This is a genomic window from Paracoccus acridae (assembly GCF_014642735.1).
Taxonomy (GTDB): Bacteria; Pseudomonadota; Alphaproteobacteria; order Rhodobacterales; family Rhodobacteraceae; genus Paracoccus; species Paracoccus acridae.
This window is the reverse complement of the sequence record NZ_BMIV01000002.1, coordinates 1-226,776: the sequence shown is the minus strand read 5'-3', so window position 1 is coordinate 226,776 and position 226,776 is coordinate 1. Positions and strand designations below refer to the sequence as shown.

At 66.4% G+C, this 226,776-nt stretch carries 215 protein-coding genes, 6 tRNA genes, 1 pseudogene, 1 riboswitch and 1 other annotated feature (1 of these 224 only partly in view); of the genes and pseudogenes, 100 read left to right on the top strand and 122 right to left on the bottom strand.

The annotated features are described in order from the left end of the window. Positions 1–363, bottom strand: partial view of a hypothetical protein gene (locus tag IEX25_RS04195; RefSeq protein ID WP_229665034.1) — the 5' portion only. Its footprint begins 306 nt before the window's first position; only the first 363 of its 669 coding nucleotides appear in the window; it begins with the start codon at positions 361–363; its stop codon lies off the left edge, out of view. 104 nt (positions 364–467) lie between these two features. On the opposite strand from IEX25_RS04195, the gene IEX25_RS04190 reads away from it, so the two are divergent. Genes IEX25_RS04190 through IEX25_RS04180 form a run of 3 tightly spaced genes read left to right on the top strand, consistent with a single transcriptional unit; the run spans position 468 to position 2,712 of the window. Beyond that, a complete protein-coding gene (locus IEX25_RS04190; protein ID WP_188714158.1) occupies positions 468–1,058 on the top strand; it encodes an anthranilate synthase component II in 591 nt (196 codons plus the stop codon). Next, on the top strand, positions 1,055–2,077 hold the full coding sequence (gene trpD / locus IEX25_RS04185; protein WP_103173244.1) for an anthranilate phosphoribosyltransferase: 1,023 nt from the start codon (positions 1,055–1,057) through the stop codon (positions 2,075–2,077). Before IEX25_RS04190 ends, trpD begins: the two co-directional genes overlap by 4 nt. Beyond that, positions 2,074–2,712 carry a uracil-DNA glycosylase gene (locus IEX25_RS04180; RefSeq protein WP_188714157.1) on the top strand — a complete coding sequence of 213 codons (639 nt, stop codon included), beginning with the start codon at positions 2,074–2,076 and terminating at the stop codon, positions 2,710–2,712. The genes trpD and IEX25_RS04180 overlap by 4 nt, the downstream gene beginning before the upstream one ends. Positions 2,713–2,790: 78 nt before the next feature. Here IEX25_RS04180 and hflX read toward each other — a convergent pair whose 3' ends face one another. From hflX to dusB, 9 genes are all read right to left on the bottom strand, one after another. Then, the gene (gene hflX, locus IEX25_RS04175; RefSeq protein ID WP_188714156.1) at positions 2,791–4,128 is read right to left on the bottom strand and encodes a GTPase HflX; all 1,338 of its coding nucleotides are present in this window, start codon (positions 4,126–4,128) and stop codon (positions 2,791–2,793) included. After that, on the bottom strand, positions 4,129–4,362 hold the full coding sequence (gene hfq, locus IEX25_RS04170; protein ID WP_020949330.1) for an RNA chaperone Hfq: 234 nt from the start codon (positions 4,360–4,362) through the stop codon (positions 4,129–4,131). Positions 4,363–4,453: 91 nt separating this feature from the next. Further along, the gene (locus IEX25_RS04165) at positions 4,454–6,082 is read right to left on the bottom strand and encodes a potassium transporter TrkG (RefSeq protein ID WP_188714155.1); all 1,629 of its coding nucleotides are present in this window, start codon (positions 6,080–6,082) and stop codon (positions 4,454–4,456) included. 6 nt (positions 6,083–6,088) lie between these two features. Continuing rightward, positions 6,089–7,465 (bottom strand): Trk system potassium transporter TrkA, encoded by a 1,377-nt coding sequence (trkA, locus tag IEX25_RS04160; RefSeq protein WP_188714154.1) that lies wholly within the window; start codon positions 7,463–7,465, stop codon positions 6,089–6,091. A gap of 64 nt (positions 7,466–7,529) precedes the next feature. Then, positions 7,530–8,921 carry a nitrogen assimilation response regulator NtrX gene (gene ntrX, locus IEX25_RS04155; RefSeq protein ID WP_188714153.1) on the bottom strand — a complete coding sequence of 464 codons (1,392 nt, stop codon included), beginning with the start codon at positions 8,919–8,921 and terminating at the stop codon, positions 7,530–7,532. Continuing rightward, entirely contained in the window at positions 8,918–11,182 is a 2,265-nt protein-coding gene (locus IEX25_RS04150; RefSeq protein ID WP_188714152.1) for a sensor histidine kinase NtrY-like, read from the bottom strand. Before IEX25_RS04150 ends, ntrX begins: the two co-directional genes overlap by 4 nt. Positions 11,183–11,254: 72 nt before the next feature. Then, the gene (locus tag IEX25_RS04145) at positions 11,255–12,712 is read right to left on the bottom strand and encodes a response regulator (RefSeq protein ID WP_188714151.1); all 1,458 of its coding nucleotides are present in this window, start codon (positions 12,710–12,712) and stop codon (positions 11,255–11,257) included. Positions 12,713–12,723: 11 nt separating this feature from the next. Further along, complete coding sequence (locus IEX25_RS04140) at positions 12,724–13,842, bottom strand: two-component system sensor histidine kinase NtrB (RefSeq protein ID WP_188714150.1); 1,119 nt, start codon at positions 13,840–13,842, stop codon at positions 12,724–12,726. Then, the gene (gene dusB / locus IEX25_RS04135) at positions 13,839–14,837 is read right to left on the bottom strand and encodes a tRNA dihydrouridine synthase DusB (protein ID WP_188714149.1); all 999 of its coding nucleotides are present in this window, start codon (positions 14,835–14,837) and stop codon (positions 13,839–13,841) included. The genes IEX25_RS04140 and dusB overlap by 4 nt, the downstream gene beginning before the upstream one ends. A gap of 230 nt (positions 14,838–15,067) precedes the next feature. On the opposite strand from dusB, the gene IEX25_RS04130 reads away from it, so the two are divergent. The 4 genes from IEX25_RS04130 to IEX25_RS04115 all read left to right on the top strand — a co-directional run bounded on the left by IEX25_RS04130 (position 15,068) and on the right by IEX25_RS04115 (position 20,383). Then, positions 15,068–16,450 carry an L-serine ammonia-lyase gene (locus tag IEX25_RS04130; RefSeq protein ID WP_188714148.1) on the top strand — a complete coding sequence of 461 codons (1,383 nt, stop codon included), beginning with the start codon at positions 15,068–15,070 and terminating at the stop codon, positions 16,448–16,450. 104 nt (positions 16,451–16,554) lie between these two features. Then, on the top strand, positions 16,555–17,421 hold the full coding sequence (locus IEX25_RS04125) for a COG3650 family protein (RefSeq protein ID WP_188714147.1): 867 nt from the start codon (positions 16,555–16,557) through the stop codon (positions 17,419–17,421). Positions 17,422–17,537: 116 nt separating this feature from the next. Beyond that, positions 17,538–19,724 carry a YjbH domain-containing protein gene (locus IEX25_RS04120; protein ID WP_188714146.1) on the top strand — a complete coding sequence of 729 codons (2,187 nt, stop codon included), beginning with the start codon at positions 17,538–17,540 and terminating at the stop codon, positions 19,722–19,724. Beyond that, positions 19,721–20,383, top strand: coding sequence for a YjbF family lipoprotein (locus IEX25_RS04115; RefSeq protein WP_188714145.1), 663 nt, complete (start codon positions 19,721–19,723; stop codon positions 20,381–20,383). Before IEX25_RS04120 ends, IEX25_RS04115 begins: the two co-directional genes overlap by 4 nt. Positions 20,384–20,414: 31 nt before the next feature. On the opposite strand, the gene IEX25_RS04110 is transcribed toward IEX25_RS04115, so the two are convergent. The 8 genes from IEX25_RS04110 to IEX25_RS04075 form a co-directional block, all read right to left on the bottom strand. After that, entirely contained in the window at positions 20,415–21,887 is a 1,473-nt protein-coding gene (locus tag IEX25_RS04110; RefSeq protein ID WP_188714144.1) for a mannitol dehydrogenase family protein, read from the bottom strand. A 30-nt stretch (positions 21,888–21,917) separates the two neighbouring features. Beyond that, the gene (locus tag IEX25_RS04105; protein ID WP_188714143.1) at positions 21,918–22,691 is read right to left on the bottom strand and encodes an L-iditol 2-dehydrogenase; all 774 of its coding nucleotides are present in this window, start codon (positions 22,689–22,691) and stop codon (positions 21,918–21,920) included. Beyond that, on the bottom strand, positions 22,691–23,692 hold the full coding sequence (locus IEX25_RS04100) for an ABC transporter ATP-binding protein (RefSeq protein ID WP_188714142.1): 1,002 nt from the start codon (positions 23,690–23,692) through the stop codon (positions 22,691–22,693). Before IEX25_RS04100 ends, IEX25_RS04105 begins: the two co-directional genes overlap by 1 nt. 11 nt (positions 23,693–23,703) lie before the next feature. Further along, positions 23,704–24,528 carry a carbohydrate ABC transporter permease gene (locus IEX25_RS04095; protein WP_103172655.1) on the bottom strand — a complete coding sequence of 275 codons (825 nt, stop codon included), beginning with the start codon at positions 24,526–24,528 and terminating at the stop codon, positions 23,704–23,706. 10 nt (positions 24,529–24,538) lie between these two features. Continuing rightward, positions 24,539–25,408 carry a carbohydrate ABC transporter permease gene (locus IEX25_RS04090; protein ID WP_103172656.1) on the bottom strand — a complete coding sequence of 290 codons (870 nt, stop codon included), beginning with the start codon at positions 25,406–25,408 and terminating at the stop codon, positions 24,539–24,541. 100 nt (positions 25,409–25,508) lie between these two features. After that, the gene (locus tag IEX25_RS04085; protein WP_188714141.1) at positions 25,509–26,831 is read right to left on the bottom strand and encodes an ABC transporter substrate-binding protein; all 1,323 of its coding nucleotides are present in this window, start codon (positions 26,829–26,831) and stop codon (positions 25,509–25,511) included. A 146-nt stretch (positions 26,832–26,977) separates the two neighbouring features. After that, positions 26,978–27,937: a sugar-binding transcriptional regulator gene (locus IEX25_RS04080; protein ID WP_188714140.1), complete on the bottom strand. Its 960-nt coding sequence runs from the start codon at positions 27,935–27,937 to the stop codon at positions 26,978–26,980. Continuing rightward, positions 27,934–28,608: an HAD family hydrolase gene (locus IEX25_RS04075; protein ID WP_229665032.1), complete on the bottom strand. Its 675-nt coding sequence runs from the start codon at positions 28,606–28,608 to the stop codon at positions 27,934–27,936. The genes IEX25_RS04080 and IEX25_RS04075 overlap by 4 nt, the downstream gene beginning before the upstream one ends. A 116-nt stretch (positions 28,609–28,724) precedes the next feature. Here IEX25_RS04075 and IEX25_RS04070 point away from each other — a divergent pair, with 116 nt between their 5' ends. Further along, positions 28,725–29,939, top strand: a complete 1,215-nt coding sequence (locus IEX25_RS04070; RefSeq protein WP_188714139.1) for a glycosyltransferase — start codon at positions 28,725–28,727, stop codon at positions 29,937–29,939. Here the strand turns inward: IEX25_RS04070 and IEX25_RS04065 are convergent. After that, positions 29,911–30,522 carry a DUF2585 family protein gene (locus IEX25_RS04065; RefSeq protein ID WP_103172660.1) on the bottom strand — a complete coding sequence of 204 codons (612 nt, stop codon included), beginning with the start codon at positions 30,520–30,522 and terminating at the stop codon, positions 29,911–29,913. The two genes, IEX25_RS04070 and IEX25_RS04065, sit on opposite strands and share 29 nt — an antisense overlap. Before the next feature lie 56 nt (positions 30,523–30,578). Here IEX25_RS04065 and crtY point away from each other — a divergent pair, with 56 nt between their 5' ends. From crtY to IEX25_RS04050, 3 genes are read left to right on the top strand one after another with little or no spacing between them, the layout of a single operon-like run. Then, on the top strand, positions 30,579–31,733 hold the full coding sequence (crtY, locus tag IEX25_RS04060) for a lycopene beta-cyclase CrtY (protein WP_188714138.1): 1,155 nt from the start codon (positions 30,579–30,581) through the stop codon (positions 31,731–31,733). Continuing rightward, positions 31,730–33,205, top strand: a complete 1,476-nt coding sequence (locus IEX25_RS04055) for a phytoene desaturase (protein ID WP_188714137.1) — start codon at positions 31,730–31,732, stop codon at positions 33,203–33,205. The genes crtY and IEX25_RS04055 overlap by 4 nt, the downstream gene beginning before the upstream one ends. Further along, a complete protein-coding gene (locus IEX25_RS04050) occupies positions 33,202–34,119 on the top strand; it encodes a phytoene/squalene synthase family protein (protein ID WP_188714136.1) in 918 nt (305 codons plus the stop codon). Before IEX25_RS04055 ends, IEX25_RS04050 begins: the two co-directional genes overlap by 4 nt. 23 nt (positions 34,120–34,142) lie before the next feature. On the opposite strand, the gene IEX25_RS04045 is transcribed toward IEX25_RS04050, so the two are convergent. Then, positions 34,143–35,102, bottom strand: a complete 960-nt coding sequence (locus IEX25_RS04045) for a polyprenyl synthetase family protein (protein ID WP_188714135.1) — start codon at positions 35,100–35,102, stop codon at positions 34,143–34,145. Here IEX25_RS04045 and fni point away from each other — a divergent pair. Next, complete coding sequence (gene fni / locus IEX25_RS04040) at positions 35,007–36,227, top strand: type 2 isopentenyl-diphosphate Delta-isomerase (RefSeq protein WP_308421426.1); 1,221 nt, start codon at positions 35,007–35,009, stop codon at positions 36,225–36,227. The two genes, IEX25_RS04045 and fni, sit on opposite strands and share 96 nt — an antisense overlap. Before the next feature lie 58 nt (positions 36,228–36,285). On the opposite strand, the gene IEX25_RS04035 is transcribed toward fni, so the two are convergent. From IEX25_RS04035 to IEX25_RS04015, 5 genes are all read right to left on the bottom strand, one after another. Then, on the bottom strand, positions 36,286–37,224 hold the full coding sequence (locus IEX25_RS04035; RefSeq protein WP_229665031.1) for a YsnF/AvaK domain-containing protein: 939 nt from the start codon (positions 37,222–37,224) through the stop codon (positions 36,286–36,288). After that, the gene (locus IEX25_RS04030) at positions 37,214–37,648 is read right to left on the bottom strand and encodes a YsnF/AvaK domain-containing protein (RefSeq protein ID WP_188714133.1); all 435 of its coding nucleotides are present in this window, start codon (positions 37,646–37,648) and stop codon (positions 37,214–37,216) included. The genes IEX25_RS04035 and IEX25_RS04030 overlap by 11 nt, the downstream gene beginning before the upstream one ends. Positions 37,649–37,984: 336 nt before the next feature. Beyond that, the gene (locus IEX25_RS04025; RefSeq protein ID WP_188714132.1) at positions 37,985–38,485 is read right to left on the bottom strand and encodes a YciE/YciF ferroxidase family protein; all 501 of its coding nucleotides are present in this window, start codon (positions 38,483–38,485) and stop codon (positions 37,985–37,987) included. 126 nt (positions 38,486–38,611) lie between these two features. Continuing rightward, positions 38,612–40,240, bottom strand: a complete 1,629-nt coding sequence (locus tag IEX25_RS04020) for a Na/Pi cotransporter family protein (protein WP_188714131.1) — start codon at positions 40,238–40,240, stop codon at positions 38,612–38,614. A 203-nt stretch (positions 40,241–40,443) separates the two neighbouring features. Continuing rightward, positions 40,444–41,283 carry a 3-oxoadipate:acetyl-CoA acetyltransferase gene (locus tag IEX25_RS04015; protein ID WP_188714130.1) on the bottom strand — a complete coding sequence of 280 codons (840 nt, stop codon included), beginning with the start codon at positions 41,281–41,283 and terminating at the stop codon, positions 40,444–40,446. 323 nt (positions 41,284–41,606) lie between these two features. On the opposite strand from IEX25_RS04015, the gene IEX25_RS20300 reads away from it, so the two are divergent. Beyond that, positions 41,607–41,735, top strand: a complete 129-nt coding sequence (locus IEX25_RS20300; RefSeq protein WP_268236127.1) for a hypothetical protein — start codon at positions 41,607–41,609, stop codon at positions 41,733–41,735. A 55-nt stretch (positions 41,736–41,790) separates the two neighbouring features. Further along, a complete protein-coding gene (aroQ, locus tag IEX25_RS04010) occupies positions 41,791–42,237 on the top strand; it encodes a type II 3-dehydroquinate dehydratase (protein ID WP_188714129.1) in 447 nt (148 codons plus the stop codon). A gap of 272 nt (positions 42,238–42,509) precedes the next feature. Here the strand turns inward: aroQ and dinB are convergent, their stop codons facing one another. Then, positions 42,510–43,625 (bottom strand): DNA polymerase IV, encoded by a 1,116-nt coding sequence (gene dinB, locus IEX25_RS04005; protein WP_188714128.1) that lies wholly within the window; start codon positions 43,623–43,625, stop codon positions 42,510–42,512. A 266-nt stretch (positions 43,626–43,891) separates the two neighbouring features. Here dinB and IEX25_RS04000 point away from each other — a divergent pair, with 266 nt between their 5' ends. Continuing rightward, the gene (locus IEX25_RS04000; protein WP_188714127.1) at positions 43,892–44,470 is read left to right on the top strand and encodes a response regulator; all 579 of its coding nucleotides are present in this window, start codon (positions 43,892–43,894) and stop codon (positions 44,468–44,470) included. A 106-nt stretch (positions 44,471–44,576) separates the two neighbouring features. Then, positions 44,577–45,212, top strand: a complete 636-nt coding sequence (locus IEX25_RS03995; protein WP_188714126.1) for a cysteine hydrolase family protein — start codon at positions 44,577–44,579, stop codon at positions 45,210–45,212. Here IEX25_RS03995 and IEX25_RS03990 read toward each other — a convergent pair. Together IEX25_RS03990 and IEX25_RS03985 are read right to left on the bottom strand one after the other, a co-directional pair. Then, positions 45,209–45,460, bottom strand: a complete 252-nt coding sequence (locus IEX25_RS03990) for a hypothetical protein (RefSeq protein WP_188714125.1) — start codon at positions 45,458–45,460, stop codon at positions 45,209–45,211. The genes IEX25_RS03995 and IEX25_RS03990 overlap by 4 nt on opposite strands. Before the next feature lie 7 nt (positions 45,461–45,467). Then, positions 45,468–45,680: a hypothetical protein gene (locus IEX25_RS03985; protein ID WP_103172771.1), complete on the bottom strand. Its 213-nt coding sequence runs from the start codon at positions 45,678–45,680 to the stop codon at positions 45,468–45,470. A 175-nt stretch (positions 45,681–45,855) separates the two neighbouring features. Here IEX25_RS03985 and IEX25_RS03980 point away from each other — a divergent pair, with 175 nt between their 5' ends. The 6 genes from IEX25_RS03980 to IEX25_RS03955 all read left to right on the top strand — a co-directional run bounded on the left by IEX25_RS03980 (position 45,856) and on the right by IEX25_RS03955 (position 54,333). After that, positions 45,856–46,713, top strand: coding sequence for an SDR family oxidoreductase (locus IEX25_RS03980; protein WP_103172674.1), 858 nt, complete (start codon positions 45,856–45,858; stop codon positions 46,711–46,713). Between the two features lie 2 nt (positions 46,714–46,715). After that, on the top strand, positions 46,716–48,425 hold the full coding sequence (treZ, locus tag IEX25_RS03975) for a malto-oligosyltrehalose trehalohydrolase (protein ID WP_188714124.1): 1,710 nt from the start codon (positions 46,716–46,718) through the stop codon (positions 48,423–48,425). Further along, a complete protein-coding gene (gene treY, locus IEX25_RS03970) occupies positions 48,422–50,656 on the top strand; it encodes a malto-oligosyltrehalose synthase (protein WP_188714123.1) in 2,235 nt (744 codons plus the stop codon). Before treZ ends, treY begins: the two co-directional genes overlap by 4 nt. A 105-nt stretch (positions 50,657–50,761) precedes the next feature. After that, complete coding sequence (locus IEX25_RS03965; RefSeq protein WP_268236125.1) at positions 50,762–51,883, top strand: sugar phosphate nucleotidyltransferase; 1,122 nt, start codon at positions 50,762–50,764, stop codon at positions 51,881–51,883. A gap of 10 nt (positions 51,884–51,893) precedes the next feature. Further along, entirely contained in the window at positions 51,894–53,972 is a 2,079-nt protein-coding gene (gene glgX, locus IEX25_RS03960; RefSeq protein WP_188714322.1) for a glycogen debranching protein GlgX, read from the top strand. A gap of 16 nt (positions 53,973–53,988) precedes the next feature. Then, positions 53,989–54,333, top strand: a complete 345-nt coding sequence (locus IEX25_RS03955; protein WP_188714121.1) for a DUF2934 domain-containing protein — start codon at positions 53,989–53,991, stop codon at positions 54,331–54,333. 36 nt (positions 54,334–54,369) lie between these two features. Here the strand turns inward: IEX25_RS03955 and IEX25_RS03950 are convergent, their stop codons facing one another. The 10 genes from IEX25_RS03950 to IEX25_RS03905 form a co-directional block, all read right to left on the bottom strand. Further along, positions 54,370–54,912, bottom strand: a complete 543-nt coding sequence (locus tag IEX25_RS03950) for a DsbE family thiol:disulfide interchange protein (protein ID WP_229665030.1) — start codon at positions 54,910–54,912, stop codon at positions 54,370–54,372. Then, the gene (ccmD, locus tag IEX25_RS03945; protein WP_103172680.1) at positions 54,905–55,048 is read right to left on the bottom strand and encodes a heme exporter protein CcmD; all 144 of its coding nucleotides are present in this window, start codon (positions 55,046–55,048) and stop codon (positions 54,905–54,907) included. The genes IEX25_RS03950 and ccmD overlap by 8 nt, the downstream gene beginning before the upstream one ends. Continuing rightward, entirely contained in the window at positions 55,045–55,770 is a 726-nt protein-coding gene (locus IEX25_RS03940) for a heme ABC transporter permease (protein WP_103172681.1), read from the bottom strand. The genes ccmD and IEX25_RS03940 overlap by 4 nt, the downstream gene beginning before the upstream one ends. A 42-nt stretch (positions 55,771–55,812) precedes the next feature. Then, complete coding sequence (gene ccmB / locus IEX25_RS03935; RefSeq protein WP_188714119.1) at positions 55,813–56,469, bottom strand: heme exporter protein CcmB; 657 nt, start codon at positions 56,467–56,469, stop codon at positions 55,813–55,815. Continuing rightward, positions 56,466–57,092, bottom strand: a complete 627-nt coding sequence (gene ccmA, locus IEX25_RS03930; protein ID WP_188714118.1) for a heme ABC exporter ATP-binding protein CcmA — start codon at positions 57,090–57,092, stop codon at positions 56,466–56,468. Before ccmA ends, ccmB begins: the two co-directional genes overlap by 4 nt. Next, positions 57,089–57,442 carry an Mth938-like domain-containing protein gene (locus tag IEX25_RS03925; protein ID WP_103172684.1) on the bottom strand — a complete coding sequence of 118 codons (354 nt, stop codon included), beginning with the start codon at positions 57,440–57,442 and terminating at the stop codon, positions 57,089–57,091. The genes ccmA and IEX25_RS03925 overlap by 4 nt, the downstream gene beginning before the upstream one ends. Beyond that, the gene (gene secF, locus IEX25_RS03920) at positions 57,442–58,422 is read right to left on the bottom strand and encodes a protein translocase subunit SecF (protein WP_188714117.1); all 981 of its coding nucleotides are present in this window, start codon (positions 58,420–58,422) and stop codon (positions 57,442–57,444) included. Before secF ends, IEX25_RS03925 begins: the two co-directional genes overlap by 1 nt. Positions 58,423–58,432: 10 nt before the next feature. Continuing rightward, positions 58,433–60,097, bottom strand: a complete 1,665-nt coding sequence (gene secD / locus IEX25_RS03915) for a protein translocase subunit SecD (RefSeq protein ID WP_188714116.1) — start codon at positions 60,095–60,097, stop codon at positions 58,433–58,435. Between the two features lie 37 nt (positions 60,098–60,134). Further along, complete coding sequence (gene yajC, locus IEX25_RS03910) at positions 60,135–60,467, bottom strand: preprotein translocase subunit YajC (RefSeq protein WP_103172687.1); 333 nt, start codon at positions 60,465–60,467, stop codon at positions 60,135–60,137. A gap of 123 nt (positions 60,468–60,590) precedes the next feature. Then, entirely contained in the window at positions 60,591–61,757 is a 1,167-nt protein-coding gene (locus IEX25_RS03905; RefSeq protein WP_188714115.1) for a M20 aminoacylase family protein, read from the bottom strand. Positions 61,758–61,818: 61 nt separating this feature from the next. Here IEX25_RS03905 and mazG point away from each other — a divergent pair, with 61 nt between their 5' ends. Further along, positions 61,819–62,634: a nucleoside triphosphate pyrophosphohydrolase gene (gene mazG / locus IEX25_RS03900; RefSeq protein ID WP_188714114.1), complete on the top strand. Its 816-nt coding sequence runs from the start codon at positions 61,819–61,821 to the stop codon at positions 62,632–62,634. 58 nt (positions 62,635–62,692) lie between these two features. Here the strand turns inward: mazG and dusA are convergent, their stop codons facing one another. From dusA to IEX25_RS03875, 5 genes are all read right to left on the bottom strand, one after another. After that, positions 62,693–63,679, bottom strand: a complete 987-nt coding sequence (gene dusA / locus IEX25_RS03895; RefSeq protein WP_188714113.1) for a tRNA dihydrouridine(20/20a) synthase DusA — start codon at positions 63,677–63,679, stop codon at positions 62,693–62,695. Between the two features lie 27 nt (positions 63,680–63,706). Continuing rightward, positions 63,707–63,781 (bottom strand) — tRNA-Val (locus tag IEX25_RS03890). A gap of 57 nt (positions 63,782–63,838) precedes the next feature. After that, positions 63,839–64,075: a hypothetical protein gene (locus IEX25_RS03885; RefSeq protein WP_229665029.1), complete on the bottom strand. Its 237-nt coding sequence runs from the start codon at positions 64,073–64,075 to the stop codon at positions 63,839–63,841. Between the two features lie 209 nt (positions 64,076–64,284). Continuing rightward, positions 64,285–66,132, bottom strand: coding sequence for a DEAD/DEAH box helicase (locus IEX25_RS03880; RefSeq protein ID WP_188714111.1), 1,848 nt, complete (start codon positions 66,130–66,132; stop codon positions 64,285–64,287). Between the two features lie 146 nt (positions 66,133–66,278). Continuing rightward, positions 66,279–66,530: a DUF2312 domain-containing protein gene (locus IEX25_RS03875; protein ID WP_103172693.1), complete on the bottom strand. Its 252-nt coding sequence runs from the start codon at positions 66,528–66,530 to the stop codon at positions 66,279–66,281. Between the two features lie 112 nt (positions 66,531–66,642). On the opposite strand from IEX25_RS03875, the gene IEX25_RS03870 reads away from it, so the two are divergent. Next, positions 66,643–66,867, top strand: coding sequence for a hypothetical protein (locus IEX25_RS03870; protein WP_188714110.1), 225 nt, complete (start codon positions 66,643–66,645; stop codon positions 66,865–66,867). Next, complete coding sequence (gene dtd / locus IEX25_RS03865; protein WP_188714109.1) at positions 66,867–67,316, top strand: D-aminoacyl-tRNA deacylase; 450 nt, start codon at positions 66,867–66,869, stop codon at positions 67,314–67,316. Before IEX25_RS03870 ends, dtd begins: the two co-directional genes overlap by 1 nt. On the opposite strand, the gene IEX25_RS20295 is transcribed toward dtd, so the two are convergent. Together IEX25_RS20295 and IEX25_RS03855 are read right to left on the bottom strand one after the other, a co-directional pair. Then, positions 67,313–68,272: a calcium-binding protein gene (locus IEX25_RS20295; protein WP_188714108.1), complete on the bottom strand. Its 960-nt coding sequence runs from the start codon at positions 68,270–68,272 to the stop codon at positions 67,313–67,315. The two genes, dtd and IEX25_RS20295, sit on opposite strands and share 4 nt — an antisense overlap. Positions 68,273–68,363: 91 nt before the next feature. Next, positions 68,364–68,516 carry a hypothetical protein gene (locus IEX25_RS03855; protein ID WP_188714107.1) on the bottom strand — a complete coding sequence of 51 codons (153 nt, stop codon included), beginning with the start codon at positions 68,514–68,516 and terminating at the stop codon, positions 68,364–68,366. A gap of 262 nt (positions 68,517–68,778) precedes the next feature. On the opposite strand from IEX25_RS03855, the gene IEX25_RS03850 reads away from it, so the two are divergent. The 8 genes from IEX25_RS03850 (at position 68,779) to IEX25_RS03820 (ending at position 76,190) form a co-directional block, all read left to right on the top strand. Further along, complete coding sequence (locus IEX25_RS03850; RefSeq protein WP_229665059.1) at positions 68,779–70,008, top strand: DEAD/DEAH box helicase; 1,230 nt, start codon at positions 68,779–68,781, stop codon at positions 70,006–70,008. 114 nt (positions 70,009–70,122) lie between these two features. Beyond that, on the top strand, positions 70,123–70,695 hold the full coding sequence (locus tag IEX25_RS03845; RefSeq protein WP_188714105.1) for a thymidine kinase: 573 nt from the start codon (positions 70,123–70,125) through the stop codon (positions 70,693–70,695). A gap of 90 nt (positions 70,696–70,785) precedes the next feature. Further along, positions 70,786–71,931, top strand: a complete 1,146-nt coding sequence (locus IEX25_RS03840) for a D-alanyl-D-alanine carboxypeptidase family protein (RefSeq protein WP_188714104.1) — start codon at positions 70,786–70,788, stop codon at positions 71,929–71,931. Continuing rightward, positions 71,931–72,527, top strand: a complete 597-nt coding sequence (gene tmk, locus IEX25_RS20035; protein WP_229665028.1) for a dTMP kinase — start codon at positions 71,931–71,933, stop codon at positions 72,525–72,527. Before IEX25_RS03840 ends, tmk begins: the two co-directional genes overlap by 1 nt. After that, positions 72,524–73,630 (top strand): DNA polymerase III subunit delta', encoded by a 1,107-nt coding sequence (locus IEX25_RS03835; protein ID WP_229665027.1) that lies wholly within the window; start codon positions 72,524–72,526, stop codon positions 73,628–73,630. The genes tmk and IEX25_RS03835 overlap by 4 nt, the downstream gene beginning before the upstream one ends. Before the next feature lie 3 nt (positions 73,631–73,633). Beyond that, positions 73,634–74,434 carry a TatD family hydrolase gene (locus IEX25_RS03830; protein ID WP_188714102.1) on the top strand — a complete coding sequence of 267 codons (801 nt, stop codon included), beginning with the start codon at positions 73,634–73,636 and terminating at the stop codon, positions 74,432–74,434. After that, on the top strand, positions 74,431–75,249 hold the full coding sequence (locus tag IEX25_RS03825; RefSeq protein ID WP_188714101.1) for an MBL fold metallo-hydrolase: 819 nt from the start codon (positions 74,431–74,433) through the stop codon (positions 75,247–75,249). The genes IEX25_RS03830 and IEX25_RS03825 overlap by 4 nt, the downstream gene beginning before the upstream one ends. Beyond that, positions 75,246–76,190 (top strand): AEC family transporter, encoded by a 945-nt coding sequence (locus IEX25_RS03820; protein ID WP_188714100.1) that lies wholly within the window; start codon positions 75,246–75,248, stop codon positions 76,188–76,190. The genes IEX25_RS03825 and IEX25_RS03820 overlap by 4 nt, the downstream gene beginning before the upstream one ends. Positions 76,191–76,247: 57 nt before the next feature. On the opposite strand, the gene IEX25_RS03815 is transcribed toward IEX25_RS03820, so the two are convergent. From IEX25_RS03815 to IEX25_RS03790, 6 genes are all read right to left on the bottom strand, one after another. Next, complete coding sequence (locus IEX25_RS03815; RefSeq protein ID WP_188714099.1) at positions 76,248–77,198, bottom strand: ABC transporter permease; 951 nt, start codon at positions 77,196–77,198, stop codon at positions 76,248–76,250. Positions 77,199–77,201: 3 nt separating this feature from the next. Beyond that, positions 77,202–78,500, bottom strand: coding sequence for an ABC transporter permease (locus IEX25_RS03810; protein WP_188714098.1), 1,299 nt, complete (start codon positions 78,498–78,500; stop codon positions 77,202–77,204). A gap of 62 nt (positions 78,501–78,562) precedes the next feature. Further along, on the bottom strand, positions 78,563–79,648 hold the full coding sequence (locus IEX25_RS03805) for an ABC transporter substrate-binding protein (RefSeq protein WP_188714097.1): 1,086 nt from the start codon (positions 79,646–79,648) through the stop codon (positions 78,563–78,565). A 43-nt stretch (positions 79,649–79,691) separates the two neighbouring features. Beyond that, a complete protein-coding gene (locus tag IEX25_RS03800; protein ID WP_103172707.1) occupies positions 79,692–80,768 on the bottom strand; it encodes an ABC transporter substrate-binding protein in 1,077 nt (358 codons plus the stop codon). Between the two features lie 90 nt (positions 80,769–80,858). Next, complete coding sequence (locus IEX25_RS03795) at positions 80,859–81,929, bottom strand: ABC transporter substrate-binding protein (RefSeq protein ID WP_188714096.1); 1,071 nt, start codon at positions 81,927–81,929, stop codon at positions 80,859–80,861. 62 nt (positions 81,930–81,991) lie between these two features. Then, positions 81,992–83,095, bottom strand: coding sequence for an ABC transporter ATP-binding protein (locus tag IEX25_RS03790; RefSeq protein ID WP_103172709.1), 1,104 nt, complete (start codon positions 83,093–83,095; stop codon positions 81,992–81,994). A 277-nt stretch (positions 83,096–83,372) separates the two neighbouring features. Here IEX25_RS03790 and IEX25_RS03785 point away from each other — a divergent pair, with 277 nt between their 5' ends. Then, positions 83,373–84,128: a sulfite exporter TauE/SafE family protein gene (locus IEX25_RS03785; protein ID WP_188714095.1), complete on the top strand. Its 756-nt coding sequence runs from the start codon at positions 83,373–83,375 to the stop codon at positions 84,126–84,128. Between the two features lie 2 nt (positions 84,129–84,130). After that, complete coding sequence (locus IEX25_RS03780; protein ID WP_188714094.1) at positions 84,131–84,478, top strand: RidA family protein; 348 nt, start codon at positions 84,131–84,133, stop codon at positions 84,476–84,478. Here the strand turns inward: IEX25_RS03780 and lpxB are convergent. From lpxB to IEX25_RS03740, 8 genes are all read right to left on the bottom strand, one after another. Then, a complete protein-coding gene (lpxB, locus tag IEX25_RS03775) occupies positions 84,462–85,616 on the bottom strand; it encodes a lipid-A-disaccharide synthase (protein ID WP_188714093.1) in 1,155 nt (384 codons plus the stop codon). The two genes, IEX25_RS03780 and lpxB, sit on opposite strands and share 17 nt — an antisense overlap. 66 nt (positions 85,617–85,682) lie before the next feature. Next, positions 85,683–86,495, bottom strand: a complete 813-nt coding sequence (locus IEX25_RS03770; protein WP_188714092.1) for an LpxI family protein — start codon at positions 86,493–86,495, stop codon at positions 85,683–85,685. Between the two features lie 10 nt (positions 86,496–86,505). Next, positions 86,506–87,288 carry an acyl-ACP--UDP-N-acetylglucosamine O-acyltransferase gene (gene lpxA / locus IEX25_RS03765; protein WP_188714091.1) on the bottom strand — a complete coding sequence of 261 codons (783 nt, stop codon included), beginning with the start codon at positions 87,286–87,288 and terminating at the stop codon, positions 86,506–86,508. Beyond that, entirely contained in the window at positions 87,281–87,760 is a 480-nt protein-coding gene (gene fabZ / locus IEX25_RS03760) for a 3-hydroxyacyl-ACP dehydratase FabZ (RefSeq protein WP_188714090.1), read from the bottom strand. The genes lpxA and fabZ overlap by 8 nt, the downstream gene beginning before the upstream one ends. A gap of 59 nt (positions 87,761–87,819) precedes the next feature. Then, positions 87,820–89,931 (bottom strand): hypothetical protein, encoded by a 2,112-nt coding sequence (locus IEX25_RS03755; RefSeq protein WP_188714089.1) that lies wholly within the window; start codon positions 89,929–89,931, stop codon positions 87,820–87,822. Beyond that, positions 89,928–92,714, bottom strand: a complete 2,787-nt coding sequence (locus tag IEX25_RS03750) for a DUF4159 domain-containing protein (protein ID WP_188714088.1) — start codon at positions 92,712–92,714, stop codon at positions 89,928–89,930. Before IEX25_RS03750 ends, IEX25_RS03755 begins: the two co-directional genes overlap by 4 nt. After that, positions 92,714–93,598: a DUF58 domain-containing protein gene (locus IEX25_RS03745; RefSeq protein ID WP_229665026.1), complete on the bottom strand. Its 885-nt coding sequence runs from the start codon at positions 93,596–93,598 to the stop codon at positions 92,714–92,716. Before IEX25_RS03745 ends, IEX25_RS03750 begins: the two co-directional genes overlap by 1 nt. A 7-nt stretch (positions 93,599–93,605) precedes the next feature. Then, complete coding sequence (locus tag IEX25_RS03740) at positions 93,606–94,613, bottom strand: AAA family ATPase (protein ID WP_188714087.1); 1,008 nt, start codon at positions 94,611–94,613, stop codon at positions 93,606–93,608. Positions 94,614–94,676: 63 nt separating this feature from the next. On the opposite strand from IEX25_RS03740, the gene IEX25_RS03735 reads away from it, so the two are divergent. From IEX25_RS03735 to metK, 7 genes are all read left to right on the top strand, one after another. Next, positions 94,677–95,219, top strand: a complete 543-nt coding sequence (locus tag IEX25_RS03735; protein ID WP_188714086.1) for a DUF1285 domain-containing protein — start codon at positions 94,677–94,679, stop codon at positions 95,217–95,219. Further along, positions 95,219–95,974, top strand: a complete 756-nt coding sequence (locus IEX25_RS03730) for a hydroxypyruvate isomerase family protein (protein ID WP_188714085.1) — start codon at positions 95,219–95,221, stop codon at positions 95,972–95,974. The genes IEX25_RS03735 and IEX25_RS03730 overlap by 1 nt, the downstream gene beginning before the upstream one ends. A gap of 17 nt (positions 95,975–95,991) precedes the next feature. Then, positions 95,992–96,180 carry a hypothetical protein gene (locus IEX25_RS03725; RefSeq protein ID WP_103172721.1) on the top strand — a complete coding sequence of 63 codons (189 nt, stop codon included), beginning with the start codon at positions 95,992–95,994 and terminating at the stop codon, positions 96,178–96,180. 92 nt (positions 96,181–96,272) lie between these two features. After that, positions 96,273–98,093, top strand: a complete 1,821-nt coding sequence (gene typA / locus IEX25_RS03720) for a translational GTPase TypA (protein ID WP_188714084.1) — start codon at positions 96,273–96,275, stop codon at positions 98,091–98,093. 262 nt (positions 98,094–98,355) lie between these two features. After that, on the top strand, positions 98,356–99,033 hold the full coding sequence (locus IEX25_RS03715; protein WP_188714083.1) for a TetR-like C-terminal domain-containing protein: 678 nt from the start codon (positions 98,356–98,358) through the stop codon (positions 99,031–99,033). Positions 99,034–99,363: 330 nt separating this feature from the next. After that, complete coding sequence (ahcY, locus tag IEX25_RS03710; protein ID WP_188714082.1) at positions 99,364–100,755, top strand: adenosylhomocysteinase; 1,392 nt, start codon at positions 99,364–99,366, stop codon at positions 100,753–100,755. A gap of 4 nt (positions 100,756–100,759) precedes the next feature. Continuing rightward, a complete protein-coding gene (metK, locus tag IEX25_RS03705) occupies positions 100,760–101,938 on the top strand; it encodes a methionine adenosyltransferase (RefSeq protein ID WP_188714081.1) in 1,179 nt (392 codons plus the stop codon). A gap of 52 nt (positions 101,939–101,990) precedes the next feature. Here the strand turns inward: metK and IEX25_RS03700 are convergent, their stop codons facing one another. Next, a complete protein-coding gene (locus tag IEX25_RS03700) occupies positions 101,991–102,458 on the bottom strand; it encodes a type II toxin-antitoxin system RatA family toxin (protein WP_103172726.1) in 468 nt (155 codons plus the stop codon). A gap of 78 nt (positions 102,459–102,536) precedes the next feature. On the opposite strand from IEX25_RS03700, the gene IEX25_RS03695 reads away from it, so the two are divergent. Next, positions 102,537–102,722, top strand: a complete 186-nt coding sequence (locus IEX25_RS03695; protein WP_188714080.1) for a hypothetical protein — start codon at positions 102,537–102,539, stop codon at positions 102,720–102,722. Positions 102,723–102,832: 110 nt separating this feature from the next. Here IEX25_RS03695 and ypfJ read toward each other — a convergent pair whose 3' ends face one another. Further along, on the bottom strand, positions 102,833–103,678 hold the full coding sequence (ypfJ, locus tag IEX25_RS03690; RefSeq protein ID WP_188714079.1) for a KPN_02809 family neutral zinc metallopeptidase: 846 nt from the start codon (positions 103,676–103,678) through the stop codon (positions 102,833–102,835). A gap of 177 nt (positions 103,679–103,855) precedes the next feature. Here ypfJ and IEX25_RS03685 point away from each other — a divergent pair, with 177 nt between their 5' ends. From IEX25_RS03685 to IEX25_RS03675, 3 genes are all read left to right on the top strand, one after another. Continuing rightward, entirely contained in the window at positions 103,856–104,320 is a 465-nt protein-coding gene (locus tag IEX25_RS03685; RefSeq protein WP_188714078.1) for a disulfide bond formation protein B, read from the top strand. Positions 104,321–104,491: 171 nt separating this feature from the next. Further along, positions 104,492–107,173, top strand: coding sequence for a DNA gyrase subunit A (gene gyrA, locus IEX25_RS03680; protein WP_188714319.1), 2,682 nt, complete (start codon positions 104,492–104,494; stop codon positions 107,171–107,173). Positions 107,174–107,219: 46 nt separating this feature from the next. After that, the gene (locus tag IEX25_RS03675; RefSeq protein ID WP_229665025.1) at positions 107,220–108,299 is read left to right on the top strand and encodes an AI-2E family transporter; all 1,080 of its coding nucleotides are present in this window, start codon (positions 107,220–107,222) and stop codon (positions 108,297–108,299) included. Here IEX25_RS03675 and IEX25_RS03670 read toward each other — a convergent pair. The 4 genes from IEX25_RS03670 to IEX25_RS03655 all read right to left on the bottom strand — a co-directional run bounded on the left by IEX25_RS03670 (position 108,296) and on the right by IEX25_RS03655 (position 113,726). Continuing rightward, positions 108,296–110,704 carry a DUF3772 domain-containing protein gene (locus IEX25_RS03670; protein WP_188714077.1) on the bottom strand — a complete coding sequence of 803 codons (2,409 nt, stop codon included), beginning with the start codon at positions 110,702–110,704 and terminating at the stop codon, positions 108,296–108,298. The two genes, IEX25_RS03675 and IEX25_RS03670, sit on opposite strands and share 4 nt — an antisense overlap. A 5-nt stretch (positions 110,705–110,709) precedes the next feature. Continuing rightward, complete coding sequence (locus tag IEX25_RS03665) at positions 110,710–111,741, bottom strand: cysteine synthase A (protein WP_188714317.1); 1,032 nt, start codon at positions 111,739–111,741, stop codon at positions 110,710–110,712. Between the two features lie 81 nt (positions 111,742–111,822). Continuing rightward, positions 111,823–112,860 (bottom strand): NUDIX domain-containing protein, encoded by a 1,038-nt coding sequence (locus IEX25_RS03660; RefSeq protein ID WP_188714076.1) that lies wholly within the window; start codon positions 112,858–112,860, stop codon positions 111,823–111,825. A 14-nt stretch (positions 112,861–112,874) separates the two neighbouring features. Then, entirely contained in the window at positions 112,875–113,726 is an 852-nt protein-coding gene (locus IEX25_RS03655) for a DUF2059 domain-containing protein (protein ID WP_188714075.1), read from the bottom strand. Positions 113,727–113,817: 91 nt separating this feature from the next. Here IEX25_RS03655 and IEX25_RS03650 point away from each other — a divergent pair. Continuing rightward, positions 113,818–113,907, top strand: a tRNA-Ser gene (locus IEX25_RS03650). 345 nt (positions 113,908–114,252) lie between these two features. Here the strand turns inward: IEX25_RS03650 and IEX25_RS03645 are convergent. After that, positions 114,253–114,717: an Lrp/AsnC family transcriptional regulator gene (locus tag IEX25_RS03645; RefSeq protein WP_188714316.1), complete on the bottom strand. Its 465-nt coding sequence runs from the start codon at positions 114,715–114,717 to the stop codon at positions 114,253–114,255. 111 nt (positions 114,718–114,828) lie between these two features. On the opposite strand from IEX25_RS03645, the gene putA reads away from it, so the two are divergent. Beyond that, complete coding sequence (gene putA / locus IEX25_RS03640) at positions 114,829–118,227, top strand: bifunctional proline dehydrogenase/L-glutamate gamma-semialdehyde dehydrogenase PutA (protein WP_188714074.1); 3,399 nt, start codon at positions 114,829–114,831, stop codon at positions 118,225–118,227. Positions 118,228–119,053: 826 nt separating this feature from the next. Here the strand turns inward: putA and IEX25_RS03635 are convergent. The 10 genes from IEX25_RS03635 to IEX25_RS03590 all read right to left on the bottom strand — a co-directional run bounded on the left by IEX25_RS03635 (position 119,054) and on the right by IEX25_RS03590 (position 127,080). Continuing rightward, a tRNA-Phe gene (locus tag IEX25_RS03635) sits at positions 119,054–119,129 on the bottom strand. A 35-nt stretch (positions 119,130–119,164) separates the two neighbouring features. Next, positions 119,165–119,371, bottom strand: a complete 207-nt coding sequence (locus tag IEX25_RS03630; RefSeq protein WP_188714073.1) for a DNA gyrase inhibitor YacG — start codon at positions 119,369–119,371, stop codon at positions 119,165–119,167. Next, positions 119,371–120,420 (bottom strand): ribonuclease E/G, encoded by a 1,050-nt coding sequence (locus tag IEX25_RS03625; RefSeq protein WP_188714072.1) that lies wholly within the window; start codon positions 120,418–120,420, stop codon positions 119,371–119,373. The genes IEX25_RS03630 and IEX25_RS03625 overlap by 1 nt, the downstream gene beginning before the upstream one ends. After that, a complete protein-coding gene (locus IEX25_RS03620) occupies positions 120,417–121,025 on the bottom strand; it encodes a Maf family protein (RefSeq protein ID WP_188714071.1) in 609 nt (202 codons plus the stop codon). The genes IEX25_RS03625 and IEX25_RS03620 overlap by 4 nt, the downstream gene beginning before the upstream one ends. 13 nt (positions 121,026–121,038) lie before the next feature. Further along, the gene (gene infA / locus IEX25_RS03615) at positions 121,039–121,257 is read right to left on the bottom strand and encodes a translation initiation factor IF-1 (protein ID WP_085377819.1); all 219 of its coding nucleotides are present in this window, start codon (positions 121,255–121,257) and stop codon (positions 121,039–121,041) included. Positions 121,258–121,343: 86 nt separating this feature from the next. Then, positions 121,344–122,426 (bottom strand): FliM/FliN family flagellar motor C-terminal domain-containing protein, encoded by a 1,083-nt coding sequence (locus IEX25_RS03610; protein WP_229665024.1) that lies wholly within the window; start codon positions 122,424–122,426, stop codon positions 121,344–121,346. Positions 122,427–122,466: 40 nt separating this feature from the next. After that, positions 122,467–125,118 carry an ATP-binding protein gene (locus IEX25_RS03605; RefSeq protein ID WP_188714069.1) on the bottom strand — a complete coding sequence of 884 codons (2,652 nt, stop codon included), beginning with the start codon at positions 125,116–125,118 and terminating at the stop codon, positions 122,467–122,469. Beyond that, the gene (locus IEX25_RS03600) at positions 125,108–125,389 is read right to left on the bottom strand and encodes a hypothetical protein (RefSeq protein ID WP_103172742.1); all 282 of its coding nucleotides are present in this window, start codon (positions 125,387–125,389) and stop codon (positions 125,108–125,110) included. Before IEX25_RS03600 ends, IEX25_RS03605 begins: the two co-directional genes overlap by 11 nt. Before the next feature lie 3 nt (positions 125,390–125,392). Next, positions 125,393–125,749 (bottom strand): response regulator transcription factor, encoded by a 357-nt coding sequence (locus tag IEX25_RS03595; protein ID WP_103172743.1) that lies wholly within the window; start codon positions 125,747–125,749, stop codon positions 125,393–125,395. 74 nt (positions 125,750–125,823) lie between these two features. Continuing rightward, positions 125,824–127,080 carry a helix-turn-helix transcriptional regulator gene (locus IEX25_RS03590; protein WP_188714068.1) on the bottom strand — a complete coding sequence of 419 codons (1,257 nt, stop codon included), beginning with the start codon at positions 127,078–127,080 and terminating at the stop codon, positions 125,824–125,826. A 175-nt stretch (positions 127,081–127,255) separates the two neighbouring features. Here IEX25_RS03590 and IEX25_RS03585 point away from each other — a divergent pair, with 175 nt between their 5' ends. The 5 genes from IEX25_RS03585 (at position 127,256) to IEX25_RS03565 (ending at position 132,327) form a co-directional block, all read left to right on the top strand. Then, a complete protein-coding gene (locus IEX25_RS03585) occupies positions 127,256–128,659 on the top strand; it encodes a helix-turn-helix domain-containing protein (protein ID WP_188714067.1) in 1,404 nt (467 codons plus the stop codon). A gap of 180 nt (positions 128,660–128,839) precedes the next feature. After that, positions 128,840–130,126 carry a M23 family metallopeptidase gene (locus IEX25_RS03580; RefSeq protein ID WP_229665023.1) on the top strand — a complete coding sequence of 429 codons (1,287 nt, stop codon included), beginning with the start codon at positions 128,840–128,842 and terminating at the stop codon, positions 130,124–130,126. Next, positions 130,116–130,604 (top strand): bactofilin family protein, encoded by a 489-nt coding sequence (locus tag IEX25_RS03575; RefSeq protein WP_103172746.1) that lies wholly within the window; start codon positions 130,116–130,118, stop codon positions 130,602–130,604. The genes IEX25_RS03580 and IEX25_RS03575 overlap by 11 nt, the downstream gene beginning before the upstream one ends. 150 nt (positions 130,605–130,754) lie before the next feature. Then, entirely contained in the window at positions 130,755–131,603 is an 849-nt protein-coding gene (locus IEX25_RS03570) for a fumarylacetoacetate hydrolase family protein (RefSeq protein ID WP_188714065.1), read from the top strand. 1 nt (position 131,604) lies between these two features. Next, complete coding sequence (locus IEX25_RS03565; protein WP_188714064.1) at positions 131,605–132,327, top strand: SDR family oxidoreductase; 723 nt, start codon at positions 131,605–131,607, stop codon at positions 132,325–132,327. Here IEX25_RS03565 and IEX25_RS03560 read toward each other — a convergent pair. The 4 genes from IEX25_RS03560 to IEX25_RS03545 all read right to left on the bottom strand — a co-directional run bounded on the left by IEX25_RS03560 (position 132,324) and on the right by IEX25_RS03545 (position 135,195). Beyond that, positions 132,324–133,121, bottom strand: a complete 798-nt coding sequence (locus IEX25_RS03560; protein ID WP_229665022.1) for a DUF2189 domain-containing protein — start codon at positions 133,119–133,121, stop codon at positions 132,324–132,326. The genes IEX25_RS03565 and IEX25_RS03560 overlap by 4 nt on opposite strands. Before the next feature lie 72 nt (positions 133,122–133,193). Then, the gene (gene coaD / locus IEX25_RS03555) at positions 133,194–133,688 is read right to left on the bottom strand and encodes a pantetheine-phosphate adenylyltransferase (protein ID WP_103172749.1); all 495 of its coding nucleotides are present in this window, start codon (positions 133,686–133,688) and stop codon (positions 133,194–133,196) included. 76 nt (positions 133,689–133,764) lie between these two features. Then, positions 133,765–134,226 carry a CBS domain-containing protein gene (locus IEX25_RS03550; RefSeq protein WP_188714063.1) on the bottom strand — a complete coding sequence of 154 codons (462 nt, stop codon included), beginning with the start codon at positions 134,224–134,226 and terminating at the stop codon, positions 133,765–133,767. Between the two features lie 57 nt (positions 134,227–134,283). Beyond that, entirely contained in the window at positions 134,284–135,195 is a 912-nt protein-coding gene (locus IEX25_RS03545) for a LysR family transcriptional regulator (protein ID WP_103172751.1), read from the bottom strand. Between the two features lie 98 nt (positions 135,196–135,293). Between IEX25_RS03545 and IEX25_RS03540 the strand changes: the two genes are divergently transcribed. From IEX25_RS03540 to IEX25_RS03515, 6 genes are all read left to right on the top strand, one after another. Continuing rightward, the gene (locus tag IEX25_RS03540; RefSeq protein ID WP_188714062.1) at positions 135,294–136,793 is read left to right on the top strand and encodes a CoA-acylating methylmalonate-semialdehyde dehydrogenase; all 1,500 of its coding nucleotides are present in this window, start codon (positions 135,294–135,296) and stop codon (positions 136,791–136,793) included. 239 nt (positions 136,794–137,032) lie between these two features. Next, positions 137,033–138,163, top strand: coding sequence for a carboxylate-amine ligase (locus IEX25_RS03535; RefSeq protein ID WP_188714061.1), 1,131 nt, complete (start codon positions 137,033–137,035; stop codon positions 138,161–138,163). Between the two features lie 63 nt (positions 138,164–138,226). Next, on the top strand, positions 138,227–139,372 hold the full coding sequence (locus IEX25_RS03530) for an acyl-CoA dehydrogenase family protein (protein WP_188714060.1): 1,146 nt from the start codon (positions 138,227–138,229) through the stop codon (positions 139,370–139,372). 3 nt (positions 139,373–139,375) lie between these two features. Then, complete coding sequence (locus IEX25_RS03525; RefSeq protein ID WP_188714059.1) at positions 139,376–140,383, top strand: enoyl-CoA hydratase/isomerase family protein; 1,008 nt, start codon at positions 139,376–139,378, stop codon at positions 140,381–140,383. Next, the gene (mmsB, locus tag IEX25_RS03520) at positions 140,380–141,270 is read left to right on the top strand and encodes a 3-hydroxyisobutyrate dehydrogenase (protein WP_188714058.1); all 891 of its coding nucleotides are present in this window, start codon (positions 140,380–140,382) and stop codon (positions 141,268–141,270) included. The genes IEX25_RS03525 and mmsB overlap by 4 nt, the downstream gene beginning before the upstream one ends. Positions 141,271–141,335: 65 nt before the next feature. Next, positions 141,336–141,647 carry a hypothetical protein gene (locus tag IEX25_RS03515; RefSeq protein ID WP_188714057.1) on the top strand — a complete coding sequence of 104 codons (312 nt, stop codon included), beginning with the start codon at positions 141,336–141,338 and terminating at the stop codon, positions 141,645–141,647. Positions 141,648–141,660: 13 nt separating this feature from the next. Here IEX25_RS03515 and IEX25_RS03510 read toward each other — a convergent pair. Both IEX25_RS03510 and IEX25_RS03505 read right to left on the bottom strand, forming a co-directional pair. Continuing rightward, positions 141,661–141,734, bottom strand: a tRNA-Gly gene (locus IEX25_RS03510). A 41-nt stretch (positions 141,735–141,775) separates the two neighbouring features. Beyond that, positions 141,776–142,258, bottom strand: a complete 483-nt coding sequence (locus tag IEX25_RS03505) for a nucleoside deaminase (RefSeq protein ID WP_229665021.1) — start codon at positions 142,256–142,258, stop codon at positions 141,776–141,778. Positions 142,259–142,338: 80 nt separating this feature from the next. Here IEX25_RS03505 and IEX25_RS03500 point away from each other — a divergent pair, with 80 nt between their 5' ends. Next, the gene (locus IEX25_RS03500) at positions 142,339–143,913 is read left to right on the top strand and encodes a pseudouridine synthase (RefSeq protein WP_188714056.1); all 1,575 of its coding nucleotides are present in this window, start codon (positions 142,339–142,341) and stop codon (positions 143,911–143,913) included. Between the two features lie 34 nt (positions 143,914–143,947). Here the strand turns inward: IEX25_RS03500 and hemP are convergent, their stop codons facing one another. Together hemP and IEX25_RS03490 are read right to left on the bottom strand one after the other, a co-directional pair. Then, entirely contained in the window at positions 143,948–144,124 is a 177-nt protein-coding gene (gene hemP, locus IEX25_RS03495; protein WP_103172759.1) for a hemin uptake protein HemP, read from the bottom strand. Positions 144,125–144,228: 104 nt separating this feature from the next. Beyond that, the gene (locus tag IEX25_RS03490) at positions 144,229–145,143 is read right to left on the bottom strand and encodes a zinc ABC transporter substrate-binding protein (RefSeq protein WP_188714055.1); all 915 of its coding nucleotides are present in this window, start codon (positions 145,141–145,143) and stop codon (positions 144,229–144,231) included. 154 nt (positions 145,144–145,297) lie between these two features. Between IEX25_RS03490 and IEX25_RS03485 the strand changes: the two genes are divergently transcribed. From IEX25_RS03485 to IEX25_RS03460, 6 genes are all read left to right on the top strand, one after another. Then, positions 145,298–145,729: a Fur family transcriptional regulator gene (locus tag IEX25_RS03485; RefSeq protein ID WP_229665020.1), complete on the top strand. Its 432-nt coding sequence runs from the start codon at positions 145,298–145,300 to the stop codon at positions 145,727–145,729. Further along, positions 145,726–146,469 carry a metal ABC transporter ATP-binding protein gene (locus IEX25_RS03480; RefSeq protein WP_188714053.1) on the top strand — a complete coding sequence of 248 codons (744 nt, stop codon included), beginning with the start codon at positions 145,726–145,728 and terminating at the stop codon, positions 146,467–146,469. The genes IEX25_RS03485 and IEX25_RS03480 overlap by 4 nt, the downstream gene beginning before the upstream one ends. Then, complete coding sequence (locus IEX25_RS03475) at positions 146,469–147,251, top strand: metal ABC transporter permease (RefSeq protein WP_188714052.1); 783 nt, start codon at positions 146,469–146,471, stop codon at positions 147,249–147,251. The genes IEX25_RS03480 and IEX25_RS03475 overlap by 1 nt, the downstream gene beginning before the upstream one ends. Positions 147,252–147,448: 197 nt before the next feature. Next, entirely contained in the window at positions 147,449–147,652 is a 204-nt protein-coding gene (locus tag IEX25_RS03470; RefSeq protein WP_370463831.1) for a hypothetical protein, read from the top strand. Positions 147,653–147,781: 129 nt separating this feature from the next. Further along, on the top strand, positions 147,782–148,168 hold the full coding sequence (locus IEX25_RS03465) for a hypothetical protein (protein ID WP_188714051.1): 387 nt from the start codon (positions 147,782–147,784) through the stop codon (positions 148,166–148,168). A 106-nt stretch (positions 148,169–148,274) separates the two neighbouring features. Next, complete coding sequence (locus IEX25_RS03460; protein ID WP_188714050.1) at positions 148,275–148,496, top strand: hypothetical protein; 222 nt, start codon at positions 148,275–148,277, stop codon at positions 148,494–148,496. On the opposite strand, the gene IEX25_RS03455 is transcribed toward IEX25_RS03460, so the two are convergent. From IEX25_RS03455 to acs, 3 genes are all read right to left on the bottom strand, one after another. Continuing rightward, entirely contained in the window at positions 148,493–148,855 is a 363-nt protein-coding gene (locus IEX25_RS03455) for a response regulator transcription factor (protein ID WP_103172766.1), read from the bottom strand. The genes IEX25_RS03460 and IEX25_RS03455 overlap by 4 nt on opposite strands. A gap of 66 nt (positions 148,856–148,921) precedes the next feature. Next, positions 148,922–150,718 (bottom strand): MFS transporter, encoded by a 1,797-nt coding sequence (locus IEX25_RS03450; RefSeq protein ID WP_229665019.1) that lies wholly within the window; start codon positions 150,716–150,718, stop codon positions 148,922–148,924. 178 nt (positions 150,719–150,896) lie between these two features. Then, on the bottom strand, positions 150,897–152,852 hold the full coding sequence (gene acs, locus IEX25_RS03445) for an acetate--CoA ligase (protein ID WP_188714049.1): 1,956 nt from the start codon (positions 152,850–152,852) through the stop codon (positions 150,897–150,899). 224 nt (positions 152,853–153,076) lie between these two features. Between acs and IEX25_RS03440 the strand changes: the two genes are divergently transcribed. Beyond that, positions 153,077–153,553 (top strand): pyridoxamine 5-phosphate oxidase, encoded by a 477-nt coding sequence (locus IEX25_RS03440; protein WP_188714048.1) that lies wholly within the window; start codon positions 153,077–153,079, stop codon positions 153,551–153,553. 49 nt (positions 153,554–153,602) lie between these two features. Here IEX25_RS03440 and IEX25_RS03435 read toward each other — a convergent pair whose 3' ends face one another. The 4 genes from IEX25_RS03435 to queA all read right to left on the bottom strand — a co-directional run bounded on the left by IEX25_RS03435 (position 153,603) and on the right by queA (position 159,852). Then, a complete protein-coding gene (locus tag IEX25_RS03435) occupies positions 153,603–155,897 on the bottom strand; it encodes a glycosyl hydrolase family 28-related protein (RefSeq protein ID WP_188714047.1) in 2,295 nt (764 codons plus the stop codon). A gap of 109 nt (positions 155,898–156,006) precedes the next feature. Continuing rightward, positions 156,007–157,401 (bottom strand): dihydrolipoyl dehydrogenase, encoded by a 1,395-nt coding sequence (gene lpdA, locus IEX25_RS03430; RefSeq protein WP_188714312.1) that lies wholly within the window; start codon positions 157,399–157,401, stop codon positions 156,007–156,009. Between the two features lie 65 nt (positions 157,402–157,466). After that, positions 157,467–158,726 carry an MFS transporter gene (locus IEX25_RS03425; RefSeq protein WP_103173319.1) on the bottom strand — a complete coding sequence of 420 codons (1,260 nt, stop codon included), beginning with the start codon at positions 158,724–158,726 and terminating at the stop codon, positions 157,467–157,469. 79 nt (positions 158,727–158,805) lie between these two features. Beyond that, the gene (gene queA, locus IEX25_RS03420) at positions 158,806–159,852 is read right to left on the bottom strand and encodes a tRNA preQ1(34) S-adenosylmethionine ribosyltransferase-isomerase QueA (RefSeq protein WP_188714311.1); all 1,047 of its coding nucleotides are present in this window, start codon (positions 159,850–159,852) and stop codon (positions 158,806–158,808) included. Between the two features lie 121 nt (positions 159,853–159,973). On the opposite strand from queA, the gene IEX25_RS03415 reads away from it, so the two are divergent. After that, positions 159,974–160,267, top strand: coding sequence for a (2Fe-2S)-binding protein (locus IEX25_RS03415; RefSeq protein ID WP_103173318.1), 294 nt, complete (start codon positions 159,974–159,976; stop codon positions 160,265–160,267). Next, positions 160,215–160,700, top strand: coding sequence for a bacterioferritin (bfr, locus tag IEX25_RS03410; protein WP_188714046.1), 486 nt, complete (start codon positions 160,215–160,217; stop codon positions 160,698–160,700). Before IEX25_RS03415 ends, bfr begins: the two co-directional genes overlap by 53 nt. A 30-nt stretch (positions 160,701–160,730) precedes the next feature. Here bfr and IEX25_RS03405 read toward each other — a convergent pair whose 3' ends face one another. Together IEX25_RS03405 and IEX25_RS03400 are read right to left on the bottom strand one after the other, a co-directional pair. Next, the gene (locus IEX25_RS03405) at positions 160,731–161,207 is read right to left on the bottom strand and encodes a hypothetical protein (protein WP_188714045.1); all 477 of its coding nucleotides are present in this window, start codon (positions 161,205–161,207) and stop codon (positions 160,731–160,733) included. Between the two features lie 277 nt (positions 161,208–161,484). After that, on the bottom strand, positions 161,485–162,159 hold the full coding sequence (locus IEX25_RS03400; RefSeq protein WP_188714044.1) for an HAD hydrolase-like protein: 675 nt from the start codon (positions 162,157–162,159) through the stop codon (positions 161,485–161,487). A 115-nt stretch (positions 162,160–162,274) separates the two neighbouring features. Between IEX25_RS03400 and glmU the strand changes: the two genes are divergently transcribed. Both glmU and glmS read left to right on the top strand, forming a co-directional pair. Next, on the top strand, positions 162,275–163,618 hold the full coding sequence (gene glmU, locus IEX25_RS03395) for a bifunctional UDP-N-acetylglucosamine diphosphorylase/glucosamine-1-phosphate N-acetyltransferase GlmU (protein WP_188714043.1): 1,344 nt from the start codon (positions 162,275–162,277) through the stop codon (positions 163,616–163,618). Further along, positions 163,618–165,435, top strand: coding sequence for a glutamine--fructose-6-phosphate transaminase (isomerizing) (gene glmS, locus IEX25_RS03390; protein WP_103173314.1), 1,818 nt, complete (start codon positions 163,618–163,620; stop codon positions 165,433–165,435). Before glmU ends, glmS begins: the two co-directional genes overlap by 1 nt. Positions 165,436–165,471: 36 nt before the next feature. Here glmS and IEX25_RS03385 read toward each other — a convergent pair whose 3' ends face one another. From IEX25_RS03385 to tatA, 6 genes are all read right to left on the bottom strand, one after another. Then, positions 165,472–165,945 (bottom strand): 6,7-dimethyl-8-ribityllumazine synthase, encoded by a 474-nt coding sequence (locus IEX25_RS03385; protein ID WP_188714042.1) that lies wholly within the window; start codon positions 165,943–165,945, stop codon positions 165,472–165,474. 74 nt (positions 165,946–166,019) lie between these two features. Continuing rightward, positions 166,020–166,152, bottom strand: a riboswitch (FMN riboswitch). 40 nt (positions 166,153–166,192) lie between these two features. Continuing rightward, a complete protein-coding gene (locus IEX25_RS03380) occupies positions 166,193–169,159 on the bottom strand; it encodes a PAS domain-containing protein (protein WP_188714041.1) in 2,967 nt (988 codons plus the stop codon). A gap of 320 nt (positions 169,160–169,479) precedes the next feature. Beyond that, a complete protein-coding gene (locus IEX25_RS03375; RefSeq protein WP_188714040.1) occupies positions 169,480–170,319 on the bottom strand; it encodes an ATP-binding protein in 840 nt (279 codons plus the stop codon). Further along, positions 170,319–171,173: a twin-arginine translocase subunit TatC gene (tatC, locus tag IEX25_RS03370; protein ID WP_103173311.1), complete on the bottom strand. Its 855-nt coding sequence runs from the start codon at positions 171,171–171,173 to the stop codon at positions 170,319–170,321. The genes IEX25_RS03375 and tatC overlap by 1 nt, the downstream gene beginning before the upstream one ends. Then, positions 171,174–171,653: a Sec-independent protein translocase protein TatB gene (tatB, locus tag IEX25_RS03365; protein WP_188714039.1), complete on the bottom strand. Its 480-nt coding sequence runs from the start codon at positions 171,651–171,653 to the stop codon at positions 171,174–171,176. A gap of 27 nt (positions 171,654–171,680) precedes the next feature. Next, positions 171,681–171,953, bottom strand: coding sequence for a twin-arginine translocase TatA/TatE family subunit (tatA, locus tag IEX25_RS03360; protein ID WP_103173309.1), 273 nt, complete (start codon positions 171,951–171,953; stop codon positions 171,681–171,683). A 202-nt stretch (positions 171,954–172,155) separates the two neighbouring features. Between tatA and IEX25_RS03355 the strand changes: the two genes are divergently transcribed. Together IEX25_RS03355 and IEX25_RS03350 are read left to right on the top strand one after the other, a co-directional pair. Then, positions 172,156–172,776 (top strand): MarC family protein, encoded by a 621-nt coding sequence (locus IEX25_RS03355; RefSeq protein ID WP_188714038.1) that lies wholly within the window; start codon positions 172,156–172,158, stop codon positions 172,774–172,776. Continuing rightward, entirely contained in the window at positions 172,773–173,342 is a 570-nt protein-coding gene (locus IEX25_RS03350; protein ID WP_229665018.1) for a retropepsin-like aspartic protease family protein, read from the top strand. Before IEX25_RS03355 ends, IEX25_RS03350 begins: the two co-directional genes overlap by 4 nt. Here IEX25_RS03350 and IEX25_RS03345 read toward each other — a convergent pair. Both IEX25_RS03345 and IEX25_RS03340 read right to left on the bottom strand, forming a co-directional pair. Further along, the gene (locus IEX25_RS03345; RefSeq protein WP_188714037.1) at positions 173,339–174,757 is read right to left on the bottom strand and encodes an alkaline phosphatase D family protein; all 1,419 of its coding nucleotides are present in this window, start codon (positions 174,755–174,757) and stop codon (positions 173,339–173,341) included. The two genes, IEX25_RS03350 and IEX25_RS03345, sit on opposite strands and share 4 nt — an antisense overlap. 71 nt (positions 174,758–174,828) lie before the next feature. Beyond that, positions 174,829–176,055, bottom strand: coding sequence for an AGE family epimerase/isomerase (locus IEX25_RS03340; RefSeq protein WP_188714036.1), 1,227 nt, complete (start codon positions 176,053–176,055; stop codon positions 174,829–174,831). Between the two features lie 206 nt (positions 176,056–176,261). Between IEX25_RS03340 and IEX25_RS03335 the strand changes: the two genes are divergently transcribed. Then, a complete protein-coding gene (locus tag IEX25_RS03335; RefSeq protein ID WP_188714035.1) occupies positions 176,262–177,263 on the top strand; it encodes a TerC family protein in 1,002 nt (333 codons plus the stop codon). A gap of 135 nt (positions 177,264–177,398) precedes the next feature. Next, a complete protein-coding gene (locus tag IEX25_RS03330; RefSeq protein ID WP_188714034.1) occupies positions 177,399–178,670 on the top strand; it encodes a hemolysin family protein in 1,272 nt (423 codons plus the stop codon). Between the two features lie 3 nt (positions 178,671–178,673). Here the strand turns inward: IEX25_RS03330 and IEX25_RS03325 are convergent, their stop codons facing one another. From IEX25_RS03325 to IEX25_RS03315, 3 genes are all read right to left on the bottom strand, one after another. Then, positions 178,674–179,957, bottom strand: coding sequence for a solute carrier family 23 protein (locus IEX25_RS03325; RefSeq protein WP_188714033.1), 1,284 nt, complete (start codon positions 179,955–179,957; stop codon positions 178,674–178,676). A gap of 197 nt (positions 179,958–180,154) precedes the next feature. Then, complete coding sequence (locus tag IEX25_RS03320) at positions 180,155–180,901, bottom strand: Bax inhibitor-1/YccA family protein (protein WP_188714032.1); 747 nt, start codon at positions 180,899–180,901, stop codon at positions 180,155–180,157. 117 nt (positions 180,902–181,018) lie between these two features. Beyond that, positions 181,019–182,011, bottom strand: coding sequence for an NADPH:quinone oxidoreductase family protein (locus IEX25_RS03315; protein ID WP_229665017.1), 993 nt, complete (start codon positions 182,009–182,011; stop codon positions 181,019–181,021). Between the two features lie 143 nt (positions 182,012–182,154). Between IEX25_RS03315 and IEX25_RS03310 the strand changes: the two genes are divergently transcribed. The 9 genes from IEX25_RS03310 to IEX25_RS03270 all read left to right on the top strand — a co-directional run bounded on the left by IEX25_RS03310 (position 182,155) and on the right by IEX25_RS03270 (position 192,988). Beyond that, positions 182,155–182,514: a helix-turn-helix domain-containing protein gene (locus IEX25_RS03310; RefSeq protein ID WP_103173300.1), complete on the top strand. Its 360-nt coding sequence runs from the start codon at positions 182,155–182,157 to the stop codon at positions 182,512–182,514. A 106-nt stretch (positions 182,515–182,620) separates the two neighbouring features. After that, a complete protein-coding gene (locus IEX25_RS03305; protein ID WP_188714309.1) occupies positions 182,621–183,409 on the top strand; it encodes an inositol monophosphatase family protein in 789 nt (262 codons plus the stop codon). After that, the gene (gene mgtE, locus IEX25_RS03300; protein WP_103173299.1) at positions 183,406–184,788 is read left to right on the top strand and encodes a magnesium transporter; all 1,383 of its coding nucleotides are present in this window, start codon (positions 183,406–183,408) and stop codon (positions 184,786–184,788) included. Before IEX25_RS03305 ends, mgtE begins: the two co-directional genes overlap by 4 nt. Beyond that, positions 184,785–185,330 carry a 5-formyltetrahydrofolate cyclo-ligase gene (locus IEX25_RS03295; protein WP_188714030.1) on the top strand — a complete coding sequence of 182 codons (546 nt, stop codon included), beginning with the start codon at positions 184,785–184,787 and terminating at the stop codon, positions 185,328–185,330. Before mgtE ends, IEX25_RS03295 begins: the two co-directional genes overlap by 4 nt. A 453-nt stretch (positions 185,331–185,783) precedes the next feature. After that, the gene (locus IEX25_RS03290) at positions 185,784–189,371 is read left to right on the top strand and encodes a vitamin B12-dependent ribonucleotide reductase (protein ID WP_188714029.1); all 3,588 of its coding nucleotides are present in this window, start codon (positions 185,784–185,786) and stop codon (positions 189,369–189,371) included. Positions 189,372–189,730: 359 nt separating this feature from the next. Next, entirely contained in the window at positions 189,731–190,456 is a 726-nt protein-coding gene (locus IEX25_RS03285) for a fatty acid desaturase (protein ID WP_229665016.1), read from the top strand. Between the two features lie 8 nt (positions 190,457–190,464). Next, positions 190,465–190,980 carry a sterol desaturase family protein gene (locus IEX25_RS03280; protein WP_229665015.1) on the top strand — a complete coding sequence of 172 codons (516 nt, stop codon included), beginning with the start codon at positions 190,465–190,467 and terminating at the stop codon, positions 190,978–190,980. 268 nt (positions 190,981–191,248) lie between these two features. Continuing rightward, positions 191,249–192,610 (top strand): PQQ-dependent sugar dehydrogenase, encoded by a 1,362-nt coding sequence (locus tag IEX25_RS03275; protein ID WP_188714028.1) that lies wholly within the window; start codon positions 191,249–191,251, stop codon positions 192,608–192,610. A gap of 54 nt (positions 192,611–192,664) precedes the next feature. Further along, positions 192,665–192,988 (top strand): c-type cytochrome, encoded by a 324-nt coding sequence (locus IEX25_RS03270; protein WP_103173294.1) that lies wholly within the window; start codon positions 192,665–192,667, stop codon positions 192,986–192,988. 23 nt (positions 192,989–193,011) lie between these two features. Here the strand turns inward: IEX25_RS03270 and IEX25_RS03265 are convergent, their stop codons facing one another. Further along, positions 193,012–193,977 (bottom strand): 2-hydroxyacid dehydrogenase, encoded by a 966-nt coding sequence (locus tag IEX25_RS03265; protein WP_188714027.1) that lies wholly within the window; start codon positions 193,975–193,977, stop codon positions 193,012–193,014. Between the two features lie 204 nt (positions 193,978–194,181). Here IEX25_RS03265 and IEX25_RS03260 point away from each other — a divergent pair, with 204 nt between their 5' ends. The 5 genes from IEX25_RS03260 to IEX25_RS03240 all read left to right on the top strand — a co-directional run bounded on the left by IEX25_RS03260 (position 194,182) and on the right by IEX25_RS03240 (position 198,954). Then, on the top strand, positions 194,182–195,318 hold the full coding sequence (locus IEX25_RS03260) for a TRAP transporter substrate-binding protein (protein ID WP_103173292.1): 1,137 nt from the start codon (positions 194,182–194,184) through the stop codon (positions 195,316–195,318). 67 nt (positions 195,319–195,385) lie between these two features. Then, positions 195,386–195,970 carry a TRAP transporter small permease subunit gene (locus tag IEX25_RS03255; protein WP_188714026.1) on the top strand — a complete coding sequence of 195 codons (585 nt, stop codon included), beginning with the start codon at positions 195,386–195,388 and terminating at the stop codon, positions 195,968–195,970. 45 nt (positions 195,971–196,015) lie between these two features. Further along, entirely contained in the window at positions 196,016–197,440 is a 1,425-nt protein-coding gene (locus IEX25_RS03250; RefSeq protein WP_188714025.1) for a TRAP transporter large permease, read from the top strand. Between the two features lies 1 nt (position 197,441). Further along, a complete protein-coding gene (locus IEX25_RS03245; protein WP_229665013.1) occupies positions 197,442–198,782 on the top strand; it encodes an amidase in 1,341 nt (446 codons plus the stop codon). A 4-nt stretch (positions 198,783–198,786) separates the two neighbouring features. Continuing rightward, positions 198,787–198,954, top strand: coding sequence for a hypothetical protein (locus IEX25_RS03240; protein WP_188714023.1), 168 nt, complete (start codon positions 198,787–198,789; stop codon positions 198,952–198,954). A gap of 58 nt (positions 198,955–199,012) precedes the next feature. Here the strand turns inward: IEX25_RS03240 and IEX25_RS03235 are convergent, their stop codons facing one another. Together IEX25_RS03235 and IEX25_RS03230 are read right to left on the bottom strand one after the other, a co-directional pair. Continuing rightward, positions 199,013–199,393: a hypothetical protein gene (locus IEX25_RS03235; RefSeq protein WP_188714022.1), complete on the bottom strand. Its 381-nt coding sequence runs from the start codon at positions 199,391–199,393 to the stop codon at positions 199,013–199,015. Between the two features lie 61 nt (positions 199,394–199,454). Next, positions 199,455–202,790, bottom strand: a complete 3,336-nt coding sequence (locus IEX25_RS03230) for a M10 family metallopeptidase C-terminal domain-containing protein (protein WP_188714021.1) — start codon at positions 202,788–202,790, stop codon at positions 199,455–199,457. 202 nt (positions 202,791–202,992) lie between these two features. Here IEX25_RS03230 and IEX25_RS03225 point away from each other — a divergent pair, with 202 nt between their 5' ends. The 6 genes from IEX25_RS03225 to IEX25_RS03200 all read left to right on the top strand — a co-directional run bounded on the left by IEX25_RS03225 (position 202,993) and on the right by IEX25_RS03200 (position 208,637). Then, entirely contained in the window at positions 202,993–203,208 is a 216-nt protein-coding gene (locus IEX25_RS03225; RefSeq protein ID WP_188714020.1) for a hypothetical protein, read from the top strand. 167 nt (positions 203,209–203,375) lie between these two features. Next, on the top strand, positions 203,376–204,977 hold the full coding sequence (locus tag IEX25_RS03220) for an ABC transporter substrate-binding protein (protein ID WP_188714019.1): 1,602 nt from the start codon (positions 203,376–203,378) through the stop codon (positions 204,975–204,977). Between the two features lie 71 nt (positions 204,978–205,048). Continuing rightward, the gene (locus IEX25_RS03215) at positions 205,049–206,056 is read left to right on the top strand and encodes an ABC transporter permease subunit (protein ID WP_103173285.1); all 1,008 of its coding nucleotides are present in this window, start codon (positions 205,049–205,051) and stop codon (positions 206,054–206,056) included. Then, the gene (locus tag IEX25_RS03210; RefSeq protein WP_103173284.1) at positions 206,053–206,952 is read left to right on the top strand and encodes an ABC transporter permease subunit; all 900 of its coding nucleotides are present in this window, start codon (positions 206,053–206,055) and stop codon (positions 206,950–206,952) included. The genes IEX25_RS03215 and IEX25_RS03210 overlap by 4 nt, the downstream gene beginning before the upstream one ends. Before the next feature lie 3 nt (positions 206,953–206,955). Further along, positions 206,956–207,795: an ABC transporter ATP-binding protein gene (locus tag IEX25_RS03205; RefSeq protein WP_188714018.1), complete on the top strand. Its 840-nt coding sequence runs from the start codon at positions 206,956–206,958 to the stop codon at positions 207,793–207,795. After that, a complete protein-coding gene (locus tag IEX25_RS03200) occupies positions 207,792–208,637 on the top strand; it encodes an ATP-binding cassette domain-containing protein (RefSeq protein ID WP_188714017.1) in 846 nt (281 codons plus the stop codon). The genes IEX25_RS03205 and IEX25_RS03200 overlap by 4 nt, the downstream gene beginning before the upstream one ends. Positions 208,638–208,912: 275 nt before the next feature. On the opposite strand, the gene IEX25_RS03195 is transcribed toward IEX25_RS03200, so the two are convergent. From IEX25_RS03195 to hppD, 7 genes are all read right to left on the bottom strand, one after another. Further along, positions 208,913–208,987 (bottom strand) — tRNA-Glu (locus IEX25_RS03195). Between the two features lie 135 nt (positions 208,988–209,122). After that, a complete protein-coding gene (locus IEX25_RS03190) occupies positions 209,123–209,788 on the bottom strand; it encodes an N-acetylmuramoyl-L-alanine amidase (protein ID WP_268236121.1) in 666 nt (221 codons plus the stop codon). Beyond that, on the bottom strand, positions 209,785–210,135 hold the full coding sequence (locus IEX25_RS03185) for a hypothetical protein (protein ID WP_188714016.1): 351 nt from the start codon (positions 210,133–210,135) through the stop codon (positions 209,785–209,787). The genes IEX25_RS03190 and IEX25_RS03185 overlap by 4 nt, the downstream gene beginning before the upstream one ends. A 31-nt stretch (positions 210,136–210,166) precedes the next feature. Next, positions 210,167–211,648 carry an Asp-tRNA(Asn)/Glu-tRNA(Gln) amidotransferase subunit GatA gene (gatA, locus tag IEX25_RS03180; protein ID WP_188714015.1) on the bottom strand — a complete coding sequence of 494 codons (1,482 nt, stop codon included), beginning with the start codon at positions 211,646–211,648 and terminating at the stop codon, positions 210,167–210,169. Beyond that, positions 211,645–211,932 (bottom strand): Asp-tRNA(Asn)/Glu-tRNA(Gln) amidotransferase subunit GatC, encoded by a 288-nt coding sequence (gatC, locus tag IEX25_RS03175; protein ID WP_103173279.1) that lies wholly within the window; start codon positions 211,930–211,932, stop codon positions 211,645–211,647. Before gatC ends, gatA begins: the two co-directional genes overlap by 4 nt. Before the next feature lie 60 nt (positions 211,933–211,992). Next, positions 211,993–212,346, bottom strand: coding sequence for a Rieske (2Fe-2S) protein (locus IEX25_RS03170; protein ID WP_188714014.1), 354 nt, complete (start codon positions 212,344–212,346; stop codon positions 211,993–211,995). Positions 212,347–212,394: 48 nt separating this feature from the next. After that, the gene (gene hppD / locus IEX25_RS03165) at positions 212,395–213,507 is read right to left on the bottom strand and encodes a 4-hydroxyphenylpyruvate dioxygenase (protein ID WP_188714013.1); all 1,113 of its coding nucleotides are present in this window, start codon (positions 213,505–213,507) and stop codon (positions 212,395–212,397) included. A gap of 115 nt (positions 213,508–213,622) precedes the next feature. Between hppD and IEX25_RS03160 the strand changes: the two genes are divergently transcribed. Beyond that, positions 213,623–214,105, top strand: a complete 483-nt coding sequence (locus tag IEX25_RS03160) for an Lrp/AsnC family transcriptional regulator (protein WP_188714012.1) — start codon at positions 213,623–213,625, stop codon at positions 214,103–214,105. Between the two features lie 7 nt (positions 214,106–214,112). On the opposite strand, the gene IEX25_RS03155 is transcribed toward IEX25_RS03160, so the two are convergent. Genes IEX25_RS03155 through IEX25_RS03145 form a run of 3 tightly spaced genes read right to left on the bottom strand, consistent with a single transcriptional unit; the run spans position 214,113 to position 217,626 of the window. Beyond that, entirely contained in the window at positions 214,113–214,424 is a 312-nt protein-coding gene (locus tag IEX25_RS03155) for a hypothetical protein (protein ID WP_188714011.1), read from the bottom strand. Beyond that, entirely contained in the window at positions 214,424–216,931 is a 2,508-nt protein-coding gene (ctaD, locus tag IEX25_RS03150; protein ID WP_229665012.1) for a cytochrome c oxidase subunit I, read from the bottom strand. The genes IEX25_RS03155 and ctaD overlap by 1 nt, the downstream gene beginning before the upstream one ends. Further along, positions 216,928–217,626 carry a cytochrome c oxidase subunit II gene (locus tag IEX25_RS03145; protein WP_229665011.1) on the bottom strand — a complete coding sequence of 233 codons (699 nt, stop codon included), beginning with the start codon at positions 217,624–217,626 and terminating at the stop codon, positions 216,928–216,930. The genes ctaD and IEX25_RS03145 overlap by 4 nt, the downstream gene beginning before the upstream one ends. Between IEX25_RS03145 and IEX25_RS03140 the strand changes: the two genes are divergently transcribed. Beyond that, entirely contained in the window at positions 217,618–218,139 is a 522-nt protein-coding gene (locus tag IEX25_RS03140) for a DUF2231 domain-containing protein (RefSeq protein ID WP_103173274.1), read from the top strand. The two genes, IEX25_RS03145 and IEX25_RS03140, sit on opposite strands and share 9 nt — an antisense overlap. Here the strand turns inward: IEX25_RS03140 and IEX25_RS03135 are convergent. From IEX25_RS03135 to IEX25_RS03115, 5 genes are all read right to left on the bottom strand, one after another. Next, a complete protein-coding gene (locus IEX25_RS03135; RefSeq protein ID WP_103173273.1) occupies positions 218,127–218,624 on the bottom strand; it encodes a CopD family protein in 498 nt (165 codons plus the stop codon). The two genes, IEX25_RS03140 and IEX25_RS03135, sit on opposite strands and share 13 nt — an antisense overlap. Further along, a complete protein-coding gene (locus tag IEX25_RS03130) occupies positions 218,621–219,340 on the bottom strand; it encodes a cytochrome c oxidase assembly protein (protein WP_188714010.1) in 720 nt (239 codons plus the stop codon). The genes IEX25_RS03135 and IEX25_RS03130 overlap by 4 nt, the downstream gene beginning before the upstream one ends. 186 nt (positions 219,341–219,526) lie before the next feature. Continuing rightward, a complete protein-coding gene (locus tag IEX25_RS03125; protein WP_188714009.1) occupies positions 219,527–219,919 on the bottom strand; it encodes a DUF2147 domain-containing protein in 393 nt (130 codons plus the stop codon). Positions 219,920–220,021: 102 nt separating this feature from the next. After that, positions 220,022–222,436: an endopeptidase La gene (lon, locus tag IEX25_RS03120; protein ID WP_103173270.1), complete on the bottom strand. Its 2,415-nt coding sequence runs from the start codon at positions 222,434–222,436 to the stop codon at positions 220,022–220,024. 145 nt (positions 222,437–222,581) lie between these two features. Next, on the bottom strand, positions 222,582–223,928 hold the full coding sequence (locus IEX25_RS03115; RefSeq protein ID WP_188714008.1) for an ATP-binding protein: 1,347 nt from the start codon (positions 223,926–223,928) through the stop codon (positions 222,582–222,584). Between the two features lie 34 nt (positions 223,929–223,962). Between IEX25_RS03115 and IEX25_RS03110 the strand changes: the two genes are divergently transcribed. The 3 genes and pseudogenes from IEX25_RS03110 to IEX25_RS03100 all read left to right on the top strand — a co-directional run. After that, entirely contained in the window at positions 223,963–224,823 is an 861-nt protein-coding gene (locus tag IEX25_RS03110) for an MBL fold metallo-hydrolase (RefSeq protein WP_188714007.1), read from the top strand. Between the two features lie 59 nt (positions 224,824–224,882). Further along, a tRNA-Asn gene (locus IEX25_RS03105) sits at positions 224,883–224,957 on the top strand. A 333-nt stretch (positions 224,958–225,290) separates the two neighbouring features. Continuing rightward, positions 225,291–226,596: pseudogene (locus IEX25_RS03100) on the top strand (IS3 family transposase); the annotation flags it as partial. Next, positions 225,578–225,694, top strand: a sequence feature (AL1L pseudoknot). Its footprint overlaps the pseudogene before it by 117 nt. Positions 226,597–226,776: the final 180 nt, after the last annotated feature.

Sequence of the window (226,776 nt, the reverse complement as noted above, 5' to 3'; positions counted from 1 at the left end):
TGTCGGGGCGATGACCGCCGGGGCCTCGGCCGGAACAGGGCGTTCGCTGGCAAGCGGCGCGGGCAGGCGCGGCACGGCATCCCCGCCCCTGCCGAATTCGGAACCCACCGGCAGATCGACCTTGCCGGTCTGCGGGGCATCGCCTGTCCGAGGTTTGGAAGACGGGGCCTCTGCCGCCGGCGGGTCGGCAGGCCTAGGTTGGACGGATCGCGGTTCGGCCGGTTGCGGTGCGACCCGGATCGGCGCCGGGGCCGTCGCGGCTGGCTCGGGCTGCGGCAAGGGCGTGGCTAGCGACAGCGCGACAAGGGCAGCGATGCCCACCACGCCGCCATGCAGAAGACCTCTCCAGAAACCGCGTGCCATCTGTCCCTTCTTGCCCGTGCCGGTCTTGACCCCCCGGCGCGCTTTGGCCCATCTATAGCGGACCCGTTCCGGCGGGGAAACCGCCACCATATCAGGGCGCACTCATGATCCTTCTGATCGACAACTACGACAGCTTCACCTGGAACCTCGTGCATTATCTGGCCGAGGCCGGGGCGGAGGTCGTCGTGCGCCGCAACGACGCGCTGAGCGTGGAGGAGGCCCTGGCGATGGCGCCTGACGGAATCGTGATCTCGCCCGGCCCCTGCGATCCGGCGCAGGCGGGCATCTGCCTGGACCTGATCCGCGCCGCCGCCGACAAGGCCATCCCACTGTTCGGCGTCTGCCTGGGCCACCAGGCCATCGGCGAGGCCTTTGGCGGCACCGTCGTGCGCGCCAACCGCATCATGCACGGCAAGACCGACGCGATCACCCATGACGGCACGGGGGTCTTTGCGGACCTGCCCTCGCCCCTGACGGCCACGCGGTATCATTCGCTGACGGTGCGGCCCGACGATCTGCCCAACTGCCTGCGGGTCACCGCGACATCGAACGACGGGACGCTCATGGGCCTGATCCACGAGGCGCTGCCGATCGAGGGGGTGCAGTTTCACCCCGAATCCATCGCATCCGAATACGGGCACGAAATGATCCGCACCTTCCTGGCCCGATGCGCGCCGCGAAAGGCCGCAGCATGACCACGGACATCCGCCCGCTGATCGGCATCGCCGCCACCCGCCCCCTGACGGGAGCCGAGGCCGAGGCCGCCTTTTCCGCCCTGTTCGACGGCGCCGCCACGCCCGCCCAGATCGGCGGTCTGCTGATGGCGCTGCGCGTCCGAGGCGAGACGGTGGACGAAATCGCCGCCGCCGCCCGCGCCATGCGCAAGCGGATGAACCGCATCACCGCCCCCGAAGGCGCGATCGACATCGTGGGCACAGGGGGCGACGGCAAGGGGACGCTCAACATCTCGACCGCGACGGCCTTCGTGGTGGCGGGCGCGGGCGTGCCGGTCGCCAAGCACGGCAACCGCAACCTGTCGTCCAAGTCGGGTTCGGCCGATGCCCTGACGCATATGGGCATCAACGTGATGAACGGCCCGCAGGTGTCCCAGCAGGCGCTGGACCAGGCGGGCATCTGCTTCATGATGGCGACGATGCACCATCCCGCCATGCGCCATGTCGGCCCGCCGCGTGCGGAACTGGGCACAAGAACCGTCTTCAACCTGCTGGGACCATTGACGAATCCCGCCTCGGCCAAGCGGCAGTTGACGGGGGCCTTCAGCGCCGACTGGATCCGGCCTATGGCCGAGGTCCTGCGCGACCTGGGCAGCGAGGCCGCGTGGCTGGTCCACGGCGCCGACGGCACGGACGAGATCAGCATCGCGGGCGAAACCCATGTCGCCGCGTTGAAGGACGGCGCCATCAGCGAATTCACCGTGACGCCCGAGGATGCGGGCCTGCCCCGCCATCCCTTCGAGGCCATCGTCGGCGGCGAGCCGCAGGAAAATGCCGCCGCCTTTCGCGCGCTTCTGGCCGGGGAACGCGGCGCCTATCGCGATGCGGTGCTGCTGAACGCGGCCGCAGCGCTGCTGATCGCCGGCAAGGCGGGCGATCTGCGGGAAGGCGCCGTCATGGCCGCCGAATCCATCGACAGCGGGGCGGCGGTGGACCGGCTGAACCGGCTGGGCCGGATCACCGGCGCGCCGGAACAATGAAACCCCCGGCGGCTTGGGCGCATCTGCCCTTCTTCCAAAGCGACTGGCCCGCGATCCGCGACCGGCTTGAAGGCCTGGACGACTGGCTGCCCGGCCCCGCCCTGGTCTTCGCCGCGCTGGATGCGACGCCGCCGGAACGGGTGCGGGTCGTGATCCTGGGCCAGGATCCCTATCCGACGCCGGGCCATGCCAACGGCCTGGCATTTTCGGTCGCGCCCGAGGTGGCCCTGCCCCGCTCGCTGAAGAACATCTTCGCCGAACTGCGCGACGACATCGGCGCGGCCCCTGCCACGGGCGACCTGTCGGGATGGGCGCGTCAAGGAGTGCTGCTGCTGAACACCTCGCTGTCGGTTCCGCCGGGCGATGCCGGGCGCCATGCCTCCTGGGGTTGGGACAGGCTGGCCCGCGACGCCGTGGCCGAGGCGCAGAAGCACGGGCCGCTGGCCTTCCTGCTGTGGGGCGCCCATGCGCAGAAGGCGACGGCGGGCCTGCCGCGACCAGAGGATCTGGTGATCGCGACGGCGCATCCCTCGCCCCTTTCAGCGCGACGAGGGTTCTTTGGCAGCAAGCCGTTTTCAAAGATCAATGAATGGCTGGAACAGCAGGGCAGGCAGCTGGTGGATTGGGCAGCCTGAAACCTGCTTTGCGACCGTAGGGTGCGTGCTTGCACGCACCTTTGTTGAGGCCGGTTCAGGTGCGTGCAAGCACGCACCCTACGCGTCGTCGTCTTGGTCCGGGGCGCTGAGTGCGTCGAAGCCCGCCTTCTGGCGGTCGGTCCACAGCAGGTGCAACGTCAGGCCATTCTCGCCGCTTTCCTCGCGCTGAACCACCCCGGACTCGTGCAGCCAGGCGCGGCGGCGGCCGTCCGAGAAGGGCAGCGTCACGACCGCCTCGGTCTTCGGCTCGTCCAGGGCCTCCGACAGATGCGCGTCGATGGCGGCGATCAGGTCGTCCAGACCCTCGCCCGAAAGGGCGCTGACGGCCTGGATGCCCTGGGTCCGCGCATCGGTGCGGCGCAGGGCCGCGCGGGTGTCGGCGGACAGCGCGTCGATCTTGTTCCACACCTCGATCAGGGCGACATCCTCGTCCACGCCCAGGCTTTCCAGGATCTCGGCCACATCGGCGGCCTGTTCCTCGGTCTCGGGGTGGCTGATGTCGCGGACATGCAGGATCAGGTCGGCTTCCAGCACCTCCTCCAGCGTGGCGCGGAAGGCGGCGACCAGTTCCGTGGGCAGGTCGCTGATGAAGCCCACGGTGTCCGACAGGATGATCTTGCGCCCCTGCCCGCCATTCGCGCCGGGCAGGCGGATGGCGCGCATGGTCGGGTCCAGCGTGGCGAACAGCATGTCCTTGGCCAGAACCTCGGCGCCGGTCAGGCGGTTGAACAGCGTGGATTTCCCAGCGTTGGTATAGCCCACAAGCGCCACGATGGGATAAGGCACCTTGGCCCGCGCGGCGCGGTGCAGCGTGCGGGTCTTGACCACGCGCTCAAGCTGGCGGCGCAGGCGGGTCATCTGTTCGTCGATGGCGCGGCGGTCGGCCTCGATCTGGGTTTCCCCCGGACCGCCCACGAAGCCCAGGCCCCCGCGCTGACGTTCCAGGTGGGTCCAGGCGCGGACCAGCCGCGTGCGCTGATAGGACAGCGCGGCCAGTTCCACCTGCAGCACGCCTTCGCGCGTGCGCGCCCGGTCGGCGAAGATTTCCAGGATCAGCCCGGTCCGGTCCAGAAGCTTGACGCCCCAGTCCTTTTCCAGGTTGCGCTGCTGGACGGGGCTGACGGGGCCGTCCACCAGGACCAGATCGACCTCGGCATCCTTCAGCCGTTCGCCGATCTCGGCCAGCTTGCCCTTGCCGAACAGGCGCCCGGCATCGGGCTTGCGCAGGCGCGCGACCTCGTCACCCGCGATCTCGATCCCCGGCAGGGCATGGGCCAGGGCCACCGCCTCGGCCAGGGCATGTTCGGGTTCGCGCCGCTGCGTCCGGCCGGCCAGATCCGGGTGGATCACATAGGCCCGCGTCGGCTTTGCCTCGGTTTCGGTGGGTTCTGCCAATCAGTCCTCGCCTTCATAGAGCGAAATGGGCTGGCCCGGCATGATCGTGCTGATGGCGTGCTTGTAGACCAGCTGCGACTGGCCGTCGCGGCGCAGGAGAACGCAGAAATTGTCGAACCAGGTGATGACGCCCTGCAACTTGACGCCGTTGATCAGGAAAATCGTGACAGGCACCTTTGCCTTGCGGACATGATTGAGGAACGCGTCCTGCAAGTTCTGCTTGTCGCCAGCCATTGTTTTTTGTTCCGTTTTTGATCTGTCCCGGTTGGACCTTACATCTATGCGGTTGCCGCAGCCCTTGCAAGCGCCCCGGATTTGCGCCCCTTCAACGCCGCCAGAACTGCGGCGAAAACAGCGCAAGGACGGCCAGCGTCTCCATCCGTCCCAGGATCATGGCCCCCGCCAGCACCGCCTTGGTAAAGACCGGAAGCCCCGACCAGCCTTCCCAGGGTGCGGACGCGATGCCCGCCGTCGCCTGGAAAGCCGGGGACAGCGGGATCGCGGCGGCCAGCGGCCCGGTATTGGTCAGCGCGGCGATGGACAGGATCGTCGCCGTCTCGATCTCGATCCGCTGGATCGAGACAAGCGCCACCACCAGGGCGATGGAGGTCGCGAACAGCATGAAGAAGATGAAGGCCAGATAGGCCCCCTCGCGCCGCAGGCGGCGGGCGATCTGTCCGCCCCCCGCGACCGAGTTCGGGTGAACGATGCGTTCCATTTCCCGCTGCCCGTGGCGGGCAAGCGCATAGACGCGCAACAGCTTGACGCCCCCCGCCGTGGTCGCGACCCCGCCCCCCATCATCGCCAGCCCCGCCAGGATCAGGCTGGGCGAGGTCAGGCCCGACCATGCCCGCGCGCCCTGCCAGTCGATCGAGGTCCAGCCGGTCGTGGTCAGGTAGCTGAGGCCGTTGAACAGCCCGCCCCAGAAGGCGGCCAAGCCGTTGCGCAGGTCGTAAAGCATTTCCGACGACCCTTCGGGCGCGCTTGCGCTTTCGATAGCGCCCAGGAAATGACGGGCAAACAGCGACAGCGCCACAAGGGCGACGAAACCGCCTGCCATCTTCAATTCGGGATCGTCGATCAGCCGGTCGCTGGCGCGCAGTTCCCCGCCCCCCGGCCAGAAGCGGCGCGACAGGGCGGGGATCAGGAACAGGAAGACCGCCATCTCTCCGGGCAGGCCCGAACTGGTGCCGGGCGGCCCAAGGACCGGAGAGATGCCGCTGGTGGACAATGTCCCCATCGCCCGGCACAGCGCGACCAGCCCCGGATCCCCCAGCACCAGCAGGATCACCCACAGCGCGCCAGTCAGCCCGGCATAAACCGGAAAGACCTCCACGGCCGACCGCATCAGGCGGTAGTGGGGATGGGCCAGCACCGTCTGGAAGCCAGGCGTGGACAGATGCGGGTTCCGGTCCAGCGGATCGGCCGACCGGGGCAAGCGTTCATACTGTTCGCGCCGACCGTAAGGCTGGGCCATGATCTCGAACCCGCCGATATGCAGCGGGGCCAGGATCGCGGTGGCGGCGGCCAGGATGAAGAACCCCCCCATCCAGCCTGCCATCGCCCGCCACAGGTGCAAGGGCATCGGCAACAGGTCCGCCGAATAAAGCGAGGCCCCGGTGGTCGTCAGCGCCGAGGTCATTTCCCACCAAGCATTGAACAGCCCGGTGTCCGGCATGCTTTCGGCGAAGGGCAGCGCCATGACCAGCGGCATCCCGGCATAGACCGTCAGCATCGTCAGCAGGGCATCGCGGGGACGGGCCCGCGGGGGATTGGCGGCCGTGGCCAGTCCGATCAGCCCCGCCACCACCAGCACCAGGAGACCGGAATACAGGAATGTCCGCGCCATTTCGTCGTTGTTGTTGACCGAGGCATAGGCCGCCGGCAGCAGCATCGACAGCCCCGTCAGGGCGGCGATCAGCACGAACAACGGCAGGCGCAGCAGGGCGGCCATGGCGCGTCAGAAGAAGTCGATCGAGACCTGCAACAGGCGCTCGACCTCGGGGACGTCCTTGGACAGCGCAAACATCAGCACGATGTCGCCTTCCTCGATCCGCGTGTCGGGCATCGGCTTTATCACCTTGTCGCCCTTCTGCACCGCGCCGATCAGCACGCCTTCTGGAAATTCGATGTCGCGGATCGCCCGGCCGGATATGGGGGAAGTGGACAGGGCCTGCGCCTCGATCACCTCGGCCTCGGCGTCGCCGATGGAATAGATGTCGCGCACGCGCCCGTGCCGGATATGGCGCAGGATCGTCGAAACCGTCGTGGATCGCGGATTGATATAGGCGTCGATGTCCAGCACCTCGGTCAGGGGCACCATGGTCGGGTCGTTGATCAGGGCGATCGCCAGCTTGGCCCCCGCCTGCTTGGCGCGGACCGAGGCCAGGATATTCGTCTTGTCGTCGTCGGTCACGGCCAAGACGGCGTCCGCCGTGGGCACCGCGGCCTCGTCCAGCAGTTCGGCGGACAAGCCGTCGCCGTTCAGGACGATGGTGCGTTCCAGCCGGTCGGCGGCGAATTCCGCGCGGGTGCGGTCGCGCTCGATCAGCTTGGCCCGGATCCGGTCGGGGCGCGATTCAAGCGCCTGCGCCACGGCAAGGCCAACATTCCCCGCGCCGATGATGGCGATGCGTTCCTGTTTCAGGGGCGGCTTGCCGAAGATTTCCAGGGTGCGGCCCACATCCTCGCGATGGGCAAAGACATAGATCTGGTCATGGGCGAACAACTGGTCCCCCGGTTCGGGCGCGAACAGCCGGGTCTGTCGGCGCACCCCCACGACGATGGCGCGCAGGGTGGAAAACAGTTCGTTCAACTGCCGCAGCGGCGTGTTCAGCGCGGGGCAGTCGTCTTCAAGCAGGATGCCCAGAAGCTGCACCTTGCCGCCCATGAAGGTTTCCACGTCGAAGGTCGATGGCGCCGACAGGCGTTGCAGGGCGGCCTTGGCGACCTCTCGTTCCGGGCTGATCACCACGTCGATGGGCAGGTGCGACGTGGTGTAGAGATCCGAATAGATCGCATCCAGATAGGCGCTGCTGCGCAGCCGCGCGATCTTGCGCGGCACCTGGAAGATCGAATGGGCGACCTGGCAGGTGACCATGTTCACCTCGTCCGAATGGGTCGCGGCGATGATCAGGTCGGCGTCGCGGGCGCCCGCCCGGTCCAGGATGTCGGGATGGCTGGCAAATCCCATCACGCCCTGGACGTCCAGGGCATCGGTCGCGCGGCGGATCAGGTCGGCGTTGTTGTCGATGACGGTGACGTCGTTGCGTTCGCCCGACAGGTGCCGGGCGATCTGCCAGCCGACCTGGCCCGCGCCGCAGATGATGATCTTCATGGCCGCCCCTTTGCCGCCTGCGCCATCTTCTGCCTATGCCCAGGCCGCGCGCCGCGCAACCACCCTACTTGCCCATCAGCATCTCGTCCTCGGCCCGCATTCCGCCGACGACGCCCAGGGATTTCAGCTTGCGGTGCAGGGCGCTGCGTTCCATCCCGACGAACTGCGCGGTGCGGCTGATATTGCCCCCGAAGCGGTTGATCTGGGCGACCAGGTATTCGCGTTCGAACATCTCGCGCGCCTCGCGCAGCGCCATGGCGGTGATCTGCGGGCCAAGCGCCAGGGCGTCGCTGTTGTCGGGCGTGGCGCCCTGGGGTTCCAGTTCGGCGGGCTGGATCGGACCGCTGCTTTCGGCCAGGATCAGCACGCGTTCGATCACATTGCGCAACTGGCGGATATTGCCGGGCCAGCGCATGGATTGCAGGGCGGCCACGGTTTCCTCGGGCAATTCGCGCGGGGTCAGGCCCTGGTGGCGCTGGAAGCCGTCAATGAAATGGCGCGCCAGCACCGCGATGTCGTCGCGCCGTTCCACCAGCGACGGCACGGCCACCGGCACGACGTTCAAACGGTCATAAAGCTCCTGCCGGAACCGGCCCGCCGCGATCTCGGCAGGCAGGTCGCGGTTGGTGGACGAGATCACCCGCAGATCGACCCGCACCCGGTCCGCGCCCCCTGCCCGCACGAACTGCTGCTCGGTCAGGACACGCAGGATTTTCGGTTGGGTGCCCAGGGGCATGTCGCCCACTTCGTCGAAATAGATGACGCCGCCATGGGCCTGTTCCAGAAGGCCGGGCTCGATGCCGCGTTCGGGGGTTTCGCGTCCGAACAGCACCTCCTCCATCCGTTCCGGCTCGATGGTGGCGCAGGGCACGGTGATGAAGGGCGCATTGCTGCGCGGGCTGTGGGCGTGGATGTAACGGGCGGCCATTTCCTTGCCGGTGCCCGGTTCGCCCGACAGCATTACGCGGCCGTTGGATTTCGCCACCTTGTCCAGGTTGTCGCGCAGGCGCTTGAAGGCAACGGAATGGCCCAGCATCTCGGCCGCGCGGTCCCCGCCCCGGCGCAGGGTGCTGTTTTCCCGCCGCAGCCGGCTGGCTTCCATCGCCCGGTTCACCACCACCATCAACTGGTCGATGTTGAAGGGCTTCTCGATGAAGTCGTATGCGCCCTGCTTGATCGCCGCCACCGCGATCTCGATGTTGCCGTGGCCGGATATGATGATGACGGGCACGTCCGGGTTGTTGCGCTTGACCTGTTTCAGGATGTCGATCCCGTCCATGCGGCTGTCCTTCAGCCAGATGTCCAGGACCATCAGCGCGGGCGGGCGTTCGTTCAGCGCCGCCAGCGCCTCGTCCGAGTTCGCGGCAAGGCGCGTCTCGAACCCCTCGTCCTTCAGGATGTCCGCGACCAGTTCGCGGATATCGCGTTCGTCGTCAACGATCAGGATATCGCTCATATCGGTGCTGCCTCATCTTCTTTTGTTTTTGTCTTGCGTTGCGCGCCGCGCACGGGATGGCGTTCCCGCGGCAGGCGTATTTCAGCCAAGGCGCCGGGCCCGTCGGGCCGGTCCGACAGGGACAGGCTGCCGCCATGTTCCTCGACGATCTTCTTGACGATCGGCAGGCCCAGGCCCGTGCCGCTGGCCTTCATGGTCACATAAGGCTCGAACAGGCGCGACCGGTCGGCGGGCAGGCCGGGGCCGTTGTCGGCGATGCGGATGGTGACCGCATCGTGGTCGGCCTGCATCAAGACCGTAACCTGCGCCGTCCAGCCATCGGGCGCGTTTTCCCGCATTTCGTCAACCGCTTCTCCGGCGTTCTTGACAAGGTTCGTGAAGGCCTGCCGCAGCATCCCGGCATCGCAATCCACGTTCACCGGCTGGTCCGGGATATGCGCCTGCAATGCCCCTTTCAGCGCGTCCTGCTGCAACAGCGTGACCTCTCGCAGCAGGGCGGCCAGGTCGATTTCCGCACGGTCGGGTTCGGGCATCCGGGCGAAGCGGCTGAATTCGTCCACGATCCGGCGCAGATCGCCCGTCTGGCGGATGATGACGTCGGTGTACTGGTCCAGCGAGGCCTTGTCCTCGGGCGATGCCAGCTTGCCGAACTTGCGGCGCAGGCGTTCGGCGGACAGCTGGATCGGCGTCAGCGGGTTCTTGATCTCGTGCGCGACCCTTCGCGCCACGTCGCCCCAGGCGGCCATGCGCTGCGCGGTCACAAGCTCGGTCACGTCGTCGAAGGCCACGACATAGCCTTCCAGGTCGCCATCGGTGCCGCGACGGACGGCCATGCGGACCAGCAGGCTTTCGACCTTGCCCTCGCGCATCAGCCGCACCTCGTCCTGCACGGTTTCCGCGACCGAGGCCGACAGCCGGTCGAACAGCGGCGCGAATTCCGGCACCGCTTCGGACAGCAGCGCGTCAATGTCGCGTTTCGGGTCAAGCCCCAGCAGCTTGCTGGCAGACCGGTTCACGAAGTCGATTTCCCCCGCCGCGTCCAGCCCGATCACGCCCGAGGTGACGGAGGACAGCACGTTGTCGAACAGCCTGCGCTGTTCGTCGCTGACGCGATAGCTGTCGATCAGTTCTTCCCGCTGGGTCTTGAGTTGCCGGGTCATGCGGTTGAAGGACTGCCCCAACGTCTGGATCTCGTCCCCCGTGTCGGGTTCGGGCACCTGGACATCCAGGTTGCCGTGGCCCACCTGTTCGCTGGCCTGCGCCAGAAGCCCAATGGGCCGCGAAAGGCGGCTGGCGAACCACAGGCCCAGCAGCACGGCGGCCGCGACCAGCAGCAGCGCGAAGGCCAGATAGACCAAGGAAAACTCGAACAGCACCTGGCTGCGCGTCTGTTCCAGCTGGCGATAGCTGCCCACTGTCGCGCGGGTGTCGTCCACAAGGCCCAGCAGCGCGCCGTCCACGTCGCGCGTGACATACAGGTAACGGTCGGCCAGCGGCGGCAGGGCGACAAGGGCGCGGAATTCGTTGTTCTGCCAATCCTCGATCAGCACGACGCCCTCGGTCTGGGCGCGGTCCAGATCGCTGCTGGTCGGGGCTTCATACCAGAACAGATAGGACCGTTCGCCCCGCGCGCGGATTTCTCCGTTGCCGTTGATGACATAGGCTTCGCGCAAGCCCCGCTGGATCAGCGCCTGCCCCTGCCCCAGCAGCAGCCGCAATTCGCCGTCGTCGATCAGCGGATTGGCCCGCCCCGCCTGCGTCAGCACGCTGGCAAGGGCGCGGGCATCCTCGGTCAGGTCGCGGCGGTGTTCCTCTTGATAGGCTTCGGCCGCGGCCTGGGATGTCGTGACGACCTGCTGCACCCGGCCCGAGAACCAGCCTTCCAGCCCGATATTGACCAGAAATCCCGCGAACAGCGCGACCAGGACCGTGGGCACAAGGGCCAGCCCGGCAAAGATCAGCACCAGCCGCGCGTGCAACCGCGATCCGGCCGCGGTCTTGCGGCGCGCGGTGATCAGGCGCGACATGCGCAGCACGATGATCCCGATCAGCACGATCAGATAGGCAAGGTCCAGAAGCAGGATCAGCCGCAGCATCCGGCTTTCGGCGCCCTGGGCCAGCGGGCCAAGCACCGTCATGGTCGCACCCGCCAGAAGGATGCCCAAGGCCAGAATCGCCACGGCCATTCCCCCGCGCCAGTGACGCGGCAGCTTGATCCTTGCGAGCCTGTCCCAGCTCAACCCTGATGCGGCACCTGCCATTGCCCCCGCCTGCCGTCTGACGCGGCTTTCTGTTGCGGCGCCGATACGCTGGCGCCGCCCCCTGTGGCGGTTTTACATCAGTTTGCGGCGGCGTGTCACCTCGATATTCAGCTCGGTCAGCTTCTTGCGCAGGGTATTGCGGTTTATTCCCAACAGGTCGGCGCATCTAAGCTGATTGCCGCCGGTGGCGTCCAGGGCCACCTGAAGCAGCGGGCGTTCGATTTCGCGCAGGATGCGGTCGTAAAGACCGGGCGGCGGCAGGCTGTCGCCATGCAGGTCGAAATAGCGTTGCAGATGCGCCTCGACCGAATCCGACAGGGGGCCGTTGCCGCCGCCCAGATGAAAGCCGCCGGGCAGACCGGCATCGTTCGCAACCGGCGTGGCGGGCATCGGCATGGCGGCGATGGAGGCCGTGCGGCCGCCGCCCTGCTGGCTCAGCGCCTCGCGCATCTCGGCGGCGGTGATGGTGGTGCCGCTGGCGGTCAGGGCCAGTCGGCGCATCATGTTTTCCAGTTCCCGCACATTGCCGGGGAAGGCATGGACGCGCAGCAGGCCGGCCGCATCGTCGCCCAGCGTCCGGTCGGGCAAGCCCTGCGTCGCCGCGCGCGCCAGCAGGTGCGCCGCCAGGGGCAGGATGTCATCGACCCGCGCGCGCAAGGGCGGCACGGTCACGGTCACGCCGGCAAGTCGGTAATACAGATCCGACCGCAGCCGTCCCGACGCAACGTCGGCCTGGGGATCCGGGCCGGTCGTGGCCACGATCCGCGGGGCCATGGCGCGGTCCGGGCCGCTTTCCATGGATTCGATCAATCCGATCAGCCGTGCCTGGGCCGCCGGATCGAACCCTGCCGGGTTTTCCACGACGATCGTGCCGCCGCGCGCCTTGTCCGCCGCCCGGATGATCGCCTCCTCGCTCGCGTCGGCCGAGGTCAGGATCGCGAACCCGTTGTCGCGGCGGTCGGACAGTTCGTGGAAGGACCGCGCGATGGTGGTCTTGCCCACGCCCGGTTCGCCCGCGATCAGCACCGGCAGGTCGGCGTTCAGGATCCGCGCGACCATGCGGAACAGCGACTGCATCGCGGGGGCGTGGCCGATCAGCGGCATGGCGGGATCGGCGGCGGGGCGCGGCGCGGCGCCCGCCTCAGGGGCCGGGTCGGATCTGCGCGGGCGGCGCGACAGGGCCTGGCCCGCCTTGGCCATCAGGTCGGGCAGGTCGAAGGGCTTGGGCAGGTATTCGAAGGCCTCGGCCTCGGTCGCGCGGATCGCGGTGACGATGGTGTTCTGGGCCGAGATGACGATGACCGGCAGGTCGGGCCGGGCATTGCGGATGGCGGGGATGCGGTCGATGCCGTTGCCGTCGGGCATCATCACGTCGGTGATGACCAGATCGCCCCGGCCTTCCTCGACCCACTTGGACAGCTGCGCCAGGCTGCCCGTGGCATGGACGCGGCAGCCCGCGCGAGTCAGCGCCTGGGTCAGCACCGTGCGGATGGTGCGGTCGTCGTCAGCGATCAGAACGGTTCCGTCCATGGCGTCGGTCCTTATGCCTTGGGCAATGATATGCGAAAAACGGTGCGGCCGGGGCGCGAATCCACGCGGATCAGCGCGCCGTGGTCGGTGATGATCTTGCTGACAAGCGCCAGGCCCAGGCCGGTGCCGTTCTCGCGTCCCGACACGAAGGGCTCGAAGATCTGGTCGGCGATGACGGGCGGCAGGCCGGGGCCGTTGTCCTCGATCTCGATCTGCAGGGGCAAGGGTCGGCCGGTGGGGTCGGCGTCGTCCGGCGGCAGGCGCAGGCTGTGGTCATAGAAGCTGCGCAGCCGGATCATCGGATGGTCGGTGTCCTTCAGCGCCTCGGCGGCGTTCTTGACAAGGTTCAGACAGACCTGGGTCAGCTGGTCCCCGTCGGCCAGGGCATCCGGCAGGGACGGGTCGTATTCCGCCACGATGGCGATCTTCCTGGCAAATCCCACGGCTGCGGACCGACGCACCTTTTCCAGCACGTCATGGACGTTGATCGACCGCAGGTTCGGGGCCGAGGTGTCGCCGAAGCGTTCCACCTGGTCCAGCAGGGACACGATGCGCCTGGATTCGCTGACGATCATCTCGGCCATTTCGCGATCCTCGGGGGATGCGTTCATGCCGATCAGTTGCGCGGCGCCCCGGATGCCCGCCAGGGGGTTCTTGATCTCGTGCGCCAGCATCTCGGCCATGCCGATGGCGCTGCGGGCGGCGGTGCGGACGGCGCGGGTCTGGTTATGCAGCCCCGCCTCGTCCTGCGGCACCAGCAAAAGCGTCACGGCGCCCCCGACATCGCCCGCGGGGCCGACATGGACGGCGGCATGGCGATCCTGGTGGCCGCCCGCGCGGTCGCCGATCTCGAACCGGATGCCGGGATGATACAGCGCCTCGTCCCCCGCGATCACCCGGCAGACCAACGGCCCAAGCGACGGCTGGATGCGCAGCCGCGTGCCCATCTCGTCCCCTTCCAGCGCCCGCCCCAGGGTCGAGTTGCGCGACATGTTGAGCCAGATTTCCGCCGCATTGTTCATCGCGGCCACGCGGCCCTGGCCGTCCAGCACAAGGGCGGGCAGCGGCAGCGCCTCCCACCCTGGACCGGGCTGCGCCTCGTCAAAGCCGGCGGGGCTGCGCCGCGTCATGCGGCCTCCTGCGCGTCGGCAAAGGCCTGGCGGATCAGGGCCAGCGTTTCGGCGGGGCTGTCCGCGCGCAGCATCCGGTCGCGCAGCGGCGCGCCGTTCGCATCGGCATACCAGCCCAGGTGCTTGCGGGCGACGCGCAGGCCCAGGTCGATGCCATAGAAGTCCAGGATATCCTCGTAATGTTCCGCCACCGCGTCCGCCAGGGCGGCACCCTGCGGCACGACAGGCGCGGGGCTGCCCACCAGGTCATGCGCGATCCCGGCCAGCCGCCAGGGCGCGCCCTGCGCCCCGCGCCCCACCATCACCGCATCCGCGCCCGATGCCGCGAGCGCCGCCCGCGCCGATGCCCCGTCCACCACGTCGCCATTGGCGACCAGCGGCGGGCGGCCCGGCAGGTTCGCCACCGCCCGGATCCGCGACCAGTCCGCCTGCCCCTTGTAGAACTGCGCCCGCGTCCGGCCATGCACGGTCAGCATCCTGACGCCTGCATCGCTGGCGCGGCGGGCCAGGTCGGGGGCGTTCAGACAATCCTCGTCCCAGCCAAGCCGCATCTTCAGCGTGACCGGCACAGATACCGCGCCCACCACCGCGTCGATCAGGGTCAGCGCGTGGTCCAGGTCGCGCATCAGCGCGGCACCCGACAACCCGCCCGTGACCTTCTTGGCGGGGCAGCCCATGTTGATGTCGATGATGCGCGCGCCCATGCCTTCGACGATGCGGGCGGTTTCGGCCATGGCCCCGGCCTCGCGCCCGGCGATCTGGACGCTGACGGGCAGCGCGCCCTCGGTCAGGGCCTTGGCGCGGACGGCGGCGCGGGTCGAGGGGCGCGGCGTCACCATCTCGGTCGAGGCGACCATCTCGCTGACCATCAGGCCCGCGCCGTATCGCGCAACGGCGCGGCGAAACGGCAGATCGGTGATTCCCGCCATGGGCGCAAGAAACACCGGCGGGCCAAGCCTTGTATCGCCAAGAATGATCGGGTCGCCGAATGCCATGTCCTGTTCCTTCGCCCTGTGCCGAACCGGCCGCAAGATTGCAATTCTGGCCGGATATGCCCGATAAACGGTCATCTGTCTTGTTGCCTTGATCTGCGGCAGGATGCCCATTTTATAGGCAATGCAGGTGCAGGTGGGGATGTCGCCAAGATCCCATCCAACTGCCGCAATCCAAGTGGCCTTTGGCCCGGTCAGATGTTTAGATGAAGCCCGAAATGCAAGGGGGACACATGTTCCTGTCAGTCTTTGACCTGTTCAAGGTGGGCGTGGGCCCGTCGTCGTCGCATACCATGGGGCCAATGGTCGCCGGTGCGCGGTTCCTGGACGAATTGCGCCAGCAGCCCTTCCGGGCGCATGGGCTGAAGGCCAGCCTGCACGGCAGCCTTGCCTTTACCGGCAAGGGACATGCGACCGACCGCGCCACGATCCTGGGCCTTGCAGGCTTCGTTCCCGCCACGCTGGACGCCGATGCGGCCGAGGCCGCGCTGGCGAAGAACCGCGAAACCAGGGTGCTGTCGCCCCAGGGCTTGGGCGATCTGGTCTTCGATCCCGATCGCGACCTGCGCTTCGATTTCGACCATGCGCTGCCCGGCCATGCCAACGGCATGACGCTGTCGGCCACCGACGCGCAGGGCGACGTGATCTTTCACCGCATCTATTATTCCATCGGCGGCGGCTTCGTGCTGACCGACGATGAACTGGCCCGCAAGGGGGACGAAAAACGCAGCGACGATGCGCCCAAGGTGCCCTATCCCTTCTCCAGCGCCGCCGAGATGCTGGAGATGGCCGCAGCGTCGGGCAAGTCCATCGCCCGGATGAAGCACGACAACGAACGCGTCTTCCGCAGCGATGCCGAGATCCGCGACGGGCTGATGCGGATCTGGCAGGTGATGCGCGACTGCATGGACCGGGGGCTGACCACCGACGGCATCCTGCCCGGCGGGCTGTCGGTCAAGCGCCGCGCCAAGGCCATCCACGAAAAGCTGCTGGCCGAACGCGGCATGAACCTGACCGCGCCCCATGTCATCAACGACTGGATGTCCACCTATGCCATGGCCGTGAACGAGGAAAACGCGGCAGGCGGCCAGGTCGTCACCGCCCCTACCAATGGCGCGGCGGGAACGGTGCCCGCCGTGATCCGCTACTGGCTGGACCACGTTCCCGGCGCGTCCGAACGCGACATCCCCGAATTCCTGCTGACCGCCGCGGCCGTCGGCGGGCTGGTCAAGCACAATGCCTCCATTTCGGGCGCCGAGGCCGGGTGTCAGGCCGAGGTCGGCAGCGCATCCGCGATGGCGGCGGCGGGGCTGGCGGCGGTTCTGGGCGGGACGCCGGAACAGGTGGAAAACGCGGCCGAAATCGCGCTGGAACATCACCTGGGCATGACCTGCGACCCGGTGCGCGGCCTGGTGCAGGTTCCCTGCATCGAACGGAACGGCCTGGGCGCGATCAAGGCGGTGTCGGCGGCCAGCCTGTCCCTGCGCGGCGACGGCACCCATTTCGTGCCTCTGGACGCCGCGATCGAGACGATGCGCCAGACGGGGCGCGACATGTCGGACAAGTACAAGGAAACATCGCTTGGCGGGCTTGCGGTCAACGTGCCGAATTGTTGACCCTCCGGGGCGGCGGCCTGTTGCCGTCAGCTACGGGCGCGCTTGTGCCTGCGTGCGGTGATTGCTAACGCTGGCGCGACAGTGATCCCAAGGAAGGCCGACCGATGACCCCGCGTCTTGCACTCATCGCCCTGATGACCCTGCCTCTTGCTGCCTGCGACGGCGCGAACCTTCCGGGCCTCGGCCGATCCGAGCCGCAGGTCCAGGGCCACCAGGGACCGCCGGGCGTCTCGCCGCTGGAACAGCCCATCGAGACCGGGGCCGAGGCGCGCCCGGTGTCCACCGCCGAGGCCACGACCTATAACACCGCCGCCTTCAGCGCGCGCGGAAACGAGCCCTTCTGGGCCGTCGATGCGGCGGGCGGCACCGCGATCTACAAGACGCCCGACAATCAGCGCGGCCGCCCGATCCGCGTGAACCGCCTGAACTTTGCGCAGGGTGTGGAATATGTGGGTGTGCATTCAGGCCGTCCCTTCGTGCTGAACATCCGCGCGACGGCCTGCCAGGACAGCATGTCGGGCGACAGGTTCCCCTTTACCGCACGCCTGACGGTGTCGGGCAGGACCGAAACCGGCTGCGCAGGTCCCGCATCGGCCGAGGTCGCACAGGCCGTCGCCGCGACCCGCGCCCCCGCGCCCGCGGCGCCGCGTCAGGCCACGACGGCCACGCGCCCCGCCGCGACCCGTCCTGCGGCGGCCCCGGCCACCCCGGCGGCGGCGCCTGCCCCGGCCGAGGAAACGCCTGCCACCGCGCCGGTCACGCCCGCCGCCCCTGAACCGGCGCCGGAGACCCCGCCCGCAAGCGCGCCCGCCGCGCCCGCGCCGGCATCCGAAGGCACCGCCGACCTGCCGCCCCCGCCCGCTGCGGAAGCGCCTGCCGCAACGCCTGCCGCGCCCATCGTCCCGGACCTGCGCGTCCTGCCGCCGGCGGGAACGACGGGCGGCACGACCGCGACCGAACCCGCCGAATGATGCCATGACCGCCCCTGTCCCAGCCATGATGCAGCCTTCGGGCCGGATCGCGTCATCGGCTGCCGGGGGGCGTGCCTTGCGTCCATGACCCGCCAGAAGCAGAACGAGGATACGTGATGCGCAGATCCCCCATCCTGAGACGCCTGATGGCGACGACCCTGCCGGTGGCCCTGGTGCTGGGGTCCGCCGGCACGACCGCCGTCGCGGAACCGATGTATGCGCGGAACATGTCCACCTATGGCCTGGGGGGCGGCATCGACACGCCCACGGCGGAAACGCTGCCTGACGGCACACTGGGAGCCACGGTGTCCTGGTCCGACTATGGCCGGCGCAGCAGCGTCGTCTTCCAGGCCCTGCCGAGGCTGACGACCGTGCTGCGCTATTCGCGGGTCGAGGGGATCAACGACTACCGCGACGAGGGCTATATCTCGGACCGGTCGCTGGACCTGCGCTATCAGGTGCTGGACGAACAGGGATGGCGGCCTGCCGTCGCCGTGGGCTTGCAGGACTTTCTGGGCACCGGCGTCTATTCGGGGGAATACATCGTCGCCACCAAGACCGTCACCCCTTCCGTGCGGGTGTCCGCAGGTCTGGGCTGGGGCGTCCTGGCGGGCAAGCCGCGTATTATCGATAACAGCGGCCAAGGTGGGGAGCCGAATGTTGATGACTGGTTCCGCGGCGGCGCCAAGCCGTTTGCGTCGGTCAGCTGGCAGGTCAATGACCGCCTGAACCTGGTCGCGGAATATTCCAATGAGGAATATGTTGCAAAATACCGAAGCGGGAGTGCCTTCCAGCAAGGCGATGAGCCCGACAACGGTTTGAACCTAGGTGCCTATTACAGCTTCGGCGACAGCTATCAGGTCGGCGTCTATTCCATCGGCGGCAATACCTTTGGCGCGCAGTTCTCGATCCTGCTGAACCCGCGCCAGGCGCCTTATCCTTCCGGGCTGGAGAAGGCCCCGGCCCCGGTGCGCCCGCGTCCCGCGCCCCAGGCCGATCCCGATGGCTGGTCGGGGGTTTGGGCGCAGGATCCGACTGCGCAGCCTGCGATCCAGACCGCGCTTGGCGATGCCATGGCCAAGGAAGGGCAGATCCTGGAAAGCATGGCGCTGTCGGCCAACCGGGCCGAGGTGCGGCTGCGCAACAACCGCTATATCAACCAGGCCGAGGCCATCGGCCGCACCGCGCGCCTGATGACCCGCGCCCTGCCCCCTTCGGTGGAAACCTTCGTCATCACCTCGACCGCCGCCGGGGTGCCTGCCTCCTCTGTCACCGTCCGGCGATCGGATGTCGAAAGGCTGGAAAACACCGAGGCCGGGCAGATCGCCGACGCGTCCATCCTGTCCGACGCCGCCGCGGGCGCCCCTGGGCTGGTCCGCAGCGAGGGCGTCTATCCGCGGTTTCGCTGGTCCATCAAGCCCTATGTCGATCTGGGCATCTTCAGCGCCGAGGACGGGTTGACCCACGAGGTCGGGGCCGAGGCGCGTGCAAGTTACGAAATCGCGCCCGGCCTTGTCCTGACCGGCGCCCTGCGCCAGCGGGCCTTCGGCAACATCGACCAGCGTGGGCCGGGCATTCCGGGCCAGCGCGGCGAATACTATACCCCCGAGGAATACGAGGCCAACCCCGCCCTTGAAACCACGCCCGAAGGCGTGCCGCGGGTGCGGTCGGACACGCGCATGTACACGGGCAACAGCAGCCCGGTGATCCCGGAACTGACGCTGGCCTGGTATGCAAAGCCCACGCCCACCGTCTATACCCGCGTCACCGCCGGCCTGCTGGAACGCGCCTATGGCGGCGTCTCGACCGAGGTTCTGTGGAAGCCCGCGAATTCGCCCCTGGCCTTCGGGGCCGAGGTGAACCGCGTGAAGAAGCGCGATTTCGACCAGTTGTTCGATTTCCGCGACTACGAGGTCACGATGGGCCATGTCTCGGCCTATTACGAATTCACGCAAGGCTTCACGGCGCAACTGGATGTCGGCAAGTATCTGGCGGGGGACAAGGGCGCCACCCTGACCCTGACGCGCGAATTCGCCAATGGCTGGCGCATCGGGGCCTATGCCACCAAGACGGATCTCTCGGCCGAGGAATTCGGCGAGGGCAGCTTCGACAAGGGCATCACCCTGTCGATCCCGCTTGGCTGGGCGACCGGCCAACCCTCGCGCGAGCGTGTGGATGCCAACCTGCGGTCGCTGGCGCGCGACGGTGGCGCGCAACTGAATGTCCGCGACCGGCTGTATGACCGCGTCCGGGACAGTCATTCCGTCAAACTCTATGAAGGCTGGGGGAGGTTCTGGCGATGAACGGCGCGTTGAAGATCACGCTGGCGGCCGCGTTGCTGGCCGGCCTTGCAGGGTGCGGAAACGACAGCGAAGGCACCGGACCCTTCGGCATCCTGGCGCAGACGGCGGGCCAGGTCGTCGCGCAGCGCAGCGCCGCCGAACAGCCCGCCGAACAGCCCGCCGCACCGGCCAGATCGCCCGAGGACGCCGCGGCCGAGGCGCTGCGCGTCAATCCCGGTCCGCTGATCCAGGCCGGGTTCGAAAACCTGGGCCGCACGACCGCCATGGCCATGACCGGCCAGAACGGCGCCATGCGCACCTACATGACCCCGGCCGAGGAGGCGCTGATCCTGCGCGACGGGATGCTGGTGGGCACGCGCGGGCTGGGCAATGACCTGTCGGTGGCCGAGCCGGGGACCGAAGGCCTGATCCGCGCGGGCGCCGCCGGGACCGGGACCCGGATCATGCGCTATTTCGCGGGCGACGGCGTGGAACGGCCCTTGCAGTTCACCTGCACCGTCGGCGCGGGACCCGCCCCCGGCGTCACGGTGGAAAACTGCGAAGGCCATGGCGCGCGTTTCCAGAACAGCTACATGGTCCAGGGCGGCCAGATCGCCGTGTCGCGCCAGTGGATCGGACCCGTGCTTGGTTATGTAACGATCCAGACGTTGCGGCCCTGACCAGACGACCGGCCCTTCGCGGGCCGGTGCCTCATGTGCCGGACAGATAGGCCTCGATGGCCCGGCGCACGCCCAGCTTTTGCACCAGGGTCAGCTTGCGGGCGAAAGCCTCTTGGAAGACGGGATTGTCGGCCAGGGGTCCGAACACCGCCTCATTGCGCAGGAAGGCCAGCGGATCGGCGCGCGAGGCGATGGCATATTCGCGCAGCATGTCGCTGTTGTCGTCGTTCGGGGCGATGTCGTTGCCCGCCTCGTCCCTGCGTTCGCAATAACGGCACCAGAAGGCGACCTCTTGCGCAAGACCGTCGATGGCGCGGTCGTCCTTGAGCGCGTCGGCCAGCGTCGGCAGGATGAACTTCGGCTGCCGGTTCGATCCGTCCAGGCACAGGCGCGGGATCGTGTCGCCGATCTCGGGGTTGGAAAAGCGGCTGACGATGAGGTCGAGATAGTCGTCATAGCTGACGCCGGGGATCGGTTGCAGCGTCGGGATGATTTCCCGCGTTTCCAGCGCGCGCAGCCAGGCAGCGATCTGGGGGTCGGCCATGGCGTCATGGACGAAGTGATGGCCCAGCAGCGCGGAAGGATAGGCGATGGCCGCGTGCCCGCCATTGAGGATCCGGAGCTTCATCAGTTCGTGGCGGCTGACATCGGTGACGAATTCGGCGCCGACCTTCTCCAGCGGCGGACGGCCCTGGGGGAAGCGATCCTCCAGCACCCACTGGCGGAAGGGCTCGCAGACCACGGGTGCCGCGTCGGTGATGCCGAAGCGGTCGCGGACAAGCGCCCGTTCGCGGTCAGAGGTGGCTGGGGTGATGCAATCGACCATGGAATTCGGAAAGGCCACGTTCTGGCGGATCCATTGCGCCAGATCCGGGTCGGACAGCTGCGCAAGCTCGGTCACGGTGCGCGCGCAGACATGGCCGTTTTCCGGCAGGTTGTCGCAGGACAGAACGGTAAAGGGTTCTGCCCCCGCATCGCGCCGCTGCCGCAGCGCGGCCAGGATCATGCCGAAGACCGTGCGCGGCGCATCGGGATTGGCGGCGTCATGGGCGATGTCGGGATGGGCGGCGTCAAACCCGTTGGTCTTGGCATCGACGTAATAACCGCCCTCGGTGATGGTCAGCGAGACGATGCGGATGTCGGGTTCGGCCATGGCACCGATCACCGCCTGGGGATCCACGGGGACGAAGTCGATCATCGACCCGATCACGCGGGCGTTCAGCCCGTCCGGGTCCAGTTCGACCACCGTGGTCAGCCAATCCTGCGCCGCCAGCCTGTCGCGCATGGCGGCATCGCCCGGACGCACGCCCGCGCCGATCAGCGCCCAGTCCCGGCCCTCGCCCATCTCGAACAGCTGGTCCAGGTACCAGGCCATGTGCGCGCGGTGAAAGTTGCCGACGCCGACATGGACGATGCCGGGGCGCAGGCCTGCGCGGTCGTATCCGGGGCGGCCCACGGTATCGGGCAGGTCGTGCAGGGCGGATGCGTTCAATGAAACGGCCATGGCCGGAACCTTTCTTCTGGGGGACAAGCCTCAGCTCATCCAGTTGCCGCCATCGACGTTGTAGGTCTGGGCGACGATGTAGTCTGCGTCCGACGAGGCCAGGAAGATCGCCATGCCGGTCAGGTCGGCGGCGGTGCCCATGCGGCCGAAGGGGACGGCGGCGCCCACTTCGCGTTTTTTCTGGCCGGGGGCCTTGTTTTCGTATTTCGCGAAGAAGGCGTCCACGCCGTCCCAATGTTCCCCGTCCACCACGCCGGGCGCGATGGCGTTCACGTTGATGCCGTGTTCGATCAGGTTCAGCCCTGCCGATTGCGTCAGGCTGATGACGGCGGCCTTGCTGGCGCAATAGACGGCGACCAGCGGTTCCCCGCGCCGCCCCGCCTGGGAGGCCATGTTGATGATCTTGCCGCCCTTTCCGCGTTCGATCATGCCGCGCGCCACCGCCTGCATCATGAACAGCGGGCCGGATACGTTGACCGCGAAGATGCGGTCGTAATCGGCGCGGGTGATTTCCACGATGGGGGCCGCGGTGAACAGGGCCGCGTTGTTCACCAGGATGTCGATGCCGCCGAATGCGCCTTCGACCTCGGCCACGCAGGTGTCGATGCTGGCCTGGTCGGTGACGTCCAGGCGCACCGCGATGGCGCCTTCGCCAAGGCCATCGGCCGCCTTCCGCGCAGCGTCGATGTTGATGTCGCAGATCGCCACGCGGGCGCCTTCGGCCAGATAGGCGCGGGCGAATTCCAGCCCGATGCCGCGCGCAGCCCCCGTGATCAGCGCGCGCTTGCCGTCCAGTCGTCGCATCAGATGCGGTCTCCGTTCTTGTCAAAGCGATGGATTTTTCCCTCGTCCGGGGTCAGCCAGACGGTGTCGCCGTGGTGAAGATCGACTTCGCCGGTGGACCGGACGGTGATGGTGTCCGCCAAGCCCGTATCCTCGACATAGAAGAAGCTGTCCGATCCCAGGTGTTCGCTGACGCCGACGCGACCCCTCCATTTGCCCTCGGTGGCCGAGATGCGGATATGTTCGGGCCGCACGCCGATGGTCTGGGCGCCGTATTCCGCAGCCGCCGCGCCCCCGAACAGGTTCATCCTGGGGCTGCCGATGAAGCCCGCCACGAAGACGTTGCGCGGGCTGTGATACAGGTCCAGCGGCGATCCCACCTGCTCGATCCGGCCCGCCTGCAGGACCACGATCTTGTCGGCCATGGTCATCGCCTCGACCTGATCATGGGTGACATAGATCATCGTGGTCTTCAGCCGGTTGTGCAGTTCGCTGATCTCCAGCCGCATCCCCACGCGCAACGCGGCGTCAAGGTTCGACAGGGGCTCGTCGAACAGGAAGGCCGCCGGTTCGCGCACGATGGCCCGGCCGATGGCGACGCGCTGACGCTGGCCGCCCGACAACTGGCCCGGACGGCGGTCGAGATAGTTGGTCAGGTTCAGGGCCTTTGCCGCAGCCTCGATCCGGCGGTCCTGTTCGGCCTTGGGCACGCCCGCCATCTTCATCGGGAAGGCGATGTTCTTTCGGACCGACATGTGCGGGTAAAGCGCATAGGACTGGAATACCATCGCCAGCCCGCGCTTGGCCGGGGATGCCTCGGTCGCATCCTGGCCGTCGATCAGGATGCGACCGTCGCTCACATCCTCCAGCCCCGCGATCAGGCGCAGAAGCGTGGACTTGCCGCAGCCCGAGGGACCCACGAAGACCACGAATTCGCCGTCCTCGATGGTCAGGTCCAGGGGCGGGATCACCTCGATCTCGCCGAACCGCTTGGTCACGCCCTGCAGGGTTATCTGTCCCATAATGTTCCCCCTTATTTCACGGCGCCGAAGGTCAGGCCCCGGACCAGTTGTTTCTGGCTGAACCAGCCCAGCACCAGGATCGGCGCGATGGCCATGACCGAGGCCGCCGACAGCTTGGCCCAGAACAGCCCCTGCGGGCTGGAGAAGCTGGCGATGAAGGCCGACAAGGGCGCCGCATTGGTGGTGGTCAGCTGGATCGTCCAGAAGGCCTCGTTCCAGGCCAGGATGATGTTCAGAAGCAGCGTGGATGCGATGCCCGGGATCGCCATGGGCGTCAGCACATACAGGATCTCGTCGCGCAGGGTCGCGCCGTCCATCCGCGCGGCTTCCAGGATCTCTCCGGGGATTTCGCGGAAATAGGTGTAGAGCATCCAGATCACGATCGGCAGGTTGATCAGCATCAGAAGGACCGTCAGCCCGATCCGCGTGTCCATCAGCCCCGTGCGCAGGAAGATCAGATAGATCGGCACCAGCACGGCCACGGCGGGCATCATCTTGGTGGACAGCATCCACATCAGGATGTCCTTGGTCCGCTTCGTGGGCGAGAAGGCCATGGCCCAGGCCGCCGGGATCGCCACGATCAGCGCCAGAAGCGTGGACCCCACCGCCAGGATCACCGAATTGGTGAAGGGCCGGAAATAGTTGTTCTGGCTTTGCACCGTCTGGAAGCTTTCCAGCGTGAAGGACGGGATAAGGTCGAAGCCCGCGATGGCCTCCTGTTCCGTCTTCAGGCTGGTGATGATCGTGTAGAGGATCGGAAAGAAGATCAGCAGCGCCACCAGCCATGCGGCGACGGTCCAGCCGATCCGGGCCTTGCGGGATGTTGCGCGTGCCATGTTTGCCCCCTCAGTCCAGGTTCTTGCCGACGGCGCGCATCAGGAAGATGGCGATCAGGTTTGCCAGCACCACCGCGATGATGCCCCCGGCGGCGGCCCCGCCGATGTCGAAGTTCAGCCGCGCGGCGCGATAGATCAGGAAGGTCAGGTTGGTGGACGCCGTTCCCGGCCCGCCGTTGGTCGTCACCAGGATTTCCGCATAGATGCCCAGCAGGAAGATCGTCTGGATCAGGATCACCACCGTGATCGCGCGCGCCATGTGCGGCAACACCAGATAGAGGAAACGGGCGTATGCAGGCGCGCCGTCCATCTCGGCCGCTTCCATCTGCTCGGTGTCCAGCGATTGCAGCGATGTCAGCAGGATCAGCGTGGCGAAGGGCAGCCATTGCCAGGCCACGATCAGGATGATCGAGGTCAGGGGGTATTGCGCGAACCAGTCAACCGGGCTTGTGCCCAGGAACCGCGCGACGTCGGCCAGCACGCCGTATGACGGGTGCATGATCATGTTCTTCCAGATCAGCGCGGCCACCGGAGGCATCACGAAGAAGGGGCTGATCACCAGGATGCGCACCACCCCCTGCCCCCAGATCGGCTTGTCGATCAGCATGGCGATGGCGATGCCGCCGACGACGGTGATCAGCAGCACCCCCAGCACCAGGACCAGCGTGTTCCGGATCGCCTCGAAGAAGGCCGGGTCGGTGTAGAAATACTGATAGTTGAACCACCCCGCCCAGCTGGTCATGCCGGGGTTCAGCAGGTTGTAGTTCAGGAAAGAATAATACAGCGTCATGCACAGCGGCACGATCATCCAGACGAACAGCAGGATGATCGCGGGCGCCCGCATCAGCCGGGCAAGCCCCTGGGTCTGGCGTGTGGCCATGGCGAAACTCCGTTGACGATGGGCGCAACGGCCCGGACCCCGAAGGGGGCACCGCCCAGAGGAGGGCCGGGCGGTGCCGGACTGGCAACCGAGAGACTCGTTACTTGATGTAGCCCGCCCGCGTCATTTCGCGGGTGGTGTTGGACTGGGCCGCCGCCAGGGCATCCTCGGCCGACATCTGCCCCGCCAGGGCCGCCGAGAACTGCTGGCCCACCGCCGTGCCGATGCCCTGGAATTCCGGGATCGCCACGAACTGGCCCCCGGTATAGGGAACGTCCTGCACCGACGCCTTCTGCGTATTGGCCGCGTTGATGGAATCGATCGTCATGGCCGCGAAGGGCGCCTCGGCCTGATAGTCGGGGTTCTCGTAAAGCGAGGTCCGGGTTCCCGGCGGCACCGCGCGCCAGCCCTCGCGTTCGGCGACCAGTTCCGAATATTCCTTGGACGTGGCCCAGGCGATGAAGGTCTGGGCGGCCTCTTGCGCGTCCGAGGATGTGGGGATCGCCAGGCTCCAAGCCCAAAGCCAGTTTCCGCGGTTATCCACGCCCTCGCGGTTGGGGAACTGCGCAAATCCCACATTGTCCGCCACAGTCGATGTCGCAGGATCGGTCACAAAGCTGGCGGCGACGGTGGCGTCGATCCAGATGGCGCACTTGCCTTGCTGGAACAGCGACAGGTTCTCGTTGAAGCCGTTCGACGAGGCGCCGGGCGGCCCGTATTCGTTCATCATGGCCAGATAGTCGGTCAGCGTGGCCTTCCACTCCTCGCTGTCGAACTGCGGCTTCCAGTCGGTGTCGAACCAGCGCGCGCCATAGCTGTTGGCCATCGCGGTGATGAAGCCCATGTTTTCGCCCCAGCCGGGCTTGCCACGCAGGCAGATGCCGTACTGCTCTTTCGACTTGTCGGTCATCTTCGCCGCCGCGTCGCGGATGTCGGCCCATGTCGGCGCCTCGGGGATGGTCACGCCCGCAGCCTCGGCCAGGTCGGTGCGATACATCACCATCGCAGATTCGGCATAGAAGGGCGCGGCATACAGCTTGCCATCGACCGACAGCGCGTCGCGGACGGCCGGGATCAGGTCGTCCACATCATAGGCGTCGCCCAGTTCCAGCGGCACCAGCCAGCCCTGCTTGGCCCAGATCGGAACCTCGTAGGTACCGATGGTCAGGACGTCGTACTGCCCGCCCTGCGTGGCGATGTCGGTGGTCACGCGCTCGCGCAGGATGTTTTCCTCGAGCGTCACCCATTGCACCTGGATGCCCGGATTGGCGGCGGTGAATTCGTCGGTCAGGCCCTGCATGCGGATCATGTCGCCGTTGTTCACGGTGGCGATGGTCAGCGTCACATTGTCCTGCGCAGCAGCAATACCGGCGGTGGCGCACAGCGCCGTCGCACCCAACAGGGCGCGCAAAGTCGTGGTCATGCTATCCTCCCCTTGTCGTTTGGGCATTTGCCACTTCGACGGGCAAATACTCACAAAGCTCTGGCCGTCTGTCAATCAGCAAAGTTTGCCATGCCCTGCCGATCCGCCAAAGCGGCAAATTTCGTGCTTTTAAAGGGGATTGGACGTCAGCCAGCCAACAAGCGTTCGGCCATGGCTTCCGAGGTGATCAACCCGTTCACAAGATGCCCCACCAGTGCGGCCCGCATCGCGGGCAGCTTTGCCTCGCCGGTGGCGACGGCGATCATCGGGCGGTCGCCCGCACGCGGCAGGGGCGCCGAGGCCACGCGTTCGTTGAAGGCGCAGTCGATGATCCGGCCATTCCGGTCGTAAACCCAGCTGGTGATTTCCCCCACCGCCCCAAGGGCGGCAAGCTCGTCCATCTCGGCCGCGCTGGCAAAGCCGTCCAGGAACATCGGCGCGCTACGGTCCATCTGGCCGATGCCCACCAACGAAAGGTCGGCCCGTTCGCACAGGCGGATCGTGTTCTGCACGGCCTCCTGGTTCCGCATGGCGGCCAGTTCGCCGGGGTTCCGCGCCAGCACCGGCAAGGGATAGGGGTAATGCGGCGCCCCGATCCGTCCGGCCAGGCTGATCGTCGCGTTATAGGGCGAGGCCGAGCCGTCCTGCATCATGTTCCCCAGCCGGGACACCACGACATGCTGCGGACAGGACATGCGCGGCAGTTGTTCCACCGTGGCCTTCAGCGCCCGGCCCGTCCCCAGGCTGACGATGCGCCGTTCGGGGGATTTCAGCAGCCGTTCCAGTTCCGCCGCCGCCGCAATCGCGATGCCGGTCAGCAGGTCGGGCGCATCGGGGTCGGACGGCACCACCTCGCAGGAGGTCAGCCCGAAACGGTCCGACAAGGCGTCGGCCAGATCCATGCAGCGCGCGATGGGATGATCGACGCGCACCTTGATCAGCTTCTCGCTGACCGCCATGGCGACCAGCCGCTGCGCCGACTGGCGGCTGACGCCCAGCTTGCGGGCGATTTCGTCCTGGGTATTGCCCGCGACGTAATAAAGCCACCCTGCCCGTGCGGCATCGTCCAGGCGGACTGCTTCGGCGCTGGATCGTCCTGCGTTCACGGGATAGCGGTTCCTTCCTGAAGATCCATCAACAGATGCGGAAAATCGCCCCAATTGTCAAAGGATCGCACCCCGTCGGGCAGGGCCATCGGGTCATGGCCCCGCAGATGCACGCCGCCCGCGTAATGCAGCACACGCATCCCGGCCGCCAGCGCGGCCGCGACGCCGGGGCCGCTGTCCTCGATCACCAGGGTGGCTGCGGGCGGGCAGCCCATGCGTTCGGCGGCCAGCAGGAACAGGTCGGGCGCGGGCTTTCCGTGACGGACCTGGCTTGCCGTGAAGACCCGGTCCCCGAAACGGTCGGTCAGTCCCAGGACGTGCAGCGTGTGCCCGACCCGCTGCGGGCTTGACGACGTGGCGATGCAGGACGGGATCCGCAGCGCATCCAGCATCGCCATGAAACCGGGGGTCGGCCCCAGTTCGGTGGTGAAACGGGCCAGCAGGCGCGCGCGGTAATCGGCCTCGAAGCTGGCGGGCAGGGGCTTGCCGAATTGCTGGCGGATGGTCTGGGCGACGGTCGGGAAGCTGCGGCCCACGAAATCGCGGCGCACATCGTCGGCTGTCACGGCAATGTCCAGGGCGGCCAGCAGGTCGATCAGGACGGCAGCCGACAGGCCTTCGCTGTCGGCGATCACGCCGTCGCAATCGAAGATGATCAGCCTGATCGCCAATGGTCCTTCCCCTTGCCATACCCATGCGGCAAACCGCAGCGAAAGCGCAAGTGCAACCCGGCAGCATTTGTGCGACCACTGCCCCGCCAAAGCCCTGCCCACCTGCCCGAGGTTCCATGCGCGCCGTTCTGATCACCCCGCCGCTTCACAGCCACCTGCGCGCCTTCGAGGCCCTGTCCCGCGAACTGGTCCGCCGTGGCCACGAGGCGATCTTCCTGACCGAACCCGGCATCGCGCTTGAGGACGGCGTGGCGCAGGCCACGCTTCCCGGTCCCCCTGCCCGCCCCCAGCCCCGCCGCCTGCTGGCCGAAATCGTAACGGGCGCGCGGCGCACCGACCGGCTGTGCCGCGAGGGCTTGGGCGTGCTGCGCGGCCTGTCGCCCGACCTGGTCCTGGGCGATCAGATGGAGCCCGCGTCGGGCCTGCTGGCCCGCGCGCTTGGGGTGCCGCTGGTGTCGGTGGCCTGCGCGGTGCCGATGGATCCCGAACCAGGCATTCCCCTGCCCTTCCTGGGCTGGCCGCATGATCCCTCGGCCGATGGCCTGCGCCGCAACAGGGGGGGCGAACGGGTGGCCGATCTTCTGATGACCCCGCAATTGCGCGTCATCCGGCAGTGGGCACAAAGCTGGTCACTGGGCAATCTGCGCCGCCTGCAGGATTGCCTGTCCCCCGATCTGGCGCTGTCGCAGATGGCGCCGGGCTTCGACTATCCCCGCCCCGCGAACGGTTGCCACATCGCCCCCGTCGGTCCCTTCCGGAAAGGCCAGGTGGCGCAGGATTTTCCGGCCGACATCGCACCCGATCCGGGGCGGCCATTCGTCTATGCCTCGCTGGGCACCTTGCAGGGCCACCGCGCAGGGCTTCTGGCGCGGATCGCGCGGGCTTGCCGGCAGGCGGGTGCGCAGGTGCTGGTGTCCCATGCGGGATCGCTGACCGACGACCAGGCGTGCGCGATCCCCGCAGACTGGGTGCGCAGCTTCGTGCCACAGCAGGCGGTCCTGGCGCGCGCCGACCTGTGCGTGACCCATGCCGGGCTGAACACGGCGCTGGAATGCCTTGCGGCCGGGGTGCCGATGCTGGCCCTGCCCCTGACCCATGACCAACCGGGCGTGGCCGCGCGGATCGCCCATTGCGGCGCGGGCCTGCGGCTGCATCCCTGGCAACGCAGCACGGCGCGGATCGCCGCTGCCGTGCGGACCTTGCTGGACGACCCCGGCTATCGCCAGACGGCCCGGCGGTTCGCGGCGCAGGCCGGGACGTGGGAAGGCGCGGCGGGCGCCATCGATCGGGTCGAGGCGCTGTTCACAGCCCCAAGGCCCGCCACAGCATGATCAGGAAGCCGTCGCCGACCCACAGCGACAGCAGCAGTTCCGCCCCGACGGCCAAGGCCGCCACCAGCCAGCCGGCCAGCGGCAGCGCAAGCGCGGCCCCCAGCACCGTCGCGGCGCTGTCGCTGAAGGAATTGACGATGCTGTCCCCGTCATAGGCCAGCGGATCATCCTGGGAATAGCCGAACAGGTCGATCACAAGGGGAAGGTTCTCGACGACCTCCCAGACGGTGCTGCTGACGACCACGGCCGCGGCGATTTTCCACAGCGACCAGTCGGGCCGTTTCCACCAGATCAGCTTGGCCAGCACCGCGCCAAAGACAAGGTGCAGCACGCTGTAAGGGTCCAGCACCGTCTGCGAATTCAACCCGGCCTGGTCCGGCATCGCCCAGATCTGGCCGCAACCGCAGTTGATCGGGCGGCCCAGGATCGCCAGCATCGCCAGCTTTCCCAGCAGCGCCATCGCGATCAGTGCGACAGCTTGCCGCCCCCATCCCCTGCCCTGCGGCAATTCGCTTGCATCCAGCGTCAGGCTGGCGGATCGTTCGGAGGATAGCGGCGGGGCGGAACGGTTTTCATCGGTCATCCTTGCCACAGTAAGGACGCCAGCCGCAGTGACAAGGGGCACAAGATCAAAGGGATATGACAGCGAACTCCACAGACATCGTCATTGTCGGCGCGGGGCTGTCGGCTTCGCTTGCGGCGCTGCGCCTGGCGGGCGCGACACGCGTGCTGCTGGTCGATCAGCGACCCGATCCCCTGGCCGGCCATACATGGTCCTTTCACGCGGATGACGTGGATGCAGCCCAGCGCGCTTGGCTTGCCCCCGCGATCCGGCGGGCCTGGGACGGACAGGACGTGCGCTTTCCCGGCTATGACCGGCAGTTGCGGGCGGGCTATGCCTCGGTGGATGCGGAAAGCCTGGGCGCGGCCTTGGCCGGTCTGCCGGGGGTGTCGCGGCTGACGGCCCGCGTGACCTCGATCGACGCGGGGGGTGTCGTGCTGGCGGACGGGTCGCGGATCGACGCGCTTGCCATCGACGCGCGCGGCTTTGCCCCCCATCCCGCGATCCAGGTGCGGTTCCAGAAATTCCTGGGCCAGGAACTGCGCCTGGCCGCCCCCCATGGCCTGACGCGTCCCGTCATCATGGACGCCACCGTGCCGCAGCAGGACGGATACCGGTTCTTCTATCTGCTGCCCTTCGACGACACTCGCCTGTTGATCGAGGCGACCTATTATTCCGACGGCGCCGCCCTGTCCGCCGCCGACCAGCGCGCGGGCATTGCGGATTACGCGGCAGATCACGGCTGGCAGGTGGACGAGATTGAGCGAGAGGAAAGCGGCGTCCTGCCCATCGCCCTGCGCTTCGACGCCGATGCCTTCTGGCGCGCCCGGCCCCAGGACATTCCCGTCATCGGATTGCGGGCCATGCGGTTTCATCCGTTGACCGGCTACAGCCTGCCCCATGCGGTGCGCAGCGCCGACCTGATCGCGCGGCACTGGCGGCAGGGTCCGCACGCCCTGGCCCAGGCGCTGCGCCGCGATTCGCTGGCCGAGGCAAAGGCCCAGGGCTTTTACCGCCTGCTGTCGCGGATGCTGTTCGAGGCCGCCGACCCTGACGAACGGCGGCATGTGATGCAACGGTTCTATCGCCTGCCCGAACCGCTGATCGAACGGCTTTACGCAGGGCGCAGCACGCTTGCCGACAAGGCCCGCATCCTGACGGGCCGCCCGCCCGTCCCCGTGGGCCGCGCGCTGCGCTGCCTGCCCGAAACCCTCAAGGTGAAACCTGCATGAAACACGAACCCGGCAAGACCGCCGCCGTCATCGGCGCGGGCCTGGGCGGCCTTGCGCTTGCGATCCGTCTGCAAAGCGCGGGCATCGCCACCACGGTGTTTGAAAAGCGCGACAAGCCCGGCGGGCGGGCCTATGTCTATCACGACGCGGGCTTCACCTTCGACGCGGGGCCGACGGTCATCACCGATCCCGACTGCCTGAAGAAGCTGTGGCGGCTGTCGGGCCGCGACATTTCCGAACACGTCACCCTGCTGCCGGTCGAGCCCTTCTATCGCCTGTGCTGGGAAGACGGGACGGTCTTCGACTATGCCGACGACCAGCCGTCGATCGAACGCCAGATCCACGCGATCAACCCGCCCGATGTCGAAGGGTATCGCCGCTTCCTGGCCTATTCCCGCGACGTCTATCGCGAGGGCTATGAAAAGCTGGGCACCGTGCCCTTCCTGCATTTCTCGGACATGATCCGTGCCGCGCCGCAACTGGCGCGGCTGCAGGCCTGGCGGTCGGTCCATTCGATGGTCGCGCGCCACATCAAGGACGAACACCTGCGTCAGGCCTTCAGCTTCCACACGCTGCTGGTGGGCGGCAATCCGTTCAGCACCTCGTCGATCTATGCGCTGATCCATGCGCTGGAACGCCAGGGCGGCGTCTGGTTCGCCAAGGGCGGCACGGGCGCCCTTGTCGCGGGCATGGTGCAACTGTTCCAGGACCTGGGCGGCACCATCCATCTGGACAGCCCCGTGGACCGGATCGAGACCGAGGGCAACCGCGCCACCGCAATCCATGCGCGCGGACAGCGCCACCCCTTCGACATGGTCGCCAGCAACGCCGACGTGGTCCACACCTATCGCAACCTTTTGCGCGATCCCAAGGGCGACAAGCTGGCCAGGAAGCGCCATTCCATGTCGCTGTTCGTGATCTATTTCGGGCTGCGCGGCCTGCGCCCCGAGTTGCGCCACCACATGGTCCTGTTCGGCCCCCGCTATCGCGAGTTGATCGGAGAGATCTTCGGGGGCAAGAAGCTGGCCGATGACTTCTCGCTTTACCTGCACGCGCCGTCGGTGACGGATCCCGACCTCGCCCCGGAAGGGTGCAGCGCCTATTACGTTCTGGCCCCGGTGCCGCATCTGGGCACGGTGGACATGGATTGGGACAAGGCGGCCGAGGCCTATCGCGACCGGATCCTTGATTATCTGGAAGAACGCTATATCCCGAACCTGCGCCGCGATCTTGTGACCGTCCGGCACTTCACCCCGCAGGATTTCAAGACCGAATTGAACGCGCATCTGGGATCGGCCTTTTCCATCGAGCCGATCCTGACCCAAAGCGCCTGGTTCCGCCCCCACAACCGCGACGAACGGCTGGAGAACATGTATATCGTCGGCGCGGGCACCCATCCCGGCGCGGGCATTCCCGGCGTCGTCGGATCGGCCGAGGCCACGGCATCCCTGATGATCGGGCAGCGCGTATGACCGACACGACCCTGGACCAGGCCCGGCAATCCATCGCGGTGGGGTCGAAAAGCTTCGCCATGGCCTCGAAATTCCTGCCGGCCGGGATGCACGAGGATTGCGTGATGCTCTACGCCTGGTGCCGCCACGCCGACGACGTGATCGACGGGCAGGAAGCCGGTTTCGCGGCCGCAGCCCAGGGCGATCCCGCCGCCCGGCTGGCGGAACTGCGCGACCTGACGCATCGGGCGCTGCGCGGCGATGCGGCCGCGCCGGTCTATGGCGGGCTGGCCCGCGTCGTGGCGGCCCGCGACATCCCGCACCGTCATGTCGATGAACTGCTGGACGGCTTCGCGATGGACGTGAACGGACAGGTTTATCACGGGATGGGCGACCTGCTGGAATACTGCTATCGCGTGGCGGGGGTCGTGGGCGTGATGATGGCGCGGATCATGGGCGTCCGGGACGAGGGCGTGCTGGACCGCGCCAGCGACCTGGGGCTTGCCTTCCAGTTGACCAACATCGCGCGGGACGTGATCGACGATGCGCGGATCGGGCGGACCTATCTGCCGCGCGATCTGCTGCGGGCCGAGGGGATTGAGGCCGTGGACCCCGACGACCTGTCCCAGCGTCCCGCCCTGCACCGCGTCGCGCTGCGCCTGCTGGACGATGCCGAAATCTATTATCGCAGCGCGGACGTGGGCATTGCCGCCCTGCCCCGGCGCCCGGCCCTGGCCATCGCCGCCGCCCGCAACATCTATCGCCAGATCGGCGTCAAGCTGCGGGCGCAGGGACCTGATGCCTGGAACGGGCGGCTGTCCACGACCAAGGGCGAAAAGCTGCGGCTGGCGGCCAGCGCGGTCGGGTCAACCGTTCTGGCCCCGCGCCGCAGGGTCGTCCCGGTCAGCCGCCACGGTCTCTACGTCCGGCCCTAGGGGGCAGGCCGTGCGCGCCCGGCCTATCTGGCCGCGCCTGCCTGCTGCTGCGCGGCGGGCACGCGGTCCAGCATCGGGGTGAAGATGGCGTCGATCATGCAGCGGAACGGTTCGGGCGACAGGCCGGCCCCCACAAGCGCCGCATCCGCCGACGCCAGCAGGGCGCGGCAGCGGCGAAGGGCCTCCTCGGCGCCGAAGACGGCAAGATAGGTTTCCTTGCCCGCGTCCTTGCCGACATCCTTGCCGATTGCCGTGCTGTCCGACAGCATGTCGATCAGGTCGTCGGCGATCTGGAAGGCCTGCCCCAGATCCTCGCCAAAGCGGCGCAACAGGCTTCGTTCGCCGTCCGCCCGGCCGCCCAGGATCGCGCCTGCCTCGACTGCGGCGCACAGAAGCGCACCGGTCTTCAGCGCGTTGATCCGGGTGATGCGGTCCAGGGCGTCGCCCGTATGGTCCGCGTCGGAAAAGCCGTTCAGATCCAGTTCCTGGCCGGCGACCAGCCCCTGCCAGCCCATCACCCCCGACAGGATCGCCACCAGCGCCCCGCGCTGGACCGCATCCATGCGGGGCAGACCGTTGGCGATGGACACGGCATGGTTCAGCAAGCCGATCGCCGTCAGGATCGCCGTCGCCTCGCCGAAGCGGGCATGGGTGGTGGGGCGTCCGCGCCGCAGCAAGGCGTTGTCCATGGACGGCAGGTCGTCGATGATCAGCGACGCGGTATGCACCATCTCCAGCGCCACGGCCATGTCCAGCACGGCGTCCCGGTCGGCCGCATCGCCCGCGACCAGATGCAGCAGATAGGGCCGCAGCCGCTTGCCGCTGGACATGGCATCGCGCGCGGCCTCGACCAGGCGGGCGGGCGCGGGCGCAAGTTGGGACAGGTGATGGGTGATCCGCTGGTCCAGCTGGCGCGCGAAGCCCGCCTGGGCATCAGGGTGGCGGGGCGACGTGTTCGGCTTGTCTATTGCCTGCTGGTGCATGACACTGTCCTTCAAGATTGGCGTTGTTCAAACAGGGACAACGCAAAACGACAAGGGCTGACAGGCATGACCCACCCCCACCCGTCGCTTGGGAAAGACAATGATTCCGGTCTCACGCTCACCTCTCGGAAAGAACAGCATCTGGACGTCGTGCTTGCCGGACAGGCAGGGCCGACAATAACGACCGGGTTGGAGACGGTCTTGTTCGAACACGTCGCATTGCCCGAAGTTTCATGGCACGACGTCGATTTGTCCACCGAATTTCTGGGCCACCGCATTGACGCCCCCGTGATGATCGGGTCGATGACCGGGGGGCCAAGCCGGGCGGGCGCGATCAATCGTGCCCTGGCGCAGGTCTGCCAGCAGTTGCGCCTGCCCCTGGCGGTCGGATCGCAACGCGTGATGATCGAGGGCGGAAGCGCGGCGGGACTGGACAGCAGCTTGCGGGAACTGGCGCCCGACATCCCCATCCTTGCCAATTTCGGCGCGGCGCAACTGAACCGGGGCTTCGGGCGCGACCAGGCCCTGCGCGCGGTCGAGGCGATCGGCGCGAATGCGCTGATCCTGCACCTGAACCCGCTGCAGGAAGCCGTGCAATCCGAAGGCGACCGCGACTGGCGCGGCCTTGCCGCCAAGATCGGCGCCCTGGCGCGCGACCTGCCCGTCCCGGTCGTCGTGAAAGAGGTCGGCGCCGGACTGTCCGCCCCCGTCATCGCCCGCCTTGCCGAAGAAGGGATCACCCATTTCGATGTCGCGGGCGCGGGCGGCACGGACTGGGCCCTGGTCGAAGCCGCGCGTGCGCCCGATCCCGTATCGGCGCAGGTGGCCGCCTGCTTTGCCGGCTGGGGCATTCCCACGTCCCAGGCGATCCGCGCCGCCCGCGAAGCAGCACCTGGGGCAACCGTCATCGGATCGGGGGGCATCGTCACCGGCCTGGACGCCGCGCGTGCCATCAGGCTGGGGGCGGACGTGGTGTCGCTGGCTGGCGCTGTGCTCGCCTCGGCAATCGAGGGACCGGGGGCGCTGGAACAGCAATTGGAAATCGTGCTGAAGCAGTTGCGCACGGCCTGTTTCTGCACCGGCAGCGCGAACCTTGCGGATCTGCGCCGGGCGCGGCTGCGCTGACGGAGGAACGGCGCCCGCAAGGGGCGCCGTTCCTGTTTAGCGGTCCTCGGGCGATCCCTCAGACGATCCGGTCGTCGCGGCTGGTGTCGCGACGGATGGTACCGGTCGCGTCGCGGTCGTCCTCGATCTCGACCTCGGTATGGCGCACCGTGTCCGAAATCGTCTCGCGATGGGTGTCGCTGGTCTTGCGCAGGCCGATCTCCTCGACCACGCGGGCCTCTTTCTGGACCACCGCTTCCTCGCGGTATTCCTCGGCCTCGATCACGCGGTCCTGGAAGGACACATCCTCGCCGGTGACGGCGCGATCCACGGGACGGCGTTCGATCTCCACGCGCTCCTCGCGCAGATCGACGCTTTCGGTGACTGGCTCCTCGACCGTATAGGCGCGGACGCGGACGCGGCCATGGCTGGTGTCGCGCTTGCCGATGCGGATGCGTTCCTCGACCACGGGGATCGTCTCGTCCGCCCGCAGGCCCATCTGTTCGCCATGGGCGCCATATTCCGTGCGCGCATCCAGATCGCCGGTGGCCGAGCCGCCCCCCATGGCGCCACCTGCCACGGCGCCGCCCGCCGACGCGGTGGCATAGCTGCTGGCTTCATATCCGCCCCAGCCCTCGGCCCGCCAGGTATCGACGCGCTCGTCCAGGTCGATGCTGCCTTCGTCGTCAAGGATGTCCAGGGCCGTGTCGTATTCCGACGACGCAAGACCGGTCACCGTGACCAGATAGCCCCCGCGCGACAGCCCTTCGGCATAGGCATAGCGGTCTTCGTCGGGAAAGAAGAAATCGCTGAGCGAATCCCAGAAGCCCTTGTCGTCGCCGGTCCTTGTCCCGGTTGTCGCGGTGACGTCCGATCCGCCAGACACCATCCTGATCCGCGCGGTCGGAATGCCTGCCTGAACCAGGCGATCCACCGCACGCTGCGCGTCGTGCTGGCTGTCGAACATGGCGGATACCGAAGTGCCGCCCATGGTGCCGGTTTGATTGTCATAGGTCATCGTGATCTTCCTTGCTGTTTGATTGGGTCGGATCGCCGCCCTGCCCGCTTTCGGACAGGTGTTCGACCCGAACGACCTGACGCCGCGTTTCCGCCGGGATCTCGACGGTTTCGTGCCGTTCGACACGCCGGATGTGGACCTCCTCTCGGAGATACAGCTCGCGCGTCACGACCAGCCGTTCCTCGACGACGGGAATGATCGTCAGATCGTCCCGGGTCGTCACCTCCGGCACGGCGTCGATCCTGCGGTTGACGGGCACCCGAACCACCTCGACCTCTGTGCTGGACAGATCTGCCGGCAGGCGATGTTCGACGGTTTCGGTCTGCGTCGATACACGCACCCGTCCGGTGATCACGGCCTGCTTGGACAGCGATATCGTTTCCTCGACAACGGGGATGATATCGGCATTGGGTTCGTCAGGCATCCGCCCTCCGCGGTTCATCGGTCATTGCGACCAGCACAGAAACAACAGACGCTGCCGCAATGCGTTCGTTCACATAAATGAGAGCAGCTTGAAGTCGCCGGCTGTCTGGCAAGGCAGGAACGACTCCGTCGTCGCCATTCCTTGGCTTGCCGAACATGATCCTGATCCGATCATGCGTCTCTGAACCGGTCGTCATCACGGCCCCGGTTACCCGGCAGCCATTCTGCCAAGGCAAATTGCCCGCATGGACTGGTTCGGGACGACCAGGGCCGCGTTCCGGCGCATGAAAAAAGCGGCCCCACTGAGGGGGCCGCCTGAAAGACCGTTGCGGGGGGATCAGGCCGCCTTGGCGGTCGCCGCGGCGTTGATCACCGCTTCGGCCAGGCCGGTCAGCTTTTCGTCCGTCGCGGCTTCTTCCTGAAGGGTCTCGTCAAGCAGCGAGACGGCCTCGTTCATACCCAGCATCTGCGCCCAGGCCTTGAGGGTGCCATAGCGGCTGATCTCGTAATGCTCGACCGCCTGGGCCGCAGCCAGCAGGCCCGCGTCAAGCGCCGGGCTGCCCTTGAATTCGTCCATGATCTCCTCGCCCTCGGCGATGATGCCTTCGATGGCATCGCAGGTCTTGCCGCGCGGGCGCTTGCCGATCAGTTCGAACACCTGGGTCAGACGCTCGATCTGGCCCTGGGTTTCCTGTTCGTGCATCTCGAACGCGGCCTTCAGATCCTCGCTTTGGGCGGCACGGGCCATCTTGCGCAGGGACGTGGTGATCTTGCGTTCGGCGTAATAGATGTCCTTCAGGGTTTCGTGGAACAGCGTGTCAAGCGTTTGGTCGGCCATGAAAAGCTCCTCTTGGTTGCGCCGCCGCCCTTGTCCGGGGCAGCAGCATCGCCAAGTCAACCAACCCGCAAGGGGACTGTTCCCGCAGCCTTGATCGGAAGTGACATTTATTAAGTTGCCTTTGCGTCAGCGGCTGCGCAGGCGGCTTTCGAACAGCAGCCCGTCTTCGTCCAGGATCGGATGCGCGACCGAGATGACATGGGCATTCACCCGCTTGAGGTCGCGCAGGATGTCCAGATGCAGCGACGATGTCTCGCGGCTGGCCGCCAGCCCCTCGCGCAGGCGGAACAGGTGGCGCTGCGACGACTGGCGTTCAAGGTTGCGGATCTCGACCTTCAGCTCCATCAGCCTGCGCGCCATGTCGCGGTCGCGGGTCATGAAGACCGTCTGCGCCATGCGCAGGTTTTCTTGGGTCATCACGAACATCCGGTCCAGTTCGTCAAAACCCTGGGGCGAAAAGCGCAGGCCAAGGCCGATCTTCTTGCGCACCTCGGGGGCGAGGCCCTTGTCGATGATGTCGCCCACATGTTCCAGGTTGATGACATAGTCCAGGATGGTGATGGCGCGGCGACGCTCCTCCTCGCTGGCCTGGTTGCCCAGGCGGGACAGGTATGTCTTCACCTCTTGCTGGCGCCGGTCCACGCGGCGCTCCAGCTCCTGCACCTCGGCCAGGGGGGCCGGGTCGTTCTGCTGGAAGGCCAGCCGGGTCTGGACCAGCATCCGTTCGACCGTGTCGCCGATGGCCAGAACCTCTCTTGCGGCGCCGGTCAGGGCGACAAGCGGGGTGTCCAGGGCGGCGTCGTCCAGCCACAGGGGGCCGGGTTCGGCTTCGCGGTCATCCGACGCCACAAGGTGTTCCAGCCCACGGGTGATCAGGCCGGCAAAGGGCCAGATCAGCACGGCAAGGGCCAGGTTGAAGGCCAGATGCGCCTCGACCGCAAGGCCGGTCCAGGGCAAGGGCACCTGTTGCAGCGCGGGACCGATCCACCCGGCGAAAGGCAAGGCGATGATGCAGCCGATGGCGCGGATCACAAGGTTGCCTATCGCAACGCGTCGCGCGGGGGCCGCAAGGCCTTTCGTCAGCACCACCGGCACCACCGCGCCCCCCAGGTTGGCGCCCAGCACCAGAACCACCGTCAGCGGGGCCGGAAGGCCCAGCGACAGCACCAGCAGCACGGCCGCCAGCGACGACGAACAGGCGAAGGCCAGTCCCGCCGCCATCAGCACGGCCACGGGCCAGGCCTGATCCAGCATCGGCAGGAATGCCGCCAGCAGGGGCGATTCCCGCACCGGCGCCGCCGCAAGATCCAGCAGCGTCAGCGACAGCAACATGAGCCCGACGCCCATCAGACCCCTTCCGGTGCCCGCCAGCATCGGCCCGGATCGCTTCGACAGGGCATAGCCGGTCACCAGCAACACAGGGGTCAAGGCCCCTGCGCCCGACGACACGACCCAGGCGGTCAGCGCGGTGCCGACATTCGCGCCCAGCAGCACGATCTGCGCCATCCGCGCGCGGATCATGCCGCGATCCACGAAGGACGCGGCCAAAAGCGCCGTCGCGGTCGAGGATTGCAGGCCCAGCGTCGCGGCAAGCCCCGCCAGGAACGCCCCCGCACCCGTGCGCGTGCCGATCCCCAAGGCCATGCGCAGGCGGATGCCGAAAGCCTCGGTCATGCCGTCGCGGACCAGGTTCAGACCGAACAGCAACAAGGCGACCGCGCCGCCCAGTTGCACGATGATCATCAAAGACGCCATGCCACCCCCTTTACGCACAGGGAAACACGCACCGCCCCTTTTGCCAATCGCCGAGTTGCCTAAAAGTTTCCTTGGCTGACGGTCCCTGTCCGGCTGCAACAGAAGCGGGCAGGCCATACCGGGTCCCCCCAGTCCCGGCGGCATCTGCCGCGAGGTCCGAAGGGCCAGGGGTTACGCCCGACCTTTCGTTCCTGCGCCGACGGTCATGGATGGACCATCCGCAGTCCCAGGATCTCGCGCGCCTGCTGCCAGGTGGCGACAGGGCGGTCGTATTGGCCGCACAGATCGACCGCACGCTGCACAAGCGCCGCGTTCGACGGCGCCAGCCGGTCGCGGTCAAGGCGCACGTTGTCCTCCAATCCGGTGCGGGCATGGCCGCCCGCGCCGATGGCCCATTCGTTGACCGTCAACTGCCGCGCCCCGATGCCCGCCGCACACCACGGGACATCGTCCCCGAACAGGCGCCTGACGGTGTGGATGTAGAAGTCGAAGACCTCGCGATCCACGGGCATGGCGTTCTTCACCCCCATCACGAACTGCACATAGGGGCGGTCCTTGATCTGACCTGCCTTCCACATCTGATGGGCCTTGAAGATGTGCGACAGGTCGAAGGCCTCGATCTCGGGCTTGACGTCGTGGGCCAGCATTTCGGACGCCAGCCAGTCCACCAGATCGGGCGGGTTTTCGTAAACGCGGGTCGGAAAGTTGTTGGACCCCACCGACAGTGACGCCATGTCGGGGCGCAGGGGCAGCATCCCGCCCCGTTCCCGTCCCGCGCCCGACCGTCCACCGGTGGACAGCTGCACGATCATGCCGGGACAGTGCTTCTCAAGCCCCTCCTTCAGGGCGGCGAAACGGTCGGGATCGCTTGTCGGCCTGCCGTCGTCGTCGCGGACATGGCAATGGGCGATGGTTGCGCCTGCCTCGAACGCCTCCTGCGTCGACTCGACCTGCTCGGCGATGGTGATCGGCACGGCGGGGTTGTTGTCCTTGGTCGGCAGCGATCCGGTGATCGCCACGCAGATGATGCAGGGATTGGTCATGGCATGGTCCTTCGCGGTCAGTCACGGCCATGATCCATCAAAACCCCCAGAGGCGCCAGACAGGATGGCCGGCAGGACCTGGCTGCGGCATGTCGCCTGACGAAAACACCGGGATCGCTGTTCGACGCAGCGACATGGTGCGTCCTCTGGGCGCGGCGGCCCGAATTGCAGGCGTCCGGCGGAACCTTAGGGCCGGGATCATCGGGGGCGGCGTCGAAAGCGTCGCCCGTTCCTGCTGCGCGGGCCGGGATGGACGCTGGCGCCGACCGCGCTGTATAACGGCGTCGGCACCCGCCTGGGCGAGGCGGACTGGGAACCAGACGGTGAAGGCCTTCCTGACCGATTTCATGGCAACGGACCAAATCAAGGGCATCCACAACATCTGGATGAAGATGGACCCGCCGCAGTTGGCGACGGAAATGAAAGGCGTTCCCTTCACCATCGCCCGATGAATCCCCGGCCCGGCGGGTGTTCCGCCGGGCATTCCCCTGCCTTGAAGGTCGTTCCATGGCGAAGCTTGTCTATATCCTCAACGGTCCCAACCTGAACCTGCTGGGCAAGCGCCAGCCACATATCTATGGGTCCGAGACTCTGGCTGACGTGGAACGCGAATGCGCGGCCCTGGCGGCCGAACTGGGCGTGAAGATCCGCTTCCTGCAATCGAACACCGAAGGCCAGATCATCGACTGGATCCACCAGGCGCGCGAGGAAGCGGCCGGCATCGTCATCAACCCGGCCGCCTATACCCACACGTCCGTGGCGATCCTGGATGCGCTGAACGCCTTCGACGGCCCCGTGATCGAGGTCCACATCTCGAACGTCCACAAACGAGAGGCGTTTCGCCATCATTCCTATGTCAGCCTGCGCGCCGATGGCGTGATCGCAGGCTGCGGGACCGAGGGCTACAGGCTGGCCCTGCGCCGCATCGTGACTGTCGCCGGAACCCAGGCGTAACACCTTGCATGGCCATGATGGATGCCTCCGCGCTTGACCCCAAGACGGTCAGGAAGGGTTCTTGACACCATGGTCGGCCTGGTCCGCGACGGCATGGCGTTGATCCGCGTCACGCGTGAAATGGGCTTTTCCGCCAGGGCGCCGACCGGGTGATCGTCAAGGCCATGCCCTTGGGGGTGATCGCCGGACGGCCGGGATCGGCTGCCAAGGCCCACCCACGGCACCGCAATGCCGACAAGCATCGCCATGCAACGGCCGCGCCCGGGCGGCGATCAGAAACCGGGCAGGCTCAGCGAAAGCTGCTGCACCCTGGCGCCGTCATCCTCCAACGAGGACAGCGTGACACCCAGCAGGCGGACGCCCTTTTCCACCCGGAACAGCGGCTGCATCAGGCCCACCGCGATGGCGCGCAGATCCTCGGCGCCGTGGACGGGGGCGGTCAGGGTGCGGCTGCGGGTGATCTGCTGGAAATCGGCGTATTTCACCTTCAGCGTCACGGTCCGTCCGGTCAGCCCCTTTCCTTCGCAGGCCCGCCAGACCTTCTGGGCCAGGGGCACGATCTCCAGGCAGGCGGCGTCGAAATCGAAGATGTCGCGGTCGAACGTATCCTCGGCCCCCACGGATTTGCGGATCCGGTCGGGTTCGACAGGGCGATGGTCGATCCCCCGCGCGATGCGGAAATACCAGTCGCCGGACTTGCCGAAATGCTGGCGCAGGAATTCCACCGGCTTGTCGCGCAGGTCGGCGCCGGTGACGATGCCCAGCCGCTGCATCTTGGCGGCCGTCGCGGGACCGATGCCGTGAAACTTGCTGACCGGAAGCGCGGCCACGAAGTCAGGGCCGCGCGCGGGCGTGATGACCGCCTGGCCGTTGGGCTTGTTCAGGTCGCTGGCCAGTTTCGCCAGGAACTTGTTGTAGGAAATCCCGGCCGAGGCATTCAGCCCCGTCACCTGCCGGATGCGGTCGCGGATCATCAGGGCGATGTCCGTGGCGATGGGGATGCCCTGCTTGTTCTGGGTCACGTCCAGATAGGCTTCGTCCAGCGACAGCGGCTCGATCAAATCGGTATGTTCGGCAAAGACCTCTCGGATCTGCTGGGACACGGCGCGATAGACCTCGAACCGGGGCTTGACGAAGATCAGGTCGGGGCAGCGTCGTTTCGCGGTCACCGAGGGCATGGCCGAGCGGACCCCGAAGGCCCGCGCCTCATAGCTGGCGGCGGCGACCACGCCGCGCGCGGCGGACCCGCCCACGGCAACCGGCTTGCCCCGCAAATCGGGATTGTCGCGCTGTTCGACCGAGGCATAGAAGGCGTCCATGTCCACATGGATGATCTTGCGGACCGCCTTCCCGGCGGCAGGTGCATCTTGATCCTGGGGTTCCGCCATCTGGTTTCCCTGGTTTGCCGATCCGCAGTCTAGTCCACCCTTGCACGGAAACAAAGCCAGAACGAAAAGCGCCTTGGCGCACGTCCTTCCTGCCGCCATCTGCGGCTGGTCGAAGCACGGACATCGCCATCGGCGGTTTCCGGCCAAGCGGGACCGGCCAACCCTTATCAGGCTGCGCCGCGGTTCAACATGACCTGGATCGTCCCTATCTTTCCTGGACTTCCTTGATCGGGGGCATGTGCCTTGCCCGTGGAAAGAGAGGCCAGATGACGACTGATGCCCTTCGCGTCATGCTTGTTCAGGCAGATGCCGTCCTTGCCGAAAGGCTTGCGGGCGAAATTCGCCGCCATGGCCATGTGGTCGTCGGACCCTTCGCAGACATGCACGAGGCGATCGAGGTTGCAGGAACGGTGCAGGCGGCGATCGTGGACCTGGCCGTGCAGCCGGAAACCGGCTTCTGGCTGGCCGACAGCCTGCAACGCAGCGATGTCCCCTTCGTGTTTCTCAAGGACCGGGGCACTGGCGCCCTTCCCCTGCGCTTCCGATATTGCCCCACCTATCCCCGGCACCGGCATGCGGCCCCGCTTCTGGCCGATCTTCACCGGCAGCGGCGAAACCTGCGGCCCGTGGACGACGACAGCCTGGGCGCCATCGCCGTCGAGATGATGCAACGGTCGCGCCGGATCATGCCGGACGATCCCTCGGCCGAACGGCTGGTCGAGGCGACCTTGCAGCGCGCCGTGGCGCAGCGGTCCGCAGGCAGGGCGCCGGACGATGTCGGCGACTGGCTGCTGCGATTGCTGGACCAGGAACACAGGCTGCGGGGACGCACGCACCTGCACTGACGCGGCGCGCGATGGCGGACAGAACAAATGTTTGGGCGCGGGCGGAATTGGAAACTTCCCCTTAGGCGTCGCCGTTCTGGGTGACGCTCAATCACAGGGGGATCTTATGACCGTGCAAGGGGCCGAAGCAGGCAAGGTGGAAGAAGGGCTGCGCTATGGTCCGCCGGGCGACCGGGCGGTGCATCTGTGCATCGACATGCAACGGCTGTTCGACAAGGGATCCGAATGGGCGGTGGACTGGATGCGGCAGGTGCTGCCCAATGTCTGCCAGGTGGTCGAGATGTTTCCCGCCCGCACCATCTTCACCCGCTTCATCCCGCCCGAGTCCCTGGACGACGCCCCCGGCGCATGGCGGCGCTATTACGAGAAATGGCCGCAGATGCTGCGGCAGAACCTGGATTCCGACTGGCTGCGGCTGCTGCCGGAACTGGAGATCCATCTGCCCGGCGCGCAGGTCTTCGACAAGCCGGTCTATTCGCCCTGGATGGACGGGCGCCTTCATCCGATGCTGCAACAGGATCGCGTCGATACGCTGATCCTCACGGGCGGGGAAACCGACATCTGCCTGTTGGCCGCCGTCATCGGCGCGGTTGATCTGGGATACCGGGTCATCGTCGTGTCCGATGCCGTCTGTTCATCCACGGACGACACCCATGACGCGGCGATGGAGATGTATGCCAAACGCTTCGGCCAGCAGATCGAGATGATCCCGACCGACCGCCTGATCGCCGCGATGGTCTAGCCGGGGCCTGCGTCACTGGGCAGGCAGTCCAATTTTTCTGCAAGCTGGCGAAAGACTTCGGCGATGGCCAGTTCGGTTTCCAGCCCTTCGACGATCACCGCGCCGGGGTCTTCCTGCCCGTCATGCAGGACCTGGCGCGGCGCCAGCCAGTCGCACAGCGCCTGGCGGCCCCTGGTGTCCAGAAGGTCCGGCAGGGCGTCGATCAACTTGCCATAGGCGATCAGCCGGGCGTCCTGTCCGATGGGCATGACAACCTCAATAAGTCGAGGGGGGGTCGCTGGCGGGAAAGGATTCGTCCACCGCCTCGTCCACGCGGTCCCAGTCCCGCGGAGGGGCAGACATTTCCCGGGGGCCTGCCGGACGGACATAACGGTGATGCGACGAGCCGCTGCCGCCGATGGCCTTGGCGATCAACCCGCCCGCCAGCAGGAATCCCCCCGCTGCTATCAGAATATCGCAGTTGCGCATGATATCGCTCCGATCCTTGTTCAGGTGCCAAACGACCGCATGGCGGCAGATGTTCCGCAGCGGTTTTCCCGAACTGATAAACAGCAAGACGGAAACCTGATCGGTCCCCGGTGGTTCTGCCTTGGCCAAGCCGTCCCACGGCGGACAGCATTCTTCAGACCAGAAAGGCCGCAAGATGCGCGATTATCCCAAGCCTCCTTTTCCGAAACAGCAGCAGGAACTGCCCGGCAGCTTTCAGAAGATGGACCCCAAGCCCGATCACGGCGAGGAAAGCTGGCGCGGCGCGAACCGGCTCGAGGGGATGAAGGCCATCATCACCGGAGGCGACAGCGGCATCGGCCGCGCCGTCGCCATCGCCTTTGCCCGCGAAGGCGCGGATGTGGCGATTTCCTATCTGGACGAAACAGACGACGCCCGGTCCACGGCGCAACTGGTCCGCGATGCGGGGCGCGAATGCCTGACCTTTCCGGGCGACATCTCGGACCCCGAACATTGCCGCAAGATCATTGCCGAAACGGCCGAGAAGTTCGGCAAGATCGACATCCTGGTCAACAACGCCGCCCACCAGCTGACCTTCGACAAGATCGAGGACATCCCCGACGAGGAATGGCGCTATACCTTCGCGACCAATATCGACGCGATGTTCTACCTGACAAAGGCGGCGGTGCCGCATATGAAACCGGGCAGTTCCATCATCAACACGGCCTCGATCAATTCGGACAATCCCAGCCCGAACCTGCTGGCCTATGCCACGACCAAGGGCGCGATCCAGAACTTCACCATGGGTCTGGCGCAACTGCTGGCCGAACGCGGGATCCGCGCCAATGCCGTGGCCCCCGGTCCCGTCTGGACGCCGCTGATCCCCGCCAGCATGGACGCCGAGAAGGTGTCCAAGTTCGGCGAGAACTATCCCATGGGCCGCCCGGCCCAACCGGTCGAGCTTGCCTCGGCCTATGTGATGCTGGCGGAACCCATGTCCAGCTATGTGTCCGGGACCACCATCGCCGTCACCGGCGGCAAGCCGATGATGTGACGATGATGCAGGCATGGGGGGGACGGTGGACGGATGCCGGCTGGTCGGTCGGCATCTGGGCACCCAAGGCGGATGAAGTGGGCCTGATCCTGAACGGGCGGGCGCATGCCATGGAACGCGCGGCGGACGGATTCTGGTCGGCCACCGTTCCGGCGCGGCCGGGCGACAGCTATCTGCTGCGCGTGGACGGTCAGGACATTCCCGATCCGGCCAGCCGCCTTCAATCGGGCGATGTCCACGCGCCTTCGGTGGTGGTTGGTCCGTCCGGTCACGACTGGCAGACACCCTGGTCCGGACGCGACTGGGCCGAGGCGGTCATCTATGAACTGCACCTGGGCACCTTCACGCCCCAGGGCACGCTGGACGCCGCGTCCGACAAGCTGGCGGAACTGGCGGAACTGGGCATCACCGCGGTCGAACTGATGCCCGTGGGGCAATGGCAGGGGGATCGCGGCTGGGGCTATGACGGGGTGCTGCCCTATGCGCTGCACCCGGCCTATGGCAGCCCGGACGACCTGCGCCGCTTCGTGGATCATGCCCATTCGCTGGGGATCATGGTGATCCTGGATCTGGTGATGAACCATTTCGGTCCCGAAGGCGCCTATCTGCACCACGCCGCCCCGCCCTTTTTCGACGAAAGCCGCCATACCCCCTGGGGCGCGGCCATCGACTTTTCGCAAGATGCCGTGCGGGAATACTGGATCCAGTGCGCCGAATACTGGATCGGCGAATACCGCCTGGACGGGCTGCGGCTGGATGCGGTCCATCAGATCAGCGGGCCGGGCGCCGACGACTTCATGACGACCTTCGCCCGCCGCGTCCGCGCGGTGGACGAAAGCCGCGCCATCTACCTGATCGTCGAGGATGAGCGCAACGAACGCTTCCTGCGCGAAAACGGCTATGACGCAAGCTGGAACGACGACTTCCATCATGCGGTCCATTGCGCCCTGACGGGCGAGTCCGACAGCTATTACGCCAGCTTCTCGCATGACCCGATCGGCGATTTGTGCCTGGCCCTGCAGCGCGGCCATATCGAGGAAGGCCAGCCCCGCCCCGGCCGCGACGAACCGAGGGGAGAGCCTTGCGGCGATCTGCCTCCCACGGGCTTCGTCAATTCCACCCAGACCCATGACCAGGTCGGCAACCGCGCCCTGGGCGAACGACTGCTGTCGCTGGCCGATCCGCAGGGCGTCAGGACCGCCTTCGCCCTGCTGCTGACCGCGCCCTATATCCCGATGATCTTCATGGGCGAGGAACGGGGCGCCACGACCCCCTTCCTGTTCTTCGCCGATTTCACCGGCGACCTGGCCGAGGCCGTGCGCAAGGGCCGTGCCGCCGAATTCGCGGGCATTGCCAGCCTGGGTTCCAAGGTGCCCGATCCGCTGGCCATGGACACCTTTGCCCGGTCGAAGCTGGATTGGAACGACCCGCAGGCCCGCGACTGGCTTGATCTGACCGCCCGCGCCCTGGCCTTCCGCCGCGACCATGTGGTGCCGCTGCTGAAAAGCGGGCGCAGCCAGCCTGCCCAGGTCACGCGCCACGGCGCCGCATCCCTAGCCGCGACTTGGCATTTCCATGCCGGCATCCTGGATCTGCGGCTTAGTTTGGGCCAGTCCCAACCCGACCTGCAGCCCCACGAGAATGCCGCCTTTTCCCTGGGCCGCATCGGCACCGATCCCTTTGCCCTTTCTGTCAGCACAAGGTTCACATGACCCCCCATATCCCCACGGCGACCTATCGGATCCAGATGCGCGAGGGCGTGGACTTCGACCGCGTGACGCGGCTTTTGCCCTATCTGACCGATCTGGGGGTGTCGCACCTGTATCTGTCGCCGATCTTCCAGGCCTCGACCGGATCGACGCATGGCTATGACATCATCGACCCGACCAGGATCGACCCGGCCCTTGGCGGGCGCGAAGGCTTCGACCGGCTGGCCCAGGCGGCGCAAGACCGGGGCCTGGGGATCATCCTGGACATCGTGCCGAACCACACGGCCTTCACCCTGGAAAACCCTTGGCTGCTGGATGTGCTGAAGCATGGGCCTTCCAGCCGCTATGCCCGGCATTTCGACATCGACTGGGATGCGGGGCCGCTGGTCCTGCCCTTCCTGCCCGAACCGTTCGAGAAGATGCTGGCCGATGGGGCCTTCAGCGCGGCGGACGGGATGTGGCGGTTCGGCGATGTCGCCGTGCCTTTGGCCGAAGGCAGCCCCGCCGGCGACGATCTGCGCGCCATGCACGATGCCCAGCATTGGCGGCTGGTCCATTACGAACTGGAACGGGACGGCATCACCCATCGGCGGTTCTTCAACGTCACCAGCCTGATCGGCATGCGGGTCGAGGATCGGGCGGTCTTCGACGACACCCACAGCCTGATCTTCGATCTGGTGCGTTCGGGCCGGGTCCAGGGCCTGCGCGTCGATCACATCGACGGATTGGCCGATCCCGCCACCTATCTGGACTGGCTGCACCAGGCCCTGCCCGACACCCCGGTCTGGGTGGAGAAGATCCTGGTGGGCCATGAAACCCTGCCGCCCGACTGGAGGACCGCCGGCACCACCGGATACGAGGCCGCGCGCCTGATCGCCAGGGCCTTCACCGATCCGTCGGGGATCGAGGAACTGGACCATGCCTGGCGGCTGGCGACCGGCATCGACAGCGATTTCCGCGACGAACTGCGCCAGGCCAAGCTGGACGTCCTGGACAACGAACTGGCGGCCGAACGGCGGCAGTTGCGCGACATGGCGGCCTTGGCGGCGCGAGGATCCCCCCTGGCCGAGCCCGGCCCGGAATCCCTGCGCGAGGCGGTGACGGCGCTGCTGGTCGCCACGCCGCGATACCGCACCTATGTCACCGACACGGCCCGCCCCGAGGACCGCGAGTTGCTGCGCACCATTGCCGACGACGCGGCGCAGGGGCTGCGCAGCCGGGCGGTGGTCGATCTGCTGGTCGATCTGATGACGGATCCCCGGACCGATGCCGCCCGCGCCTTCGTGCGCCGCTTCCAGCAGGTGTCGGGCGCGCTGCTTGCCAAGGCGCAGGAAGACACCGCAGGCTTCCGCTGGACCCGCTATCTGGCGGCGAACGAGGTGGGGGCGGAACCCGACGAACCCACCATCACCGCCGACGAGGCCACCGCGTTCCTGGCCGCCCGACGCCCTGCGGACATGACGCTGGTGTCCACCCATGACACCAAGCGGTCAGGCGATTCCCGGATGCGCCTGGTCGCGATCAGCCACCTGCCCCAGGCGTTCCAGGCGCTTCATGACCAATCGGCGGCCCTGCCTTCGGCCGAGGGGGTCGAGCCTCGTTGGCGGTGGTATGTCCTCCAATCCGCGCTGGCGATCTGGGACGGGCAGGCGGAAAGGACCGCGGACCGGCTGAACCAGCATATCGAAAAGGCCATGCGCGAGGCCAAGCTGACAAGCTTCTGGACGAACCCGGACGAGGCTGCCGAAACCGCCGCAAAGACCTTTGCGCGGGACATCCTGGATCAATGGGCTGATCGGGAACCCCCTGCCCTGCAATCCCTGCTGCAACGGGGCGAAGCGCTGGCCTTTGCGCAGCTTGCCTTCCAGATGCTGATGCCCGGCTTTCCCGACATCTATCGCGGGGACGAGGCGGGGCTTCTGGCGCTGACCGACCCGGACAATCGCCTGGCTGTCGATTGGGCGGCGTTTCCCGAACGGGCGCAGGACAGGGACGCCAAGATGCACTGGACGCAGCAGCTTCTGTCCCTGCGCAAGACCCGGCAGGATTTCCTGCGCGATGCGGACGCCGCGATCCAGATCGACGATGCGGGCGTTCGTCTGATCCGCAAAAGCCAGGGGCAGGTTCTGACCGCCGCATTTTCACGCATCCCGGCGCAACGCGAAGCAGAAATCCTGTTTCGTGCCTTCGGCGATGGCAGCCAGGTCAGCGTGGCGATCACCCAGGCTTCCTGACGCCCCACAATATTTGGCGTTCCCGGGAACAATCACGCGTTGTTTCAGTTTGGAAAGCAAGTTGCCCACGGGGCTGCTTGCATCTCCATACAAAGGATCGCTTCGGTGTCAGCATTGCGCACATCCAATCCAACGGGCCAGGCTGTTGCAACCGTCCTTCTGGCGGGCGGCAAGGGATCCCGGTTGCACGACCTGACGACTGCCGAAAGCAAGCCGGCCGTGCATTTCGCCGGCCGCAACCGGATCGTTGATTTTGCCATGGCGAACGTCGTCCGGTCGGGGCTGGACAGGTTGCTTGTGGCCACGCAATTTGCCCCTGCCACCCTGCATGACCATTTGCCCGCGCGGTGGGGCGGCCATTTCCCGGATGGCGGGATGATCCTGCGCAACGGGCACAACCGCTATCTGGGAACCGCCGATGCGGTGCGGCACAACTGGGCGCAGATAAAGGACTGGGGCTCGGATCAGGTTCTGGTCCTGGCCGCCGATCATATCTATGACATGGACTATGCCGCGCTGATCGCCGCGCACCGCGCATCGGGCGCCGCGGTCACCGTCGCCGTGGACGTGGTTCCCCTGTCCCAGGCCAGCAGCTTCGGCGTGATGCAGGCCGACGCCACCGGTCGCATCCGGTCCTTCCTGGAAAAACCCGCCCATCCCCCCGCGATCCCGGGCGAGCCGGACCGGGCCATGGTGTCGATGGGCATCTATGTCTTCGAGACGGACTGGCTTCGGGACGCGCTGTTCGGCCAGGATATCGAATCCCTCGACTTCGGGCACGAGGTCATTCCCGCCGCCGTGTCGCAGGGCCTGGCCATGGCCTATCGCCTTCCCGCCGGGCCCTCGGGACAGGCCTATTGGCGCGATGTCGGAACGATCGACGCCTTGCGCCAGTCCCATCTGGACTTCCTGGGCCAGCAACCGGTGCGACTGCCGCGCATATCGACCCTGTCGGAATGGTATCTGGGCCGGGGCAGCGTGGCGATGCCGGGGGCGCTTGTTCCCTCCTCGGCCCGGCTGTCGCAGTGTCTGGTGGCACCTGGCGTGCGCATTCCCGCGGGCCTGGTCGTGGGCGAGGACCCGGACGAGGACGACCGCTGGTTCCGCCGCGACCGGAACACCCTTCTGATCACCCAGGCCATGCTGGACCGCCGTGACACGATGCGCAGGGCGACATTCCTGCCGGCCGGGACACGTCCGTCGTTGCAGCCGCGCGATGTCGCCTGAATCGGAACACATGATGCGCGACACGAAGCAAGTGCCTGCCTTCGACCTGACCGTAACCCGCCCCGACATCCTGGGTGCCGAATTCCTGGGCGAAGGAACCAACTTCGCCCTGTTTTCCGACCATGCCACCAAGGTGGAACTGTGCCTGTTCGACGACAGCGGCGAACACGAGCTGCACCGGCTGGAACTGCCCGACATGGAGGGCGGGGTCTGGTTCGGCTATCTGCCCGGCATCGGGCCGGGTCAGGTCTATGGCTATCGCGTCCACGGCCCCTATGCCCCCGAACAGGGTCACCGCTTCAACCCCAACAAGCTGCTTCTGGACCCCTATGCCCGCGAATTGCGCGGCCAGATCAAGTGGGACGACGCCCTGCACGGATATCAGGTGGGCGAGGACGACCTGACCTTCGATACCCGCGACAGCGCGGCGTTCATGCCCAAGGCCGTGGTGGTCGATGCCAAGTTCGACTGGGACACCGACCGCGCCATCCGCACGCCCTGGCAAAGCACCATGATCTATGAAAGCCACGTCAAGGGCCTGACGCAACTGCATCCGGGCGTCCCCGAGGCCGATCGCGGGACATTCCGGGGCCTTGGCAGCGACGCGGTGATCGAACACCTGCACCGCATCGGCGCCACCGCGATCGAGCTTTTGCCGATCCATGCCTTTGCCAACGACCGTTTCCTGGTCGAACGGGGGCTGTCGAACTACTGGGGCTATTCCACGCTATCCTTCTTCGCGCCCCACGCCCCCTATCTGAAATCCGGCCAGATCCGAGAGGTGAAGGAGGCGATCCGCAAGCTGCACAAGGCTGGGATCGAGGTGATCCTGGACGTGGTCTACAACCACACGGCCGAGGGCAACGAACTGGGCCAGACGATGTCCTTCCGGGGCATCGACAACGCGTCCTATTACCTGCTGTCGCCCGACAACCCGCGCCACGGCTTCGACACGACCGGCACCGGCAACACGCTGAACGTCGCCCATCCCGTGGTCTTGCGGATGGTGATGGACAGCCTGCGATACTGGGTCGAGGCGATGCATGTGGACGGCTTCCGCTTCGACCTGGCATCGACCCTGGGGCGCGAAGCGCAGGGCTTTGAACGCGACGGGTCGTTCTTCAATGCCATTCGTCAGGATCCGATCCTGTCCAGCGCCAAGCTGATCGCGGAACCCTGGGACATCGGCGAAGGCGGCTATCAGGTCGGCGGCTATCGCTGGCCCTTCCGCGAATGGAACGACAAGTTCCGCGACGATACCCGCGCCTTCTGGCGCCGCGATCCGGGACTGTTGCCCGCCATGGCCGAACGGCTGTCGGGATCGCCCGTGCAGTTCAACCACAGCCATCGCCCGGCGACGTCCAGCGTGAACTTCGTGGCGGCCCATGACGGGTTCACCTTGTGGGACACGGTCAGCTTCAACGACAAGCACAACGACGCCAATGGCGAGGAAAACCGCGACGGGCACGATCACAACCTGTCCGACAACCTGGGGGCCGAAGGCGCGACCGACGATCCCGGCATCATCGCCGCGCGCGTCCGCCGGGTCCGCGCGATGCTGGCGACAGTGATGCTGTCCCAGGGCGTGCCGATGATCCTGGCGGGCGACGACCTTGGCAATACGCAGGACGGCAACAACAACGCCTATTGCCAGGACAACGCGATCAGCTGGCTGGAATGGGACAAGGCAAGGGAAGACATCCTGACCGCCGTGCAGGCGCTTGCCGCGTTCCGCAAGGACGTCCCGCTGTCGCAGTCGCGCTTTGGCGCGTCGCCGGACGATGCGCAGGACCGCCAGCCCGCGTTCCTGTGGCTGCACCCGCGCGGCGGCACGATGGAGGAGGGTGACTGGCAGGATGCCGAACTGCGTTGCCTTGGCCTGCACCAGGCGACCCCCGGCGGGCCGAACCTGCTGATCGTGATCAACGCGGGCGAGGATGCGGAATTCGCCCTGCCCGAGGGCGAATGGACGCGGCGCATCGACACCTCGGCCGAGCAGGTCGAACAGGATCATTCCGTCACCGGCACCCTGACGGTGCCATGGCAGACCGTGATGGCGCTTGTCGCGGCAGGAACGCCCCAGGCCTAAACCAAAGGAGGAAGACATGGACCAGGACCATCAGGAACGCATCAGGCAACGCGCCCACGAGATCTGGGAAAGCGAAGGCCGCCCCGAAGGACGCGACGCCGACCACTGGTCGCGCGCCGAGGAAGAACTGCGCAACCAGACGGGCCAGGGCGACCAGACCGGCAGCGGCGACATGTCGGGCGGCCAGGGGGGCGATTCGATCCAGTCTCCCGACGCGGCCCAGACCGCTGACGAAAGCCAGCCCCAGTTGTTGGAGCAGGAGCCGAAGAAGAAGACCCGGAAATCGACCAAGTCCACCTCGGCCAAGGCCGGCAAATCGGCATCGGCCACCTCGACCCCTTATCTGAACGACGGGCCCTGAGGGTCGATCCGCGCCTGCCCCCGGCCGGGGGCGGGTCTATTCCTCGGCCGCCATGGCCTTTTCCAGTTCCGGAAGGAAGCGGTTGGTGTAATCCTCGCGCACCAGCGGACCGGCATAGCGATAAAGGATGCGTCCCTCGCCATCGACGATAAAGGTTTCCGGCGGGGCCGTGACGCCCCAGTCGATCGCTGTGCGCCCCTTGGGATCGGTCGCGATCGCCGCGTAAGGGTCACCGTCTTCCGCCAGGAACTGCAGGGCGTTGGCATCCGTATCGCGCAGATCGACGCCATAGACCGGCATCCGCTTGGCAAGGTCGGTCAGCGTCGGATGCTCCGCCCGGCAGGGCGGGCACCAGCTTGCCCAGAAATTGACAAGCTTCACCCCGGGCTGGCGCAGCATCTCGTCGGTCAACTGGGTCTTGCCGGGCAAGGTGGTCTGCGGCACGGCGGGCGCATCGCGCCCCACCATGGCCGAGGGCAGTTCGTTCGGCGCGTCGCGGCCCATCCCCCACAGGAACATCCCCGCCAGGGCGGCAAAGGCCAGGGGCGGGACGGCGACAAGCGGTGAAATCCTAGCCACGGTTTTCCTGCCTTTCCAGATCGCGGCGGGCGCGGGCATTGGCGGCCAGCGTCTGCCAGATCAACCCGCCCAGCAGCGCAAGCGACAGTCCATAGGCGCCGATCACAGCGCCCGCGTATTTACCAAGTTCGATCATGCGCGCATCTCTCGTGCTTGCAGGGCGGCGAGCCTGCGCCTGCGGATTTCCGTGCGGGTGCGGATCAGCAGCAGCGCCAGGAACAGCAGGCCGAAGCCCAGCATGGTCAGGTAAAGCGGATAACGGTACACCGCGCTCATCCTTTCGCCCGGCTGGACCGACAGGCTGGCGCCCTGGTGCAGGCCCTGGTTCCAGAAGAACACCGCATAGCGCGACAACAGCGCAAAGACCGACCCCACAAGGCACAGGACCCCCGTCAGGTCGGCGGCGCTGTCCGGATCTTCGACCGCGGACCACAGGGCGATATAGCCGATATAGAACAGCAGAAGGATCAGGAAGCTGGTCAGGCGCGGATCCCATTCCCACCAGGTCCCCCACATCGGCTGGCCCCAGACCGCGCCGGTGATCAGCCCGATCAGCGTCATCACCGCGCCGATGGGGGCGGCGGCCTTGGCGGCAAGCGCGCTGACATGGTGGCGGCGGATCAGCCAGATCAGCGAGGCCACCAGCATCATCACCCAGATGTTGATCGCCATCATGGCGGCAGGGACGTGCAGGAAGACGATCTTGACGGTGGACCCTTGCCGGTAATCCTCGGGCGTCAGGAAGCCCCAGACAAGGCCCGTGACGGTGCAGACAGCCGCACCCGCCACGACCCAAGGCAGGGCGGCGCCGGATGTGCGCATGAACTTGACAGGGTTTGCATATTCCCAGATCGACATGGATATTCCCCTAGCGCCCGCAGCGGTGCCACTCAAGCCGCTTCACCGCAGATTGACCCGCAGCGCGGCGGCTGCGGCAAAAGGTATCACCGCCAGCACGCCCGCCGTGATCCCCGCCAGGAACAGCAGCGGCGGCCCCATGTCGCCCCCCTCCTGCCCTCGCCGGATCATCTCGGTCCCGAAGATCAGCGTCGGGATGTAGAGCGGCAGCACCAACAGCGACAAAAGCAGCCCCCCGCGCCGCAAGCCCACGGTGACGGCCGCGCCAAAGGCGCCCAGCATCGACAGGGCCGGCGTGCCCAGCAACAGGGATCCAAGCAGCGCCGGGATCGCGGCGGGCGGCAGGTGCAGCAGGATGCCGAACAAGGGCGCCGCCACGATCAGCGGCAGGCCGGTGGTGATCCAATGCGCAAGCGCCTTGACCGCCACCGCCCCCTCCAGCGGCAGGGGCGAGGTCGCCAGCAGGTCCAGGCTTCCATCCTCGTGATCCAGCGCGAAGATGCGGTCGAGCGACAAAAGACAGGCCAGCAGCGCGCCCAGCCACAGGATGCCCGCGGCAATCGGTTGCAGCGCGGCGGTATCCGGGCCGACGCCGAAAGGAACAAGCGCGCACAGGATCAGGAAGAAGGCCACGCCAAGGCCGAAGCCGCCGCCCGCCCGAACGGCCAGCCGCAGGTCGCGCCCTAGAAGGGCGATCATGCGAAAGCCTCGTTGAAGCCCGCCGGGCGCGCGGCCGGGGTGGCCCTGGCCCTGTATGGCGTCAGGTCCAGCACCTGCGCATCCAGTCCAAGGTCGATATGGGTGGCGATCAGCGCCGCCCCGCCCTGGGCCAGATGCCCACGCACCATGTCCGCAAAGCGCATCACCGAAGCGGCATCCAGCGACACGGTCGGTTCGTCCAGGATCCACAGCGGACGGCGCGAAACCACCAGACGCGCCAGGCCAAGCCGCCGCTTCTGCCCCGCGGACAAGGCAGCGGCGGGCCGGTCGGCCAAGGGGGTCAAATCCATCGCGGTCAGTGCCTGATCCACCTCTCCTCCGCCAAAGACATCTGCCCAGAACCCCAGGTTCTCGGCAACCGTCAGCGCGCCCTTCAGCCCGTCGGCATGGGCGGCATAGGCGACCGCATCCTCGGGCATCTCGATCCGGCCCGTCACCGCAGGTTGCAGGCCCGCGACCGTGCGCAGCAGCGTCGTCTTGCCGATGCCGTTCGGGCCGCGCAGGATCAGGGCCTGTCCGGCGTCGATGGCGAAGGACACCCCCTCGACCGTCCGCAAACCGCCGCGCGCGACGGCAAGGTCATGGACGGCAAGCAGGCTCAAAGCGGCAGAAGCGCGCAGGCGACACGCCGCCCCTCGGATATGGTGACGTTATAGGTCCGCGCGGCCGTGGGCGAGGCCATGGATTCGACGGCCACGCCGCCATCGCGCAAGGCCGCGACCAGATCGGCGGGGGCATGGGCGACGTCCGCCCCCATGCCGATGAACAGCACATCCACCTGCCCCGCCAAGGCCAGCAAGGGCGCCCGATCGTCAAGACCGTTCCAGGCCGTTGCGCCCGCAGCCGTCACCAGCACCGGACCCTCGATGACGCGGCCGCCGACGCGGAAAAAGCCCGGGCCATAGCCATCCACGGGCACCGCCCCGCCGAACTGGGTGGGGGTCAGCTTCATCAGGGACGTTCCGCGTTTTCAAAGGGCGATGCCGCCAGCTTGGGGTCCTTCTTGGACCAGTCGCGCTTGACGCCCAGCCACAGCACGATGTTCTTGGCCATGTAGATCGTGGAATAGCACCCGACGACCACCCCGAACAGCATGGCGATCACGAAGTCGCGGATCACGTCGCCGCCGAAGATCAGCATCGCAGTCAGCGCGATGGCGGTGGTTACGGCGGTCATGATGGTGCGCGACAGCGTTTCGTTGCAGGTCAGGTTCATCAGGTCGATCAAGGGCCGCGTCTTGTACTTCATCAGGTTTTCCCGCAGCCGGTCGAAGACCACGACCGTGTCGTTGCAGGAAAAGCCCAGCGTCGTCAGCAGCGCCGCGATGGTCGTCAGGTCGAATTTCAACTGGAACAGCGAAAACAGACCGACCGTCAGCAACACGTCGTGGATCAGCGCGGCGACGCAGCCGATGGCGAACTGCCATTCGAACCGCAGCCAGATATAGGCCATGATCCCAAGGCAGGCTGCGCCCACGGCATAGAAGGCCGTGGTGATCAGTTCCGCCGAAACCTTCGGGCCGACCGATTCGACCGAGGCGAAGACGATCTGCGGATCGACCTCGTGCAGCGCGGCCTCGATCTGGTTCAACTGCTCGGGGCTGACCGATCCGGTCTCGTCGGTGGTGCCGATGCGGATCATCGCGACGTGGCGGTCGGCGCCGAAGCTGGGGTCGAAGACCTCGGTGATGGCAAGGTCGCTGAAGCCGAGGTCGTCCAGGGCCTCGCGGTAATCGCCGACCTCGAACGCGGTCGAGCTTTCGGTGCGGATCGTGGTGCCACCCTTGAAGTCGATGCCGAAGTTCAGGCCCATGGTCGCGATCAGCACCACCGAGATGACCATCGCCACCGCCGAGATGCCGAAGGTCAGCCACTGCCAGCGGAAGAAGTTGATGGTGGTATGGTCGGGGACAAGTTTCAGACGGAATGCCATATCGGTCCCCTTACAGGATCAGTTCTTTGGGCTTGCGCCATTCCAGCCACCAGATGATCATCAGGCGCGTCAGGAAGATCGCCGTGAAGACCGAGGTGACAAGCCCGATGGTCAGCGTGACGGCAAAGCCCTTGACCGGGCCGGAGCCCAGGAAGAACATCACCGCCGCCGCGATGAAGGACGTGACGTTGGCGTCGATGATCGCGCTCATCGCCTCGTCGAAGCCGTCGCTGATGGCCTTGGCCACGCGCTTGCCCGCCCGCAACTCCTCGCGGATGCGTTCATAGATGATGACGTTCGCGTCCACCGCGGTGCCCACGGTCAGCACGATCCCGGCGATGCCCGGCAGGGTCAGGGTGGCGCCCATGATGGACATGATCGACAGGATCAGGATCACGTTCAGGATCACGGAAATCGACGCGAAGGCTCCGAACAGGCCATAGCTGGCGATCATATAGGCCACCACGGCAGCCGTGGCGATGACCGACGACAGGCGGCCCGCGTCGATGCTGTCCTGGCCCAGTTCCGGGCCGATGGTGCGTTCTTCCAGGAAATCCAGTTGCGCGGGCAGCGCCCCCGCACGCAGCAGCACGGCCAGCTGGTTCGCTTCCTCGAACCCCATCGAGCCGGAAATCTGGCCCGTTCCGCCGGGGATGGCCGACCGGATCACCGGGGCGGAAATCACCTGGTCGTCCAGGACGATCGCGAAAGGCTGGCCGATGTTGGCGGCCGTATAAGCGCCGAACTTGCGGGCGCCGGTCGGGTTGAAGCTGAAATCGACCGCAGGCTGGCCGTTCGGGTCGGTTCCCGGCACGGCATTGGTCAGTTCCTCGCCGGTGACGACGGGGCTTTCTTCCAGCGTATAGTAGATGCCGTCCTGGTCGGCGGATGGCAGGACCACCTGCCCCACGCCGGGACGCGCATCGGGATCGGTTCCGGTGCCCACGACCGAATTGAAGGTCAGCTTGGCGGTGGTGCCGATCAGCGCCTTCAACTCCTCGGCCGAGCCGATTCCTGGAACCTGGATCAGGATGCGGTCGGCGCCCTGGCGGACGATGGTCGGTTCGCGGGTGCCAACTTCGTCGACGCGGCGACGGATGATCTCGACGCTCTGCTGGACGGTGCGATCGTCGGTCACGGCCTTCTCGGCGTCCGACAGCTGGACGGTGATGGTGTTGCCCTGGACCTGGATCGCAAGGCTTTGCTGGCCCGCGCCGGTCAGCGTCGTCACGGGCGTGGAAAAGCCGCGCACGATTTCCGTGGCACGGGGCATCTGGTCGGCGTTCTCGACCTCGATCTTCAGGGTGCCTTCGGGCGACGGCAGGCGGCGGATCGCGCCCAGCGTGGCGCGTTGGTCGGCAAGCGCCCGGCGCAGTTCGGGCCACAAGGCGTCCATGCGGGCCTTGTAGACCTCGGCCACGCGGACCTCGCCCAGCAGATGCGCCCCGCCCCGCAGGTCAAGGCCAAGCGCCACGACCGACGAAGGCAGCCAGGACGGCCAGCCATCGCGCGCGGCGGCCAGTTCGGGCGTCTCGACACCGGTGCGCTCGATCTCGGCCACGGCGTCGTTGTGGCTTTCGACCCGCTGGTAGAACAGGTTGGGCACGGCAAAGCCTATGCCCAGGACGCAAAGCCCGATGATCAGGATGCGTTTCCAACGGTCGATCTGAAGCATCTTGCCGAAGCCCTTGATTGATATTGTCTGAATGGCGTCAGGCGTTCGCTGCGACAGGCTCGGTCTTGTTCAGCACCTGGGACACCGTCGAACGGATCACGCGGACCTTCACGCCGGTCGCGATCTCGACCTCCAGTTCCTCGTCGCGCACGGATGCGACCTTGCCGATGATGCCGCCCTGGGTGACGACATGATCGCCCTTTTTCAGCGCCGAGACCATCTCGCGGTGCTGCTTGACGCGCTTCTGCTGGGGGCGGATCATCAGAAAATACATGATCGCGAAGATCAGGATCAGCGGGATGAACTGCGCAAAGGCCGCGCCGGCGCCTGCATTGCCTGCGGCCTGGGCATAGGCGGGGGTGACGAACATGGATATCCTTTCGGCTTGTCATGGCGGTGGACCCCGCCCGGATTGGCGCGCAACCTATCCCCGCATCCCCTGCTTGGCAAGAAAGGCCGGGACAAGAGCCTGCGACGAACAGGATCGTGAACGTCAGCGCACCACGGGCTGCGCGCGCTCAACCAACCGGGCGAAGAAACTGGCCCCGATGGGGGATATCGCGTCGTTGAAATCATAGGCCGGGTGATGGACGCTGGCGGTCTCTCCCTGGCCGATGAACAGATAGCAGCCGGGACGTTCGTTCAGCATGTAGCTGAAATCCTCGGCCCCCATCTCGCGCCCCGCCTCGCCCGAGACGTTGTCCGGCCCGACGATTTCCTGCGCCACCTGCACGGCAAAGGCCGTCTGGTCGGGATCGTTGACGGTGGCGGGATAGCCTTCGACGTAATCCAGCCGGATCGCCACGTCATAGGCCGCGGCCTGCCCGTCGCAGATCTGCGTCATCCGGCGGCGCACCATGTCGCGAACATGGGGCGCGAAGGTGCGCACGGTGCCGCAGACATAGGCGGTGTCGGGCACGATGTTGTCGGCGCTGCCCGTGTGGATCTGCGTGACCGACAGGGCCAGATCCTCCAGCGCATAGTGGTTGCGGCTGGAGATGGTCTGGATCGCGTTGACCACAGCCACGGCGGCGACGATGGGATCCGCGGTCAGATGCGGCATCGCGCCATGACCGCCGCGACCCTGGACATGGATCTCGAAGGTATCGACGGCGGCCATGATCGGGCCGGACGTGGTGTTCATCATGCCGACCGGCAGGCCGGGGCTGTTGTGCATGGCAAAAACCCGGGTGATCCCGAAGCGGTCCATCATGCCGTCCTGCACCATCGCCTGCCCGCCCCCGCCATTCTCCTCGGCCGGCTGGAAGATCAGCGCGACGCGGCCGGCGAAGTTGCGCGTTTCCGCCAGGTATCGCGCGGCGCCCAGCAGCATCGTGGTATGCCCGTCATGGCCGCAGGCGTGCATCCGCCCCGGCACCGTGGACGCGTAATCCAGGCCCGTCGCCTCGTCCATCGGCAGGGCGTCCATGTCGGCGCGCAGCCCGATCGTCGGCCCCGGTCCCTGCCCTTCGATGATTCCCACGATGCCCGACTGGCCGATGCCGCCATGGATTTCGTCCACGCCGAAGTCGCGCAGCCGTTCGGCCACGAAGGCCGCGGTGCCATAGCATTCGAAGCCCAGTTCGGGATGCCGGTGCAGGTGCCGCCGCCACTGGATCATGTCATCGGAGAAATCGGCGATGCGGTTCAGGACGGGCATGTGGACTAACGACCTTGGCTGTGGCAATGGCCCATCAGGACAGAAGCCGGGGGAAATCGCAATGACCAAGGCAGATCGCGACGCCGGGGCCGAAATCGCCCGCCTGATCGACATCATGGCGCAATTGCGCGATCCGAAGACGGGCTGCCCCTGGGACATCGAGCAGGATTTCGCCTCCATCGCGCCCTACACAATCGAGGAAGCGCACGAGGTCGCCGATGCCATCGAGCGGCAGGCCTGGGACGAGCTTCCGGGGGAACTGGGCGACCTGCTGCTGCAAGTGGTGTTCCACGCGCAGATGGCGGATGAAAAGGGCATGTTCGATTTCGCCGACTGCGCGGCGGCGATTTCCGACAAGCTGGTCTTCCGCCATCCCCACGTCTTCGGCGACGAATCCCGCGACAAGTCCGCCGCCCAGCAGGTCAAGGACTGGGAAGCCATCAAGGCCGTCGAGCGCGCCGGCAAGGCCGAGGGCGGAACCCTGGACGGCGTGGCCCTGGGCCTGCCCGCCCTGACTCGTGCGGTCAAGCTGCAGAACCGCGCGGCCCGCGTGGGCTTCGACTGGCCGGGCGCTGCCGAGGTGCTGGACAAGATCGCCGAGGAAACCGCCGAACTGGTCGAAGCGCGCGACAGTCTTGGCCCCGAGGCGCTGGAGGAGGAGTTCGGCGACCTGCTGTTCGTCATGGCGAACCTGGCGCGGCACCTGGAGATCGACCCGGAACAGGCGCTGCGCCGAGCCAACACCAAGTTCACGCGCCGCTTCCGCACAATCGAGGCCGCGCTTGCCGCCGAAGGCCGCCGCCCCGAAGACAGCAACCTGGCCGAGATGGACCGGCTGTGGGACGAGGCGAAGGCGGCCGAGAAGGCGGCGCAGTAAGGGGCTTTGCCCCTGAGGGGCCTCACCCCAGGATGTTTAAGCACAGAAGATGAAATAGTTACGCGGCCAGTTCGGTGACCTGCTGCAGGGCGGCGTCATAAACCTCGATCCCACCCTTGGACGCCCCTTCGGACAGGGTGCGTTTCCATCCGCGCGCGCCGGGCATTCCGTGGAACAGGCCCAGCATGTGCCGGGTGATCTGGTGCAGGCGCCCGCCGGATGCGAGATGGTCCAAGATATAAGGGCGCATCGCCAAGGCGACCTGGTGCGGCGTGGTAAAGGGCGGCGTGTCGCCCCACAGCCGGTCGGCCTGCCCGAGGATGTCCCAAGGCTGGTGATAGGCGGCGCGCCCCACCATCACCCCGTCCATGACCCGAAGATGGTGGCGCACCGAATCGCTGTCCGCGATCCCGCCATTGATGGACAGGTGCAGGTCCGGGAAGTCCTGCTTCATCCGGTGGACCAGGGGATAGTCCACCGGAGGGATGTCGCGGTTCTCCTTGGGGCTGAGACCTTGCAGCCAGGCCTTTCTGGCGTGGATCGTCACGCGGCGGATGCCCTCATCGCGCAGCCTGTCCAGGAAGGCGGGCAGGACATCTTCGGGAACCTGGTCATCGACGCCGATGCGGCATTTCACGGTGACCTCGACCGGGCTGACGGCGATCATGCGCGCCACGCATTCGGCGACCAGGTCCGGCGTCTTCATGAGCACGGCCCCGAAACAGCCCGACTGCACGCGGTCGCTAGGACAGCCGACGTTCAGGTTGATCTCATCATAGCCCCAGTTGGCGGCGATCCGGGTGGCGGATGCCAGCTCGGCGGGATCGGAGCCGCCCAGCTGCAGCGCCAGGGGATGTTCGGCGGCGTCGTAATCCAGCAGACGGTTCCTGTCGCCGAGGATAATGGCGGGGGCTGTCACCATCTCGGAATAAAGCAGCGCGTGGCGCGACATCAGCCTGTGGAAGACGCGGCAATGCCGGTCGGTCCAGTCCATCATCGGCGCGACGGACAGGGTTGCGGCGTCTGTGACAGCGTTTTTCATCATCTGACGGACGCGGCGCAAGGAAAGGAATGGTGGGTGATAACGGATTTGAACCGCTGACATCTTCGATGTGAACGAAGCGCTCTACCGCTGAGCTAATCACCCGTGGGGGCAGCATCTAGCAGGGGCGAAAGGCGACCGCAAGGGCGAATCGACCAGCCTTCAGTCGGCCGAGGGCTGGGCGGATTGGCGCATGCTAGCAGGACGGCGGCGCAGACGCAGGGTGATGATCTCTCCTCCGCGCTGATCGCGTTCCAGGTTGACCCTGGCCCGGCCAAGCGGGGGAACGGCCAGCGTCTCGCCCGCCGCAAGCGCCTTGCCAAGCTGGGCCAGGGTCGCCTCGATGATCGGGCGGGCCTCGGCCTTCTTGGCGCCGCTGGCCGCGACGACCCGGTCCACGAAATCCTTTTTCTGCAGAACATGAGCCGGCTGGGGATGGTGGGGAACCGTTCCCGATCCATCACCGGAAGAAACACGTTTGACCATCACACACTCCAACAACTAGACGATGCAGTTCAGCGTGAGACTTGTTTGACCCAAGGTCAACAGAATTTGTTAACCAATCCTGCGCAAGCATCCCCCCAAGCGGGGAGATGCCGCACCTGCTTTCAGCGTCCGCCCTTGCGCGGCTTGTCCTTGCGGGGCGCCGCGAACTTGGCGCCGCGATCCTTGCCGCCGGCCGCCTTGTGCGCACCGGCCTTCGCGCCGCCGGGGCGGGCCGCCGCCTTGGCGCTGCGTTCCTCGGCCGTCCAGCGGGGCTTGCTGCGGACCTTGGCGGGCGCCTCACCCTGGCTTTCGACGCGCTGGGGCTTTTTCCACTCGGGATCGGGCTTGCGGCGCGGGGGACGAGCCTCGGCCGGCCGTGGGGCGCGGTTCAGGTCGGGCTCTCCGTCCAGGCGCCGCATGGTCAGGCCCGGTTCAAGTTCCATCGTCTTGCCGAACCTGTCGGCCTGGGCCACGGCGATCTGGACGAAGCTCTCGTCTTCGCGGACGCGGATCGCGCCGATGACATCGCGGTTGATGCCGCCACCGTCGCAGATCTTGGGCAAAAGCCAGCGGGCCTCGGCCCGGCCGGTATGGCCGACCGAGAGCGAGAACCACACCGCCTCGCCGAAGGGCGGGCGTTCGCGCGCCGCCGCAGGGGCACGGTCCTGCAGGACGGTCAGTTCCTCGGGCGCCGGGCGGCCTTCGCGCCACAGGCTGACAAAGGCCTGGGCCAGGCGTTCGGCGCCGAACCGGTCCAGCAGCGTCCGGGCCATGTCTCCGTCGTCCTCGGCGGCGTTGTGCAAGGCGGGGTGGTCCAGCATCCGCGTGTCGTCCTGGGCCCGGACCTCGTCGGCCGAGGGTGCCGGACCCCAAGTCGCCTCGACCTTGGCGCGCTTCAGCAGCATCTGCGCCTTGCGCAGTTCGGACGGCATGACGATCAGCGCAGAGACGCCCTTGGCCCCTGCCCGCCCGGTCCGGCCCGACCGGTGCAGCAGCGTTTCGGAATTCGTCGGCAGGTCGGCATGGATCACCAGTTCCAGCCCCGGCAGGTCGATGCCGCGCGCGGCCACGTCGGTCGCCACGCAGACCTGCGCGCGTCCGTCGCGCAGGGCCTGCAAGGCGTGGGTCCGTTCCTGCTGGCTCAGTTCGCCCGACAGGGCCACGGCCTTGAAGCCGCGATTGCCCATGCGGGCCAGAAGATGGCTGACATTGGCCCGCGTCTTGCAGAAGATGATCGCGGTGCGTGCCTCGTGCAGGCGCAGGATGTTGAAGATCGCAGGCTCGCGGTCACGGGCCGCCACGGTAAAGGCGCGGTATTCGATGTCGCCATGCTGGCGCGATTCGCCCTGGGCCTGGATCCGCAGGGCATCCTGCTGGAACGTCGTCGCCAGATGCTCGATCGCAGGCGGCACCGTGGCCGAGAACATCAGCGTGCGCCGGTCTTCGGGCGCGGATTGCAGGATGAATTCCAGATCCTCGCGGAAACCCAGGTCCAGCATCTCGTCCGCTTCGTCCAGAACGGCGACACGCAGGGCGGACAGGTCCAGCGACCCGCGTTCGATATGGTCGCGCAACCGGCCCGGCGTGCCCACGACGATATGGGCGCCGCGTTCCAGGGCGCGGCGTTCGGTACGGTAATCCATGCCGCCCACGCAGGTTGCGATGCGGGCGCCCGCCTGGGCATAAAGCCAGCCCAGTTCGGCCGCGACCTGCAGGGCCAGTTCGCGCGTCGGGGCGATGGCAAGGCCCATGGGCGCCACGGCATCGGGCAGGCTGTCGCCGTCCAGCAATTGCGGCGCGATGGCCAGGCCGAAGGCCACGGTCTTGCCCGATCCGGTCTGCGCCGAAACCAGCATGTCCCGGCCCTGCGCATCGCTTTCCAGAACCGCTTGCTGAACCGAGGTGAGGCTGGCATAGCCCTTGGCCGCCAGGGCCGCTGCCAAGGGCGCGGCTATCGTAATGTCTGTCATGTCTTCGCCAGAATGGGGGGTGCGGACACCCGTGAAGGCACCGCGATCCTTGCGACAGACATCTCCCGTGGTCCGCCGCCCCGGAAATCCGAAGCCGAAGGGCGTGCATAGGGGATCAGACGGGGGAAGTCAAAGGAATAAGGGCGTCAGCCCATGCCAAGCGCCTGCTTGTACATCTCCAGGATGGCCTCTTCCTCGGCGATGTCGTCGCGGTCGCGCTTGCGCAGGGCCACGATCTTCTTCATCACCTTGGTGTCATAGCCGCGGGCCTTGGCCTCGGCCATCACCTCTTTCTGGCGTTCGGCGATGTCCTTCTTCTCCGCTTCCAGCTGCTCGAACTGCTCGATGAACTGGCGCAGCTCGTCCGCCGCCACGCTGTAGGCCTGATCGTCCATCATCGCGATTCCTTCCGTTTGGTCCTGCTCGTTCTTTGCCGCACCTGTTAGGCGGTCTTGCCGCGCGGCGCAATCGCCGCTAGGGCGCTGGCACGGATATCGGCGGGGGTGTGCGATGACGGTTTTCGACGGGCTGATCTGGGGCGGGGCGGCACTGACGCTGGCGGGGGTCGCGGCGCTGATCTGGTGCGTCCTGACGGTGGCCCGCGCCCGCCGGGCGGGCCTTGACGACGACGCCTTGCGCCAAAGGATGCGGCCGGTGATCGCGGTGAACATGGGTGCGCTGGCGCTGTCGATGATCGGGCTGCTGCTGGTCATCACCGGGATCATGCTGGGCTGATGCGCGCCCTGGTGCAACGCGTGACCGAGGCCGAGGTCGAGGTGGACGGCGCGATCATCGGCCGCACCGGGCCGGGCCTGCTGATCCTGGTCTGCGCCATGGCGGGCGACGACGAAGGCGCCGCCGACAAGCTTGCGCTGCGCGTGGCCAAGCTGCGCATCTTCCGCGACGATCAGGGGCGGATGAACCGGTCGCTGCTGGACGTGGGCGGCGGCGCTTTGGTGATCAGCCAGTTCACCCTGGCCGCCGACACCCGCACCGGCAACCGCCCCGGCTTTTCATCCGCCGCCGCGCCCGATGACGGGCGGCGGCTTTACGAACATTTCGCGGCCAGCCTTGCCGCGCAGGGGATCCCGGTCCAGACCGGCAGCTTCGGCGCGGACATGAAGGTCCGGCTGACGAATGACGGGCCGGTCACGATCTGGCTGGACACGGCCGACCGCGCCTAGAGGATGAAGTCGGTCGCGCCCAGGCGTGTTGCGTCATCCACCCAGATCTCGAAGTCGGCGATCTTGTTGCCGTTCAGGTCGCCGCGCACGATCACGCCGCCGGCTGCCTTGGCATACCAGACAGCATGGGCGGCGGGGGTCGTGCCGGCAAAGGCAAAGGCCTGATTTCCGGCGCGCGCGACATTGGCGTCGATCAGCGAAAGGTCGATATCGTCCTGACCCGGCCTGAACTGATGGATCTGGTCGCGTTGTGCGCCGACGGCGGTTTCACCCGGCGCGCGAAAGATGAACACGTCCCGGACCGCATCGGCCCCGGCGAACATCTGGTCGCGGCCCGCCCCGCCTTCCAGCGTGTCGCTGCCCAACCCGCCCTCTAGGTAATCGCTGCCCATGGCGCCGATCAGGCGGTCATGGCCGTTCCCGCCCAGCAGCCGGTCGGCGCCCGCGCCGCCGTTCAGCATGTCGTTCCCCAAGCCGCCGATCAGCGTATCGTTCCCGCCATGGCCGAACATCTGGTCATTGCCGCCCCACCCCTCGAAGCGGTCGTCATAGGCGCTGAGGTTGATCGTGTCCGCACCCGCCATGATCGAGGACAGCAGGGCGCGGTCATCGGCATTTCCGTAAGTCAGGCCAACCTTGTAAAGGCTGACCGCGGAAACCGAGAAATCCTGCGCCCACCAGATATCGCCGCCGTCATAGAAGCTTTCCAGCAAGCCGGTGACCGTGCCCCCTGCGACATTGCCCCAGCCGTCAAACCGGATACCCTGTCCCCCGAAGGCCACGATCAGGTCGTCATCGCCGTCATAGCCGTTGATGGCATAGACATCCTGATACGTCCTGCCATTGTACCGTTCGTACTGGTTGTCCAGAAAGAAATGGTCGTAGAAATGCCGATCGTAGAAATTCAGGTCGATCGAAAGGCTGTCGATGCCGTAATTGGCCCAGATCCTTGCCATGTGGTATCCTGCAAAACTGTAACTGGTTGGCAAACACGTCGGAATTGGCCACGAATGTGCCATCGGGCAATCAACTCCGCCAGAAAAAGTCTTAATCAAGATTAACGCGAGCGCCGCATCGAGCTGCATCGGGGTGCTTCATGCCAATGTCCTTGACTTGCACGTCAAAAGGCCCCATGTGGGTCTGGCCGATGCCTGCTGCCGCGTGAGCAGCCGCGTTTTCGCCCCAGGGTTCGGCATCCATTCCAGTTTCCCATTCACGCGGGGAGGCTTGTGGGCACCCTCGTATCACGCCCGCATCCCTGCTGAACGCCGCGCACCGTCGCGGCCATTGCCTTGCGTCCGATACGGGGGACGCGGCACGAAAGTTTTTGATGGAACAGACCAATACCCGCCGCCCGTCGCGCGGCCAGAAGCCCCGGCCCCGCAACCTGCCCAATTTCGACGCGAACGAAGGGCGCCGGGCGCCTGCGCGCGATCCGCTGCCCACCGGTCCCTTTGCCGACATGGGCATCGACCACCGCATCAACGCCAATGTGGCCGCGATGGGGCTGACCAAGCCCACGCCGATCCAGGACGAGGCCATTCCGGCGATCGTCAAGGGCCGTGACGTGCTGGGCCTGGCGCAGACCGGCACCGGCAAGACGGCGGCCTTCGGCCTGCCGATGCTGACCCGGCTGATCAACTTCGGCAAGAAGCCCGATCCCCGGACCTGCCGCGCCCTGATCCTGGCGCCGACCCGCGAACTGGCGACGCAGATCGCCACCAATATCGACGCCTATGCCGAAGGCACGCCGATCCGGTCGTTCCGCGTCGTCGGCGGCGCGTCCATCAACGTGCAGACGGAACGGCTGTCGCGCGGCGTCGATGTGCTGATCGCCACGCCGGGCCGGCTGATGGATCTGATCGAGCGTCGCGCGATCAGCCTTGAGGCCACCACCTATCTGGTGCTGGACGAGGCCGACCAGATGCTGGACATCGGCTTCATCCATGCGCTGCGCAAGATCGCGCGGATGCTGCCCAAGGAACGCCAGACGCTGCTGTTTTCCGCCACCATGCCCAAGCTGATGGAGGAACTGGCCGACACCTATCTGACCGATCCGGTCCGCGTCGCCGTCAACCCTCCGGGCCAGGCGGCCAAGAAGATCGAGCAGGGCGTGCATTTCACGACCCAGGGCGACAAGGCGACGTTGCTGGCGGAATACCTGTCCAAGCATCCGGGCGAACTGGCGATGGTCTTTGGCCGCACCAAGCACGGGTCGGAAAAGCTGGCCAAGCTGCTGGAGAAGTGGGGCTTCGCGGTGGCGGCGATCCACGGCAACAAGTCGCAGGGCCAGCGGGAACGCGCGCTCGACGCCTTCCGCAAGGGGCAGACCCAGGTGCTGGTCGCGACCGATGTGGCGGCGCGGGGCCTGGATATCCCCGAAGTCGCGCATGTCTATAACTATGACCTGCCGAACGTGCCCGAAAACTATGTCCACCGCATCGGGCGTACCGCGCGGGCGGGCCGCGACGGTCGCGCCGTGGCCTTCTGCGCCCCGGCCGAGGTGGGCGAGTTGCGCGCCATCGAAAAGGCCATGAAGGCCGCGATCCCGGTCATCGGCGGCGAACCCCCGGTCGGACCGGTACCCTCGGCCCGACCCCAGGGCGGCGGGCGCGGCAAGCCGATGGGCGCGGGCGCGAACAAGCGGCCGGCGCGCCGTCCCTCTCGTGCGCCGAAAAGCCGGCAGGCGTAACGCCGGGGGCGATGTCGCCCTTTGGGTATTTTGACAACGAAGAAGCCGCAGGGGATCGCCTCTGCGGCTTTCTTGTGGCCTTGATGCCCCTTGGGCACGGGGCTATCTGGCGGCATGGCCAAGCTTTACTTTCACTATTCCACGATGAACGCGGGCAAGAGCACGCTGCTGCTGCAGGCGTCCTATAATTACCGCGAACGCGGGATGCAGACGTTGCTGCTGACGGCCGCGCTTGACCGGCGGGCAGGACAGGGGCGCATCGCCAGCCGCATCGGCATCGGCGACGACGCGCTGACCTTTGACGAAGGCACCGACATGTTCGCCCTGATCCGGGAACGCGGCGCGGACTGCGCCTGCATCTTCGTGGACGAGGCGCAGTTCCTGTCCGCGGCCCAGGTCTGGCAACTGGCCCGCGTGGCCGACGACCTGCGCATCCCGGTGATGTGCTATGGGCTGCGCGTCGATTTCCGCGGCGAGCTGTTCCCCGGATCCGCCGCCCTGCTGGCCCTGGCCGACGACCTGCGCGAGGTCCGCACCATCTGCCATTGCGGCAGAAAGGCCACCATGGTGATCCGCCGGGACCAGGAAGGCCGCGCCATCACCGAAGGGGCGCAGGTCCAGGTCGGGGGCAACGAAACCTATGTGTCGCTCTGCCGCCGTCACTGGCGCGAGGCGACGGGCAACTGAGCATCAATTCTATCGGAAGCTGTGCCGCCCGCGTTGCGACAAGCCCGGCCTTGCTGTAACCATCGGCCCCAAACAGGCAAAGGACTTTCCATGCGCGCGTTCCTGCTGCGGCTTCTCGCCCTTTTGTGTCTGGCCGCCCCGGCGCAGGCATTCGAGACAACGGCAACCTCGGCTTGGGTTTATGACGTCAACACCAGCACGGTGCTGATGGCGAAGAACGCCGACGTGCCGATCCCGCCCGCGTCGATGTCCAAGCTGATGACGCTCTACATGGTGTTCGAGGCGCTGGAGAACGGCCGCCTGAAGCTGACCGACACGCTGCCCGTGTCCACCAAGGCCTGGCAGATGGGCGGGTCCAAGATGTTCGTGGAACCCCGCGACACGCCCACGGTCGAACAGCTGATCAAGGGCGTGATCGTCCTGTCCGGCAACGACGCCTGTGTCGTGCTGGCCGAAGGGCTGGCCGGGACCGAGGAAGCCTTTGCCCGCCAGATGACCCAGCGCGGCAAGGAACTGGGGTTGAAGCATTCGGTCTTCAAGAACTCGACCGGCTGGCCGGCCGAGGGCCATGTCATGTCGGCCGAGGATCTGGGCATGCTGGCGATGCACCTGATCGAGGATTTTCCGCAATATTACGACGATTTCTCGCTGACCGAGTTCCGCTACATGGACCGGGTGCCGTCGAACCGCTTCAACCGCAACCCGATCCTGAAGCTGGACATCGGGGCGGACGGGCTGAAGACCGGGCATACGCAGGAAGCGGGCTATGGCCTGGTGGGATCGGCGGTGCAGAACGGGCGCCGGGTGATCTTCGTCATCAGCGGCCTGCAATCCGAGACCGCGCGGGCCGAGGAATCCGAGCGTCTTGTCAACTGGGCCTTCCGCCAGTTCAGCATGGAAACGCTGGTGCCCGCAGGCGACACCGTGCTTGAGGCGCCCGTCTGGCTGGGCACCAAGCCCCGCGTCGGCCTGACCACGAAGGACGGCGTGAACGTGCTGATCCCCGCAGGGTCCAAGGACCAGGTCAAGGTCGAGGCGGTTTATGAATCTCCCATCCCGGCCCCCATCGCCAAGGGCGACCGGATCGGCCAACTGGTCGTCTCGGTCCCCGGCACCCAGGATGCGGTGACGCCCCTGCTGGCGGCCGAGGACATCCCCGAGGCGGGTTTTGCCGGGCGCATGAAGGGTGCGGTGATGCGGCTGGGCCACAAGGCCGTCGAAGCCGCCGGCCTTTGATGTTCATCAGCTTCGAGGGAATCGACGGCTGCGGCAAGTCCACCCAGGCCCGCCTGCTGGCCGAGGCCTTGCGCGCGGAGGGCCGCCAGGTCGTCCTGACCCGCGAGCCCGGCGGCAGTCCGGGGGCCGAGGAGATCCGCCGCCTGCTGGTGACGGGCGCGGGCGAACGCTGGTCGGCGGAAACCGAATGCCTGCTGTTCACCGCCGCACGCCGCGATCACCTGGAGCGCACCATCCGCCCGGCCCTGGACGCCGGAAAGACCGTCATCACCGACCGCTTCGCCGACAGCACCCGCGTTTACCAGGGCGCGACACGGGGCGAGTTGCGCGGCCTCGTGGACCGGATGCATGGCCTGGCGATCGGGGTCGAACCCGACCTGACCTTTGTCATCGACCTCGACCCCGAAACTGCGCTTGGCCGGGGCAATGCGCGCGGCGGGACCGAGGATCGCTTCGAAAGCCTGGGCCTGGATTTCCAGCAGCGGCTGGCCCAGGGCTTCCGCGCCCTGGCGCAAGAGTTTCCCGCCCGGGTCCGGCTGATCGACGGCAGCGGCAGCACCGGCGATGTCGCCGCCCGCATCCGGGCCGCGCTGTGAAGTCTGATCCCGACGACATTCCCGAACCCGACCGCGTTCCCGGCGCGCCCCATCCGCGCCACACGGACCGCGTCATCGGGCAGGACAGCGCCATTGCCGAATTCATCGAGGCTGCCCAGGGCGGCCGCCTGCACCACGCCTGGATGCTGACCGGCCCGCGCGGCGTGGGCAAGGCGACGCTGGCCTGGGCCATCGCCCGCTGGATGCTGTCGGGCGCAACCGGTCCCTTCGGCGCCACCGACACGCCCGAGGCGCGGCGCATCGCCGCCCTGTCCGAACCGCGCCTGCATCTGGTCCGCCGCCCCTGGGACGACAAGGGGGGGCGCCTGTCGGCCCAGATCACGGTGGATGAAATCCGTCGCCTGCTGTCCTTCTTCCACCTGTCTGCGGCCGAGGGCGGGCGACGCATCGCCATCATCGACGCGGCCGACGACATGAACCCCGCCGCCGCCAATGCCCTGCTGAAGGTGCTGGAGGAACCGCCCGCCGATGCGCTGATCCTGATGATCGCGCACCAGCCTGCGGGCCTTCTGCCCACCATCCGGTCGCGCTGCCGCACCCTGCGCCTGTCGCCGCTGAATCCGGCGCAGATGGGCAATGTCCTGGCCCATCTTGGCATCGACGAGGATGCCGAGGCCCTGGCCGCCCTGTCCGACGGATCGGTGGGCGAGGCCTTGCGGCTGGCGGGCCAGGGCGGGCTTGACCGCTATCAGCAGCTTGTGGATCTGATGGGCACCCTGCCCCGGCTGGACCGTCCGCGCGCGGCGGGTTTTGCCGATGCAGCGGCGGGCCGCGCAGGGGCCGAGGGCGATCCCTTCGACCTGACCATGACCGTGCTGGACCGCTTCCTGGTGCGCACCGCGCGGGCCGGGCTGATGGGCCCGCCCATGCCCCAGGCCGCGCAGGGCGAAGGCGCGCTGCTGGCCCGGCTGTCGCCCGACGATGCGGCGGCCCGTGCCTGGGCCGATGCGCAGGCCCGGCTGTCCGCCCGCGCGCGCACGGGTCGGTCGGTCAACCTTGACCCTTCCGCGCTGGTGATGGATATGCTGATCGAACTGGCGCATCTGCCGCCCGCGCGATCCGCCCTGCCAGCCAAAGGTTGATCCATGTCCCAAGCGGCATCCCCCACGCCGATCGTCGATAGCCATTGCCATCTGGATTTCCCCGACTTCGAAGGCGAACATGACACCCTGGTCGCCCGCGCCCGCGCGGCAGGCGTCACGCGCATGGTCACGATCTGCACCCGCCTGCGCCAGGAACCCCAGGTCCGCGCCCTGGCGGAACGCTTTGACGGCGTCTTCTATGCCGCCGGCACCCACCCGATGAGCGCGGCCGAGGAACCCATGGCGACGGTGGACCAGCTTGTCGCCCTGTCCGCCCATCCGAAATTCGTGGGCATCGGCGAAACCGGCCTCGACTATCACTACACCGCCGAAAGCGCCGCCGTGCAGGTGGAAAGCCTGAGGGTGCATATCGAGGCCGCGCGCCGCACCGGCCTGCCCCTGATCATCCATTCCCGCGATGCCGACGACGACATGGCCCGCATCCTGACCGAGGAACACCGCGCGGGCGCGTTTTCCTGCGTGATGCATTGCTTCACCTCCAGCGCGGCCCTGGCGCAGACGGCGCTGGATCTGGGCTTCTACCTGTCGATGTCGGGGATCGCCGCCTTTCCGCGTTCCGGCGACCTGCGCGCGATCTTCGCCGCAGCGCCCGTGGACCGCATCCTGGTGGAAACGGACAGCCCCTATCTTGCCCCGCCCCCGCATCGCGGCAAGCGCAACGAACCGGCATATGTCGCCAAGACCGCCGCCCTGGTGGCCGAGGTTTTCGGCATGGATTACCCGCAATTCGCAGCCCAGACCTCGGCCAATTTCGACCGGCTGTTTTCGAAGGCCGCGGCATGATCCGGGCGACGATCCTGGGCTGCGGCTCGTCGGGCGGGGTGCCCCGGCTGGGAAACCGCTGGGGCGCCTGCGATCCGGCCGAGCCAAAGAACCGCCGCCGCCGCTGTTCGCTGCTGGTGGAACGCCCCGGTCCCGACGGCACAACGCAGGTGCTGATCGACACCGGCCCGGACCTGGTGCCGCAACTGCTGGACGCGAATGTCGGAACGCTGGACGCGGTGGTCTTTACCCATGCCCATGCCGACCACATCCACGGCATCGACGACCTGCGGCAGGTGGCCTATAACGCGGGCCGCCTGATCCCCGCCTGGGCCGACATGCCCACCTCGGAACAGTTGCTGGACCGCTTCGGCTATATCTTCAAGACCCCGCCCGGCAGCTATTACACGCCGATCTGCGACCTGCACCTGATCGACGGGCCGATCACCGTGAACGGTCCCGGCGGCCCGATCACGCTGATCCCCTTCCGCGTCCAGCATGGCGAGATCACCGCCCTGGGCCTGCGCATCGGCGGCATCGTCTATCTGCCCGACGTGTCGGAGATTCCCCCCGATGCCTGGCCGCTGATCCACGGGGCCGAGGTCTTTGTCTGCGACGCCCTGCGCCCGCAGCCCCACCCCAGCCATGCGCATCTGGCCCAGGCGCTGGACTGGATCGCCCGGTCCGAATGCCCGCGCGGGGTGCTGACGAACATGCATATCGACATGGACTATGCCACTGTCGCGGCGACGACGCCGGACCATATCCAGCCCGCCTTCGACGGCATGGTGATCGAGGCCACGGCCGATACCCCCGACCACCCCGCCGCGCTATGAGCGCGCTGTTCACCATCATCGTCCCGGTCTTCCTGATCGTGGGCTTCGGCTATGTCGTGGCCTGGCGCGGCCTTTTCCGCGAAAGCGCGGTCGATGGCCTGATGGTCTTCGCCCAGAACTTCGCCGCGCCCACGCTGCTGTTCCTGTCCATGTCGCGCCTGGACCTGGGGGCCGAGTTCCGCCCGGCCGTGCTGCTTCCCTTCTATATCGGTGCCTTTTCCAGCTTCTTCATCGGCTGGGCGGGGGCGCGATACCTGTTCAACCGCCCGCCCATGGATTGCGTGGCGATCGGCTTTGTCTGCCTGTTCTCTAACAGCCTGCTGCTGGGCATCCCGATCATGGAACGCGCCTATGGGCCGGACTCGCTGTCGGGCAACTGGGCGATCATCGCGATCCATTCGCCGCTGCTTTATACCTTCGGCATCACCTTCATGGAGTTCACGCGCGCCCATGGCAGCGGCCTGTCGGTGGGTCGCGTCGCCCTGCGCGCCATGACGGGCGTTCTGCGCACGCCCCTGGTGATCGGCATCATGGCGGGCATGACCATGAACGTGCTGCAACAGGCGGGACTGGTGATGCCCGAAGGCTTCTGGGCCGCGGTCCAGATGATCGCCGACGCTGCTCTGCCCGCCGCGCTGTTCGGCCTGGGGGGCGTTCTCTACCGCTATCGCCCCGAAGGGGACATGGGCGCCATCGCCCTGTGCTGCGCCTGTTCGCTGCTGGTCCATCCGGGTATCGCCTATGCCTTGGCCCGGATCACCGGCCTGGACGATGCGGGCCTGCGATCGGCGGTGATGACCGCCGCCATGGCGCCGGGCGTGAACGCCTATCTTTTCGCCAATCTTTATGGCGCCGCCAAGCGGGTCGCCGCCACCACGGTCCTTGTCGGCACGGCCGTCTCGGTCCTGTCGATCTGGATGTGGCTGGCGATCCTGCCCTAGGACTTCTTCCTTGCCCAAATACCCCGCGGGGGTCTGGGGGCGCGAAGCCCCCAGGCTTCACCGCGGCGTCACGCCCCGGATCCGTTCCGACCGCCGGCGCAACAACTCCACCGTGGTCAGCAGCGCGATGGAAAAGATCACCAGCAACGTCGCCACGGCCAGGATGGCGGGGCTGATCTGTTCGCGGATGCCGTTCCACATCTGGCGCGGGATGGTCTGCTGTTCCGGCCCGGCGATGAACAGCACCGCCACCACCTCGTCGAACGAGGTCACAAAAGCGAACAGCGCGCCCGAGATCACGCCGGGCAGGATCAGCGGCATGGTCACGCGGAAAAAGGTCGTGCGCGGATTGGCCCCCAGGGATGCCGCCGCCCGGTTCAGCGACTGATCGAAGCCCACCAGCGTCGCGGTCACGGTGATGATCACGAAGGGAATGCCCAGCGTCGCATGGGCCAGGATCACGCCGACATAGGTGCCCGCCAGCCGTCCGCAATTCGTGGGCAGGCCGAAGATGCCCAGCAGCTCGCAGGGGTTCGAATAGAAGAAGAACATCCCCGTCGCCGTGATGATCAGCGGCACGATCATGGGAGAGATCAGGATCGCCATGATCGCCCGGCGGAAGGGCATCTCGGGGCGCGACAGGCCAAGGGCGGCCAGCGTGCCCAGAACCGTCGCCACCAGGGTCGAGAAGACGCCGATGATGATCGAGTTCTTCGCGGCCTTCACCCAGTTCGCATTCTGCCAGGCATCCGACCAGAAGGCCCAGCCGGTCGCATCCGGGTTCTGCATCCCGAAGGTCAGCAGGCTGCGATACCAGCGCAGGCTGTATCCCTCGGGATCGAAGGACCGCATCCGTTCCGTGAAGGTGAAATAGGGCTCGGCGTTGAAGGACAGCGGGATGATCACCACGATCGGCGCGATCAGGAAGAAGAAGATCAGCCCGCAGATCACCAGATAGGCGTAATGCCAGATGCGCTCCAGCGGGCTTGCATAGGTCGGAACAGCCATGGATCACCCCAGCTTCAGGTTGTCGATGCCGACCATCCGGTCATACACCCAGTAGAGCAGCAGGACCGAGGCCAGCAGTAGCGCGGCAAGCGCCGCCGCCATCGACCAGTTCAGCGTGTCGGTCATGTGCATCGCGATCATGTTGGAAATCAGCTGGCCCGACGATCCGCCGACAAGCGCGGGCGTGATGTAATAGCCGACGGCCAGGATGAACACCAGAAGCGCCCCCGCCCCTAGGCCCGGCAGCGTCTGCGGGAAGTAGACGCGGCGGAAGGCGGTCCAGCTTGTCGCCCCCAAGCTGCGCGCGGCGCGGACATAGGACGGGTTGATCGTGCGCATCACGGAATACAGCGGCAGGATCATGAAGGGCAGCAGGATATGGGTCATGGCGATGATCGTGCCGGTCTGGTTATAGATCATCTGCAACCGCTGCCCGGCCCCGATCACCCCCAGCCAGACCAAGATGTCGTTGATCACGCCCTGCTGTTGCAGCAGCACCATCCAGCTTGTCGTCCTGACCAGAAGCGAGGTCCAGAAGGGCAGCAGCACCAGGATCATCAGCAGGTTCGACTTGCGCATCGGCAGCGTCGCCAGAAGATGCGCGATGGGAAAGCCCAGCACGAAGGTGATCGCGGTGATCAGCAGCGACAGCCAGAAGGTGCGCATGAACAGCATCACATAGACCTGCTGGCGTTCCTCGACCTGGGTGATGCTGCCGGTGTCGTCCCGCTTGCGGTCCACGGCGGCCAGATAGAAGTTGCCGGTCACGGGGCTGGACGCCTCTCGCATGGCGGACCACAGGGCGGGATTGCCCCATTTTTCGTCGATCTCCAGCAGGGCCGCCTGATAGGGCGGCTCGATCCCGCGCCGCACCTGGCGCCCGGTCGAGGTGAACAGCGACCGTGTTCCCGGCACGTCATAGTTGATCCGCGTGCCGACGACGCCGATGGTCCGCGCCTCGGCGGCGGCTTGCAGGTCCGTGGCCAGGGCGCTCCAGGCGGCCTCGTCGGGTTCGGTGCCGCGCGGGTTTTCGGCGAACCATTGCGACAGCGCCGGCATGTTGGCCGAGAAGCCGTCGTTATAGAAGGATCGCTGCAGCATCTGCCCGATCGGCACCACGAAGGTGATCAGGATGAAGGCCAGCAGCGGCAGCACCAGCAGAAAGGCGCGGCGGCGGGCCAGCGATTGCGACCGCGCCAGGGCGCGCGCAAGCGGCTTGCCGTCGGCGGTCCGCAGCGCGCCGTCGGTGACGCCGCCAGCCGTTGTCGCAATGGCCGCGTGCGGATCAAGAGCGTTCGCCATGAATTCCTCGGTTGTATCAAGGCCGCCGCCCCGCGTCTGGCGGGACGGCAGCGATCGTCAGGTCACGCCCCGGCCAGCCAGCTGTTGAACCGCTCGGTCAGTTCGGCGTCGTGATCGGCCCAGAAGCCGGCGTCATTGACCAGGGCACGCGCGGCATTCTCGGGGGTCGAGGGCAGATAGGGCGCCATTTCCGTCGTGCCGTCCTTGTAGGTGCCGACGCTGGCCGAGGCCGACTGGCGCGGGGGACCATAGGCGATGTATTTCGACAGGTCCGCCTGCCGCGCCGGGTCCGAGGCGAAGGCGATGAACTTCATCGCCGTGTCCTTGTTGGGCGCCCCCATCGGCACCACCCAATAGTCCATGTCCAGGTTCGCCCCGTCCCAGACAAAGGCGAAGGGCCTGTTTTCCTCCACGATGGCGTCGAAGATCCGGCCGTTATAGGCCAGCGTCATCGACACTTCCTTGTCGGCCAGAAGCTGCGGCGCCTGGGCGCCCGCCTCCCACCAGACGACCTGGTCCTTGATGCTGTCCAGCTTGGCGAAGGCGCGGTCCACGCCTTCGGGGGTGCCAAGGACCTCGTAAACCTGGTCCGCCGGCACGCCGTCGCCCAGCAAGGCGAATTCCAGCGCGTATTTCGGACGCTTGATGATGCCGCGCTTGCCGGGGAACTTCTGGATGTCGAAGAAATCCGCGGCGGTCGTCGGCGCACCGTCCGGGAAGGCCTCGGTGTTATAGGCGATGACCGTGGACCACACCATGATCGCCGTCGCACATTCGTGAAGCGCCTGGGGCAGGTAATCCTCGGTCGCGGGGGTGCCGTCGGCGGCAGCGGGCAGCAACGCGGGGTCGATCGGCTCGATCAGGCCTTCGTCGCACAGCCGCAAGACGTCCGACTGCTCGACGTCAAAGACGTCGCTGGTGATGTTGCCTGCCTCGACCTGCGCCTTCAGCGTGGCCGGGGGGTTGTCATTGTCCACCATCGTCGTCTGGATGCCGGTTTCGGCCGTGAAGGGCTTGGCGAAGGCCTCGTTCACGGCCGCCCCGAAGGCACCGCCATAAGTGGTGATGTTGATCGGCGCATCCTGTGCCTGGGCCGCAACCCCGGCGATCAGCACCAGCGCCGTTCCTGCAATCAGTTGTCTGGTCATGGTCAGCTCTGTCCTAAACCTTCGGAGTTGCGGTCGCGTCCGGTCAGGAACCGGCCAGCCAGCTGTTGAACCGTTCGGTCATCTCGGCATCGTGGTCGGCCCAGAATTCCGGATTGTCCACAACGGCGGATGTCAGGTGGTCGGGTTCGGTCGGCATATGCGGCGCCATTTCGGTCGTGCCGTCCTGATACATCCCGACCAGCGGGGCCGATGACTGGCGCGCCGGGCCATAGGCGATGTATTTCGCCTGGTCCGCCAGCGGCTGGGTGCCGGTCGCGAACTTCACATATTCCACCGCGGCTTCGGGATTGGGGGCGTCCTTGGGCACGACGAAGGCGTTGATTTCCAGGTACTGGCCGTCCCAGATCACGTCGAAGGGCTTGCCCTCGCCGACCATCGCATCGAAGATCCGGCCGTTATAGACGGTGGTCATCACCACCTCTCCGTCCGCCAGCAACTGCATCGGCTGGGCGCCTGCCTCCCACCAGATCACGTCGTTCTTGATCGTGTCCAGCTTGGCAAAGGCGCGGTCCACGCCCTCGGGCGTTCCCAGCACGTCGTAAACCTCGTCGGCGGCCACCCCGTCGGCGATCAGCGCCAGATACAGCGTGCGCTTGGGCGACTTGGGCAGGCCGCGCTTGCCGGGGAATTTCTCGGTGTCGAAGAAGTCGGCGACGGTTTGGGGCGCCTCGCCCTCGAACTTGGTCTTGTCATAGCCGATCACCGTTCCCCAGACGATGTTGCCCACGGCGCAATCGGACAGCGAACCTTCGACGAAATCCTCGGCCGCCGGGGTGCCGTCGGCACCTGCGGGCAGGTCGGCGGGATCGAATTCCATCAGCGCGCCTTCGTCGCACAGGCGGATCGCATCGGCCATCGCCAGGTCGAAGACATCGCCGGTGACGTTGCCGGCCTCGACCTGCGCCTTGAGAGGCGTGGCGGGGTCGTCGGCGGCGATCATGTTGGCCTTGATGCCGGTCGCCTGGGTGAAGGGCTTGTTATAGGCCTCGACCTGGCTGACCTCGTAGGCGCCGCCCCAGGAGACGACATTGACCTCTTGCGCGGTCGCCGCGAAGGCCATGCCCGCAAGGGCGGTGGATAGAACCAGAGTGGTTTTCACGTTCTTGAACTCCCGTTGATGAATGGGCCATTGCCCTTGTTCTTGGCCCCTGTGGGGGCTGGGGCGGGCGTTCTGCCCGCCCCGATCCGTTCAGCTTGCAAGCCAGCTGTTGAAGCGTTCGTTCAGCTCGGCGTCCCGATCGACCCAGAATTCCAGGTTCGATGCCAGGGCATTGGTCAGGTTTTCCTCGGTCGTGGGCAGGTGCGGACCCATCGGCTGATCGGTCCCCTCGATGTTTCCGACCAGGGCCGCGGCGGATTTGCGCGGCGGGCCATAGCTTATGAACTCGGCCGCACGGGCCTGCGGCGCGGGCGAGGTCGTCCAGGCCACGAACTTCTTGGCGTCTTCCAGGTTGTTGGCCCCTTTCGGGATCACCCAGCCTTCCATCTCATAGATCTGGCCGTCCCAGATGATCTGGAAGGGCTTGCCCTCGCCTTGGGCGGCGTTGAAGATCCGGCCGTTGAAGGCATAGGCCATGTTGACTTCGCCATCGGCCAGAAGCTGCGGCGGCTGGGCGCCCGCTTCCCACCAGATGACCTGGTTCTTGATCGTGTCCAGCTTGGCAAAGGCGCGGTCCACGCCTTCGGGCGTCGCGAGCACGTCATAGACTTCGTTCGCGGGGACGCCATCGGCCATCAGCGCCAGTTCCAGGTTGAACTTGGCGCCCTTGCGCATGGTGCGCTTGCCGGGAAACTTCTCAAGATCGAAGAAATCCGCCGGGGTGGCGGGCTTGGCGTCGGGGAACTTGCTGTCGTCATAGGCCAGGACCATCGAATAGACGTCGGTGGCGACGAAGCATTCGGTGATCGCGCCTTCGATGAAGTCGTCGGTGGCGGCGGTGCCGTCCTCGGCCGCGACCAGGATCGCCGGGTCGATTTCCTCAAGCAGGCCTTCGTCGCACAGGCGCACCGCATCGGCATATTCGACCGAGGCCACGTCGGTGGTGACATTGCCCGCCTCGACCATCGCCTTGATGGGGGTGGCGGGATTGTCGGCATCCGCCATGTTCACCTTGATGCCGGTTTCAGCCTCGAAAGGCTTGGCATAGGCTTCCAGGTGGCTGTTGCCATAGGCCCCGCCCCAGGACAGCAGGTTCACTTCGGCCAGCGCAGGAAAGCCGATCAGGCCAAGCGCGGTAGTCAAGGCAAGCGTCTTTTTCATCTATCACTCCAACTGCAAGGACATGCGGCATTCGCCGTCATTCGTGGCCCCGGGGGCGCCGGTCAGACCGGGTCCAGGGCGCGGGCGTCGGCGGGATGCCAGCCGATCTTGATCTGCTGGCCGGGTTCCAGCCGGGTCTGGCCGATGGTGTTGCGCATCTTCATGACGAAATCCGCGCTGCCCGCGACCTTCAGGCGGGCGCGCAGGATGTCGCCCATATAGATCACCTCGCAGACCTCGGCGCCGATCATGTGGGCGCCGGGGGGCATCATCTCGGGCTTGAACTCGACCCGTTCGGGGCGGATCGACACCAGCGTCTGCTGGCCCTTCTCGCGCACGTTGACGGGGGTGGCGTCGATCAGCTCGCCCGTCTTCAGGCGCACCAAGGCCTTGTCGCCCGACAGATCCTCGATCACGCCGGGCAGCTTGTTGTTCTCGCCGATGAACTGGGCCACGAAGCTGTTCTCGGGGCGTTCATAAAGATCGGCGGGCGCGGCAAGCTGCTGGATGCGCCCGTCGTTGAAGACCGCCACCCGGTCCGACATGGTCAGCGCCTCGCCCTGGTCATGGGTGACATAGACGCAGGTGATTCCAAGGCGTTCGTGCAGGTGCTTGATCTCGAACTGCATGTGTTCGCGCAACTGCTTGTCCAAGGCGCCCAGCGGTTCGTCCATCAGCACCAGTTCGGGGTCGAAGACCAGCGCGCGGGCCAGCGCGATGCGCTGCTGCTGGCCGCCCGACAGCTGGGCGGGACGGCGGTTGGCGAACTTTCCCATCTGCACCATGTCCAGGGCGCGAGTAATGCGGGTGTCGCGTTCGGATTTCGACATGCCGCGCACTTCCAGCGGGAAGGACAGGTTCTCGCCGACCGTCATGTGCGGGAACAGGGCATAGTTCTGGAACACCATGCCGATGCCGCGCTTGTGCGGGGGCACCTGGTTGATCGGCCGGCCCGCCAGGCGGATCTCGCCATGGGTCGCGGTCTCGAACCCCGCCAGCATCATCAGGCAGGTGGTCTTGCCCGACCCCGACGGGCCCAGCATGGTCAGGAACTCTCCCTTGCCGATGGACAGGTTCAGGTCCTTGACCACAAGAGTCTGGCCGTCATAGCTTTTTTGCACATGTTCAAAGGCGACGAAGGCATCGCCGCGGGTCGTGTCCAGCAAAAGGCGCTCTCCCTGTTTCTGGTTCTCGTTGTTCAGCGCATCTGCACGTTAAGCCTCCGGCCAGTGGTCGCGCAACACCATTTGCGACATTTCATCGGGGGTTTAGGTCGCTAACATGCCACAAGCACGCCCGCCCGCAGGGTGACCACCCTGCCGAAAAACCGGTCACGGGCGCATGGCCTTGTGCCCCTGCAACCCTGCGGCTAGCGTCGCGTCCGATCCGAATCCCGGCCACCGCCAAGGACATGCGTCCTTCGCCCCTGATCGAAGGATTGCCATGCTGGAAGCCCTGCTTCTGTTCGTCGCCGCGTTTTTCGGCGGGATGCTGAACGCCGTCGCCGGCGGCGGCACGTTCATCACCTTTCCCGCGCTTGTCTTCGTGGGCATCCCGCCGGTGGTCGCCAACGCCACCAGCACCATCGCCGCCCTGCCCGGCTATCTGTCGGCCGCCATCGCCTTTCGCGGCGACATCCGACGCATCCAGGACGCGCCCTTCGCCAAGCTGACGATATGGACGATGATCGGCGGCGCCATCGGCAGCGGGCTGCTGCTGGTCAGTTCGAACGAGGCATTCTCGATCCTGGTGCCCTTCCTGCTGCTGGCCGCCACCCTGGTCTTCTATCGCGCCGACGACGTGCGGCGCATGGCCTCTCGATGGCGGTCGGTGGTCAAGCCCTTCGGCCTGGGCATCCTGCTGCCGGTCGCGGTCTATGGCGGCTATTTCAACGGCGGGCTTGGCATCATCCTTCTGGCGGTCTTCGCGATGTGGGGCATGGCGGACCTGCACGCGATGAACGGGCTGAAATGCTGGCTGTCCTTCGCGCTGTCGCTGATCGCCTTCGCGATCTTCGCGGCGGGCGGCGCGGTGGCCTGGGGACCGGCGGCGCTGATGGCGGTGGGCACCATCGCGGGCGGCTATGCCGGCGCGCCCGTGGCCCGCATGATCCCGCGCGACATGCTGCGCCTGCTGATCGCCGTGGTGGGCTTCGGCATGACCGCGATCTTTTTCTGGCGTCTCATCCAAGGAGCATGAACATGAGCGACATCAAGCGTATCGAAACCGGCCCGCGCATGAGCCAGGCGGTCATCGCCAACGGCATCGTCTGGCTGGCGGGCCAGGTGGGCGAGCCCGGCGCATCCGTGGCCGATCAGACCCGCGTGGTGCTGGAACAGGTGGACCGCCTCTTGGCCGAGGCGGGGACCGACAAGACCCGCATCGTATCCGCCCAGATCTGGCTGGCCGACATGGCCGATTTCGCCGAAATGAACGCCGTCTGGGACCAGTGGGCGCCCCAGGGCCACACCCCCGCCCGCGCCACGGGCGAGGCGAAGCTGGCAACGCCGGACTACAAGGTCGAGGTGATCGTCACCGCGGTCCTTTGATCGCGCCTAGCACGGAACGGGCGGCGCGCAGACCCGGCGCCTCGCCCCCCTTGCCCAGCCGGTCCATGGTCAGGTCCATCGCGTCAAGCTGGGCCTGACGGGCTGCCGGATCGTTCAGCAACCGCAGCAGGGCCTGCGCCATGGGCGCGGGTTGGCAGTCGCGCCCCAGGAATTCGGGCACCACGCGCGTGTCGCTGACCAGGTTGACCAGCGTCACCGTGTCGGTCTTCAGAAGCATCCCCACCAGCATCCGGCTGAGCGGCGCCATGTCATAGCCGATCACCATCGGCACCCGGTTCGCCGCCAGATCCAGGCTGACCGTGCCCGATGCCGCCAGCGCCAGGTCGGCCGCCGCGAAGGCCGCGCGCTTCTGGTCCGCATCCTCGACGATCAGGGGGCGGATCGGCCATTGCGCGGTCAGATGCCGGACCTGCCCCAAGACGCCGGCCACGGTCGGAAGAACCACCTGCATGTCGGGGACGTGGTGGCGCAGGTCGTTCAGCGCCTCTCCGAAGCGGGGCAGCAGACGTCCCACTTCGCCCGCCCGCGAACCCGGCAGGCAGAGAACCACGGGACTTTCGGGCGTGATGCCATGGCCCGCGCGGAACAGCGCGGCCTCGTCGGGACCGGCGACCTGGGCCGTCGCGATTGGGTGGCCCACGAAGTCGCAGGTCATGCCGGCCGCCTGCATCAGCGGCGGCTCGAAGGGCAGGATCGCCAGGACGTGGTCAACCACCTCGGCCATCTTCAAGGCGCGTCCCGGCCGCCAGGCCCAGACCGATGGCGCGACGTAATGGATCACCCGCAGACCGGGACGCTGCGCCCGCGCCGCGCGGGCCACGCGCAGGCAGAAATCCGGGCTGTCGATGCCGATCAGCGCGTCCGGGTTCTCGGCCGCGATGCGCGCGGCGGTTTCCGCGATGCGGCGCTTCAGGTGGCGGTATTTCGGCAACACCTCCCAGATGCCCATCACGCTGAGTTCCTGCATGGGGAACAGGCTTGTCAGTCCCTGGGCCGACATCGCCTCTCCGCCGATGCCGACAAATTCCGCGTCCGGCACCAGTTCCCGCAGCCCGGCCATCAGCGCCGCGCCCAACTGGTCGCCCGAAGGCTCGCCCGCGATCAGGAAGAACTTCATGCGAGTCACCCCGTTGCTGATGTCCTGTGGGTATTTATGCAACGAAGAAGCCAATTTCTTCGTTGTCTAAATACCCGAACCCGGCATTGCCCACAAAAACAATCCAGCCGCTTCCGCGCGCCGGATGGCCTCTGCCCGGTCCAGCAGGATCACCCCGCCCGCCTGCCAGGCGATCCCTGCGAGTCCCGCAGCGGCGGCTTGGGTCACGCTGTCGGGGCCAAGCGTCGGCAGGTCGATGCGCATGTCCTGGCCGGGCTTGGGCGCCTTGAAGAACACGCCTTTCGCCCCCTTGGGATTGGGCCGCAGCCCGGCATGAAGCCCGGCGAATTCCAGCATCGCCTGGGTGCCCGGCAGGGTTTCAATGGCAAGGCACTGGCCCTGCGCCACAACATTGCCTTGCCCCACGTCCAGCGGTCCCAGCGTTGCGTGGATCAGCGCGGCCCGTTCGGCATCGCGCCGGTCGGCGGCAGTTGGCTCTCCCGCCAGGACGCCTTCGCCGGGGATCAGGTCGGGCGCGACCTCGGCGACCGAGACGATGGACAGTCCATGCTCCTCGAACACGTCCAGGACCGCCCGCAGCGCGCCATCGTCGCCCGACTGCATCGCCAACATGATCCGCGGCACCAGTTGGGCTGTGCGGTTGTCAAACAGTTCGGGGTCAAGGCGCGGGCGGCGGATCGCCCCAGCAAAGACCACGCGTTCGACCCCCTGATCGGTGAGGCTGTCCAGGAATGGCACCAGTCGTTCCAGGCGAAAAGGCTGCGCCTCGACCCCTTCGGGCGCGAAGCCGTCGAGCGCATAGACCAGCGGCGCGTCCAGCACGGCGATGACGGCGGGGGCAAGCGCGCCCTGGCCCGCGATGACGGCGGTTCGAGTCATTCGGGCCGGCTCATGCGGGTTTCGGGGTCAGGAAGCTGCGGTCCGATGGACCCAGGATGAAGTCCAGCACGTCGCGCACCATCGCGCCCGTCTCGGCCTCGGCCATCTGGCGGGCGCTGTCACGGAAGCTGCCTGCGCCCAGCCGGTCCAGCATCTCTCGCAATTCGTGGATCTCGGCCCGGCTGGCGCCCCGGCGCTTCAGCCCTACCAGATTCAGCCCGTCCAGATGCCCGCGCGGCCCCTGCACCAGGCCATAGGGGATCACGTCGGCCGTCACCATCGTCACCGCGCCGATCATCGCGCCGCGACCGATGCGCACCCATTGATGAACGCCCGACAGCCCGCCGATGATCACGTCGTCATCCAGGTGGCAATGCCCCGCCAGGGATGCGTTGTTGACCAGGATCACCCGGTCGCCCAACTGGCAGTCGTGGCCCACATGGCAGCCCGCCATGAACAGCCCGTCATCGCCCACGCGGGTCACCCCGCCGCCGCCTTGGGTGCCGGGATTCATGGTGACGTATTCGCGGATCCGATTGCGCGCCCCGATCTCCAGCCGCACATCCTCGCCCTTGAATTTCAGGTCCTGCGGCACTTCGCCGATGGATGCGAAAGGGAAGACCACCGTGTCCGCCCCGATACTGGTGTCCCCGGCAATGGCAACGTGGGATTTCAGCTCGACCCCGTCCGCCAGCCGGACCTTGGGGCCGACCACGCAAAAGGCACCGATCCGCACGCCCGCGCCGATCTGCGCGCCGTCCTCGATCACGGCGGTGGGATGGATGTCAACCATCGGCCTTCAGGGCCATCATGGCGGTGAATTCGGCGGATGCGCAAAGCTGGCCGTCCACCAGGGCGCGGCCCTCGAACTTCCAGATCTTGCCGCCGCCGCGCAGGGCCTTGCAATGCAGTTCCAGCACGTCGCCGGGCACCACCATGCGGCGGAACTTGCACTTGTCGATGCCCATGAAATAGGTCGCCAGCGGCTTGTCGATGATGTTCATGCTGATGCCCACGATCACGGCGGACGTCTGGGCCATCGCCTCGACGATGGTGACGCCGGGCATGACGGGTTCACCGGGGAAGTGGCCCTGGAAATGCGGCTCGTTGCAGGTCACCATCTTGATGCCCACGCCGCCTTCGTGCGGGACGATGTCGCGCACCTTGTCGATGAACAGGAAGGGATAGCGATGGGGAATGATGCGCTTGATCAGCGACAGATCGGCCTCGGCATAAGGGGCGGGCGCGCGCGTTTCTTCGACCATGAGCGTTCCTTCAGGACGTTTTATCCCGGTTAGCAATGCGGTTGCCACTTGGCAAGCGGTCAGCCCGGCATGGTCGGGGCCATGGGCGCAGCCTTGCCGGGCCGTCCCTCGCGCAGCCAGCCGGTCAGGATCAGGCCGGACACCAGCAGCAGCCAGGCCCAGCCGGGCAGCAGGGGCCGGCGTTCCAGCCCGGTGATCGAAGCCGCGTCGCGCGGCGTGATCGCGATCCAGTCGCCAAGCGCCGCGCTGCCATGCGCGCTGCGACCGGGATCGACCGTGCGCAGGTCGGGCATTCCGTCCGACAGCGCCACGGCCCCACCCCCGGTCGCCGTCATCAGCGGCTGCAGGGCGGCGGGGCTTGCCACGGTCTGCTCGAACTCTCGCGGGGCTGCGGGACCAAGCGCCAGCACCCGGCGCAGGTCGCCGTCCGCCAGGCGATACAGCCCCGGTTCCGGCGCGGTCCAGTCGGCGGTGAAGCGGCCCGGCCCGGCGTCGGACAGCGGCACCTCCTCGGTCTGGCCATCGGGGCGGGTCACGACCAGGGGACCGGCGCTGTCGGCCATGGTGCGGCGGGTGAAGCGCACCGACATCCCGTCCGAGACATCGGCCAGCAGGGCCTCCTCCTCAAGCTCGGGTTCCTTCATCGACCAATGGGCGATGCGGCGCAGCAGTTCCAGCTGCGGCCCGCCACCTTCGAAACCGCGGCCCCACAGCCACACCTGGTCCGAGGTCAGAAGCGCCACCCGCCCTTCGCCCACGCGGTCGAGGATCAGCAGGGGTTCGCCGTCGATGCCGGTCATCGCCACCTGCGCATCGGGGTCGGGCTGGACCGTCGCCATGCGCAGCCAGCGGCCCCAGGTCGGATCCTCGGCCCCCGAACCCGGCAGGGCAGCGGTGACGGGATGGCGCTGCCCTTCTTCGGTCAGGCGGGGACGGAACGGTTCCTCCAACACGCGACCCGTGGGGCGCGCGGGCAGGATGCGGCCCAGGGGCGACAGGTACAGGCTTTCCACCCCGGCCATCTCGGGTCCGGCGGATACCAGGATCGCGCCCCCGTCTTCGACATATCGGGCGATGTTGAGGTAATAGTCCGGCGGAAGGATGCCCCGCACGCTGTAGCGGTCGAAGATGATCAGGTCGAAATCGCCAATCCGTTCCATGAACAGTTCCTGTGTCGGAAAGGCGATCAGCGACAATTCGTTGACGGGCACGCCGTCCGACTTGTCGGGCGGGCGCAGGATGGTGAAATGGATCAGGTCCACGGCCGCGTCGGATTTCAGCAGGTTGCGCCAGGTGCGTTCGCCCGCGTGGGGCTCGCCCGACACCAGAAGCACCCGCAGCCGGTCGCGCACGCCGTTGATGGTGATGGCGGCACTGTTGTTGCGGTCGGTCAATTCGTCCCCTTCGGGCGCGTCGAAACCGACCTGCACGACGTTCTGGCCCGCGTGATCCAGCGTCAAAGGCAGGGTGATGGACTGGCCCAGGGGCACGGCCAGAACCTGCTCGTCCTCTCCGTCCAGGGACAGGCGCAGGTTGGCGGATCCGGTCTGCGCCTGGGGCGGGACGGCGCCCTGGTCCTCGATCCGCAGGCGGATCGTCACCTGCTGGTCGATCAGGCCGAAGGCAGGGGCTTCCTCGATCACCAGGCGGCGGTCCCAATCTTGGGGCCTGCCGGTCAGCAGGACGTGGACCGGGGCGGGCGCGGTCGCGGGCAGCATGGCCGGATCGTGCAGCCGCCCGTCGGTGACGGCGATCACGCCGGCCAGCCGGGCTTCGGGTTCGGCGGCGATGGCGCGGGCCATTTCCGTGGCCAGAAGGGTGCCGTCGTCATTGTCGCCCACCGTCACGCGGCGCAGTTCGGTATTGGGCAGCGCGGCGATTTGGCGGGTCATGGCATCGACGGCGGCATCGGCCTGCGCGGTCCGTTCCGGCAGGCCTTGGCTGGCCGACCGGTCGTCGATCAGGATCACGATGTCGGACAACCCGGCGCGGCTGCCGATTTCCAGCGCGGGTCCGGCAAGCGCCAGGGCGGCGGCAAGCCCGGCAAGCCCGCGCCAGGCCCAGCCGCGCAGGCCCCGCCACAGGGCGAAGCCCGCCACCAGAAGCGCAAGAACGCCAAGCGCGGCGATCGCCCACCAGGGCAGAAGCGGGTCGAAGCGAAGCTGGGTCATGGGCCAAGCATCTCCTCGGTCCGCATCCGGTCCAGCAGGGCGGGAACATGGACCTGGTCGGATTTGTAATTGCCCGTCAGGACATACATGATCAGGTTCACGCCGAATCTGAAGGCCATTTCCCGCTGCATCTCGCCTTCCCAGCCGCCGCCGATGGGAAAGGTCGGATAGCCGTTCTCATCGACTGCCCAGGCCTCGGCCCAGGAATTGCCGCCGATCACCACGGGGCTGACGCCGTCGTTCAACTGGCGGAAGGGCACGCCCTCGGCCGCCTGGGCGCCTGCGGGGGGCGCTTCCAGCCAGACGGGGTTGTCCTGCCAGCGGCCGGGGAAATCGGCCAGCAGATAGAAGCTGCGGGTCAGGACGTGATCGTCGGGGACTGGCGACAGGGGCGGCACCTCCAGCGGCGCGGCCAGGGCTTGCAGCGCCTGCGACATGTCCGGCCCGCCGACGCCGGTGACATCGCCGTCGCGCGTGTCGAACAGGATCATCCCGCCGGATCGCAGGAAATGGTTCAGCCGGACATAGGCCTGCGGCGAGGGAGAGGCCTGCGTGTCGGTGATCGGCCAGTAAAGAAAGGTCAGGACCGACAGGTCGTCCTGGTCCAGGTCGATGGCGACCGGTTGGCCCGGCTCGACCGAGGTGCGCTGCGCCAGCACCATCGACAGCCCGCGCAGCCCTTCCCGCGACGCATTGTCCACCCGGTCATCGCCGGTCACCACATAGGCCAGCGCGACCTCGTTCGCGGCGCGGGCCAGTTCCGGGTTCACGTCCTGCGCCTGGACCTGGGGCTGCGCCGGTTCTTGCGCCTGCGCCTGGGCCTGCGGCCCGGGCAGGATCATCACGGCCAGCACCATGGCCGCCGCCACCCGCCCGCCGCGCGCGATCATCGCCGAGCCCAGCGCGTCCAGCGCCAGCATCAGCGCCGCAAGCGCCAGAAGCGGGCCGCGCAGATCGCGCCCGGTGGCCGTGCCCGCAGCCTCGACCGTGGCGCCGGGCCATTGGGCCAGCACCAGCGGGCCGCCCGCGTTCAGCGCGACCCGCCGTTCGCCCGCGACATAGATGCCTGCCGGGCGGTCCGGCCCCGGTCCCAGCGTCAGGTCGGCCGCCGCGACCGGGGCCAGCCCTTCGGCTGGCGAGGCGCGGCCAAAGCCGTCCAGCACCGTCTCCGGCGTCCAGAAGGGCTGGTCGCGGTCGTCCGCCTGTTCCTCGGCCATCGAGACGCGGGCGGTCTGGACCAGCCGGTTCAGCATGTCCACGAACAGGCCCGAAATCGGCAGGTTCGACCATTCGGCATTGGCGGTGACATGGAACAACACCACCTGCCCCTGCCCCATGCGGGCGCGTGTCACCAGCGGCGTGTTGTCCGACAGGGCGGCCAGCGTGCGTTCTGCAAGTTCGGGCGCGGGCTGCGCCATCAGTTGCGCGCGGATCGCGACATCCTCCGGCGGGGTCAGACCGGCAAAGACCCCATCGGCGGCAAAGGGCGCGATGCCGCGCGGATCGCCCCAGGACAGGGCCCCGCCAATGTCGCGCCCGCCTTGGCGCAAGGCCACGGGGATCAGGGGTTCGTCCTGCAAATCCTCGAACGCGGCCATGCGCGGGCCTGCGAAGCGGATCAGCAAGCCGCCGTCATCCACCCAGCCGGCCAGATCGCCGGCTTCGGCCAGATCGACTTGGTCGGCCAGCACGATCACGTCGGGCGCGGTGTTCAGGACATCGCCAAGCCCCCCTTCAACCAGATCGGTCGTGGGGGTCAGCGCACGGCGAAGATAATGCAGTTGCGACAGAAGCTGCTGCCCCTCGGCCTGGCGGTCAGCCTCGCCCACCAGGCCCACCTTGCGGCGTTTCACCCGGTCGTCGGCCAAGACCACGGCGCCTGCATGGGCCTCGCCCTCGACCTGGAAGCGGGTGATGCGGTTGCGCAGTTCGGGCGGCAGGTCGATGGCCGTGGGGCGGGTGCTGATCCCGTCAGCCACGGCCGCGTCGCCGGGGGTCAGGCGGGCCAGTTCGCGTTCGACACCCTGCGGGTCGGGACCGATGGCCAGGATCGCGGGCGCGGATTCGTCCGTGGCGGACAGCGTCAGGGACGGCGTGTCGCCCGCATGCAGAGACAGCGACCGCAGGGCGCGGGCGGGCGGCACCACCGTGACCGGCCCAAGATCGGCCAGGGCCGCCAGCCAGGCGGCGCGGTTCGGGTGATCCAGCCCGTCGCTGATCCACAGGGTGGAAAGCTGGCCCTCGGGCACCGCAGCCAGGGTTGCTGCCGGATCCTCGGGAAGACCCGTGGGCCAGGACACCGGTTGCGCAGCGCGCAGGCCCGCCAGCAGCGTATCGGCCGGGGCAAAGGGCAGCGCGCCGGGCGCGGGGTGGCCGTCGGCCAGCAGCAAAGCGGCGGGTCGGCCTTGGCCTGCCGCGTCCGTCAGCGCGGCTTCGGCGCGCGTCACGCGGGCGGGCCAGTCGGGCGCGGCGGACCAGCCCGCGTCAAGGACCACCAGCAGCGGGCCGGTCTGATTGCCGGGCGCTGTGGGCTTCCAGCTTGGCCCGGCGAAGGCCAGGATCATCGCGGCCACCGTCGCCAGGCGCAGCAGCAGCAGCCACCAGGGCGTGCGCCGCGCGACCGGCACGCGGTCCAGCAACCCGCGCAACAGCGCCACGCCGGGAAAGGCCACCTGGCGCGGCGCGGGCGGCAGGGCGCGCAGGATCACCCACAGCACCGGCAGCGCGATCAGGGCGGTCAGCACCCAGGGGGCCGCGAAACCTATGGGACCCAGCATCAACATCAGTCGGCAAGCACCTGATAAAGCCAGCTTAGCGCCGTGGCGGGCGCATTGCCGGTGGAATGGTGGCCGAATTGCCAGCCCGCCTCGGTCGCGCGGCGGCGCAGCCAGTCGCGCCGTTCAGCCAGCCGCGCCAGATAGGCATCGCGCAACCCGCCCGCGTCGCGGCTGTCATGGCGGATGGCGCCCGACAGGGACCGGAACAGAACCGCGCCAGAATAGGGAAAAACCTCCTCGTCCGAGTCCAGGACCTGCATCAGGACCCCGGTGACGCCGATGCCTGCCGCGCGGGCCAGCAGCGCATCGACCCAGGCCGTGTCGGTCAGGAAATCCGACAGGATCACCAGACGCTGGTTGGGGCGCAGCATGTCGGGGGATGGTGCGTCGTGGTCGCCGGGGATCGGCACGGATGCGGCGATCCGTTCGGCCAGCCGGTCCGCCTGGACCCGGCCCGCGCGGGCGGGCTGGCCCAGCAGGCCCACCTTCTCTCCTCCGCGCAGAAGAACCATCGCCAGCGCCAGGGCCAGAAGATGCGCCCGGTCGGCCTTGGTCGGCCGATCCGGCGCACCCGCATAACCCATGCCCTGCCCGGCCGAGACCCAGAGGCCCACCGCCTGCGCCGTCTGCGCCTCTCGGTCGCGGACGAACTGGGCGTCCGACCGGGCCGACCGGCGCCAGTCGATGGACCGGGCGGAGTCGCCCTGGGTGGCGGGACGGTATTGCCAGAAATCTTCCCCGGGACCGCTGCGACGCAGGCCATGGGCGCCCGGCGCGATCATCGCGGCAAGCCGTTCCGCCGACAGGATCAGCGCCGGCAGATGGCCGCTGGCCGATTGCGCCCCCGATCTGAGGGTGGCGGCGCGAAGATCGGCGGGGCTTCGTGTCAAGACGCCCTCATGCCGCCTGGCGCGCGCTGAACCGGTCGTCCAGCAAACGGCCGATCACGCCGTCCACGGTTTCGCCCCGCGCGCGGGCGGCGAAGGACAGCGCCATGCGGTGGCGCAGAACGGGCGCGGCCATCGCCTCCACATCCTCGAGCGTGGGGGCGAAGCGGCCGTTCAGCACGGCGCGGGCGCGCGTCACCAGCATCAGGGCCTGCGCCGCGCGGGGTCCCGGTCCCCAGATCAGGGTGTCGCCGATGAACCCGGCCGCCTCGGCCCCGCCCGGACGGCAGGCGCGGACCAGATCCAGGATCGCCTCGACCACGCCCTCGCCCACGGGCATCTGCCGGACCAGACGCTGCGCGTCGATCAGCCCCTCGGCGTCGAAGGCGGCATGGGCGCGGCCATCCTCGACCCCGGTGGTGGCCAGCAGGATGGCGCGTTCGGTGTCGCGGTCGGGATAGTCCACGTCGATCTGCAGCAGGAAGCGGTCCAACTGCGCCTCGGGCAGCGGATAGGTGCCTTCCTGTTCGATCGGGTTCTGGGTGGCTAGGACATGGAAGGGACGACCAAGGGGACGGTGCTGGCCGCTGATCGTGACCTCTCGTTCCTGCATGGCTTGCAGCAGGGCGGATTGGGTGCGGGGGGACGCCCGGTTGATCTCGTCCGCCATCAGAAGCTGGGTGAAGACCGGGCCTTCGATGAAGCGGAAGGCGCGGGAACCGTCGGGCAGCACGTCCAGAACCTCGGACCCCAGGATGTCGGCGGGCATCAGGTCGGGGGTGAACTGGATCCGCTGGCTGCCCAGGCCCAGGACGGTGGACAGCGTATCGACCAGCATGGTCTTGCCCAGGCCCGGCTGGCCCACCAGAAGCGCGTGACCGCCCGACAGGATCGCCGCCAGCACCTGTTCGACCACCTGATGCTGGCCCACGAAGCGGCGCTCGATGCTGGCGCGGGCATCGGCAAGGCTTTGCCCAAGCTGCTCGACCCGCGTAACCAGATTCTCATCCGAAGCCATGACAACGTCCCTTCGCTGCTTTACACGAACCATAAGAGGATATCGGAAAGGCGACTACAGAGAATGGCAGATCGCGGTGACAAAGCTGTGAGCGCCGAAGGCATCGCCGCAGCGGCCAGTAGGGCGGCCAAGGGGGGCCTGCCGCCGGTGCATCTGTGGAACCCGCCCTTCTGCGGCGACCTGGACATGGAGATCTGCGCCGACGGCAGCTGGTTCTATCAGGGCACGCCCATTGGCCGTCCTGCCATGGTCCGGCTTTTCTCGACGATCCTGAAACGGGAAGGGGACAGCTTCTTTCTGGTGACGCCCGTCGAAAAGGTGGGCATCCGCGTGGTGGACGCGCCTTTCGTGGCCATCGACGCCGATATCCTGCCCGACGCGGTGACGTTCACCACGAATGTGGGCGACAGTGTCACGGCCGGGCCGGACAACCCGATCACCCTGCGCGGCACCCCCGACGCGCCGCGCCCCTATGTCCATGTGCGCGCCGGGCTGGAAGCCCTGATCGACCGCAAGACCTTCTATCGCCTTGCCGCCGCCGCAACTGACGAAGGGGGCCGCGCGGGCATCCGGTCAGGCGGCGTGTTCTTTCCGTTGGAACCCTGATGCCCCGCTTCGCCGCCAACCTGACGATGCTGTTCACCGAACTGCCGATGCTGGAGCGATTCGCGGCCGCCGCGGATGCAGGCTTCCAGGGGGTCGAGATCCTGTTCCCCTATGACATCCCCGCCCGCGACCTGTCGCGCGCAGCCATCGCGGCGGGGCTGGAATTCGTGCTGATGAACACGCCGCCGCCAAACTGGGCGGGCGGGCCGCGCGGTTTCGCCGCCGAACCGGGGCGCGAGGATCGGTTCCGCAGCGACTTCGACCGCGCGCTGCGCTTTGCCGAGGCCCTGCGGGCGCGGCATGTCCACATCATGGCGGGTTACGCCGAAGGCCCGGACGCACGCGCGACATTCACGCGCAACCTGGCCTGGGCGGCGGATCGCGCCCCCCATGTCAGCCTGATGATCGAGCCGCTGAACCCCATGGACCAGCCCGGCTATTTCCTGGCGGACTTCGACCTGGCGGCGGAAATCATCGCCCAGGTCGGTGCCCCGAATCTGGGGCTGCAATTCGACAGCTATCATGCCCAGTTGATCACCGGGGACGCGATGGAAGTCTGGCGCAGGCATGGGGGCATCGTCCGCCATGTCCAGATCGCGGGCGTTCCCGGACGTCACGAACCGACGGGCGGGATGATCGACTATCCCGGCTTTTTCGCCGCCCTGGATCAATCGGGCTACAAGGGCTGGGTCAGCGCGGAATACAATCCCCGCGCCTTGACCGCGCAGGGTCTGGGCTGGTTGCCACGGACCTGAAACGGTCGACCTTGACGATGGAACCCGATGCAGATCAAACCGTTAAAGGTTCGATCGCCCAAGGGGGCACAGGCCCGGCCGCATCCACTCAAGGATACAGGCATGGCAGTCAACACAAAGGAGCCGTTGCCATGAACTCGATCATCTACATCGTCGGCCTGGTCGTCGTCGTCCTGTTCATCCTGTCCTTCCTGGGATTGCGCTGAGGCCCGGCGCGCGGCGCCAGCGGGCGCCGCGATTGCGTCTGGTCTTTCGGGCGACTTTTCTGTAGGGCGGCCGCAAATTGAAAAGGTCGCCCATGGATATCCGCAACATCGCCATCATCGCTCACGTTGACCACGGCAAGACGACGCTGGTCGACCAGCTGTTGCGCCAGTCCGGGTCGTTCCGCGAAAACCAGGCCGTCGCCGAACGGGTGATGGACAGCAACGACATCGAACGCGAACGCGGCATCACCATCCTTGCCAAGGCCACCTCGGTCGAATGGAAGGGCACGCGCATCAACATCGTGGACACGCCCGGCCACGCCGATTTCGGCGGCGAGGTGGAACGGATCCTGTCCATGGTCGATGGCGTCTGCCTGCTGGTCGATGCCGCCGAAGGCCCGATGCCGCAGACGAAGTTCGTGACCTCGAAGGCGCTGGCGCTTGGCCTGCGCCCCATCGTCGTGCTGAACAAGGTGGACAAGCCCGCGGCCGAGCCCGACAACGCGCTGAACGACGTCTTCGACCTGTTTGCCAACCTGGGCGCGAATGACGAACAGCTGGATTTCCCGCATGTCTATGCCAGCGGCATCGGCGGCTGGGCGGACGAAACGCTGGACGGTCCGCGCAAGGACATGTCGGCGCTGTTCGACCTGATCCTGTCGCATGTCCAGCCGCCCAAGCAGATCACGCGCGCGGCCGAGCCCTTCCAGATGCTGGCGACCACGCTGTCGGCCGACCCCTTCCTGGGCCGCCTTCTGACCGGCCGGGTCGAGGCTGGGCGCGCCAAGGCGGGCGACACCGTCAAGGCCCTGTCGCGCGACGGCGAGCGGATCGAACAGTTCCGCATCAGCAAGGTGCTGGCCTTCCGCGGCCTGACCCAGACCCCCATCGACGAGGCGCAGGCCGGCGATATCGTCACGCTGGCCGGCATGTCCAAGGCCACGGTCGCCGACACCATCTGCGCGCTTGACGTGGACACCGCCCTGCCCGCCCAGCCGATCGACCCGCCCACCATCAGCGTGACCTTCGGCATCAACGACAGCCCGCTGGCCGGACAGGACGGCAAGAAGGTCCAGTCCCGCGTGATCCGCGAACGCCTGATGCGCGAGGCCGAGGTCAACGTCGCCATCAAGGTCGAGGATACGCCGGGCGGCGACGCCTTCATCGTCTCGGGGCGCGGCGAATTGCAGATGGGCGTGCTGATCGAGAACATGCGCCGCGAGGGCTTCGAGCTGTCGATCAGCCGCCCCCGCGTGATCTTCCGCGAGGAAGACGGCCAGCGGCTTGAACCGGTCGAGGAAGTCATCATCGACGTGGACGACGACTATACCGGCGTCGTCATCGAAAAGCTGACCGGCGACCGCAAGGGCGACATGGTGGACATGCGCCCGGCAGGCGTGGGCAAGACGCGGATCGTGGCCCATGTGCCCTCGCGCGGGCTGATCGGGTACCATGGCGAATTCATGACCGACACGCGCGGCAACGGCGTCTTGAACCGCATCTTCCACGGCTGGACCCCCTACAAGGGCCAGATCCAGGGCCGCCGCCAAGGGGTGCTGATCTCGATGGAGAACGGCGTCAGCGTCGCCTATGCCCTGTGGAACCTGGAAGAGCGCGGCAAGATGTTCATCGGCGCGCAGGAACAGCTTTATACCGGCATGATCATCGGCGAACACTCGCGCGACAACGACCTGGAAGTGAACCCGCTGAAGGGCAAGAAGCTGACCAACGTCCGCGCATCCGGCACCGATGAGGCCGTTCGCCTGACGCCCCCGGTCCGCATGTCGCTGGAAGAGGCCATCGCCTATATCAACGACGACGAGCTGGTCGAGGTCACGCCCAAGAACATCCGCCTGCGCAAGCGCTACCTGGACCCGCACGAGCGCAAGCGCCAGTCCCGCGCCGAAGGCTGAAATCCCTGACCTGACCATTTGGCGAAGTTCGCAGACCGGCTGCGGCATGTTAGGCTGCGTCGATGGAACCCGTGTCGGGATCGTCGGCGCATGTCCCTGATGTCTGGTGATACGGTCTTGTGGTGTCTGCGACAGTGCCGTGCATCCGATGGATCGGCCACATCTTCGCTTGTCGGCGACACTGGCAGGGAACCAGCAAGGAAGGGATCGGTTCAAGTTATGGGAGGGGCGTCCGGCGCCACGCCTGCACGTTTGCCCCGCCATGAACCTTGTTGACCAGGACAGCCGCGTGAGCAAGCACAACGACATCATGAAGGGCTTGGGTCTGCACGGACAGGCGGTGGTGGCCACGCTGGAGATCATCGCGGATCCCGACAGCCGCGACCCCGATCTTCCCGGTGTCGCCAGGCGCATCGGAATTCCCGTCGATGATCTCCGCCGCATCTTTCCCGATGATCGCAGCCTGCTGATCGCGGTGGCCGAACAGGCCTTGGTCCGGTTGATGGATTCCTGCACGAAGGCGGTCGTGAAGGTCAATCCCGACGACGCGGTGGCCCAGTTTCTTGCCTTGGGCAAGGCCTATATCCGCTGGGCTGTGGATCATCGGGTCCAGTTCCGGCTGATTTCCAGCCATCCCGGGCTTGATGCTGCGCGCGAACCTGACCTGCGCCGTTACCTGGATTCCGTGATCGACCTGATGACGCGGATGCTGGAACGCGCGCGCAATGCAGGCCACCTGCGCGCCGACGAGGATATTCCGATGCTGGTCCTGTCGTCGCGCGCCTTCGCCGTAGGCCTGGCCCAGATGATCGTCGAAGGGCGCCTGGAAACGCCCCGGAACGCCCGCACCCCGCTGGAGGCGGCAGAACAGGCAATGGCGGATTTCGTGACCAGGATCGCCCGTGCCACGACCAGGCGCAAGCGCCGCAGCAGGGGGTAAGGACCCCGGGGCTGCCGGCTGTTTCAGTGATGCCATTTAACATCGCGGTCAACCTGCCCCAGGGGCCGACCCCGGCTTAATCATATTTTCAGATTTATCTGACAGCTTGCTGCTTCGAAGGGTGGCTGCCGTCGCCCGCAGCGTGCTTGTCGCAGGAAAGGAAGACGCGTGGCGCACCGCCGTCTTCCGGGCTGCGGCGGATCTGGGGTTCCGCCGCAGCCACATCCCGGTGGCCTGGACAGCGTCGGGCACGGCAGCCATTTTCCCTTTCGGTCGCGGCGGCCTTGGGCTATCCCATCCACGACCGCAGCAGATGAAAGACGAACCGCCGTGACAGACCACATCATCAGGGATATCTCGCTGGCCGATTTCGGCCGCAAGGAACTGGACATCGCCGAAACGGAAATGCCCGGCCTGATGGCGTTGCGGGCGGAATACGGGGCGGCCAAACCCCTGGCAGGCGCGCGCATCGCGGGCAGCCTGCACATGACCATCCAGACCGCCGTGCTGATCGAAACGCTTGTGGCACTTGGCGCCGATGTCCGCTGGGCGTCGTGCAACATCTATTCGACCCAGGACCACGCGGCGGCGGCCATCGCGGCATCGGGCGTCCCCGTCTTCGCCATCAAGGGCGAGACGCTGGCCGAATACTGGGCCTATACCGACAAGATCTTCCAGTTTCCGGAAGGCACCTGCAACATGATCCTGGACGATGGCGGGGATGCCACCATGTATGTCCTGCTGGGCGCGCGGGTCGAGGCGGGCGAAACCGGCCTGATCGACGTGCCGACCAGCGAGGAGGAAGAGGCCCTGTTCGCTCAGATCCGCCGCCGGATCGCCGAAACGCCCGGTTGGTTCGCCCGCCAGCGCGACGCCATCAAGGGCGTCAGCGAGGAAACGACCACCGGCGTCCACCGCCTGTACGACCTGCACAAGAAGGGCCTGCTGCCCTTCCCGGCCATCAACGTGAACGACAGCGTCACCAAGTCGAAATTCGACAACAAGTACGGCTGCAAGGAAAGCCTTGTGGACGGCATCCGCCGCGCCACCGACACGATGATGGCGGGCAAGGTCGCGGTCGTCTGCGGCTATGGCGACGTGGGCAAGGGCTCGGCCGCGTCCCTGCGCGGCGCGGGCGCGCGCGTGAAGGTCACGGAAGTGGACCCGATCTGCGCCCTGCAAGCCGCGATGGATGGGTTCGAGGTCGTGCTGCTGGAAGACGTGGCCGCCACGGCCGACATCTTCGTCACCACCACCGGCAACAAGGACGTCATCCGCATCGAGCATATGCGCGAGATGAAGGACATGGCCATCGTCGGCAATATCGGCCATTTCGACAACGAAATTCAGGTCGCCGCGCTTCGCAACCACAAATGGACCAACATCAAGGACCAGGTGGACATGATCGAGATGCCTTCGGGCAACCGCATCATCCTGCTGTCCCAGGGCCGTCTGCTGAACCTGGGCAATGCCACGGGCCATCCGTCCTTCGTGATGTCGGCCAGCTTCACCAACCAGGTCCTGGCCCAGATCGAGCTGTGGACCAAGGGCGACGAATACGCGCCCGGCGTCTATATCCTGCCCAAGGCCTTGGACGAAAAGGTCGCGCGGCTGCATCTGGACAAGGTGGGCGCGAAGCTGACAGAACTGTCGCGCGAACAGGCCGACTATATCGGCGTGACGCCCGAAGGTCCCTTCAAGTCAGATCATTACCGGTATTGAGTTCATGACAGAATACAGCCTGTTCACCTCGGAATCCGTTTCCGAGGGCCATCCCGACAAGATTGCCGACCAGATTTCCGACGCGATCCTCGACGCCATCCTGGCCGAGGATCCGCGCGCCCGCGTCGCATGCGAAACCATGGTGAAAACCGGCGTCGCCATCATCTCGGGCGAGATTTCGACCAATGCCTGGGTTGACCTGGAAGGCATCGTCCGGGGCGTCATCAACGACATCGGCTATACCTCGTCGGATGTGGGCTTTGACGGCGCGACCTGTTCGGTCATCAACATCATCGGCAAGCAGTCGCCCGAGATCAACCAGGGCGTCGATCGCGACAACCTGGAAGACCAGGGCGCGGGCGACCAGGGGCTGATGTTCGGCTATGCCTCGGACGAAACCGACGTGCTGATGCCCGCGCCGATCACCTATGCCCACCGGCTGGTGGAACGGCAGGCCAAGGTCCGCCGCGACGGCACGCTGAAATGGCTGCGCCCCGACGCCAAGTCGCAGGTGACGCTGCGTTACGGCGAAGACGGCCGCCCCGAGGCGATCGACGCCGTGGTGCTGTCCACGCAGCACAACCCGGAAATCACCCTGTCGGACCTGCGCGAGGCGGTGATCGAGGAGATCATCAAGCCCGTCCTGCCCGCCGAATGGCTGTCGGACCACACCAAGTATTTCATCAACCCGACGGGCAAGTTCGTGATCGGCGGGCCGGTGGGCGACTGCGGGCTGACGGGCCGCAAGATCATCGTGGACAGCTATGGCGGCATGGCGCGCCATGGCGGCGGGGCGTTTTCGGGCAAGGATCCCTCCAAGGTGGACCGGTCGGCGGCCTACGCCGGCCGCTGGGTCGCCAAGAACATCGTGGCAGCCGGGCTTGCCAGCCGCTGCGAGATCCAGGTCAGCTATGCCATCGGCGAGGCGCAGCCCACGTCGATTTCGTTGAACACCTTCGGGACCGAGACCGTCCCGCACGACAAGATCGTGGCCGCTGTGCGAGAGGTCTTCGACCTGCGCCCCTTCGCGATCATCCGCGATCTGGACCTGCTGCACCCGATCTATCGCCCGACGGCCAGCTATGGGCATTTCGGGCGCCAGCCGTATCAGTTGAACCGGGGAACCGCCTTCAGCTGGGAACGGACCGACCGGGCTGAAGCATTGAAGGCGGCCCTGAGATGAAGGTGGGCGGGTGAAACCCCGCCCGTCGCGGCTTGTTGTTGCCGGGTGGGCTTCACCCCACCTTCGCACCGTAAAGCACCTTGGCGCGGCTTTCGAAGGCGCGGACGATCCGGACCATCGCCTCGTGGAACACCACGCCGATCAGCTTTTGCAGGATCGCGTTCCTGAATTCGAAATCGACGAAGAACTCGACATGGCAGCCGCCTTCGGGGCGGTCGATGAAGGTCCATCCGCTGCGCATGTACTTGAACGGGCCATCCAGGTATTCGGTGTCGATCCGCAGCGGATCGGCCTTGGGCCACAGCACCACCCGGCTGCCGAAGCGTTCGCGGAAGACCTTGAAGCTAATGACCAGATCGGCGGCGACTTCCTCGGATCCGTCGGGACGGGTTTCGCGGGACCGGATGCGTGCGGCGCTGTTCCACGGCAGGAACTGCGGATAGCTTTCGATGTCGGCCACCAGGTCGAACATCTGCTGGGCGGTATAGGGAAGGTCGCGGGAATCCTGATGATGGGGCAATGGCGTCTCGCAGGGTTCTGTCTTGTCAGGCGATCTGGTTTCTGATCCTGTCGCCCGGTCTAGCAGGAGGCCATTGCCTTGAACAACCTGATCTGGCTGCTGCGCGCGTCGAAATGGGCGCGCAATCCGCCAAGCGCCCGCATGGTCAAGCTGGTGTTGCTGGTCGTCGCGGCAGGTCTGTCGATCGCCGTCCTGGAATGGCTGGAACTGTGGCCGGACTGGGCGCGCCTGGAAGAAGGCCGCGCCCCGCGAATTCCGCGTTAACGACGGGCACGGACCGGCTGCGGCTGGGGACGACGGACTGTCAGTGCCGCAAGGCCCAGCGTCATGAGGGTGATAAGCGTCAGCATTGCCTTTCCTTTCGTTGCGGGGGCTTACAGCCCCGCCGCCTGGAACGTGTCGCACTGGGCCATGTCGCCCGAATTGAAGCCGCGCATCAGCCATTCCTGGCGCTGCGCCGCGCTGCCGTGGGTGAAGCTGTCGGGCATCGGCGTGCGCCCGGCATTCGACTGGATCACGTCGTCGCCCACGGCCTCGGCCGCGCCCATGGCTTCTTCAAGATCCCCTTCCTCCAGCGTGCCGAAGCGCTGCTGCGCCTGCCGCGCCCAGATACCCGCATAGCAATCGGCCTGAAGTTCGGTCAGGACCGAGATCTGGTTGGCCTGCCGATCACCCACCTGGCTGCGCAGGCGCTGCGTTTCACCCAGCACGCCGGTCAGGTTCTGGACATGGTGGCCGACCTCATGCGCGATGACATAGGCATAGGCGAAATCGCCCCCTGCCCCCATGCGGCTGGCCATCATGTCGAAGAAGTCGGTGTCCAGATAGACCCGCTGGTCGTTCGGACAATAGAACGGGCCCATCGCCGAGGACGCACCCCCGCAGGCCGACTGCACGACGCCGCTGAACAGCACCAGCCGGGGTTCGGCATAGTCGATGCCAGCCTGCTGCGGCAGGACCTGGGCCCAGACTTCCTCGGTATCGGCCAGCGTGACCGACACGAATTCGCCCCATTCCTGTTCTTCCTGGGTCAGCGGACGGTTTTCCTGCGGCTGGCCCTGGTCAAGTCCCTGCACGACCGGCGTGATGTCGATGCCGAAGAAATAGCCCACGGCCAGGATCGCCAGCATCCCCACGACGCCGACGCCCCCTGCCCCGGCGGCGCCCATGCCGCGCCGGTCATCGATATTGCTGCTGCCGCGCCGTCCACGCCATTGCATTGCCGCCATCTCCCTTGGCCAAAGTGGCCTTCCACCCCAAAACACGAGGGCCATGCCGCCGGTTCCCATCGCGGCATCCACTGGCCCGGCGATCACAGCGCCGCGACAAGATCGCAAGGCGCTTGACGCCGCCGTCCCGCGGGACGATCCACAAGCCAAATCAAGGACGAGGGCATCATGGACGGACGACAACTTTCCCTGCTGGCAGGGGCCGGTTCGGCGGGCCTTCTGATCGCCGCGCTGGGTTTCCAGGCCGCGGGTTACGCGCCTTGCGAATTGTGCATCCTGCAACGCTGGCCGCATGTCGTGGCGATCATCGTGGCGGTGCTGGTGTGGTGGACCGGCCGGGTGCGCGGACTTGCGATCCTGGGCATGATCGCGGCGGGGGCCGCGATGGGGCTTGCGATCTATCACACCGGGGTCGAATGGAAGCTGTGGCAGGGTCCGACGCATTGTTCGGGCACGATCGGCAATCTTGCCACCATGTCCGCGCAGGATTTGATGGAACGGTTGCAATCGGCCCCCGTGGTCCGCTGCGACGAGGTGGCGTGGCGGTTCCTGGGCCTGTCGATGGCCGCCTGGAACGCGGTCTTTTCGGCCGGGCTGGCGGTCGTCTGGGGAATGGCGGCGAAACGGGCGTAAGGCGGTCTTAAACCGTGTCCGGGGTGCCGCCAAACATTGCCCCCAAGGGGGAGGTTGCCTATATATAACCCAACAAGATGTTGAGGAAATCCCGTGGCCGACACCCCCGAAGACGACCTGCCCGAGACCCCCGAGGCGGGTGACGATACCGCCGCTGCGACCCGCCAGGTGATGCCCCATGACGGCCCGGTGATCGACATCAGCGCCGAGATGCGGACCTCGTATCTGGACTATGCCATGTCGGTCATTGTCAGCCGCGCGATCCCCGACCTGCGCGACGGCTTGAAGCCCGTTCACCGCCGCATCCTGTATGCGATGGACGAGTCCGGCAACACCCATGACAAGGCCTATCGCAAGTCCGCGCGACCCGTGGGCGACGTGATGGGTAAGTACCATCCCCATGGCGACGCCGCGATCTATGACGCGCTTGTGCGGATGGCGCAGGATTTCTCCATGTCGCTGCCGCTGCTGGACGGCCAGGGCAACTTCGGGTCCATGGACGGCGATCCCCCCGCCGCCATGCGATACACCGAGGTGCGGATGGACAAGCCCGCCAACTTCCTGCTGATGGACATCGACAAGGACACGGTCGATTTCCAGGACAATTATGACGGCAAGGACCGCGAACCCACCGTCCTGCCCGCGCGCTTCCCGAACATGCTGGTCAACGGCGCGGGCGGCATCGCCGTTGGCATGGCGACCAACATCCCGCCCCACAACCTGGGCGAGGTGGTCGATGCCACGCTGGAACTGATCGAGAACCCCGACCTGCCGACCGAACGCCTGCTTGAAATCATCCCCGGCCCGGACTTCCCGACCGGGGCGCTGATCCTGGGCCGGTCCGGTGCGCGCAAGGCATACCTGGAAGGCCGGGGCAGCGTCATCATCCGCGCGAAAACGCATATCGAGGAACTGCGCAAGGACCGCTGGGCCATCGTCGTGGACGAGGTGCCCTATCAGGTCAACAAGTCCAGCCTGATCGAACGCATCGCCGAACTGGCCAAGGAAAAGCGCGTCGAAGGCATCGCCTCGGTCCAGGACGAATCCGACCGGCAGGGTGTCCGCGTCGTGGTTGAGCTGAAACGCGACGCCACGCCCGATGTGGTGCTGAACCAGTTGTTCCGTTTCACGGCCCTGCAGACCAGCTTCGGCTGCAACATGCTGGCGCTGAACGGCGGGCGGCCCGAACAGCTGACGCTGCGCGACTTCCTGACCTATTTCATCACCTTCCGCGAGGAAGTGGTGGCCCGCCGCACCGCCTATGAACTGCGCAAGGCCCGCGAACGCAGCCATGTGCTGTGCGGCCTGGCCGTGGCGGTCAGCAACGTGGACGAGGTCGTGGCGACGATCCGGTCCTCTGCCGACGCGGCCGAGGCGCGCGAACGGCTGATGGAACGCCGCTGGCCCGCGCATGAGATCCTGGAATTCCTGCGCCTGATCGACGATCCGCTGCATCCGGTCAACGACGACGGGACTTACAATCTGTCGGAAACCCAGGCCCGCGCCATCCTGGACCTGCGTCTGCAGCGCCTGACCCAGTTGGGCGTGCAGGAGGTCACCAGCGAATTGCAGCAACTGGCCGATTCGATTCGCGACTATCTGGCGATCCTGGGATCGCGCGAACGGATCATGGGCATCATCAGCGACGAGCTGCGCGAAATCCGCGGCCTGTTCGCCGTCCCCCGCCGGACCGAGATCACCGACTGGTCCGGCGACATGGAGGACGAGGACCTGATCGAGCGCGAGGACATGGTCGTCACCATCACTTCGGGCGGGTATATCAAGCGCACGGCCCTGGCCGAGTTCCGATCGCAGCGCCGGGGCGGAAAAGGCCTGTCCAGCATGGCGACCAAGGAAGACGACGTGGTCACCACCCTGTTCGTCGCCAATACGCATACCGAACTGCTGTTCTTCACCACCGATGGCATGGTGTATCGCATGAAGACGTGGCGCCTGCCGCTGGGCGGGCGGACCGCCAAGGGCAAGGCCATCGTCAACATCCTGCCGATCGAACCGGGTGTGTCCATCGCCGCGCTGATGCCGGTGGATGCGCCCGAAACGGAATGGGCGAACTATCAGGCGGTCTTCGCGACCTCTGACGGCGACGTGCGGCGCAACGCGCTGTCGGATTTCACCAGCGTGCGGACGAATGGCAAGATCGCCATGAAGCTGCCAGACGGGGTGGAACTGGTGGGCGTACGCATGGCGACCGAAGGCGACGACGTGATGCTGGTCACAGCATCTGGCCGGGCAATCCGCTTCCCGACGGTGGATGTGCGCGTCTTCAAGGGCCGCGATTCGACCGGCGTGCGGGGCATCCGGCTCGCCAAGGGGGACCGCGTGGTCAGCATGTCGGTCATCCGGCACTTCGAGGCCGATCCCGCCGAACGGGCCGCCTATCTGAAGATGCGCCGCGCGGTCGAAGGCGCGCTTGACGACGGGGCCGAGGCCGACGAGGACGAGGAAGCCGTAGCCGAGGCCGCGATCACGCAGGAACGCTATGCCGAAATGTCGGCGGCCGAGGATCTGATCCTGACGATTACGGCCAACGGTGCGGGCAAGATCAGTTCCAGCCACGATTACCCGGTGCGCGGTCGCGGCGGCCAGGGGGTGATGGCGATGGACAAGGCCATGCGTGGCGGCGCCCTGGTGGCAAGCTTCCCGGTGGAGATGGACGATCAGATCATGCTGGCGACATCCACCGGACAGTCCATCCGGGTGCCTGTCGACGGGATCAGCTTCCGCTCGCGCAGCGCGGGCGGCGTCAGGGTCTTCAATACCGCAGCGGGCGAGGAAGTGGTGTCGGTCGCCCGCATTGCGGAGCAGGGCGACGAGGAATCGGTCGAAGCATGAACCAAGGCCCGGCACCTGCCGGGCCTTTCCCACGACGAGGAACAGATTGACCCCATCCAGCGAAGAAGTGCTGCGCCAAAGGCTCCAGACGGGGTTCCTGGGCATCATCGCCTTTTCGCTGATCCTGTTTTTGCTGTTCCAGGCCCGATTCGTGCTGATCTGCCTGGCCATCGCGATCATCCTGTTCTCGTTGACCTCGGACGCGATCCAGGCGATTTCGTCGCGGCTGAAGGTGCCGAACTGGCTGGCGACGACGCTGGCGCTGATCGGCATCACCCTGGGGCTGATCTGGCTGTCCACCACGATCATGTCCCAGATCAACGAGGTCGTCGGCCGCGCCATCGCCTATACCGAATCCGTGCAGATCGCCCTGACCGCGCTGATCGAGCGGTTCGGCCCCGAGGCGCAGACCCGCCTGCTGGCAGCACTGACTGAGTTCAACATCACCGGCTGGCTGCGGTCGCTGGCCGGACAGGCTTCGGGGCTGCTGTCGGGCAGCCTGCTGGTGATCCTGTTCGTGGGCTTCATGTTCGCAGAACGGGCCTGGCTGCCGATCAAGGTCGAACGGCTGACGGGCGACCCGGACCAGGCGCTGCGCGTGCGGCTGATCATGGCCTCGATCATGCGTCGGGTGAACCGCTATCTGGTGGTCAAGACCTTCGTCAGCGCGCTGACCGCGGCCGGTGTCTGGCTGATCTATGTGGTCGCCGGGCTTGAACTGGCGATGGCGATGGCGCTGCTGACCTTCGTGCTGAACTTCATCCCCAATATCGGCTCGGTCATCGCCTGGGGGATCACGGTCGCCTTGGCCTTCGTGCTGACCGGCGATTCCACCGCCACCATCGCCGTGGGTTTTGCCTGCCTGCTGGTCCATTTCGTGCTGGGCAACATCCTGGACCCGATGCTGACCGGCCAGACGCTGCAGCTGTCCAGCTTTGGGATCATCCTGTCGCTGGCCTTCTGGGGCGCGATCTGGGGCATCGCCGGGGCCTTCCTGGCGGTGCCGATCATGGTGGCCGTGATGATCGTCTGCTGGCACATCCCCTGGCTGCGCCCCGTCGCGATCCTGCTGTCGCGCGAAGGCCTGGCCGATATCGACACGGCCAGGCCCGCCACCGATCCCTAGCTTGCGCCCTGCGGCTGCTTTTGCGCCTGCGCCCCCAGCGGCAGGTCGGCCTTGTCGTCTTCCTTGTCCGCATCGGGCAGGTCGTCCGTGTCGCGCCAGATGTCGCGGGTGGTGAAGGGCATCCCGATGCCTTCGTGGACAAAGCGTTCCACGATCTGGTGATACACCTCGGACGTGACGGACATGCCCGATCCGATGTCGGAAATCACCGCGCGGATCTCGAAGTTCAGCGAATCGACGGTGATGCCCCGGAACAGGACCGAGGGCGGCGGGTCGATGGTCACAAGAGGCTGATCCTCGATGATCTCGGTCAGGATGCGGTGGACCTGGCGCGTGTCGCTGCCATAGCTGACGCCGATGGGGATGATGATCCGGCCCGTCTTGCTTTGCCGCGTCCAGTTGGTCACCGGCTGGCTGATGAGGTCGCTGTTCGGGATGATGACCTGCTGCTTGTCGAAGGTCTCGACCGATGTCGCGCGGACCGAGATCCGCTTGACGATGCCCTGCTGTCCGCCCGCGCTGACCCAGTCGCCCACGCTGACCGGACGTTCGATCAGCAGGATGATGCCGGACACGAAGTTCGACACGATGTTCTGCAAGCCGAAACCGATGCCGACCGACAACGCACCGGCAACGATGGCAAAGGACGACAGGTCGATCCCGGCCGAGGTGATGGCCAGCATCGCCGCCAGGATGATGCCGACATAGCCCATGCCGGACACGACCGCGTTCTGCCCGCCGGCGTCCAGCTTGGTCTTCGGCAGGACCGAGGTGCGCATCGCCCCCTGCACCGCACGGGTGATGGAATAGCCGAGCGCGAAGACCAAGAGGAACATCAGGACCGCGCCGGGCGACAAGCGCACGCCGCCAAGCGTGACGCCCTGGCGGAAGCGGACCCAGTATTCGGCAAGCTCGTTGCCCGAGGCCCCCCAGATCAGCAGGAAGACGGGGATCGACAGCAGCACCAGGGCAAAGCCGATCAGCAAAGGCGCCAGCCCGTCGCGCGCGCCTTCCTGCCCGCGTTTCAGCATGTTGAACAAGTCGGCGACGAAATCCTGCAACAGGATCAGCAGGCCCAGCATGGCAAGGGTCTGGATCCAGGGCCAGATCAGCAGGTTGCCGATATTGACATAGCCGATGGCGGCCGCAATCACCGCCACGATGGCCAAGGGCCGGCTCAGCGTGCCCGCAAGGGACAGGACGCGGTGGCGATAGCTGGTGCCGGTCTGGTCCGCCCAGGGTTTCAGGCGGCGCAGGATGACGCCCAGCTTGAACAGCAAGGCCCCGGCGATCACGATCAGCACGAAATGCCAGACGACCGCCGCGCCTTCGGCGAAATCCAGCGGGACGCGCTGCAGCCTGGCATTGCGCTCGGCCAGGCCCGACAGCGGCAGGAAGGCGACCGAGGCGACATGGTGGACCGCCAGGGCAAGCGCCAAGGCATTCACCAGCCAGCGGGCGTTCTGGCGTTTTTGCGGCGGCACGTTCAGCGTGTCGTAAGCGACCGCCTTGGTGGGGAACAGTTGCCGCGCCAGCCAGGCGGCGCCGAACAGGATCACCGCCGCGACAGGCAGCGCGTCCAGGAAGGGCCGGGTCCAGGGGCCAAAGATCCCCGTCGCCGTCAGGGCGCTGATCAGCAGATAGATCCCGATCATCGGCAGCACGATCTGCCCCAGCGACACCACGAAGGCCAGCACGGCGCGCGAATAATCCATCGCCCGCGCCGACACGCGCGAGGGGAGCGTTCCCACCCAATGCCGGCCCAGCGTCAGCAGCAACAGCGCCGCGATCAGGTAACCCGCCACCTGCGGCAAGCGGGGGCGGAGTTCCGTCCAGGTCGCCCGCTCGGCGATCCTCTGGCCGGTGTTTTCCCAGATCCCGTTGACCAGCCGCGTCGTTTCCGATGCCGCCAGCAGCCAGTTGCCCGGCAGCAGTGGCGACGTGGACAAGCGCGCCAGTTCGCTGACCTGGCGTTCGGTCAACGCCTGGTCAATGCGGCGGACGATGGAATCCGCGCGGCTGAAGGCCTCGACGGCGGCACGCCGAGGGGCCTGCAATTCTGAAAGCTGCGCCTGCAATTCCGACCGCCGGTTGGCGATGTCCTCGGGCTCGGTGGCGCCTTCGGCCGGCGCGGGACCCAGGGAAGCGATCTGGCTTTCGAGCGTGGCGATCCGGTCGGCATTGATGCCCTGCGCCGCCTCGAACTGCCGGCGCCAATCGACGACGCGGGTCCGGATGTCGTTCAACTGGGCGGCCGGGGTGTCGGCCTCGCCCACCAGTTGCTCGCTTTGGGTCGCGACGCGTTCCCAGGTCTGGTAATTGGGAACCGCCGGCTCTTGCGCCCAGGCAGGCGACACATGGATGGTCAGGACCGTCAGGACGACAGCCAGGAACGCGCGGATCATGGGGGTCAGCCTTCGTAAACTTCGGGAATGTCGGGCGCTTCGCGCGTCAGCCAGCCGGGCACGGGCAGGCTCTTGGCGCGCAGGAAGTCCGGGTTGAACAGCTTGGTCTGGTAGCGGTTGCCATAGTCGCACAGGATCGTGACGATCCTGTGGCCCGGCCCCATGTCGCGCGCCATGCGGATCGCGCCTGCGACATTGACGCCGGACGACCCGCCCAGGCACAGCCCTTCGTGTTCCAGCAGGTCGAAGACCACCGGCAGCGCCTCGGCATCCGGGATGCGATAACTGAAGTCGGGGGTGAAGCCTTCCAGGTTGGCGGTGATGCGCCCCTGCCCGATGCCTTCGGTGATGGAACTTCCGGGCGCGTCGAATTCGCCCGTGGTATAGAAGGAATGCAGCGCCGCGCCCTCGGGGTCGGCCAGGCCGATCTTCACGCCCTTGGGCTGCAATGCCTGGGCCACGCCCGCCAGCGTGCCGCCCGAACCGACCGCGCAGATGAAGCCGTCCACCTTGCCGCCGGTCTGGTCCCAGATCTCGGGGCCGGTGGTTTCGACATGGGCCTGGCGGTTGGCGGTGTTGTCGAACTGGTTGGCCCAGATCGCGCCATTGGGTTCGGTCCGGGCCAGGGCCTCGGCCAGGCGGCCGGAATAGCGGACATAGTTGTTGGGGTTCTTGTAGGGGGCCGCCGGAACCTCGACCAGGCTTGCCCCTGCCAGGCGCAGCATGTCCTTTTTCTCCTGGCTCTGGGTTTCGGGGATCACGATCACGGATCTGAAGCCCATCGAGGCGCCGACAAGCGCCAGCCCGATGCCGGTGTTGCCCGCCGTGCCTTCCACGATGGTGCCGCCGGGCCGCAGGACGCCGCGCGCCACCGCATCCTTGATGATGTAAAGCGCTGCGCGATCCTTGACCGACTGGCCGGGGTTCATGAACTCGGCCTTGCCCAGGATCTCGCAGCCCGTCGCCTCGCTGGCCTGGCGCAGGCGGATCAAGGGCGTGTTGCCGATCATGTCGGCCAGGTCAGGGCAAATTCGCATGGTCAAGCAACCTATCCGTCGGGGTCCAGTTCCGCGTTACCTACACACGGGTCCGTCAGAGGCACAACCCCGCAGCCCGGATCAACCGAGTCCCAATTCCGTGCGAATCGCCCGATGGCGCAGTTCCAGCCACAGCGCGATCATGGCCAGTGGCCCGCTTGCCAGTTGTCCCGACAAGGCCATCCGGGTCAGTTCCGCCCTGGACGTCAGATGGCCCCGGATATCTTCGGCTTCGCTTTCCAGGCCGTGGATGCCCTCGATGCCATCCGCCAGGTCGGCGATGCCCACGAACAGATACAGGTATTCGCCAAGCGCGCCGGGGCTGGGATAATGGTGCATCGCGGGGAACAGCCGCGCGACGGTCAGGTTCGCCTCCTCGCGCGCCTCGCGGCGGGCGGCCTCCTCGACCGTTTCGCCGGCATCGACGCGGCCCGCGACCGCCTCCAGCAGCCAAGGCTGGGGATCGTGGCGCAACCAGGGGGCGACGCGGAACTGTTCGATCAGCAGCACACGGTCGCGCACCGGATCCCAGGGCAGCACGACCACCGCGTCGCCAGAAACAAGCACCTCTCGCCGCAGGAGGGGCGTCATGCCGCCCGCATGGGTGTCGTGACGCAACTGGCAGATTTGCAGCGAGAAGAAGCCCGCATGGGGCTCGTCCCAAGCCACGGCCTTCACGGCATCGGGCGCCCGCAGATCGACCAGCGACCCGCCGGACGGAGGGCTGGCCGCACCGCGCAGTTCCGATGCCGCGATTACCCCGATCATCGGCAGGCGTCCGGCAATGTCTGCCACGGGCCGGTCGGCGGGCGCGGCCAGGACATGGCGCGCGATGGCAGCGGCCAGCAGCACCTGCGGCTCTCCTTCGGCCGTGCCGGACCCCAGCCCCAGGATGCCGTCCCATGGCACCAGCCCCATCACCGCGGCATAGCGGTTCAGCGCCGCATTCGGTACGACGCGCATGACGGCGGCGGTCCCCTGCCCCGCCGCCAGCCTGGGCCAGCCGTTCCGGTCGATCCCGGCCCGCGCACCGCCGACCAAGGTGCCCGGCAACGTTTCGGGCCTTCCCGTCAGGCCGAAGACATCCATCATCTGGGGCAGCGCCAGAATACCCGTCAACAGGACCGAACCGTTCACAATTGCCGCCCGCGCATCTCGGCCGCGGCGGCCAGGCCCATGTCATGGGCGGTCTGGGTGAAGACCTGGTCGAAGCCTGCGAACATCACCCGCGACAGCGCCCGGCCCCCGCTGGATTCGGCAAAGGCGATATAGGCCTCCAGTTCCCTGTCCCCCAGCGAGGCATAGGCCAGAAACAGATAGGCACCGATCCAGCGTTCGGTGTCGGCGCGCAGTTCCGGTTCCCCGGCCCAGGCGTTCTGGATGATCTCGCCCTCGGCCAGCGGCATCGGGGAACCGCTGCCTGCCTGGAACCCCCTCGCAAAGGCGATGGAGGCGTTCAACCCGCCCGCCACGTTCGGATCGACCAGGTCCGCCGCCTCGATCAGCCGGTCAATGCGGAGGGCGCGTGGGGCCGACCGCTGCTGCGCCTGCACCCAGGCCGCCTCGGCGGCAGCCTCCACATCCTTGTCCAGCATCGCCACCCGCGCGGTCGTTTCCAGCGCCAGAAGCCGCTGTCCAAGACGGGTGCGATAGAAGGCCAGGCCCGCTTGCAGATCGGCCGGATCCGTCGTGGACAGCGATTCCGACGCGCCGCGCGCGAACAGGGCTTGGACACGCGGCGGCGCATGGATCGCCGCAACCTGCCGCAGCCAGCGTCCGGTGCCGCCGCGCGGAAACATCGTCGCGGCCATGTCCGCAGCTTCGGCCACGGCCTCGTCGCGCAGGACGGGGGCAAGCCGGTCAAGCTGCATCACGTCCCACAGCACATGGGCGGCCTGTTGGTGGTGGGGCGCAGGCTGGCGCGGCTGCGCATGGGCCGGTTGCCCTACCGCAACCAGAAGACAAAGGCACAAGAACCGCAGCATCCGGCATCCTTTCGTGACACAGGTGTTTTTTTCGACAAAACCACTTGCGCTTCAACCCCCACCCCTCTAAATCCCCGCCTCACCACGCCGCGGAGAGGTGGCAGAGTGGTCGAATGCGGCGGTCTCGAAAACCGTTGAGCCTTCACGGGTTCCGTGGGTTCGAATCCCACCCTCTCCGCCATTATTCCCTGACAGATCGGTCACCACCATGCCGGGCTTGGCGGTGCCAGCCCCCGGATGGCACGGCAACCAGCCGTGATGGCGGGCTGATTGCCGGTCTGCCCGCTTCTCCGACACCCAACGATCCCCTTAGCCTTTGGGTTCTTCGCGAAGCGCATCACGGTCGGAGGCCTGACAGTGCAGACCGTCAAATCCTGTGCTTCCTTCGTCACGCCCAGGTAAGCCGGTTGGCGATTGCCGGCACAAAGCCACGCGATCTTCCCGGAAGCCCTGACCTGCCCGGACATGCTGCGCGCCTTTGCCCAGGCGCTGCCCACAGTGCTTCTGGCGGAAAGGGAACAGGCGTTCAGCCGAAGGTGAAGGTTTGTTCCACCACCGCCTCCATCGAGACATAGCTGGAGGTGTTGCTGATATGGGGCAGACCCGAGATCTTTTCGGCCATGATGCGCCGGAAATCGGCCATGTCGCGGGACCGGACCTTGACCAGATAGTCGAAGCCCCCCGCGATCATGTAGCATTCCTCGATTTCCGGGATGGTGCGGACGGCGGCGTTGAACTGTTGCAGCGCGGCTTCGCGCGTGTCGCTCATGCTGACCTCGACATAGGTGACATGGGTCAGGCCCAGCTTCAGGGGCGACAGGATCGCGCGGTATCCGGTAATCAGGCCGATCTCCTCCAGGTGCCGGATGCGCAGGGCCACGGGGGTCTTGGACAGGCCCACCTTTCGCGCCAGTTCCGCGATGGGGATGCGGGCATTGCGGGTCAGTTCGGCCAGGATCTTGCGGTCCAGGGCGTCCAGCTTGACGTTCATCCTGAAAATCGCCCCCAAAATGTTCCATCGGACCAGATCGCCCGCCGTCTTCAGGCGCACGGCCTGCCGGACCTATGATAAACCTGTCCGATCCAGTCAAGGAGATCGGCCATGTCTTCCGTCAGCCCCCGCGTCTTTTCCACCCAGGCCAAGTTCGCAGACGAAAGGCAGCTTCTGGAACGGCTGGCCGAACAGGCCGCCCTGTCGCCCCAGACCCGCGCCGCGATCAGCGACCGCGCGGCCGATCTGGTGCGCCGCATCCGGGCCGAGGCGCGCCCGTCCCTGATGGAGCATTTCCTGGCCGAATACGGCCTGTCCACCCGCGAGGGCGTGGCCCTGATGTGCCTGGCCGAGGCGATGCTGCGCGTGCCCGACAAGACCACCATCGACGCGCTGATCGAGGACAAGATCGCACCGTCCGACTGGGGCAAGCACCTGGGCGAGGCGTCCTCGTCGCTGGTCAATGCCTCGACCTGGGCCTTGATGCTGACCGGCAAGGTTCTGGACGACGATCAGGCCGGCACGCTGCGCCGCATGGTCCGCCGGCTGGGCGAACCCGTGATCCGCACTGCCGTGGGCCGGGCGATGAAGGAAATGGGCCGCCAGTTCGTGCTGGGCCAGACCATCGCCGATGCGCTGGACCGCGCGAGGGCGCGCGAGAAGCAGGGCTTCACCTACAGCTATGACATGCTGGGCGAGGCCGCGATGACCGGCGCCGATGCCGCCCGCTATGCCCGCGCCTATGGCGATGCCATCGCCGCCATCGCGAAAGCCTGCGACAAGGGGTCGGTGGAACAGAACCCCGGCATCTCGATCAAGCTGTCGGCGCTGCATCCGCGATACGAGGTCGCGCAGGAAGCCCGCGTGATGCGCGACCTGGTGCCCGTGGTGCTGCGTCTGGCGCAGGCCGCCAAGGCCGCGAACATGGGCATGAACATCGACGCCGAGGAGCAGGACCGGCTGGTCCTGTCCCTGAAGGTCATCGAGGCGGTGCTGTCCGACCCTTCGCTGGCGGGCTGGGATGGCTTCGGCGTGGTGGTGCAGGCCTATGGCAAGCGCGCGGGCCAGACGATCGACTGGCTGCATGATCTGGCGGTGCGGCTGGACCGCCGCATCATGGTGCGCCTGGTCAAGGGCGCCTATTGGGACAGCGAGATGAAGCGTGCCCAGGTGGACGGCCATCCGGGCTTTCCGCTGTTCACCAGCAAGGTCGGCACGGATGTCAGCTATATCGCCAATGCCCGCAAGCTGATCGGATACGGCGACCGCATCTATCCGCAATTCGCCACGCACAACGCCCATACCGTCGCAGCGATCCTGGAAATGGCTGGCGACACCCGCTTCGAGTTCCAGCGCCTGCACGGCATGGGCGAACGGCTGCACGACATCGTGCTGCGCGAAACCGGCGGGCGCTGCCGCATCTATGCCCCTGTCGGCGCGCACCGCGACCTGCTGGCCTATCTGGTGCGGCGCCTGCTGGAAAACGGCGCCAACAGCAGCTTCGTGAACCAGATAGTCGATGAAGCCGTGACGCCCGAGGAGGTTGCCCGCGATCCCTTCGACGCGCTTGCCACGGCGAAGGCCCCGGCATCGCTGCTGGCGCCTGCGGATCTCTATGGCGCGTCGCGTCGCAATTCGGCCGGGTTCGACCTGTCGGACGAACAGACCCTGGCGCGGATCAATGCCGCGCGCGACGTGGCTTTGGCCGACGTGGTGCCGCTGACGGTGCGCGAACCCTCGGGCACCGTGCAGGACGTCACGAACCCCGCCACCGGCGCCAGACTTGCCACGGTAATGATGGCCGACGCGGATACCACCACGCGCGCCATCGAGGACGCGCGCCCATGGGACGCACCCGCGGCCGACCGCTCCGCCGTCCTGCGCCGCGCCGCCGACCTTTACGAGGAAAACTTCGGCCCCATCTTCGCCATCCTTGCCAAGGAAGCCGGCAAGACCCTGGCCGACGCCGTTGCCGAACTGCGCGAGGCGGTCGATTTCCTGCGCTACTACGCCGCCGAGGGCGAAACGAACCCCGGCGCGCCGCGCGGCATCATCGGCGCGATCAGCCCCTGGAACTTCCCGCTGGCGATCTTCACCGGCCAGATCGCGGCGGCGCTGATGGCAGGCAATGCGGTGATCGCCAAGCCCGCCGAGGCCACGCCGATCATTGCGACCCTGGGCGTGCGGCTGATGCATCAGGCGGGTGTGCCGCTTGCCGCCCTGCAACTGCTGCCGGGACGCGGCGGCGTGGTGGGCGCGGCGCTGTCGGCCGATCCCCGCGTGCGCGGCCTGGTCTTCACCGGTTCGACCGCCACCGCCCAGACCATCGCGCGCAGCATGGCCGCGAACCTGGCCCCCGGCACGCCCCTGATCGCGGAAACCGGCGGGCTGAACGCGATGATCGTGGACAGCACTGCCCTGCCCGAACAGGCCGTCCGCGACATCGTGAACGGCGCCTTCCGGTCCGCCGGTCAACGCTGCTCGGCGCTGCGCTGCCTTTATGTCCAGGAAGACATCGCCCCCCATGTGATCGAGATGATCCGCGGCGCCATGGACGAACTGGTCCTGGGCGATCCCTGGGATCTGGCGACCGATGTGGGCCCGGTGATCGACACCAGGGCGCGGGACGACATCGCGGGCTATGTCGCCGCAAACGGCAACCGGGTCATTCACAGGCTGGACGCGCCCGCGCAGGGCACCTTCGTTCCGCCGACCATGTTGCGCGTGGGGGGTATCGGCGACCTGGACCGCGAAATCTTCGGCCCCGTCCTGCATGTCGCGACCTTCCGGGGCGATGAACTGGACCGCGTGGTGGCCGAGATCAACGCGCGCGGCTTCGGCCTGACCTTCGGGCTGCACACCCGCATCGACTCTCGCGTGCAAGAGGTGTCGGATGCGATCCATGTCGGCAACATCTATGTCAACCGCAACCAGATCGGCGCGGTCGTCGGCAGCCAGCCATTCGGAGGCGAGGGGCTGTCGGGCACCGGACCCAAGGCGGGCGGGCCGTGCTATGTCCCCCGCTTCTTCGCCCCCGATGCCCCCCCAGCCGCCGGGGGCGACTGGCAGGGCCAGGCCGACGAAGACCGGATCCGCAACCAGCTTTCCACGCATCGTTCACGCAAGGTCGATGAACGCCTGATGCCCGGCCCGACCGGAGAGCTGAACCGCCTGACCGCCCATACCCGCCCGCCGGTCCTGTGCCTTGGCCCCGGTGCGCAGACGGTCGCCGCGCAGATTGCCGCCGTTGCCGCCCTTGGCGCCGATGCCGTGGGCGTGGATGGCCCCCTGCCCCCCAAGGTATTGACCCGCCTGCCCCCGATGGCTGCGGCGCTGTGGTGGGGCGATGACGCCCAGGGCCGCGCCTATGCGCAGGCCCTGGCGGCACGGGACGGAGCGATCGTCCCCCTTGTCACCGGAATGCCCGATCTAGCCCATGTGGTCCATGAACGCCACCTGTGCGTGGACACCACGGCAGCCGGGGGCAACGCGGCCCTGCTGGCGGGGTAAGGCCATCTGTCCTGCGAAGCCGTCGAAGGGGCGCCCGTCATCCTCGGGTCGCCCCTTTCCGCTGGCTGGCGGACTGTCCTGGGTGGCGCGCGTCACGGGCATAGCTGACGCCGGCACTTGATCGGTGCGCTTGTCGAACCAGGGTTGGAAAAGCCGGCTGGGGATGCCATCCTGGCCGTGATCCTGTTCGTCAGGGTGTTCCCGCAGATCGGACATGCAGCATGATCGGCAGCGCATCGCGCGGAAGACAAACCGTCACGGGGGTTCAGATCAGGCCCTGTGCATCAATCTCCTACTGTTAACCGGCGAAGTTGGGCCACCCGGGGTTTGCGGACAACGGCCTTTGCGCGGCTTCGGCCTTCAGGGCACTGACGCGACAGCCAGTCCGAACATGATGATGGCGTCGAGGAACATGACGGCGGTGGTGATGAGGAAGTTGACCATCGGGCGGCTCCTTGTTCGGCAGGGTTCTCCCATGCTCAACGAGGAAACGGGCATACGGATGCATTGTTCTTTTCGACAAGCGACTGAAATGGCCGCCCGATGCATGGCCTTTTCAAGGATTGGCCTTGAAAGGAAGGGTGGGTCGATGGTCCCACCGCACATCCGCCTTCCTTGGACGGGACTGCAGCGCCTGTTGAAGAAGATGCGACAGGAATGCGCCGCCCCATGCCACCGCAAGCCGCTGTCCGGCACAGGCGATGCCAGAGGCCGGTTCGCAGCAGTTGATGGATGAACCCTTGGCTCGGAACCGCGCCGGTTACCAGGTCAGCCGACCGCTGCACAAGCTTTCCAAGGAAGCAATCACTGATCTTCTTGGTTGAAGTGGTGCCCGGAGACGGATTTGAACCGCCGACACGCGGATTTTCAATCCGCTGCTCTACCAACTGAGCTATCCGGGCAACCTCACGCCATCAGGCGTGGTGTGGGGCGGTGTTTACGGTCGCTTGGGGCGACTGTCCAGTCCCTCGCCGCTGTTTTTTTCGTTTTCCCCGTTCATGTCCGAAGACAGGTCGTCCTGGGATGCGCCGGGGATCACGTAATCGCCCCGCAGCCAGCGGCCCAGGTCGATGTCGGCGCAGCGTTTCGAACAGAACGGCCGATAGGCCGGCACCCCCGGCTTGCTGCAGATCGGGCAGGCCATCAGTCCGCCCCCCCGGCCAGGCGGTGCAGGGGGATGCGGTCGCGTTTGCGGTTGATCTCGTAAAGCCCCATGGTGGTCCAGCCGATCAGGGAGGTCTCGGCGCTTTCGCCCTTGAACGCGGCACGCAGCACCTGGTCCAGCGTGGCGCGGTCGCGCTTGGGGACCGGCGCGAAATCGACCACAACCTGCCCGCCCAAACCACGCAGGCGCAACTGGCGCGGCAGGTCGCGGGCAAGGGCGATATTGGCCTTGAGCGCGGCCGCGGGGCTGCCGTCCTGGCCTGTATTCACGTCAATGGCGACCAGGGCGCGCGTCGGCTCGATCACCGCATGGGCACCGCCGGGCAGCGCCACGGCAGGCGTCAGCAGGGCATCCACGGCCTCCAGCACGCCGCAGCGGTCAAAGCTGTCCTCGCCTTCCTCGATCGCGTCGGGTTCGGGATCGGCCCATTCCATCCAGGCCTGTTCATGCGGAGATGCGGCGCCCAGCAGCAGTTCGGGCGATCCCGCCTGTTCCGCCATGACCTTGCCCGCCAGATCCAGAAGACCTTCCAGTTCCTGGGCGATGTCGTCGGGATGGGCCGCCTCGCAGAGGCTGCGGAAGATGATGCCGGTGCCTTCCGGGGGGTTGGCCGCCGCGCCCAGGGCAGTCAGTTCGGCCCGCGCTTGCTCGTCCCGGATGCGGCGAGAGACGTTGATCCCCGGCGCACCCGGCGTCACCAGAACATGACGGCCCCGGAACAGGATGCGCGACGTCAAGGGGATGGCCTTGCCCTCATCGGCGACACCCGTGACCTGGACCAGCAGTGCCTGGCCTTCGGACAGGCCGGATCGGTCGCGCAAATAGCCGCGCTGTCCGTCGGGTAGGCGCAGGAAGACGCCCCCCTGCCCCTTCATCAGCCGTTCGACCACGCCGCGGCAGATGTCGCCCGGCACCAGCGGCGCCAGGTCCTTGGCATCGACCAGAAGATCGGTCAGCTGGCCGTCCTCCATCAGGGCGGCGGCCTCGGCGCCGAACAAATCGCCCAGAACGACCTGACGTCCCTTCATGGCCGGACTTCCTTCCTGGTGATGCCGCAGCTTGCCAGCATGGCGGCGGTTTCGGCCAGCGGCAGCCCGACGACGGATGAAAACGATCCCTGGATCCAGGGAATGAACGCGGCCGCAGCGCCCTGGATGGCGTAGCCGCCCGCCTTGCCTTCCCAGTCGCCCACATCAAGATAGGCGTCCAGTTCGGCGGCGGTGATGGGTCGCATCCGCACGGTCGTTTCGACCAGCCGGTCGCGAAGCTTGTCCCCGTGGCGGATGACGACGGCCGTCAGCACGCGGTGGCGGCGACCGGACATCAGGCGCATGAAATCCCCTGCCTCGGCGCGCGAGGCGGGCTTGCCCAGGATCCGGCGGCCGACCGCGACCGTCGTGTCCGCGCAAAGCAGCACATCGTCCATGCCGGAATCCAGCGCCATTGCCTTTTCACGCGCGATCCGCCGGACGTAACGGTCCGGCAACTCACCTTTCAGCGGCGTTTCGTCGATATCGGCTTGGCGGACCTGATCGGGCAGGATGCCGATCTGGGCCAGCAGGTCCAGCCTGCGAGGACTGGCCGAGCCGAGGATCAGGCGCGGGCGTTCCACGGCCGCAAGGGGCGTGGTCATCGCGGCGCCTGCATCACTTGAAGCGGTAATTGATCCGTCCCTTGGACAGGTCATAGGTGTTCATCTCGACCTGCACCTTGTCGCCGGCAAGGACGCGAATGCGGTTCTTGCGCATCTTGCCTGCCATATGCGCGATGATCTCATGGCCGTTTTCCAGCTCGACCTTGAACGTCGCATTCGGCAGGAGTTCCTTCACGACGCCGGGGAATTCGAGCATTTCTTCCTTGGCCATGGTCACTCCGTGATAATCGCCCCGCCTGATTCGGGACGGGGGTTAAATGCGACCGACACGCCCGGATTTCAAGTGTAAAGCGCGATTCATGCCCCCAGGGCCTGCGGCGCCATGCCGGCGCCGGCCTTTGCCCCCGCTGTCTGGCGGGAACGGAACGGGTCAGCCTCGCCCAGGTCCGAGGGAAGCATCGTGGCGGGCGGGTCAATCGGGCCAAGCTGCGGATCCGCCGCCTTCCGGGCAGGATCGTGCAGGCGCAGGGCGTGACAGCCTTCGGCCTCGCCCAGCTTGCCGGTGGCAAGCAACTGGCCGTCGCGGGTTTCCAGCCGTGCCTCGGCCAGGGTGACACGCGGCAGCGCCAGCAGCTTGCCGGGAACCAGCAGGGCGCGCAATTCCCCCAGGGTCATGGTGCGGCGGCACAGGACGCCCACCACCTCGACCGGGGCGGCGGCCATGGCACCGGCCAGCGTGGCCTGCGACGGGGTCGGCGCAGGGGGCTGCGCGACTGCGGACTGATGCACCGGCGCCGGACGGGGATCGGCCTTGTGCGGCAGCGCGATCAGGATCGTGCCGTTGCGGGCTTCCCCGCCACCCAGGCGCAGATCGAAGCTGAGGCTGCGATAGGGCCGATCCTCCATCATCAGGACCAGCGGGCGCGGATCGTCCAGATAGGTGGCATAGCGATAGCCCTGGATCGGTCCGAACCCCTCGACCTGCTCCATCTCGGTCCCCAGTTCGGACATGAGGGCATTCACGAAATCGACGCAGATCGCGGCGTCGCTTCGGGTCAGCCTGCGCCGTTCGGCGGGCCGGGCGGTGACGCGGCCCAGGGCCTGAACCTCGATCAGGGCGGTCACGGTTTCGAAGGACAGGGCCATCACGCCGATCTGGTCGCCCGGCCCCTGCAGCACGATCAGCAGCGATTGGTCCGGCAGCAGTTCGGGCAGTTCCGCCAAGGTCGCCGCGCCCGCGGTGATATCGACCGGAAGGACGGGCATCCGATACAGCCGTTCGGCCGCGCGGCCCACGGCATTTGCGGCGGCGCGGGCGGGCGACAAGGGCTGCGGCTGCGGCAGGCGGGCGGGATTGTCCGCGCCACGGCCGCGCACCCGAAGCAGCGTCTTCAGCAGTTCTGCCTGTCCAGATTGCGCCATGACCATCCCGAATCGCATTCCCTGATCCGCACTGTGGCAAGAAGCGGTTGAGAAAGGTTTAAGCGCGCCGCAATCCCGCGTTGACCGGCACCGGGGGCCGCCGGGGCAGCAGGATGCGGAAGGCCGCGCCGCCATGGCCTGGCAGATAGGTGATCTCTCCGCCCAGGTTGGCCATGATCTCCTTGCAGATCGCCAGACCCAGGCCCGCGCCCCCGGCCCGCGCCGGATCGTTCAGGCGAGAGAATTTCTCGAAGATCAGCGACTGGCGCGCGGTCTCGATCCCCGATCCGTTGTCGATGATGTCGATCTGCGCCCCGCCCCGCAGGGTCCGGCGGACGCGGATCGACAGGACAGGGGGTTCGGCGTCGCAATACTTGCGGGCATTGGTGATGACGTTGATCAGGACCTGCAACAGCCGGTCGGCGTCGGTGATGATGCCCACATATTCGGCCAGCGGTTCGCGTTCGACCCGGAAGACGCGTTCGGGGCGGGTGGCGGATGCGGCGGACAGCGCGCGTTCGATCAGGTCATGCAGGTTGGCGGGCGTGATCGACAGTTGCGCCTGGCCGCTTTCCAGGACCGACAGATCCAGCAGGTCGTCCAGCAGGCGGGTCAGGCGGCCGGCTTCGTCGTAGATGATCTTCGCGAAACGATCCCGGTCCGCATCCGACAGGTCGGGGGTGCGCAGGATTTCCGAAAACGCCCTGACCGAGGTCATGGGCGTGCGCAATTCGTGGCTGATCTGGCCCAGGAAGGCATCCTTCTGAACCGACAGAGCGGTCAGCTTGTCGTTCGCTTCCTGCAGCTGGCGGGCGGTGCGGGCCAGTTCGGTGGTGGCGTTTTCCAGCCGCTGCGCTTCCTCCTTGGCGCGCTGCGCCTCGGTCGCGACCTGCATCAGGTCCGATACGGTCAGTTCCGACCCCCCGGCCACGCTGTCGATCATGGCATGGGCCGTGGCCGCCCCGATGGACCCCGCCAGCCGCCGTTCCAGCCGCGTCAGGAAGCGCGGCGTCAGGTCGGGCAGATAGCCGGACTTGCCCTGGAACGCGGCCTCGGACTGGAAGAAGTGCAGCGCATCCTCGGACCCCCAGACGCGGCGGGCCATGACCAGCAGGGGTTCCACCTGATCGGACCCGCGCGCGACGCGGCTGTGGCGGATCGGATCGACGGCGCTGACAAAGGACAGGCCTTGCAGACGCTCGACCGGGTCGGGCATTCCGAAGATCGACAGGCCGATGAAGGCCAGGGTGTTGACCGCCAGCGACAGGAAGATCGCGAAGGCCAGGGGATCGACGCCGGGCGGCACCGGCAGCGGGCTGCCGATCCCGACCGAAGGCAGGAAGATCGTGGCCAGCCACAAGGCAAAGCCCAGACCGACCCCGCCAAAGGCACCCCGCCGGTTGGCGCCGCGCCACAGCAGCCCGCCGATCATCGCGGGCAGCACCTGCGCCATGCCGGTGAAGGCCACCAGCCCCATTGCCGCAAGCGCCGTGGTGCCGCCCGTGGCCTGATAGTAAAGCCAGCTCACCGCCATCACCGCCAGGATCGCCAGGCGCCGGGCGTTCAGGACGAAACCGCGCAGATCCTCGGGGTCGTCCCCTTGCGACTTGCGGCGCAGCATCAGCCACAGCGGCATCAGCCAGTGGTTCGAGATCATCGTGGCAAGCGCGATGGTGCAGACCACCACCATCGATGTCGCCGCCGAGAAGCCGCCCAGGAAGACCAGGAAGGCCAGCCAGTTCTGGCCCGACTGGGCCGGCAGCGTCAGCACATACAGGTCCGGGTTCGCATCCGGGGGCAGCAATTCCTGTCCCATCACCGCAATGGGCAGCACGAACAGCGACATGGCGAACAGATAGGCCGGAAAGGCCCAGCCCGCGACGGACAGGCGATCCTCGTCCGCGGCCTCGACCACCAGCACCTGGAACATGCGCGGCAGCACGACGACCGCCGCGCCCGACACGAACAGCAGCGCGGTCCAGCGGTCGGGTTTCAGGACCCAGCCGGGATCGCCCGCGCGTTCTGCGATGCGGGCCAGCATGTCGGCGGGACCATGGGCCAGACCCCAGACCACGAAGACGCCAAGCGCCAGAAAGGCCATCAGCTTGACAATGGCCTCCAGCGCGATGGCGGTGACGACGCCGTGGTGGCGTTCGTCGGCGGCCAGGTTGCGCGTGCCGAACAGGATGGTGAACAGCGCAAGGCCGCCCGCCACCCACAACGCCGTGCCGCCCCCGCCCGCCAGCGGGATATCCGTCAGGCTGTCGGTGGCGAAGACATCGAAGGACAGGCTGACCGATTGCAGTTGCAGCGCGACGTATGGCGTGGCGGCGATCACCGCGATCAGCGTGACAAAGGCCGCCAGCCGGTTCGACTTGCCGAACCGCGCCGAGATGAGGTCGGCGATCGAGGTGACATGATGCATCCGCGCGACCCGCACCAGCCGCCGCAGCCCCCACCAGGCGCCCGTGAAGACGACCGTCGGCCCCAGATAGATCGTCGCGAATTCCAGCCCCGACCGGCTGGCGTAACCGACCGCCCCGTAAAAGGTCCAGGCCGAGCAATAGACCGACAGCGACAGCGTATAGACGGCCGGATGGTCAAGCCACCGCACCCTGCCCTGCGCGGCGGCACGGTCGGCGGCGAAGGCCACGCCGAACATCAGCGCCACATAGGCCAGGCAGCCCGCGACAAGCGCCTCAAAGGGCATGGTCGTGGTCCTGGTCGATCTCGCGGCGGGCGCGCAGGGTCGCGGCATCGGCCCGGCGAAGCGCGCGGTGAAGCGCCCAGACGGCGGCGATCAGCACCGCCCAGGTCCCGAACAGCCAGACCGCGCCCCAGGCGAAGCTGACCTCGGCGGGCATCCACCAGACGGGCACCAGGATCAGGCAGGCCGCCAGCACCGGCAGGACGCGGGCCGCATCGCCCAGCCGCCTGCGGCGGAACGAGGCGCGTTCAAGAAACAGCGGCTGGTCCGGCATGGCTCAGTTCAGCATCCGGCGCACCATGGCGCGCAGGTCGTCATTGGCAAAGGGCTTGGCCAGAACCGCATCCGCCTGCGGCAGGTGCAGCGAAGCCTGCCCCCGCGCGGTCAGCATCAGCACCGGCGTCGCGGCCAGGCTTGCGTCGTGATCGCCGCGCAGTTCGGCCAGGATTTCCGTTCCCGACCGATGCGGCAGCATCACGTCCAGGATCACCAGCCGGGGCTTGGCCCCCCGGATCGCCTCGATCCCGCCCAGGCCGTCGGAATGCAGTTCCACCTGCCAGCCTTCGCGGGTCAGGATGAAGCGCACCGCCTCGGCGATGTTGGGTTCATCCTCGATCATCAGGATGTCGAGCATCGCGCCAAGGCCCCCTCCCTCCGGCGTTTCGGTGCATAATGTGACGTCAGGGTCAGGGCTGTCAAAGCCTGTCTTCAAGCGGTGGCCAGGATCGAGGGTTCGCGCCGCGCCACGCAATCCGCTCGCGGGCAGATCCGGCAGGCGGGACCGATCAGCAGGTCCGGGCGGCCGGATGATCCCGGATCCTCGGGCAGGATCAGCATCTGCGCCTGGGTCAGGACCGGCCCGTCCGTGCCCATGGGCTGAAGGCGGGTGGCAAGGCTCAGGGTGCGGAAGCGGCGGCCGGACGGCGCCTCGACCAGCCGGGCGATGGCGGTCTGGGGGGCGGCAAGCGCCTGGAACAGCGGCCACAGGGGGCAGGCGTCGCCCGGACGCGGCAAGGGAAAGCCCGGCGCGGGACGGCGCAGGATCAGCGCGCCCGACCCGTCGCAGACCAGCAGGCCCGCGGATTCGAAGCCAGCGGGCTTCAGCACCGCCAGACGCCGCATGACCAGATCCAGCGGCTGACGCAGCCGCGCGGCCATGCGCAGCGGATCGGGATCCTCGGCCGCAACCGCCAGGACGGCGTCGGGCAAGGCCGCGCGCTCATCCTCCAGCCGCCGCAGATGGACACGAGCCAGGGCGCGCGCGGCGTCCGAGGCAAGGTCGCCCGCCTCCTCGACCGGGGGGGCACCGGCGGCCAGCCAGGCCTCGACTTCTTCCTGCGGGGTGAAGATCGCGTCCTGGGTGTCGAAGCTGTCCAGATAGGCCACAAGCGCCTGCGCCGTGTTCGAAAGGCGCAGGCTGTCCGCATCCAGATTGGCATGGAACCGTTGCCGCCAGTCGGGCGGGATCTCGCCCCCTTCGGCCAGGATCGAGGCCGTGGACCGGACCGAGGTGACGGCGGACAGAACCTCGTGAAGCGTGGTCAGCAGATAGGGGTCCTGCCGCATCCGGTCCGACAGGGTGACAAGCTGGCGTTCCAGCGCGTCGGCCCGCCGCGCGGTGGCGATCAGGGCCGCGGCCCAGCCGGGAAAGCGGGCCAGCAGTTCGGGCGCCTGGTCCAGTTCCGGGGCTACGTCGTCGGGCAGGCGCACGGCAGCTTCGCGCAGGGCGGCGATCTGGGCCTCCTCGCGGCCTTCGGCCAGTTCCGCGGCCGATACCTCCAGCGCGGCGGCCAGGCGCAGGACCAGATGGTCGCCCACCGGGCGGCGGTTGTGTTCGATCAGGTTCAGATAGGCGGCCGAAATCCCCGCCGCCCGCGCGACATCCGCCTGCCGCCGCGACAGCGCCAGGCGGCGTTCGCGGATGCGGGTTCCGGTCAGGATGCGGCTGCCGCTGCGTTGTTTCATGGCGCAATGAAAGCCCGGTGGGACGGGCTTCGCAAGCGGCAACGATATCTTAGGATGTTCGCGCGATGATCCCCCCATGATCCTGACTCGCGCCCTTGCCTTCCCCACCATCGCGGCCCTTGCCCTGGCCGCTTTGCAAACGCTAATGCGGCTTTTGCAAAGGTGAGGGGACGTCATGGCCACGCAGAAGATCTATGCAGGCACTTCCTTGCGCGAAACGCGGGCGCGCAGCGGGCTGACCCAGAAGCGGTTCGCGGACCGGCTGGGGGTGTCGCTGCCCTATCTGTCGCAGATGGAAAACAACCACCGCCCGATCTCGGTGGGCGTGCTGCTGCGGCTGGCCCAGGAATTCGGGGTGGACCTGTCCACGCTGGCGGCGGGCGATGCGGAACGCATGGTGATCGACATGCAGGAAGCCCTGGCCGATCCCCTTTTCGATGCCGTTCCGCCCCTGGCCGACCTGCGCCTTGCCGCCACCAACGCGCCGGTGCTGGCCCGCGCCTTCCTGGATCTTTACCGCGCCCACAGGCAGGGCCAGGAACGCCTGGCCGCCCTGGACGAGGCGATCGGCGCCTCGGGGCAGAACGCCCTGTCCACCCCATGGGAGGAGGTGCGCGACTTCTTCCATTACTGCGACAACTATATCGACGCGGTGGACCGCGCGGCGGAACGCTTTGCCTGTCCGGCGGGACAACGTCTGGATCCGTGGGACGCGGGCGTGGCGGCCCTGGCGCAGCGCGGCATCCGCGTGACGCGCGCCGAACTGCCCGCCAATGCCGTGTTCCGCCGCACGGGCTCCGACATCCACGTCAATGCCGCCGCCGAAAAGCCGACGCAGCTGTTCCAGTTGCTGCACCTGGTTGCCCTGGAACGGCAGGCCGACCTGTTGGAGGCGACGCTGGATCTGGCCCGTTTCCGCAGCCAGACCGCGCGGGACGTGGCGCGGGTGGGCCTTGCCAACTATTTCGCGGGGGCGGCGCTGATGCCCTATCGCGCCTTCCTGTCTGCCGCGCAGGCGGAACGGCACGATCTGGAACGGCTGTCGCATCTGTTCGGCGCCTCGCTGGAACAGGTGGCGCATCGGCTGTCCACCCTGCAACGGCCGGGCGCCAAGGGGGTGCCCTTCTTCTTCGTGCGCGTCGATCAGGCCGGCACCATCACCAAGCGCCATTCCGCCACCCGGCTGCAATTCGCACGCTTCGGCGGCGCCTGCCCGCTGTGGAACGTCCACCAGGCGTTCGAGCAGCCGGGCCGCTTTCTGCGCCAACTGGCGGAAACGCCGGACGGGGTGCGCTATCTGCTGATGTCGCGCGACGTGTCCAAGCACGCGGGCGCCTTCAACGCGCCGGTGCGCCGCTTTGCCATCGGCCTGGGCTGCGAAGTGGCCCATGCAGGCAGCGTCGTCTATGCCGACGGGCTGGATCTGACCAAGCCGAGGGCCTTCGAACCCATCGGGATCTCCTGCCGGATCTGCCCGCGTCCCGATTGCCATCAGCGTTCCGTGCCGCCCATCGACCGCCCGTTGCGCATTCCAGGGGATCGGAACGGACCACTACCTTATGAAATTTCCGAGACTTAGAAGCTATATCTTGTGTGGTTCGGCGGATTCTCGCCCGGCGGGGCGATGTTCCGCGCATGAAGGGAACCGAAATCATCGCCCTTGTTGCCAGGAAGGCACACATGGGCTTAACCCGCTGCAACTGGAACCAGATCGCCCGAAAAGATCGGGCAGGCCGTCGGGGGACATGACTTGCCAAACGTGACGAACCGCCTCAACGCTTCGCTGGAACGCGTCCTGCCCGAAAAGCGCCTGTTCCTGCGGTCGGATGACGATAGCCGGTTCGTTCGCCTGCGCCCCTTGACGCAACTGGCCGCGATCAGCGGCATCACCCTGGCCTTCGGCTGGACGCTGGTTGCCAGTTCGGTCCTGGCCATCGACGCGATCAGCGCCGGATCGTCGCGCGACAGCATCGTCATCACCCAGTCCGCGTTCGAGGAAAGGCTGGCCGAACTGTCCCAGGAACGCGACGCCCGCGCGGCCGAGGCGCTTGCCGCCCAGAACCGCTTTGCCGCCGCCTTGGACCAAGTGTCGCAGATGCAGTCCCAGCTGCTGCAATCCGAAGAACAGCGCCGCGAACTGGAAGCCGGGCTTGACGTCGTTCAATCGACCCTGCGCAACGCGATCAGCGAACGCGACAGCGCCCGCGCCATGGCCCAGGCCACGGGTGTCCAGCCCGACACCGCCCACCCCGAGGAGGTCACGGCCGCCCTGGACATCATGACCGGAGAATTGCGCCAGGCGGCCGACGAACGCGCCACCGCCCTGCAAGAGGCCGAGGCCGCCCGCCAGACGGTCGAGGAACTGTCCCTGGAACGCGAACAGATCCTGGCGCGCAACGATGAAATCCTGACCCAGCTGGAAAACGCCGTGGCCATCTCGGTCGAGCCGCTGGACGATGTGTTCCGGTCCGTCGGCATGGACCCCGAGGATGTGCTGGAAACCATCCGCGAAGGTTATTCCGGCCAGGGCGGCCCGCTGACCCCGATGGGCCGTTCGACCCGCGGCAACGCGGCACTGACCAACGGCGAATCCAAGGCGAACCAGATCATCGTCACGCTGGACCAGATGAACACCTATCGCATCGCCATGGAAAAGCTGCCGCTGGCGATGCCGGTCAAGAATTCCTTCCGCTATACCTCGGGCTTCGGGCGCCGCTGGGGCCGCGCGCATGAAGGCATCGACATGGCCGCCCCGACGGGGACGCCGGTCGTTGCCCCCGGCGACGGGGTCGTGACCTTTGCCGGCCGTCAGGGCGCCTATGGCAACCTGATCAAGATCGAACACGAACTGGGCGTCGAGACCCGTTACGGCCACCTGTCGCGGATTCGTGTCCGGGTGGGCCAAAGGGTGTCGCAAGGCGAGCTGATCGGTGATATTGGCAACACAGGACGCTCGACCGGGCCGCACCTGCACTATGAAGTGCGCATGAACGGTCGGGCCGTTGACCCGATGAGCTTCATCAAGGCTGCGAGCAATGTTCAGTAAGACCCGAGTGACCGAAAAACCCCAGACACCCACCGCCCCAAGCGTCCCTGCCCCCGAATCCTATCAGGCCCCCTTGCCCGAGCGTGGCGAATCCCCGGTTTCGTCGCCTGCGCGCAAGGCCGCGCCATCGGTCCTGTCCTCGGATCTGACCGTGGTGGGAAACATCCGCACCGAAGGCGACATCCAGATCGAGGGCACGGTCGAGGGCGACATCCGCGCCCATCAGCTGGTGATCGGCGAAAGCGCCACCATCCGGGGCGAGATCGTGGGCGACGAGGTCGTCGTGAACGGCCGCGTGGTGGGCCGGGTCCGTGGCCTGAAGGTGCGCCTGTCGGCCTCTGCGCGTGTGGAAGGCGACATCATCCACAAGACCATCGCGATCGAATCCGGCGCGCATTTCGAAGGCTCGGTCCAGCGGCAGGAAGATCCGATCGCCAACGGACCCACGAAGAAGCTGGCGCCCCCCGTTTCGGAATAGACATCCTGTTCGGACATGACGGCCCGCCCCAGTGCGGGCCGTTTTTCCGTGCCGACTTTCGCCCGCTGACGCATAAAGCATCGGGCAATCAGGGAAAATCGCGCGGCGCCACTTGGGCTAGGCTTTGCCCGGCAACGCAGGGGAGGATGTATGAAACTTGTCAGATATGGCGCGAAGGGCGCAGAGAAGCCGGGAATTCTGGACGATGAGGGCCAGGTGCGCGACCTTTCGGCGCATGTTTCGGACATCGCGGGCGACTGCCTGACGCGCCGGTGCCTGGCTGCGCTTCGCGCCCTGGATCCGGCCACGCTGCCGCTGGTCGCGGGCAGTCCCCAGCGGGATCTGCGCCTTGGCGCCTGCGTGGGCCAGGTGGGCAAGTTCCTGGCGGTGGGCCTGAACTATGCCGACCATGCCGCCGAATCCGGTATGGATGTCCCGGCCGAGCCGATCCTGTTCACCAAATGGACAAGCTGCATCGCCGGGCCGGACGACGACCTGCCCCTGCCACCGGATTCGACCGCGACCGACTGGGAGGTCGAGTTGGGCATCGTCATCGGCGACGGCGGCAGCCATATCGCCCCGGAACGGGCGGCGGATCATATCGCCGGCTATTGCGTGATCAACGACATCAGCGAACGCGACTGGCAGTTGCGGCGCGGCGGCACCTGGGACAAGGGCAAGGGCCATGACGGCTTTGGTCCCATCGGTCCCTGGCTGGTCACGGCGGACGACATTCCCGATCCGCGCGCCCTGCGCCTGTGGCTTGAGGTGGACGGCCACCGTTTCCAGGACGGCACCACTGCGACGATGGTGTTCGGGCCCGAGGAGATCGTGTCCTATGTTTCTCGCTTCACGACGCTGCATCCGGGCGACGTCATCGCCACCGGCACGCCGCCGGGCGTCGGCATGGGGCAGAAGCCGCCGGTCTATTTGAAGCAAGGCCAGGTCATGCGGCTTGGCATCGACGGCCTGGGGCAGCAACAGCAGAAGGTGGTCTGACATGGAACAGGCGCGATCCATCATCATCACGGGCGCGGGCAGCGGCATCGGGCGGGCCACCGCGCGGCGCTTTCTGGCGGCAGGCTGGCGGGTCGCCCTGCTGGGACGCAGGGAAGACGCCCTGCACGACACGGCGGACGGCGCCCCCGCGCTGATCCTGCCTTGCGACGTGACGGATGAGGGTGCCGTGGACGGCGCCTTTGACCGCGCCCATGCGGAATGGGGCCGCCTCGACGTGCTGTTCAACAATGCCGGGCGCGGGGCGGACCCTGCGACGCCGGACCAGATGGACCCCCGCACCTTCCGCGACGTGATCGCGACCAATGTGACGGGCATGTTCCTGTGCGCCCGCGCGGCATTCCGGTTGATGCGCGGGCAGGCTCCCCAGGGTGGGCGGATCATCAACAACGGATCCATCGCGGCCCATGCGCCGCGCGCCGGGTCGGTCGCCTATACGACCTCGAAGCACGCGGTGACGGGGCTGACCAAGTCCCTGTCGCTGGACGGGCGCCCCTTCGACATCGCCTGCGGACAGATCGACATCGGCAATGCCGCGACCGAATTGCTGATGCAGGTCAGCACCGGTGCGCCGGGCGCTGAGCCGCTGATGGATGTCGCGGTCGTGGCGGATGCCGTGCTGCACATGGCCAGCCTGCCCGATGGCGCCAATGTGCAGTTCATGACCGTGATGGCCACGAACATGCCCTTCATCGGGCGGGGCTAGTCCGCCATCACCCGGCGATAGACATGCCAGCTTGCATGGCCCAGAACCGGCAGCACGACCAGCAGTCCCAGAAATCCCGGCAGGATCGCCAGGAACAGCCAGATCGCGATCATCGCCGCCCAGACCGCCATGACACCGGGGTTTTCCGCCACCGCGCGGCATGAGGTGATGATGGCGGTGATGAAATCGACCTCTCTTTCCATCAGCAGGGGCAGGCCCACGACGGTGAAGGTGAACAGCACCACCGCGAAGCCGCCGCCGATGATCGTGCCCAGCACCAGCATGACCAGCCCCCTGCCCTGCAGCAGCACCTCGGGCGATGAGGTGATGTTGGTCAGCGCCGACACGCCCATGAACAGCGCGAAGACCGTATGGGCCACGAAGACCCAGAACATGAACAGCAGCAGGATCACCATCGCCATCGAGGGGATCTGCCGCTGGCGCTGTTCGAAGACCACGCGCAGGATGCGGGCGGTGTCCAGGGGCTCGCCGGCCTCGATCCGGCGGCTGACCTCGTAAAGGCCGGTCGCCGCGAAGGGGGCGATCAGCGGAAAGCCCAGGATGAAGGGGATCAGCCACCAGTCCTGCCCCGACGCAAGGGCGACCGAGGCCAGGGCCCAGCCGCCCAGGACATAGAAGGCCGAAAACACCAGCCCGAAGACGGGCGCGCGGCGAAAGTCGCGCCAGCCCAGGGTCAGGGCCTGGGACAGATCCGACAGGGCGATGTGGCGGGGTTCGGGGATTTCATCGGGCAGGCTGTGGTGATCGCGCGCGGGCGAGTCGGATCGGGTCAAGGATCCCTCCGGTATCAGGACAAGGCGCGCGTTCGGAAACGATGCTAGCAGCGCGGCGAATTGCCGCAAGCCCTATCCGCGATACCGGTTGACCAGGGCCTCGGCCACGGAGGGCGTCACGAATTTTGACACGTCGCCGCCTAGGCGGGCGATTTCCTTGACCAGCTTCGATGCGATGGCCTGGCGGCGGGCATCGGCCATCATGAAGACGGTCTCGATGCTGGCATCAAGGGCGCGGTTCATGCCGACCATCTGGAATTCGTATTCGAAATCGGCGACCGCGCGCAGTCCGCGCACGATCACCTGGGCGCCCACGTCGCGGGCGCAGTCGATCAGCAGGTTCTCGAAGGGATGAACGACGATTTCGCCCCCGGTGCGGGCGGCGATCTGTTCGCATTCGGCCCGGACCATGGCCACCCGTTCCTCGAGCCCGAACAAAGGCGACTTGTCGCGGTTGATGGCGACGCCGATGACAAGACGATCCACCAGGGCCATCGCGCGCTGAATGATGTCGACATGGCCCAGCGTGATCGGATCGAACGTGCCGGGGTAAAGACCGATGCGCATGGATGGGCGCCCTTATGCTTGCCTGCCATGCAGGGAAAACCGATTTCCGCCGCGATGGCAAGCGTTTGGCGCTGGATCAGGTCCCCATGATCATGCCGGTCAGCGCCTCTTTCTCGGCCGCAAGCTCCTGAAGCCTGCCGCTGACCGCGTCGCCGATGGACACCACCCCCAGCATGTTGCCGTCGCCATCGACGACCGGCAGGTGGCGGAAGCGTCCCTGCGTCATGCGTTCCAGGATCACAAGGGCGTCGTCGCCCATGGTGCAGGTCTGGACGTCGCGGGTCATCACCTCGGCGATGGGGGTGGACAGCACGTCAGGGCCATGGGCGCCAAGTTGCCGGACGATGTCGCGTTCGGACAGGATGCCTTGCGGTTTCCTGCCGTCCTCGGACACCACCACGGCACCGATGCGCTTTTCCGACAGCATCTTCGCCGCCTCGGCCAGGGTCGCATCGGGACGGATGGTCACGATCGTCTGCGCCTCGATCCCCGGCTTGCCCGAATTGGATTTCATCGACAGCATCTGGTTGACAAGCATGGGGCATCCTCCACGGCGGTTGTGCTAAGGCCATCATTTTCCCCGAATCGTGATCCGTCAAGGGCGACAAAGGCGTGACCCAACAACCTGGGATTCCAGCCGCGCCACCTCGGCCCGCAGGCCTTGGGCCAGCAGTTCCGCCAACAGCGTCAGGCGGCGGGACGCGCGGTCGTCGGCATGGCGAACCAGCCAGAAGCTGCGCTTCAGCGCGATGCGGTCGGGCAGCACCAGCTCCACCCCCGGCGCGAAGGGAATGGCGAAGTCGTGGACGATCCCCAGCCCCGCCCCGGCCCGGATCGCCTGCATCTGGACGGACACCGAATTCGACGTGATCGCCGCCACCTGCACCCCGGTTTCCGACAGATAATCCAGTTCCCGGTCGAAGATCATGTCGGGAATGTATCCGATCATCCGGTGATCGCGCAGGTCGGGCAGGTCGCGGATCGGCGCGGCATCGCGTAGGTAATCCCCATGCGCGGCCAGGTGCAGGTGGTAATCGGTCAGCCGCTGCACGGTCAGCCGCCCCGTGTCGGGCGGGGACACGGCCACCGCCATGTCGGCTTCGCGCTTGGTCAGGTTCACCACGCGCGGCAGGGCGACGATCTGGATTTCCAACCCCGGATGGGCGGCGCACATGTCGCGCGCCACCTGCGGCAGCAGATAGTTCGCGCAACCGTCGGGCGCGCCGATGCGCAACTGGCCTGTCAGCCCGGCCTCTCGCCTTACCGCCTCGGCCGCGGCATTGGCGCCCTGCTCGGCCGCCTCGGCAGGGGCGACCAGCCGCGCGCCCTCGGCCGTCAGGACATAGCCTTGGGGGGTCTTGGCGAACAGTGCGGCACCCACCGCCCGCTCCAGCCGCGCGATGCGCCGCCCGATGGTGGAGGCGTCCATGCCCAGCCTACGGCCCGCCCCCGACAGGCTTTCGGTTCGCGACACCGCCAGGAAGATGCGCAGGTCGTCCCAATCCATGCCCGCCCCTTTTGCAAAAGCGCAAAACGTCTTTGCCATCCTTCCCCTTTATCCGGCAAATCCGCAAGGCTAGGCTGCGACCAACCAAGGAGGATGCGATGAAAGAGATTCACCACTGGATCGACGGCAAGGAATACAAGGGCACGTCCGGGCGGTTCAGCGACGTCTTCAACCCCGCCACGGGCGAGGTTCAGGCGCGCCTGTCCCTGGCCACCAAGGCCGAGCTTGACCACGCCGTCGAACGCGCCGCCGAGGCGCAGGTGAAATGGGGCGCGACCAACCCGCAGCGCCGCGCCCGCGTGATGATGGAGTTCGTGCGCCTCATCAACCGCGACATGGACAAGATGGCCGAGGTGCTGTCGTCCGAACACGGCAAGACCTTCCCCGACGCCAAGGGCGACATCCAGCGTGGGCTTGAGGTGATCGAGTTCTGCATTGGCGCGCCGCATCTGCTGAAGGGCGAATTCACCGACAGCGCCGGCCCCGGCATCGACATGTATTCCATGCGCCAGCCGCTGGGCGTCGTGGCGGGCATCACGCCCTTCAACTTCCCGGCCATGATCCCGCTGTGGAAGATGGGCCCTGCCCTTGCCGCCGGCAACGCGATGATCCTGAAGCCGTCCGAACGCGACCCGTCCGTGCCGCTGATGCTGGCCGCGCTGTTGCAGGAAGCGGGCCTGCCCGATGGCGTCTTGCAGGTCGTCAACGGCGACAAGGACAGCGTGGACGCGATCCTGGACAACCCGGTGATCCAGGCGGTGGGCTTTGTCGGATCGACCCCGATCGCGCAATACATCTATGAACGCGCAGCGGCGACCGGCAAGCGCGCGCAGTGCTTCGGCGGCGCCAAGAACCACATGATCATCATGCCGGACGCCGATCTGGACCAGGCGGCCGACGCCCTGGTGGGCGCGGGCTATGGCGCGGCGGGCGAACGCTGCATGGCGATCTCGGTCGCGGTCCCGGTGGGTGAAAAGACCGCCGACGCGCTGATTGAACGGCTGGTCCCCCGGATCGAGAAGCTGAAGGTCGGCCCCTATACCGCCGGCAACGACGTGGACTATGGCCCGGTCGTGACCAAGGCCGCCAAGGAAAACATCCTGCGGCTGGTGCAGTCGGGCATCGACCAGGGCGCGGAACTGGTCATCGATGGCCGCGACTTCAACCTGCAGGGATACGAGAACGGCTTCTTCGTCGGCCCGCACCTGTTCGACCGCGTGACCCCCGACATGGACATCTACAAGACCGAGATCTTCGGCCCGGTCCTGTCCACCGTCCGCGCCGGTTCCTATGAGGAAGCCATCGGCTTGGCGATGAGCCACGAATATGGCAACGGCACCGCGATCTATACCCGCGACGGCGACACGGCGCGCGATTTCGCCAGCCGCATCAACATCGGCATGGTGGGCATCAACGTGCCGATCCCGGTGCCGCTGGCCTATCACACCTTCGGCGGCTGGAAGAAATCGGGCTTCGGCGACCTGAACCAGCACGGCCCCGACGCCTTCCGCTTCTATACGCGGACCAAGACGGTGACGGCCCGCTGGCCGTCCGGCATCAAGGAAGGCGGGGAATTCAACTTCCGCGCCATGGACTGAAACAGAAAAGGGCGGGGTTCGAACCCCGCCCTTCTGCCATGTGGCGTCTGGCGATCAGGCCCGCTGGCGCCGGCGCGACAGGGCCAGGCCACCCAGCCCGGCCAGCAGCAAGGCTCCCCTTACCGCAAACCGCCCGCATTCCCTGGGGAAAAGTCGCTTCGGGACAGGAAAGCTGCGGCCTGCCCTTGCATGGGCGGGCGGCACGGGGTTCTATTGGTCCAAACCATCGAGGCCCGCCCATGACCGACGCACCCGACCTGACCCTTGGCATCGAGGAAGAATACCTGCTGGTCAGCCCAGACACGGGCGATCTGGCCCCCGCGCCCGATGCGATGATGGCCGCCTGCCGCGACGCCCTGGGCGACCGCTTCAGCCCCGAGTTCCTGCGCTGCCAGGTCGAGGTCGGAACGCCCGTGTCCGCCGACATCGCCGAGGCGCGCGGGCATCTGGCACATCTGCGCCGCACGGTGGGGCGGATCGCGGGCGACTACGGCCTCGCGCCGATTGCGGCATCCTGCCATCCCTTCGCGGACTGGCGCGATCAGTTCCATACCGACAAGGACCGCTATCACCAGTTGTCGCGCGACATGGGGGCGGTGTCGCGGCGGATGCTGATCTGCGGGATGCATGTCCATGTGGGGATCAAATCGTCCGCCCAGCGGATCGACCTGATGAACCAGATGACCTATTTCCTGCCGCATCTGCTGGCGCTGTCGGCCTCCAGCCCCTTCTGGCAGGGCAGCGACACCGGCCTTGCGTCCTATCGCACCACGGTGTTCGGCGGGATGCCGCGGACGGGCTTTCCCCCGCAATTCGGCGGATGGGACGAATTCGAGCGGTCGGTGCGGGTTCTGGTCGATCTGGGCGTCCTGGAGGACAGCAGCAAGATCTGGTGGGATCTGCGCCCGTCGTCCCGGTTCCCGACGCTGGAAACGCGGATCTGCGACGCCTCGCCCCGCCTGGACGACACGATCACCCTGGCCGCGCTGAACCAGGCCACGCTGCGGATGCTGTGGCGCCTGTCACGGCAGAACCAGCGGTGGAGGCAATACGACCCCTTCCTGATCGAGGAAAACCGCTGGCGCGCCACCCGATACGGCATGGCCGAGGGGCTGATCGACTTTGGCGCCGGGCGGATCATTCCCTTTGCCGAGGGGTTGGAGGAATGGCTGGCCCTGATCGCCCAGGATGCCGACGCCCTGGGCAGCCAGCCGCAGGTCGCCCGGGCGCGAGAGATGGCGGCCTCCGGCGGGTCCGCCGCCCGACAACGCGCCGTGCTGTCGCAAGCCATCGCGGCAGGCGCCACGCCCCCCGAAGCGATGCGCGAACTGGTCCGGCATCTGATCGCCGAGTTCCATCACGGTCTGTGACCTTGCCAAGCCCCCGCCTGGTGTTGCAATTAAACGCATGTTCAATTTCATGGGGATGAGGACATGGATTTCGCCCTGACCGAGGAACAGGCCGCCATCTTCGACATGGCGCGCGATTTCGGCGCGGATCGCATCGGTCCCCATGCCCATGACTGGGAAAAGCAAGGCACCATCCCGCGCGATCTGTGGGCCGATGTGGCGGCCCTTGGCCTTGGCGGGCTGTATGTGTCCGAGGATCATGGCGGATCGGGCCTGTCGCGGCTGGACGGGGTGCTGGTCTTCGAGGCGCTGTCGATGGCCTGCCCCTCGGTCGCGGCATTCCTGTCGATCCACAACATGTGCGGCGGCATGATCGACAAGTTCGGATCGCCCGACACCAAGGCCCGCTGGCTGCCCGGCCTTTGCAGCATGGAGAAGGTCTTCAGCTATGCCCTGACCGAACCCGGCAGCGGATCGGACGCGGCGGCCCTGCGCACGCGGGCGGACCGGACGGACGGGGGCTGGCGGCTGAACGGGACCAAGGCCTTCATCTCGGGCGGGGGCTATTCGGACGCCTATATCGCCATGGTCCGAACGGGGGCCGAGGGACCAAGGGGCATCAGCGCGGTGATCGTCGAGAACGGCACCCCCGGCCTGTCCTTCGGCGCGCCCGAGGACAAGATGGGCTGGCGTGCCCAACCCACCGCGCAGGTCCAGTTCGACGATTGCCAGATCCCTGCCGACAACCTGCTGGGCGAGGAAGGGCGCGGCTTTGCCTATGCCATGGCGGGGCTTGACGGCGGGCGGCTGAACATCGCGGCAGCGGCGCTTGGCGGTGCGCAAGCGGCGCTTGACGCATCCCTGACCTATATGGGCGAACGCCGCGCCTTCGGGCAAAGCCTGGACCAGTTCCAGGCGCTGCAATTCCGCCTGGCCGAGATGGAGACCGCGCTGCAATCGGCGCGCATCTTCCTGCGCCAGGCGGCCTGGAAGCTTGACACCGGCGCCCCGGATGCGACCAAGTTCTGCGCGATGGCCAAGCTGCATGTGACCGACCGCGCCTTCGAGGTCGCGAATGGCTGCCTGCAACTGCATGGCGGATATGGCTATCTGGCCGACTACGGGATCGAGAAGATCGTGCGCGACCTGCGCGTGCATCAGATCCTGGAAGGCACGAACGAGATCATGCGCCTGATCGTCGCGCGGGCGATGCTGGCCGAACGGGGGTAAGACGTGGAAGACCTGAACATCCGCAAGGCGGGCCGCGCCGGGCGCATCACCTTCACCCGGCCCAAGGCGCTGAACGCGCTGAGCCACGAGATGGCATTGGCGATCCACCGCGCCCTGGACGGCTGGCGCGACGACCCGGATGTGGCGCTTGTCATCATCGACGCCGAGGGGGACCGGGCCTTCTGCGCGGGCGGCGACATCGCGGCGGTCTATCGCGCCGGGCTGGCGGGCGAACACGCCACCGGCCAACGCTTCTTCGCCGACGAATACCGCATGAACGCGGCCATCGCCGATTATCCGAAACCCATCGTCGCCTTCATGCAGGGCTTCGTCATGGGCGGCGGCGTGGGCGTGGGGGGACATGCCAGCCACCGCATCGTCGGCGACACGACCCAGATCGCCATGCCCGAATCCGGCATCGGCCTGATCCCCGACGTGGGTGGCACCTGGCTTTTGTCGCGCGCGCCGGGCCGGATCGGTGAATACCTGGCGCTGACGGGCGCCCGGATGGGCGCGGGCGATGCGATCCATGCGGGCTTTGCCGACACCTATCTGCCCGAAGCCGAATGGCCCGACCTGATCACCCGGTTGGAGGATACCGGCGACGTCTCGCTGATCGAGGGTGGGGACGCGCCGACCGCCCCCCTGCGCACGATGGACCTGTCGCCCTTTGCCCAGGAAACCCTGGCCGACATCATCGACGCCCTGGAAGAGGACGGCAACGCCCAGACCCTCAAGATCCTGCAGGCCAATTCGCCCTTGTCCATGGCGGCGGGGCTGGCCATGGTGCGGGCGGCGCGCGGCGACGGCCGGATGCAGGACTCGCTGGCCCGCGAATACCGCTTCACATATCGCGCGACGCAGGACACCGATTTCCTGGAAGGCGTGCGCGCACAGATCATCGACAAGGACCGCAAGCCCAAATGGATGGCCGACGCCAGCCCCGACAATGTCGCGGCGCTGCTGGCGCCCCTGGGGCCGAACGAACTGACCTGGAGTGAACCGGCATGAAGATCGCATTCATCGGACTTGGCAACATGGGCGCGCCGATGGCGCTGAACCTGGCGCAGGCCGGGCATCAGGTCACGGGCTTCGACACCGCCGCCCGGCCCGAGGGGCTGACCCTGGCCGGCAGCGCCGCCGAGGCTGCGGCGGATGCCGATGTGGTCATCACCATGCTGCCCAACGGCCAGATCCTGCGCATGGTGGCAGATCAGGTGATCCCGGCCATGAAGCCCGGCGCGGTCCTGTGCGACTGTTCCACCGTGGACGTGGACAGCGCCCGCGCGGTCGCGGAACAGGCGCGTTCGGCGGGCCTCGGGGCGCTGGATGCGCCGGTCTCGGGCGGGATCGGCGGCGCGCAGGCCGGGACGCTGACCTTCATGGTGGGCGGGCCGGACGATGCCTTCGCAACGGTCCAGCCGCTGTTCGACATCATGGGCCAGAAGGCCGTCCATTGCGGCGATGCGGGCGCGGGACAGGCCGCGAAGATCTGCAACAACATGATCCTGGGCGTCACCATGATCGCCACCTGCGAGGCCTTTGCCCTTGCCGACAAGCTGGGCCTCGACCGGCAGAAGATGTTCGACGTCGTGTCCACATCCTCGGGGTACAGCTGGTCGATGAACGCCTATTGCCCGGCGCCGGGCGTGGGTCCGAAATCGCCCGCCGACAACGACTACAAGCCCGGTTTCGCCGCCGAACTGATGCTGAAGGACCTGAACCTGTCGCAGGCGGCGGCGTCCTCGGCCGGGGCGGACACGCCGATGGGGGCGCTTGCGCAACAGCTTTATCACCGCTTCGTCGAACAGGAGGACGGGCGCGGCCGCGACTTTTCGGCAATGTTGCCACGCTTCGTGAATAAAAACCGCGAACAAGACGGAACCGTGACAGGATAAGGGAACCAGGGCGCCGCCTTTCCGGTTTTTCCCAGACGAACGGACGGACAAGCCGGACCAAGGACATGATACGCAAGGTGATGGCGATCGCGACCGCTGCCGTGGCAGCCACGCTGATCGCCCTTTTCAGCAACCACACCCCGCAGGCGCAGGAAACGATCCGCGCCAGCGCCCCGCTGTCCGAAGCGCGTCCCCTCATGCCCGGCGACATCCTGCCGGCCGAGAACGTCGATTTCATCGAGATGCCGGGCATCTATGGCCTGGGATCGGAGCTGCCCGGCAGCCGGTATGCGATCGTCGATGGCCACCTGGTCCGTGTCAACCCCAACACGATGCAGCTGCAATCCATCCTGCGAAGGGGCAGCTCCGTCGAGTGAAATCGGAGGGGGTTGGAGCGGGTGATGGGAATCGAACCCACGTATTCAGCTTGGAAGGCTGCTGCTCTACCATTGAGCTACACCCGCATGGCGGCAGGTATAGCCATGCCGCGCGACGGGTGCAACCGTCATCGGCGGCTTTGAAAGAACCCCGTCAGAAGCGCCCGCGCCGGGTCGGCGTCGATCCCGTCATAAACCTGGGGGCGATGATGGCATTGCGGATGGTCGAACACCCGTGCCCCATGCTCGACGCCGCCCATGCGCATGTCGCTGGCCCCGTAATACAGCCGACCGATCCGCGCGGCCGATATCGCCGCCGCGCACATCGGACAGGGTTCCAGCGTCACCCACAGGTCATGGCCCGGCAACCGTTCGGACCCTGCGGCCCGGCAGGCGTCGCGAATCGCCAGGATCTCGGCATGGGCCGTGGGGTCGGACAGTTCGCGCGTCCGGTTTCCCGCCGCCGACACCACGCGGCCGTCGGGGGCCACGACCACCGCGCCCACCGGAACCTCGCCCCGACGGGCGGCGGTCCTTGCCTGGTCAAGCGCCAGCGCCATATGAGAGGTGAAGCGGGTCATGCCCGCTTGTCGCAAGGGCGCGGCAGCCATGCAAGTCGCCCTTTCCTTGCCCCGCCGCGCCCGATAGAAGCGCGGCTTTGCCACCGCAGCGATGCGCAGGAGATATCGCCATGACCGACGACAGCACCCCGAAATCCGCCGACCAGACCCCTACCCCGGCCTCTGCCCCGGCCCCCGACCGCATCGCCAAGGTGATGGCCCGCGCCGGCGTCGCCAGCCGCCGAGAGGCCGAGCGCATGATCCTGGAAGGCCGCGTCTCGGTCAACGGCAAGAAGATCGACAGCCCGGCGCTTGACGTTCTGCCGACCGACCGGATCGTCGTGGACGGCAAGAAGCTGGACGAGCCGCAGGAAACCCGGCTGTGGCTGTATTACAAGCCGCTGGGCCTGGTGACGACCGAATCGGACGAAAAGGGCCGGCAGACGGTGTTCGACGCCCTGCCCCGCGACCTGCCGCGCGTGATGACGGTGGGCCGCCTTGACCTGAACTCCGAAGGCCTGCTGCTGCTGACCAACGACGGAGAGCTGAAGCGCCGGCTGGAACTGCCCTCGACCGGCTGGCTGCGGCGTTACCGCGTGCGCGTGAACGGCACGCCTAGCGACCTGACCTTCGCCCCCCTGCGCCGCGGCGCGACCATCGACGGCGAGGAATTCGCCCCGATGGAGATCAAGCTGGACAGCCAGCAGGGCGCGAACGCCTGGCTGACCGTCGGCATCCGCGAAGGCAAGAACCGAGAGATCCGCCGGGCCATGGCCCATGTCGGGTTGCAGGTGAACCGCCTGATCCGCATCGGCTATGGCCCCTTCAAGCTGATCGGCATGGAAAAGAACGAGGTCGTCGAGGTCAAGAAGCGCGTGTTGCGCGACCAGCTTGGCGGGCTGCTGACCGGCGAGGAGACCGCCCCCAAGGAACGCGAGATGCGCCCGCGCGGCGCGGAAGGCCCGCGCGGCCCCCGCCGCGACGACGGCGACCGCCCTGCCCGCAGCTTCCGCAGCGAGGGCGGCGGCGAAGGCCGCTTCGGCCGCAAGCCGGGTCCGCGGGATGATGGCGACCGCCCCGCCCGTCCCTGGTCCGGCAAGCCCCGGTCCGAGGACGGCGGCGACCGTCCGCAGTTCCGCGGCAAGCGCCCGCAGGGCGATGGGGATCGTCCCGCCCGCCCCTGGTCCGACAAGCCCCGCGCGGATCGCGACAGCGTGTCCGGCGACCGCCCCCGCTTCGGCAAGCCCGGGGGCGACCGCCCGGACGGCAAGCCGGCCTACAAAGCCCGGGGCGACCGCCCTGAAGGCGGCTTCAAGCCACACGGCGATCGTCCCGAGGGTGGCTTCAAGCCACGCGGCGACCGGCCCGAAGGCGGTTTCAAGCCTCGGGGTGATCGTGCGGAAGGTGGGTTCAAGCCCCGCCGCGATGCCGATGACGCCGGGCGGGGCTTCAAGCCGCGGGCAGAGGGAAAGCCCGGCGACAAGGGGTTCAAGCCGCGCGGCGACCGGGCCGAGGGCGGCTTCAAGCCTCGGGGCGAGGGTCCGCGTCCGGGTGGAAAGCCGGGCGGGGATCGCAAGCCCTTTGGCAAACCGGGCGGACCAAAGCCCGCGCGCGGGGGTGCCGGGGGTGGCTTTTCGGGCAAGCCCGGCGGTCGTCCAGGCGGCGGTCGTCCAGGTGGGCGGCCGGGCGGCAAGCCGCGCGGCTGAGGGATCTTTTCCCGGCCCCAGGGCCGGGGAGGACTTACTTTGTCAGGATAAGCTTGCCCGCGCGCGTGATGCGAAGCTGATACATCTGGTCGTCCAGGATGATCAGCGCCTGGTTGCCCCCCCGGGTCAACTGGGTCGCGTCATGCTGCGGGATCCGGGCCAGGACGCTGGTGCCGGGTTGCGCGAAGTCTGCGGGACGTACTGCGGTCATGATCAGCCTCTTGGAATTGGGGTCCGTCTTCCTTCACCTGAAATCTGATCAATTCAGTCTGGATTGTCAAAGTAAAAGAGTCAGAAATATGCCGGAGGGCGGATTTACTCCGACAGGCAGTCGCTGATGGTCCCCGCCATCTGCGCAAGGATCTGCCCGTAAAGCTGCGGCCCCGGCTCAAGATCGCCGCCTTCGGGCATCAGTTCGCTGCCGGCCCGGATCGAACTGCCTTCCGTCACGGCCTGCACCAGCTTGGGGTCGCTGCCATATTCGGGAAAGGCACAGATCGCGTGCCCATCCGTGATGCGGGCGCGAATCTCTTTCAGCCTTGCAGCCGAAGGAGTGCTGGCATCGCCCAGCGAAACCGCGATGGCCGGCTGAAGGCCGAAATGTTCGGTGAAATAGCCGTAGGCATCGTGAAAGACGACAAACGTGGCCCCGGCATGGGGCTGAAGCTGCGCGCGCAGGTCTTCATCAAGGCGGCGGATCTCCTCGGCCGCCGCCGCTGCGTTCTGCCTGTAGGCGGTTGCATTGTCGGGATCGGCCCTCTCCAGCGTGGCGGCGATGGCTGCGACCCAGGCTTGCGCGTTGTCCGGGTCCAGCCAGGCATGAGGATCCACGCCGCCATGCGCGTGATCGTGGTCGTGGTCGTGATCGTGGTCGTGATCGTGATCGTGGCCGTCGTCATACCCGCGCACATGGGTGCCCGGCACGTCCAGCAGACGCAGTTGCGCGACATCGCCCCCGACCGAGGACGCAGCACGGTCCAGCCAGGGCGTCAGTTCAGGTCCGGTCCAGACCAGCAGCCCCGCGTCCTGCAAGCCCCGCGCGTCCGAGGGGCGCATCTGGTGGTGATGCGCGCTTGCCCCTCTTGGCAGCAGCACCTGCACCTGCCCCAGATCCCCCATCACCTGCTGGACCAGCGAGGCTGTGACGGGCGTGTCCACCACCACCTGCGGCGGTTCGGCCAGCACGGGTCCGGCGGCCAGAAGGCCCAGGGCGGAAAGGGTTATGCGCATCATGTCGCCTCGACAGGTTGGTTTCTTGCAGGGCCATGCTTATTCATGTTACATCATAACAAGTCAAACAGAATGTGATAAAGTAACAGTATTGCCCGATCCTGATCCCCATTCCGCCTTTGCCCCGCACGATCATCGGGCCTGCGAAGCCCGCGTGCTTGACCAGGCCCGCGACCGGCTGGCCGCCAACGGCGCCCGCCTGACCCCTGTCCGGCAGCGGACGTTGGAGATCCTGCTGGAATCGCATCGCGCCATGGGCGCCTATGAGGTGCTGGACCGCCTTGCGGCCGAAGGCTTCGGCCGCCAGCCGCCCGTCGCCTATCGCGCGCTGGAGTTTCTGGTCGAACACGGGCTGGCGCATCGCCTGCAACGGCTGAACGCCTTTGCGGCCTGCCTGCATCCGGGCCATGACCACGCGCCCGCCTTCCTGATCTGCCGGGAATGCGACATGCTGGCCGAACTGCCCGCCGCGCCCGTGCGCGACGCGCTGACGGAACTGGCCGCTGAATCAGGCTTCCAGGTCGAACGCGCCACGATCGAGGCCCTGGGCCTTTGCCCCGCCTGCGCCGACGCGGCCCGGCCATGACCGCCCTGATCCAGGCCAGCGGCCTGACGATCCTGCGTCCCGGCGGGTCCGAAACGGTCCTGCAAGGCGTCGATTTCCAGATCCGCCCCGGAGAGATCGTGACAGTCGTCGGGCCGAACGGGTCGGGCAAGTCCTCGCTGGTGCGCGCGCTTCTGGGGCATATGCCGCTGGCGGCGGGCCGGGTCGAACGCAGGCCGGGGCTGCGGATCGGCTATGTCCCGCAGCGCGTGCAGGTGGACACCACCATCCCCATGACTGTGCGCCGCTTCCTGTCCCTGCCCCGGCGCGTCGGCGACCGCGACGCGGCCCGTGTCCTGGCCCGCACGGGGGTCGGGGGGGTCGAGGCCCGCCAACTGACCCAGCTTTCAGGCGGGCAGTTCCAGCGTGTCCTGCTGGCCCGTGCGTTGCTGCACGACCCGCAGCTTCTGGTTCTGGATGAACCGACGCAGGGGCTGGACCAGCCGGGCATCGTCGCCTTCTACAAGCTGATCGAGGAGGTGCGCCGCCAGACCGGCGCGGCCGTCCTGATGGTCAGCCACGACCTTCTGGTGGTGATGCGCGCCTCTGACCGGGTGATCTGCCTCAACGGCCATGTCTGCTGCGAGGGCACGCCCCAGCATGTCAGCAGCGCCCCCGAATACCGCGCCCTGTTCGGGGCCGAATCCGAAGGCACGCTGGCGCTGTATCGCCATCACCACGATCACGATCACGATCACCACCACCACGCCGGGGCCCATTGATGCTGGACGATTTCTTCATCCGCGCGGTCCTGGCGGGCCTGGGCATCGCGGCGGTGGCCGGGCCGCTGGGCAGCTTCGTCGTCTGGCGGCGCATGGCCTATTTCGGCGATGCCACCGCCCATGCGGCGATCCTGGGCGTGGCGATCAGCCTGGCCTTCCAAGTCTCGATCTATGCCGGGACGATGCTGGTCGCGTTGGCGATGGCCCTGGCGGTATCGGCCCTCGTTGCGCGCGAGCAGGCAATGGACACGATGCTGGGCGTGCTGTCCCATTCCGCCCTGGCAATCGGGCTTGTCGCCATCAGCTTCGTGCCGCAGGCCCGGTCCGACCTGTCGGCCTATCTGTTCGGCGACATCCTGGCGGTGGGCCGGGGCGACCTGGCGCTGATCTGGGCGGGGGCTGCGGGGGTGCTGGCGCTGCTGGCCTGGCGGTGGCAGCGGCTGCTGACCGCCTCCCTGAACGAGGAACTGGCCATGGCCGCGGGAATAGACCCCAGGGTCGAACGCCTGGTCCTGTCCTTGGCCCTGGCCGTCCTGGTGGCCTTGTCGATTCGAGTCGTCGGATCGCTGCTGATTTCGGCCATGCTGATCGTTCCTGCGGCAGCCGCCCGCGGATTGTCGCGCAGCCCCGAACGCATGGTCGGCAACGCCACGCTGATCGCCGCCTTGGCGGTGATGGGGGGATTGTGGGCCAGCCTTCATCTGGACACCCCTGCCGGGCCCTCGATCATCACGGCTGCTGCGGCTATTTTCATGGTGTCCCAAGCGTTTCGCCGGGCCTAGTGCAGGATTGCAACACCTTGTCCGCACGCCATTTCAGGGCGGAACTGATGGTCGGCAAGGGTGTTGGCCAATATGCAACAGTTGCCGCGAACCAGCGACGGATTTGAACCAATGCAGCTTTCAAACGTCTGGGGATTGTGTAACTGTCGCCTCGATGTTGCCGGTGACGGCAGCCTTCAACGAAACGGAGCATGATCATGACCAAATTCGCTACTTTCGCTGCCGCTCTCGGCCTGACCGCCACCTCGGCTCTGGCTGGTGGCTATGTCGCCCCCGTCGTCGACGTCGAGCCCGTCGTTGTCGAGGAGCGTCCCGCTTCGACCAACGCTGGCCTGGTTGTCCCGGCCCTGCTGCTGCTGGGCGTCATCGCCGCCGTTGCTTCGGACGACGACGACAGCTGATTTCTGAACGGAACTTCGGTTCCGTCAGGTATAAGGGCTGGCCTTGGGCCAGCCCTTTTTCGTTGCGCCTCGACAGGATGCCTGCGCGGGCGTAGCATCGTCCCGATCCTGCGGGCAGATGGGGGTATGATGCGCGGCCTTCTGATCCTGGGCATTCTGGCTTGGCCGTTGGCGGCCGCCGCGCAGTCCGACACCGAGGACGGCATCGGGCTTGTCGAACGCGGCCTGGGGATCATCGCCGAAAACCTGTGGAATGAATTCGGCCCGCAGCTGAACCAGCTGGGCCAGGGCATGGGCGGAGCGCTGGCGGATCTGGCGCCGGTCCTGGATGATCTGGCGGTCCTGGTCGATGACCTGGGCAACTACCAGGCACCCGAGCGGCTGGAGAACGGCGATATCGTCATCCGCCGCAAGCCCGGCGCACCGCCTCCTCCGCCCCTGGGGGCTGGCGAACCGGACGTGCCCGATGATCCGCAGCTTCCCATCGACCCCGACCAGCCTGAAATCCCCCTGTAGACCGCGCCTTGCCGGATCGGGTAAGCTGCGGAAAAACAAGGGGGATGGATCAGTGGGCGACTTGTTGGCGGCGCAGGCCGGGGATTTGTTTCGGATCGGCTTGCTGGTGGCATTGCTTTTGACCACCCTGCGCAATCGCCCCATCACGGGGATGCTGCTGCCCCTGGTGGCGGGCGCGGTCTTCGTGGCGGTGATCATCCCGCTGACCGGCGCCACGACTCGGCCCGAACCGATGACCACCCAGGTCCTGGCGGGGCTGCTGGTGAATGCGATCTATATCGCGATCGGCCTGGGGCTGTGGTCGCTGTGGCAGAGGCGCGGGCGCTAGGCCAGCAGCCGCATCATTTCGGCACGCAGCTCGGACAGTTCGAACGGCTTGGCGATGAAGCCGTCAGCGCCCAGGGCTAGGCCGCGCCGCTTTTCCACGACGGATCCCCGCGCGGTCATCAGAAGGATGCGCACGTCCGACATGCCAGGATCGGCGCGCAGCAGTTCCACGATCTCATAACCCGACATGTCGGGCAGCATCACGTCCAGCAGCACCAGGTCGGGACGTTCCGCGCGGATGGCCGCCACGGCGGCCCCGCCTTGGGACAGCCGGGAATGGGCATGGCCGTCGCGGGCCAGCAGGAATTCCAGGGCCATGGCGATGTTGTCCTCGTCCTCGACAACCAGAATGCGCGCCATGAGCCAAGCTTTCCTGGACAGCAGGGGAAATGCCGGGCCGGGGATCGCCCCCGGCCCGGATCGGGATCAGACGTTGTCGTCCGCGAAGATGTCCTTCTTGTGGCTGTCGTTCGGCACGAAGATCGCCCCGATGATCACCGTCATCACGGCGATCACGATCGCATACCACAGGCCCGCATAGATGTTGCCGGTCTGGGCCGAGATCGCGAAGGCGGTCGCGGGCAGCAGGCCGCCGAACCAGCCGTTGCCGATGTGATAGGGCAGCGACAGGCCGGAATAGCGGATGCGGGTCGGATAAAGCTCGACCAACTGCGCCGCGATCGGACCATAGACCATCGTCACCAGCACGATCAGATAGGTCAGGATCAGCACGACCTGGATATTCTGGCCCTTGAAGATGTCGAAGAAGTGGTTGGCCTTGGCGATCGTGGTGTTGTCGGCGGCCGTCAGCGGATAGCCGGCGGCGGTCAGGGCCGCGTTGACTTCGGCGGTGAAGCGCGCCTTTTCGGCCGCCAGGGCATCGCCCGTCAGCGTGTTGGCGTCATAGGACTGGATCACCGTCTCGCCGATCTGGACCGACGCGATCGTGCCCGCAGGCGCATCGATCGTTTCCTGGACGTTCACCGACGACCGCGACAGCGCGGCCTTCAGGATGTCGCAGCTGTTGTTGAACTGCGCGGTGCCCACCGGGTTGAACTGGAACGAACAGTCGTCCGGCGCGGCCGTGACCGTGACGGCCGTGTTCTGCGCCGCAGCCAGCGCGGGGTTGGCGACGCTGGTCAGCATCGGGAAGACCCACATATAGGTCGCGGCGGCCAGGGCGCAGCCGCCCAGGATGATCGGCTTGCGGCCGATGCGGTCGGACAGCGAGCCGAAGAAGATGAAGCCCGCAGTGCCCAGGATCAGCGACCAGGCGACGAAGACGTTGGCGCTGAACTGATCGACCTTCACGACGTTCTGGATGAAGAACAGCGCATAGAACTGGCCCGAATACCAGACCACGGCTTGCCCGGCGGTCAGGCCCAGCAGCGCGATCAGGGCGATCTTGCCGTTCTTCCAGTTGCCGAAGGCTTCCTTCAGCGGCGCCTTGGACTGCGCGCCTTCTTCCTTCATCTTCTTGAAGGCCGGGGATTCGTTCATCTGCAGGCGGATATACAGCGAGATCAGCAGCAGGAAGACCGAACCCAGGAACGGAATGCGCCAGCCCCAGGCCTTGAAGGGCTCCAGCATGACCTGCGCGCCGGTGGCGTCCAGCAACGGCTGGCCGTCCAGGCCAAGCTGCGGCACGGCCGGATAGTTCGCGTTCACATAGGAGGTGACCAGCAGGATCACCACCAGCGACAGCAGCAGGCCCAGCGTGGCGGTGGTCTGGATGAAGGACGTGAAATAGCCGCGCTGACCCTGCGGCGCGTGTTCGGCCACATAGACCGCGGCCCCGCCATATTCGCCGCCAAGCGCCAGGCCCTGCAGCATCCGCAGCACGATCAGGATGATCGGCGCGGCGATGCCCCAGGACGCATAGCCGGGCAGCAGGCCGACCAGGAAGGTCGAGAAGCCCATGATCAGGATAGTGGCCAGGAAGGTGTATTTCCGGCCGATCAGGTCGCCCAGGGCGCCGAAGACCAGGGCGCCGAAGGGACGCACCAGGAAGCCCGCGGCGAAGGCCAGCAGGGCGAAGACGTTGCGCGTGGCCTCGGGGAAGGCCGTGAAGAACTGCGCCCCGATGATCGCCGCCAGCGAACCATACAGATAGAAGTCATACCATTCGAAGATCGTGCCCGCGGACGAGGCCAGGATGACCTTCTTTTCCTCGGACGTCATGGGACGCGAACGGGTCGTCGCGTCGGGCGATGCATAAGCCATCAATCCTCCTCCTGTTGAACCAGCCGCCGGCTGGCATGGGATTCCGACGGTCAAGCCTTCTCCGGCCGCGATTCAGGGTGAATCGCGTTTGGGGGATTGCTCGTCGGATCGGTATGGCGGCACCCGGTTCCTCCTGCCCGGAGGCCGCCTTGTCATGGGGCGCTTGGCCCCGCTTGCGTCAGGCCCTGTTCATCCGATTGGCGATCAGGTCGTCCACCACCTCGGGTTCGGCCAGGGTCGAGATGTCGCCCAGGCTGCCATAGTCGTTCTCGGCGATCTTGCGCAGGATGCGGCGCATGATCTTGCCGGACCGGGTCTTGGGCATGCCGGGCGCCCATTGGATCACGTCGGGCTTGGCGATGGGGCCGATTTCCGTGCGGACCCATTTCTCAAGCTCGCCGCGCAATTCGTCGGAGGGCTGCACGCCGTTCATCAGCGTGACATAGGCATAGATGCCCTGCCCCTTCAGCGGATGCGGGTAACCGACCACGGCGGCCTCCGCGACCTTCTCATGCGCGACCAGGGCCGATTCGACCTCGGCCGTGCCCATGCGGTGGCCGCTGACGTTGATGACGTCGTCCACGCGGCCGGTGATCCAGTAATAGCCGTCCTCGTCCCGGCGGCAGCCGTCGCCGGTGAAGTAGTAACCCGGATATTGCTGGAAATAGGCCTCCTGGAAGCGCTGGTGATCGCCCCACAGGGTGCGCATCTGGCCGGGCCAGCTGTCAGCGATGCACAAGACGCCCTCGGCCGGGTTGCCCTCGACCACCTTGGCGGATTCGGCCTCCAGGATCACGGGCTTGATGCCGAAGAAGGGCAGCGTGGCCGAACCCGGCTTGGTTTCCGTGGCACCAGGCAGCGGCGTGATCAGGTGCCCGCCGGTTTCCGTCTGCCACCAGGTATCGACGATGGGGCAGCGGCCCTTGCCGATGTTGTCGTTGTACCAGTTCCAGGCCTCCGGGTTGATCGGCTCGCCCACCGTGCCCAGGATGCGCAAGGACGACAGGTCGTGGCCCTGGATCGGATCGGTGCCCTTGGCCATCAGCGACCGGATCGCGGTCGGCGCGGTATAGAATTGCGTCACCTTGTGCTTGGCGCAGACCTCCCAGAAGCGGCCCGCGTCGGGATAGGTCGGCACGCCTTCGAACATCACCGTGGTCGCGCCATTGGCCAGCGGGCCATAGACGATATAGCTGTGGCCCGTGACCCAGCCCACATCCGCCGTGCACCAGAAGACGTCGCCGTCCTTGTAGTCGAAGGTGTACTGATGCGTCATCGCGGCATAGACCAGATATCCGCCGGTCGTATGCACGACCCCCTTGGGCTTGCCGGTGGACCCCGAGGTGTAGAGGATGAACAACGGATCCTCGGCCCCCATGGGACGCGGCGGGCAGTCGGGGCTTGCGGTCTCCATCAGCGCCTTGACGTCCACGTCGCGGCCGTCGATCCAGGTCGTCTGGTCGCCCGTATGCTTGACCACCAGGCAGCGCACCCGGTCGGAACAATGCAGCAGGGCGGCGTCGGTGTTCGATTTCAGGTTCGTCCTGCGCCCGCCGCGTGGGGCGGTGTCGGCGGTGATGACCACCTTGGCGCCGCAGTCGTTGATGCGGTTCGCCAGCGCGTCAGGGGAAAAGCCCGCGAAGACGATGGAATGGATCGCCCCGATCCGCGCGCAGGCCAGCATGGCATAGGCCGCCTCGGGGATCATCGGCAGATAGATCACCACCCGGTCGCCGCGCATGATGCCCTGGGACAGCAGGACGTTGGCGAAGCGGTTCACCTTTTCCGACAGTTCCGCATAGGTGATGTGCTGGGCGGGCGTCGCGGGATCGTCGGGTTCGAAGATGATCGCCGTCTGGTTGGCGCGCTTGGGCAGGTGGCGGTCGATGCAGTTGACCGAGGCGTTCAGGATGCCGTCCTCGTACCACTTGATCGACACCTTGCCGAAGGTGAAGTCGGTGTTCTTGACGATGCTATAGGGGTGGATCCAGTCCAGGCGGCGCCCTTCGCGGCCCCAGAACGATTCGGGGTTTTCGATTGATTCGGCATACAGGCGGGCATAGTCCGCCGGTCCCACATGGGCCTTGTCAAAGCCCGATGGAATCGGATGCTTTTCAATCGCTTCGGTCGTCATGGTCCCCTCCTCGCTGTTGCGCCGCGCCGCTGATCTTGCCCTTCGGGCCGGTCGCAGCAAGCCTTTCAAGCGCGCCCCGGCAGAATGTTAATCACATCTTTGGTTATCTGTTAAGTGATTTCATTGAAACGATAATTTGGTAAATTTATTGACGAGCGATGACAGGTTTCAGTAAATTATTCACAAGCCTTGCAAATCGCGCCACTGGGCGCCAGCGTCCCGCAATGATCAAGGACCCGGTTCGATCCACCACCGACGAAGCCCGCGACAAGGCCCGGCAGATCCTGGCCGCGATGCGCCATGCCGTGCTGGCGGTGAACGATCCGGCGACCGGGCATCCCCATCTGTCCAGAATCGCCTGCCAGGTTGACGCTGCGGGCGTGCCGGTGGCGCTGTTGTCGGGCCTGGCGATCCACAGTCGCGCGCTTGCCGGCGATCCGCGCGCCGCATTGCTTGCGGAAACGCCCGGCGACAAGGGCGATCCAATGACCTGGCCGCGCCTGTCCTTGCAGGTGACGGCCAGCGTGATCGCCCATCCGGGCAGTCTGCGGGATCGCTGGCTGGCGGCGCATCCGAAGGCTGCCGCCTTCATCGACCTGCCCGATTTCCGGTTCTGGCGACTGCTTCCGCAAGGCGGCTTTCTGAACGCGGGCTTCGGCGCGGCCTTCCGGCTGTCGCCGGCCGATCTGGGCGTCGCATGAAAAAACCGCCGCGAGGAACTGCGGCGGTTCATCGACATTGCGGGGCCTGTTACTGCGGGCGGTCCATCCTGGCATAGACGCACACCTTTCCGCGCACGGCAGACGGCCAGTTCAGCCGGATCTGCCTGCGGCTGGTGCCGATTTCCGTCTGGATCCAGGGGGCCGACTCGACCTGGGTCCCGGCGGAATTGGTGATCGCGCTTTCCGCAATGACCGACTGCACCGACTTGGCCCACCCCTTGAAGGGCAGCCCGTCAATGACCGGCAGGATCCAGGCCGCCGAAGGCGTGACCTGATTATGCTGCAGCATCAGCGGGTTCGAGACATAGCTTTTCACCCCGTTGAAGGTGTTCCCCTCGAACTGCAGGTTGCGCATGTTGTTATAGTTCAGATCCGCAATCGAGGTATCGACACGCTCGATCCGGTCGATCTCGCCGTACAGCGCCTTGAAGACATTGCTGGTCACGGTCAATCCGTGGATGAAATGCCCGGTCCCATAGGGCTTGACCGTCAGCCAGGCGAACCAGGGGGCGGTGTTGGAACACAGGCAGGTGTTGCCGTTGATCGTCAGCCCCCCAAAGCTGAATTCGGCTCCGGTATAGTTCGGCTGGGCGCTGTGTTCGTTGGTCCACTCGATCGAGGCATTGTCGATATAGTTGCCGTTGATCGTCGTCTGCACATTGGGCTGGGTCAGCACCAGCCCGGCAAAGCGCAGCCCCTCGCCCGACCCGTCGCCCTGGAACCAGTGGTTGCCCGAGATGATGTGCCCGCCGCCATCGGCGACCATGAAATGCGCAAAGCGGACAAAGCGGTTGTCGCGGATCTTCACGTCATTGGCGTTGACGTTGATGGCGATGGTGGTCCGCTGCTGTGCGGGCAGGTCCATCTCGTTCGACAGGAACTGGCAGCGGTCCACCAGCAGGTCCTGGCATCCCCGGCCGATGGACGTGATGCCCCGATCCTTGGGCTTGGTGACATAGCAGTCCCGAAGCGCGATCATCTCGCCCTTGGGGGGCAGCATGATCCCGCTGGCCACGCCCTCGCAATTCAGATCCAGATCGACGAAGTTCAGCCGCGACAACTGCTCGACGCCCGAGAAGTCGAACAGATAGCGATAGCGTTCGAAGACATAGCTGCGCGTCCCCGCCCCGCCATGCAGGGGCTGCGACAGCGTCAGCGTTCTGGCGGCGACGTCCTTGGCGGCCACATAGACCTCGCGCCCGACGCCGTTGCCGATGACCCGGCTGCCGATCTCGATGGCGGCGACGGCCGGGACATTGCTCAGCCGCAGCGGCTGCGCGGGATCATAGGTCGCCGCACTGGACCACCGTCCGGTGTCCCAGGCGGCACCCGCCTTGGCGCTGAGGCTGCCGTTGCAGATCACGCGGCGGTTGGAAAAACCCGTCAGGTCGGGCGCAAGGTTTCCTACGACCAGCGGCTCGTCCAGGTCCACCCGCCGGCCGCACAGGTCCAGCGCGACATGGTCGGTATAGCCGAACAGCGCCTGCAACGCCTTCTTCATGCCCAAGGTTTCACTGCCGAAGGCATCGGCATAGGTCGGGAAGTTGAAGCTCTGCATGAACGACACGCTGGTGCTTGCGGGCGTGCGGATGGTGCCCTTGAAGCGGATCCGGCTGTTGATACCCAGATTGCCGTTGATGAAGAACGTCCCCTCGGGCACCAGGATCCAGCCGCCGTTTGCCGCCTGGTCGGCGGCGACAAAGGCGGCGCGATCATTGGTGACGCCGTCCCCCTTGGCCCCGAAATCGCGCACGTCCACCCAGTCGATCAGCGACGGGATGAAGGCCGAGGTCACGTCCTCGATGCGGATCGATTCGATGCGGAAGACGCCCCCGTTGGCGCCCACCAGATCCAGGCCGAAATGGCCATAGACCGGCGCGGTGCCCCAGGCCATGTCCACGCCCCTGCGCGACCCGACCCCGACGATGGCGCTGATCTCCACGACCTCGCCATAGGCGGTCAGGGGCACGGTCGGTCCCACCTCGACCAGCCCGTTCACATGCGCGCGCGACCCGTTTCCCGCCCATCCGGCGATCCGCGCGGAACACAGCGCCCCCGCCACCGCCTTGATCCGGGCCGAGACGCGCAGATAGACGCCGGGGATCATCGGCGTTTCGCCCATGAAGCGGATGGATGTCGTGGTCTGCTGCTTCATCACCTCGAGACAGGTGCCGAAATCCTGGTCGGCAGGAACCAGCGCGCCATTGTCGGCCGAGGCCCAGGTGGGGCTGCCCGGCGTGCCGTTCGACCGGGACCAGGCATTCAGCCCGCCCCGAAAGGCGGGCGGCATCAGCAAAAGCCCGTTGGTGATCGCGATGTTCATGACCTATCTCCTTCAGCCGCGGCAGGCGCATGGGTGAAGGGATAGTTACCAAACGGTTAATGCCGGATTGACGGGGCGGACGTTGCAGCCCTGCCCCGCGCAACGCGGATCAGAAATGGATCGCCCGGCCGTAGGCGTCCAGGACCGACTCGTGCATCATCTCGGACAGGGTCGGATGGGGGAAGACGGTTTCCATCAGATCCTGCTCGGTCGTTTCAAGCTGACGGCCGATGACATAGCCCTGGATCAGTTCCGTCACCTCGGCCCCGACCATATGCGCGCCCAGAAGTTCGCCCGTCTTGGCGTCGAAGACGGTCTTGATCATGCCCTCGGGCTCGCCCAGGGCGATGGCCTTGCCGTTGCCGACAAATGGGAAGCGGCCGACCTTGACGTCATGGCCCAGTTCCTTGGCCTTGGCCTCGGTCAGGCCCACGGATGCGACTTGCGGGTGGCAATAGGTGCAACCGGCGATGGACGACGGCTTGACCGGATGCGGATGCCCGCCCGCGATCAGCTCGGCCACCATCACCCCTTCGTGGCTGGCCTTGTGCGCCAGCCAGGGCGCGCCGGCGACGTCGCCGATGGCATAAAGCCCCTCGACCCCGGTGCGGCAGTATTCGTCGGTCAGGACATGGGTGCGGTCGATCTTCACGCCCAAGTCTTCGAGGCCGAGGTTTTCCACGTTGCCGACGATGCCCACGGCGGAAATCACCGTGTCGAAGTCCTGCGTCTCGGTCTTGCCGCCCGTCTCGATATGCGCCGTCACCGTGCCGCCCTTGCGGTCCAGCTTCTTGACCGTAGCCTTCTCTAGGATCTTCATACCCTGCTTGACGAACTGCTTCCTGGCAAAGGCGCTGATCTCGGCATCCTCGACCGGTAGGACGCGATCCATCACCTCGACCACGGTCGTATCCGCCCCCAAGGTGTTGAAGAAGCTTGCGAATTCAATGCCTATGGCGCCCGATCCGATGACCAGCAGCTTTTTCGGCATATGCGGCGGCACAAGCGCGTGCTTGTAGTTCCAGACCAGCTTGCCATCCGGCTCCAGCCCCGGCAGTTCGCGGGCCCGCGCGCCGGTCGCCAGGACGATGTTCTTCGCCGTGACCTCCTCGGTGCCCTTGTCGGTCTTGACGCTGACCTTGCCGGGGGCAACCAGCCGCGCCTCGCCCATGATGGTGGTGACCTTGTTCTTCTTGAACAGGTGGCCGATGCCGCCGGTCAGTTGCTTGGCGACCCCGCGCGACCGGGCCACGACCTTTTCCAGATCGAAGCCGATCCCTTCCGCCGACAGCCCGAAATCCTTGGCCCGGTGCATCAGGTGGAACACCTCGGCCGACCGCAGCAAGGCCTTGGTGGGGATGCAACCCCAGTTGAGGCAGATGCCGCCCAGATGCTCGCGCTCGATGCAGGCGACCTTCAGGCCCAGTTGCGCACCCCGGATCGCGGCGACATAGCCGCCCGGCCCGGCACCAATCACCACCATGTCGAAATTCTGGGCCATCAGCTATCCTCGTCTGGTCACGATAGTTGAGCGTTAAACCATTCCGCAAAGGGGAACAAGCGGGCCGGTTACGCGGCGTCAGAAGCCCGTTTGTCCGGGTCGGACTGCTTTTCGTCCAATGCGGCCTCGACGGCGATGGTGGTGGCGTTGGGCGTGATCACGGCGAAGTTGCCCTGTTCTTCCGGTGTCAGGGCGCGGCGGCGGGTCGTGCGCCAGCCGGCATAAACCGCCAGCATCGCCAGCAGCACGCCCATATAGACCCAGAAGCCGTCCGGGCCGATCACTTCCATCAGCCAGCCGGTGATGATCGGCCCGCCCATCGACCCGATGCCATAGATGAACAACAGCCCGGCCGAGGCCGCCGCCATGTCCGACTGATCCAGGTAGTCGTTGGTATAGGCCAGCAGCAGCGCATAGATCGGGTTCACCAGCCCGCCCATCAGGGCACCCGCGACGACAAGCCCCAGGGTGCCCGGCTGGCTTGCAAGCACGGCGGCCCCCGTCACCGCCCCCACGGCGGACAGCATCAGCACCAGCTTGCGCCGGTCGTAACGGTCCGAGATCCAGCCGATCGGATATTGCATCACCAACCCGCCCGCATAGCTTGCCGCCACGAAGACCGAGATCTGGGCAACCGACAGGCCGATCGTGGCCCCCCAGACAGAGGACATGCCTGACAGTACCGCAAAGACCCCGCCGATCAGGAAGATGCCGACGCAGCCCAGCGGCGAGGCACGGTAAAGCTGGCCGAATGTCATGCGCTTGATCGTCTGGAACTGCGGGGCGGGACGCGCGGACAGCAGGATAGGCATGAAGGCAAAGGACACCAGCACCGATGCGACGATGAACAGCGTATAGCCGCCCGGATCGCTGAGGTTCAGCAAGGCCTGCGCCGCGACGATCCCCAGCAGTTGCACGATCATATAGGCCGACAGGGTCTGGCCCCGGTTCTCGTTCGTCGATCCGGCGTTCAGCCAGCTTTCCGACGTGATGTAGACCCCGCAGAAGCAGTATCCGATGACGACCCGCAGAAGGGTCCACCAGATCCAGTTGGGTTCGACCGAATACAGCACCAGCACGGACGAGATCATGGATCCAAGCGCAGCGAAGACCCGCACATGGCCCACGTTCTTGATCAGCGCGGGCACCGACAGGCTGCCCAACAGGAAGCCCGCGTAATAGCCCGACATGGCGATCGACATTTGGAAGGTCGGGATGCCCTCGATCCCGCCGCGAATGCCCAGCAGCGTGCCCTGCATCCCGTTGCCCACCATCAGCAGCAGGATGCCCAGGAACAGCGGCCAGGTGGTTCGCAGCACGGAAATCATCGGTCGTCTCGTCTCGGGTCGCGGGAATCGGTCCTATCTGTGGCCCATCCAATGGTTGACGGCCACCCGGAAAGCGACCCTAGGGGACCAGCAGCGACGCATCGCCATAGCTGAAGAAGCGATAACCCGACCGCACCGCATGGGCATAGATGTCCCGGATCCTGTCCTGCCCCATCAATGCCGACACCAGCATCAGCAGCGTCGATTTCGGCAGGTGGAAATTGGTCATCAGCCCATCCGTCACCCGGAAGCGATAGCCGGGATAGATGAAGATGTCGGTCGTCCCCTGGAAGGGCCGGACCGTTCCTTCGTCCTGCGCGGCGGATTCGATCAGCCGCAGCGCCGTGGTGCCGACAGGGATCACGCGGCGCCCTTCCGCCTTGGCGCGGTTGATCGCATCCGCCGCGTCCGCGCCGACCTCTCCCCATTCGGCGTGCATCCGGTGGGTGGTCACATCCTCGACCTTGACGGGCAGGAACGTCCCCGCGCCGACATGAAGCGTGACATGGACGAACTCGACACCCTTCGCGGCCAGGGTGTCAAGCAGGGCGTCGTCGAAATGCAGGCTGGCGGTAGGGGCGGCGACGGCGCCTTGGCGCGCGGCCCAGACGGTCTGGTAATCCTGCCGGTCCTGGTCGTCGGGCGCCCGCAGCGCGGCGATATAGGGCGGCAGCGGCATCGCGCCGACCTTTTGCAGCGCCGCATCGAAGGCATCCCCTTCGGCATCGAAACGCAGGCGCAATTCGCCCTCGGCAATCTGCGCCACCTCGGCCGACAGCGCATCGCCGAAACGGATCACCTCGCCCTCGCGCAGCTTGCGCAGGGGTTTTGCAAGCGCGCGCCAGCCGTCGGCCTGGGGTTCCAGCAGCGTCACCTCGATCCCCGCCACGGCTTCGCCCTGCGGGGTCACGCGCGTCCGCGTGCCGGTCAGCCGCGCCGGAATGACCTTGGTGTCGTTCAGGACCAGCACGTCGCCCGCCCGCAGGATATCCGGCAGGTCGCTGACACGGCGATCTGCGATGGCCCCGCCTTCGGCCAGCAACAGGCGCGCCGATGTGCGCGGGCGGGCCGGGCGCGTGGCGATCAGGCCAGGGGGCAGGTCGAAATCGAAATCGGACAGCTTCATGGCGCGCTTCTGCGCCACGCCGCCCTTTCGGTCAAGACACGCATCCTTGATATCCAACCGAAAAAGTCACCTTTACTTTTCCGACAGAATCGCTAGGTTCCCGGTCAAGAGGAGACCCGCGATGATCGTCTGCCACTGCACACAAATCTCGGATCATGAGATCAAGGCAGCCATCGACTGGATGCGGACCTCGGATCCGGAAACGATCATCACGCCGGGCAAGATCTATCATGCCCTTGGCAAACGGGCCGATTGCGGCGGATGTATGCCGCTCTTTCTGGACACCATGCGTCACTGCGATAATCTGGGTGTAGCCCCGCCGATTTTGCGGGCAAAATCAGAGATCGCAAAGGAATCCCACCATGAAGGGCGACGCAAAGGTCATCGAATATCTCAACGCAGCGCTGCGGTCTGAACTGACCGCCGTCAGCCAGTACTGGCTGCACTATCGCCTGCAGGAAGACTGGGGCTTTGGCCGTATCGCCAAGAAGTCGCGCGAGGAATCCATCGAGGAGATGCATCACGCCGATCGCCTGATCGAGCGCATCATTTTTCTTGAAGGCCATCCGAATCTGCAAAAGCTGGATCCGCTGCGGATCGGACAGAACCTGCGCGAAACGCTGGAATCGGATCTTGCCGCCGAACACGAAGCCCGCACCCTGTATCTTGAGGCGCGGCAATACTGTTCCAGCGTCAACGACCAGGTGTCAAAATCGCTGTTCGATGACCTGATCGAGGACGAGGAAGGCCATATCGACTTCCTGGAAACCCAGTTGCAGCTGTTCGACACGATCGGCGCCCAGAACTATGGCCAGTTGAACGCCAAGCCGGCCAACGAGGCCGAATAAATCTTTGGGCCACCCCTGCCCTGGGGTGGCCTAGCCTTTGACGCGGCGCAGCAGGGTCAATGCCAGCAATGCCCCGATCAACATGGGCGCCGCGTCCGGCAAGGGCACAGGGGCGATCGGCGGCAATTCAGGCGATGTCGGCTGCTCGGTGATCGGTGGAAATGTCGGCTGCTCGGGGACGGGTGGGAATGTCGGGTGGTCGATCACCGGCGTTGTCGGCTTTCCGGGATTGTGCGGGCCTGGACCAGGGCCGCCGTCAGGCGGAACCGATGATGTGTCATCGATCCCCGGCCGTGACTTGCCCGGCGAACCGCCGCCGCCACCCCAGACAGGAACCGGCCAAGAGCCTCCTCCTGCGCTGCCCGGCGTTCCAGATGCAAGCGTAGCTGCCAGCGGCCCTGCCGGGTTCGGCAGCATGGCCCAGGGACCGACCGGCAAACGATAGGCGTCATAACCGACCGGCACCTTGCCTTCCAGCGGACTGTCGTCGCCCACCACCAGGGTCATGCGGTCCCCATATTGATCACGCTGGACAACATGGACAGCGGGCCGAAATCCCATATGCGGGAAAAAATACAGGCACTGTTCTTCGGACGTGCAAAGGGGCTGCATCGCGACACTCGGGACAACGTGCCGGCATCAGCGATCCAGCCCGCCTTGCGGGTCTTGAACAATGGCACCGACAAACATGAACAACTTGTTAACCCCCTCTGCATATCGGGGGGGGCGCCACCTTGTTAATATGTCTAAATAGTCAGCCCGGTCGGAGGGAACCGAACGCGACCTAGTCCAACCAGCGCCGCGCCAGGTCGGGCAATTCGTCGAAATGCCCGATCAGGGCGTCCGGGGCCAGGCGACTGATCGCCTCGCCCTCTGGACCAAAGGACACCAGGGCCACCCGGACGCCCGCGGCCGCCGCGGTCTTGCGGTCCGTTTCCGTATCGCCCACCAGGAAGGACGCCCCGACCGTGCCCCCTGCCCGTTCCACGGCCGCGCGATAAGGGCGGGGATCGGGCTTCCTGACCGGCAGCGTATCCGCCGCCACCAGGGATGCGAACCGGCCGCGCACGCCCAGCGCATCCAGCAGGGTTTCGGCCAGGGCACCGGGCTTGTTGGTGCAGACCGACAGGATATGCCCGTCGGCCGCCAGGCGGTCCAGCGTCTCCTCGACCCCGGGATACAGCTTGGTGTGGACGGCGATGTTGTCGCCGTAATGTTCCAGCAGGCGGGGATAATCCTCATCCTCGGCGCCGGGCGGCAGCAGCAGGTCCGCGCCCATGCGGCCGTATCCCGCCCGCAGCATCGCCCGCCCGCCATGGAACGCGGTCAGCGCATCCGCCACCGGGTCCAGGGCGACCTCGATCCCGCGTGCCGCAAAGCAGGCATTCGCCGCCGCGATCAGGTCGGCCGAGGTATCGGCCAGCGTGCCGTCCAGATCGAAGACCACCGTTCCCGCCATGCGCCTGTCCTTCCGCAACGATTCGACACCAAAGGTGAACGCGCGGGGCTTTCCCCTGCACGCCGCCCCGATTAGAACGCCCCGCAACGAATTTGAACAGGCATTGGGGACAGGCATGGCAGAGAAACCCGTGGCGATCGTCATCCTTGCGGCCGGACAGGGCAGCCGGATGCAATCCGACCTGCCCAAGGTGCTGCACCGGTTAGCGGGCGCACCGCTGATCGGCCATGCGCTTGGGGTGGCGCGCACGCTGGAACCCGAACAGGTGATCGTCGTCGCGGGTCATGGCGCCGACCTTGTGACAAGGGCCGTGGGCAAGATCGACCCGGACGCCCGGATCGTCCTGCAGGCCGAGCAGCTTGGCACCGGCCATGCCGTCCGCCAGGCCCTGCCCGAGCTTGAGGGGTTCGAGGGCAAGGTGATCGTCCTTTACGGCGACACCCCCTTCATCGGCGAGGAAACCCTGGCGGCACTTGCCGGCCATCCCTCGGACCTCGTGGTGCTGGGGTTCGAGGCCGAGGATCCCGGCCGATATGGCCGGTTGATCGTATCGGGCCGGGGCCTGGAAAGGATCGTCGAATACAAGGACGCCGATGCGGCCACACGCGATATCGCCTTGTGCAATTCCGGCGTCATGGCGCTTGACGCCGCGCTGCTGCGACAGTTGATCGTGCGGCTGACGAACGAAAACGCATCCGGCGAATATTACCTGACCGACCTCGTGGCCCTGGCCCGCGCCGAAGGCCGCAGCACCGATGTCGTGACCTGCGACGAATCCGAAACCCTTGGCATCAATACCCGCGCCGAACTGGCCGCGGCCGAGGCCGCGTTCCAGGACCGCGCCCGCCGGCAGGCGCTTGAAGACGGGGTGACGCTGTGCGACCCCTCGACCGTGTGGTTCGCGCTGGACACGGTGATCGGTCGCGATGCGGTAGTCGGCCAGAACGTCGTCTTCGGGCCGGGCGTGACCATTGAATCGGGGGCCGATATCCTGCCCTTCTGTCATCTGGAAGGCTGCCATGTCTCCTCGGGCGCGACGGTCGGGCCCTTTGCGCGGCTGCGGCCCGGCGCGGAGTTGGGCGGCGACGTGCATGTCGGCAATTTCGTGGAAATCAAGAACGCGGTCTTGGACGAAGGCGCCAAGGTCGGCCACCTGACCTATCTGGGCGACGCCCATGTGGGCGAGCATACCAATATCGGCGCGGGCACGATCACCTGCAATTATGACGGGGTGATGAAGCACCGCACGGACATCGGCGCCCGCGCCTTCATCGGCAGCGACACGATGCTGGTGGCCCCCGTGCGCGTGGGCGACGACGCCATGACCGGATCGGGGTCCGTCATCACCGAGGACGTGCCCGACGGCGCCCTGGCCCTGGGCCGCGCCCGGCAGGTCACGAAGCCCGGCCTTGCCACCCGCCTGATGGCCGCCCTGCGCGCGAAGAAGGAGGCCCGCTGATGTGCGGCATCATTGGTATCCTGGGATCGCACGAGGTGTCCCCGCAACTGGTCGATGCGCTGCGGCGGCTGGAATATCGCGGCTATGACAGCGCGGGCGTGGCGACCGTCGATGCCCAAGGCCGGCTGGACCGGCGCCGCGCAGTGGGCAAGCTGGTGAACCTGTCGGACCGGCTGGTCCACGATCCCCTGCCCGGCCATATCGGCATCGGCCATACCCGCTGGGCCACCCATGGCGCGGCGACCGAGGTGAACGCCCATCCCCACCAGTCCGGCCCCGTGGCCGTGGTCCATAACGGCATCATCGAGAATTTCCGAGAGTTGCGCGAGGAACTGGCGGGTCTGGGCATCCAGCCGCAATCGCAGACCGATACGGAAACCGTCGCGCTGTGGACTGCGCATCACATGGCCCAGGGCGCCTCGCCTCTGGAAGCCGCGCGCAAGACGCTGGCCCGGCTGAAGGGTGCCTTCGCCCTGGCCTTCATCTTCGATGGGCAGCATGATCTGATGATCGCCGCGCGCAAGGGCAGCCCGCTGGCCATCGGCCATGGCGAGGGCGAGATGTTCCTGGGATCGGACGCGGTGGCGCTGGCGCCCTTTACCGACCGCATCACCTATCTGGAAGATGGGGACCACGCGATCCTGACCCGCGCGGGCGTCCAGATCTTCGACGCCGCAGGCAACCAGACCCACCGGACCGAGGCGCGCATCGACACCGGCGCCACCGCCATCGACAAGGGCGGCTATCGCCACTTCATGGCCAAGGAAATCGCCGAACAGCCCGTGGTGATCGGCGATGTGCTGAACCACTATGTCAAGGACGACCGGATCGTCCTGCCCGAAGGCCTCGATTTCAAGGGGGTGGACCGGATCAGCCTGGTCGGCTGCGGCACCGCGCATCTGGCGGGCCATGTCGCGAAATACTGGTTCGAGCAGCTGGCGGGCCTGCCTTGCGACATCGACGTGGCGTCCGAGTTCCGTTACCGCGAACCGCCCCTGTCGCCGCAAAGCTGGTTCATCGCCGTCAGCCAGTCGGGCGAGACCGCGGACACGCTGGCCGCCCTGCATTATGCGGGCCAGCATGTCGCGCGAACCATCGGCCTGGTGAATGTCGGCACCTCGGCCATCGCGCGCGATTCCGACATCGCCCTGCCGACCCTTGCGGGGATCGAGGTCAGCGTGGCCTCGTCCAAGGCCTTCACCTGCCAGTTGTCGGTCCTGGCGATCCTGGCCCTGAAGGCCGCCCATGACCGGGGGCGCATCGACGATGTGGCGCTTGCCGCGCATCTGGCCGACCTTCGGTCGATCCCCGGCCTGATGCAGCAGGTGCTGGATCTGTCGGACGATTGCCGGGGTTTGTCGGAATGGCTGTCGCAGGCCCGCGACGTGCTGTTCCTGGGACGCGGCGCGCTGTATCCGGTGGCCCTGGAAGGGGCGTTGAAGCTCAAGGAACTCAGCTATATCCATGCCGAGGGCTATGCCTCGGGCGAGTTGAAGCACGGGCCGATCGCGCTGATCGATCGAGACGTGCCGGTGATCGTGCTGGCCCCGCATGACGCGCTGTTCGAAAAGACCGTATCGAACATGCAGGAGGTCATGGCCCGCCACGGCCCGATCCTGCTGGTTTCGGACGAGGACGGGCTTTCCGCCGCCAGCCACGGGGTGCAGGCCACGCTGCGGATGCCGTCGGGCGGCGGAATGTTCCAGCCGATCCTTTACGCGATCCCGATGCAGTATCTGGCCTATCACACGGCGGTCGCCAAGGGCACCGACGTGGACCAGCCGCGCAACCTGGCGAAATCGGTCACGGTCGAATGACGGAAGGCGCGCGGGCAGCCCCCGCGCGCCCTTCCCTTATGCCACGTCGGCGCGGGCTTCGGCGGCGATGCGGGCGTCCAGTTCCAGCATCTGGTGCACGGCCTGCGCGGCCTCGGCGCCCTTCTTGACGAAGTGGTCGCGGTAAAAGCCGGTCAGCAGTTCCGTTTCCTGATAATTGTGCGGCGTCAGCGAAACCGAGAAGCAGGGCACGCCGGTTTCCAGGCCGACATTCATCAGGCCGGTCACAACGGCGGTGGCTACGAAATCGTGGCGATAGATGCCGCCGTCCACCACCAGGGCGGCGGCGACCACGGCGTCGTATTTGCCGGTCTGGGCCAGCTTCTTGGCCAGCAGCGGCATCTCGAAGGCGCCGGGCACGTCATAGGCCACGACCGTCGCGCCGGGGATCAGGCGCTGTTGTTCGGCCAGGAAACCTTCATGCGCGCGATCCACGACATCGGAATGCCAGCGGGCCTTGATGAAGGCGATGCGAGGGGTCTTGTGGGTCATCTTTCAGGAACCTTACGTTGCTTGCGTATGGTCCCAGGACACGAGCCATGACCGCCCCTCGGGAAGGACGCGGCCACGGTTCTCTTTCATCCAGACTATGACTGTCGGCCCCGGATTTTCACCGGATCTGCTGACCCCTTCGTTGCCGAAGGGCGCTCGCGGGCTGTGACCGCCGGTGGGGAATTGCACCCCGCCCTGAGAACGGCTCCTGCATAACATGCAAAAAGCCTTCCGCCAAGGGCCCGCGTCACCCCATCCGCGCCAGGGCCTGTTCGACCGCGCCGCGCAACTGATCCTCGCCATAGGGCTTGCACAGCAGGATGGTCTGGCCGGGACAATTCGCCGGAAGATGGCTGTCGCCGGTCGCATAGACGACGGCCAGCCCCGGCTGGATCTCGACCGCGCGCCGGGCCAGGTCGTTGCCGTTCATGTCGGGCAGGCCCAGATCGGTCAGCAGCAGGTCGAAGGCCTGTTCCCCCAGCCTTTCCAGCGCTGGGGTGGCCTTGCCCGCCTGGGCGACGGCATGGCCCATCTCCTCCAGCATGATGGCGGTGTCCGCGCGGATCAGGGCGTTGTCCTCGACCAGAAGGATGGACACGGCCCGGCCTGCGCCTTCATCGGGCTGCGGCGCGGGATCGGCCTTCGGGGCGGGATCGGACGGGCGCTGCGCCTCGGCCGCCTGGACCGCCTGCCGGGCATTGGCGATCACATGACGCAGGCGGCGGGCCAGGGCCTCGCGCGGATAGGGCTTCGACAGCAGTTCGACCCCCGGATCCAGCCGCCCGCCATGGACGATGGAATTCTCCGTATAGCCCGAGGTGAACAGCACCCCCAGCCCCGGCAGGATCTCTTGCGCGCGGCGCGCCATCTCTCGGCTCGTCAGGCTGCCGGGCATCACCACATCGGTGAACAGCACGTCGATATGCAGCCCGCTTTCGACAACGGCCAGCCCCGCTTGCGAGTCCCGCGCGGTCAGCACGTTATAGCCCAGCGATCCCAGCAGATCGACCACGGTGGCACGCACCGCCTCGTCATCTTCGACCACAAGGATGGTTTCGGAACCGCCCACGACGGGACCGTCGAACTGGGGGGCGTCCGTTTCCTCGTCGCTGTCGGAACGGGGCAGATAGATGCGTACGGTCGTTCCTTCGTTCACTTCGCTATAGACCGACACGTGCCCCCCCGATTGCTTCACGAAACCATAGACCATCGACATGCCCAGACCCGTGCCGCGCCCTTCGGGCTTGGTGGAATAGAAGGGATCGAAGATCCGCTCCAGCACCTCGGGGCTCATGCCGCAGCCGGTGTCCGTCACGGCCAGCATCACATAGTCCCCGGCCTGGACATCGCCCGCCGTCGCCGCATAGGCATGGTCCAGTTGGGTGTTCGACATCTCGATGGTCAGGCGGCCGGGCCCGTCCATCGCGTCGCGGGCATTGATCGCCAGGTTCAGAAGCGCGCTTTCCAGATGGGCGCGATCCACGCAGATGTTCCACAGGCCCTCGGGCACGATCACCTCGACCTCGATCGCCTCGCCCAGGGAACGGCGCAGCATCTCGTCCATCTCGTTCACCAGGCGGCAGGGCTGGATCACCCGCGGCTCAAGGGGCTGGCGGCGGCCGAAGGCCAGAAGCTGGCTGGCAAGCTTGGCCCCGCGCGCAACGGCCGACAGGGCGTTTTCGACCCGCTGCCCGGCCTTGGCATTGCCCTCCACGTCCTTGGCCAGCATCTGAAGGTTCCCGGCGATCACCTGCAGCAGATTGTTGAAATCATGCGCCACGCCGCCGGTCAGCTGGCCCATGGATTCCATCTTCTGCGACCGGTGCAGGGCCTGTTCCGTGGTGCGGTGCCGGCCGATCTCGTCGGCGACGCGGGCTTCCAGCGTCTCGTTCAGGCGGCGCAGCTGTTCCTCGGCCCGCTGGCGATGCGCGACCTGGCGCTGCAAATCCTCGGCCTGGGCTTGCAATTGCGCCTCGGTCAGGCGCTGTTCGGTGATGTCGGTATGAACGCCGACCCATTCCCTGATCTCGCCCCGGTCATTCAGCGTGGGCACGGCGCGGATGGCGAAGATGCGGTATTCCCCGTCCGCGCAACGCACCCGGTGTTCCCATTCGAAGGTCGTGTGCCCGGCAAGCGCCTGGTGCCAGGCCGCGATGGTGGGCGCGCGGTCGTCGGGATGAACGGCATCCGCCCAGCCGTATTCCTGATAATCGTCGAAACCCTGACCAGTCAGCGCGGCCCAGCCCCGCTGTTCGCCGATCATCCGCCCATCGGCGCTGTTGGTCCACAAGACGCTGTGGATCGCATCCACGGCGGCGTGGAAGCGGTCGTTGCTGTCGCGCAGCTGGTTCTCGGTCTGCTTGCGATCCTCGATGTCGATCAGGATCATGTAGACGCCGTCGATCCGGTCCTCTCCCGACTTCCGGGGCAGGCAGCGCATCTCGAAGGCGCGGGGACGGTCGCCCGGCAGGCGAACGGTCGCATCGACATTCACCGTTTCGCCCAGAAGGGCGCGGTTCAGCATGTCCTCGGTCAGGGCGGCCTGGGCGGATCCCAGGATATCCCTGATCCGCTTGCCGATCACCTGGTCATGGCCGATGCCGAACACCTCGAGATAGCACTGGTTGGCGAACCGGAAGACCAGCGACTTGTCCAGGAACGCCACCAGGATCGGCAGGGCGTCGGACAGGTGGTAAAGTTCCGCCCGGCTTTCCGCCAGCGCCTCGCGCGCGCGGACGGACTGGGTGATGTCCAGGACCGTGCACAGCACACCATCCACGCGGATGCCGGTGTCGTCATAGATCGGCGTATAGAACAGGTCGAAGACCACTTCCTCGGGGTGGCCGTCGCGGTGCAGGACCATGCGCTGTTCGCGGAAGGCCTGAACCTCGCCGCGCAGGCCGCGTTCCAGGATGGCGCGGTTCCAGTCCCAGATCTCGGGCCAGATGTCGGGAACCTTGCCGCCAAGGGCGCGGGGGTGATAGTTCCTGGCAATCTCGACATAGCCGTCGTTGTAGATCATCACATGATCCGGTCCCCACATCAGCACCTGCGGGATGGGGGAATTGACCAGCGAATTGACCTTGATCCGCAGGTGCTGCGGCCATTGGTCGATCGGACCCAGCGATGTGCGCGACCAGTCGAATTCCCGCACAAGGTTGCCGCAGACGCCGCCGCCCACAGGCCAGGAAGAAGGGGAGGACAGATCTGTCATGGTCGTGCGCGCCCGAAGAACCGGAATGATCGCAGGAAATTAGGCAGGGATTTCGCAGGCTGCAAGCAAGGACCTTGCGGCAGGAACCCCAGTGAACGTAAATCAATCGGGAAGGCTGGCTGACCCCGCAGCGTCGTTGTCGCAGCGGGACATCGCCCAAGGCCGGATCCAGGGCTGGCCGGGATCTAACGCCCCAGCATCGACGCCGGACCCGGATGCGCGCCGATGGTCCTGGATGAAAGCGACAACCGACAGACGCCCTTGCAGGGAACATGACCGACGCACCGCCGTCATGTGCATCGACCTGAACCCTGCGGCCTCTAGACGGCGATCCCGTGCCGGCCCGCCAGATCGGTGAAGAACTGCCAGGCCACCCGGCCCGACCGGCCGCCGCGCGTGGCCTGCCATTCGATGGCCTCGGCCCGCAGGGCATCGGCTTCGATGGCCAGCCCGTAAGCCTCGCAATAGCCCCGTACCATCGCCAGATATTCGTCCTGGGAACAGGGGTGGAAACCCAGCCACAGCCCGAAGCGGTCGGACAGGGATACCTTTTCCTCGACCGCCTCGCCGGGATGGATCGCGGTGGCGCGTTCGTTGTCGATCATGTCGCGGGGCATCAGGTGGCGACGATTCGACGTGGCATAAAGGATCACGTTCGCGGGCCGGCCGCTGATGCCGCCGTCCAGCACGGCCTTCAGCGACTTGTATTGCGTATCGTCATGGCTGAAGGACAGGTCGTCCGAGAACAGCAGGAACCGCTTGTCCGTGGTGCGGCCCAGGATCGCCAGCAGCCGCCCGACAGAACCCAGGTCGTCGCGCGCGATCTCGACCAGGACCAGGGGCAGGCCTTCGGCCACCGCCTCGGCGTGGACCGCCTTGACCAGCGACGACTTGCCCATTCCCCGCGCGCCCCACAGCAGTGCATTGTTCGCGCCAAAGCCGCGCGCGAATTGCAACGTGTTGTCCAGCAGGATCTGCTTGGCGCGGTCGATGCCGATCAACTGGACCAGATCAACCCGGTCCACCACATCGACAGGTTCGAGGCGGTCGGGATCGGGATGCCAGACATAGGCCGTGGCTTCCGTGAAGCTGGGCGCGGGCACAGGCGGTGGGGCCAGGCGTTCCAACGCCTCGGCGATGCGGCGCAGATCATCGGGCATCAGGCGTCTTCGTCCCACAGTCCCTGGGCGCGAAGTTCCTTTTCGCGCGATTTCTCGATCTGCCGGACCACCTGGATCGAAATCTCGTAAAGCCCATAGACGACCGAGAACAGCACAAGCTGGCTGCCCACGTCGGGCGGCGTCAGACAGGCGGCCAGCGTCAGGATCAGCACCACGGCATAGCGGCGCGTGCTGGCAAGCGTCTGGGCGGACACCAGGCCCGCGCGCCCCATCAGGGCCAGCGCCACCGGCAACTGGAACGACAGCCCGAAGGCCAGGATGAACCGGGTCGTCAGGTTAAGGTATTCGCTGACCGACCCCTGGAAGACGATGCCGGCAAGATCGGTGTTGGTCGATGCCTCGACCCCGGCGGGATCGTCCGGCAGCGCCAGCGGCCCCTGCTGGAAGCCCAGGAAGAACGAGAACACCATCGGCAGGATGACGTAATAGGCGAATGCCGCGCCGATGGCGAACATCACCGGGGATGCCACCAGGAACGGCAGGAAGGCCCGCTTTTCGCTGCGGTACAGGCCGGGCGCCACGAAGCGCCACAATTGATAGGCGATGACCGGAAAGGCCAGGATGAAGCCACCGAAGAAGGAAATCCGCAGGGCCACGGTAAAGCCTTCCTGCAGCTTCAGCAGGATCAGCCCGCATTCCTGCCCGCGATCTTCCAGCGCGGCGCAGATCGGCTTGGTCAGGAAGTTGTAGATCGGGTTCCAGACCAGATAGCACAGGACCATCGCCACCACGAAGGCCAGCGCGGACCAGATCAGGCGGCTGCGCAGTTCCTTGAGATGCTCGATCAGCGGGGCCGAGCTGTCGTCCAGCTCATCGACATTCTGCGATGACACTTATTGGTCCTTCATGTCCGAGCGGCGGACACCGGCGATGCGGCGCGAGGTGCCCGAAATCGGGGCGGCGGCAGGTTCGTTTGCGGCCTGCATGGGGGCGGGCACAGGGGGCGCGTCCATGGGCCGGGTGTCGGCGGGGGGAACGGGCGCCGCCGGATCGGGCTTGGGGCGCACGGCCTTGTCCAGGCTGGACCTGGGATCCCACTCCTCGAATCGCGTCGCGGCCCGGTCCAGGGCGTCCAGGCCCAGCGACTTCTTGGATGTCAGGTTCTTCAGATCCCTCAGATCCTTGGTCGCCTCGCTGATGCCGCTGCCCTTGGCTGCATCCTCCATCGCGCTTGTGAATTCCCGCGCCATGGACCGCGCCCGCGCCGTGATCCGGCCCAGGGTATGAAACAGCTTCGGCAAATCCTCGGGACCGATGACGATCAGCGCGACGACACCGATCAGCAGCAGTTCGCTCCACCCGACATCAAGCATTCTGGAACCCCCGTCCCGGTTTCGGGATCACACGCGGGGTTCGTTCGAAGGGGTCACGTCCCGGGCTTCGGTGCCCGGAACCGGCTGGACGGGTTGGACCGGCTGAATGGGCTGCACCGGCTTGTCCAGGCTGGCATTGCGTTCCGCATCGGCTTCCGAGGTGCCGTCGTTCAGGCCCTTCTTGAAGGCGGTGATACCCTTGCCGAATTCGCCCATCAGCGAGGAAACCTTGCCGCGGCCGAACAGGACCAGGACCACGATGGCGATAACAAGCAGTGCCATGGGGGACGGCATGTGCATTTCAGTTCTCCAGTTCCAGGGCCAGGCCGGGGCCTGGGTTCAACCAATCTGCGGAATATAGGCCCTATGCCACCGCAGCGAAAGCCCAACTGCCATGATTCGGGGCCTTCTTCATTAATCTGAAACAAACTGACGCTATTTTGAGAAGGCCGTCCCCCGCCGCCCGGCTTGGCAGAGCCGGGCGTGCAGGCCATAAGCACGCATGGATCTGTCGCTTTACCTCACCGCTTTCGTGACCCTGTTCGTGGTGATCGACCCTGTCGGTCTTGCGCCGGTCTTCATCGCCCTGACGCCGGGCATGACGGCGGCGCAGCGCCGCCGCATCGGGGCGCGCGCCCTGCTGATCGCCGCCGTGCTGATGATGATCTTCGGCTTCGCGGGCGAGTCGATCCTAGGGGCCATCGGCATCTCGATTTCCGCCTTTCGCATCGCCGGGGGCCTGCTGCTGTTTCTGACCGCGCTGGACATGCTGTTCGAACGCCGCACCGAACGGCGCGAGAATCAGGGCGACGGCGATCCCCTGCATCACGATCCGTCCGTCTTCCCGCTGGCCATGCCGCTCTTGGCGGGGCCTGGCGCGCTTGCCTCGATGATCCTGCTGATGGGCGAGGCGCCGGGCATCGGCCATATGGTGATGGTGAACCTGGTGATGCTGTCCGTCCTGGTCATCGCCATGGCGCTGTTCGTCATCGCCACACCCCTGGCGCACGCGCTTGGACGGACGGGCGTGATGGTGGTCACCCGGCTTCTGGGCATGCTGCTGGCGGCGCTGTCGGTGCAGTTCGTCATCGACGGTCTGAAGGGATCGGGGCTGTTTCCATGACCGGCGACGACACCATGCAGCTTGTCTATTACGGCGCGCTTCTGCTGGTGATCGGGGGCGCGATGGTCTTCGAACTGGCGGGCCGCGGCGGCCGGGTGCTGCGCCAGTTGATCCTTTGGGTGGTGATCTTTGCGGGCGCCACCCTGGCCGCGAACTGGTGGATCGAGGGCGACGCCCCGGTCCAGCAGGTGCTGGAAAGCGGGCGGATCGAAATTCCGGTCGGCCGCGACGGCCATTTCCACCTGACCGCCACGGTCAACGGGCAGGAAGTGCGCTTCATGGTCGATACGGGCGCATCGTCCATCGCGCTTGGCCCGGCGGATGCGCGCCGCGTGGGGCTGGATCCCGACGACCTGGCCTATGTCGGCACGGCCATGACCGCGAACGGCCGGGTCGAGACGGCCCCCGTCACCATCGACAGGATCGAGATCGGCGACATCGTTGACCGGAACGTCCGCGCCTTCGTGATCGCCGCGGATCTGGACGGGTCGCTGCTGGGCATGTCCTATCTGCGGACCTTCGCGCGGGTCAGCTTTGAAGGCGATCTGCTGATCCTGGAACGTTAATCCAGGGCCAGGGGCGGCGTGGGTCCGCTGTCTTCCAGATGCCAGACCGCCTGCCACCGTCCGTCGCGGCGATCCAGCGTCAGGAAATTGCGTTCGGCCACATAGCGGTGCCTTTGGCCCGGCAGCGGCTTGATGCGGATCGGGTGGCCCTGCAAGGGCGCATCGCCCAGGCCCGCGAACAGGCCCAGGGCGCGGGCATAGGCCTTGGGCGGCGCGCGATGCGAGATGCCCGAGGCGACAAGCTGGTGGACGCGCGTAGCCTCGGGTCCCATCTCGGCCCGCGTCGCCAGGTGGATTTCGCCCGACAGCACCGTCACGGGGGCCGCCTTGCGCATCCGCAGAACCTGGCCCAGCATCCGCCGCCATTCGTCGCGATGCGCGTGGCTTTGCCATTGGTCGCGCAGGTCGTCCTCGTAATGCTGCATCCGGGGGATCACCATCATCAGCGATTCCATCAGCGACAGACGCGGCCCCAGCAGGGGCACGCTGGACACCATGAAGACGTGATCGCCCGTGGGGTGCAGCGCTTCGACCGCCTTCCAGCCCCCATCCCCCATCACCCGGTGCCGGTGGCGTTCGGACCGCAGGTCGGGCGCGAACAGCGTCACCCCAGGAAGGTCGCGCCGCCATCCCAGGTTATTCCCCGTCGGATCCATGAAGAGCGCCGGCACATCCTTGTCGGTCGCGCCGTGCTGGAACAGCAGGTACATCCGCCGCGCCACGCGGAACAGCGCCTGTCCCACGGCGGATGACGTGCGGCTTTCGGGCAGCGATCCCCAGCCGTCGCAGATGTCATGATCGTCCCAGACCGACAGCGACGGCACGCTTGCGAACAGATCCGCACAGCCTTCGGCCGCAAGGACCATCATGTAGCGTTCGGCAAAACGGCGCTCCAGGTGCCGGGTCAGGCTGTCCAGATCGGCGGGCGAAGGATCGGCGGGAAGTCGGTCGGGCCAGGATTCGGACAAGGGGTGGCCATGCGTCGCCTCGTCTGCATAGATCTGGTCGCCGCCTTGCAGCAGCAGGGCAAAGGGTGCGCGGGCTTGATCGTCCGCCAGGCGCGCCCACATCAGGTCGCGTTCGGCCCGGTCACGGTCCAGATCGCCGTTTTCCTCTCCGTTGCAGGACACGAAGGCGATGCGGATGTCGCCGTCCAGCCGGGTGGCGACCGGATGGTCTCGCCCGTCCAGGTGATAGCCCGCCTCGCCCAGGGCCAGGGTGAAATCGTGCCGCCAGATCGACAGATCCGCCACCTGCGCCAGCATCACCGGCGCGATGTCGCCGCCTTGGACGCGCACCGGTCCGGGCGCACCGGCGTCCCGAGGGCGAATGGTGATGGCGGCAAGGCGCAGACCCTGGGTATCGCAGCCCCGAAAATGCAGGATCGGACCCGCGAAACCGTCTTCTTGCCCCATTCCGTTGTCGCACCCCTTGGCTGTCTGTCAGCGTGACAGATAAACGCTGTGCCCCGGATTACACCCCCGCATCACGATTTTAGCGGTTTTGTGTTCGCCAGGGCCTGCGCCTGTCGGGACAGGCTCCTGACCAGGGGAAACAGATCCGCCTGCAAGGCATGATAGATGTCGGGCTTGCCCTGGAACTGTCCGCTGGTCGGTCCACCCGGTTCGGGGAACCAGCCGCCGCGGTGGTGGTCGATCAGCTCCGCATCGGCAAAACGCCACAAGCGGCGATACCAGTCCTCGTCCTGGGGCTGCGGATCCAGCTTGATCAGCGCCGCAAGGGCGCCGATCGCCTCGGTCACGGGCCACCAGTAACGGTCGGCGCGGGCCACGCGACCATCCGCATCCAGCGTATAGGCCAGCCCGCCCCGTTCCAGCCAGGCATCGCGCAGCGCGGTTTCGACCAGCATCCGCGCCTGGGTTGGCGCAGCATTGTCCGGGCGGCCCGCCAAGTCCCAGTATTGCAGCAGCAGGCGCGCCATCTCGAACGAATGGCCGGGGGTGGTGCCTGCCGGACGGAACATCGGGTTGCCCTCGTAGCCCGGATCGGGGCGCCAGCGGTCGTCGTAATGTTCCGGGATGCGCCAGCCATTCGCGGCCGCCTGCCGGGCGATGAAGAAATCCAGGATCCCGCCCGCCCGGCGCAGGTATTCGCCCTCGCCCCCGGCCTCGAAGGCGGCCAGCAGCGCCTCGACCCCGTGCATGTTGGCGTTCATCCCGCGATAGGTGGAAAAGGGCTGCCAGTCGCGGGTGAATTCGTCGCGAAACAGCCCGGCCTGGCGGTCCCAGAACCGATCCTCCAGAACCTGCGCGGCATCGGCCAAAAGGCGGTCGGCATCGGGATGGCCCGCCAGCTTCGCCGAGGACGCCGCCAGCAGCACGAAGACATGGCCATAGGCCAGCTTCGTGCCCTCTGCGACGGCCCCGTCCCGCAGCGCCCAGACAAAGCCGCCGTGCCGTGCGTCGCGATGTCCGCGCCACAGCAGATCCATCCCCCGGTCGATGATCCCTGCCCCATCGCGCCGCCCGGCAAGCTGGCCCAGGCCATAGGAATGGACCAGCCGCGTCGTGACATGCAGTTCCAGCACACCGTCGCCCAGGGGCCGCCCTGCCCCATCGAGGGCCGCAAGGCCGTCCGGCACCGCGCTGGCATCGAAGAAATCCAGCGCCCGCTTTGCATCCCGGATCAGGAATTGGCGGTGCGCCGAATCGTGCAGCCATGTCGCCGATGTGTCATTTCCCGGTCCGTTCACGGTTTCACCCCTTCGCCTGCACAAAATTTTCGTCGCAACCCTTGAAATACAGAACCGGTCATGTCACGTGAATACCCAGCGGGACCGGGCCCCTCTGACGGCGGAAAGGCCGTGATGTCGGACCGCATCGAGCGTGCCTCGATGCAAAGTGGCCCTGACCTGGCGAAGCCCTTGGCATCGATGCACATCAGCAACGATGAGGGCATATGGAACTTCTTCTACTCGCATTTCTGGGCAAGCCGCTGTGGATGTGGCTGCTGTTTCTGGGCGTGGTGATCGCCCTTCTGGCATTCGACCTGGGCGTCCTGCACAAGGACAGCAAGGAAATCGGCATCGCCGAAAGCCTGCGCATGTCGGCGATGTACATCGTTCTGGGCGTCGCCTTTTCCGGCTTCGTCTATTGGCAGATGGGGACCGAACCGGCGGCCCAGTACCTGACGGCCTTCGTGGTCGAAAAAACGCTGGCGATGGACAACATCTTCGTCATCGCGCTGATCTTCGGCTTCTTCGCCATTCCCCGCGAATACCAGCACCGGGTTCTGTTCTGGGGTATCCTGGGCGTTATCGTGCTGCGCGCGATCATGATCGGCCTGGGCGCGACGATCGTGGCGAACTATCAGTGGGTGCTGTATCTGTTCGCGGTCTTCCTGATCTTCACCGGCATCAAGATGATGTTCGTGAAAGAAGCGTCCCACGACCTGGAGGGCAACAGACTGGTGCGCTTCATGCGCAAGCATTTCCGCATCACCGATCAGCTTCACGGCAACAAGTTCGTCGTCAAGCAGGCCGATCCCAGGACCGGCAAGCTGGTGCGCTTTGGCACGCCGCTGCTGATGGCGCTTGTGATGATCGAGATCGCGGACCTGGTCTTCGCCGTCGATTCGGTGCCCGCCGTGTTCACGATCACGACCGACCCCTATATCGTCTATACGTCGAACATCTTCGCGATCCTTGGCCTGCGGGCGCTGTATTTCGCGCTGTCGGCGATCCTGCACCGCTTTGCCTATCTGAAATACGCGCTGTCGATCCTGCTGGTCTTCATCGGATCCAAGATCTTCATCGCCGACCTGATGGGCTGGGAAAAGTTTCCGCCGACCTGGTCGCTGGGCATCACCTTCGCGATCCTGGGCGTGGGCGTGGTCTATTCGCTGTGGAAAACCACCGGGGACAAGGCCGAACGGGCCCAATCCCACCCCGCCGGCGAATAACACCGACAATGGCAAGGCGCCCCTGGGGGCGCCTTGTTTTGCCGATTCGATCCGGCAGATCACCTTCAAGGCTTTGCACTGCCTCGCGCTTCGTGCAGATTGCGAAAAGCCCGACCTGCTGGATAAAGAGACCCGATGCTTCTGGAAATCATCATCGTCCTGCTTCTGACGATGTTCAACGGCGTTCTGGCCATGTCCGAACTGGCCATCGTATCGGCCCGGCCCGCACGGCTGAAGGTCATGGCGGCCGAAGGCAGCCGCGGCGCCGAAATCGCCCTTGATCTGGGGACCGAACCGGGCCGCTTCCTGTCCAGCGTCCAGATCGGCATCACCCTGGTGGGCGTGCTGTCGGGCGCCTTTTCCGGCGCGACGCTGGGCGCGCGCCTGTCCGCCGCGCTGATCGACAGCGGGTTGTCCCCCGCCCTGGCACAAACGCTTGGCGTGGGCGGCGTGGTGGTGCTGATCACCTATCTGTCGCTGATCGTCGGCGAACTGGTTCCCAAGCAGATCGCCCTGCGGTCGCCCGAAGGGGTGGCGGTGCGCATTTCCCCGCTGATCCTGTTCATCTCGCGCATCGCCGCGCCCATCGTCTGGATCCTCGACAAGTCCGGCAACATCGTCCTGCGGCTTCTGGGACAGTCCGGCGAATCCGAGCGCGGCATCTCGGACGAGGAAATCCGGGTGATGCTGTCCGAGGCGCGCACCGCAGGCGTGATCGAACCCGCCGAGACCGAGATGATCGCGGGCGTCATGCGCATCGCCGATCGGACCGCGCGCGGTCTGATGACACCCCGGCACGAGGTCGAATCCGTGGATGTGAACGAACCGGCCGCGGATGTGCTGCAACGGTTCCGGGACAGCCGCCGGTCGCGCCTGCTGGTGCGCGACGGTTCGGACGACGAGATCATCGGCGTCATCACCCTGCGCGACCTGATGATCGAGGATGTGACGGACCTGCGCCCCCTGGTGCAGGAGGTTCCGGTGATCCGCGAAGGCCTGCCCGCGCTGAACGTGATCGAGGAGTTGAAGGCCAGCCCTGCCCATATGCTGCTGGTCTATGATGAATACGGCCACTTCGAGGGCGTGATCACCGCCATGGACCTGCTGGAGGCGATCGCGGGCGATTTCCCCGAACCCGGCGACGACGAACCCAAGGCCACCCAGCGCGAGGATGGCAGCTGGCTGGTCGCGGGCTGGATGCCCGCCGACGAATTCGCGGAAATGATCGGCATCACCCTGCCCGAGGATCGCGGATACGAATCCGTCGCCGGCCTTGTGCTGGACCGGGCGGGCGTTCTGCCCGACGTGGGCGCGCGCGTCACCGTATCGGGCTGGCAGATCGAGGTCGTGGACCTGGACGGCCGGCGGATCGACAAGCTGCTGGTCTCGCAGCTTGCCGAGGCCTGATGGTCAGGCGCGCCGGTCGCGCCCGATCCCCAGAAGCTGATAGATCGCAAGCGCCGCAAAGGTCGACGTGCCGATCCCGCCCAGGGCAAAGCCGGCGATGTTGACGGTGAAATCGCCCGCCCCCAGGATCAGCGCCACGCCCACGGTGAACAGGTTGCGCGGGTCGGAAAAATCCACGCGGTTATCGACCCAGATGCGCGCCATGGCGCTGGCGATCAGGCCGAAGACCGACACCGCCAGCCCCGCCAGGACAGGTGCGGGGATCGTCTGCAGGATCGCCCCGAACTTGGGTGACAGGCCCAGCAGGATCGCGATGGCGGCGGCCATCGGAAAGATCAACGTGGAATAGACCTTGGTCATCGCCATGACGCCGATGTTTTCGGCATAGGTGGTGACCCCGGTCCCGCCGCCTGCCCCGGCGATCATCGTGGCAAGCCCGTCGCCCAGAAAGCCGCGCCCGATATAGCGGTCCATGTTCTGCCCGGTGATCGACCCAAGCGCCTTGATATGGCCCAGGTTCTCGGCCACCAGGACGACGGCGACGGGGGCGATCATGCTGATCGCGGTCCAGTCGAACTCTGGCGCGGTGAAATTGGGAATGCCGAACCATGCCGCCTGCCCGACCCGGCCGAAGTCGATGCCCGGCACGATGCCCGCGCCGTTGCCAAGGACCAGCACCAGCCCATAGCCGAAGGCAAGCGCGATCAGCACCGCGATGCGCCGCGTGGTCCGACCGCCATAGGCCGACACCATCGCCATGCACAGCACCGTCGCAAGCGCGATGGACAGATGCGCCATGCTGCCCTTGAGCTGCCCCACGGCCACCGGGGCCAGGTTCAGCCCGATGGACACGCCGATGGCCCCGGTCACGGCAGGCGGCATCAGCCGTTCCACCCAGCCTGTCCCGGCCGCCATCACCACCAGCCCGATCAGCGCATAGACCAGCCCCGCCGCAATGATCCCGCCCAGGGCCACGCCGATATTCGGGTTGGCCCCGCCCCCGGCAAAGCCGGTCGCGGCCATGACCACGGCGATGAAGGCGAAGGACGATCCCAGGTAACTGGGCACCCGCCCCCCGGTGATGAAGAAGAACAGCAGCGTGCCGATGCCGGAAAAGAACACCGCGACATTCGGGTCGAAGCCCATGATCAGCGGCGCCAGGATCGTCGATCCCGACATAGCCAGCAGGTGCTGCACGCTCATCGGGACGGCGGCGGCCAGTGGCAGTTTCTCATCGGGAAGAACAGTCGCGCCGGTTGCCGGGCGCCAGGTTGGAAAATAGCCCATCGTCTTCTCTTGTCATGATTCTGGCGGCGGGCTTAGCCCATCCCCGGAGGCAGGCCAATCACCTGCGCCTTGCTCCTCGGCCATATGTCGGCAATGGAACGCACCCTGCCATGACAGGTCCGGCCCTGTTGGATGCTCTCCAATGAAAAACCCCCGCCGGTCGGGCGGGGGTTGAAGCTGTCAGGCTGCCCTGCAGATCACTCGCGGTTGCCCATGAACTGCAGCAGGAACATGAACAGGTTCAGGAAGTCCAGGTACAGCTGCAAGGCACCCATGATGGCGGTCTTGCCCAGGAAGTCGCGGTCCGAACCGGCCATTTGCAGATAGGTGTTCTTGATGTTCTGCGTGTCATAGGCGGTCAGGCCCGCAAAGATCAGCACGCCCAGGACCGAGATCGCGAACTGCATCGCCGAGGATTGCAGGAAGATGTTCACGATCGAGGCCACGATCAGGCCGATCACGCCCATGATCAGGAAGCTGCCCCAGCCCGAGATGTCCTTCTTCGTGGTATAGCCCCACAGCGACAGGCCCGCGAAGGCGATGGCCGTCACCAGGAAGGTCTGCACGATCGAGGTTCCGGTGAAGACCAGGAAGATCGAGCTGATCGAGACGCCCATCAGCGCCGCGAAGCCATAGAACAGCATCGTCGCCGCCTGCACCGACAGGCGGTTGAGCGCGGCGCCGAAGGCGAAGACCACCAGCAGCGGGGCGAACATGACCACCCATTTCAGGGGCGAGGCGTAAAGCGCCGTTCCCAGCTGGGTCAGCTGTCCCGACGCGTCCACGGCGGCGGTGCTGATGCCATAGGCGGCGACGGCGGTTACACCCATGCCGACCGCCATCAGCCCATAAACCTTGTTCATATAGGCCCGCAGCCCTTCGTCGATCACCCCTTGACGGGCGCCGACGCTCTGCGTGGTGCGGTAAGTGTTGTAATCTGCCATCAATCTCTCCCTCTAGAGGCGTGCCGGCGCCTGCCGGTTTATGGGCATCATATTGGCATGATACGCCCGTGATTCAATGCCGTTAAGGGATCGGATCCCCACTGCTTTACGCAGATGTTACAAGGTCACGACGATCTTGCCCACCGACTTGCGGCTGCGCAGCAGGTCGAAGGCCTCGGCGATACGGTCCAGGGCCATGACCTGCCCCACGACCGGCGCCAGCCTGCCGTCCCGGAACATGCGGAACAGGCTTGCCATGCTGTCCGACACCGCCTGCGGATCCAGCCTGGCATAGCCGCCCCAATAGAAGCCGTGGATCGAGATGTTCTTGACCAGCGCATGGTTGAGGGGCAGGACCGGGGGCCTGCCGCCCGCAAAGCCGATCGCCAGGAAGTGCCCGCCGGGGTTCAGCGCGCGGAAGGCGGCCTCTCCGGCGCTGTCGCCCACGGCGTCATAGACGACATCGACGCCGCCCAGATCCCGCAATGCCCCTTTCAGGTCGGCGCATCCGGCGCTGTCGATCACGACATCGGCGCCCGCCGCGCGCACCGTGTCCAGCCGATCCTGCCCCCGCGCCACGCCGATGACGCGGGCGCCCATGGCCCGCCCTATCTCGACCGCCGTCAGGCCGACCCCGCCCGCCGCGCCCAGGACCGCCAGGGTCTGGCCGGCCTTCAGGTGCGCGCGGGCGGCAAGGGCCAGATGGCTGGTGCCATAGGCGATCTGGAAACCGGCCGCCTGCTCGAAGGTCATGGCGTCGGGGATGGCGGTGCAGGCGGCGGATGGGACCGCGATCGTCTGGGCCATCGTTCCCGCCGCCAGGACGGCGACACGGTCGCCGGGGCGAAAGCCGCTGCCCGGCGGGGCCGACAGGATTTCCCCCGCACCTTCCAGGCCGGGGACGAAGGGCGGCTCCTGGCGTTCCTGGTATTCTCCGCGCGCCTTCAGAAGATCGGCGAAGTTCAGCGCCGCCGCGCGCAGCCGAACCAGAACCCGGTCCGGCCCCGGTTGCGGCGCAGCCTGCCGATCGACGACCGGATCATCCCCCAGTTGTCTGACCACGGCGATTCGGATTTCGTCCAAACCGACTGTCGCGGAAGTTTTCGTCAAATCCTTCATCCTCTTATCTGGGCCGGACAACAGCGGTGGCAGACCTGTCTTTTTGGTCAGGAACGGGGCCGTTAACCAGTTTAACACTCGAAAATTGAGAAAGGTTAAGCTAGTGCTTCCTTAGATTGCATGAGGTGGTAACGATGAAACACGGTGTTGATGTTCATGTTGGCAAGCGTATCCGGCATCGTCGCTGGATGATCGGAATGACCCAACAACAACTGGCCGACAAGGTTGGTATCAAGTTCCAGCAGATCCAGAAATACGAAACCGGGATGAACCGCGTCTCGGCATCCCGGCTGTGGGATATTGCCCGCGCGGTGGACGTGCCCGTCAGCTTCTTCTTCGAAGGGCTGCACGAAGGCGATGTGCCCGAAAACATCGCGGGCGACATCCTGGCGGACAAGGAGGCGCTGCAACTGGTGCGCGCCTATTACACCATGCCGGTGGCGCAGCGCCGCCAGATCTTCGAACTGGCCCGCGTCCTGTCCGACGCCGCCTGACGCGAGGGGCGCGGGGTCAACCCGCGCCTTTGCCTGTCTGCCCCCCACTGGCAGGCCGATGCCGTTCGCGCTAGTCCTGTCGGTGGAAACCAGGCAGGAGGCAGCGATGCAGGACGCGCAGGACATCATCAATGCGGCGCATCAGATGGCCGATGCCGCGCGCGCGGCCATTTTGCCGTTCTTCCGCACGGGCCTTGCCGCCGACAACAAATGGCAGACGGGCTTCGACCCCGTGACCGAGGCCGACCGCGCGGCCGAACGTGCCATGCGCGAGGTGCTGGCCCGGCTGCGCCCCGATGACGCCATCCTGGGCGAGGAATACGGCAAGACCGAAGGCTCCAGCGGCCTGACCTGGATCCTGGATCCCATCGACGGCACCCGTGCCTTCCTGTGCGGCGCGGCCAGTTGGGGGGTGCTGATCGGCGTATCTGACGGGCAAGACATCATCTATGGCCTGATCGACCAGCCCTATACCCGCGAACGGTTCGAAGGGGGCCTGGGCCGGGCGCGGCTTGTCACGGATTCCGGCGAATATCCCCTGGCTGTCCGCAAGGTCGACCTGGCGCAGGCCACGTTGCTGACGACCTATCCCGAAGTCGGCACCCCGGCCGAGGCCGAGGCCTTTCGCCGCGTGTCCGGTCAGGTGCGTCTGACGCGCTATGGCCTCGATTGCTATGCCTATGGCCTGCTGGCCCTGGGCCAGGTGGATCTGGTGATCGAGGCGGGGCTGCAATCCTATGACATCGCCGGTCCGCTTGCGGTGGTCCAGGCAGCGGGCGGGATCGTCACCAACTGGCAGGGCGGCCCCGCGCATCAGGGGGGCCAGGTCATCGCGGCGGCCTCGGCCGAACTGCACCGGGCTGCGCTGGCCTTGCTGAACGGGGGGGCCGCATGACCGACCAGATCCCCGACCAGCAGGCCGCCGAGGACGAATTCCTGCCGCGGCAGGAACTGCTGGACCAGATCGACGACGCCGTCCAGGCGGGCGATGCGGAACGGCTGAACGTCCTGCTGGAACCGATGCACGGCGCCGACATCGCCGACATCATCGAACGCCTGCCCCCTGCAGGCCGCCGCGCCTTCCTGAGCCTTTACAGCGGCGAGATCGACGGCGAGATCCTGTCCGAGATCGACGAGGCGATCCGCGACGAGGTGATCGAGCAGTTGCCCCCCGAGGTCGTCGCCGAAGCCGTCCGCGAAATGGACAGCGACGACGTCGTGGACCTTGTCGAGGACATGGACGAGCCCGAGCGCCAGGAAATCCTGGCCGCCCTTGACGCCACCGACCGCGCCGCCGTCCAGCAGTCGCTGGCCTATCCCGAATATTCCGCCGGCCGCCTGATGCAGTCCGAGGTCGTCACCGCGCCCGAACACTGGACCGTGGGCGAGGCCGTGGCCTTCCTGCAAACCGAGGAATGGCTGCCCGAGCAGTTCTATCACATCGTCCTGGTCGATCCGCGCCGGCATCCCCTGGGCTATGTCACGCTGGGCCGCCTGCTGGCATCAAGCCACGCGACGCCCCTACGCGACATCACCGAGGACAGCTTCCGCACCATCAGCGCCTTCGCCGAGGAAGCGGACGTGGCCTATGTCTTCAACCAGTATCACTTGATTTCCGCACCCGTGGTGGACCGCGACGACCGGCTGGTGGGCATCATCACCATCGACGATGCCATGGCCGTCCTGGACGAGGAACACGAGGAAGACATTCTGCTGCTGGCAGGCGTGGGCGAGGAATCGAGCCTGACCGACAGCGTGATGCAGACCGCACGGCAGCGCGTGCCCTGGCTTGCCACCAACATCCTGACGGCGGTCGCGGCGGCATCGGTGATCGGGCTGTTCGAAAGCTCGATCGCGCAACTGGTCGCGCTGGCGGTGCTGATGCCGATCGTGGCCTCCATGGGCGGGAACGCGGGCACGCAGACGCTGACGGTGGCGGTGCGCGGGCTGGCGACCAAGGACCTGACCCGCGACAATTCGGTCCGCGTCATCCGGCGCGAGGTCGTGGTGGGCCTGTTGAACGGCGCGATCTTCGGGCTGGCCATCGGGACCGTCACCTATTTCTGGTTCGGCAACTTCGGCCTGGGCGCGGTGATCGGGCTGGCGATGATCATCAACCTGACGATCGCCGCGCTTGCGGGCATCCTGGTGCCGCTGGCGCTGGAAAAGCTGGGGGCCGACCCGGCGCTTGCCTCGCCCACCTTCGTGACCACGGTGACGGACGTGGTGGGCTTCTTCGCCTTTCTGGGCCTGGCCACGGTGATCCTGCTATGAGCGATGTCGAAAAGGCCGCCCTCCGCGCCCGCGCCCTGGCTGCCCGTGCGCAAGGCGGCGATCAGGACGCACTGGGCCGGCATCTGATCGCGGCACTGGCGCCGCATGGGGGCAAGGTTCTGTCCGGCTATTGGCCCATGCGGGACGAGGCCGACCCCCGCCCCGCCATGGAGGCCCATGACGGTCCGGTCTGCCTGCCGGTGGTTCCCGGCAAGGCCGTGCCCCTGGTCTTTCGCCAGTGGAACGGCGAGGCCCTGGTGCCCGGATCCTTCGGCACGTCGCACCCGCCTGATTCGCAACCCGTCCTGCGGCCCCAGGTGCTGATCGTGCCGCTTGCCGGGTTCGACCGGCAGGGCAACCGCATCGGCTATGGCGGCGGATACTATGACCGGACCCTGCAATTGCTGCGTGAAACGGGCAACGTGACGGCCATCGGACTGGCTTTCGCGGTCCAGGAGCTGCCCGAGATCCCGGCAGAGCCGTTCGATGAGGTGCTGGACCTGATCGTCACCGACCGCGGCGTGATCCATCCCCTGCGCTGAACATGGCCCTTTGTGGCAGATTTGCATCGGCTGTGCAAAAGGGTTGGATGACCTTGGGACAACCCTGTGGATAAGCGCGGGAATGGACCCGCCAAGTCCCTGTCCCGGCCAGCAATATCGCCTCATCCGTCCTGTTGAAGACAGCTGCGTGGCCGTTGCTGTGAGCGAATCCCGCGGCTCCGCATCAAGGGCCCAGTCAAGCCGGATCCGGCAAGTTATCCACAGATAAGATTCGTTGCATCGACGCATAAACAGGATCAATCTTGTGGCCTGCGGCGTTGGTCATACCAGATGTGGTGGAAGGTGAATCGACAATCACCAAGACCCGTCGCTTCGTGATTTCGACCGACGGGCGGTGCCGCCGCCCGGATCCATCGCCATGGCGATGGGGTGGCTGTCTGCTGCCTGGCGCAAGTCGCGGATTGGGGGACGACGATAGGAAAGGCTACGGGCATGAAGATCGAACGGCGTTTTACCACCCTCGCCGGGGGCGCTTATGGCGACATCGCCTTCACGACCACCACCAGCGAGATCCGCAATCCCGACGGCAAGATCGTCTTCCGCAACGACCAGGTGGAAATCCCCCAAGGGTGGAGCCAGGTCGCCAGCGACGTGATCGCCCAGAAATACTTCCGCAAGGCGGGCGTTCCTGCGGCGCTGAAGCGCGTCAAGGAAAAGGGCGTGCCCGAGTTCCTGTGGCGCAGCGTGGCCGATGAGGATGCGCTTGCCGCCCTGCCCGCCGACCAGCGTTACGGCGGCGAAACCAGCGCCCGGCAGGTCTTCGACCGGCTGGCCGGGGCCTGGGCCTATTGGGGTTGGAAAGGCGGGTATTTTTCCAACGAAGAAGACGCCCGCGCCTATCACGACGAGATGCGCTTCATGCTGGCCCGCCAGATGGCCGCGCCGAACAGCCCGCAATGGTTCAACACCGGGCTGCACTGGGCCTATGGGATCGACGGCCCGAGCCAAGGGCATTTCTATGTCGATCACAAGACCGGCAAGCTGGTGAAATCCGACAGCGCCTATGAACATCCCCAGCCGCATGCCTGTTTCATCCAGTCGGTCAGCGACGACTTGGTGAACGAAGGCGGCATCATGGACCTTTGGGTCCGCGAGGCGCGGCTGTTCAAATACGGATCGGGCACCGGCACCAACTTCTCATCCCTGCGCGGCGAAGGGGAACGGCTGTCGGGCGGCGGCAAGTCCTCGGGCCTGATGGGGTTCCTCAAGATCGGCGACCGGGCGGCGGGCGCGATCAAGTCGGGCGGCACCACGCGCCGCGCGGCCAAGATGGTGATCTGCGACATGGATCACCCCGATATCGAAGCCTTCATCAACTGGAAGGTTATCGAGGAACAGAAGGTCGCATCCCTTGTCGCCGGGTCCAAGGCGCATGAGGCGCGGCTGAACGACATCTTCGCAGCCATCCGCGACGGCGACGGCGAGACCGACCCGGCCCGGAACGACGCGCTGAAATCCGCGATCCGCGCCGCCAAGCGCGCGATGATCCCGGAAACCTATGTCAACCGCGTGCTGCAATACGCGCGCCAGGGCTTCGACAGCATCGAATTCCCGACCTATGACACGGACTGGGACAGTGAGGCTTATGTCAGCGTCTCGGGCCAGAACTCGAACAACTCGGTCCGGGTGACGGATGCCTTTCTGCAAGCCGTGCGCGACGACGCGCCGTGGGAGCTGATCCGCCGCACTGACGGCACGGTGGCCAAGACCGTCAGCGCGCGAGAGCTGTGGGACCAGATCGGCCATGCCGCTTGGGCCTGCGCCGATCCCGGCATCCAGTTCCACGACACGGTGAACGCCTGGCACACCTGCCCCGAGGATGGGCCGATCCGGGGCAGCAACCCGTGCAGCGAATACATGTTCCTGGACGACACGGCCTGCAACCTGGCCTCGATGAACCTGCTGACCTTCTTCGCGGATGGCCGGTTCGATGCCGACGCCTATGTCCATGCCACCCGGCTGTGGACCGTCACGCTGGAGATCAGCGTGCTGATGGCTCAATTCCCCAGCAGGGAAATCGCGCAGCGCTCCTATGACTTCCGCACGCTGGGCCTGGGCTATGCCAATATCGGCGGGCTCTTGATGAACATGGGCCTGGGTTACGACAGCGACCAGGGCCGCGCGCTGTGTGGCGCGCTGACCGCGATCATGACCGGCGTGGCCTATGCGACAAGCGCCGAGATGGCGGCGGAACTGGGCGCCTTCCCCGGATATGCGAGGAACGCCGGTCACATGCTGCGGGTGATCCGCAACCACCGCGCGGCGGCCCATGGCACCGGCGCCTATCAGGGCGTCAACGTGGCCCCGGTGGAACTGGACGGCGACAACTGCCCCGATGCCCGCCTTGTCGCCATCGCCCGCCAGGCCTGGGACGAGGCCCTGGCCTTGGGCGAGGATCACGGCTACCGCAACGCCCAGGTCACGGTGATCGCGCCGACCGGCACCATCGGCCTGGTCATGGACTGCGACACCACGGGGATCGAACCCGACTTCGCCCTGGTCAAGTTCAAGAAGCTGGCAGGCGGCGGATACTTCAAGATCATCAACCAGTCTGTTCCGGCGGCGCTGACTACGCTGGGCTATGCCCCCGCACAGATCGAGGAGATCGTGGCCCATGCCGTCGGCCATGCCACGCTTGGCAACTGCCCCGGCATCAACCACACCGCGCTTGCCGGTCACGGCTTCGGCCTGGCCGAGATCGAGAAGATCGAGGCAGCACTTGCCACGGCCTTCGACATCCGCTTCGTCTTCAACCAATGGACCCTGGGCGAGGATTTCTGCAAGGGCACGCTGGGCATCCCCGCCGACAAGCTGGCCGACCCGACCTTCGACCTGCTGCGCCACCTGGGTTTCACCCGCGCCCAGATCGACGCGGCCAACGACCATGTCTGCGGCACCATGACGCTGGAAGGCGCGCCGCATCTGAAGGCCGAACACCTGCCCGTCTTCGACTGCGCGAACGCCTGCGGCAAGACCGGCAAGCGCTACCTGTCGGTCGAAAGCCATATCCGCATGATGGCGGCGGCGCAGTCCTTCATCTCGGGCGCGATCAGCAAGACGATCAACATGCCCAACAGCGCCACCATCGCCGATGCGCTTGCCGCATACGAGCTGTCCTGGTCGCTGGGCATCAAGGCCAATGCGCTGTACCGCGACGGATCCAAGCTGTCCCAGCCCTTGGCCTCGGCCCTGGTCGAGGATAACGAGGAGGCCGAGGAGATCCTCGCCACCGGCAGCGCGCAGGAAAAGGCCGCCCTGGTGGCCGAGAAGATCGTCGAGAAGATCATCGTCAAGGAGGTCGTGCGCAGCCACCGCGAGAAACTGCCGCAGCGCCGCAAGGGATACACCCAGAAGGCGGTCGTGGGCGGGCACAAGGTCTATGTCCGCACCGGCGAATATGATGACGGCAAGCTGGGCGAGATCTTCATCGACATGCACAAGGAAGGCGCGGGCTTCCGGGCGATGATGAACAACTTCGCCATCGCCGTGTCCGTGGGCCTGCAATACGGCGTCCCGCTGGAGGAGTTCGTGGACGCCTTCACCTTCACCCGCTTCGAGCCTGCGGGCATGGTGCAGGGCAATGACAGCATCAAGAACGCGACCTCGATCCTAGATTATGTCTTCCGCGAACTGGCGGTGTCCTATCTGGACCGCACGGATCTGGCGCATGTCAAACCCGAGGGTGCCCGTTTCGACGACATGGGCGGAGGCGAGCGCGAGAACCTGAACGTCACACCAGTCAGCGAGCAGTCGGAACTGAAGTCCCTGACCATGCTGAAGCAGATCAGCAGCGCGGGATACCTGCGCAAGCGCCTGCCCCAGGATCTGATGGTCTTGCAGACCGGGGTGTCTGCCACGGCGATCATGGCGGCCGAGCCTGGCGCGATGGACCTGCGCATGAAGGCCAAGATGCAGGGCTACGAGGGCGATCCTTGCGGGGAATGCGGAAACTATACGCTGGTGCGCAACGGGACCTGCATGAAGTGCAACACCTGCGGCGGAACAAGCGGCTGTAGCTGAAAAGATCGGGTGGGGCGCGAAGTTGCAGCTTTGCGCCCCGGCCGCCCCGCACCTCATTGCACCGCTTCCCAGGAAGAAGCGGCTGTCCATGAACGGCCAACACCGTCGGGATAAGGGCGTGGCTGTTCCCGATGGGCCGGACAGGCACCCGAAGGAAAACAACAGACCGCATGGCAGTGTTCGACGAATTGTGAACTGATCTGCGGAAATCAGGACAAGGACGGCCCCGCAATATGCCTGCGCCTGTTGGCAAAAACGGTGCCATCGCCCGCGCCCTGACCACAACGCCCGGGGTAGAATCCGCCGAAGCATCGCTCTAGATTGTGGCAGGTGACACACCATGAGCAAGGAGCCGGGGCTTGTCCGAAACAGCGCGACGCTTTCCCTCGTCCAGCCTCCTAGGTGCCGCATTGGCGGCCGGGGTGATCTGCGCCTGGATCGCCCTGCATGTCTTTGCCGTCTGGCACCTGGAGGCGGCAGATGCGCCCCTTTTGGCGATCGCCTGCCTGATCGTGCTGACCTGGCTGTCGGTCGGGCTGTTCATCGTCGCCCATGACGCGATGCATGGGGCGATCGTTCCGGGAAGCCCCCGGATGAACCGGGCGTTCGGGACCGTGGCGCTGCTGCTTTTCGCGGGGTTTTCCTGGCGCAAGCTGATCGTCAAGCACATGGCCCATCATCGCCACGCAGGCACCGACGACGATCCCGACTTCAGCCATGGCGGGCCGGTCGCGTGGTACATCGACTTCGTGCGCACCTATTTCGGCTGGCGAGAGTTCTGGGTGCTGGGCAGTTCGGTCATCCTTTATGCGCTGATCCTGGGGCCACGCTGGCCTTATGTGGCATTCTGGGCCGTGCCCTCGATCCTGGCTTCGATGCAGCTTTTCATCTTTGGCACCTGGCTGCCGCACCGGCCGGGGCATGACGCCTTTCCCGACCGGCACAATGCCCGGTCCACGCGGTTCGGCGATCCGTTGTCGCTGCTGACCTGCTTTCACTTCGGCGGCTATCACCACGAACACCACCTTTACCCGTCGGTGCCGTGGTGGCGGCTGCCCTCGACCCGGGAAAAGGGTGGCGCATGAACATCCTGATGCCAATTATCATCGTCGTCCTGACCGTAGCGGCCATGGAGGGCATCGCCTATTCCGTCCATCGCTGGATCATGCACGGCCCCCTGGGCTGGGGCTGGCACAAGTCGCACCACGAGGAAACCCACGGTCCCTTCGAGAAGAACGACCTTTACGCCGTGGTCTTCGCCGTGATCTCGATCCTGCTGTTCGCGATCGGCAGCGCCTGGTGGCCCTGGCTGTGGTGGGTGGCGGTCGGTGCGTCCGTCTATGGCGTGATCTATTTCATCGTCCATGACGGGCTGGTCCACCAGCGATGGCCGTTTCGCTATGTTCCCCGGCGGGGCTATTTCCGCAGGCTTTACCAGGCGCACCGGCTGCATCACGCGGTCGAGGGACGGGACGACTGCGTGTCCTTCGGCTTCGTCTATGCACCGCCGGTCGAGGATCTGAAAGCGCGGCTCAAGGCCTCGGGCGTTCTGGCGCAGCGGCAGTCGAAGCATCCCGACGCCTGGCGCGCCGACCGCGCTGAAGACTGAGCCGCCAAAACGTCCTGCGGTCCGACGATCGGTATGTGCTGCCTTGCGCCTGGCGTGGCATCATTTGGTCTGATGGATTCAACAAAGCTGTTGAAAAGCCTACGCCATCATAGATCATACCCGGTCAGGCACCGACACGCCTGAACATCAGAAGAACCGCGAATTCCGTTCGCCAGACGGGTCGGTCCTGACCGTTGCGATGGGTGGCCTTTGGAGGAGGCGCCGCCCGATCGTTCAAGACATTGGACTGCATCAGGGAGGAGACACCATGAGACACGCAAGACTTTGCGGACTGCTTCTGACGACTGCCCTTGCAACGCCGGCCTTTGCCCAGGACAACCTGGAAACGCTGCAGGGAATGCAGCGCACCGACGCCACCTTCACCCGCATCGACCAGGGCGGTCCGAACGCGGAATCGCTGAAGGCGATCGTGCCGCATATCAATGTCCCCGACGGCTTCGAGGTCAGCCTTTATGCGGTCGTCCCGGACGCGCGGTCGATGGCGGTGGCGCCGCAGGGCACCGTCGTGTTTGTCGGCACGCGCAAGGACAAGGTCTGGTCGGTCGTGGACCGCGACCGGAACCGGGTCGCCGACGAGGTGATGGATTTCGCCCCCTCGCTGACCTTCGACATTCCGAACGGTCCCTGCTTCTCGCCCGACGGGTTCCTGTATATCGCGGAACGCAACCGCGTCCTGCAATTTCCGGCGGCCGAATTCTTCTTCGAAGGCCCCGACCCTGCCGTGGGCACCGTGGTGTCGCAAGGCCAGCTGATCCCGGCCGAGGAGGAAAGCTTCAACCATACCGCCCGCGTCTGCCGCATCGGCCCGGATGGCAAGCTTTATATCTCGCTGGGCCAGCCCTATAACGTGCAGCCCCAGGACAAGCTGGAAAAATACGACGAGATCGGCATCGGCGGCATCATCCGTATGAACATCGACGGCACCGAGCGAGAGGTCTTCACACGGGGCGTCCGCAATTCGGTCGGGCATGACTTCAACCCGGCCAACGGCGATCTGTGGTTCACCGACAACCAGGTGGACGGTCTGGGCGACGACATCCCGCCTGGCGAATTGAACCGCCAGACCGAGGCAGGCCAGCATTTCGGCTTCCCCTGGACCAATGCCGAGGTCGAGGTCCCCGACTACAAGGAAGTCCCGCGCCCCGACGGGGTCGAATTCGTCGAGCCGCAGGTCAAGATGGACGCCCATGCGGCCGACCTGGGCATGAGGTTCTATACCGGAAACTCGTTCCCCGAGGAATATCGCGGCGGCATCTTCTCGGCCCAGCACGGCAGCTGGAACAGGACCACGCCCATCGGCGCGCGGGTCATGTTCACCCGGCTTGATGCCGACGGCAATGCCGCCGGGACCGAGGTCTTCGCCGATGGCTGGCTGGACAGCGAGACCGGCGAATACCGGGGCCGTCCGATGGACATCGCCTTTTTGCGCGACGGGTCGATGCTGGTGTCGGACGACTTTGCCGGGGCGATCTGGCGGATCGCCTATACAGGGGATGCTTCGACGCAGGACAGCGCCGCCGGTGGCACGGATGCGCAGGCCGCCGATGCGGCAGCGGAGGGCGCCGATGGCGACGCGGCGGAAACACCGCCCCCGGCGCCTGCCAACTGATCCAGGCCGGGGCGGCGTCCGCCGCCCCGCATCCCTCCACGAAGGCATCACATCATGAAATCATTGTTCGGCGCGGTTCTTGTCACCGCGTTCGGCCTGGGCGCCGGGGCCGCTCTGGCGCAGACGGCCACCCCGCCGGGCCAGGCCCAGACCTGCCGGGTTTGTCACGGCCTTGACGGTATGGGGACCAACCCGATGATCCCCAATATCGGCGGGCAAAGCGCGGATTATCTGTCCAAGCAGTTGCAGGATTTTCGCGCGGGCAGGCGCGAGGATCCGCAAATGAGCATCATCGCGCGCGACCTGACGGACGAGGACATCAAGGCCCTGTCCGACTGGTACGGTTCGATCACCGCGACCTATGCCCTGCCCCAGTGATCCGCGCCGCAGGCCCTGCCCCGTCAGGCCACGCGGTCCGACGGCTCGCGGCCTGCAAAGAACGCATCGAGGTTGTCCAGCGCCCTGAACCCCATCGCATCGCGGGTTTCTTCGGTGGCCGACCCGATATGGGGCAGCAGAAAGACATTGGGCAAGGCCGCCAGTGCGGGATTGCCGCCGGGTTCGGTCCTGAACACATCCAGGCCGGCGGCGAAAAGCCGGCCCGATTGCAGCGCCTGGACAAGCGCATCCTCGTCGATCAGCATTCCCCGCGCGGTGTTCACGACGATGGCCCTGTCGGGAAGCATCGCCAGGGTCCGGGCGTTGATGATCCCGTCATTCCCGGGCGTTGCGGGGCAGTGCAGGCTGAGAACGTCCGACACGGACAGCAGGCTTTCCAGGCTGTCGTGAAAGACCGCGCCCTTTTCCAGATGGGCCGGCAGGCGCCGCCGGTTGTGGTAATGGACCTGCATCCCGAACCCGCGCGCGCGTTCGGCGGCGACCTGGCCCACCCGGCCCATTCCCAGGATGCCGAAACGCTTGCCCGTGACCTGGCGGCCGACCATGAAGTCGGGCGACCAGAAATTCCACTGACCCGACCGGACTAGAGCGTCGCCTTCCGCGCCGCGCCGGGCGGCACCCAACATGCACAGCATCGCGATTTCCGCCGTCGCGTCGGACAGCACGTCGGGCGTGTTCGTGACCGTGATGCCTGCCGCCGCGGCCGCCGCAAGATCCACATGGTCGGTGCCTACCGAATGATTGGCGATGATCTTCAGGCGGGGACCAAGGGCGCGGATGACGTCGGCGCCGAACAGTTCGGAATGGCAGGCCATCACCGCATCGGCGTTCATGCAGGCGGCGACAAGGTCTTGCGGGGACAGCACCCTGTCGTCGGGATTCAGGACCACGTCGTAATCGCGCGCGGCCCTTTGCTCGACCGCCGGGCGGAACCTGCGGGTCATCACCAGTCTGGGCTTGGTCATCATGGTCCCCTGTAAGTCCTGGCCCTGCCGGACGGACCGGGCGGGCCGTAAGTCATCCACGGCTATCTAGGCGCGGCAAATGTGCAATAGATCAAAAAAATGCAAAATGTCCCACAAAAGTACAGTTGCGCAAATCCGTTTCGTCGTCCCTATTGAGCAGGCAATAAAATGTCGCGCCAAGCGGCTTCATTGTCTGGGAGGACACCGATGACCGACACTGTCGATTCAGCGCGTTTCTCGCGCCGATCTTTCCTGCGCACGGGCGCCATGGGCGGAACCGCCGCCGCAGCGGTGGCCCTGGCGGCGCCGCCCGTGCTTGCGCAAGCCCCGATCGTCATGAAGATGCAGACGTCCTGGCCCGCCTCGGACATCTGGCAGCAGATGGCGCAGGACTATGTGACGCGGGTCGAGGAGATGTCGGGGGGTCGCCTGACCATCGACCTGTTGCCCGCCGGGTCCGTGGTGGGTGCCTTCCAGGTCATGGATGCGGTGCATGACGGCGTGATCGACGCGGCCCATACCGTTCCGGTCTATTGGTACGGCAAGTCGAAGGCGGCGTCCTTCTTCGGGACTGGCCCGGTCTTCGGCGGCTCGGCCTCGACGATGCTGGCCTGGTTCTATCAGGGGGGTGGCGCTGAACTTTACCGCGAATTGACCCAGGATATCCTGGGCCTGAACGTCTATGGCTATATGGGAATGCCGATGCCGGCACAGCCCTTCGGCTGGTTCAAGAACGAGGTCAACGCCGTCGCCGACGTGCAGGGGCTGAAATACCGCACCGTGGGCCTTGCCGCCGACCTGTTGCAGGCGATGGGCATGTCCGTGGCCCAGTTGCCGGGCGGAGAGATCGTCCCCGCGATGGAGCGCGGCGTGATCGACGCCTTCGAGTTCAACAACCCGACGTCCGACCGCCGCTTCGGCGCGCAGGACGTCGCCAAGAACTATTACCTCGCATCGTACCATCAGGCCTCGGAATCCTTCGAGTTCATCTTCAACCGCGATTTCATGGACGACCTGCCCGAGGATCTGCAGGCGATCCTGAAATACGGCGTCGAGGCTTCGGCGACGGCGAACCTGGCCCTGGCGATGCGCGAGTATTCGAAGGACTTGGCCGAACTGGCCGCGGGCGGCGTCACCGTCCACCGCACCTCGCAAGAGATCCTGGCCGCCCAGATCGAGGCATGGGACAAGCTGATCGTGGATCTGGAAGCCGATCCCTTCAACAAGAAGGTCATGGACAGCCAGCGCGCCTGGACCGAACAGGTGGCCTATTACGAACTGATGAACGCGCCCGACCTGGGGCTTGCCTACGAACATTACTATCCCGGCAAGCTGAAGCTGTGACCGTCAGGGGCGCGGGATGTCCCCGCGCCCGCCCACCCCGTGACGTGGCTGCCAGGAGCTTTGCGCAATGCAGAAGTACATCCAGTTCGCCGACGCCCTTTCGGCCTGGTTCGGCAAGGCCTTCGCATGGCTGATCATCCTGATGACCGTCGGGATGAGCTATGAGGTCATGGTCCGCTATCTGTTCAACCGGCCGACACCCTGGGCGCTGGACATCAGCTTCATGATGTATGGCACGCTGTTCATGATGGGCGGCGCCTATACCCTGTCGCGCGGCGGCCATGTGCGGGGCGATTTCCTGTACCGGCTGTGGTCGGACAGGACCCAGGCGCGGGTCGATCTTGTGCTGTATCTGATCTTCTTCTTCCCCGGCATCCTGGCGCTGATCTTTGCCGGATGGAAATACGCCGCCCGATCCTGGAGCTATGGCGAGGTGTCGGTGAACAGCCCCGCCGGCATCCCCATCTATCAGTTCAAGACGGTGATCGTCGCGGCAGGCATTCTGCTGTTCTTCCAGGGCATCGCGCAGGTCATGCGCTGCATCATCTGCATCCGCACCGGCACCTGGCCCCCGCTGGACCACGATGTCGAGGAAACCGAGACGATCCTGATGCAGCAGGAAGCCAACGAACATCCGCACGGTCCGGCCTGACGCCGGCATGTCCCCCTTGCCAACCCCGAAGCTGGAGCTAGCGTCGTGACCGATCCCCAGATCGCCTTGTTCATGCTTGGCATCTTCATTTTCTGCGTGTTTCTGGGTTTTCCCATCGCCTTCACCCTGATGGCCATCGGCATCGGGTTCGGCTATTACGCTTACTACGATCCGGGCCGGATGTGGCGGTCATACAACCGGCTTGAAGAAGACGCAGGGCTTTGGGAATCGACGCAGCTTTGGCTTGAAGGGTTCTACAACAACAGGATCTTCGACCTGTTCGTGAACCAGACCTATACGGTCATCTCGAACGAGGTTTTGACGGCCGTGCCGCTGTTCCTGTTCATGGGATACATCGTCGAGCGCGCCAATATCGTGGACCGGCTGTTCAGCACGCTTGCAGTGGCGACGCGGAACCTGCCGGGGGCCCTGGGCGTGGCGACCCTGATCACCTGCGCGCTGTTTGCGACGGCGACGGGGATCGTGGGGGCGGTCGTCACGCTGCTGGGCCTTCTGGCGCTGCCGCAGATGCTGAAGATGCGCTACAACCACAGCTTCGCGGCGGGCATCATCTGCGCGGGCGGAACCCTGGGCATCCTGATCCCGCCATCCATCATGCTGATCGTCTATGCCGCGACCTCGGGTGTGTCCATCGTCCGACTTTATGCCGCGACGCTGCTGCCGGGGCTGGTGCTGGTCGGCCTGTATTTCATCTATATCGTGACCCGGGCCATCATCAACCCAAGCCTCGCGCCGCGTCCGACCGAGGATGAAGTCCCTTCCATGCCCCTGGGCAAGCTGATCTGGCTGCTGACCACCAGCTTCATCCCCCTGGCCGCGCTGATCCTGGCGGTTCTCGGCTCGATCCTCTTCGGCCTTGCCACCCCGACCGAGGCGGCCTCGATCGGCGCGCTTGGTGGCATTCTTCTGGCTGCCGCCTATCGCGCGATGACCTTCGACCGGCTTCGCGAAAGCGTCTATCTGACCGTCCGGACGACGGCGATGGTCTGCTGGCTGTTCGTCGGATCTTATGTGTTCGCGGCCGTCTTCAGCTATCTGGGCGGCGAGAAGGTCATCGCCGACTTCGTGGCAGGCCTGGACCTGACCCCCGTCCAGTTCCTGATCATGGCCCAGCTCATCATCTTCCTGCTGGGCTGGCCCTTGGAATGGTCCGAGATCATCATCATCTTCGTGCCGATCTTCCTGCCGCTTCTGCCGATGTTCGGCATCGACCCGCTGTTCTTCGGCGTTCTTGTGGCCTTGAACCTGCAGACCGCCTTCCTGACGCCCCCCATGGCGATGAGCGCCTATTACCTCAAGGGCATCGCGCCCGAGAACGTCAAGCTGACCGAGATTTTCGCGGGAATGCTTCCCTATTGCGGGCTGGTCATCATATCCATGGTGATCATGTATCTGTTCCCGCAAATCGTCTTCAGCCTGCCGGATGCCGTCTATGGCCCCTCGCGCTAAGATGCAGGCTGTGCTTGGCCTCGATGCGGTCGAACTGCGCGACCGCCTGGCCTCGGGCGCGTTGCGGGCGGCCGATCTGGTCCGCGCCTGCCTGGCCCGCATCGCCGAACTGGAACCGCAGATCGGCGCCTGGGCCTGGATCGACAATGATCATGCCTTGGCGCAGGCGGAACGGCTTGACCAATGGCGCCAGTCCGGGCGGCCCCTGGGACCGCTGCACGGCTTGCCGGTGGGCCTGAAGGATGTGATCGACACAAAGGGCATCCCCACCGAAAACGGCACGCCCATCGACGCGGGCCGGGTTCCGGCCGAGGATGCCTGGATCGTCGCGCGCCTGCGCGCGGCGGGCGCGATCATCCTGGGCAAGACGGTGACGACCGAATGCGCCTTTCTGCATCCGGGACGGACCCGCAACCCGCACAATCCCGACCATACGCCCGGGGGATCGTCCCAAGGGTCGGCCGCGGCCGTCGCCGCTGGCATGGTGCCGCTGGCGGTGGGCACGCAGACCGGCGGTTCCGTGATCCGCCCCGCCGCCTTCTGCGGGGTCGTCGGACTGAAGCCCAGCTTCGGCCTGATCCCCAGGACCGGCATCCTGATGCAGTCGCCCACGCTGGACACGGTGGGCGTCTTCGCCCGCAGCGTCGCCGATTGCGCGCTTCTGGCCCAGGTGCTTGCGGGCCACGATCCCGCCGACCAGGCGACCGAGCCCCTGCCCGCCCCGCCCCTGCTGGATACCGCCCAGGCCCCGCCGCCGGTGACCCCTGTCTTTGCCTTCCTGAAGCCCCCCGACTGGGACCAGGCGGATCCGCAGACCACGGCGGCGGTGCAGGAACTGGCGACCTTCCTGGGCGATCAGTGCTTCGAGGTGGCCGTCCCTGGACTGGAGGACGCCGCCGCGATCCGCCGCCGGATCAACTTCGCCGAAATGGCAAAGTGCTATCATGCCCTTGAAAGGCGCGGGCGGGACCGCATGTCGGATATCCTGAAAGGCGCAATGGACGAAGGGAAGGCGGTCCTCGCGCGCGACTATATCGCGGCGCTTGATTGGCGGATGCTTCTGAACGCCGCCATGGAGCCGGTGTTCGCACGCTGCGACGCGATCCTGTGCCCGGCGGCACCGGGGCCAGCGCCTGCGGGACTGGCCGGTACCGGGGACGCGATCTTCAACGGGCTATGGACGCTGACGGGGATGCCGGCGGTGACTCTTCCGGTGTTCCGGGCCGAAAACGGCCTGCCGATGGGCATCCAGCTTGTCGGGCGGCGGGGCGACGACGCCAGGCTGCTGCGCACGGCCCGCTGGCTGGCCGCGCATCTTGAAACCTCGGGTCACGGAGGATGACAACATGAACCTGTTCCTGGCGATCTTTGCCTTCGTCGTCATGGTGGCCTTCCTGGCCATCCTGGTGATCCACGTTCCCCGCACCGACCTGATTTGCGTGGTGGGGCTTACGGTAGCCCTAGGCGCCTGGGATCTTTTCACGACGTTCCGGTCAAAAGGCGGATCCCGATAACGGCGGGGGACCGGGACTTCGCCGGGTCGCGCCGCCTGCCGTCAGCCGGACGGTTCCTTCAGTACATGACGGTATAGAGCGTGATGGCGACCGGCGCGTCGCCTTCAAGCTGCGCGCTGCCCCGCGCCAGCAGCCAGCCGTCGGCACGCTGCAACTGCGCCACGACCTGCCGGGGCGAAGACCTGTCGGGGACGGATGGCAGGAACAGGCTGATCCTCGTCGCCTTTCCGTCGCTTTCGGCGGTCGTCCCAGTCTGGCGGCGACCGGCAGGGTCGTCCAGGTGAACGACAAGCCGGCCCTCGGGGATGGACTTGCCATCTTCGAAGCCGATCGTAATCTGGATATTGCCGGGGCGCGTCGTGTCCGCGCCTGCACCCGCCCCGACCGCTGCGGTGGCGGCGGCCAGCAACATCATGCGGTAACCTGCAAGCCGCTTCATGAGGTATTCCTTGATGCTTCGGGGAAACGGGGCGCAGGATCGCGCCCCGTTCCAGGCGTTATCAGACGATATAGAAGTCTTCGGCCGAAAGATTGAGATTCGAGCCCAGCCGCGCGAACCTGATCGCATCCGTCTGACCGGTGCCATCGGCGTCATAGGACAGGAAGCCGCTGTTCCTGTCATAGACGATGCGGTCATCCGCATCCTGCGCGGCACCGCCGGGACCGCTGCGGAACGCCCCGAAGGCCAGGGTGCCCAGCCCGCCGATCGCGTCGAAGACGTCGCTCGCCAACAGGATCAGGTCTTCGGTCACGTCGAAGTCCGAGATGCGGTCGATGTTGCCATTTCCAAGCGCCGTCGAGAAGCGGAAGCTGTCCTCGCCCGCGCCGCCGATCAGGAAGTCGGCAGCCAGCCCGCCATCCAGAAGGTCGCTGCCGGCCCCGCCGCGCAGGGTGTCCATGCCCGCGACGCCGGGCTGGACCGGTTCGGGCGGAAACTCCACCGACACGTTCAGCTTGTAGGTCGAGCCTTCGGGAACGGACGGCGACCAGCCATCGCCCGGCGCCGTGGGCGACCAGCTTCCTTCCAGGATATAGTATGTCCCCGTCTTCTCGACGGTGAAGACGGTGCTGGAATCCCGGCTGCTGTTCGATCCGGGATCGCCGCCGCCATCGTCGTTTTCGGCGACGACGTTTCCGTCGCTGTCCAGCAGCCTGACCCAGCTGTCATGGACATTGGGATCGGCGATGCCGTCGATGTCGATGGTGATCAGCGTGCCCGCCGCCAGGTCGATGCGGTAGTATCCCCCCTCGCCCGTCCCGGTGGCGTTGACCGTGGTATGCAGGACCGTGGTCGAATCGAAGATGTCCGGATCCGCCGTCAGCGAGAAGTTGTCGGAAATATCAAAGGCGGTCGCCATCGAACCGTTGGTCGCGTCGGGTCCCAGCGTCGCATAGCCGCTGCCCAGGCCGGGGCGCGGAACGGCAGGGCCCTGATCGGCGAAGTCCCCGATCAGGGTGTCGTCGCCGGCCCCGCCTTTCAGATCGTCGTTTCCGCCCTGCCCGGTCAGCACATTGGCCCCGCGATCCCCGGTCAGCCGGTCGTTCCAGCCCGAACCCGCGACATTCTCGATGGAAACATAGGTGTCGCCTTCGGACTGCCCGCTTGCCAGGCCGATGCGGACCCCGGCCGCGGCATCGGCGTAATCCGCCGTGTCGCGCCCCGCGCCGCCCATCAGGGTGTCGCGGCCTTCGCCGCCCGACAGCGTATCGTTGCCCGAACCACCGGACAAGACATTGGCCCCGTCGGTGCCGATGATGTGGTCGTCGAAGACCGACCCGACGGCGTTTTCGAACCCGACAAGGATGTCGTGGCGGATGACTGTTCCCCGTCCCACGATCTGCACCGGACCGTCGGCATCGCCGCCACGGGCGGAACCGTCGGCAAGGTCGATCCTGACCCCGGCCGAGCTGCCTTCATAGACGACCGTGTCGATCCCGCTGCCGCCGTCCAGGTAATCCTGGCCCGCGCCGCCGATCACCGTGTCGTCGCCGCCCTCGCCATAGATGATGTCGCCGTCGTTGCCGCCGTCCAGCAAGTCGTTGCCGTCGCGCCCGTTGAAATAATCGCCGCCGCCCTGGCCCCGGAAATGGTTCGCGTCGGCATTGCCAATGAAGCGGTCGATCCGGTCGTCCGAGCCGATCAGGTTCTCGATGCTGAAGAAGGTGTCGCCCGATGCGGTGCCGCCGCTGGCAACGTTGGTTTCCAGGTTGACCAGCAACTGGAACGGGCTTTCCCGGCTGAAATCGACCGTGTCGCTGCCCGCGCCGCCCCGGAAGACATCGACGCCATCCTGGCCCATCATCATGTCGTCGCCATTGCCGCCGTCCAGCGTGTCGTCGCCGGCACCGCCGAAGATGGTGTCGTTGCCGTCCCCGCCATAAAGCGCGTCGTCCCCGTCGTCGCTTTCGGTCTGATCCTCAAGGTCCGCGACGGGGATGGTGTTGTTGATGTCGCGGCTGGCCAGCGAATCGCGCCCGCCGATGATCAGGTCGTCACCGCCAAGGCCGAAGATCGTGTTGCCGCCCGCACCCCCGTTCAGGGTGTCAGCGCCCGCCTGGCCTATCAGGATGCTGCCCAGGGCCGGGCCACCTGCGGGACCATCATCGACGTCATCGCCCGGTTCGACAACCGTTCCGCCGGCATAGACGATGTTCTCGACATTGGCGACGTCGCCCAGATCCAGGCCCTCGGCGATGACGATGATGGTGTCGTTTCCGCCGCCGGCTTCCTCTCGCACGATGTCATCGGCAGAATCGACGAAATAGATGTCGTCGCCGCCATTGCCCGCCATGCGGTCACCGCCGCCGCGTCCGTCCAGGACGTTGTTTCCGTCATTGCCGATCAGGATGTCGGCAAAGCGGCTGCCGATGCCCTTTTCGACATAGTATTCGGTCCGGTCCGCATTATGCCCGGCAAAGATCGACACATTGTTGCTGTGGCCGTTCACGCTGGAAAACTGGCCCGCGCGCAGATCCAGGATCGTGCCCGCCGTGGATCCGGAAAAGTCGATCGTGTCGTCGCCGCCCGTGTCATGGATGACAAAGCCGATGTCGCGCTGCATCCCGGTCGAGGTCAGTTCGTACCCATAGACCGTGCTGTTGAAGCCATAGACATCGTTTCCGGTGTTCAGGTCGATCGTCTGATAGACGCGCTGACCGTTTTCCCCCACCGTCGAGAAGAACCGGCGGATCACCGCCTCGATATCGGCCATCAGCGGCGTCACGGCCGACCAGCGGCTTTCCTCGCCCACGTCGATCCCGTCAAAATAGGACATGACGCTGTATTGCTGGCGGTCATAGATCCAGGTGGCGTTGTTCAGATAGTTGATCTGCACGCCGCCGGGGCCGCTGTAATTGTACAGGCCGGGATGGTTCAGGCCGAATTCATGGCCGAATTCGTGAACGAAGGAGTCGAACACATAGCCGCCGATATCCGTCAGGTTCGGCTCGGTGTCGTGGAACCGCTGGCCGATGCTGACATAGCGGTTGCTGGAAAAGGCGCTGCCGTCGCTGGGTTCGCCCAGTTCGGGGCTGACCACCTGCATCCAGTCCTTGTTGCGGTCGAAAGGCGCGTCATCGACGATCTCGAACCGCAGCGGCGTGACCGAGGACCAGAGATCCAGGGCACCGATGGCCGCAGCCTTGTAGTCGGGATGGTTGTTCAGTTCATGAACGTTGATCCGCAGGGGCTGCGCCGCGATCGCGGGCGTCAGGCTGCGGTTCAAGGCACCGACATAGGTCAGGAATGCCTCGTAGTCTTCGCTTTTCCCGAAAGGATTGTCGGGCGTCTGGTCGTTGATCCACCATTCTTCGCTGGTTTGGGTCGTGGTCGGCATAGGACTGGATCTCCCTGTTCAGCAACTTCGGGTAGTGAATGTTGCATGGAGCGATGCCCTGAAGACCCGGCACGCAAGGCGTGTGCTGCTTCAAGAACCTATCACTGAAGTTGATCATGATGCTGGCACTAAAACCTGTCCACGATTCAAAAGATCAACCCAGGCTTGGGGAAAACATGGGATAACATCGGCTTGCGAGATCATGGAAAATCCATCGGCGAAAGGGCGCCTTCGGGAACTGCACGATGCGCAGATCCTCGCCTTTGCGGAAAATCAAGGGAACCTTGATGGGGCGGCGCTCGCGCGGCCACCAATTCCGTTCAACCAAAAGGTGCAGGATCGCGCGCTGGAAACCAAGTGGGTGCTTCTGGCAACCGGTTCGATCTGCGGTGGAAGAGGAAGACTGCTGTTTGGGTAAGGACGATTGACCTTACGTCCGGCTTGCAGCATGTGAAGGGAACCGGCTTTACAGGCTGTTGCTGGTGGCGCAACTTGCCTCATCGGAAACATGCCCAAGAAATACGCACCGCGAAGCCCGGCGACAACGCGGTCGCAAGATCAACAGAGAGCGAAAGGATCATTCGCATGAAATATCTGTCCCATGGCCTTCTGGCCGTATCGGCGCTGGCTCTGACGACCGCCTTTGCCGAAGCAAAGACCTTCGTCTATTGCTCGGAAGCCTCGCCCGAAGGCTTCGATCCCTCGCCCTATACGTCGGGCACCACCTTCGACGCGTCGGGCCACCCGATCTACAACCGCCTGACCGAGTTCAAGAAGGGCACGACCGAGGTCGAGCCGGGCTTGGCCGAAAGCTGGGAAGTGTCCGAGGACGGCACCGAATACACCTTCAAGCTGCGCCAGGGCGTCAAGTTCCATTCGAACGACCGCTTTACGCCCACGCGCGACTTCAACGCCGATGACGTGGTCTTCTCGTTCCAGCGGCAGGGTGATCCCAACCACCCCTGGCACCAGTACATTCCCGGCATCACCTATGAATACTACACCTCGATGGACATGCCGAACCTGGTGAAGTCGGTCGAGAAGGTTGACGACTATACCGTCAAGTTCACGCTGAACCAGCCCGAGGCGCCGTTCCTGGCCAATATCGCGATGCCCTTCGCGTCCATCGTGTCCAAGGAATACGCCGACGCCCTGGAAGCCGCCGGAACCAAGGAAGACCTGAACAACACGCCGATCGGCACGGGTCCATTCCGCTTCGTGGCCTATCAGAAGGACGCGGTGATCCGGTACCAGAAGAACGCCGATTACTGGGGCGAGGCGCCCAAGATCGACGACCTGATCTTCGCCATCACGCCTGATTCCTCGGTCCGGCTGCAAAAGCTGAAGGCCGGCGAATGCCACCTGATGCCCTATCCCTCGCCGGCGGATCTGGAATCCATCAAGGCCGATGACAGCCTGAAGCTGGACGAACAGCCGGGCCTGAACGTGGGCTATCTGGCCTATAACACCACGGTCGCGCCCTTCGACAATCCGAAGGTCCGCAAGGCGCTGAACATGGCCATCAACAAGGAAGCGATCATCCAGGGCGTCTTCCAGGGCGCGGCGGAACCGGCCAAGAACCCGATCCCGCCCACCATGTGGTCCTATAACGACGCGGTCCAGGACGACCCCTATGATCCCGAGGCCGCCAAGGCCATGCTGGAGGCCGAAGGCGTCACGAACCTGTCGATGAACATCTGGGCGATGCCCGTGCAGCGGCCCTATATGCCCAATGCCCGCCGCACGGCCGAACTGATGCAGGAAGACCTGTCCAAGGTCGGCGTCAACGCGCAGATCGTGTCCTATGAATGGGGCGAATACCTGTCCAAGTCGATGGAACCCGGCCGTGACGGCGCGGTGATCCTGGGCTGGACCGGCGACAACGGCGATCCCGACAACTTCCTGTCGGTGCTGCTATCCTGCGATTCCGCCAAGGAAGGCGGCGCGAACCGCGCCTTCTGGTGCAACGAGGAATTCTCGGACCTGCTGCAGCAGGCCAAGGTGACCTCGGACCAGGCAGAGCGCACGAAGCTCTATGAACAGGCCCAGGTGATCTTCAAGGACCAGGCCCCCTGGCTGACCATCGCCCATTCGACGCAATATGTGCCGATGCGGTCCGAGGTGTCGGGCTTCGTCATGAGCCCCTTGGGCGACTTTACCTTCGAAACCGTGGATCTGGCCGAATAAGCCTGCATCACATTGTCTGACAGACGAACGCGCGGGCCGAAAACCCGCGCGTTCCCAAAGGAACAAGGCATATGGTCCGTTTCCTGCTTTCAAAGCTGTTGTATCTGATCCCGACCTTCCTGGGGATCACCATCGTGGCCTTCGGCTTCGTCCGCATCCTGCCGGGCGACCCGGTGCTGCTGATGGCGGGCGAACGCGGCGTCTCGCCCGAACGCCACGCCGAACTCAGCGCGCAACTGGGTTTCGACAAGCCGGTCGTGATGCAGTATTTCGACTTCCTGGGGCGCCTGCTGCAGGGCGACCTGGGCAATTCGCTTGTCACGAAGAAGCCCGTCCTGACGGAATTCCTGGCCCTGTTCCCGGCGACGGTCGAGCTGGGCCTTTGCGCGATCCTGATCGCCACGCTGATCGGCGTGCCGGTGGGCGTGCTGGCCGCGATCAAGCGCGGAAGCTGGTTCGACCAGATCTCGATGACCTCGGCCCTTGTCGGCTTCTCGATGCCGATCTTCTGGTGGGGCCTTCTGCTGATCATCTTCTTTTCCGGCTTCCTGGGCTGGACGCCCGTGTCGGGGCGGATCAGCCTGATGTATTACTTCCCGCAGGTGACGGGCTTCATGCTGATCGACAGCCTGATCTCGGGGCAAGAGGGCGCGTTCACATCGGCCGTCAGCCACCTGATCCTGCCATCGGTCGTGCTGGCCACGATCCCGCTGGCGGTGATCGCGCGGCAGACCCGGTCCGCCATGCTTGAGGTGATGGGCGAGGATTACGTCCGCACCGCCCGCGCCAAGGGAATGCCGCGCCGCCGGGTGATCGGCGTCCATGCGCTGCGCAACGCGATGATCCCGGTCGTGACCACCATCGGCCTGCAGATCGGCGTGCTGATCGCGGGCGCCATCCTGACCGAGACGATCTTTTCCTGGCCGGGCATCGGCAAGTGGATGATCGATTCCATCTCCCGGCGCGACTATCCGGTCGTGCAGTCGGGCCTGCTGCTGATCGCCGGGATGGTGATGGTGGTGAACCTGCTGGTCGATCTGACCTATGGCCTTATCAACCCGAGGATCCGCGCGTCATGAGCGATACCGTCCAACTGTCCAGCAGCGCGATCCGCCGCCAGATGCTGGCCGAGTTCTGGTTCTATTTCCGCCAGAACCGGGGCGCCGTGGCCGGGCTGTTCGTCTTTGTCCTGCTGGTGCTGACCGCGATCTTTGCGCCCGTGCTGGCGCCGCACAATCCGACCATGCAATATCGCGACGCCTTCCTCTTGCCGCCCGTCTGGCAGGAAGGGGGCCGAGCCGAGTTCCTGCTGGGCACCGATGCCGTGGGCCGGGACATGCTGTCGCGGCTGATCTTCGGCGCGCAGTATTCGCTGTTCATTGGCATCGTGGTGGTGGCGATCGCCCTGGTGGGCGGCGTCATCATCGGGCTGATCGCCGGCTTCTTCCGGGGCTGGGTCGATGCGGTCATCATGCGGGTGATGGACGTGATCCTGGCCTTTCCGTCGCTGCTGCTGGCGCTTGTGCTGGTCGCCATCCTGGGACCGGGACTGACCAATGCGATGATCGCCATCGCCATCGTCTATCAGCCGCATTTCGCACGCCTGACCCGCGCCGCCGTGATGGGGGAAATGCAGCGCGAATACGTCACCGCCGCGCGTGTGGCAGGCGCGGGCAACTTGCGCCTGATGTTCAAGACCATCCTGCCCAACTGCCTGGGGCCGCTGATCGTGCAGGCCACGCTGTCCTTCTCCTCGGCCGTGCTGGATTCGGCCGCGCTTGGCTTCCTGGGCATGGGCGCGCAGCCGCCCGCGCCTGAATGGGGCACCATGCTGGCCGAGGCGCGCGAATTCATCCTGCGCGCCTGGTGGGTCGTCACCCTGCCGGGGCTGGCCATCCTGGTGTCGGTGCTCGCGATCAACATGATGGGCGACGGGCTTCGCGACGCGCTCGACCCCAAACTGAAGCGGAGCTGACCGATGTCCCTGCTGACCATCCGCAACCTGACCGTCCGCTTCGCCACCGCGACCGGCAGCTTCACCGCCGTGGATGGGGTGGACCTGTCCGTGAACCGGGGCGAGGTCCTGGCCATCGTCGGCGAATCCGGGTCGGGCAAGTCGGTGTCGATGCTGGCGGTGATGGGGCTTCTGCCTGACACCGCCACCGTCACCGCCGACCAGATGACCTATGACGGCCAGGACATCCTGGCCATGACCCCGGCCCAGCGGCGCAAGTTGATCGGGCGCGAGATCACGATGATCTTCCAGGAACCCGTGGCGTCCCTCAACCCGTCCTTCACCGTGGGCTTCCAGATCGAGGAGGTCCTGCGCCTCAACCTGGGCCTGTCGGGCAAGGCCGCGCGGAACCGCGCGCTGGAACTGTTCCGCGCCGTGGGCATCCCGGAGCCCGAGGAGAAGCTGAAGGCCTATCCCCACCAGATGTCGGGCGGGCAGTGCCAGCGGGTGATGATCGCCATCGCCATCGCATCGAACCCGCGCCTGCTGATCGCGGACGAACCCACGACCGCCCTGGACGTGACCATCCAGAAGCAGATCCTGGACCTGCTGATGTCCTTGCAGGAGGATTACGGCATGGGCCTGATCCTCATCACCCATGACATGGGCGTGGTGGCCGAGACCGCCGACCGCGTGGTGGTCCAGTACAAGGGCCGCAAGATGGAAGAGGCCGAGGTGCTTGACCTGTTCGAGAACCCGCAAAGCCCCTATACCCGCGCGCTGCTGGCGGCCCTGCCGGAACACGCGACCGGCGACCGCCTGCCCACCGTGTCCGACTTTTTCGATAAGGAGGCCGTGCGATGACCCCCGTCGTCGAGGGACGCGCCATCGTCCGCGATTACCACGTTCCGGGCAACATGCTGCGCCGCGCCAGGAATGTCCGCGCGGTCAAGGGCATCGACTTCAGCGTGCAGAAGGGCAAGACGCTGGCCATCGTCGGCGAATCCGGGTCCGGCAAGTCCACGCTGGCGCGCATCATCGCGCTGATCGACCCGGCCTCGGGTGGCGAGTTGCTGATCGAAGGGCAGCGCGTGGACATTTCCGCCCGCCGCCCCGGCCCCGAGTTGCGGTCCAAGGTGCAGATGGTGTTCCAGAACCCCTATGGCAGCCTGAACCCCCGCCAGAAGATCGGCGACGTGCTGACCGAGCCCCTGATCATCAACACCGACGTGCCCGCCGCCGAACGCCGCGACCGGGCGCGGGCGATGCTGCAGAAGGTCGGGCTGATGCCCGAGCATTACAACCGCTATCCGCACATGTTCTCGGGCGGGCAGCGGCAGCGGATCGCCATTGCGCGGGCCTTGATGCTGAACCCGTCGCTGCTGGTGCTGGACGAACCCGTCTCGGCGCTGGACCTGTCGGTGCAGGCGCAGGTGCTGAACCTGCTGGCCGACCTGCAGGACGAGATGGGCCTGACCTATGTCTTCGTCAGCCACGACCTGTCGGTGGTGCGCTATATCGCGGACGATGTGATGGTGATCTCGAAGGGCGAGGCGGTCGAACAGGGCACGCGCGAGGCGATCTTTGCCAACCCGACCCATCCCTATACGCGGCAATTGTTCGCGGCGACCCCCGTCACCGATGTCGAGGCGATCCGGGCACGGGTCGCCCGCCGCAAGGCCGCGCGGCAGGGCACAGTCGCTTAGGCTGCCAGTCGGAAGATGTACGGTGATCCGGCCCCTCTGTCGAAAGGCAGGGGGGCCGCATCTGTCTCGGGGGTAGAGACGCAGTCACGCTTGTGTCCGCCTTTGGTGATCGCGCTGCGCATCCATACGACCAGCCGCCATTCCCATCGAGGCTGGAGCGCAATCAAGCCGCAGCAAGCAGCTTCGGATGTGTTAACCGGCCGGACCAAGGCTTTGATAAGCCGATCCTCTGTCCCAAGGGACAGGGCACGACGTCGCGAATTTAAAAGAAGAAGTGGCAGCCCGTAGGGGAGTCGAACCCCTCTTTTCAGGTTGAAAACCTGACGTCCTAACCGATAGACGAACGGGCCACTGTGTTTCGCTTCCCGTCTGTCCGGGTGGCGTGGAGCGGTGTTTAGGCAATGCCGCAGGGGGGTGCAAGCGGAAATTTTGGCGGATCTGCAAAAATCTTTGGGCCGCCGATCAAGGCTTGCGGAACGCGGATGTCAGACTCCGGCGCCATCCTCTGATGCGGTCAGGAAGGCGGCCACGAAGGCCGCACAGCGGCGGTCGGCAGCGCATTCGGCCCCCTTCCCCCATGGGCGGAACCGCAGGCGGAACGCGGCCAGGCGCAGGCCGGGATCGACCGGCGGATAGCCGATACGGGTCAGGCTGTCGGCCAACGGCAGGTCCGGTCCCTGCCCCCCTGGCACCGCCATGCCTTCCCGCGCCAGGCGCTGCCAGTCGAAGCGGGGGCCGGGGTCGATCTTGCGGCCGGGGGCCATGTCGGAATGGGCGATCACGGCCCCGGGGCCGATGGACCAACGGGCCATGATGTCGCGCAGCAGGGCAACGACAGCATCCATCTGGGCCAGGGGAAAGGGACGGTCGCCCGGATTGGCGATCTCGATCCCGATGCTGCGCGAGTTCACGTCGTCCCGGCCCCGCCAGGACCCGGCACCCGCGTGCCAGGCGCGGCGATCCTCGGGGACAAGGGCTTCTGTGCGACCGTCCTCGTGGACCAGCCAATGCGCGCTGACCTCGGCCCTGGGGTCGCAAAGGCGCGCGCGGGCCTCGGCCGTGTCCGCCATGCCGGTATAGTGCAGGACGATCAGCTCGGGACGCTGACCGCGCCTGTCGCCGTGGTTGGGGCTGGGGAAGCCCTCGCTCACAGCGGGGGCTGGTCGCCCGTGCGCATGGATGGGGGCACGATCACGACAGGTTCGCCGGAACGGGGCGCGGGAACGGCCGCGGGCCTGACCACGCGGACCTTGTCCACGCCCATGGTCGGCGGGATCGGCACGGGGCTTTGGCCGGCGATGTCCGCGCCGGTGGGGGCATAGAAGGGCCGCGCGACCGGGATGGTCCTGGGCGATTCCGTGGCCGTCACCAGGGCAGCCTCTCGCGTGGCGCGGTATTCGCCATAGCGGGTCGGGCCGAAGTTGTAGTTCGGGTTCCAGCCCAGGTGTTCGCCACAGCCGGCAAGCGCCAGCACCGAAAGGATCAGACAGCCGCGCATCATGCCTCCTGGATATGCCACTGGGGCGACCCTACCACCAGCGTTCGGGCTTTGCCACAAATCCGGCAGCGCGTTCCAGAACAAGCGCGTGGTTCAGAAGTTCGTCTTCCTGGAAAGGCTTGCCGAACATCTGCAGGCCCAGCGGCAGGCCCTTCTTGTCCAGGCCCACGGGCACCGCGATGCCGGGCAGGCCGACCAGGTTCAGCGTCACCGTGAAGACATCGTTCAGATACATCTGCACCGGGTCGCTGCTGTCCATCGCGCCGATCCCGAAGGCGGCCGTCGGCGTCGTCGGCGCCAGGATCGCGTCGATCCCTTCGGCGAAGACATTGTCGAAGTCGCGCTTGATCAGCGCGCGGACCTTGCGGGCGCGGTTGTAATAGGCGTCATAGAAGCCCGCCGACAGCACATAGGTGCCGATCATCACGCGGCGCTGCACCTCGGGGCCGAAGCCCTCGGCGCGGGTCTTTTCATACATCTCGGTAATGCCGTCGCCCTGGCCCAGCTTGGCGCGGTGGCCATAGCGCACCCCGTCGTAACGGGCGAGGTTCGAGGACGCCTCGGCCGGGGCGATGACGTAATAGGCGGGCAGCGCGTATTTCGTATGCGGCAGGCTGATATCGACGATCTCGGCACCCGCGTCGCGCAGCATTTCCGCGCCCTTGTGCCACAGGGCGTCGATTTCGGCGGGCATCCCGTCCAAGCGGTATTCGCGCGGGATACCGATGCGCTTGCCCCGGATGTCGCCGGTCAGCAGGGATTCGTAATCGGGAACGGGATGGTCGGCACTGGTCGAATCCTGCGGATCGACGGACGCCATCGCGCCCAGCATGATCGCCGCGTCGCGCACCGTCTTGGTCATCGGCCCGGCCTGGTCCAAGGACGACGCATAGGCGATCACGCCCCAGCGGCTGACCCGGCCATAGGTGGGCTTCAGCCCCACGATGCCGGTGAAGGCCGCAGGCTGGCGGATCGAGCCGCCGGTATCGGTTCCGGTCGCCGCAAGGCACAGATCAGCCGCCACCGCCGCCGCCGAGCCGCCGGACGATCCGCCCGGCGTCAACTGCCGGTCATCGACCTTCCAAGGGTTCACGGCGGGGCCGTAGCAGCTGGATTCGTTAGCCGAACCCATCGCGAATTCGTCCTGGTTCAGCTTGCCCAGCATCACCGCGCCAGCATTCCACAGGTTCTGGGTGACGGTGGATTCGTATTCCGGGCGAAATCCCTCCAGGATGCGGCTGGCGGCCTGGCTGGGCACGCCCTTCACGCAGAAGACATCCTTGATGCCCAGGGGGATGCCGGTCAGCGCGGCGGCATTGCCCGCCTTGATCCGGGCATCCGCCGCCTGGGCCATGTCGCGGGCCATGTCGGGCGTGTGGTGGACAAAGGCGTTCAGCGCGCCTGCGGCGTCGATGGCCGAAAGGCAGGCCTCGGTCAGTTCGACGGCGGTGGTGTCGCCCTTGCGCAGGGCGTCGCGGGCGGCGGCGATGGTCAGCGTGTTCAGATCGGTCATTCCACCACCTTCGGGACGGCAAAGAACCCCTCGCGCGCGTCGGGGGCATTGGACAGGATGCGGTCGGCCATGTCGCCGGTGGTCACGACATCCTCGCGCCGCTTGAGGCGCATGGGGGTGACGCCGGTCATCGGCTCGACGCCGGTGACATCCACTTCGTTCAACTGTTCCATGAAATGCAGGATGCCGTTCAGTTCGCGCGCCAACGCGGGCAAGGCGGCGTCATCGACGGCGATGCGTGCCAGATGGGCGACCTTTCGGGCCTGATCCTCGGTGATCGACATGACGTTTCCTTTCGTTGGGCGCGGGTTTACAGCCCCCGACACGCCCCCGCAAGAAGCGCCTCAGCCCCCGATCACCACCGTCCCGTCCACGATCCTGACGGGCACCGCGTCCAGGCCGCAATCGGCGCCCGCCACGGCCGCGCCCGTCAGGATGTCGAAGCGCGCGCCATGGGCGGAACACATCAGCATCGTGCCGTCAGCCGAGACAAGCCGGTCGCTGCGGTAATCCAGCGGCAGATACTGGTGCGGGCAGGCATTGACATAGGCGCGCAGACCGCCGCCCGCGCGCAGGATCAGCATAGGAAAGGCGCCCCGGTCCGTCGTCACGGACAGGGACAGCACGTCGCCCACCTGCGCCGCCTCGCAGACGGGGGTGCCCGGCGCGGGGGCGGAGGAATAATCGGTCCAGGCCATCGGGCATCCACCAGAAACCCGCCCGCGCGATGCGGACGGGCCATGACGCTATTCCGCAGGGGCGGCGTTCAGGACGCCACGGCGGATCTGGTCTTCCTCGATCGACTCGAACAGGGCGCGGAAATTGCCTTCGCCGAAGCCGTCGTCGCCCTTGCGCTGGATGAATTCGAAGAAGATCGGCCCGATCACGGTTTTCGAGAAGATCTGCAGCAGGATCCGCGTCTCGCCGCCGCCGACCACGCCTTCGCCGTCGATCAGGATGCCGTGCTTCTTCATTCGCTCGATGGGTTCCTGATGGCCCTTCACCCGCTTGTGCGACATCTCGTAATAGGTGTCGGGCGGTCCGGGCATGAACTCCATTCCCGCGTCCCGGATCCGGTCGGTGCCGGCATAGATGTCCTCGGACGCGATGGCGATGTGCTGGATCCCCTCGCCCTTGTATTCGCGCAGGTATTCCTCGATCTGGCTGTGATCGTCGGTGGATTCGTTGATGGGGATGCGGATCTTGCCGTCGGGGCTGGTCAGCGCCCGGCTGACAAGGCCGGTCTGCTTGCCCTTGATGTCGAAATACTTGATCTCGCGGAAATTGAACGTGTCGTGGTAGAACTTGTACCAGGTGTCCATGTTGCCCCGGATCACGTTATGGGTCAGGTGATCGAGGTAGTAGAAGCCGAAACCTTCGGGACGGGGATCGGGTTCGCCCAGCCAGTTGTAGTCGGCCCCATAGGCGCTGCCACCATCGCCATAGGTGTCGATGAAATACAGAAGCGATCCGCCGATGCCGTAAACGGCAGGGGCCGAGATCGACTTGCCCGGTCCGGTATATTCGGTTGCGCCCAGATCCAGCGCGCGCTTCAACGCCACCTGGGCATCGACCACGCGCCAGGCCATCGCCGGGGCGCAGGGGCCGTGTTCCCCGACGAAGCTCGCCGCATGGCTGTGGGGATCGGCATTCAGCAGATAGTTGATGTCGCCCTGGCGATACAGCGTGATGTCGCGGGCCTTGTGCCTTGCGACCGGGACGAAGCCCATCTGGCGGAAGATTCGGTCCAGCACCTGCGGGTCGGGATGGGCGAATTCGACGAATTCGAAGCCATCGGTCCCGGCGGGATTGATGTCGCTGATCGTGGCCTTGGGGGCGTTATGCGGGAACGGTCCCATGGCATCCTCCTGTTCGTTGCGCGTGCAACAAGAATGTCACAAGGGACTTGCACGATGCTTGCGAAACACCCCAACTTCGGCAAAGATTTGCACAGATCGTGCAGGAAATCGGCAAATGACGCAGGCTGCAAGCCTGGACAGCTTCGACATTGCAATCCTTGCCGCCTTGCAGCGGGACGGGTCCATGACCAATGCCGCCCTGGCCGAGGTGGTGAACCTGTCCCCGTCGCAATGTTCGCGCAGGCGGGCGGCGCTGGAACAGACCGGCGTGATCGAAGGATATGCGGCGCGGCTCAGCGCGGCCCGGCTGGGCTATGGGCTGCGCGCCATCATCCGCGTGAACCTGGCCAGCCACGGACAGGGCAAGGATGACGACTTCGCCCGCTTCGTGGAAAGCCACCCCCAGATCCGGTCGGCCTTTTCGGTATCGGGGGATGCGGATTATGTGCTGGACGTGCGGGTGCGCGACCTGGACGCCTTTGCGGACTTCGTCCACCGTCACCTGCTGCCCCATCCCCAAGTGTCCCAGGTGCGGTCGGAAATCGTGCTGAAGACGTTGAAGGACGACCGTGCGCTGCCGCCGGTCGCCGTTCCCTGAAACCGCCTCAGCCGCAGCTTGAGGTGACGATCACGGGAAGCAGCGTCACGGCACTGGCGACGGCGCCGATCCAGTTGCCCGACCGGACCAGCAGGTTTTGCCTGTCGCTGCCTCCTGCCCGGTTCAGCGCGATCAGCAGTCCGTGCAGGCCAAGCCCGACCAGCCACAGCAGGATCATCCCGCCCGGATGCAGCGGGCCAAAGGGCGTCGCACGGTCGGGCCAGTCCAGCGCGCAACCCAGGCCATGCAGACCATAGACGGCGGAAAACAGCGCTCCCCACAGCATCGGGCCTGCCAGCATCCGTGCGACCCAGAGCATCAGCCGATCTCCTGCAGGGCGACGACGCCCAGGGACAGGGCGGATGTCGCCAGCCAGAAGGCCTGGAACAACTGCCAGACGGGTGCGGCGCCCCGACGCTGGTGGCTGGTCCGTCCCTGACGGGCGTCGCACAGGCTGCGCAGCCCCAGCATCAGCGCCACGACCGCGTGGAAGACGGCATAGCCCAGCAACACCGCGCGCAGGGCATCGCGGGCATGGCGGCGGGGATCGTCCAGCAGCATCGCCAGCCCCCCCAGCAGCACAAGCGCCAGCCCGGCGGCCAGAACGCCCGCCAAAGCCGCGCCCATGCCCGAAGGGGTGGCCCGCCACGTTTCGGCCAGACGGGCGGCAAGGGTGGCCAGGGCCATGGCCAGCAACGCGGCCCCCGCGGTCAGCAGCGCGCCCAGGCCCAGGCCGCTGTCGGGGGCGGGCCAGTTCGGGGCGATGACCGTCAGGAACGCCACCCCGAACAACAGGGACGCATAAAGCGTGCCGTCCGCGACCAGCAGCGTGACCGTCCCGCTGTAGGCAAGGGTCTGGCGGACCTGCCAGTGTTCCGGCAGCGACAGCCCCGGCGCAACGGGGATGTCAGGCGCATCGGCCCTGCTGCCCATGAAGCCGCCCCATCGCCAGCCCGCCCACAGGATCGCGGCGATGGCCAGGGGCGTCACGACATAAAGCCCCGCCAGCATCAGCAGGAAGAAGCTGCCAAGCGCGGCGGCAGTCCAGATCGGCAGGGCGGTATTGCCCGGCACCACCGCCACATGGTCGGGTCGGCCGGTGCCGGCATCCGTCACCAGAACCTCGCGCCGGGGGCGCGGGGCGCCGGGCAGCAGCCCCTCGCCCCGCGCCAAGGGCAGGATCGCGGTGGCATCGTCGCGCCCCGGACTGGGCAGCGAGGAAAAGTTGTAGGGCGGCGCGGGCAGCGCCATCGCCCAGTCCAGCGTGTTCGCCTTCCAGGGGTTGCGGTGGCTGCGCCGCCCGAACAGCCACTGCATCGCGATGTCCAGCACGAACAGCGCAAATCCCACCGACATGACCATCCCCCCGATCGAGGAAACCAGGTTCAGCCATTCCCATTCGGGATTGTCGGGATAGCGGTCGATCCGGCGCGGCATCCCAAGAAGCCCGGTCAGGTGCATCACGAAGAAGGTGCCGTGAAAGCCCAGGAAGATCAGCCAGAAGGCGGCCTCGCCCAGGGCGCGGACGCGGAAACGGCCGCTGATCATCGGCATCCAATAGGTGATCCCGGCCATCATCGGGAAGACGAAGCCGCCCACCAGGACATAGTGCAGATGCGCGACCACGAAATGCGTGTCATGGGCCTGCCAGTTGAAGGGCACCATGGCGACCATCACGCCGGTCAGCCCGCCCATCACGAAGGTCACGAAGAAGCCGATGACATGCAGCATCGGCAGGCGCAGTTCCACCCGGCCCGCCCACATGGTCCCGATCCAGGCGAAGATCTGGACCGAGGTCGGCACCGCCACCAGGGCCGACGCGGCGGAAAAGAAGGCCAGCGCCATATGCGGGATGCCCACCGTGAACATGTGATGCACCCACAGCCCGAAGGACAGGAAGACCAGCCCCACGATCGCCGCGACGATCGCGCCATAGCCCATGATCCGCGTGCGCGCGAAGACGGGGATGATCGTGGACAGAACGCCCGCGGCGGGCAGGAAGATGATATAGACCTCGGGGTGGCCGAACAGCCAGAACAGGTGCTGCCACAGCAGCGGGTCGCCCCCGCGCAGGATGTCGAAGAAGGGCCAGTCGAAGGCCCGTTCCAGTTCCAGCAGGATGGATCCCAGGATCAGCGGCGGAAAGCCCACCAGCATCATCGCGGCGGTGCCCAGCATGTACCAGCCCATCAGCGGCATCCGTGTCAGCGCCATGCCCGCCGCGCGCAGGCGCAGGATGGTCACGATGATCTCGACCGCCGCAGCCACTGCCGAAATCTCGACGAAGGTCACGCCCAGCAGCCAGACATCGGCGTTGATGCCGGGGGTATAGGTCTTGCCCGACAGGGGCACATACATGAACCAGCCGCCGTCCGGGGCCACGCCGAACAGCAGCGAGGACAGGATGATCAGCCCCCCGAACAGATAGCACCAATAGCCAAGCGCCCCCAGCCGCGGAAACGCCATGTCGCGCGAGCCCAGAATCTTGGGCAGAAGCCACATGGACAGCCCTTCCAGCATGGGAATGGCGAACAGGAACATCATGATGCTGCCGTGCATCGTGAAGATCTGGTTATACAGCTGCGTATCCAGGAAGGCCCCGTCGCGCGTCGCAAGCTGCGCCCGGATCAGCATCGCCAGGACGCCGCCGATGGCGAAGAACAAAAAGGACGTCGCCATGAACCGCAGCCCGATGGTGCTGTGGTTGACCGAACAGACAGCCCCCCGCCAGCCCGGCAGGTCGGACCAGACCCGCTGCATCTGCCGGTGCAGCAGCAGGGCCTTCCGAGGCGGGTTCGGCGCGATGGGGTGCATCTTCTCGGTCATGGAAGGCTTTCGGCGGAAACGAAGGGCGGCGGGTCGGCGGGGTCATAGACCACCACCTCGAAACGCATGGCGGCATGGCCGATGCCGCAGAACTCGGCGCACAGGCCCTCGTGCGTGCCGGGCGCGTCGGCCATCAGGCGGTGGACGTTGCGATGGCCGGGGATGGCGTCCATCTTGCCGCCAAGCTGGGGCACCCAGAAGGAATGGATCACGTCGCGGCTGGTCAGCACGATGTCGAAGGGCTGGCCTGCGGGGACATACAGCACGCCCTCGGTCACCACGGGGCCGCCTGGGCCGGGTTGGGTAAAGCGCCAGCCCCATTGCTGCGCCTCGGCCTGGACCTGCAGGGCACCGTCGTCGCGCGCGATCATCCGTTCGCCCGTCCAAAGCGCGAAGGCCAGAAGCACGGCCAGCACCGACATGCTGAAGCCCAACCCCCACCAGATGATCCAGCGCCGTTCGTCCGAAGGCCGCGGGCCGCGCCAGATGGCAAGACCCGCCAGCGTCAGCACCAGGGCCGTGATCAGCCCGGATCCGATCAGCATGGCCCACCACAGGGTGGCGATCTGCGCCGCCGCCGGTCCGGCAGGGGCAAGGGTGCTGACATCGCCCTCGCAGGCGGCCAGAAGGGGAACCGCAAGCGCGGGCCAGGCCTTCCCCTTGCGCGAACCGAAAGGACAGTGCCGATGCGACAAAAGCGAACCTGGCGACAGCGCCGCAGGCTTTCCGACCCGATCGAGGAACACGCCGCCTTCAACGACACCGAATCCAAGTTCGCGATCGCGGGCCATCCGCTGCACGCGATGCTGATCACCTATCCTGTCGCCCTGGCCTTCCTGACCTTCGGGGCCGATGCGATGTTCTGGTGGACGGGCGATGAATTCTGGCCGCGCGCGGCCGTCTGGACCGCGGGCATCGGTTTCATCATGGGCGTCGTGGCGGGCATCAGCGGCACGGTCGAATTGCTGATCGTGCCGGGCATCCGCATTCGCGCGCCAAGCTGGACGCATTTCATCCTGGCCTGCACGCTGCTGTCGGTCCTGGGCGTGAACTGGGGCTATCGCCTGCCCGACCCGCAAGAAGCCGTGCTGCCGGTGGGTATCCTGATCTCGGCCCTGGGGCTGCTGATGACCACGATCACCGGCTGGCACGGCGGCAAGCTGGTCTTCGACTATCAGATCGGGACGCAGCGGGATCATGGCACCTGACCCCGCGGTTCCTGGATGAACGGCAGCATCTCGGCGATCCAGGCAAGGTCCGGCTTGGCCAGCACCAGCCACAGGATCGCGGCAATCGCGGGCAGGATCACGGCAAGCGCGATGCCCGGATAGGGCATCCGGTAACCGCGCGTCGGATCGTCGCCCTGGCCATGGCGCTGAAGGCCCGATTGTTCGATCAGGTGGCCGATCCAGGCATGGGCCATCGCCATCACGCTGACAAAGGCCAGCTTGGCGATCAGCCACAGGTCGAACACTTCGGCCGCGAAGATCAGCGCGGTTCCGGCGACCACCGCGATCACGGCGGCCGGCGTCGCGAAACCGACATAGCCGTAATGGGTCAGCATCCGAAATTCGGTATAGCGGACCTGACGTTGGGCATGGCCATAGGTTATCAGCAGCAGCGGCAGGGCAACCAGCCCCGCGCACCAGCACAGCATCGCCGCGATATGAACCGCTTTCAGCGCCGCGATCATGCGGCAAAGCCCTGCCGCCAGCTTCGCCGCAACATCCAGCCCGCCAGGGCTGCCATCGGCAGGAAGCCCGGCACCCACAGGATCAGGCCGGCCAAGCGCTGATCGTCGATCGCGCTGAACCCCCACAGGGCAGCACCGTCCACATGCTGAAGATACAGCACCCCCGGCGCAAAGGTCAGGATCGCGCCCAGGAAGCCCATGACCCCGGCCAGGCCAAGGGTCAGGAAGCTGTGGCCCAGCACCTGGGTTCCCAAGGATCGTGTTTCCCTATCCGTCAGCACGACGGACCAGAAGGCCCAGGCGGGCAGCAGCAGGGCCGCCTGCATGGCCCAATAGATCGTGTCCGACCGCCAGATCGCATCGTAAACGGACGGCAGGTGCCACGCTGCCATGGCGGCGGCCATTCCCGCCGCACCGACCTGCACCGGAAGACGCCGGGCCACGGGCCAAGCCAATGCCAGCGCAGGGGCAGCCACGCCGGCCAGGATCAGGTGATGCGCCGCGCGGGCCGAAAACAGCGAGACCGTCAACGCGCAAAGCGGCGACACGAAGGCGACCGCAAGCGCGATGATCGCAACGCCCCCTGCCCTGCCGGCACCGCGCCGCCATATCGCCCAAGCCAGGACCGCAAGCCCGATCAGCAACGGCGGGTCGGTGTTCCAGGCGGTCCACAAACCGTCAGGGGCAACACCGGGTCCGCAATAGGGCTGATCCATTGTTCCTCGCTGTCATCGGTGGCGGTGCGATTGGTCGGACCCATGGCGGGTCAGAAGAATAACCCGAACACTCCCCTCGGGTTTCGTGCCGCGTTGCACGCATCGTGGTCGAAAGGGCATTCGGCCAGCCCAGGCGCGGGCACCGGCGGTGACAGTTTCGGCCACGAAGTCAGCGCGGGCTGCCCATCACCTGACCCGCTGCCATGTCCCGGCATTGCGGCAGATCATCATCACGCAACCGCCGATGTCCAGCGCGTCCCCGCGCAGGACCAGCCGGGCGGTATAGCCGCGTCCGGTTTCGGGGTTGATGATGCGGCCCTTGCCATAGCCGCCGCCGCCCGTCGGGGCGACCCCGTCAAGGATCACGGCGCCAAGGTCATTTGCCGCGACGGGCTGGCCGCTGGCATCGAAGGTCTCGATAACGGTGCCGCACAAGGCGCCGCCGCAGGGCACAATCTCGACATGACCGAAGCCGCCGTTCTTGCCGGGCTGGGTGCGCCAGGTTCCGGCCAGCGGGTCAGCGGCCCAGGCAGGCTGGGCGATCAGGGCAAGGGCTACAAGGGCAAGGATGCGTGTCATGGCCCCAGCTTAGCGGGTCGGCAGCCATTGGCAACGTGCAAGACGGTACAGGGACATGCAGCCCAATGAAAAAGGGCCGGTGCGACCCGGCCCTTTTCCTAATCAGTGGGCGACGGTGCCCGTCGACCGATCATCGCGCGTCGCGGCGATGCGTGCCGCTTCCGCTGCCTCTTCGGCCGCCTCGTCCCATTCGACCGGCTCGGGCATCCGCACCAGGGCGTGCTTCAAGACTTCGCGGACGTGGTTGACCGGGATGATGGTCAGGCCTTCCTTGACGTTGGCCGGGATGTCGGCCAGGTCCTTTTCGTTGTCGGCCGGGATCAGCACGGTCTTGATGCCGCCCCGCAGCGCCGCCAGCAATTTTTCCTTCAGCCCGCCAATGGCCATCGCATTGCCGCGCAAGGACACCTCGCCCGTCATGGCGATGTCCTTGCGGACCGGAATCTGCGTCAGGACCGAGACGATGGAGGTCACCATCGCCAGACCGGCCGAAGGACCGTCCTTGGGCGTGGCGCCGTCCGGGACGTGGACGTGGATGTCCAGCGCATCGAATTTCGGCGGCTTGACCCCGATCTGCGGCGCGATCGACCGGACATAGCTGGAGGCCGCGTCGATGGATTCCTTCATCACGTCGCCCAGTTTCCCGGTCGTCTTCATCCGGCCCTTGCCCGGCAGCTTCAGCGCCTCGATCTGCAGCAGGTCACCGCCGACCGAGGTCCAGGCCAGGCCCGTCACCACGCCGACCTGATCCTCTTTCTCGGCCAGGCCGTAACGGTGGCGGCGCACGCCCAGGTATTCCTCGGCCTTGGCGGCATCGACCGTCACGGACTTGACCTGACCCTTGAGGATCTCGGTCACGGCCTTGCGGGCCAGCTTGGCGATCTCGCGTTCCAGCGAACGGACCCCGGCTTCCCGCGTATAGTAGCGGATCACATGGGTCAGCGCCTCGTCTGTCACCTCGAACTCGTTCTTGCGCAACCCGTTCGCCGCGATCTGCTTGGGCAGCAGGTGCTGGCGCGCGATCTCGCGCTTTTCGTCCTCGGTATAGCCGGACAGGCTGATGATCTCCATCCGGTCCAGCAGCGGCCCTGGCATGTTGTAGCTGTTGGCCGTGGTCACGAACATCACGTTCGACAGGTCGTATTCCACCTCGAGGTAGTGGTCCACGAAGGTCGCGTTCTGTTCGGGATCCAGCACCTCCAGCATCGCGCTTGCCGGGTCGCCGCGGAAGTCCTGACCCATCTTGTCGATCTCATCCAGCAGGATAAGCGGGTTGGTCGTCTTGGCCTTTTTCAGGGCCTGGATGATCTTGCCCGGCATCGACCCGATATAGGTCCGGCGGTGGCCGCGGATTTCCGATTCGTCACGCACGCCGCCCAGCGAGATGCGGATGAATTCGCGTCCCGTCGCCTTGGCGACCGAACGGCCCAGTGAGGTCTTGCCGACGCCCGGAGGGCCGACGAGGCACAGGATCGGACCTTTCAGCTTCTGGCTGCGGGTCTGCACGGCCAGGTATTCGACGATCCGTTCCTTGACCTTTTCCAGGCCATAGTGGTCGGCGTCCAGCACCTTTTCGGCCGCAACCAGATCCTTGCGGGTGCGCGACTTCACGCCCCAGGGCAGCGCCAGCAGCCAATCGAGGTAGTTGCGGCTGACCGTCGCCTCGGCCGACATCGGGGACATCGACTTCAGCTTCTTCAGCTCAGCCTCGGCCTTGTCGCGGGCCTCCTTGCTGAACTTGGTCTTCTTGATGCGCTCCTCAAGCTCGGCGATCTCGTTCTGGCCGTCCTCGCCGTCGCCCAGTTCCTTCTGAATGGCCTTCATCTGCTCATTCAGGTAATATTCGCGCTGCGTCTTCTCCATCTGGGTCTTGACGCGCGACTTGATCTTCTTCTCGACCTGCAGGACCGACATCTCGCCCTGCATCAGGGAATAGACCTTCTCAAGCCGCTCGGCCACGTCCAGCGTGTCCAGCAGGTCCTGCTTCTTGTCCAGCGCGATGCCCATATGGCCCGCGACAAGGTCGGCCAGCTTGCCGGGCTCCCGCGCCTCGGCCACGGCGGTCACGACCTCCTCGGGGATGTTCTTGCGGACCTTGACGTAACGCTCGAACTCCTCGGCCACGGTGCGGACAAGGGCGGTCACGGTCGCGGCGTCGCCCGGCGTTTCGGCCAGGATGATGGCGGTGGCTTCGAAATGGTCGTCGTTCGGGACGAAGTCGGTGATCTGCACACGCTCGCGCCCCTCGACCAGCACCTTGACGGTGCCGTCCGGCAGCTTCAGCAGTTGCAGGACATTGGCCAGCACGCCGGCGCGGAAGATCCCGTCTTCCGCCGGTTCATCGACCGAGGCGTCCTTCTGCGCGGCCAGCAGGATGGGGCTGTCCGATTCCATCACGGCTTCCAGGGCGCGGACCGATTTCTCGCGGCCCACGAACAACGGAACGATCATGTGCGGAAAGACCACGATGTCGCGCAGCGGCAGCACCGGATAGGTCGAAGATGCAAATTCGTTCATTAGGCGTTCCTTTCTGCCCGAAGCCGTGGCCCCGTCATGGCGACACACGGCCCCTGCGTGCTGACAATCTAGGGGTGCGTCATGCCACGTTCAATATGATGCAAAGAATACCGCATATTTCCGCTGTCCGCACCTGCACCACCACCTATCGCGGGATCACGATTTCGGCCCGCAATCCCCCCAAACGCTGTCCCCGTCCCAGCCGCAACTGTCCGCCATGCGCGCGCGCCACATCGGCGGCGATGGCAAGGCCCAGGCCCGCGCCACCACCGCTGTTTCGCCCCCGCGCAGGGTCCAGCCGGGTGAAGGGACGCAGCGCCACGTCCAGGCTGTCGTCGGGGATGCCGGGGCCGTCGTCCTCGACCCCGATGCGCAGGCTGCGCGGGCCAAGCGTGGCGTCCAGTTCCGCGCGGGTTCCATAGCGCGCGGCATTGCCGATCAGGTTTTCCAGGGCGCGGCGCAGCATGTCGGGGCGGAAGGTCGCGCGCCCGGCGGCGTCGCCGTCCAGACCGCGCAACGTAACCTTCTGGCCCGCGCGCTGCGCATCGGCAAGCATGGCCTCCAGGAATTCGGCCACAGGGACGGGCTGGGGCGGGCTGTCCTGGGCCTCGTCCCGGGCGTAATCCAGGAAGGCATCGACCATGCGGTTCATCTCGGCGATGTCGGTTTCCATCGCGCGCAGATCCTCGTCGTCGGGCGGCATGTCGGGCGACATCATCGACAGCCCCAGCCGCAGTCGCGTCAATGGTGTGCGCAGGTCGTGGCTGATGCCCGACAGCATCAACTTGCGCTGCTCGTTCTGGCGTTCCAGGCGGTTGCGCATGTCCAGGAAGGCCGTGCCCGCGCTGCGCACCTCGGACGCGCCGGAGGGACGATAGGGCACGATCCGGCCCTTGCCGTAATCCTCGGCCGCTTCGGCCAACCGCCGGATAGGACGCAACTGATTGCGCAGGAAGATCGTCGCAATCCCCGTCATCAGGAAGGATGTGAACACCATCAGCACCAGCAACTGATGGGGATTGGACGCGCTGACCCTGCGGCGGTCGAAGGCCAGGGCATAGGGTCCGGCCTGCCCGTCAAGCGTGACGATCACCCGCTTTTCGTCGCTTGCAAGGTCGATCGCCTGGATCGCGGGCAGGGTCTCGCGCAGCACCTCGATCACGATCCGGCCCGAAAAGTCATAGAACCGGCGGCTGTCGCCTTGTCGGTCGCCCATCGGCTCGCTGATGGTCACGTCAAGCGGCACGGCGATTTCGCGGCCAGCGTCCCGCTGCCCCCCCGCGCGGTCGATGCGCGCCACGACAAAGGCCAGTTCGCGCGCCATGCTGCTGGTCATCTGGCGGGTCACGTCTTCGAAATGACGCTGCAGGAACATGACGCTGACCACCAGCGTGACGACGACAACCGGCAGGAACAGGATCAGCGCCGCGCGCCCGTAAAGCCCGCGCGGCAGAAATCCCTTCAGCCAGCCGCCCTCTGCCTGGTTTGCCATGGAAACCCCTGTCCGTCGTGCTAAGGCTAATGACATGGACCGACGGACGAAAGACCCCCTGCGCATCCTGGCCCCCAACCCCTCGCCGCTGACCGGGCCGGGCACGACGACATTCCTGCTGGGCCAGGCCCAGGTGGCGGTGATCGACCCCGGCCCCGACGATCCCGGCCACCTGGACGCGATCGTGCAGGCCGGTCAGGGCCGGATTAGCCACATCCTTGTCACGCATGCCCATCTGGATCACAGCGGGGGCGCGCGCCGCCTGTCCGACATGACGGGGGCGCCGATCCTGGCCTATGGCGACGCGCTGTCGGGCCGGTCTCCCATGATGCAGCGACTGGCGGACCAGGGTGTCGGCGGGGGCGAGGGGCTGGACCTGTCCTTTGCCCCGGACATCCGCCTGCGCGACGGGGATGTGGTCCAAGGCGACGGCTGGCAACTGCTGGCCTTGCATACCCCGGGCCATGCGGGAGGCCATCTGAGCCTGCTGTGGGACGACCAGATCTTCTGCGGCGATCTGGTAATGGGCTGGTCCTCGACCATCATCTCGCCCCCCGACGGTGATCTGGGCGATTACCTGCGGTCCCTGGACCGGCTGGCGCAATCGCGGCCGCGCCGTCTGCTTCCTGCGCATGGCGATCCCATCGAGGATCCGCTGGCCCGCCTGTCCGACCTCGCCGCCCACCGGCGCCAGCGCAGCGCCCAAATTTTGGCCGCCCTGCGCGACGGCCCTGCCGATGCCGCAACACTGGCAGCCCGCATCTATGAGGTAGCCCCTGCCCTGATGCCCGCCGCCACGCGCAACGTCCTGGCGCATCTTCTGGCCCTGGCCGACTTGGGTGCCGTAACCTCGCTTGATCCGCTGGGTCCGGGCACAAGATTCATGTCTTTGTGAAAAAATCGTCATCCGCCCTCTGGACGGCCCCGAACACCATTGCTATACGGCCCCCGTGTTCCGGCGTAGCTCAGCGGTAGAGCAGTTGACTGTTAATCAATTGGTCGTAGGTTCGATCCCTACCGCCGGAGCCAGTTTTTTTAATAGAAGCTACGATTTCGAGAAGGTGAAAGCCTTGCGGGGTGAGACCGGCGCTTTGATTCTGCGCATGTCACCCAGCTGACACCGGTGGGGCCGTCCGAACGAGGACGCTGCCCATGCCTATTGCAACCCATCTCATCAGACGTGGACGCTACTATAGCTGGAGACGAAAAGCTGGGGGCTAGTCGTCCAGGTCGCGCTGGGAACTTCATGCCCGCGCGCAGCCCGCCGCCGTGCTGTCCTTATGACAATGAACGCTGAGGGATAGCCCCATGTGAACCGGCCTTGGGTTTACCGGAGGGTAAAACACTCGAAGGATGAGCCCTATGTCAAAGCAGAAATACACTCCCGCCTATCCCGCTGAGCTTTGCGATCGCGGTGTTTTGGCTGGTTCAAGAGAACCGCGCGAGCTATGCCAGCGACACGGCGGCTTGCAAGGCGATCGCGCGTGAGGCTTGGCTGTTCGCCGGACAGCCTGCGCGTGGTGCCAGCAGGCCGGACGTGATGCCGGTCAGCGCGGCGGTCTGACGAGCGCAGAGAAGGACCGGATCAGGGAGTTGGAGCGCGAGGTCCGTGAACTGCGCCAGGCCAATGAGATCCTGAAAAAGGCCAGTGCGTATTTCGCAGCGGCGGCGCTCGACCGCCCCTTCCGCAAACGATCGCGTTCATCGACGATCACCGGGGTGTCTTTGGTGTCGGCCCGATCTGCCGGGTTCTGGGGATCGCACCATCGACGTTCCCTTCCCTTAAGGCGATGGAGCGTGATCCGAAACGGCTGTCGGATCGGGCCAAACAGGATCGCCTCGACAGGGCTGCCATCAGGGAGGCCTTCGATGACAGCCGGGGCCGTTATGGCGCGCAAGGTCTGGCACCGTTCGGGCTGCCCTTGAACCGGTGGCGGGCTTGCCCTCACCGCCGCGAAGGACGCGAGATTGCCCGGCTCGCACCGGCGAGCGGCTGACGAAGACGATGGGATTGCAAGGGGTTGTTCGCGGCAAGAAGGTGGTCACGACCAATCCCGATGCGGCCCAGCCATGCCCGGACGACACGGTGAACCGGGCCTTCGTTGCGGACATGCCGAACCAGCTATGGGTCAGCGATGTCACCTATGTCTCAGGCTGGCAAGGGATGGTGTATGTCGCCCCTCGCCATGGTCACTCGGACCAGGGGCGTTTCCAGGGCTCGATCATCGACGTCTTTGCCCGGAAGATCCTTGGCTGGCGCGTCTCAACCTCGATGACGACCGGTTTTGTTCTCGACGCGCTGAACCAGGCCATCTGCCAGAGGGCACCATCCCAGGCTGACAAGCTGATCCATCATAGTGATCGAGGCAGCCAATATCTGTCGATCCGATACACCGGACGGCTGGCTGAGGCAGGCATCGACACCTCGGTCGGCAGCGTCGGGGACTCCTATGACAATGCCCTCGCGGAAAGCATCATCGGTCTGTTCAAGACCGAGGTCATCAGGTTCCTCGGCCCCTGGAGGTCCGTCGCTCAGGTCAAGTGGGAAACGCTGAAGTGGGTCGACTGGTATAATAACACGCGCCTGCACAGCGCCATCGGTTACGTCACCCCGAAGGAAGCAGAGGAGATCGTCTACGCAAGCTTGAACGCAGCCGAAAAAGCAGCCTCATCAATGAAGCAGAAACTCGCCGGTAAACCCGGTGCGTGTGTGGATGCCCCCTGTTTGGCAAGCGATATCTCGGGTCTTTCGGCGGGGTCTTCGATCGGACGTGTGTCAGGCCTCTGAATGTGGCCTTCCATGACGCCACGGGCCGGTATGCTGTTCGGAAGGCTGGGTTCACATCGG

Excerpts from the sequence above, each read along its gene's own strand:
- IEX25_RS03470 (WP_370463831.1), top strand. The coding sequence starts at position 147,449 with ATGACCAAATTCGCTACTTTCGCTGCCGCTCTCGGCCTGACCGCCACC.
- IEX25_RS03845 (WP_188714105.1), top strand. The coding sequence starts at position 70,123 with ATGGCCAAGCTTTACTTTCACTATTCCACGATGAACGCGGGCAAGAGC.
- IEX25_RS03725 (WP_103172721.1), top strand. The coding sequence starts at position 95,992 with ATGGAACCCGATGCAGATCAAACCGTTAAAGGTTCGATCGCCCAAGGG.
- ccmD (WP_103172680.1), bottom strand. The coding sequence starts at position 55,048 with ATGATCGAACTTGGTAAATACGCGGGCGCTGTGATCGGCGCCTATGGA.
- tatB (WP_188714039.1), bottom strand. The coding sequence starts at position 171,653 with ATGCTTGATGTCGGGTGGAGCGAACTGCTGCTGATCGGTGTCGTCGCG.
- IEX25_RS03130 (WP_188714010.1), bottom strand. The coding sequence starts at position 219,340 with ATGGATCAGCCCTATTGCGGACCCGGTGTTGCCCCTGACGGTTTGTGG.
- IEX25_RS04055 (WP_188714137.1), top strand. The coding sequence starts at position 31,730 with ATGAAACACGAACCCGGCAAGACCGCCGCCGTCATCGGCGCGGGCCTG.
- IEX25_RS03260 (WP_103173292.1), top strand. The coding sequence starts at position 194,182 with ATGACCGACACTGTCGATTCAGCGCGTTTCTCGCGCCGATCTTTCCTG.
- IEX25_RS03590 (WP_188714068.1), bottom strand. The coding sequence starts at position 127,080 with ATGAAACAACGCAGCGGCAGCCGCATCCTGACCGGAACCCGCATCCGC.
- IEX25_RS03325 (WP_188714033.1), bottom strand. The coding sequence starts at position 179,957 with ATGGGCTATTTTCCAACCTGGCGCCCGGCAACCGGCGCGACTGTTCTT.
- IEX25_RS03815 (WP_188714099.1), bottom strand. The coding sequence starts at position 77,198 with ATGGCTGTTCCGACCTATGCAAGCCCGCTGGAGCGCATCTGGCATTAC.
- bfr (WP_188714046.1), top strand. The coding sequence starts at position 160,215 with ATGAAGGGCGACGCAAAGGTCATCGAATATCTCAACGCAGCGCTGCGG.
- IEX25_RS03220 (WP_188714019.1), top strand. The coding sequence starts at position 203,376 with ATGAAATATCTGTCCCATGGCCTTCTGGCCGTATCGGCGCTGGCTCTG.
- IEX25_RS03655 (WP_188714075.1), bottom strand. The coding sequence starts at position 113,726 with ATGCTGCGGTTCTTGTGCCTTTGTCTTCTGGTTGCGGTAGGGCAACCG.
- IEX25_RS04085 (WP_188714141.1), bottom strand. The coding sequence starts at position 26,831 with ATGACCACGACTTTGCGCGCCCTGTTGGGTGCGACGGCGCTGTGCGCC.
- IEX25_RS04140 (WP_188714150.1), bottom strand. The coding sequence starts at position 13,842 with ATGACGCGGCGCAGCCCCGCCGGCTTTGACGAGGCGCAGCCCGGTCCA.
- IEX25_RS03330 (WP_188714034.1), top strand. The coding sequence starts at position 177,399 with ATGCTTCTGGAAATCATCATCGTCCTGCTTCTGACGATGTTCAACGGC.
- IEX25_RS03850 (WP_229665059.1), top strand. The coding sequence starts at position 68,779 with ATGGGCATCGACCACCGCATCAACGCCAATGTGGCCGCGATGGGGCTG.
- IEX25_RS04025 (WP_188714132.1), bottom strand. The coding sequence starts at position 38,485 with ATGGCCGACCAAACGCTTGACACGCTGTTCCACGAAACCCTGAAGGAC.
- IEX25_RS03415 (WP_103173318.1), top strand. The coding sequence starts at position 159,974 with ATGATCGTCTGCCACTGCACACAAATCTCGGATCATGAGATCAAGGCA.
- IEX25_RS03435 (WP_188714047.1), bottom strand. The coding sequence starts at position 155,897 with ATGAACATCGCGATCACCAACGGGCTTTTGCTGATGCCGCCCGCCTTT.
- IEX25_RS04130 (WP_188714148.1), top strand. The coding sequence starts at position 15,068 with ATGTTCCTGTCAGTCTTTGACCTGTTCAAGGTGGGCGTGGGCCCGTCG.
- secD (WP_188714116.1), bottom strand. The coding sequence starts at position 60,097 with ATGCTTCAGATCGACCGTTGGAAACGCATCCTGATCATCGGGCTTTGC.
- IEX25_RS03205 (WP_188714018.1), top strand. The coding sequence starts at position 206,956 with ATGTCCCTGCTGACCATCCGCAACCTGACCGTCCGCTTCGCCACCGCG.
- IEX25_RS03785 (WP_188714095.1), top strand. The coding sequence starts at position 83,373 with ATGCTGGAAGCCCTGCTTCTGTTCGTCGCCGCGTTTTTCGGCGGGATG.
- IEX25_RS03980 (WP_103172674.1), top strand. The coding sequence starts at position 45,856 with ATGCGCGATTATCCCAAGCCTCCTTTTCCGAAACAGCAGCAGGAACTG.
- gatA (WP_188714015.1), bottom strand. The coding sequence starts at position 211,648 with ATGACCGATCTGAACACGCTGACCATCGCCGCCGCCCGCGACGCCCTG.
- fni (WP_308421426.1), top strand. The coding sequence starts at position 35,007 with ATGGGTGATCCGCTGGTCCAGCTGGCGCGCGAAGCCCGCCTGGGCATC.
- IEX25_RS04165 (WP_188714155.1), bottom strand. The coding sequence starts at position 6,082 with ATGGCCGCCCTGCTGCGCCTGCCGTTGTTCGTGCTGATCGCCGCCCTG.
- infA (WP_085377819.1), bottom strand. The coding sequence starts at position 121,257 with ATGGCCAAGGAAGAAATGCTCGAATTCCCCGGCGTCGTGAAGGAACTC.
- IEX25_RS20295 (WP_188714108.1), bottom strand. The coding sequence starts at position 68,272 with ATGGCAAGGATCTGGGCCAATTACGGCATCGACAGCCTTTCGATCGAC.
- ypfJ (WP_188714079.1), bottom strand. The coding sequence starts at position 103,678 with ATGCAATGGCGTGGACGGCGCGGCAGCAGCAATATCGATGACCGGCGC.
- IEX25_RS03735 (WP_188714086.1), top strand. The coding sequence starts at position 94,677 with ATGGCAGATCGCGGTGACAAAGCTGTGAGCGCCGAAGGCATCGCCGCA.
- lpxB (WP_188714093.1), bottom strand. The coding sequence starts at position 85,616 with ATGAAGTTCTTCCTGATCGCGGGCGAGCCTTCGGGCGACCAGTTGGGC.
- glgX (WP_188714322.1), top strand. The coding sequence starts at position 51,894 with ATGATGCGCGACACGAAGCAAGTGCCTGCCTTCGACCTGACCGTAACC.
- IEX25_RS03870 (WP_188714110.1), top strand. The coding sequence starts at position 66,643 with ATGACGGTTTTCGACGGGCTGATCTGGGGCGGGGCGGCACTGACGCTG.
- IEX25_RS03770 (WP_188714092.1), bottom strand. The coding sequence starts at position 86,495 with ATGACTCGAACCGCCGTCATCGCGGGCCAGGGCGCGCTTGCCCCCGCC.
- IEX25_RS03200 (WP_188714017.1), top strand. The coding sequence starts at position 207,792 with ATGACCCCCGTCGTCGAGGGACGCGCCATCGTCCGCGATTACCACGTT.
- IEX25_RS03780 (WP_188714094.1), top strand. The coding sequence starts at position 84,131 with ATGAGCGACATCAAGCGTATCGAAACCGGCCCGCGCATGAGCCAGGCG.
- IEX25_RS03385 (WP_188714042.1), bottom strand. The coding sequence starts at position 165,945 with ATGACCCACAAGACCCCTCGCATCGCCTTCATCAAGGCCCGCTGGCAT.
- crtY (WP_188714138.1), top strand. The coding sequence starts at position 30,579 with ATGACAGCGAACTCCACAGACATCGTCATTGTCGGCGCGGGGCTGTCG.
- IEX25_RS03280 (WP_229665015.1), top strand. The coding sequence starts at position 190,465 with ATGCCAATTATCATCGTCGTCCTGACCGTAGCGGCCATGGAGGGCATC.
- IEX25_RS03255 (WP_188714026.1), top strand. The coding sequence starts at position 195,386 with ATGCAGAAGTACATCCAGTTCGCCGACGCCCTTTCGGCCTGGTTCGGC.
- IEX25_RS04125 (WP_188714147.1), top strand. The coding sequence starts at position 16,555 with ATGACCCCGCGTCTTGCACTCATCGCCCTGATGACCCTGCCTCTTGCT.
- IEX25_RS03500 (WP_188714056.1), top strand. The coding sequence starts at position 142,339 with ATGACCGACGACAGCACCCCGAAATCCGCCGACCAGACCCCTACCCCG.
- IEX25_RS03905 (WP_188714115.1), bottom strand. The coding sequence starts at position 61,757 with ATGCCCGTCCTGAACCGCATCGCCGATTTCTCCGATGACATGATCCAG.
- IEX25_RS03490 (WP_188714055.1), bottom strand. The coding sequence starts at position 145,143 with ATGCGCATAACCCTTTCCGCCCTGGGCCTTCTGGCCGCCGGACCCGTG.
- IEX25_RS03465 (WP_188714051.1), top strand. The coding sequence starts at position 147,782 with ATGCGCGGCCTTCTGATCCTGGGCATTCTGGCTTGGCCGTTGGCGGCC.
- IEX25_RS03670 (WP_188714077.1), bottom strand. The coding sequence starts at position 110,704 with ATGATCCGCGCGTTCCTGGCTGTCGTCCTGACGGTCCTGACCATCCAT.
- IEX25_RS03320 (WP_188714032.1), bottom strand. The coding sequence starts at position 180,901 with ATGGCAGATTACAACACTTACCGCACCACGCAGAGCGTCGGCGCCCGT.
- dusA (WP_188714113.1), bottom strand. The coding sequence starts at position 63,679 with ATGATGAAAAACGCTGTCACAGACGCCGCAACCCTGTCCGTCGCGCCG.
- IEX25_RS04070 (WP_188714139.1), top strand. The coding sequence starts at position 28,725 with ATGCGCGCCGTTCTGATCACCCCGCCGCTTCACAGCCACCTGCGCGCC.
- IEX25_RS03440 (WP_188714048.1), top strand. The coding sequence starts at position 153,077 with ATGATCAAGGACCCGGTTCGATCCACCACCGACGAAGCCCGCGACAAG.
- gatC (WP_103173279.1), bottom strand. The coding sequence starts at position 211,932 with ATGTCGATCACCGAGGATCAGGCCCGAAAGGTCGCCCATCTGGCACGC.
- IEX25_RS03455 (WP_103172766.1), bottom strand. The coding sequence starts at position 148,855 with ATGGCGCGCATTCTGGTTGTCGAGGACGAGGACAACATCGCCATGGCC.
- IEX25_RS04090 (WP_103172656.1), bottom strand. The coding sequence starts at position 25,408 with ATGGCCACACGCCAGACCCAGGGGCTTGCCCGGCTGATGCGGGCGCCC.
- IEX25_RS03345 (WP_188714037.1), bottom strand. The coding sequence starts at position 174,757 with ATGGGGCAAGAAGACGGTTTCGCGGGTCCGATCCTGCATTTTCGGGGC.
- IEX25_RS03805 (WP_188714097.1), bottom strand. The coding sequence starts at position 79,648 with ATGACCAGACAACTGATTGCAGGAACGGCGCTGGTGCTGATCGCCGGG.
- IEX25_RS03600 (WP_103172742.1), bottom strand. The coding sequence starts at position 125,389 with ATGCCGGACCAGCCGCTGTTTCTTGAACGCGCCTCGTTCCGCCGCAGG.
- IEX25_RS03475 (WP_188714052.1), top strand. The coding sequence starts at position 146,469 with ATGCTGGACGATTTCTTCATCCGCGCGGTCCTGGCGGGCCTGGGCATC.
- IEX25_RS04035 (WP_229665031.1), bottom strand. The coding sequence starts at position 37,224 with ATGACCTATGACAATCAAACCGGCACCATGGGCGGCACTTCGGTATCC.
- ntrX (WP_188714153.1), bottom strand. The coding sequence starts at position 8,921 with ATGAGCGATATCCTGATCGTTGACGACGAACGCGATATCCGCGAACTG.
- acs (WP_188714049.1), bottom strand. The coding sequence starts at position 152,852 with ATGACGACCGAAGCGATTGAAAAGCATCCGATTCCATCGGGCTTTGAC.
- IEX25_RS03225 (WP_188714020.1), top strand. The coding sequence starts at position 202,993 with ATGGAAAATCCATCGGCGAAAGGGCGCCTTCGGGAACTGCACGATGCG.
- IEX25_RS03480 (WP_188714053.1), top strand. The coding sequence starts at position 145,726 with ATGACCGCCCTGATCCAGGCCAGCGGCCTGACGATCCTGCGTCCCGGC.
- IEX25_RS03400 (WP_188714044.1), bottom strand. The coding sequence starts at position 162,159 with ATGGCGGGAACGGTGGTCTTCGATCTGGACGGCACGCTGGCCGATACC.
- IEX25_RS04065 (WP_103172660.1), bottom strand. The coding sequence starts at position 30,522 with ATGACCGATGAAAACCGTTCCGCCCCGCCGCTATCCTCCGAACGATCC.
- IEX25_RS04190 (WP_188714158.1), top strand. The coding sequence starts at position 468 with ATGATCCTTCTGATCGACAACTACGACAGCTTCACCTGGAACCTCGTG.
- fabZ (WP_188714090.1), bottom strand. The coding sequence starts at position 87,760 with ATGGTCGAAGAAACGCGCGCGCCCGCCCCTTATGCCGAGGCCGATCTG.
- hppD (WP_188714013.1), bottom strand. The coding sequence starts at position 213,507 with ATGGGACCGTTCCCGCATAACGCCCCCAAGGCCACGATCAGCGACATC.
- queA (WP_188714311.1), bottom strand. The coding sequence starts at position 159,852 with ATGAAGCTGTCCGATTTCGATTTCGACCTGCCCCCTGGCCTGATCGCC.
- IEX25_RS03355 (WP_188714038.1), top strand. The coding sequence starts at position 172,156 with ATGGATCTGTCGCTTTACCTCACCGCTTTCGTGACCCTGTTCGTGGTG.
- IEX25_RS03550 (WP_188714063.1), bottom strand. The coding sequence starts at position 134,226 with ATGCTTGTCAACCAGATGCTGTCGATGAAATCCAATTCGGGCAAGCCG.
- IEX25_RS03645 (WP_188714316.1), bottom strand. The coding sequence starts at position 114,717 with ATGAACGTCAAGCTGGACGCCCTGGACCGCAAGATCCTGGCCGAACTG.
- ctaD (WP_229665012.1), bottom strand. The coding sequence starts at position 216,931 with ATGACCGAGAAGATGCACCCCATCGCGCCGAACCCGCCTCGGAAGGCC.
- IEX25_RS03450 (WP_229665019.1), bottom strand. The coding sequence starts at position 150,718 with ATGGCTTATGCATCGCCCGACGCGACGACCCGTTCGCGTCCCATGACG.
- IEX25_RS04020 (WP_188714131.1), bottom strand. The coding sequence starts at position 40,240 with ATGGCGTCTTTGATGATCATCGTGCAACTGGGCGGCGCGGTCGCCTTG.
- trkA (WP_188714154.1), bottom strand. The coding sequence starts at position 7,465 with ATGAAGATCATCATCTGCGGCGCGGGCCAGGTCGGCTGGCAGATCGCC.
- IEX25_RS03135 (WP_103173273.1), bottom strand. The coding sequence starts at position 218,624 with ATGATCGCGGCGCTGAAAGCGGTTCATATCGCGGCGATGCTGTGCTGG.
- hemP (WP_103172759.1), bottom strand. The coding sequence starts at position 144,124 with ATGACCGCAGTACGTCCCGCAGACTTCGCGCAACCCGGCACCAGCGTC.
- IEX25_RS03740 (WP_188714087.1), bottom strand. The coding sequence starts at position 94,613 with ATGGCTTCGGATGAGAATCTGGTTACGCGGGTCGAGCAGCTTGGGCAA.
- IEX25_RS03530 (WP_188714060.1), top strand. The coding sequence starts at position 138,227 with ATGGATTTCGCCCTGACCGAGGAACAGGCCGCCATCTTCGACATGGCG.
- IEX25_RS03185 (WP_188714016.1), bottom strand. The coding sequence starts at position 210,135 with ATGCGCGGCTGTCTGATCCTTTCGGTGCTGGCGCTTGCCGGCTGTGGC.
- IEX25_RS04105 (WP_188714143.1), bottom strand. The coding sequence starts at position 22,691 with ATGCGACGACTGGACGGCAAGCGCGCGCTGATCACGGGGGCTGCGCGC.
- IEX25_RS03810 (WP_188714098.1), bottom strand. The coding sequence starts at position 78,500 with ATGGCGAACGCTCTTGATCCGCACGCGGCCATTGCGACAACGGCTGGC.
- IEX25_RS03840 (WP_188714104.1), top strand. The coding sequence starts at position 70,786 with ATGCGCGCGTTCCTGCTGCGGCTTCTCGCCCTTTTGTGTCTGGCCGCC.
- IEX25_RS03505 (WP_229665021.1), bottom strand. The coding sequence starts at position 142,258 with ATGGCTGCCGCGCCCTTGCGACAAGCGGGCATGACCCGCTTCACCTCT.
- IEX25_RS03595 (WP_103172743.1), bottom strand. The coding sequence starts at position 125,749 with ATGCTCGACATCCTGATGATCGAGGATGAACCCAACATCGCCGAGGCG.
- tmk (WP_229665028.1), top strand. The coding sequence starts at position 71,931 with ATGTTCATCAGCTTCGAGGGAATCGACGGCTGCGGCAAGTCCACCCAG.
- IEX25_RS04150 (WP_188714152.1), bottom strand. The coding sequence starts at position 11,182 with ATGGCAGGTGCCGCATCAGGGTTGAGCTGGGACAGGCTCGCAAGGATC.
- IEX25_RS04015 (WP_188714130.1), bottom strand. The coding sequence starts at position 41,283 with ATGACCAATCCCTGCATCATCTGCGTGGCGATCACCGGATCGCTGCCG.
- IEX25_RS03715 (WP_188714083.1), top strand. The coding sequence starts at position 98,356 with ATGAACCTTGTTGACCAGGACAGCCGCGTGAGCAAGCACAACGACATC.
- typA (WP_188714084.1), top strand. The coding sequence starts at position 96,273 with ATGGATATCCGCAACATCGCCATCATCGCTCACGTTGACCACGGCAAG.
- IEX25_RS03610 (WP_229665024.1), bottom strand. The coding sequence starts at position 122,426 with ATGCGATTCGGGATGGTCATGGCGCAATCTGGACAGGCAGAACTGCTG.
- IEX25_RS03665 (WP_188714317.1), bottom strand. The coding sequence starts at position 111,741 with ATGCGAATTTGCCCTGACCTGGCCGACATGATCGGCAACACGCCCTTG.
- yajC (WP_103172687.1), bottom strand. The coding sequence starts at position 60,467 with ATGTTCGTCACCCCCGCCTATGCCCAGGCCGCAGGCAATGCAGGCGCC.
- IEX25_RS03215 (WP_103173285.1), top strand. The coding sequence starts at position 205,049 with ATGGTCCGTTTCCTGCTTTCAAAGCTGTTGTATCTGATCCCGACCTTC.
- IEX25_RS03995 (WP_188714126.1), top strand. The coding sequence starts at position 44,577 with ATGACCGTGCAAGGGGCCGAAGCAGGCAAGGTGGAAGAAGGGCTGCGC.
- IEX25_RS03820 (WP_188714100.1), top strand. The coding sequence starts at position 75,246 with ATGAGCGCGCTGTTCACCATCATCGTCCCGGTCTTCCTGATCGTGGGC.
- IEX25_RS03380 (WP_188714041.1), bottom strand. The coding sequence starts at position 169,159 with ATGACAGATCTGTCCTCCCCTTCTTCCTGGCCTGTGGGCGGCGGCGTC.
- IEX25_RS03730 (WP_188714085.1), top strand. The coding sequence starts at position 95,219 with ATGCCCCGCTTCGCCGCCAACCTGACGATGCTGTTCACCGAACTGCCG.
- IEX25_RS03235 (WP_188714022.1), bottom strand. The coding sequence starts at position 199,393 with ATGAAGCGGCTTGCAGGTTACCGCATGATGTTGCTGGCCGCCGCCACC.
- glmS (WP_103173314.1), top strand. The coding sequence starts at position 163,618 with ATGTGCGGCATCATTGGTATCCTGGGATCGCACGAGGTGTCCCCGCAA.
- metK (WP_188714081.1), top strand. The coding sequence starts at position 100,760 with ATGACAGAATACAGCCTGTTCACCTCGGAATCCGTTTCCGAGGGCCAT.
- trpD (WP_103173244.1), top strand. The coding sequence starts at position 1,055 with ATGACCACGGACATCCGCCCGCTGATCGGCATCGCCGCCACCCGCCCC.
- IEX25_RS03290 (WP_188714029.1), top strand. The coding sequence starts at position 185,784 with ATGAAGATCGAACGGCGTTTTACCACCCTCGCCGGGGGCGCTTATGGC.
- IEX25_RS03750 (WP_188714088.1), bottom strand. The coding sequence starts at position 92,714 with ATGTTGATGCTGGGTCCCATAGGTTTCGCGGCCCCCTGGGTGCTGACC.
- IEX25_RS03685 (WP_188714078.1), top strand. The coding sequence starts at position 103,856 with ATGGACGGACGACAACTTTCCCTGCTGGCAGGGGCCGGTTCGGCGGGC.
- IEX25_RS04110 (WP_188714144.1), bottom strand. The coding sequence starts at position 21,887 with ATGGCCGTTTCATTGAACGCATCCGCCCTGCACGACCTGCCCGATACC.
- IEX25_RS03990 (WP_188714125.1), bottom strand. The coding sequence starts at position 45,460 with ATGCCCATCGGACAGGACGCCCGGCTGATCGCCTATGGCAAGTTGATC.
- IEX25_RS04145 (WP_188714151.1), bottom strand. The coding sequence starts at position 12,712 with ATGGACGGAACCGTTCTGATCGCTGACGACGACCGCACCATCCGCACG.
- IEX25_RS03425 (WP_103173319.1), bottom strand. The coding sequence starts at position 158,726 with ATGATTTCCGTGCTGCGAACCACCTGGCCGCTGTTCCTGGGCATCCTG.
- IEX25_RS04120 (WP_188714146.1), top strand. The coding sequence starts at position 17,538 with ATGCGCAGATCCCCCATCCTGAGACGCCTGATGGCGACGACCCTGCCG.
- IEX25_RS04115 (WP_188714145.1), top strand. The coding sequence starts at position 19,721 with ATGAACGGCGCGTTGAAGATCACGCTGGCGGCCGCGTTGCTGGCCGGC.
- dinB (WP_188714128.1), bottom strand. The coding sequence starts at position 43,625 with ATGGCGGAACCCCAGGATCAAGATGCACCTGCCGCCGGGAAGGCGGTC.
- IEX25_RS03855 (WP_188714107.1), bottom strand. The coding sequence starts at position 68,516 with ATGGATGCCGAACCCTGGGGCGAAAACGCGGCTGCTCACGCGGCAGCA.
- dusB (WP_188714149.1), bottom strand. The coding sequence starts at position 14,837 with ATGGCATTCGGCGACCCGATCATTCTTGGCGATACAAGGCTTGGCCCG.
- IEX25_RS03170 (WP_188714014.1), bottom strand. The coding sequence starts at position 212,346 with ATGGCCTGGACCGATTATTCCTCCGCCCCCGCGCCGGGCACCCCCGTC.
- treZ (WP_188714124.1), top strand. The coding sequence starts at position 46,716 with ATGATGCAGGCATGGGGGGGACGGTGGACGGATGCCGGCTGGTCGGTC.
- secF (WP_188714117.1), bottom strand. The coding sequence starts at position 58,422 with ATGGCATTCCGTCTGAAACTTGTCCCCGACCATACCACCATCAACTTC.
- coaD (WP_103172749.1), bottom strand. The coding sequence starts at position 133,688 with ATGCGCATCGGTCTTTACCCCGGCACGTTCGATCCGATCACGCTGGGC.
- IEX25_RS03575 (WP_103172746.1), top strand. The coding sequence starts at position 130,116 with ATGTTCAGTAAGACCCGAGTGACCGAAAAACCCCAGACACCCACCGCC.
- IEX25_RS03265 (WP_188714027.1), bottom strand. The coding sequence starts at position 193,977 with ATGATGACCAAGCCCAGACTGGTGATGACCCGCAGGTTCCGCCCGGCG.
- IEX25_RS03795 (WP_188714096.1), bottom strand. The coding sequence starts at position 81,929 with ATGAAAAAGACGCTTGCCTTGACTACCGCGCTTGGCCTGATCGGCTTT.
- ccmB (WP_188714119.1), bottom strand. The coding sequence starts at position 56,469 with ATGATCGCCCTTCTAGGGCGCGACCTGCGGCTGGCCGTTCGGGCGGGC.
- gyrA (WP_188714319.1), top strand. The coding sequence starts at position 104,492 with ATGCCCCATGACGGCCCGGTGATCGACATCAGCGCCGAGATGCGGACC.
- IEX25_RS03375 (WP_188714040.1), bottom strand. The coding sequence starts at position 170,319 with ATGCCCGATGATCTGCGCCGCATCGCCGAGGCGTTGGAACGCCTGGCC.
- lon (WP_103173270.1), bottom strand. The coding sequence starts at position 222,436 with ATGAACGAATTTGCATCTTCGACCTATCCGGTGCTGCCGCTGCGCGAC.
- IEX25_RS03540 (WP_188714062.1), top strand. The coding sequence starts at position 135,294 with ATGAAAGAGATTCACCACTGGATCGACGGCAAGGAATACAAGGGCACG.
- dtd (WP_188714109.1), top strand. The coding sequence starts at position 66,867 with ATGCGCGCCCTGGTGCAACGCGTGACCGAGGCCGAGGTCGAGGTGGAC.
- IEX25_RS03625 (WP_188714072.1), bottom strand. The coding sequence starts at position 120,420 with ATGAAGGGACGTCAGGTCGTTCTGGGCGATTTGTTCGGCGCCGAGGCC.
- putA (WP_188714074.1), top strand. The coding sequence starts at position 114,829 with ATGTCTTCCGTCAGCCCCCGCGTCTTTTCCACCCAGGCCAAGTTCGCA.
- IEX25_RS04180 (WP_188714157.1), top strand. The coding sequence starts at position 2,074 with ATGAAACCCCCGGCGGCTTGGGCGCATCTGCCCTTCTTCCAAAGCGAC.
- IEX25_RS03565 (WP_188714064.1), top strand. The coding sequence starts at position 131,605 with ATGGAACAGGCGCGATCCATCATCATCACGGGCGCGGGCAGCGGCATC.
- IEX25_RS03240 (WP_188714023.1), top strand. The coding sequence starts at position 198,787 with ATGAACCTGTTCCTGGCGATCTTTGCCTTCGTCGTCATGGTGGCCTTC.
- IEX25_RS03245 (WP_229665013.1), top strand. The coding sequence starts at position 197,442 with ATGCAGGCTGTGCTTGGCCTCGATGCGGTCGAACTGCGCGACCGCCTG.
- IEX25_RS03605 (WP_188714069.1), bottom strand. The coding sequence starts at position 125,118 with ATGCCCTTTGAGGCGCTTGTCGCGGGCTGCCTGGCCTATGTGGCGCTG.
- IEX25_RS03155 (WP_188714011.1), bottom strand. The coding sequence starts at position 214,424 with ATGCTCTGGGTCGCACGGATGCTGGCAGGCCCGATGCTGTGGGGAGCG.
- IEX25_RS03515 (WP_188714057.1), top strand. The coding sequence starts at position 141,336 with ATGATACGCAAGGTGATGGCGATCGCGACCGCTGCCGTGGCAGCCACG.
- IEX25_RS03875 (WP_103172693.1), bottom strand. The coding sequence starts at position 66,530 with ATGATGGACGATCAGGCCTACAGCGTGGCGGCGGACGAGCTGCGCCAG.
- IEX25_RS04100 (WP_188714142.1), bottom strand. The coding sequence starts at position 23,692 with ATGGGACAGATAACCCTGCAGGGCGTGACCAAGCGGTTCGGCGAGATC.
- IEX25_RS03350 (WP_229665018.1), top strand. The coding sequence starts at position 172,773 with ATGACCGGCGACGACACCATGCAGCTTGTCTATTACGGCGCGCTTCTG.
- IEX25_RS03295 (WP_188714030.1), top strand. The coding sequence starts at position 184,785 with ATGAGCGATGTCGAAAAGGCCGCCCTCCGCGCCCGCGCCCTGGCTGCC.
- glmU (WP_188714043.1), top strand. The coding sequence starts at position 162,275 with ATGGCAGAGAAACCCGTGGCGATCGTCATCCTTGCGGCCGGACAGGGC.
- mazG (WP_188714114.1), top strand. The coding sequence starts at position 61,819 with ATGACCAAGGCAGATCGCGACGCCGGGGCCGAAATCGCCCGCCTGATC.
- IEX25_RS03545 (WP_103172751.1), bottom strand. The coding sequence starts at position 135,195 with ATGGATTGGGACGACCTGCGCATCTTCCTGGCGGTGTCGCGAACCGAA.
- lpxA (WP_188714091.1), bottom strand. The coding sequence starts at position 87,288 with ATGGTTGACATCCATCCCACCGCCGTGATCGAGGACGGCGCGCAGATC.
- treY (WP_188714123.1), top strand. The coding sequence starts at position 48,422 with ATGACCCCCCATATCCCCACGGCGACCTATCGGATCCAGATGCGCGAG.
- IEX25_RS03570 (WP_188714065.1), top strand. The coding sequence starts at position 130,755 with ATGAAACTTGTCAGATATGGCGCGAAGGGCGCAGAGAAGCCGGGAATT.
- aroQ (WP_188714129.1), top strand. The coding sequence starts at position 41,791 with ATGGCGAAGCTTGTCTATATCCTCAACGGTCCCAACCTGAACCTGCTG.
- IEX25_RS03335 (WP_188714035.1), top strand. The coding sequence starts at position 176,262 with ATGGAACTTCTTCTACTCGCATTTCTGGGCAAGCCGCTGTGGATGTGG.
- IEX25_RS03405 (WP_188714045.1), bottom strand. The coding sequence starts at position 161,207 with ATGACCCTGGTGGTGGGCGACGACAGTCCGCTGGAAGGCAAGGTGCCG.
- IEX25_RS03305 (WP_188714309.1), top strand. The coding sequence starts at position 182,621 with ATGCAGGACGCGCAGGACATCATCAATGCGGCGCATCAGATGGCCGAT.
- IEX25_RS03210 (WP_103173284.1), top strand. The coding sequence starts at position 206,053 with ATGAGCGATACCGTCCAACTGTCCAGCAGCGCGATCCGCCGCCAGATG.
- IEX25_RS03630 (WP_188714073.1), bottom strand. The coding sequence starts at position 119,371 with ATGGCCTGCCCGATCTGCAGCAAGCCGGGGGTGCCGGCCTATCGGCCG.
- IEX25_RS03755 (WP_188714089.1), bottom strand. The coding sequence starts at position 89,931 with ATGACCCAGCTTCGCTTCGACCCGCTTCTGCCCTGGTGGGCGATCGCC.
- IEX25_RS03140 (WP_103173274.1), top strand. The coding sequence starts at position 217,618 with ATGCGACAAAAGCGAACCTGGCGACAGCGCCGCAGGCTTTCCGACCCG.
- IEX25_RS03125 (WP_188714009.1), bottom strand. The coding sequence starts at position 219,919 with ATGACACGCATCCTTGCCCTTGTAGCCCTTGCCCTGATCGCCCAGCCT.
- hfq (WP_020949330.1), bottom strand. The coding sequence starts at position 4,362 with ATGGCTGGCGACAAGCAGAACTTGCAGGACGCGTTCCTCAATCATGTC.
- IEX25_RS03940 (WP_103172681.1), bottom strand. The coding sequence starts at position 55,770 with ATGTCGATCTGGGAATATGCAAACCCTGTCAAGTTCATGCGCACATCC.
- IEX25_RS03825 (WP_188714101.1), top strand. The coding sequence starts at position 74,431 with ATGATCCGGGCGACGATCCTGGGCTGCGGCTCGTCGGGCGGGGTGCCC.
- tatA (WP_103173309.1), bottom strand. The coding sequence starts at position 171,953 with ATGCACATGCCGTCCCCCATGGCACTGCTTGTTATCGCCATCGTGGTC.
- IEX25_RS03110 (WP_188714007.1), top strand. The coding sequence starts at position 223,963 with ATGGACCGACGGACGAAAGACCCCCTGCGCATCCTGGCCCCCAACCCC.
- IEX25_RS04050 (WP_188714136.1), top strand. The coding sequence starts at position 33,202 with ATGACCGACACGACCCTGGACCAGGCCCGGCAATCCATCGCGGTGGGG.
- IEX25_RS03230 (WP_188714021.1), bottom strand. The coding sequence starts at position 202,790 with ATGCCGACCACGACCCAAACCAGCGAAGAATGGTGGATCAACGACCAG.
- mmsB (WP_188714058.1), top strand. The coding sequence starts at position 140,380 with ATGAAGATCGCATTCATCGGACTTGGCAACATGGGCGCGCCGATGGCG.
- IEX25_RS03620 (WP_188714071.1), bottom strand. The coding sequence starts at position 121,025 with ATGACCACGCCCCTTGCGGCCGTGGAACGCCCGCGCCTGATCCTCGGC.
- IEX25_RS03585 (WP_188714067.1), top strand. The coding sequence starts at position 127,256 with ATGGCCACGCAGAAGATCTATGCAGGCACTTCCTTGCGCGAAACGCGG.
- IEX25_RS03985 (WP_103172771.1), bottom strand. The coding sequence starts at position 45,680 with ATGCGCAACTGCGATATTCTGATAGCAGCGGGGGGATTCCTGCTGGCG.
- IEX25_RS03275 (WP_188714028.1), top strand. The coding sequence starts at position 191,249 with ATGAGACACGCAAGACTTTGCGGACTGCTTCTGACGACTGCCCTTGCA.
- mgtE (WP_103173299.1), top strand. The coding sequence starts at position 183,406 with ATGACCGACCAGATCCCCGACCAGCAGGCCGCCGAGGACGAATTCCTG.
- IEX25_RS03830 (WP_188714102.1), top strand. The coding sequence starts at position 73,634 with ATGTCCCAAGCGGCATCCCCCACGCCGATCGTCGATAGCCATTGCCAT.
- IEX25_RS03955 (WP_188714121.1), top strand. The coding sequence starts at position 53,989 with ATGGACCAGGACCATCAGGAACGCATCAGGCAACGCGCCCACGAGATC.
- IEX25_RS04030 (WP_188714133.1), bottom strand. The coding sequence starts at position 37,648 with ATGCCTGACGAACCCAATGCCGATATCATCCCCGTTGTCGAGGAAACG.
- IEX25_RS03115 (WP_188714008.1), bottom strand. The coding sequence starts at position 223,928 with ATGGCAAACCAGGCAGAGGGCGGCTGGCTGAAGGGATTTCTGCCGCGC.
- IEX25_RS04095 (WP_103172655.1), bottom strand. The coding sequence starts at position 24,528 with ATGGCACGCGCAACATCCCGCAAGGCCCGGATCGGCTGGACCGTCGCC.
- IEX25_RS03535 (WP_188714061.1), top strand. The coding sequence starts at position 137,033 with ATGACCGACGCACCCGACCTGACCCTTGGCATCGAGGAAGAATACCTG.
- IEX25_RS04000 (WP_188714127.1), top strand. The coding sequence starts at position 43,892 with ATGACGACTGATGCCCTTCGCGTCATGCTTGTTCAGGCAGATGCCGTC.
- IEX25_RS04045 (WP_188714135.1), bottom strand. The coding sequence starts at position 35,102 with ATGCACCAGCAGGCAATAGACAAGCCGAACACGTCGCCCCGCCACCCT.
- IEX25_RS03925 (WP_103172684.1), bottom strand. The coding sequence starts at position 57,442 with ATGAAGCTGACCCCCACCCAGTTCGGCGGGGCGGTGCCCGTGGATGGC.
- IEX25_RS03270 (WP_103173294.1), top strand. The coding sequence starts at position 192,665 with ATGAAATCATTGTTCGGCGCGGTTCTTGTCACCGCGTTCGGCCTGGGC.
- IEX25_RS03160 (WP_188714012.1), top strand. The coding sequence starts at position 213,623 with ATGACGCAGGCTGCAAGCCTGGACAGCTTCGACATTGCAATCCTTGCC.
- IEX25_RS03310 (WP_103173300.1), top strand. The coding sequence starts at position 182,155 with ATGAAACACGGTGTTGATGTTCATGTTGGCAAGCGTATCCGGCATCGT.
- IEX25_RS03880 (WP_188714111.1), bottom strand. The coding sequence starts at position 66,132 with ATGACAGACATTACGATAGCCGCGCCCTTGGCAGCGGCCCTGGCGGCC.